Source organism: Vibrio coralliilyticus ATCC BAA-450, from assembly GCF_000176135.1.
GTDB lineage: Bacteria > Pseudomonadota > Gammaproteobacteria > Enterobacterales > Vibrionaceae > Vibrio > Vibrio coralliilyticus.
The window spans coordinates 1-230,686 of record NZ_ACZN01000016.1; the positions used below are offsets into that span (position 1 = coordinate 1).

The 230,686-nt window shown below is 46.0% G+C and carries 223 protein-coding genes, 2 pseudogenes and 1 riboswitch (1 of these 226 cut by a window edge); of the genes and pseudogenes, 131 read left to right on the forward strand and 94 right to left on the reverse strand.

Annotated elements, in window-relative coordinates; genetic code table 11:
- A pseudogene (locus tag VIC_RS11205) lies at positions 1-1,899 on the reverse strand (alkyl/aryl-sulfatase); the annotation flags it as partial.
- Positions 1,900-2,860: 961 nt separating this feature from the next.
- On the opposite strand from VIC_RS11205, the gene VIC_RS11210 reads away from it, so the two are divergent.
- Positions 2,861-3,898, forward strand: coding sequence for a hypothetical protein (locus tag VIC_RS11210; protein ID WP_006959836.1), 1,038 nt, complete (start codon positions 2,861-2,863; stop codon positions 3,896-3,898).
- Between the two features lie 140 nt (positions 3,899-4,038).
- Here VIC_RS11210 and VIC_RS11215 read toward each other — a convergent pair whose 3' ends face one another.
- The 4 genes from VIC_RS11215 to gcl all read right to left on the reverse strand — a co-directional run bounded on the left by VIC_RS11215 (position 4,039) and on the right by gcl (position 8,489).
- On the reverse strand, positions 4,039-4,653 hold the full coding sequence (locus VIC_RS11215; protein WP_006959837.1) for a TetR/AcrR family transcriptional regulator: 615 nt from the start codon (positions 4,651-4,653) through the stop codon (positions 4,039-4,041).
- A gap of 302 nt (positions 4,654-4,955) precedes the next feature.
- Positions 4,956-5,855: a 2-hydroxy-3-oxopropionate reductase gene (locus VIC_RS11225; protein ID WP_031342638.1), complete on the reverse strand. Its 900-nt coding sequence runs from the start codon at positions 5,853-5,855 to the stop codon at positions 4,956-4,958.
- 25 nt (positions 5,856-5,880) lie between these two features.
- The gene (hyi, locus tag VIC_RS11230) at positions 5,881-6,657 is read right to left on the reverse strand and encodes a hydroxypyruvate isomerase (RefSeq protein ID WP_006959839.1); all 777 of its coding nucleotides are present in this window, start codon (positions 6,655-6,657) and stop codon (positions 5,881-5,883) included.
- Positions 6,658-6,716: 59 nt separating this feature from the next.
- Positions 6,717-8,489, reverse strand: a complete 1,773-nt coding sequence (gene gcl / locus VIC_RS11235; protein ID WP_006959841.1) for a glyoxylate carboligase — start codon at positions 8,487-8,489, stop codon at positions 6,717-6,719.
- Positions 8,490-8,800: 311 nt separating this feature from the next.
- Here gcl and aceB point away from each other — a divergent pair, with 311 nt between their 5' ends.
- Both aceB and VIC_RS11245 read left to right on the forward strand, forming a co-directional pair.
- The gene (gene aceB / locus VIC_RS11240; RefSeq protein WP_006959843.1) at positions 8,801-10,429 is read left to right on the forward strand and encodes a malate synthase A; all 1,629 of its coding nucleotides are present in this window, start codon (positions 8,801-8,803) and stop codon (positions 10,427-10,429) included.
- Positions 10,430-10,449: 20 nt separating this feature from the next.
- The gene (locus tag VIC_RS11245; protein WP_006959844.1) at positions 10,450-10,887 is read left to right on the forward strand and encodes a GlcG/HbpS family heme-binding protein; all 438 of its coding nucleotides are present in this window, start codon (positions 10,450-10,452) and stop codon (positions 10,885-10,887) included.
- A 40-nt stretch (positions 10,888-10,927) separates the two neighbouring features.
- Here VIC_RS11245 and VIC_RS11250 read toward each other — a convergent pair whose 3' ends face one another.
- Positions 10,928-11,848 carry a LysR family transcriptional regulator gene (locus VIC_RS11250; RefSeq protein WP_006959846.1) on the reverse strand — a complete coding sequence of 307 codons (921 nt, stop codon included), beginning with the start codon at positions 11,846-11,848 and terminating at the stop codon, positions 10,928-10,930.
- A 130-nt stretch (positions 11,849-11,978) separates the two neighbouring features.
- On the opposite strand from VIC_RS11250, the gene VIC_RS11255 reads away from it, so the two are divergent.
- The 6 genes from VIC_RS11255 (at position 11,979) to VIC_RS11280 (ending at position 17,911) form a co-directional block, all read left to right on the forward strand.
- Complete coding sequence (locus VIC_RS11255; RefSeq protein WP_006959847.1) at positions 11,979-13,397, forward strand: YfcC family protein; 1,419 nt, start codon at positions 11,979-11,981, stop codon at positions 13,395-13,397.
- A 9-nt stretch (positions 13,398-13,406) separates the two neighbouring features.
- The gene (locus VIC_RS11260; RefSeq protein ID WP_006959848.1) at positions 13,407-15,221 is read left to right on the forward strand and encodes a CocE/NonD family hydrolase; all 1,815 of its coding nucleotides are present in this window, start codon (positions 13,407-13,409) and stop codon (positions 15,219-15,221) included.
- Between the two features lie 312 nt (positions 15,222-15,533).
- Positions 15,534-15,830: a c-type cytochrome gene (locus tag VIC_RS11265; RefSeq protein WP_006959850.1), complete on the forward strand. Its 297-nt coding sequence runs from the start codon at positions 15,534-15,536 to the stop codon at positions 15,828-15,830.
- 4 nt (positions 15,831-15,834) lie between these two features.
- Positions 15,835-17,061: a molybdopterin-dependent oxidoreductase gene (locus tag VIC_RS11270; protein WP_039951828.1), complete on the forward strand. Its 1,227-nt coding sequence runs from the start codon at positions 15,835-15,837 to the stop codon at positions 17,059-17,061.
- Positions 17,061-17,474 (forward strand): hypothetical protein, encoded by a 414-nt coding sequence (locus tag VIC_RS11275; RefSeq protein ID WP_006959852.1) that lies wholly within the window; start codon positions 17,061-17,063, stop codon positions 17,472-17,474. The genes VIC_RS11270 and VIC_RS11275 overlap by 1 nt, the downstream gene beginning before the upstream one ends.
- Complete coding sequence (locus tag VIC_RS11280) at positions 17,471-17,911, forward strand: c-type cytochrome (RefSeq protein WP_006959853.1); 441 nt, start codon at positions 17,471-17,473, stop codon at positions 17,909-17,911. The genes VIC_RS11275 and VIC_RS11280 overlap by 4 nt, the downstream gene beginning before the upstream one ends.
- Before the next feature lie 100 nt (positions 17,912-18,011).
- On the opposite strand, the gene VIC_RS11285 is transcribed toward VIC_RS11280, so the two are convergent.
- Positions 18,012-18,494 carry a MarR family winged helix-turn-helix transcriptional regulator gene (locus tag VIC_RS11285; protein ID WP_006959854.1) on the reverse strand — a complete coding sequence of 161 codons (483 nt, stop codon included), beginning with the start codon at positions 18,492-18,494 and terminating at the stop codon, positions 18,012-18,014.
- Between the two features lie 120 nt (positions 18,495-18,614).
- Between VIC_RS11285 and VIC_RS11290 the strand changes: the two genes are divergently transcribed.
- Positions 18,615-19,514, forward strand: coding sequence for a DMT family transporter (locus VIC_RS11290; protein WP_039951830.1), 900 nt, complete (start codon positions 18,615-18,617; stop codon positions 19,512-19,514).
- Between the two features lie 48 nt (positions 19,515-19,562).
- On the opposite strand, the gene VIC_RS11295 is transcribed toward VIC_RS11290, so the two are convergent.
- Entirely contained in the window at positions 19,563-22,046 is a 2,484-nt protein-coding gene (locus tag VIC_RS11295; RefSeq protein WP_006959856.1) for a putative bifunctional diguanylate cyclase/phosphodiesterase, read from the reverse strand.
- Positions 22,043-23,161, reverse strand: a complete 1,119-nt coding sequence (locus VIC_RS11300) for a substrate-binding domain-containing protein (protein WP_006959857.1) — start codon at positions 23,159-23,161, stop codon at positions 22,043-22,045. Before VIC_RS11300 ends, VIC_RS11295 begins: the two co-directional genes overlap by 4 nt.
- A gap of 82 nt (positions 23,162-23,243) precedes the next feature.
- Between VIC_RS11300 and VIC_RS11305 the strand changes: the two genes are divergently transcribed.
- Positions 23,244-24,341, forward strand: coding sequence for a substrate-binding domain-containing protein (locus VIC_RS11305; RefSeq protein ID WP_039951831.1), 1,098 nt, complete (start codon positions 23,244-23,246; stop codon positions 24,339-24,341).
- An 81-nt stretch (positions 24,342-24,422) separates the two neighbouring features.
- On the opposite strand, the gene VIC_RS11310 is transcribed toward VIC_RS11305, so the two are convergent.
- Positions 24,423-25,040: an NUDIX hydrolase gene (locus tag VIC_RS11310; RefSeq protein ID WP_006959859.1), complete on the reverse strand. Its 618-nt coding sequence runs from the start codon at positions 25,038-25,040 to the stop codon at positions 24,423-24,425.
- A 77-nt stretch (positions 25,041-25,117) separates the two neighbouring features.
- Complete coding sequence (locus VIC_RS11315) at positions 25,118-26,029, reverse strand: LysR family transcriptional regulator (protein WP_006959861.1); 912 nt, start codon at positions 26,027-26,029, stop codon at positions 25,118-25,120.
- A 118-nt stretch (positions 26,030-26,147) separates the two neighbouring features.
- Here VIC_RS11315 and VIC_RS11320 point away from each other — a divergent pair, with 118 nt between their 5' ends.
- The 3 genes from VIC_RS11320 (at position 26,148) to VIC_RS11330 (ending at position 28,196) form a co-directional block, all read left to right on the forward strand.
- Complete coding sequence (locus VIC_RS11320) at positions 26,148-26,465, forward strand: monooxygenase (RefSeq protein ID WP_006959862.1); 318 nt, start codon at positions 26,148-26,150, stop codon at positions 26,463-26,465.
- Positions 26,462-26,833, forward strand: a complete 372-nt coding sequence (locus VIC_RS11325; RefSeq protein WP_006959863.1) for a hypothetical protein — start codon at positions 26,462-26,464, stop codon at positions 26,831-26,833. The genes VIC_RS11320 and VIC_RS11325 overlap by 4 nt, the downstream gene beginning before the upstream one ends.
- 115 nt (positions 26,834-26,948) lie before the next feature.
- Entirely contained in the window at positions 26,949-28,196 is a 1,248-nt protein-coding gene (locus VIC_RS11330; RefSeq protein WP_006959864.1) for a leucine-rich repeat-containing protein kinase family protein, read from the forward strand.
- Positions 28,197-28,222: 26 nt separating this feature from the next.
- Here VIC_RS11330 and VIC_RS11335 read toward each other — a convergent pair whose 3' ends face one another.
- On the reverse strand, positions 28,223-28,564 hold the full coding sequence (locus VIC_RS11335; RefSeq protein WP_019277418.1) for a winged helix-turn-helix transcriptional regulator: 342 nt from the start codon (positions 28,562-28,564) through the stop codon (positions 28,223-28,225).
- 104 nt (positions 28,565-28,668) lie between these two features.
- Between VIC_RS11335 and VIC_RS11340 the strand changes: the two genes are divergently transcribed.
- Positions 28,669-29,436: an SDR family NAD(P)-dependent oxidoreductase gene (locus tag VIC_RS11340; RefSeq protein ID WP_006959866.1), complete on the forward strand. Its 768-nt coding sequence runs from the start codon at positions 28,669-28,671 to the stop codon at positions 29,434-29,436.
- Positions 29,437-29,461: 25 nt separating this feature from the next.
- On the forward strand, positions 29,462-30,118 hold the full coding sequence (locus VIC_RS11345) for a cupin domain-containing protein (protein ID WP_006959869.1): 657 nt from the start codon (positions 29,462-29,464) through the stop codon (positions 30,116-30,118).
- A 52-nt stretch (positions 30,119-30,170) separates the two neighbouring features.
- On the opposite strand, the gene VIC_RS11350 is transcribed toward VIC_RS11345, so the two are convergent.
- Entirely contained in the window at positions 30,171-30,902 is a 732-nt protein-coding gene (locus VIC_RS11350; protein ID WP_006959871.1) for an SDR family oxidoreductase, read from the reverse strand.
- Positions 30,903-30,940: 38 nt separating this feature from the next.
- Positions 30,941-31,846 (reverse strand): LysR family transcriptional regulator, encoded by a 906-nt coding sequence (locus VIC_RS11355; protein WP_006959873.1) that lies wholly within the window; start codon positions 31,844-31,846, stop codon positions 30,941-30,943.
- An 82-nt stretch (positions 31,847-31,928) separates the two neighbouring features.
- On the opposite strand from VIC_RS11355, the gene VIC_RS11360 reads away from it, so the two are divergent.
- Positions 31,929-32,165 carry a DUF2798 domain-containing protein gene (locus VIC_RS11360; protein WP_006959879.1) on the forward strand — a complete coding sequence of 79 codons (237 nt, stop codon included), beginning with the start codon at positions 31,929-31,931 and terminating at the stop codon, positions 32,163-32,165.
- A 64-nt stretch (positions 32,166-32,229) separates the two neighbouring features.
- On the opposite strand, the gene VIC_RS11365 is transcribed toward VIC_RS11360, so the two are convergent.
- The 4 genes from VIC_RS11365 to VIC_RS11380 all read right to left on the reverse strand — a co-directional run bounded on the left by VIC_RS11365 (position 32,230) and on the right by VIC_RS11380 (position 35,003).
- The gene (locus VIC_RS11365; RefSeq protein ID WP_039951833.1) at positions 32,230-33,459 is read right to left on the reverse strand and encodes a lysozyme inhibitor LprI family protein; all 1,230 of its coding nucleotides are present in this window, start codon (positions 33,457-33,459) and stop codon (positions 32,230-32,232) included.
- A gap of 169 nt (positions 33,460-33,628) precedes the next feature.
- Complete coding sequence (locus VIC_RS11370; RefSeq protein WP_019277412.1) at positions 33,629-34,345, reverse strand: YebC/PmpR family DNA-binding transcriptional regulator; 717 nt, start codon at positions 34,343-34,345, stop codon at positions 33,629-33,631.
- Positions 34,346-34,434: 89 nt separating this feature from the next.
- Positions 34,435-34,644: a DUF3283 family protein gene (locus VIC_RS11375; protein WP_006959884.1), complete on the reverse strand. Its 210-nt coding sequence runs from the start codon at positions 34,642-34,644 to the stop codon at positions 34,435-34,437.
- Positions 34,645-34,805: 161 nt separating this feature from the next.
- Complete coding sequence (locus tag VIC_RS11380) at positions 34,806-35,003, reverse strand: PA3496 family putative envelope integrity protein (RefSeq protein WP_006959890.1); 198 nt, start codon at positions 35,001-35,003, stop codon at positions 34,806-34,808.
- A 371-nt stretch (positions 35,004-35,374) separates the two neighbouring features.
- Between VIC_RS11380 and VIC_RS11385 the strand changes: the two genes are divergently transcribed.
- The 3 genes from VIC_RS11385 to VIC_RS11395 are packed head-to-tail and all read left to right on the forward strand — an operon-like array spanning position 35,375 to position 37,619.
- Entirely contained in the window at positions 35,375-36,223 is an 849-nt protein-coding gene (locus VIC_RS11385; protein ID WP_006959891.1) for an ABC transporter ATP-binding protein, read from the forward strand.
- The gene (locus VIC_RS11390; RefSeq protein WP_006959892.1) at positions 36,220-37,152 is read left to right on the forward strand and encodes an ATP-binding cassette domain-containing protein; all 933 of its coding nucleotides are present in this window, start codon (positions 36,220-36,222) and stop codon (positions 37,150-37,152) included. Before VIC_RS11385 ends, VIC_RS11390 begins: the two co-directional genes overlap by 4 nt.
- Positions 37,149-37,619, forward strand: coding sequence for a hypothetical protein (locus VIC_RS11395; RefSeq protein WP_031342636.1), 471 nt, complete (start codon positions 37,149-37,151; stop codon positions 37,617-37,619). The genes VIC_RS11390 and VIC_RS11395 overlap by 4 nt, the downstream gene beginning before the upstream one ends.
- A gap of 85 nt (positions 37,620-37,704) precedes the next feature.
- Here VIC_RS11395 and VIC_RS11400 read toward each other — a convergent pair whose 3' ends face one another.
- Positions 37,705-38,622, reverse strand: a complete 918-nt coding sequence (locus tag VIC_RS11400) for a phosphatidylinositol-specific phospholipase C/glycerophosphodiester phosphodiesterase family protein (protein ID WP_039951835.1) — start codon at positions 38,620-38,622, stop codon at positions 37,705-37,707.
- 604 nt (positions 38,623-39,226) lie between these two features.
- Complete coding sequence (locus VIC_RS11405; RefSeq protein WP_006959895.1) at positions 39,227-41,197, reverse strand: replication initiator protein RctB domain-containing protein; 1,971 nt, start codon at positions 41,195-41,197, stop codon at positions 39,227-39,229.
- 1,251 nt (positions 41,198-42,448) lie between these two features.
- Between VIC_RS11405 and VIC_RS11410 the strand changes: the two genes are divergently transcribed.
- The 3 genes from VIC_RS11410 (at position 42,449) to VIC_RS11420 (ending at position 46,742) form a co-directional block, all read left to right on the forward strand.
- Positions 42,449-43,666, forward strand: a complete 1,218-nt coding sequence (locus VIC_RS11410; RefSeq protein WP_006959900.1) for a ParA family protein — start codon at positions 42,449-42,451, stop codon at positions 43,664-43,666.
- A 7-nt stretch (positions 43,667-43,673) separates the two neighbouring features.
- On the forward strand, positions 43,674-44,645 hold the full coding sequence (locus VIC_RS11415; RefSeq protein WP_006959902.1) for a ParB/RepB/Spo0J family partition protein: 972 nt from the start codon (positions 43,674-43,676) through the stop codon (positions 44,643-44,645).
- Positions 44,646-44,753: 108 nt separating this feature from the next.
- Positions 44,754-46,742: a tRNA(Met) cytidine acetyltransferase TmcA gene (locus VIC_RS11420; protein WP_006959904.1), complete on the forward strand. Its 1,989-nt coding sequence runs from the start codon at positions 44,754-44,756 to the stop codon at positions 46,740-46,742.
- A gap of 112 nt (positions 46,743-46,854) precedes the next feature.
- Here the strand turns inward: VIC_RS11420 and VIC_RS11425 are convergent, their stop codons facing one another.
- Positions 46,855-50,064: a methyl-accepting chemotaxis protein gene (locus VIC_RS11425; RefSeq protein ID WP_006959906.1), complete on the reverse strand. Its 3,210-nt coding sequence runs from the start codon at positions 50,062-50,064 to the stop codon at positions 46,855-46,857.
- Positions 50,065-50,548: 484 nt separating this feature from the next.
- Between VIC_RS11425 and VIC_RS11430 the strand changes: the two genes are divergently transcribed.
- The 13 genes from VIC_RS11430 to VIC_RS11490 all read left to right on the forward strand — a co-directional run bounded on the left by VIC_RS11430 (position 50,549) and on the right by VIC_RS11490 (position 64,793).
- The gene (locus VIC_RS11430; protein WP_006959908.1) at positions 50,549-50,842 is read left to right on the forward strand and encodes an STAS domain-containing protein; all 294 of its coding nucleotides are present in this window, start codon (positions 50,549-50,551) and stop codon (positions 50,840-50,842) included.
- The gene (locus VIC_RS11435) at positions 50,835-51,194 is read left to right on the forward strand and encodes a response regulator (RefSeq protein WP_006959910.1); all 360 of its coding nucleotides are present in this window, start codon (positions 50,835-50,837) and stop codon (positions 51,192-51,194) included. Before VIC_RS11430 ends, VIC_RS11435 begins: the two co-directional genes overlap by 8 nt.
- A gap of 45 nt (positions 51,195-51,239) precedes the next feature.
- Positions 51,240-53,345, forward strand: a complete 2,106-nt coding sequence (locus VIC_RS11440; protein WP_006959911.1) for a chemotaxis protein CheA — start codon at positions 51,240-51,242, stop codon at positions 53,343-53,345.
- Positions 53,346-53,354: 9 nt separating this feature from the next.
- Complete coding sequence (locus VIC_RS11445; RefSeq protein ID WP_019277402.1) at positions 53,355-53,894, forward strand: chemotaxis protein CheW; 540 nt, start codon at positions 53,355-53,357, stop codon at positions 53,892-53,894.
- Positions 53,891-54,361 carry a chemotaxis protein CheW gene (locus VIC_RS11450; protein ID WP_019277401.1) on the forward strand — a complete coding sequence of 157 codons (471 nt, stop codon included), beginning with the start codon at positions 53,891-53,893 and terminating at the stop codon, positions 54,359-54,361. The genes VIC_RS11445 and VIC_RS11450 overlap by 4 nt, the downstream gene beginning before the upstream one ends.
- Positions 54,362-54,469: 108 nt before the next feature.
- Positions 54,470-57,187 (forward strand): aerotaxis transducer Aer2, encoded by a 2,718-nt coding sequence (gene aer2 / locus VIC_RS11455; protein WP_006959913.1) that lies wholly within the window; start codon positions 54,470-54,472, stop codon positions 57,185-57,187.
- Positions 57,172-58,026 (forward strand): CheR family methyltransferase, encoded by an 855-nt coding sequence (locus VIC_RS11460; RefSeq protein ID WP_006959915.1) that lies wholly within the window; start codon positions 57,172-57,174, stop codon positions 58,024-58,026. The genes aer2 and VIC_RS11460 overlap by 16 nt, the downstream gene beginning before the upstream one ends.
- Before the next feature lie 8 nt (positions 58,027-58,034).
- Entirely contained in the window at positions 58,035-58,679 is a 645-nt protein-coding gene (locus VIC_RS11465; RefSeq protein ID WP_006959917.1) for a chemotaxis protein CheD, read from the forward strand.
- A complete protein-coding gene (locus tag VIC_RS11470) occupies positions 58,679-59,716 on the forward strand; it encodes a protein-glutamate methylesterase/protein-glutamine glutaminase (protein WP_006959919.1) in 1,038 nt (345 codons plus the stop codon). The genes VIC_RS11465 and VIC_RS11470 overlap by 1 nt, the downstream gene beginning before the upstream one ends.
- A gap of 33 nt (positions 59,717-59,749) precedes the next feature.
- Entirely contained in the window at positions 59,750-60,919 is a 1,170-nt protein-coding gene (locus VIC_RS11475; protein ID WP_006959921.1) for a methyl-accepting chemotaxis protein, read from the forward strand.
- A 64-nt stretch (positions 60,920-60,983) separates the two neighbouring features.
- Positions 60,984-61,283: an STAS domain-containing protein gene (locus VIC_RS11480; RefSeq protein ID WP_006959923.1), complete on the forward strand. Its 300-nt coding sequence runs from the start codon at positions 60,984-60,986 to the stop codon at positions 61,281-61,283.
- Positions 61,284-61,300: 17 nt separating this feature from the next.
- Positions 61,301-62,995, forward strand: coding sequence for an ATP-binding SpoIIE family protein phosphatase (locus VIC_RS11485; protein ID WP_021457794.1), 1,695 nt, complete (start codon positions 61,301-61,303; stop codon positions 62,993-62,995).
- Positions 62,996-63,119: 124 nt separating this feature from the next.
- The gene (locus VIC_RS11490; protein ID WP_006959928.1) at positions 63,120-64,793 is read left to right on the forward strand and encodes a DUF342 domain-containing protein; all 1,674 of its coding nucleotides are present in this window, start codon (positions 63,120-63,122) and stop codon (positions 64,791-64,793) included.
- A 47-nt stretch (positions 64,794-64,840) separates the two neighbouring features.
- Here the strand turns inward: VIC_RS11490 and VIC_RS11495 are convergent, their stop codons facing one another.
- Complete coding sequence (locus VIC_RS11495) at positions 64,841-65,992, reverse strand: multidrug effflux MFS transporter (protein ID WP_006959930.1); 1,152 nt, start codon at positions 65,990-65,992, stop codon at positions 64,841-64,843.
- 102 nt (positions 65,993-66,094) lie between these two features.
- Here VIC_RS11495 and VIC_RS11500 point away from each other — a divergent pair, with 102 nt between their 5' ends.
- Entirely contained in the window at positions 66,095-66,871 is a 777-nt protein-coding gene (locus tag VIC_RS11500) for an AraC family transcriptional regulator (RefSeq protein ID WP_006959932.1), read from the forward strand.
- 103 nt (positions 66,872-66,974) lie between these two features.
- On the forward strand, positions 66,975-68,150 hold the full coding sequence (locus VIC_RS11505; RefSeq protein WP_006959934.1) for a MalY/PatB family protein: 1,176 nt from the start codon (positions 66,975-66,977) through the stop codon (positions 68,148-68,150).
- Between the two features lie 30 nt (positions 68,151-68,180).
- Here VIC_RS11505 and VIC_RS11510 read toward each other — a convergent pair whose 3' ends face one another.
- Entirely contained in the window at positions 68,181-68,765 is a 585-nt protein-coding gene (locus tag VIC_RS11510) for a TetR/AcrR family transcriptional regulator (RefSeq protein ID WP_006959936.1), read from the reverse strand.
- A gap of 257 nt (positions 68,766-69,022) precedes the next feature.
- On the opposite strand from VIC_RS11510, the gene VIC_RS11515 reads away from it, so the two are divergent.
- Positions 69,023-69,571: a carboxymuconolactone decarboxylase family protein gene (locus VIC_RS11515; RefSeq protein ID WP_006959937.1), complete on the forward strand. Its 549-nt coding sequence runs from the start codon at positions 69,023-69,025 to the stop codon at positions 69,569-69,571.
- A 97-nt stretch (positions 69,572-69,668) separates the two neighbouring features.
- Complete coding sequence (locus tag VIC_RS11520) at positions 69,669-70,325, forward strand: haloacid dehalogenase type II (RefSeq protein ID WP_006959938.1); 657 nt, start codon at positions 69,669-69,671, stop codon at positions 70,323-70,325.
- A 173-nt stretch (positions 70,326-70,498) separates the two neighbouring features.
- Here VIC_RS11520 and VIC_RS11525 read toward each other — a convergent pair whose 3' ends face one another.
- Complete coding sequence (locus VIC_RS11525; RefSeq protein WP_006959939.1) at positions 70,499-70,981, reverse strand: GlcG/HbpS family heme-binding protein; 483 nt, start codon at positions 70,979-70,981, stop codon at positions 70,499-70,501.
- An 81-nt stretch (positions 70,982-71,062) separates the two neighbouring features.
- Between VIC_RS11525 and VIC_RS11530 the strand changes: the two genes are divergently transcribed.
- A complete protein-coding gene (locus VIC_RS11530; protein WP_006959940.1) occupies positions 71,063-71,731 on the forward strand; it encodes a Crp/Fnr family transcriptional regulator in 669 nt (222 codons plus the stop codon).
- Positions 71,732-71,742: 11 nt separating this feature from the next.
- Here the strand turns inward: VIC_RS11530 and VIC_RS11535 are convergent, their stop codons facing one another.
- From VIC_RS11535 to VIC_RS11545, 3 genes are all read right to left on the reverse strand, one after another.
- Positions 71,743-72,945: a multidrug effflux MFS transporter gene (locus VIC_RS11535; RefSeq protein ID WP_006959941.1), complete on the reverse strand. Its 1,203-nt coding sequence runs from the start codon at positions 72,943-72,945 to the stop codon at positions 71,743-71,745.
- Positions 72,938-73,585 (reverse strand): recombinase family protein, encoded by a 648-nt coding sequence (locus VIC_RS11540; protein WP_172974085.1) that lies wholly within the window; start codon positions 73,583-73,585, stop codon positions 72,938-72,940. The genes VIC_RS11535 and VIC_RS11540 overlap by 8 nt, the downstream gene beginning before the upstream one ends.
- Positions 73,586-73,753: 168 nt before the next feature.
- Positions 73,754-74,353 (reverse strand): TetR/AcrR family transcriptional regulator, encoded by a 600-nt coding sequence (locus tag VIC_RS11545; RefSeq protein ID WP_039951838.1) that lies wholly within the window; start codon positions 74,351-74,353, stop codon positions 73,754-73,756.
- Positions 74,354-74,490: 137 nt separating this feature from the next.
- Between VIC_RS11545 and VIC_RS11550 the strand changes: the two genes are divergently transcribed.
- The 10 genes from VIC_RS11550 (at position 74,491) to VIC_RS11595 (ending at position 86,690) form a co-directional block, all read left to right on the forward strand.
- Positions 74,491-75,576, forward strand: coding sequence for an efflux RND transporter periplasmic adaptor subunit (locus VIC_RS11550; protein ID WP_006959947.1), 1,086 nt, complete (start codon positions 74,491-74,493; stop codon positions 75,574-75,576).
- Between the two features lie 8 nt (positions 75,577-75,584).
- The gene (locus tag VIC_RS11555; protein WP_006959949.1) at positions 75,585-78,653 is read left to right on the forward strand and encodes an efflux RND transporter permease subunit; all 3,069 of its coding nucleotides are present in this window, start codon (positions 75,585-75,587) and stop codon (positions 78,651-78,653) included.
- A 150-nt stretch (positions 78,654-78,803) separates the two neighbouring features.
- The gene (locus VIC_RS11560; RefSeq protein ID WP_006959951.1) at positions 78,804-79,148 is read left to right on the forward strand and encodes a DMT family transporter; all 345 of its coding nucleotides are present in this window, start codon (positions 78,804-78,806) and stop codon (positions 79,146-79,148) included.
- 74 nt (positions 79,149-79,222) lie between these two features.
- The gene (locus tag VIC_RS11565) at positions 79,223-80,107 is read left to right on the forward strand and encodes a LysR substrate-binding domain-containing protein (RefSeq protein WP_006959953.1); all 885 of its coding nucleotides are present in this window, start codon (positions 79,223-79,225) and stop codon (positions 80,105-80,107) included.
- Between the two features lie 106 nt (positions 80,108-80,213).
- Positions 80,214-81,098: a carbohydrate ABC transporter permease gene (locus VIC_RS11570; protein WP_006959955.1), complete on the forward strand. Its 885-nt coding sequence runs from the start codon at positions 80,214-80,216 to the stop codon at positions 81,096-81,098.
- Between the two features lie 10 nt (positions 81,099-81,108).
- Complete coding sequence (locus tag VIC_RS11575; RefSeq protein ID WP_039951839.1) at positions 81,109-82,056, forward strand: carbohydrate ABC transporter permease; 948 nt, start codon at positions 81,109-81,111, stop codon at positions 82,054-82,056.
- 6 nt (positions 82,057-82,062) lie between these two features.
- Complete coding sequence (locus VIC_RS11580; RefSeq protein ID WP_039952024.1) at positions 82,063-83,343, forward strand: extracellular solute-binding protein; 1,281 nt, start codon at positions 82,063-82,065, stop codon at positions 83,341-83,343.
- Positions 83,344-83,407: 64 nt separating this feature from the next.
- On the forward strand, positions 83,408-84,829 hold the full coding sequence (locus VIC_RS11585) for a CehA/McbA family metallohydrolase (protein WP_006959962.1): 1,422 nt from the start codon (positions 83,408-83,410) through the stop codon (positions 84,827-84,829).
- On the forward strand, positions 84,819-85,553 hold the full coding sequence (locus VIC_RS11590) for an HAD family hydrolase (protein WP_006959963.1): 735 nt from the start codon (positions 84,819-84,821) through the stop codon (positions 85,551-85,553). Before VIC_RS11585 ends, VIC_RS11590 begins: the two co-directional genes overlap by 11 nt.
- Positions 85,554-85,562: 9 nt before the next feature.
- Positions 85,563-86,690 (forward strand): ABC transporter ATP-binding protein, encoded by a 1,128-nt coding sequence (locus VIC_RS11595; protein WP_006959965.1) that lies wholly within the window; start codon positions 85,563-85,565, stop codon positions 86,688-86,690.
- Between the two features lie 62 nt (positions 86,691-86,752).
- On the opposite strand, the gene VIC_RS11600 is transcribed toward VIC_RS11595, so the two are convergent.
- The gene (locus VIC_RS11600; RefSeq protein ID WP_006959966.1) at positions 86,753-87,178 is read right to left on the reverse strand and encodes a universal stress protein; all 426 of its coding nucleotides are present in this window, start codon (positions 87,176-87,178) and stop codon (positions 86,753-86,755) included.
- 269 nt (positions 87,179-87,447) lie between these two features.
- Between VIC_RS11600 and VIC_RS11605 the strand changes: the two genes are divergently transcribed.
- The 5 genes from VIC_RS11605 to VIC_RS26740 all read left to right on the forward strand — a co-directional run bounded on the left by VIC_RS11605 (position 87,448) and on the right by VIC_RS26740 (position 95,751).
- The gene (locus VIC_RS11605) at positions 87,448-88,839 is read left to right on the forward strand and encodes a glycoside hydrolase family 1 protein (protein WP_039952025.1); all 1,392 of its coding nucleotides are present in this window, start codon (positions 87,448-87,450) and stop codon (positions 88,837-88,839) included.
- A gap of 250 nt (positions 88,840-89,089) precedes the next feature.
- The gene (mrdA, locus tag VIC_RS11610) at positions 89,090-90,991 is read left to right on the forward strand and encodes a penicillin-binding protein 2 (protein ID WP_039951841.1); all 1,902 of its coding nucleotides are present in this window, start codon (positions 89,090-89,092) and stop codon (positions 90,989-90,991) included.
- A gap of 119 nt (positions 90,992-91,110) precedes the next feature.
- On the forward strand, positions 91,111-92,757 hold the full coding sequence (locus VIC_RS11615) for a methyl-accepting chemotaxis protein (protein WP_006959970.1): 1,647 nt from the start codon (positions 91,111-91,113) through the stop codon (positions 92,755-92,757).
- 562 nt (positions 92,758-93,319) lie between these two features.
- Positions 93,320-95,197 (forward strand): PhoX family protein, encoded by a 1,878-nt coding sequence (locus VIC_RS11620; RefSeq protein WP_006959972.1) that lies wholly within the window; start codon positions 93,320-93,322, stop codon positions 95,195-95,197.
- Positions 95,198-95,592: 395 nt separating this feature from the next.
- Positions 95,593-95,751: a hypothetical protein gene (locus VIC_RS26740; RefSeq protein ID WP_154351826.1), complete on the forward strand. Its 159-nt coding sequence runs from the start codon at positions 95,593-95,595 to the stop codon at positions 95,749-95,751.
- 73 nt (positions 95,752-95,824) lie between these two features.
- Here VIC_RS26740 and VIC_RS11625 read toward each other — a convergent pair whose 3' ends face one another.
- On the reverse strand, positions 95,825-96,928 hold the full coding sequence (locus VIC_RS11625; protein WP_039951844.1) for a DSD1 family PLP-dependent enzyme: 1,104 nt from the start codon (positions 96,926-96,928) through the stop codon (positions 95,825-95,827).
- A 324-nt stretch (positions 96,929-97,252) separates the two neighbouring features.
- Between VIC_RS11625 and VIC_RS11630 the strand changes: the two genes are divergently transcribed.
- A complete protein-coding gene (locus VIC_RS11630) occupies positions 97,253-97,807 on the forward strand; it encodes a VCBS domain-containing protein (RefSeq protein WP_152472530.1) in 555 nt (184 codons plus the stop codon).
- Here the strand turns inward: VIC_RS11630 and VIC_RS11635 are convergent.
- Positions 97,804-98,697 (reverse strand): LysR family transcriptional regulator, encoded by an 894-nt coding sequence (locus VIC_RS11635; RefSeq protein WP_006959980.1) that lies wholly within the window; start codon positions 98,695-98,697, stop codon positions 97,804-97,806. The two genes, VIC_RS11630 and VIC_RS11635, sit on opposite strands and share 4 nt — an antisense overlap.
- A 105-nt stretch (positions 98,698-98,802) precedes the next feature.
- Positions 98,803-99,633 (reverse strand): HDOD domain-containing protein, encoded by an 831-nt coding sequence (locus tag VIC_RS11640; protein ID WP_006959982.1) that lies wholly within the window; start codon positions 99,631-99,633, stop codon positions 98,803-98,805.
- A 215-nt stretch (positions 99,634-99,848) separates the two neighbouring features.
- Here VIC_RS11640 and VIC_RS11645 point away from each other — a divergent pair, with 215 nt between their 5' ends.
- From VIC_RS11645 to VIC_RS11715, 15 genes are all read left to right on the forward strand, one after another.
- The gene (locus tag VIC_RS11645) at positions 99,849-100,352 is read left to right on the forward strand and encodes a lactoylglutathione lyase family protein (protein WP_006959988.1); all 504 of its coding nucleotides are present in this window, start codon (positions 99,849-99,851) and stop codon (positions 100,350-100,352) included.
- A gap of 58 nt (positions 100,353-100,410) precedes the next feature.
- Entirely contained in the window at positions 100,411-101,397 is a 987-nt protein-coding gene (locus VIC_RS11650) for a zinc-binding dehydrogenase (protein ID WP_039951847.1), read from the forward strand.
- 108 nt (positions 101,398-101,505) lie between these two features.
- On the forward strand, positions 101,506-102,309 hold the full coding sequence (dkgB, locus tag VIC_RS11655) for a 2,5-didehydrogluconate reductase DkgB (protein ID WP_006959994.1): 804 nt from the start codon (positions 101,506-101,508) through the stop codon (positions 102,307-102,309).
- Between the two features lie 65 nt (positions 102,310-102,374).
- Positions 102,375-102,472: riboswitch (TPP riboswitch) on the forward strand.
- A 109-nt stretch (positions 102,473-102,581) separates the two neighbouring features.
- Positions 102,582-103,412, forward strand: coding sequence for a bifunctional hydroxymethylpyrimidine kinase/phosphomethylpyrimidine kinase (thiD, locus tag VIC_RS11660; RefSeq protein ID WP_006959996.1), 831 nt, complete (start codon positions 102,582-102,584; stop codon positions 103,410-103,412).
- Positions 103,402-104,148: an ABC transporter ATP-binding protein gene (locus VIC_RS11665; RefSeq protein WP_039951849.1), complete on the forward strand. Its 747-nt coding sequence runs from the start codon at positions 103,402-103,404 to the stop codon at positions 104,146-104,148. Before thiD ends, VIC_RS11665 begins: the two co-directional genes overlap by 11 nt.
- The gene (locus VIC_RS11670) at positions 104,141-104,941 is read left to right on the forward strand and encodes an ABC transporter permease (RefSeq protein ID WP_006960000.1); all 801 of its coding nucleotides are present in this window, start codon (positions 104,141-104,143) and stop codon (positions 104,939-104,941) included. The genes VIC_RS11665 and VIC_RS11670 overlap by 8 nt, the downstream gene beginning before the upstream one ends.
- Before the next feature lie 16 nt (positions 104,942-104,957).
- Entirely contained in the window at positions 104,958-105,908 is a 951-nt protein-coding gene (locus tag VIC_RS11675) for an ABC transporter substrate-binding protein (protein WP_006960002.1), read from the forward strand.
- Positions 105,908-106,570: a thiaminase II gene (gene tenA / locus VIC_RS11680; protein WP_006960004.1), complete on the forward strand. Its 663-nt coding sequence runs from the start codon at positions 105,908-105,910 to the stop codon at positions 106,568-106,570. The genes VIC_RS11675 and tenA overlap by 1 nt, the downstream gene beginning before the upstream one ends.
- Before the next feature lie 206 nt (positions 106,571-106,776).
- Complete coding sequence (locus VIC_RS11685; protein WP_006960006.1) at positions 106,777-107,391, forward strand: YopT-type cysteine protease domain-containing protein; 615 nt, start codon at positions 106,777-106,779, stop codon at positions 107,389-107,391.
- Positions 107,392-107,592: 201 nt separating this feature from the next.
- Entirely contained in the window at positions 107,593-108,099 is a 507-nt protein-coding gene (locus tag VIC_RS11690; RefSeq protein ID WP_006960014.1) for an SRPBCC family protein, read from the forward strand.
- A gap of 24 nt (positions 108,100-108,123) precedes the next feature.
- On the forward strand, positions 108,124-108,786 hold the full coding sequence (locus VIC_RS11695; RefSeq protein WP_006960017.1) for an SRPBCC family protein: 663 nt from the start codon (positions 108,124-108,126) through the stop codon (positions 108,784-108,786).
- A 36-nt stretch (positions 108,787-108,822) separates the two neighbouring features.
- A complete protein-coding gene (locus VIC_RS11700) occupies positions 108,823-109,677 on the forward strand; it encodes an AraC family transcriptional regulator (protein WP_006960018.1) in 855 nt (284 codons plus the stop codon).
- Positions 109,678-109,683: 6 nt separating this feature from the next.
- Positions 109,684-110,139 (forward strand): hypothetical protein, encoded by a 456-nt coding sequence (locus tag VIC_RS11705; RefSeq protein WP_006960019.1) that lies wholly within the window; start codon positions 109,684-109,686, stop codon positions 110,137-110,139.
- 165 nt (positions 110,140-110,304) lie between these two features.
- Positions 110,305-111,048: a phosphatase PAP2 family protein gene (locus tag VIC_RS11710; RefSeq protein ID WP_006960020.1), complete on the forward strand. Its 744-nt coding sequence runs from the start codon at positions 110,305-110,307 to the stop codon at positions 111,046-111,048.
- Between the two features lie 239 nt (positions 111,049-111,287).
- The gene (locus tag VIC_RS11715) at positions 111,288-112,538 is read left to right on the forward strand and encodes a hypothetical protein (RefSeq protein ID WP_006960021.1); all 1,251 of its coding nucleotides are present in this window, start codon (positions 111,288-111,290) and stop codon (positions 112,536-112,538) included.
- 52 nt (positions 112,539-112,590) lie between these two features.
- Here VIC_RS11715 and VIC_RS11720 read toward each other — a convergent pair whose 3' ends face one another.
- From VIC_RS11720 to VIC_RS11755, 8 genes are all read right to left on the reverse strand, one after another.
- Positions 112,591-113,925: a glycosyltransferase family 4 protein gene (locus tag VIC_RS11720; RefSeq protein WP_006960022.1), complete on the reverse strand. Its 1,335-nt coding sequence runs from the start codon at positions 113,923-113,925 to the stop codon at positions 112,591-112,593.
- 3 nt (positions 113,926-113,928) lie between these two features.
- Positions 113,929-115,530, reverse strand: a complete 1,602-nt coding sequence (locus VIC_RS11725) for a hypothetical protein (protein WP_039951854.1) — start codon at positions 115,528-115,530, stop codon at positions 113,929-113,931.
- A 66-nt stretch (positions 115,531-115,596) separates the two neighbouring features.
- Positions 115,597-116,706: an ROK family transcriptional regulator gene (locus tag VIC_RS11730; protein WP_006960024.1), complete on the reverse strand. Its 1,110-nt coding sequence runs from the start codon at positions 116,704-116,706 to the stop codon at positions 115,597-115,599.
- Between the two features lie 159 nt (positions 116,707-116,865).
- Positions 116,866-117,981: an extracellular solute-binding protein gene (locus VIC_RS11735; RefSeq protein ID WP_006960025.1), complete on the reverse strand. Its 1,116-nt coding sequence runs from the start codon at positions 117,979-117,981 to the stop codon at positions 116,866-116,868.
- Between the two features lie 49 nt (positions 117,982-118,030).
- Positions 118,031-118,912, reverse strand: a complete 882-nt coding sequence (locus VIC_RS11740) for an ABC transporter permease (RefSeq protein WP_006960026.1) — start codon at positions 118,910-118,912, stop codon at positions 118,031-118,033.
- Positions 118,912-119,778: an ABC transporter permease gene (locus VIC_RS11745; protein ID WP_006960027.1), complete on the reverse strand. Its 867-nt coding sequence runs from the start codon at positions 119,776-119,778 to the stop codon at positions 118,912-118,914. Before VIC_RS11745 ends, VIC_RS11740 begins: the two co-directional genes overlap by 1 nt.
- Complete coding sequence (locus tag VIC_RS11750) at positions 119,775-120,842, reverse strand: ABC transporter ATP-binding protein (RefSeq protein ID WP_006960028.1); 1,068 nt, start codon at positions 120,840-120,842, stop codon at positions 119,775-119,777. Before VIC_RS11750 ends, VIC_RS11745 begins: the two co-directional genes overlap by 4 nt.
- A 255-nt stretch (positions 120,843-121,097) precedes the next feature.
- Positions 121,098-122,465 (reverse strand): phosphohexomutase domain-containing protein, encoded by a 1,368-nt coding sequence (locus tag VIC_RS11755; protein ID WP_006960029.1) that lies wholly within the window; start codon positions 122,463-122,465, stop codon positions 121,098-121,100.
- A gap of 205 nt (positions 122,466-122,670) precedes the next feature.
- On the opposite strand from VIC_RS11755, the gene VIC_RS11760 reads away from it, so the two are divergent.
- The gene (locus VIC_RS11760; RefSeq protein WP_006960030.1) at positions 122,671-123,345 is read left to right on the forward strand and encodes a DUF1868 domain-containing protein; all 675 of its coding nucleotides are present in this window, start codon (positions 122,671-122,673) and stop codon (positions 123,343-123,345) included.
- A 156-nt stretch (positions 123,346-123,501) separates the two neighbouring features.
- Positions 123,502-124,461 (forward strand): sensor domain-containing diguanylate cyclase, encoded by a 960-nt coding sequence (locus tag VIC_RS11765; protein WP_006960031.1) that lies wholly within the window; start codon positions 123,502-123,504, stop codon positions 124,459-124,461.
- Positions 124,462-124,483: 22 nt separating this feature from the next.
- Here VIC_RS11765 and VIC_RS11770 read toward each other — a convergent pair whose 3' ends face one another.
- Together VIC_RS11770 and VIC_RS11775 are read right to left on the reverse strand one after the other, a co-directional pair.
- Positions 124,484-124,774 carry a hypothetical protein gene (locus tag VIC_RS11770; RefSeq protein WP_006960032.1) on the reverse strand — a complete coding sequence of 97 codons (291 nt, stop codon included), beginning with the start codon at positions 124,772-124,774 and terminating at the stop codon, positions 124,484-124,486.
- A gap of 105 nt (positions 124,775-124,879) precedes the next feature.
- Positions 124,880-125,746, reverse strand: a complete 867-nt coding sequence (locus VIC_RS11775; RefSeq protein ID WP_006960033.1) for a LysR family transcriptional regulator — start codon at positions 125,744-125,746, stop codon at positions 124,880-124,882.
- 100 nt (positions 125,747-125,846) lie between these two features.
- Between VIC_RS11775 and VIC_RS11780 the strand changes: the two genes are divergently transcribed.
- Positions 125,847-126,218 (forward strand): YybH family protein, encoded by a 372-nt coding sequence (locus VIC_RS11780; protein ID WP_006960034.1) that lies wholly within the window; start codon positions 125,847-125,849, stop codon positions 126,216-126,218.
- 51 nt (positions 126,219-126,269) lie between these two features.
- Here the strand turns inward: VIC_RS11780 and VIC_RS11785 are convergent, their stop codons facing one another.
- Positions 126,270-127,349: a permease gene (locus VIC_RS11785; RefSeq protein WP_006960035.1), complete on the reverse strand. Its 1,080-nt coding sequence runs from the start codon at positions 127,347-127,349 to the stop codon at positions 126,270-126,272.
- Positions 127,350-127,516: 167 nt separating this feature from the next.
- A complete protein-coding gene (locus VIC_RS11790) occupies positions 127,517-128,440 on the reverse strand; it encodes a LysR family transcriptional regulator (protein WP_006960036.1) in 924 nt (307 codons plus the stop codon).
- Positions 128,441-128,547: 107 nt separating this feature from the next.
- On the opposite strand from VIC_RS11790, the gene VIC_RS11795 reads away from it, so the two are divergent.
- The 3 genes from VIC_RS11795 to VIC_RS11805 all read left to right on the forward strand — a co-directional run bounded on the left by VIC_RS11795 (position 128,548) and on the right by VIC_RS11805 (position 131,166).
- Positions 128,548-129,492 carry an NADP-dependent oxidoreductase gene (locus tag VIC_RS11795; RefSeq protein ID WP_006960037.1) on the forward strand — a complete coding sequence of 315 codons (945 nt, stop codon included), beginning with the start codon at positions 128,548-128,550 and terminating at the stop codon, positions 129,490-129,492.
- A gap of 346 nt (positions 129,493-129,838) precedes the next feature.
- Positions 129,839-130,702 carry an AEC family transporter gene (locus tag VIC_RS11800; RefSeq protein WP_006960039.1) on the forward strand — a complete coding sequence of 288 codons (864 nt, stop codon included), beginning with the start codon at positions 129,839-129,841 and terminating at the stop codon, positions 130,700-130,702.
- Between the two features lie 110 nt (positions 130,703-130,812).
- Positions 130,813-131,166 carry a tRNA-binding protein gene (locus VIC_RS11805; RefSeq protein ID WP_006960042.1) on the forward strand — a complete coding sequence of 118 codons (354 nt, stop codon included), beginning with the start codon at positions 130,813-130,815 and terminating at the stop codon, positions 131,164-131,166.
- 96 nt (positions 131,167-131,262) lie between these two features.
- Here VIC_RS11805 and VIC_RS11810 read toward each other — a convergent pair whose 3' ends face one another.
- Positions 131,263-131,763 carry an SRPBCC family protein gene (locus tag VIC_RS11810; protein ID WP_006960045.1) on the reverse strand — a complete coding sequence of 167 codons (501 nt, stop codon included), beginning with the start codon at positions 131,761-131,763 and terminating at the stop codon, positions 131,263-131,265.
- A 197-nt stretch (positions 131,764-131,960) separates the two neighbouring features.
- A complete protein-coding gene (locus tag VIC_RS11815; protein ID WP_006960047.1) occupies positions 131,961-133,226 on the reverse strand; it encodes a RidA family protein in 1,266 nt (421 codons plus the stop codon).
- A 732-nt stretch (positions 133,227-133,958) separates the two neighbouring features.
- On the opposite strand from VIC_RS11815, the gene VIC_RS11820 reads away from it, so the two are divergent.
- Positions 133,959-134,855: an EamA family transporter gene (locus tag VIC_RS11820; protein WP_006960050.1), complete on the forward strand. Its 897-nt coding sequence runs from the start codon at positions 133,959-133,961 to the stop codon at positions 134,853-134,855.
- Between the two features lie 85 nt (positions 134,856-134,940).
- Here VIC_RS11820 and VIC_RS11825 read toward each other — a convergent pair whose 3' ends face one another.
- Positions 134,941-135,081, reverse strand: a complete 141-nt coding sequence (locus VIC_RS11825) for a hypothetical protein (protein ID WP_006960052.1) — start codon at positions 135,079-135,081, stop codon at positions 134,941-134,943.
- Between the two features lie 235 nt (positions 135,082-135,316).
- Between VIC_RS11825 and VIC_RS11830 the strand changes: the two genes are divergently transcribed.
- From VIC_RS11830 to VIC_RS11840, 3 genes are all read left to right on the forward strand, one after another.
- Complete coding sequence (locus VIC_RS11830; RefSeq protein ID WP_006960053.1) at positions 135,317-135,610, forward strand: ArsR/SmtB family transcription factor; 294 nt, start codon at positions 135,317-135,319, stop codon at positions 135,608-135,610.
- Positions 135,597-136,169: an RNA polymerase sigma factor SigZ gene (gene sigZ, locus VIC_RS11835; protein WP_006960055.1), complete on the forward strand. Its 573-nt coding sequence runs from the start codon at positions 135,597-135,599 to the stop codon at positions 136,167-136,169. Before VIC_RS11830 ends, sigZ begins: the two co-directional genes overlap by 14 nt.
- Before the next feature lie 123 nt (positions 136,170-136,292).
- Positions 136,293-136,982, forward strand: coding sequence for a glutathione S-transferase family protein (locus VIC_RS11840; protein WP_006960057.1), 690 nt, complete (start codon positions 136,293-136,295; stop codon positions 136,980-136,982).
- A 65-nt stretch (positions 136,983-137,047) separates the two neighbouring features.
- Here VIC_RS11840 and VIC_RS11845 read toward each other — a convergent pair whose 3' ends face one another.
- Positions 137,048-138,355: a YjiH family protein gene (locus tag VIC_RS11845; protein ID WP_006960060.1), complete on the reverse strand. Its 1,308-nt coding sequence runs from the start codon at positions 138,353-138,355 to the stop codon at positions 137,048-137,050.
- A gap of 266 nt (positions 138,356-138,621) precedes the next feature.
- Between VIC_RS11845 and VIC_RS11850 the strand changes: the two genes are divergently transcribed.
- Complete coding sequence (locus tag VIC_RS11850; RefSeq protein WP_006960062.1) at positions 138,622-139,008, forward strand: MAPEG family protein; 387 nt, start codon at positions 138,622-138,624, stop codon at positions 139,006-139,008.
- Positions 139,008-139,532, forward strand: coding sequence for a hypothetical protein (locus VIC_RS11855; RefSeq protein WP_006960064.1), 525 nt, complete (start codon positions 139,008-139,010; stop codon positions 139,530-139,532). The genes VIC_RS11850 and VIC_RS11855 overlap by 1 nt, the downstream gene beginning before the upstream one ends.
- 36 nt (positions 139,533-139,568) lie before the next feature.
- Here the strand turns inward: VIC_RS11855 and VIC_RS11860 are convergent, their stop codons facing one another.
- Positions 139,569-140,591, reverse strand: a complete 1,023-nt coding sequence (locus VIC_RS11860) for an acyltransferase (RefSeq protein ID WP_006960066.1) — start codon at positions 140,589-140,591, stop codon at positions 139,569-139,571.
- 235 nt (positions 140,592-140,826) lie between these two features.
- On the opposite strand from VIC_RS11860, the gene VIC_RS11865 reads away from it, so the two are divergent.
- The 3 genes from VIC_RS11865 (at position 140,827) to VIC_RS11875 (ending at position 143,931) form a co-directional block, all read left to right on the forward strand.
- Positions 140,827-141,417, forward strand: a complete 591-nt coding sequence (locus VIC_RS11865) for a TetR/AcrR family transcriptional regulator (protein WP_021458559.1) — start codon at positions 140,827-140,829, stop codon at positions 141,415-141,417.
- A gap of 115 nt (positions 141,418-141,532) precedes the next feature.
- Positions 141,533-142,381 (forward strand): alpha/beta hydrolase, encoded by an 849-nt coding sequence (locus tag VIC_RS11870; protein ID WP_006960070.1) that lies wholly within the window; start codon positions 141,533-141,535, stop codon positions 142,379-142,381.
- Between the two features lie 161 nt (positions 142,382-142,542).
- Positions 142,543-143,931, forward strand: coding sequence for an SLC13 family permease (locus VIC_RS11875; protein ID WP_006960071.1), 1,389 nt, complete (start codon positions 142,543-142,545; stop codon positions 143,929-143,931).
- Between the two features lie 40 nt (positions 143,932-143,971).
- Here VIC_RS11875 and VIC_RS11880 read toward each other — a convergent pair whose 3' ends face one another.
- The 3 genes from VIC_RS11880 to VIC_RS11890 all read right to left on the reverse strand — a co-directional run bounded on the left by VIC_RS11880 (position 143,972) and on the right by VIC_RS11890 (position 146,777).
- Positions 143,972-145,471, reverse strand: a complete 1,500-nt coding sequence (locus VIC_RS11880) for a sensor histidine kinase (protein WP_006960074.1) — start codon at positions 145,469-145,471, stop codon at positions 143,972-143,974.
- Positions 145,458-146,156: a response regulator gene (locus tag VIC_RS11885; protein ID WP_006960076.1), complete on the reverse strand. Its 699-nt coding sequence runs from the start codon at positions 146,154-146,156 to the stop codon at positions 145,458-145,460. Before VIC_RS11885 ends, VIC_RS11880 begins: the two co-directional genes overlap by 14 nt.
- Before the next feature lie 90 nt (positions 146,157-146,246).
- A complete protein-coding gene (locus VIC_RS11890) occupies positions 146,247-146,777 on the reverse strand; it encodes a hypothetical protein (RefSeq protein WP_006960078.1) in 531 nt (176 codons plus the stop codon).
- Between the two features lie 242 nt (positions 146,778-147,019).
- On the opposite strand from VIC_RS11890, the gene VIC_RS11895 reads away from it, so the two are divergent.
- A complete protein-coding gene (locus tag VIC_RS11895) occupies positions 147,020-147,271 on the forward strand; it encodes a DUF3081 domain-containing protein (protein ID WP_021458631.1) in 252 nt (83 codons plus the stop codon).
- A gap of 49 nt (positions 147,272-147,320) precedes the next feature.
- Here the strand turns inward: VIC_RS11895 and VIC_RS11900 are convergent, their stop codons facing one another.
- A complete protein-coding gene (locus VIC_RS11900) occupies positions 147,321-147,677 on the reverse strand; it encodes a MaoP family protein (protein WP_006960082.1) in 357 nt (118 codons plus the stop codon).
- Positions 147,678-147,869: 192 nt separating this feature from the next.
- Here VIC_RS11900 and VIC_RS11905 point away from each other — a divergent pair, with 192 nt between their 5' ends.
- Positions 147,870-148,763, forward strand: a complete 894-nt coding sequence (locus VIC_RS11905; protein WP_006960083.1) for a LysR family transcriptional regulator — start codon at positions 147,870-147,872, stop codon at positions 148,761-148,763.
- A gap of 42 nt (positions 148,764-148,805) precedes the next feature.
- Here the strand turns inward: VIC_RS11905 and VIC_RS11910 are convergent.
- The 3 genes and pseudogenes from VIC_RS11910 to VIC_RS11920 all read right to left on the reverse strand — a co-directional run bounded on the left by VIC_RS11910 (position 148,806) and on the right by VIC_RS11920 (position 153,467).
- Positions 148,806-149,388, reverse strand: a pseudogene (locus tag VIC_RS11910) (FMN-dependent NADH-azoreductase).
- A gap of 249 nt (positions 149,389-149,637) precedes the next feature.
- The gene (locus tag VIC_RS11915) at positions 149,638-152,658 is read right to left on the reverse strand and encodes an efflux RND transporter permease subunit (protein ID WP_006960085.1); all 3,021 of its coding nucleotides are present in this window, start codon (positions 152,656-152,658) and stop codon (positions 149,638-149,640) included.
- A 14-nt stretch (positions 152,659-152,672) separates the two neighbouring features.
- Entirely contained in the window at positions 152,673-153,467 is a 795-nt protein-coding gene (locus tag VIC_RS11920; protein ID WP_006960086.1) for an efflux RND transporter periplasmic adaptor subunit, read from the reverse strand.
- Positions 153,468-153,599: 132 nt separating this feature from the next.
- Here VIC_RS11920 and VIC_RS11925 point away from each other — a divergent pair, with 132 nt between their 5' ends.
- Both VIC_RS11925 and VIC_RS11930 read left to right on the forward strand, forming a co-directional pair.
- Positions 153,600-154,313, forward strand: coding sequence for a response regulator transcription factor (locus tag VIC_RS11925; RefSeq protein WP_006960087.1), 714 nt, complete (start codon positions 153,600-153,602; stop codon positions 154,311-154,313).
- Complete coding sequence (locus VIC_RS11930; RefSeq protein ID WP_006960088.1) at positions 154,310-155,647, forward strand: sensor histidine kinase; 1,338 nt, start codon at positions 154,310-154,312, stop codon at positions 155,645-155,647. The genes VIC_RS11925 and VIC_RS11930 overlap by 4 nt, the downstream gene beginning before the upstream one ends.
- Here the strand turns inward: VIC_RS11930 and VIC_RS11935 are convergent.
- From VIC_RS11935 to VIC_RS11955, 5 genes are all read right to left on the reverse strand, one after another.
- Positions 155,637-157,007 carry a DUF1501 domain-containing protein gene (locus VIC_RS11935; RefSeq protein ID WP_006960089.1) on the reverse strand — a complete coding sequence of 457 codons (1,371 nt, stop codon included), beginning with the start codon at positions 157,005-157,007 and terminating at the stop codon, positions 155,637-155,639. The two genes, VIC_RS11930 and VIC_RS11935, sit on opposite strands and share 11 nt — an antisense overlap.
- Before the next feature lie 13 nt (positions 157,008-157,020).
- Positions 157,021-158,814 (reverse strand): DUF1800 domain-containing protein, encoded by a 1,794-nt coding sequence (locus VIC_RS11940; RefSeq protein ID WP_006960090.1) that lies wholly within the window; start codon positions 158,812-158,814, stop codon positions 157,021-157,023.
- 83 nt (positions 158,815-158,897) lie between these two features.
- Positions 158,898-160,322, reverse strand: a complete 1,425-nt coding sequence (locus tag VIC_RS26050) for a sensor histidine kinase (protein ID WP_006960091.1) — start codon at positions 160,320-160,322, stop codon at positions 158,898-158,900.
- Positions 160,306-160,977: a response regulator transcription factor gene (locus tag VIC_RS11950; RefSeq protein WP_006960092.1), complete on the reverse strand. Its 672-nt coding sequence runs from the start codon at positions 160,975-160,977 to the stop codon at positions 160,306-160,308. The genes VIC_RS26050 and VIC_RS11950 overlap by 17 nt, the downstream gene beginning before the upstream one ends.
- 109 nt (positions 160,978-161,086) lie before the next feature.
- Positions 161,087-161,290, reverse strand: a complete 204-nt coding sequence (locus tag VIC_RS11955; RefSeq protein ID WP_006960093.1) for a hypothetical protein — start codon at positions 161,288-161,290, stop codon at positions 161,087-161,089.
- A 153-nt stretch (positions 161,291-161,443) separates the two neighbouring features.
- Here VIC_RS11955 and VIC_RS11960 point away from each other — a divergent pair, with 153 nt between their 5' ends.
- Genes VIC_RS11960 through VIC_RS11970 form a run of 3 tightly spaced genes read left to right on the forward strand, consistent with a single transcriptional unit; the run spans position 161,444 to position 163,652 of the window.
- On the forward strand, positions 161,444-162,808 hold the full coding sequence (locus VIC_RS11960; RefSeq protein ID WP_039952035.1) for a DNA-3-methyladenine glycosylase 2 family protein: 1,365 nt from the start codon (positions 161,444-161,446) through the stop codon (positions 162,806-162,808).
- Positions 162,805-163,287 carry a methylated-DNA--[protein]-cysteine S-methyltransferase gene (locus VIC_RS11965; protein WP_006960095.1) on the forward strand — a complete coding sequence of 161 codons (483 nt, stop codon included), beginning with the start codon at positions 162,805-162,807 and terminating at the stop codon, positions 163,285-163,287. The genes VIC_RS11960 and VIC_RS11965 overlap by 4 nt, the downstream gene beginning before the upstream one ends.
- The gene (locus tag VIC_RS11970; protein ID WP_031342621.1) at positions 163,287-163,652 is read left to right on the forward strand and encodes a hypothetical protein; all 366 of its coding nucleotides are present in this window, start codon (positions 163,287-163,289) and stop codon (positions 163,650-163,652) included. The genes VIC_RS11965 and VIC_RS11970 overlap by 1 nt, the downstream gene beginning before the upstream one ends.
- A gap of 76 nt (positions 163,653-163,728) precedes the next feature.
- Here the strand turns inward: VIC_RS11970 and nhaD are convergent, their stop codons facing one another.
- Positions 163,729-165,162: a sodium:proton antiporter NhaD gene (gene nhaD, locus VIC_RS11975; RefSeq protein WP_006960097.1), complete on the reverse strand. Its 1,434-nt coding sequence runs from the start codon at positions 165,160-165,162 to the stop codon at positions 163,729-163,731.
- A 322-nt stretch (positions 165,163-165,484) separates the two neighbouring features.
- Between nhaD and VIC_RS11980 the strand changes: the two genes are divergently transcribed.
- Together VIC_RS11980 and VIC_RS11985 are read left to right on the forward strand one after the other, a co-directional pair.
- Complete coding sequence (locus VIC_RS11980) at positions 165,485-166,213, forward strand: nucleoside recognition domain-containing protein (RefSeq protein ID WP_006960098.1); 729 nt, start codon at positions 165,485-165,487, stop codon at positions 166,211-166,213.
- Positions 166,210-166,677 (forward strand): YjiG family protein, encoded by a 468-nt coding sequence (locus tag VIC_RS11985; RefSeq protein ID WP_006960099.1) that lies wholly within the window; start codon positions 166,210-166,212, stop codon positions 166,675-166,677. The genes VIC_RS11980 and VIC_RS11985 overlap by 4 nt, the downstream gene beginning before the upstream one ends.
- Positions 166,678-167,217: 540 nt before the next feature.
- On the opposite strand, the gene VIC_RS11990 is transcribed toward VIC_RS11985, so the two are convergent.
- On the reverse strand, positions 167,218-168,372 hold the full coding sequence (locus VIC_RS11990; protein WP_006960100.1) for a hypothetical protein: 1,155 nt from the start codon (positions 168,370-168,372) through the stop codon (positions 167,218-167,220).
- A 385-nt stretch (positions 168,373-168,757) separates the two neighbouring features.
- On the opposite strand from VIC_RS11990, the gene VIC_RS11995 reads away from it, so the two are divergent.
- Positions 168,758-169,690: an AraC family transcriptional regulator gene (locus VIC_RS11995; RefSeq protein ID WP_006960101.1), complete on the forward strand. Its 933-nt coding sequence runs from the start codon at positions 168,758-168,760 to the stop codon at positions 169,688-169,690.
- A 140-nt stretch (positions 169,691-169,830) separates the two neighbouring features.
- The gene (locus VIC_RS12000; RefSeq protein WP_006960102.1) at positions 169,831-171,954 is read left to right on the forward strand and encodes a TonB-dependent siderophore receptor; all 2,124 of its coding nucleotides are present in this window, start codon (positions 169,831-169,833) and stop codon (positions 171,952-171,954) included.
- A gap of 61 nt (positions 171,955-172,015) precedes the next feature.
- On the opposite strand, the gene VIC_RS27045 is transcribed toward VIC_RS12000, so the two are convergent.
- Genes VIC_RS27045 through VIC_RS27055 form a run of 3 tightly spaced genes read right to left on the reverse strand, consistent with a single transcriptional unit; the run spans position 172,016 to position 173,691 of the window.
- A complete protein-coding gene (locus VIC_RS27045; RefSeq protein WP_236612176.1) occupies positions 172,016-172,354 on the reverse strand; it encodes a hypothetical protein in 339 nt (112 codons plus the stop codon).
- Complete coding sequence (locus VIC_RS27050; RefSeq protein ID WP_006960103.1) at positions 172,303-173,373, reverse strand: S8 family peptidase; 1,071 nt, start codon at positions 173,371-173,373, stop codon at positions 172,303-172,305. The genes VIC_RS27045 and VIC_RS27050 overlap by 52 nt, the downstream gene beginning before the upstream one ends.
- Before the next feature lie 15 nt (positions 173,374-173,388).
- A complete protein-coding gene (locus VIC_RS27055; RefSeq protein WP_236612177.1) occupies positions 173,389-173,691 on the reverse strand; it encodes a protease inhibitor I9 family protein in 303 nt (100 codons plus the stop codon).
- 631 nt (positions 173,692-174,322) lie between these two features.
- Here VIC_RS27055 and VIC_RS12015 point away from each other — a divergent pair.
- Positions 174,323-175,960 carry an EAL domain-containing protein gene (locus tag VIC_RS12015; RefSeq protein ID WP_236612178.1) on the forward strand — a complete coding sequence of 546 codons (1,638 nt, stop codon included), beginning with the start codon at positions 174,323-174,325 and terminating at the stop codon, positions 175,958-175,960.
- 148 nt (positions 175,961-176,108) lie between these two features.
- On the opposite strand, the gene VIC_RS12020 is transcribed toward VIC_RS12015, so the two are convergent.
- A complete protein-coding gene (locus tag VIC_RS12020) occupies positions 176,109-177,413 on the reverse strand; it encodes a dicarboxylate/amino acid:cation symporter (RefSeq protein ID WP_006960105.1) in 1,305 nt (434 codons plus the stop codon).
- Between the two features lie 580 nt (positions 177,414-177,993).
- Between VIC_RS12020 and VIC_RS12025 the strand changes: the two genes are divergently transcribed.
- The 14 genes from VIC_RS12025 to VIC_RS12090 all read left to right on the forward strand — a co-directional run bounded on the left by VIC_RS12025 (position 177,994) and on the right by VIC_RS12090 (position 187,907).
- Positions 177,994-179,205, forward strand: coding sequence for an AraC family transcriptional regulator (locus VIC_RS12025; protein ID WP_006960106.1), 1,212 nt, complete (start codon positions 177,994-177,996; stop codon positions 179,203-179,205).
- 101 nt (positions 179,206-179,306) lie between these two features.
- Entirely contained in the window at positions 179,307-179,507 is a 201-nt protein-coding gene (locus VIC_RS12030) for a RebB family R body protein (protein ID WP_006960107.1), read from the forward strand.
- 52 nt (positions 179,508-179,559) lie between these two features.
- Positions 179,560-179,826: a RebB family R body protein gene (locus VIC_RS12035; protein ID WP_006960108.1), complete on the forward strand. Its 267-nt coding sequence runs from the start codon at positions 179,560-179,562 to the stop codon at positions 179,824-179,826.
- 23 nt (positions 179,827-179,849) lie between these two features.
- Entirely contained in the window at positions 179,850-180,110 is a 261-nt protein-coding gene (locus VIC_RS12040; RefSeq protein WP_006960109.1) for a RebB family R body protein, read from the forward strand.
- A 53-nt stretch (positions 180,111-180,163) separates the two neighbouring features.
- Entirely contained in the window at positions 180,164-180,427 is a 264-nt protein-coding gene (locus VIC_RS12045; RefSeq protein ID WP_006960110.1) for a RebB family R body protein, read from the forward strand.
- Between the two features lie 59 nt (positions 180,428-180,486).
- Positions 180,487-180,780 carry a RebB family R body protein gene (locus VIC_RS12050; RefSeq protein WP_006960111.1) on the forward strand — a complete coding sequence of 98 codons (294 nt, stop codon included), beginning with the start codon at positions 180,487-180,489 and terminating at the stop codon, positions 180,778-180,780.
- Positions 180,781-180,866: 86 nt separating this feature from the next.
- Positions 180,867-181,295 carry a RebB family R body protein gene (locus tag VIC_RS12055; RefSeq protein ID WP_006960112.1) on the forward strand — a complete coding sequence of 143 codons (429 nt, stop codon included), beginning with the start codon at positions 180,867-180,869 and terminating at the stop codon, positions 181,293-181,295.
- On the forward strand, positions 181,282-181,545 hold the full coding sequence (locus VIC_RS12060) for a hypothetical protein (RefSeq protein ID WP_006960113.1): 264 nt from the start codon (positions 181,282-181,284) through the stop codon (positions 181,543-181,545). The genes VIC_RS12055 and VIC_RS12060 overlap by 14 nt, the downstream gene beginning before the upstream one ends.
- An 11-nt stretch (positions 181,546-181,556) precedes the next feature.
- Entirely contained in the window at positions 181,557-181,829 is a 273-nt protein-coding gene (locus VIC_RS12065) for a RebB family R body protein (RefSeq protein WP_006960114.1), read from the forward strand.
- 94 nt (positions 181,830-181,923) lie between these two features.
- Positions 181,924-182,115: a RebB family R body protein gene (locus tag VIC_RS12070; RefSeq protein ID WP_006960115.1), complete on the forward strand. Its 192-nt coding sequence runs from the start codon at positions 181,924-181,926 to the stop codon at positions 182,113-182,115.
- Positions 182,116-182,128: 13 nt separating this feature from the next.
- The gene (locus VIC_RS12075) at positions 182,129-182,395 is read left to right on the forward strand and encodes a hypothetical protein (RefSeq protein WP_006960116.1); all 267 of its coding nucleotides are present in this window, start codon (positions 182,129-182,131) and stop codon (positions 182,393-182,395) included.
- Positions 182,396-182,556: 161 nt separating this feature from the next.
- Complete coding sequence (locus VIC_RS12080) at positions 182,557-186,081, forward strand: T6SS effector BTH_I2691 family protein (RefSeq protein ID WP_201765497.1); 3,525 nt, start codon at positions 182,557-182,559, stop codon at positions 186,079-186,081.
- 9 nt (positions 186,082-186,090) lie between these two features.
- Positions 186,091-186,984 (forward strand): hypothetical protein, encoded by an 894-nt coding sequence (locus VIC_RS12085; RefSeq protein WP_006960118.1) that lies wholly within the window; start codon positions 186,091-186,093, stop codon positions 186,982-186,984.
- 29 nt (positions 186,985-187,013) lie between these two features.
- The gene (locus VIC_RS12090) at positions 187,014-187,907 is read left to right on the forward strand and encodes a hypothetical protein (protein WP_006960119.1); all 894 of its coding nucleotides are present in this window, start codon (positions 187,014-187,016) and stop codon (positions 187,905-187,907) included.
- Between the two features lie 264 nt (positions 187,908-188,171).
- On the opposite strand, the gene VIC_RS12095 is transcribed toward VIC_RS12090, so the two are convergent.
- From VIC_RS12095 to VIC_RS12110, 4 genes are all read right to left on the reverse strand, one after another.
- Positions 188,172-188,726 carry a hypothetical protein gene (locus tag VIC_RS12095; RefSeq protein WP_006960120.1) on the reverse strand — a complete coding sequence of 185 codons (555 nt, stop codon included), beginning with the start codon at positions 188,724-188,726 and terminating at the stop codon, positions 188,172-188,174.
- Between the two features lie 195 nt (positions 188,727-188,921).
- A complete protein-coding gene (locus tag VIC_RS12100) occupies positions 188,922-190,454 on the reverse strand; it encodes a hypothetical protein (protein WP_231115567.1) in 1,533 nt (510 codons plus the stop codon).
- Positions 190,455-190,464: 10 nt separating this feature from the next.
- Positions 190,465-190,713 carry a hypothetical protein gene (locus VIC_RS12105; RefSeq protein WP_021456133.1) on the reverse strand — a complete coding sequence of 83 codons (249 nt, stop codon included), beginning with the start codon at positions 190,711-190,713 and terminating at the stop codon, positions 190,465-190,467.
- Positions 190,714-190,906: 193 nt separating this feature from the next.
- Entirely contained in the window at positions 190,907-192,769 is a 1,863-nt protein-coding gene (locus VIC_RS12110; RefSeq protein ID WP_006960124.1) for a hypothetical protein, read from the reverse strand.
- A gap of 207 nt (positions 192,770-192,976) precedes the next feature.
- Between VIC_RS12110 and VIC_RS12115 the strand changes: the two genes are divergently transcribed.
- The gene (locus tag VIC_RS12115) at positions 192,977-193,891 is read left to right on the forward strand and encodes an SDR family NAD(P)-dependent oxidoreductase (protein ID WP_006960125.1); all 915 of its coding nucleotides are present in this window, start codon (positions 192,977-192,979) and stop codon (positions 193,889-193,891) included.
- Between the two features lie 36 nt (positions 193,892-193,927).
- Here VIC_RS12115 and VIC_RS12120 read toward each other — a convergent pair whose 3' ends face one another.
- The 6 genes from VIC_RS12120 to VIC_RS12145 all read right to left on the reverse strand — a co-directional run bounded on the left by VIC_RS12120 (position 193,928) and on the right by VIC_RS12145 (position 197,865).
- Positions 193,928-194,521 (reverse strand): hypothetical protein, encoded by a 594-nt coding sequence (locus tag VIC_RS12120; protein ID WP_006960126.1) that lies wholly within the window; start codon positions 194,519-194,521, stop codon positions 193,928-193,930.
- Between the two features lie 102 nt (positions 194,522-194,623).
- Entirely contained in the window at positions 194,624-195,475 is an 852-nt protein-coding gene (locus VIC_RS12125; protein ID WP_006960127.1) for a hypothetical protein, read from the reverse strand.
- Between the two features lie 21 nt (positions 195,476-195,496).
- Positions 195,497-196,204 (reverse strand): hypothetical protein, encoded by a 708-nt coding sequence (locus tag VIC_RS12130; RefSeq protein ID WP_006960128.1) that lies wholly within the window; start codon positions 196,202-196,204, stop codon positions 195,497-195,499.
- A gap of 84 nt (positions 196,205-196,288) precedes the next feature.
- A complete protein-coding gene (locus VIC_RS12135) occupies positions 196,289-197,074 on the reverse strand; it encodes a hypothetical protein (protein WP_039951866.1) in 786 nt (261 codons plus the stop codon).
- A gap of 48 nt (positions 197,075-197,122) precedes the next feature.
- Positions 197,123-197,422 (reverse strand): hypothetical protein, encoded by a 300-nt coding sequence (locus tag VIC_RS12140; RefSeq protein WP_006960134.1) that lies wholly within the window; start codon positions 197,420-197,422, stop codon positions 197,123-197,125.
- Positions 197,423-197,442: 20 nt separating this feature from the next.
- On the reverse strand, positions 197,443-197,865 hold the full coding sequence (locus tag VIC_RS12145) for a hypothetical protein (protein ID WP_006960136.1): 423 nt from the start codon (positions 197,863-197,865) through the stop codon (positions 197,443-197,445).
- A 152-nt stretch (positions 197,866-198,017) separates the two neighbouring features.
- On the opposite strand from VIC_RS12145, the gene VIC_RS12150 reads away from it, so the two are divergent.
- Entirely contained in the window at positions 198,018-198,329 is a 312-nt protein-coding gene (locus tag VIC_RS12150; RefSeq protein WP_039951868.1) for a hypothetical protein, read from the forward strand.
- On the opposite strand, the gene VIC_RS12155 is transcribed toward VIC_RS12150, so the two are convergent.
- The 7 genes from VIC_RS12155 to VIC_RS12185 form a co-directional block, all read right to left on the reverse strand.
- On the reverse strand, positions 198,241-199,203 hold the full coding sequence (locus VIC_RS12155) for a hypothetical protein (RefSeq protein ID WP_006960138.1): 963 nt from the start codon (positions 199,201-199,203) through the stop codon (positions 198,241-198,243). The two genes, VIC_RS12150 and VIC_RS12155, sit on opposite strands and share 89 nt — an antisense overlap.
- Before the next feature lie 16 nt (positions 199,204-199,219).
- On the reverse strand, positions 199,220-199,996 hold the full coding sequence (locus VIC_RS12160) for a lamin tail domain-containing protein (protein ID WP_006960140.1): 777 nt from the start codon (positions 199,994-199,996) through the stop codon (positions 199,220-199,222).
- A gap of 104 nt (positions 199,997-200,100) precedes the next feature.
- A complete protein-coding gene (locus VIC_RS12165; protein WP_006960142.1) occupies positions 200,101-202,179 on the reverse strand; it encodes a PDC sensor domain-containing protein in 2,079 nt (692 codons plus the stop codon).
- Positions 202,176-202,799, reverse strand: coding sequence for a hypothetical protein (locus tag VIC_RS12170; RefSeq protein ID WP_006960143.1), 624 nt, complete (start codon positions 202,797-202,799; stop codon positions 202,176-202,178). Before VIC_RS12170 ends, VIC_RS12165 begins: the two co-directional genes overlap by 4 nt.
- Entirely contained in the window at positions 202,796-204,352 is a 1,557-nt protein-coding gene (locus tag VIC_RS12175) for a transporter substrate-binding domain-containing protein (protein ID WP_006960145.1), read from the reverse strand. Before VIC_RS12175 ends, VIC_RS12170 begins: the two co-directional genes overlap by 4 nt.
- The gene (locus VIC_RS12180) at positions 204,349-205,134 is read right to left on the reverse strand and encodes a class I SAM-dependent methyltransferase (RefSeq protein ID WP_006960148.1); all 786 of its coding nucleotides are present in this window, start codon (positions 205,132-205,134) and stop codon (positions 204,349-204,351) included. The genes VIC_RS12175 and VIC_RS12180 overlap by 4 nt, the downstream gene beginning before the upstream one ends.
- 58 nt (positions 205,135-205,192) lie before the next feature.
- Complete coding sequence (locus tag VIC_RS12185; protein WP_006960150.1) at positions 205,193-206,083, reverse strand: N-acetylmuramidase family protein; 891 nt, start codon at positions 206,081-206,083, stop codon at positions 205,193-205,195.
- Between the two features lie 256 nt (positions 206,084-206,339).
- Between VIC_RS12185 and VIC_RS12190 the strand changes: the two genes are divergently transcribed.
- From VIC_RS12190 to VIC_RS12200, 3 genes are all read left to right on the forward strand, one after another.
- The gene (locus VIC_RS12190) at positions 206,340-206,585 is read left to right on the forward strand and encodes a YdcH family protein (protein ID WP_006960152.1); all 246 of its coding nucleotides are present in this window, start codon (positions 206,340-206,342) and stop codon (positions 206,583-206,585) included.
- A 188-nt stretch (positions 206,586-206,773) separates the two neighbouring features.
- Positions 206,774-207,169: a helix-turn-helix transcriptional regulator gene (locus tag VIC_RS12195; protein ID WP_039951870.1), complete on the forward strand. Its 396-nt coding sequence runs from the start codon at positions 206,774-206,776 to the stop codon at positions 207,167-207,169.
- Positions 207,170-207,229: 60 nt separating this feature from the next.
- Positions 207,230-207,619: a VOC family protein gene (locus tag VIC_RS12200; RefSeq protein ID WP_006960155.1), complete on the forward strand. Its 390-nt coding sequence runs from the start codon at positions 207,230-207,232 to the stop codon at positions 207,617-207,619.
- A gap of 101 nt (positions 207,620-207,720) precedes the next feature.
- Here the strand turns inward: VIC_RS12200 and VIC_RS12205 are convergent, their stop codons facing one another.
- From VIC_RS12205 to VIC_RS12220, 4 genes are all read right to left on the reverse strand, one after another.
- Positions 207,721-208,506 (reverse strand): HAD-IIB family hydrolase, encoded by a 786-nt coding sequence (locus VIC_RS12205; RefSeq protein WP_006960157.1) that lies wholly within the window; start codon positions 208,504-208,506, stop codon positions 207,721-207,723.
- Positions 208,507-208,539: 33 nt separating this feature from the next.
- Positions 208,540-209,823 carry a TRAP transporter large permease gene (locus VIC_RS12210; protein WP_006960159.1) on the reverse strand — a complete coding sequence of 428 codons (1,284 nt, stop codon included), beginning with the start codon at positions 209,821-209,823 and terminating at the stop codon, positions 208,540-208,542.
- Positions 209,824-209,832: 9 nt separating this feature from the next.
- Positions 209,833-210,297, reverse strand: coding sequence for a TRAP transporter small permease (locus VIC_RS12215; protein WP_006960160.1), 465 nt, complete (start codon positions 210,295-210,297; stop codon positions 209,833-209,835).
- 101 nt (positions 210,298-210,398) lie between these two features.
- Positions 210,399-211,415 (reverse strand): C4-dicarboxylate TRAP transporter substrate-binding protein, encoded by a 1,017-nt coding sequence (locus VIC_RS12220; RefSeq protein ID WP_006960162.1) that lies wholly within the window; start codon positions 211,413-211,415, stop codon positions 210,399-210,401.
- 275 nt (positions 211,416-211,690) lie between these two features.
- Between VIC_RS12220 and VIC_RS12225 the strand changes: the two genes are divergently transcribed.
- The 6 genes from VIC_RS12225 to VIC_RS12250 all read left to right on the forward strand — a co-directional run bounded on the left by VIC_RS12225 (position 211,691) and on the right by VIC_RS12250 (position 217,213).
- The gene (locus tag VIC_RS12225) at positions 211,691-212,395 is read left to right on the forward strand and encodes a glycerophosphodiester phosphodiesterase family protein (RefSeq protein ID WP_006960164.1); all 705 of its coding nucleotides are present in this window, start codon (positions 211,691-211,693) and stop codon (positions 212,393-212,395) included.
- 8 nt (positions 212,396-212,403) lie between these two features.
- On the forward strand, positions 212,404-213,165 hold the full coding sequence (locus VIC_RS12230; RefSeq protein WP_006960166.1) for a DeoR/GlpR family DNA-binding transcription regulator: 762 nt from the start codon (positions 212,404-212,406) through the stop codon (positions 213,163-213,165).
- A gap of 222 nt (positions 213,166-213,387) precedes the next feature.
- Entirely contained in the window at positions 213,388-215,655 is a 2,268-nt protein-coding gene (locus tag VIC_RS26950; RefSeq protein WP_006960168.1) for an NHL repeat-containing protein, read from the forward strand.
- The gene (locus tag VIC_RS12240; RefSeq protein WP_039951871.1) at positions 215,652-216,203 is read left to right on the forward strand and encodes a hypothetical protein; all 552 of its coding nucleotides are present in this window, start codon (positions 215,652-215,654) and stop codon (positions 216,201-216,203) included. The genes VIC_RS26950 and VIC_RS12240 overlap by 4 nt, the downstream gene beginning before the upstream one ends.
- A gap of 26 nt (positions 216,204-216,229) precedes the next feature.
- Positions 216,230-217,018, forward strand: a complete 789-nt coding sequence (locus VIC_RS12245) for a choice-of-anchor U domain-containing protein (protein WP_006960172.1) — start codon at positions 216,230-216,232, stop codon at positions 217,016-217,018.
- Between the two features lie 3 nt (positions 217,019-217,021).
- Positions 217,022-217,213 (forward strand): hypothetical protein, encoded by a 192-nt coding sequence (locus tag VIC_RS12250; RefSeq protein WP_006960174.1) that lies wholly within the window; start codon positions 217,022-217,024, stop codon positions 217,211-217,213.
- A gap of 13 nt (positions 217,214-217,226) precedes the next feature.
- On the opposite strand, the gene VIC_RS12255 is transcribed toward VIC_RS12250, so the two are convergent.
- Positions 217,227-218,414, reverse strand: coding sequence for an MFS transporter (locus VIC_RS12255; RefSeq protein ID WP_006960176.1), 1,188 nt, complete (start codon positions 218,412-218,414; stop codon positions 217,227-217,229).
- 122 nt (positions 218,415-218,536) lie between these two features.
- Here VIC_RS12255 and VIC_RS12260 point away from each other — a divergent pair, with 122 nt between their 5' ends.
- The 4 genes from VIC_RS12260 (at position 218,537) to VIC_RS12275 (ending at position 221,302) form a co-directional block, all read left to right on the forward strand.
- Positions 218,537-219,418 (forward strand): LysR family transcriptional regulator, encoded by an 882-nt coding sequence (locus tag VIC_RS12260; RefSeq protein WP_039952037.1) that lies wholly within the window; start codon positions 218,537-218,539, stop codon positions 219,416-219,418.
- Positions 219,419-219,496: 78 nt separating this feature from the next.
- Positions 219,497-219,817 (forward strand): heavy metal-binding domain-containing protein, encoded by a 321-nt coding sequence (locus VIC_RS12265; protein WP_006960179.1) that lies wholly within the window; start codon positions 219,497-219,499, stop codon positions 219,815-219,817.
- 63 nt (positions 219,818-219,880) lie between these two features.
- A complete protein-coding gene (locus tag VIC_RS12270) occupies positions 219,881-220,339 on the forward strand; it encodes a YaiI/YqxD family protein (protein WP_006960182.1) in 459 nt (152 codons plus the stop codon).
- 9 nt (positions 220,340-220,348) lie between these two features.
- Positions 220,349-221,302 (forward strand): LysR family transcriptional regulator, encoded by a 954-nt coding sequence (locus VIC_RS12275; protein WP_006960184.1) that lies wholly within the window; start codon positions 220,349-220,351, stop codon positions 221,300-221,302.
- Between the two features lie 48 nt (positions 221,303-221,350).
- Here the strand turns inward: VIC_RS12275 and VIC_RS12280 are convergent, their stop codons facing one another.
- From VIC_RS12280 to VIC_RS12295, 4 genes are all read right to left on the reverse strand, one after another.
- Positions 221,351-221,803, reverse strand: coding sequence for a copper chaperone PCu(A)C (locus VIC_RS12280; RefSeq protein WP_006960186.1), 453 nt, complete (start codon positions 221,801-221,803; stop codon positions 221,351-221,353).
- Entirely contained in the window at positions 221,803-222,402 is a 600-nt protein-coding gene (locus tag VIC_RS12285; protein WP_006960189.1) for an SCO family protein, read from the reverse strand. The genes VIC_RS12280 and VIC_RS12285 overlap by 1 nt, the downstream gene beginning before the upstream one ends.
- Positions 222,399-222,818: a hypothetical protein gene (locus tag VIC_RS12290; protein ID WP_019276986.1), complete on the reverse strand. Its 420-nt coding sequence runs from the start codon at positions 222,816-222,818 to the stop codon at positions 222,399-222,401. The genes VIC_RS12285 and VIC_RS12290 overlap by 4 nt, the downstream gene beginning before the upstream one ends.
- A gap of 104 nt (positions 222,819-222,922) precedes the next feature.
- The gene (locus VIC_RS12295; RefSeq protein WP_006960192.1) at positions 222,923-223,465 is read right to left on the reverse strand and encodes a GNAT family N-acetyltransferase; all 543 of its coding nucleotides are present in this window, start codon (positions 223,463-223,465) and stop codon (positions 222,923-222,925) included.
- A gap of 230 nt (positions 223,466-223,695) precedes the next feature.
- Between VIC_RS12295 and VIC_RS12300 the strand changes: the two genes are divergently transcribed.
- The gene (locus VIC_RS12300; protein WP_006960194.1) at positions 223,696-224,973 is read left to right on the forward strand and encodes an HD-GYP domain-containing protein; all 1,278 of its coding nucleotides are present in this window, start codon (positions 223,696-223,698) and stop codon (positions 224,971-224,973) included.
- A gap of 29 nt (positions 224,974-225,002) precedes the next feature.
- Here the strand turns inward: VIC_RS12300 and VIC_RS12305 are convergent, their stop codons facing one another.
- Complete coding sequence (locus VIC_RS12305) at positions 225,003-225,656, reverse strand: DUF2057 family protein (RefSeq protein ID WP_006960195.1); 654 nt, start codon at positions 225,654-225,656, stop codon at positions 225,003-225,005.
- Between the two features lie 502 nt (positions 225,657-226,158).
- Here VIC_RS12305 and VIC_RS12310 point away from each other — a divergent pair.
- Together VIC_RS12310 and VIC_RS12315 are read left to right on the forward strand one after the other, a co-directional pair.
- The gene (locus VIC_RS12310; RefSeq protein ID WP_006960196.1) at positions 226,159-227,556 is read left to right on the forward strand and encodes a tryptophanase; all 1,398 of its coding nucleotides are present in this window, start codon (positions 226,159-226,161) and stop codon (positions 227,554-227,556) included.
- Between the two features lie 412 nt (positions 227,557-227,968).
- On the forward strand, positions 227,969-230,497 hold the full coding sequence (locus tag VIC_RS12315) for a glycosyl hydrolase family 18 protein (RefSeq protein WP_039951874.1): 2,529 nt from the start codon (positions 227,969-227,971) through the stop codon (positions 230,495-230,497).
- A gap of 72 nt (positions 230,498-230,569) precedes the next feature.
- Here the strand turns inward: VIC_RS12315 and VIC_RS12320 are convergent, their stop codons facing one another.
- Positions 230,570-230,686 carry the final stretch of a type I secretion system permease/ATPase gene (locus VIC_RS12320; RefSeq protein WP_006960198.1) on the reverse strand. The gene runs 1,998 nt beyond the window's last position, so 117 of the gene's 2,115 nt are visible here — the last part of the coding sequence; its start codon lies beyond the right edge, outside the window — the gene reads right to left on this strand; it ends in the stop codon at positions 230,570-230,572.

The following is a 230,686-nucleotide window of genomic DNA, read 5'->3' on the forward strand; positions in this document are numbered from 1 at the left end:
CTTTGAACACTTTCTTATCACCGTTGAGCTTAATATCCCCATTGGAAATAGCCTTCTCAAGAGTGGTTACACCAAGTTGTACGTCATCAAGCGTTGCTTTGGTTAAAGTGAGCGAAACATCTGGATCATCATTGAATTTCGTTGTGTGGTTAAGCACTGAGTTTTCGATATACAAGGTATATTTTTCACCAAGATCGGTGAAATTGATGTTAATGGTGTAGTCCTTGCCTGCCGCTTTTTCTGGAAGCAATCGAACCGCAAGATAGTCGAATAACATCTCCGGTGGCATATTTTTGATGATGTCAGGAGAGGCTGTATTGGTTCCACCTGCAGATGGAGTACCGTTTCTTAATTCATATGCACCTTGTAAGTAGACGGAACGCCAAGGGCCAGACTCAGCTTGATAGCCAAGTTGCTCATAAGTATCAGCCAGTAATGCTTTACCGTTTTTACTTTGAGGGTTTGCAAATACAACGTGTTTTAACACTTCCGCTACCCATCGATATTTTCCGTTATCGAAATCTTGTCTCGCTTTGTCGATGACGGTTCTTTCCCCACCCATATATTCAACATATTTTACCGCAGCATTCGTCGGTGGAAGGTTATTGAGGTCTGATGGATTACCGCTGTACCAACCCATGTAGCGTTGATAGACGGCGCGACTGTTGTGGCGCAGAGTTCCGTAGTAACCACGAGTACTCCAATTATTCTCAATTTCATTTGGGAATTGAATTATTTCAGAGATTTCAGAACCAATGTAACCTTGATTCATTAAGCGAACGGTTTGGTCGTGAGTTATTTGTACATATCGCGTTGAAGCTTGAAGTACTCGACAATTTCTTCTTGTCCCCACATAGGCCAGTGGTGACTTTGGAATTTAACTTCGACTTCGTCGCCCCACATTTCGATGGTTTCATTTAAGTAATGTGACCATTTCAAAGCATCGCGAACTTGTGCACCACGGAGGGTCAATATATTGTGCATGGTATTGGTACTATTTTCAGCCATCCACAGTGCTTTTTTCTCAGGGATCCAAGTATTTATCTCTGTTGGTGCTTCAGACCCTGGTGTGTATTGGAACACCATTTTAATACCATCAACAACGTGCTCTTCACCTGTTTTTTCGATAATCAGAGTTGGGCGAATTAGCGTCGCAAGGCCGGTTGAGGTTGTTTGACCTAAGCCCCCGTTGACACCACCTTCAGGATTACGTGGCAACAGCGCGCCATACATATAAATTGCGCGTCGACCCATTGCATTGCCAGCGATGACGTTTTCAGAAACTGCATGCTCCGTAAATCCGTGTGACGCGATAATCTGTACTTTGCCAGCTTCTACATCGGCTTCATCAACAATACCTCGAACACCGCCAAAGTGATCTATGTGGCTGTGGCTATAGATCACCGCAGTAACAGGGCGCTCACCAAGTTCTGCGTTGATAAATGCTAACGCCGCTTTAGCGGTTTCTTGAGAAATCAACGGATCAAAAACAATCCAACCATTTTCACCTTCAACAAAGGTAATATTGGTCAAGTCATAGCCGCGAACTTGGTAGATACCGTCAGTAACTTTAAATAGGCCGTTTATAACGTTTAGCTGAGCATTACGCCATAAACTAGGGTTAACACTATCCGGGGCTTTGGCATCTAGTGTAATGAACTTTTTATACTCTTCTAAATCCCAGACAACGTCCCCATTTTCATTAGTAATGGTGACAACATCTTGCTTGGCGATGAAGCCCTTTTGAGCACGTTCAAAATCTTTGGTGTCTTTAAATGGCAGGGTTTTATAGAGTGCTTGATTAGTATCAATAGTGGCTTGAGTTGCAGGTTTCGACTCTGCTGCGACAACTCCTGTAGACATGACCAACACTAGCAACGAGTTCGTTATATTTCTCATAGAGTGTTCCTTCACTATATGCATGGTTATATTAAATCAGCCTATTAGTAGGTAAATATTTATTGCTAATAGGATTAGTTTTTAATATGCATCAAAATGCATTTAACATAGTGACCATACATTAGAAGACATGGTTATGCCACATGATATTCAATTTGGTATATATCTGGAATTCACGCTTTCTAAGAAATAGGCCCCAAACCTCATGTCTTGCTTAAAAACGTATAGAGGATGAATAAGCTATATGCACTAGAGTAAATACTTAGCAATACCTCAGCTAATCCGCTATGCACCAATTTAGTCAAATAGGTAACACAGAAATGTCCAGAAATGAGTCGATATAATGAGGGTTAATCCTTTGGAATCCGCCTTTATTCGTCATCGAGTTACGACCGACTCAAAGAAGTTTAAAATATTTATGTGGATCAACGTATTAGGCATGTGGAGCTACATAGTTCTTATTGCAAGTCTAATATTTTTAAAGTAAACGGGGTACATGCCTTAAATCATATGGGAAGCGATTGCTTAAATACTCATGTGTACTATCAAAATATAAATTTTATACCTTTCAGCATTCGGTTAATTTGCTGTCACTTTATGAGAGCCCTTACATAGCCTTACAAAGCCATACAATACTCACTGCGGTTTTAAATTAAGCTGTTCTTCTTCGATGAACAGATTTTGTACGTTCCTAGAATTCAAATTTCTTCAAGAAAATACTTATCTTGCTAGCACTATTGCGCTACGTTCATCTAGAAGTTATAAAAATGTTAATTAGGTGGGTCAGATTACCGCATTCGATACCTTCTTGTTATAGCGTATTGAGAGTTCATACGCCCACTTAAGTAGCACTTCGCATCATAGGATGCATATCTAAGATGTTCATGAACGAACGAGGAAACACAGCACTTTTAGGATGGTATAGGCACAGAAAAAGTACACCGAGTGGGGAGATAAACCAATGTATAAAAATGATGCTATTGCAAGTCTAAAACAATACAACAAGCTGGATGAAGTTGAAGTAGAACCTGGAGATATACTGATATTCAAGGTATTTCCTGGCTGGGCATTTGGTCAAATCGAACTCGGAATTACATGGGGGCAAAAGCTCCTACATAAGAAGTCAGCTGATGAAAAGTTTGGGATAAAGCTTAGAGGCTCATCTACTTCTGAACATGCCGCCATTGGTTTGTCAAAAGACTTGTTAGCAGAAGCTGCTGGAGAAATTCACGACACTGATGACATACCAAACAATGCCGCGATTGTATTTAAATGTAAAAACAAAGACTTAGCCGCGGGTGCTGTGACGGTCACTAAGGCATTGTGCAGAATGGATGTGGGTACAAGACCCAGCAATCTAACTATGCTTGACGGTAATTATGATATGGAAGGCGCTAAAAAATCTTTGTTTAAAGAAAGAGCCTTTAAGTCGACTACCAATCAATTTATCGAAGACATTATCAGCTTCGTATATGGAAGCAGCAATGTTATCCCTAACATGTTTTGTTCACAGCTCGCTGTAGCGGCATATGAGAGTGCATCCGTGGCCTTGTATGGTAAAACTTGTTTCGGCTCAGATCCTAGAGGCGTCACTCCTAAATATTTGGAGCACATTCTTAACACCAGCGGGAATTTTTATCTCGCCGGACGGCTAAAAATCCCTCCTCTCATTCTTCACACTCACAAAGTGATAAAAAAATATGAACATGCTAGAAAGTGGAAGCAAAGCCCTGCATCTATAGAACTAGTAGAGGTTTTAGAAGAAGCATGGAGTATGCAAGCAGAAGATAGAGAAGGTTATGGCATACTATTGCATGTTTATGAGACGTACTTTGGGCTTAATGTAAAACCAGAGTATAGGCATGAAATGCGTGAACTAACTCCTGATGAACTCAATGCGCTGCCAGCCATAAAAGCATTGCGTATGAAACCCAAAAGAAATGGTCGCTTGTACAATATGGTTTTCCAAGAGATCGCGCCGTTAGAATATTTCTTGTGATAATTGTGATTTTTCAGTGCTAAATTGGTGTTAATCTCCAAGGTAACAATAAGGGCGTAACCATTAATTGGTTACGCCCTTTTTTTGATCAGATAAAACCAACTAACTTCAGTCGCTAATTCGCATAAGTGAGTGATTACTTACGCTTTACCCTTCACTCCACAGCCTTTAATCACTAGCTGGGTGATAAATTCAGCGGCTTGTTGGTAATCGCCATTATCCAGCGTGTCTTTCTGCATAACGTTACAGATCTGCCAGCTGAAATCTGCGTAAGTCTGCGTCGCTGCCCAGATGGTGAACATCAGGTGGTGTGCAGGGACTTTATCCATCAGCCCTTCTTCACTCCAGGTCGCGAACTTATCCAAAATCATCTGTGACTGCTTAAACAGCTCCTGCCCGATATCTTCTGGCAGCACCTTAGCACCAGACATCACTTCATTAGCGAACACTTTAGACGCGTGTGGGTGGTCGCGTGAAATACGCAGCTTAGCTTCAATGTATTGAGTTAAGGCTTCGACTGGGTCGTCGAGTTCTTCAATCGGGCTAGAGGCTTCCAGTAACGGCTGAGTCACAGTCTGGAGCACAGCATAGTAGAGCTTGTCTTTACTGCTGAAGTAGTAGAACACATTAGGTTTAGGGATATCTGCGGCTTTTGCAATATCCGCCATCTTTGTCGCTGCGTAGCCATGGGTGGCAAACTGTTCACTCGCGACATCGATAATCAATCCCTGATTTTTCTGCCTGATACGAGACATTGTTATTCCCTATACATCTGGTGTAACGACATACTAAACAATATGTTAAGAGAGACAAAGTGGTGGGGATAAAAAATCCCGAAGTAAGCACACCAGGAGCCTGCAATATGGAGCCCGAGGAAGGTGTAACTCCAACCTGCTGTCTTACGACGGGAACGCGTATAAAAGGAGACGAAAAACTACGCGATTTAGTAATGAATCATTTAGGAGCAGCGACTACGGATTCAAGCCATGAGAGAATCAGCAGGACCGCTACCCCATGGAACGATGCGGGAGAGGAATCCACATCGTCCCGACAGGAATTAGTCCCTGATTGAGTGGCCTGAGCGTTTCTCAATCGCTTTAATCAGCGCAGAGTGGTCCCAGTTCTGGCCGCCCATTGCTGCACAATCTTCAAACAGCTCCTGAGCATTTGCCGTATTTGGCAGTGCTACATCCAGCTCTTTTGCACCAGACAGCGCAAGGTCTAGATCTTTCTGGTGCAATGTAATCTTAAAGCCTGGGTCGAATGTGCCTTCCACCATGCGCTCGCCGTGCACTTCAAGAATCTTCGAGTTGGCAAATCCGCCAAGCAATGCCTGACGTACACGCGCTGGATCGGCGCCCGCTTTTGACGCAAACACTAAAGCTTCAGATACAGCTTCGATGTTCAGAGCAACAATGATTTGGTTAGCGACTTTACACGTCTGACCTGCACCATTTTCACCGACTAGCGTGATGTTTTTACCCATTACCTCAAACAGTGGACGCGCTTTATCAAACGCTGATTGCTCACCACCAACCATGATGCTCAGTGAGGCATTAATAGCACCCACTTCACCACCTGATACTGGTGCATCAAGATATTGCGCGCCACTTTCGTTGACACGTGCCGCAATCGCCTTGGTTGCGATTGGTGAAATCGAGCTCATGTCGATAACCAGTTTGCCTGCTGCGCCACTTTCGTTTAGGCCAGCTTCAACACCGTTCTCACCGAACAGTACGTCTTCCACCTGCGGCGTGTTTGGCACCATCAGGATGATCGCGTCCGCCAGACGAGTCGCTTCTGCTGGTGAATGACAAACCAGCGCACCAGCTTCAACAAGTTCAACCGGTGGCGGGTTGAAGTGATCAGTCAACACAATGTCGTGACCCGCTTTTTGCAGGTTGATCGCCATTGGCTTACCCATGATACCTGTACCGATAAATGCAATTTTCATAATATGTTCTCCGTAACGTTAACCGCACTTAGCGGTATAGGTTTAGCCAATCTAAGCCTTCAGTTGTGGTGGTTTTTGGCTTGTATTCACAGCCCACCCAACCTTGGTAACCCAATTCATCCAGATGTTTGAGGACAAATGGGTAGTTAATCTCACCAGTTCCCGGTTCATGACGGCCTGGGTTGTCTGCCAGCTGCACGTGGGCGATCTGGCCGATGTTGGCACTCATGGTTGGCGCTAAATCCCCTTCCATGATCTGCATGTGGTAGATGTCGTACTGAATGAACAGATTGTCACTGCCCACTTCTTTAATCACTGCTTTGGCCTGCTCAGTAGTATTGAGGAAAAAGCCCGGAATATCACGAGTGTTAATCGCTTCAATAACCAGTCGAAGCCCTGCTTCCTGCAATGCTTGAGCGGCGTATCTGAGGTTAATGACAAAGGCTGCATGCGCATCCTGTTGGCTGACACCAGCAGGCGTAATCCCCGCCAGACAGTTGACCTGCGTATTGCCCAGCACCTTGGCGTACTGAATGGCTAACGCAACGCCTGACTGAAACTCTTCGATGCGTGACGGATCACACGCAATGCCGCGGTCGCCAGCATCCCAATCACCCGCCGGAAGGTTGAACAGCACCTGTGTCAGGTTGTTTTGCTCCAGCTTCTGTTTGATTTGCTCAGCATCAAATGCGTAAGGGAAGAGGTATTCCACACCGCTGAATCCAGCCTGAGCAGCAGCGTCAAAGCGCTCAAGGAAATCAACCTCGGTAAATAACATGGATAAATTTGCAGCAAACTTTGCCATAGTGATGTCCTTTTTCTTGCAGCCCTTTCGGGCTGCTTCAGTATTTTGCGATAAACAGATTATTGATTGGCTAGCGCGGTTGGTGCGTCGTCGATGCTGTCTGCCAGAGATTCAAACTCGTTGATGGCATCAATCTCTACACCCATAGAAATGTTGGTCACGCGCTCAAGAATCACTTCCACCACAACAGGTACTTTGTGTTTGTTCATCAGCTCTTTCGCTTGTGCAAACGCGGCCTGCATCTGTTCTGGGTCAGTTACACGAATCGCTTTACAACCTAAGCCTTCAACCACAGTCACGTGGTCAACACCGTAGCCATCAAGCTCTGGCGCATTTTGGTTTTCAAACGCCAACTGAACACAGTAGTCGATATCGAACTGGCGCTGTGCCTGACGAATCAAACCTAGATAGGAGTTGTTCACCAATACGTGGATGTATGGCAGGTTGAACTGAGCGCCTACCGCTAATTCTTCAATCATGAACTGGAAGTCGTAGTCTCCCGAAATTGCCACGATGTCGCGGTTTGGATCCGCTGCACGCACGCCTAGAGCAGCTGGTGTTGTCCAGCCAAGCGGACCTGCTTGACCACAGTTGATCCAGTGGCGTGGTTTGTAAACGTGAAGGAACTGCGCCGCCGCAATCTGGGACAAACCGATAGTGCTGACATAGCACGTATCGCGGCCAAAGGCTTTGTTCATCTCTTCATAAACACGCATTGGTTTGATTGGCGCGTCAGTGTAGTGTGTCTTACGCAGCATGCTCGATTTACGCTGCTGACATTCCGCCACCCAAGCGCCACGATTAGGCAGTTTGCCAGCATCACGCCACTCACGAGCCACTTCAACCAGCAATTCCAGCGCTGCTTTGGCGTCAGAAACGATTCCAAGATCCGGACAAAACACGCGGCCAATTTGAGTTGGTTCAATATCGACGTGAACAAACTTGCGGCCCTTGGTGTAGACATCCAGTGAACCAGTGTGTCGGTTCGCCCAGCGGTTACCAATACCGAACACGAAATCCGATTCCAGCATAGTCGCGTTGCCATAGCGGTGCGCAGTCTGCAAGCCCACCATACCGGCCATCAGTTCGTGGTCATCCGCAATGGAGCCCCAGCCCATCAAGGTTGGGATAACAGGCACGCCAGTGATTTCAGCGAACTGTTGCAGTAGCTCTTCCGCACCAGCGTTGATTACGCCGCCACCTGATACGATGACTGGGTTTTGTGACTCACACATCATCGCCATCGCTTTCTCAACCTGCGCACGTGTCGCTTTTGGTTGATACGCTTCTAGCGGCTCATAGGTGTCGATGTCGAATTCAATTTCCGTTAACTGAACATCAAGTGGAAGGTCGATTAGAACCGGGCCCGGACGACCAGAACGCATTAGGTGGAATGCCTGCTGGAAAGCACGCGGCACCTGAGCGGGCTCTAGAACCGTCGTCGCCCATTTGGTGACTGGTTTCGCAATGGATTCAATATCCACCGCCTGAAAATCTTCTTTGTGCAAACGGGCTCTTGGCGCCTGACCCGTAATACATAAGATTGGAATGGAATCCGCCGACGCTGAATACAGGCCAGTGATCATGTCTGTCCCTGCTGGGCCAGATGTACCGATACAGACACCAATGTTGTCTTGATTAGTACGGGTGTAACCCTCCGCCATGTGTGATGCACCTTCCACATGTCGTGCTAACACATGATCAATACCACCAAGCTTTTTCATTGCCGCGTACATAGGGTTGATGGCAGCGCCTGGAACGCCGAAGGCAATGTCTACGCCTTCCTTTTTCAATACTTCTACCGCTGCTTCGATTGCCTTCATCTTTGCCATGCGAACCTCCATTTCAATTGTATACAATCCAAAGATACTTTGTGTACTATGAATCAATTTCTAAATATAGCAACCCCATTTGCAACATTTTTTCAACATAGAACATTTACCCTAAGTGGTTGCTAACCCCATAACACAAAGAAACCATTACTTTACATAAAATATCTTTACGTAAAAATAATTTCCCAGACGAGTAAATGAAAAATAAATGTTAAATACCCTTTGATTGTTTACAAATTTTCCCATATAAGTATTCGTGTAAATAATTTTTGTACACAAAATCGATCAATATTGTTTAAAGGAGACGAACAATGAATTTGAACGATCTAGCCGAAAGAGAAGAAACTGCCTGTCTGGAGGTTGTCGGTCATACAGACAACCCAGGCTATAAGGAGATTCTGTCAGATGAAGCCCTTTCTTTTCTGACAGTATTGGTAAACCGATTTGGCGCCCGTCGTGACGCTTTGCTGCAAGCACGCGAGGAACAGCAAAAGCAATACGATGCGGGTGCATTGCCAGATTTCAGAACTGACACTCAGGCGATCCGTGATGACAAATCATGGAAAGTGGCAACACCACCGCCAGAGCTATTAGATCGCCGAGTAGAAATTACCGGCCCAGTAGACAGAAAAATGGTTATCAATGCGCTGAACTCCGGCGCGAAAGTCTTTATGTGCTGCTTTGAAGATGCTTCTTCACCGACATGGGAAAACATGGTCGAAGGGCAAATCAATCTCAGAGACGCCAATGCAGGCACCATCAGCTACTTTGACGACAAAAAAAATAAGCAATATGAGCTGAATGCCAACCCTGCCCTACTGATCGCTCGTCCACGCGGCCTGCACCTGCCAGAGCAATCAATCCAATTCAATCAACAAGCGATTCCGGGCTGTTTAATGGACTTCGCTTTGTACTTCTATCACAACTACCAGACCCGAGCGCAACAAGGTCTGGGCGTTTACTACTATATTCCTAAGCTAGAAAGCATGGAAGAAGCAAAATGGTGGGATGACGTATTTGCTTTCACTGAAGATCACTTCGGCGTGGCACGTGGCACGATCCGCGCAACCGTACTGATCGAAACACTGCCAGCAGTATTCCAAATGGAAGAGATGCTCTACGCCATGCGCGATCATATCGTGGCGATGAACTGCGGCCGCTGGGATTACATTTTCAGCTACATAAAAACGTTGAAAAACCATCCAGATCGCATCCTGCCAGATCGTCATGTGGTTGGTATGGATAAAGAGTTCCTCAATGCTTACAGTCAGTTACTCGTCAGAACCTGCCACCAGCGTGGTGCGCTGGCAATGGGCGGTATGTCGGCCTTTATTCCTGCCAAAGACCCACAGGAGATGGAACGCGTCACCGCTAAAGTGATTGAAGATAAAGAACGTGAATCACGCAATGGTCACGATGGCACTTGGGTCGCTCACCCTGCTTTAGTCGACTTGGCGATGTCTGTGTTTGATAAAAACCTTGAAGGCAAAGTCAATCAGCTCGATTTCGTCAGCCCTGCGCACGAGATTGGCGCAGAGCTGCTACTTAAACCATGTGAAGGTTCGCGTGACGAAGCTGGCGTGCGCAAGAACATTCGCATCGCTCTTTACTACATTGAAGCATGGATTCAGGGCTCAGGTTGTGTACCTATCTATGGTCTGATGGAAGATGCGGCGACGGCAGAAATCTCACGCGCGAACATCTGGCAATGGATTCATCACGGCGTGAAGCTGGATGATGGCCAAACCTTCAACAAAGAATTATTCCACACGTGGTTGTATCAGGAACTCGACACTATCAAACAGGAAGTGGGTGAGGCTCGCTATGCGGCAGGCCGCTTTGAACAAACTGCTGACCTTTTCTATAAGTTGTCTACTGCAGAAGAGTTCGCCACCTTCCTGACCTTACCTAGTTACGAGCTTCTGCAAGGAGCCGCGTAAACAAAAAATCAGGAGATAACATGGGAAGTTTAACTCTAGAACAAGCACTAGCCGTCATTGACGGTACTTTTCAGGCTGGACAAAAGAGCCAAAGCGCCCCTCTGACGGTCGCTGTACTCGACAGCGGAGGAAAGCTGATTACGTTGCAACGACAAGATGGCAGTAGCATGATGCGGCCAGACATCGCAATCGCAAAAGCATGGGGTGCTCTCGCGCTCGGCTGCTCCTCAAGAAAGCTCGCTCAAGACGCAGACAACCGCCCCGCGTTTATCTCCGCCGTAAACGTTCTGGCACACGGTAATATGGTCCCCGTTCCTGGTGGCTTACTTATCCGTGATGCTGAGCAGAACATCCTCGGTGCAGTCGGGGTCAGTGGAGATATCTCCGACCTCGACGAAAGCTGCGCCCTGCGTGGTATTACTCACGCCGACTTGTTCTGTGATGAGAACGCGGCATAACCCTTCATCAAAAGCGGCTCCGGCCGCTTTTTTATTACCGTTAACGGCCCAACACGGGCAGTTCTGTCAACATTTCCTGAAGTAAATCCGAAAACGCATCAATGACTGGCTGTTTGCGCTCATTGGCAATGTCATCAGGCCGCTGGATCACGCCGTACTGATAGCGAGGCAAGTCCAAGATCGGCAGCGCTCGAATCTTGTGATTATCCATCCCTTTGAGCATGGTGCTGTTGGCAATCGACACGCCAATCCCTTCCGCCACCAGTGAACAAGCGACATCGACAGAGTGCGCTTCAACAACGATTTCCGGAAACAGATTACTGCGAGTAAACCAGTTCATCACATCATGACGAGTACTGCTCTTACGCCCGATCATGACCAGTTTCTGATCGCGCAAGTTGTCAGCGTTGACCGAATGGAATGCCTCGAACTCATGGCCCTCGGGAAACACACACATCGCAATCCCTGAATCCAGTGCCGTGGAACGAAACTTGGAATGATTGCTGATGCGGGTAAACCCAACATCGGCCTGACCGGAATAGACACTTTCTTCAATCGACTGATAATGGCTGGAAAACAATTCAACCGACACGTCAGGAAATAGCGCCACCAGCTGCTTGATAAGTTTGGGGGCCAGTGACTTGGCAAAGGTATAAGGCATCGCAATCTTGAATACTTGCTTCGCTTTGCGTCCCCTTTTGATTTCCGACGCCTGACTCTGGAGCTGTTCCATACCCTCTAAAACGTGCAGTGCGTTTGATAACAAATTGAGCGATTCGGGCTTAATTTTCAATCGTCCTCGGTCTCGTTCAAAGAGATCCAGATCAAGCTCCTTTTCCAGCTGAGCCAACATTCGACTCACACCAGATTGAGATAAGTTCAATTGCTCTGCCGCCAGACTGGTTGTCCCAGCTTGGCTGATGGCTTTAAGCACCCGAAGTTGTTTCGCCGTTATATTCATCTGGTTCCATTTAAATAAGTCACTTTAGTCATACATCTATGACTATTCGTCATTGAATTGAAAACCCTAACACAAAAAAATATGTTGCAGAAATGTTGTAGGATAGAATGTGACGAAATGGAGATTTAAAGTGAGTGAAGCGATATCACCAGCTCAACAAAATGTTACTGAACAACCCAAGAAGAAAGGTAACTTAAACCCTGTAATCATCCTGCTGTCTGTCGTTGTGGTAGCAGTACTGATGACCTATTTTTTCGATTCCGGACAGTTTGAACGTAACGGCAAACTGATCATTCCCGGCACCTACCAAGTGCTGGAAAAAGACGTCTCCCCACTCAACCTGATTGGTATTTACCCTCAAGAAGGCGAAGCTCAAGCCGTCAGTTTGCTTGATGCGTTAGTCAGTATTCCTCAAGCCATCACCAAACAAGCTGGCATGATTTTCATGGTGCTGTTTATCGGCGGCATGTTTGGCGTACTCGACAAAGTGGGCGCCATTGAAACAGGCCTTGAGCGCACACTTTCTGCCACCCGCGGTAACGTCTACTTATTGGTACCGATCCTGATGGTGGTGTTTTCCATGGGCAGTACCTTCATGGGGATGGCGAAGGAGTTCCTGCTCGTGATACCTATGGTCGTCGCCATGGCAACAAGACTGGGACTGTCAAAAATTATCGGTCTGGCGATTGTCACCATTCCGGTTAAAGTCGGTTACTTAGCATCGATCACTAACCCTTATGCCCTATCCGTCGCTCAGCCACTGGTTGATGTGCCGATATTCAGCGGTATGGGGATGCGTATTTTCGTTTACGTGGTACTGATGATCATCGGTGTGGCGTACGTGCTGCATAGTATTCGCAAAGAAGCGCGCACAACGGAAATCGTCGCGCAATGGGACAACAAACCTCTGCCAGTTCGCCATACGCTTGTACTAACGGTTCTTGGACTGGGCATCGCCTTTCTGGTCTATGCTTCACAAACGTGGAAGTGGAAATACAATGAGTTATCTGCGTATTACATCTCGCTTGGTGTGATTTTCGCTGTCATCGGCGGCTTGTCAGCCAATGACACCATCAACGCTTTCATCAGCGGTATGAAAAAGGTTCTCATCGCAGGCGTATTGATCGGGCTCGCCACCTCTGTCGCTATTGTCCTTGCGCAAGGTAAAGTGCTTGATACCATCATCTACCACTTAGCCGGAGTCATCGGTGAAGGCCAACCAACGCTGGCTGCCTATGGCATGTTCTTCTCTCAGTTGGTCATCGACGTGGCGATTCCATCCACCTCTGGGCAAGCCGCCGTCACTATGCCAATCCTTGGTCCACTCGGGCAGCTTTCCGGTGTCGACCCACACACCACGGTACTGGCCTTCCTGATGGGTAACGGGGCGACAAACATCATTACACCGACTTCCAGCGGACTACTGATCTTCCTTGCGACGGCACAAGTTGGATGGGGACAATGGGCGAGATACATCTTCCCATTCTTCCTCATCACCATTGCGTGTGCCCTGGTCTTCCTATCTATCAGCCTACACGTATACGCCTAAGGACATCTCATGAAAGCAGTAACTGATGTCAAAATCCGTACGCGAGACGGAGAAACACTCGCGACCGATATTTACTTTCCAACCAACGGTGAAGGCCCATGGCCCGTGGTAATGGAGCGAACGCCTTACGACAAAACGGCGCCTTCTCGTTCTGAAGTCACGTTGCAAGGGCATAAGGTCTCCCGTGAAGAAATGGCGCAGGCATTCGTTGATAAAGGTTTTGTGTGTGTCTTTCAGGACTGTCGCGGCCGTTATCAGTCCAGCGGCACCTTTACCAAGTACATCAACGAAGCCGAAGATGGCTACGATACGTGTGCATGGCTAGTTGAGCAGTCTTGGTGCAATGGAAAAATAGGTACCATGGGGCTGTCATACGCCGCCCACACTCAGCTGGCACTTGCGTGTCTCAATCCTCCGGGGCTGGCGAGTATGGTGATGGATTCAGGGGGATTCTCCAATGCCTATAAGTGCGGTATTCGTCAGGGCGGAGCGTTTGAGCTCAAGCAGGCGACATGGGCCTATCGCCAGGCACTGGTGAGCCCCAAAGCCGAGCAAGATCCTGTGGTAAAAAAAGCGCTGGAGCAGGAAGACATTCGCGAATGGTTTAAGTACTTGCCGTGGAAAGCGGGCCAGTCGCCACTGCGCCATGTGCCTGAATATGAAGCGTATCTACTTGAGCAGTGGAAACAGGGCAGTTTCAGTGATTTCTGGAAAAAGTCCGGCATCTACGCGCTTGATAGCTATCAGAACATTGCTGATATTCCGGTGTTGCTCATGTCGAGCTGGTACGACGTATACGTTAAAAGTACGCTGGAAAACTACACGGTGTTGAGTGAAAAGAATCGCTCTCAAACAGCATTGATCATGGGGCCTTGGCTTCATGGAGACCGAAATACCACGCATAGCGGTGACGTAGAGTTCGGTCAGGACGCCTCATTTGACGACAACATTGACAGCAACTGGCTGGATTTTCGCGTGAAGTGGTTTCAGCGCTGGCTGCTTAATGATGACCGTCATACGTTTGCCAACGTGCAGGTGTTCCAAATGGGCGGCGGTTCAGGTGAAAAAAACCAACTGGGCCGGCTTCAACACGGAGGCCAGTGGCTAAGCAGTGATCGCTGGCCAATGAAAAACACCGAAGCTCAGAACTGGTATCTGCATCGACAGGGCCAGCTGACCCAGCAGGCTCCGGCCACAGACAATCACATCAGCTATCTGGCCGATCCGAGCAACCCAGTCCCCACTATTGGCGGCGCGTTAACCTCGGGTAAGCCAGTGTTTGAAGGTGGTGCGTACGATCAACGTGAAGATGTTCGCTTTTATGGTACCAAAGGCAACCATCTCCCCCTTGCCGCACGTTCGGATGTGCTGGTGTTTGAGACCGAACCACTCGCTGAAGATTTGATTGTGTCAGGAAAAGTATCGGCGAAACTGTTTATTGAATCCGACGCGCCGGATACGGATTTCACCATCAAACTGGTGGATGTTTATCCGCCAAGCGAAGACTACCCGCAAGGCTTCGCGATGAACATCTCCGATGGCATCTTTCGTTGTCGCTACCACAAGAGCTGGCAGCAGCCAGAGCAGCTTTGCCGCGGCGTGATTTACGAAATTGAGGTTGAAGCGTTTGCCACTCAGAATTGCTTCGCGCAGGGACACAAACTGCGATTAGACATTGCCAGCAGTAATTTCCCTAAGTTTGACGTCAACCCAAATAGCGGTGAACCCGAAGGTGAGGCGTATGCCAAACAAGTGGCCAAAAACACCATTCACTGTAGCCACAGTCATTCATCAATGTTGACCTTGGAGATACTCCCGAGCTAGAAAATTAAGCCCCTATTTATGGTAGGGGCTCTATTCGCGCTTTCGGCAGCTCTTACCCATGGTCAAAACACGCTGATTTCAATTTCTAAGTGCATTTCAGATACTTACCACCATCAGCAAAATTCATCTTTGGTTGATTAAAATACTCATTATCTATCAGTAAGTTACCAGGTATTGATTTCGTTACTGGGTTAAATATTAGTTAACCTAGGTTAAATTTATTTGAATTTTATTGATCGCAAAAACTCGTTCTAATGCGCGTGATTTTTAATCACCCAGCCTGCTTTATTAACCTAAGGCTTAGGAGACGTTTTGCGAAAGTCCATTCTTGCCCTGATCTTTTGTTCGCTGCCTGTCTTTGGGGCCGCCGACGATTACCAAAAACTCGCAAACATGTGTATCGCTTGCCACGGCAGTGACAACAATACTGCGTTTCCTTCTATCCCTAATCTGAAATGGCAGAACAAGCTCTACCTGACCAAACAGCTCTCCAACTTCAAAAACGGCCAGCGTCAGGATGCCACCATGACCAAAGTCGCCCAGTTGCTGTCTGAAGAGGATATCGAAAAGCTGGCCGATTACTTTTACACCCTGAACCATCAAGAGTAACCCCATGAGTTTAGATAGAAGACAATTTCTCAAGGCGGCCCTTTCCGCCACCGCCGTATCTGCGTTACCTGTATCTTGGGTGTTTGCTGCTAATCGACCGGAAAACGTTGCGGCTTTGGATATCAGCGCACTAACTTGGGCCAAAGCGGAAGATCTGCCGGATTACTACACGGTACTCAACACGAATCCGCTCAATGCTTATCCGCCAGAAAGCATGCTCGCGCCTCCTGTCACACCAGCAGGAGTGCCTTTTGTGCGTTGGAATGGTCAAATGCCGGACTTTTCTCAAATCGACCCAGAAACCTGGACATTTGAAGTGAAGGGAGAGTCGGTCAAGCAAAGCAAGACATACACCATTGCTGAGCTCAAATCTAAGTTCAAACATCACACCCAAAGTCTGGTATTGGAGTGCGGCGGTAACAGCCGCAATAACTTCTACCCAAGCACTAAGGGGAACCAGTGGAACAACGCTGGCGTGTATTGTGCCGAATGGACAGGCGTACTGCTTAGTGATGTGCTCAAAGACTGTGGTATCAAAGATGATGCGGTCTACACAGGCAACCATGGCTTTGACAAGCACTTGAGCGGTAAAGGCGAAGCCATCTCGCGTGGCGTGCCTATCAAAGCCGCGATGAACGACAACGCACTGATCGCGTGGGCCATGAACGGCGAGCCGATTCCTTACCTGCATGGTTACCCGCTACGTGTCGTCTTTGCGGGCCGACCAGCTTCCGTCTCACAAAAGTGCGCCACTGGGATCAGCGTTCGCAATCAAATCCACGATGGCCACAAAATGGCCGCCCCGGCTTATCAGGTGCCAAAATACCCGATTGCTCCCGGAGAGAAGGTCGATAATAAAGACTTTCGTATCATCGAAGAGATGATCGTCAAATCACTGATCACCTCACCTAAAAGCGGCACTGAGTTTGCTCTGGGTAAAACCGTCACGGTCAGCGGCCATGCATGGGCAGGTATGAGAAGCGTGGAGAAGCTTCAGGTGAGCTATGACTATGGCACGACATGGCATGACGCTAAACTGGAGAAGCCCGTCAACAAAGGCGCATGGCAACAATGGCAAGCCGATTTGGAACTGCCAATGGCGGGGTACTATGAGATCTGGGCTAAAGCAACCGACAGCGAGGGCGACAGCCAGCCCGTCGTCCAACCGCAATGGAACCCTAAAGGTTACCTGTTCAACGGCTGTCATCGTATTGCCATCAGGGTGTCGTGATGAAAAGGGCTACAGGCAAATCTCGTGCGATGTTTATCGCCTCACTGCTGGCGTTATCTGCACTCAGTGTGCAAGCGGAAGACGAAGCCAAGCTGACACCGGAACAGAAATACGGTGTCGATAAAGCTTCTGGGCTGATCATGGCGCCGGGGTGGGAATTGGTGAATGGCCAATGTAACGCCTGCCACACGAGTCTTATTGTGGCTCAGAACAGCGGTGATAAGGAACAGTGGCGAGAAACGATTCAGTGGATGGTGGACACACAAGGACTGTGGGATCTGTCAGACACTTGGGATCCGGTACTCAACTACCTCAGCACCTACTATCAGGATCAGGGCATCGATATGAACAAGTATCGACGTAAGCCGATTGAAAGTGCTTTGATGCCGCCAATGCGGGGAAAAACACAATGACACGCTCAATGTTTCACGCGCTTTGCCTAACGGGTGTATCTGCACTCTGCATCGCAGTATTGTCTGCTTGTTCAGAGGAGCCAGCAGCTCCGACACAACCATCAGACGCACTGTCAGTTGAGAAACCATCCGATACTGAGCAGTCACCTGAGGCTATCATCGATATCGCGGCGGGAGAGAGCTTGGTGACCAACCTCTGTAGCCAGTGCCATGGCGACAAAATCATCCCTTTCGTCCAGTCATACCCGAACATAAAAGGGCAAAAGGCGAATTATATCCTTAAACAGCTACGCGAGTTCAAAACAGATAAGCGTCAGGATCTGTATATGCAGTCGGTGGTGAAATCTTTGTCCGATCAGGACATGAAGAATGTCGCCGCCTTCTATAGCACGTTAGAACCGCTCGATCTTTACGATAAAAGCAAAGATTACCGTTAGGAGGATAAAGAAAGCTCTAACAGCCAACAAGATAAGTAAAGTTAGGTAAGATTGACCCGATGGGCACCAACTGTAGCGCCCATCGGGTCATGATTTGAGGTTATTCGAACTGAGTCTGCCAACCTTTGAGGATCTGATTAATCTGGTGCTTCTGGTTCGAGTTCATGCCTTTTACCAGTTTTTGCTGCACTTCAGCATGCTCTTCAATGATTTTATCAATCAAGGTGAATCCTTCATCCGTCAGTTGCACAGTAACACTGCGTCGGTCTTCTTTACTGTGCTCACGCACAATCAGGCTTTTAGACTCTAATTTATCCAGACGATTGGTCATCGCACCAGAAGTCAGCATCATTGAATCAATTAATTCAGAAGGGGTCAGGCGGAATGGTGAGCCACTGCGACGTAAGGTCGCCAGTACATCAAACTCACCTAGCTTTAAGTCATAGCGCTTATGTAATTGCGTGACTTCCGTTTCCATATATTTGGCAATTCTGAGCAGCCTGCCCATGATGGCCATGGGTTCAGTATCTAATTCGGGCTTTTCCTTTGCCCATTGATCGACCACTCTATCTATAGCGTCCATGAACAGATTTCTCCACTAAGAAAATGACGTTTCGAAGTATCTTAACATAAAGATACTTTACAAACAGAACTTTTAGGCGTACATTCACGCAAAAATATCTTAACGTAAAGATAAAAGATTATGAATATATTACTGGCTATGATCCCCGCCTTCTTCTGGGGAACAACATACGCAGTGACACAGTATAGTTTGACCGACTGGCCTCCACTACTACTTGGCGCCATTCGAGCATTGCCTGCCGGACTATTGTTACTGATGATTAAGCCGTCTCTGCCAAAAAAAGGAGACTGGCAAATTCTCTTCAGTCTTGGACTGATTAACATTGCGACCTTCTTCGGTCTGATTTTTGTTATGGCATTAACCCTGCCCTCGGCAATCTCAGGTGTCGGTATGGTGTCTGTACCGGTATTTGCCATGGTGTACAACTGGGTGGTCAACAAAAACCGTCCAAACTCTATTCAAGCTGTCTGTGGTGCTGCGTTGGTTGGTCTGGCGTGGATGCTATTCTCTCCAGGCTCCATCAGCCTCGACCCGATTGGTTTGGGTGCCATGCTGGCTGCCATCATGTGTATTGTTGCGGGTAGCTCTCTGACCAAGTCATTGGGCAATCGCATGCACTGGTGGACAGTACTGACATGGCAACTGATTCTCGGTGGTGCAATTTTGTCTGTTGCGGCAGGATTTCAGGCTGTCGTGGACCCAGCGCAATACAGCAACGCACTGGGGAATTTCTCACTACATAATGGCTTAGGTTTATTGTGGGTGGTAGGTCTTAATACGGCACTGGGATACGGCATGTACGTGTGGCTGCTGCAACGCATGACAGTGGTAGACTTTACCTTTGGTGGTATTGCCAACCCAATTGCTGGCATCTTAACGGGACTGGTGCTGCTGGGTGAATCCTTTAGCCCATTCCAGTACAGCTTGATGATTGGCATGATTGTGATGTCGCTTCTGCCACAGGCTATACTGGCACTGAGACAAAACAAGCCGTCGCCAGCACAATGTAAATCTAGCTGAGCAGATTACATCTATTGAAAAGGGCCACGTTAATGTGGCCCTTTTTGATTAACTAAAGGTGTCAGAAACAATGGCTGACTGTTCAATTGAATGAAGATAGTTAATCCACTCTTCGACTGGCAGAGGTTTAGCAAAATAATACCCCTGTGCACATCGGCAGCCAATCTGACGTAGGGTCTCTACATGAGACTCGGTTTCTACCCCTTCGGCAATCACTGAAAACTCAAGAATTTGTGCCAACTTAAGCACCGCTCGGGTAATTTCGTAGTCAACTTTTGAGGAATTCACATCTTCGATAAAACTCCGATCAAGCTTGATGCAATCTGCTGACAGATTTTTGAGTACCGACAGTGAAGAGTAGCCTGTTCCAAAGTCATCAATCGCAATCTTGTAGCCTTTCTCACGCAAGGTCGCAATAGTTCTAACGCAGGTTTCAAAATCACGCATCATGTCGCGTTCTGTGATTTCCAGTAGCAACTGATGCGGCTGGCAGTCGGTGTCATCCAATATCTGTTGCAACTGTTCAGCTAAATCAGTTCGATAGAACATACGCGCTGAAAAGTTGATAGAGAACAGCACACCTTGCAAATCGATACCCGCTCGCTGCCACTGAGTGATCAGATTCGCGACTTTTCTGAATACCCATTTATCGATCTCAGTAATTAAATCCGTTTTCTCGGCCACTTCAAGGAATTCAGCCGGTGGCAGCATCCCCAATTTAGGATGATTCCAGCGCACCAATGCCTCGGCCCCAACAATGGTGTTTGAGTCTAAATCGACCTTGGGTTGGAAATACACCACTAGCTCTTCATTAGCAATCGCTTGACGAAGGCCGATATTGGTCTCAACCAAGTCCGTCACTTCATGGGTCATCTTATCCGCGTAGACTTTGTACTGATCTCGGCCACATCGCTTCGCGTGGTACATAGCCGTATCCGCATTACGCACTAAGGTTTCACCATCCTTACCATGGAGTGGGAACTCACATACACCGATACTGGTAGAGACAAAAATCAGGTTGTCTTCAATGTAATACGGCTTGCGCAGCGCTTTGTTGATTCGCTCCGCCAGGGCTTCACCATCTTTGAGATTGGCATCAGAGATAACAATCATAAACTCATCACCGCCCATACGTGCGACAAACCCTGAGTCTCCAATAATCTTCGTCAGAATTTCAGAAATGTTTACTAGTAAGTTGTCCCCAGAAGCATGACCCAAAGAATCATTGATGGTTTTGAACTCGTCAGTATCGAGGTAGAGTAGAACGAAAGGAGCGCCACTTTGTTTGCTCTGTGCGATTTCACGTTCAAGCTGTTTCGTTGCCAATAAGCGGTTAGCCAAACCAGTCAGCGGATCATGGTGCGCGAGAAAGTCGAAATTCTTTTTCTCATCATGCAGCTCTAAATAAGCATCTGACAGACGAGAAGCCATGTTGTTGTAGGCACTTTCTATGTGTCCCCACTCGTCTTGGCGCCCTAAGTCGATCGGTTTTTTAATTGAGTCAGACTCAAGGCGATCAAAACCGTCCTTCAAATCATCAAGTGGTTTTCGAATATGACGACGCACCACATGACTCACCAACAATACTGACAGCAGAACTGCAGCAACACTCATGGTGACGGCATTGAGTCGCGATGCTTCTATCTCTTTTTCCAGCTTTTTGGTTAACTCAAGCGCCTGATTTAGTACTCGCGCTTCCGTGTTCTCGACCATGTTCAGTAGCTGAGTTTGTGCATCCACCAGCGAGGCCATCACAATCCAACGCTGTTCCAGATTAGCGCGAATACGTCTCAAGGCTGCGTTATAGCGTTTAACCGTACGATTGATACGTTTCTTCTGTGACACGACCGCTTCAGTTTTGATATCGACGTTTTCCAGATGAAGCAGGAAGATATCGAGCTCTTTTTCAACTTCAATCAACAGCACTTTTTCTGTTTCAGGGGTGATTCGGCTGTGTATATCACCGACCATTTTACCGGCAGAAAGAAACGCTTCGCGCAACATATTCACTAGGTCTAACTCATTGTTATAGCGCATAAAGTCAGGCTCATTAATGTGGCGAAGCTTGCTGTCAGCAATCGCAAGTTCCAGTTGATCCAACTGCTCTGCTAAGGTGTCGTCAATCTCATGAGTTTGCTTAAGAATACGATTTAACGCTAAAGAACTACCCAGAAAGCGATGGAAGCTTTCGATAAATGCATCAATCTTGAGTGAGAACTCCTGATTAGTAGAGAGGTCGCGCAGTCGCTGAAGTTGGAAGTCGACATTAAAAGCTTCTTCCGACAAGGTGGTTTCACTGAACAAGAACGTCTGCTCAAGCAGCTTAACCCTTGAAGTCAGAGCAAATACCCGCCGACTGATCTCGGAGTTCACGATCAGATCTGACACATGCGATGTGGTCTCCGTTTTAAGAGTCGACTCAACAGAGTGGAGCGAGCGAATGACCATAAACACCGCGAAGCTGACGATCAGCAAAGAAAGCAGGTTGGAAACAATCAAGCGCTGAGTTAGGTTGATAGGGCTGAATTTCATTGCGGCTTCCATATACTCAGATACGCTTCGCGATAGCCGTTTTGCGGATCATAAATCCCCGTATCTTTTTGACTGATTAACTCTGCAACATTGTCAGGCGTGACTAGGTGTACAGGGGCGGAGTAACCGCTAGGCGGCATGTTATGAAAGGCTCGATTAAGCTCATCAATGATTTGCCAACCTTGTAGATAAAGGGGCTCAGGTACAGTGGCAAGCTGAAAGAAATCACTGTCGATACGCTTGTACGCTGCTTTACTGCCATCTCCAGCAGAGATGTTCTGTGGAATAGGCTTGTTCTCTTCTAAAATCGACTCCAAAGAAGGAATCGCGTAATCAATGTACAGATCGTTGATGGCGAGTATGTGGGTAATTTCATCGCCATGTTTTTCCCACAATTGATCGAGTACAGCTGGCATTTGTTCAGCAATTTTATCCAACGGTAGCGCTTTAAGCTCTAACACTTTACACGTTTCACAGCGCTCAATTGCCGCAACCATAGCATCAGACTTAATCGTCGCGATCTTGTAGTTCGGATCGGTAAACACCAACGCATTCACCAAGCCATTGGAGTTAACGATGGCCAGTAATGCAGCTACCTCCGCAACAGCCAATGGATCAGTGGTGATGTTCATGTACAAGCCAATATCTGGATTGCCCCCTGCTAGCTCCGTGGCATGCCAACCAATAACCGTAATGCCTAAGCTTTCAGCAAGTTTGAGAATATCTTTATGTCGGTGCGCATCAATGCCACCTAACACAATCGCATCGGGTTCAAAGCCAATCGCCTTTCTTATGGCGGCCCCCTGGCGCACCTCTGAACCGAGACCGTCAATAAACCTTAAGTGCCAATCCAAGTGAGAAATAGCCTCAGACATGCCTTTCGCAACGCCATACACACCGCCATTGCGAAGGTCTGAAGCAACGAAAATGATGTTTCTGTCGTGAACAATTTTAGGGCCAGAACTAGGTCCATCCCACGCCTGATCGCTAGCTATTGCAAGCGTTACTTTATCTTTGGCATAGGTAAAAAAATCGGTGTCAGTTGTGTCTGCAAATAACGGCAAGCTACAAACAGAGGCGAGCAACACGCTCGCCAAAATTAAAACTTTATGCATATTAATTATAAAAATCTTTAACTCATAATTTTTATATATTTATAATAATGTTAATACACAATCAAAACATTTGGTAACAAGTATGCGATTTCACGTTAATAGAGTGCTAACAGCCGTGCTGACGGGTACTCTATGTGTTTCATCTTTTGCTTTTAGTTCAGAGACTTCCCACACTCAACAAGATAAAATCAAGCTTGAAACATTTCAAAAGACAGTCAGTGGGGAACCGGTCCCTTTAAACAGGCCTTCAGCCGATAAACCAATCAAAATCGCCTTAATTTACCCAAGTGCGGATATTTCTGATTTCTGGGTACGCAACTACACGGCTCTAGTCAAACGCCTCGAAGATCTCGACGTACCTTTTGAAATCGTTCAATACACCTCTAAACAAATCGAACACTCATTGCAAACGCAATACACCAAACAGGTGTTAAACGCTGCTAAGCCCTACGATTTCGTGATTTTTGGCCCGTCAGAACTCGGCTTGCAGTCAGGAAACATCCAGAAGTTGTCTGCCTCCGATAAGTTCAAAACCTTTATCTGGGCTTTCCATACTCCAGATTCTCAGTGGCAGCACCAGCCAGATGCGTGGTTTGATTTCTCCAGTGCAATGGGCGCAGAGGTATTGTGTGAACACGTTGTCAAACACCTAGGTAACGAGGTCGACTTTGCAGCCAATCGAGGTATTCCTGGCATTACAGATACCCAACGTTCTCAAGGGTTTATTGACTGTGTAGAAGAAAAAGGAGACTGGCTGACAGCCTATGAGCATTTCGGTCAGTACCAAAAACTCGGCGGCGCTGATGGTGTCAAACTGGTGCTGGATAATTTCCCTGAAGTCACCATGATTCACAACGCGAATACTGCGATGACAATGGGCGCGGTAGATGCCTTAGGGGAAGCAGGGAAGCTCTCTGACATTTATGTGACTGGCTGGGGTGGAACAGCGAAAGAAATTGAAAAAATACGCTCTGATGAATTAGATGCGACGCCGATGCGCATGAGCGATGATCTCGGCGTCGCAACAGCTGAAGCCATCAAATTTCATCTGGAAAGTCGAGCAGAAGAATTACCACAGATCTATCTTGGCCGCATTACCGTCGTGCATAGTGACATGGACCATACTGAGCTCGATAAACTGACACGTGAAGCCTTTCGATACTCGGGGTCAAATAATTAAGAGCATTCACCACCAATAAGCACAAACGCCATGACAATGTCATGGCGTTTCACTTTACACTGTAAACACAAGTTCTCACTGTTAATCAACGTAAATAGGCTTATCAGGGTTGGCGAGATAGTCAAACATCATCTCGATGTCTTCGACTAATACGCGTCCTTGGGAGAGTTGAGGAAGCTCATCCGGTGCAAAAAATTCAATCTCAGAAATCTCAATATTAGTCGTCGCGTCACCAGATACAAAATCGCACAGAAAGAATAACTTATAGATATGAAACGGAAACTCAGGTTGATAGTTATGTATCGCACGATCTTTCACCGCCACCAGCCGAGGGTTATTCACCACATAACCCGACTCTTCCAATACTTCACGCACAACACCTGCTTTCGGTGTTTCACATACATCACCCCAACCACCGGGTAGCGTCCAGCAATTATCCTCTCTTTCTCTGACTAAGAGTATTTTTCCATCCTTGATCACCGCAGCACGTAGATCTATTTTTGGTGTTGGATAACCTGATTCCGGAATAAACAGTTTCTGTACCTGCTCAACTGGGCTGCCACTCAAATGAGCAAACATTTGATGGGCAATCTCATCTAACTGGTGGTAGCGCTCCAGATCGTACTTATCTCTACCATACGTTTCGCCAGCCTGTGCGATAGCTTTAATTTGTTTAGCCCAATCTAACCAAGGTTGCATTTACGTTGACCTTCAAAAATCCAAAGTTAGCGTCCATAATAACGCTTTCGCTGGGCAGGTATTCGCTGATCATCTCACTACTGGCATTTTTCACCAGATTCTGACCAAGCTCCATTCAGCAATAACTCATAGAAGCACCGCGCTGCTGGGCCGGTTTTGGCCCCTTTGGGTAGAGTAAGATGAAGCGGGACCTGATAACAGTCACTCTCCTCCACATTAAGTACTTGCAGTTGTCCCTGATTTCGCTTGGCAACAATGTGAGTCGGCAAACGGCAAAAACCCACACCCTGCTCTACCGCGCGAAAGGCGTGGTCAAAGTTATCGACAGTAATTCTCTGGTTGGATTTCAGCCAGCCGACATTTTGCGCCTGCTCATTGGTTTGAGGCGCGCCAAGATCGCGAATAACGATCTGACAATGCGTTGCGAAATCAGCCATAGTTAGACTCGCTTGCTGAGCAAGCGGGTGTTCAGTCGACACAACAGGAACCATGCTGGTCAGCGCAAATGCCTGTGCCGGATAGTTGGTGACTGGTAGGGTAATGATGGCAATATCAGCCTGTGCACTAGTGACCATGTCAGATGTTTTCGATAGTGACGTTTCCACAACCTGAATCGAAGTCGCGCTGTTTTGCCTGAGGTAATGTGCCATTGGACGATAAAGCAAAAACGGATCGCACAAGTGATCCATTGCAACAGTTATTTCAGACTCAACGCCAGCTGCGATCTGCTGGCTAAGATCCTCAAGTTCTCTTGCCTGATCCAGCATGCTATTTGCTCTACGCAGCAGAGACTGGCCATGGTCAGTCAATGTTGCTCGCTTACCTTTTACTTCAACAAGCTGAACACTGAGTTGCTCTTCCAGCTTTTTGACCGAGTAAATCAAGGTCGTATGGCTCTTATTGAGTGCGACCGCGGCGGCCTGAATGCTACCAGCTCTGTCTATCTCACGAAGCGTGACCCATTGCTCTAACGTGCTTTTTAGTCTCACCGCTTTAACCTGTCAGTTTTTTAGACAATTATACGCAATATTATGAACTTTTCTGTTTATTTTTTATAGGCAACAATCATCCCAACAGCAACCAAACACCACTTACGGAGAAACCATCATGAAACTATTGCAAGTCGATTTTGAATACCACGGTCCGATGGGAGAAGAAATGTCTCAGGCGCTGATAAAGCTGGCTGAGTCAATCAATCGCGAACCGGGCATGATCTGGAAAATCTGGACTGAGAGTAAAGCTGAAAAGCTCGGCGGTGGAATCTACCTGTTTGAAGATGAAACCTGCGCTCAACGCTATCTTGAGATGCACGCTGCACGCTTAAAACAAATGGGGGTCGCAGAAGTACGCGGCATTATCTTCGACATCAACCAACCACTGACAGCCATAAACCAAGGCCCTGTCAATCAGCAGGTAGTACAATGAACAACAAAACCTTCCTAACCCTACATGGCGGTATTTATACTGCCTTTGCTATCGCCCTATTCTTTCTGCCCCATGTGATGTGGCCGATGTATGGCGTAGAAATTAATGATCAATACGCCTACTTCTTATCTCAACATACCAGCATCTTTTTGGGCGGGGTGGCAGCTGTCAGTTTGTTGCTGCGCCACATTGAACACAGAGAAACAATGCGTCAGCTGTTTAAAGCTCTGGTGGTGACCAACCTACTTGGCCTCGTAATCACCGGCTACGCAGGGTTTATCGGCATTTTTGTCGGTTTTGGCTGGAGTGACCCGGCGTTTTTCACTCTGCTGACCATACTGAGCTATCGGCAACTCGCCCAGCAATAACGTAGTGACGAGCGCCTCTTATGATTAGGCGCATCGTCCTTGTCTCGCCTTTCATCCATTTACTGCGTAGAATACGCGCTCTTTTCCATCCCCAAACATTTATAGGCAGACAAGTTTGCATACAGTAGAACAACTAAGAAATGGCCAGCTGGCAGGCATTCAGCGCCTTCAGCTTTCTGAGCAATTAACTGAGTTACCACGTGAGATCTTAACGTTATCTGACAGCTTAGAGATCCTCGATGTGTCCAACAACCTACTGTGTGAACTGCCGGAATGGCTGACTGAACTTACCCAACTCAAGATTGTTTTTGCTTCCAATAACCGTTTTACCCGTCTTCCTTTGGTGCTCGGTCAATGTGAACGGTTAGAAATGGTTGGCTTTAAGAGCAATCAAATTGTCCGTGTCGCGGAAGAATCTCTACCAGAGCAACTCCGCTGGCTGATTCTGACAGATAACCAAATAGAGCAACTACCAGAATCTTTAGGCCATAGACCACGACTGCAAAAACTGGCGTTAGCGGGTAACAAGATCACGGCTCTGCCAAAGAGCTTTAAAAATTTGCTTAACTTAGAGCTAGTCAGGCTGTCAGCCAACCAAATCGATGTGTTTCCTCAAGTCTTGCTTGAGCTGCCAAAACTGGCTTGGATGGCATTTGCAGGCAACCCATTCTGTGAGCGTCTGTCACACAACGAAAGTGTCCCTCAGATCTCATCGGCCAGTTATTCAATGAATCACGTGCTTGGCCAAGGCGCTTCTGGGGTAATCTCACACGCAAACTGGCTCGATAAGGATTTTGATTTCCCAGCAGAAGTAGCGGTAAAAGTGTTTAAAGGCGAAGTAACCAGTGACGGTTACCCGCAAGATGAGTTACAAGCTTGTCTGCAGGCTGGACATCACACTAACCTAGTCAAATCGATTGCACAGTTGAGCGAAGATAACCACCTTGCGCTCGTCATGGAGTTAATCCCATCAGATTATTTTAATTTGGGATTGCCGCCGACTCTAAACACCTGTACGCGTGATGTATTCAAACCGGAATTTATCCTTAGTGCCAAAAAGATCGAATACATCGTTGACCAAATGCTCAACGTTTTCAGCCACCTGCATGACAACAAAGTCTGTCATGGTGATTTGTATGCCCACAATGTGTTGATCAATGCACAAGGTGAGATGATATTCGGCGATTTCGGGGCAGCTTCAGTCTATGACTATCTGACTGACGCTCAGCAGCAAGGTGTGCGCCGTGTTGAGGCCAGAGCTTTGAGTCACTTTATTGAGGACCTACTGTCAGTTTGCGATCGTAATGACATAGGTAGCACCAGTCATCAACGCTTAAGTAACATGATGCGTTTGGCGGGCTAACCAATGTATGGGTGAGTCACTGTGGCTCACCCGATTTGATCGATTTCGTCTTGTAAGGCTTCCAGCTGTTCAAGAATGGCTAAAAATTTCTCTCCGAACTCTGTAACCTGATACTCCACCCTTGGTGGCAACTCGTTATAAATCACTTTATCGAGTATTCCAAACTCCACATTGCGCTTAAGACACTGGTTCAACACCTTCGTCGATAGCCCCTCAACATTGCGCACCATTTCTCCCGGTCGATTTACACCTGCAGCGAGTAATTGATAGACCGTTAGCGACCATTTGCAGCCATAGATTGCTTCCACCATTCGGGCACTGCTTTGGGGTGCAGTTTTTCTCGTAAAAAGTTTTTCTTTGTTATTCATAAAGATGTACCAAAAAGTACCTACCCTACTGATTTGTACTTACTATTCAGTGATTTACATTGCTCCTAATATTAGCACGTCCGAATCAGTCAGGAGAAAGAAAAATGACATACAGTAATCGAGGTACAGCACTCATCATTGGTGGTTCGAGCGGCATGGGTTTTGAAACCGCCAAGCAACTGCTAGAAAATCAAGTCCCAGTCACGCTAGTAGGAAGAAATGCCGACAAGCTAGCACAGGCGGCTAGCGAGCTTGGTGAGTTGGGCATGGTAAAAACGCATCAGGCGGATTTATATGATGCAGACTCTGTCTCGCAACTTGTGCAAAACATCCAAGACTCTCAACAAACCATCGGTTATTTAGTCAATGCTGCGGGCTACTTTAATCCCAAAGCCTTCATTGACCATACTGAACAAGATTATGATCGCTACCACCAGCTTAATAAGGCGATATTTCAAATCACGCAGGCCGTTGCGCAAAAGATGATTCAGGCCAACCGTGGTAGTATTGTCAATATTGGTTCCATGTGGGCGAAACAAGCGATTAAAGCCACACCTTCTTCCGCCTACTCAATGGCTAAAGCGGGTCTACATGCGCTGACTCAGCACTTAGCGATGGAATTGGCGGATTATAATATTCGAGTCAACGCTGTCTCGCCTGCCGTGGTAAAAACGCCCATCTATGAAGCGTTTATTGACCCTAAAGAAGTCGATCAGGCTTTGGAAAGCTTTAACGATTTTCACCCGATAGGCCGAGTCGGAACCGCGGCAGATGTGGCGAACAGCATCAGCTTTTTGCTCTCGGATCAGGCAAGCTGGGTAACAGGAGCAGTCTGGGACGTGGATGGCGGCGTGATCGCAGGCCGTAACTAATGCATATCAACCTAAGGAGTAACTGATGCTCAATATGAACTTTGCCCAGCGCGTCGTAATTGATACTGAGTCGATGCCTTGGGTTGCTAGCCCAGCCAAAGGCGTTTGGCGCAAACCGCTAGAGCGAGAAGACGCAGAATCCGGTCATACAACCAGTGTTGTACGCTACGATGCGGGCTCTCGTTTCAACACGCATCCACATCCAATGGGAGAAGAAATATTCGTCTTGGAAGGTATCTTCTCCGATGAACAGGGGGACTACCCCGCAGGCACCTATCTGCGTAATCCACCAGGCAGTCAACACGCTCCTTTCAGCGATCAAGGTTGTACCATCTTGGTGAAACTGAATCAGTTTGATGAGAGAGATAGCGCGAGCATCAGGGTGAACACCCGCACGCAAGCTTGGTTACCTGGAATTGGCGGCCTTGAAGTGATGCCATTGCATGAGTTCGAACATGAACACGTCGCTTTGGTAAAATGGCCAGAGGGAGAAAGATTTCAGCCGCATCGACATTTTGGCGGTGAAGAGATCTTTGTCCTCTCAGGAGAGTTCGCCGACGAACATGGCCGCTACCCAAAAGGGAGCTGGTTACGTAGCCCACATATGAGCGAGCATTTTCCTTTTGTTGAGCAGGAAACAATCATTCTGGTCAAAACAGGGCATTTGCCCTTATTACGCTAAATGATTCGATAAAATGGCCATCTGGTTAACCTAGATGGCCAGTTCAATCACCCTACTTTCCACCGGCTATATCAATGAACGAACCAGTCACAAACGACGCTTCGTCAGACAACAACCATGCTATCGACTGAGCAACCTCTAGTGCCGTACCACCACGTCCAAGCGGAATTTGAGAAGCGAGTCGGTCTACACGCCCTGGTTCACCGCCATCGGCGTGCATCTCAGTGTAAATGCAGCCCGGCCTGACGCCATTGACTCGAATATCACGTTCAGCCAGCTCTAGAGATAAACCTTTAGTTAAGGAATCCATCGCGCCTTTCGATGCCGCATAATCGACATACTCAAACGGCGCACCCGTTCTTGATGCTGCCGAAGAGACGTTGACAATCGCCCCTGAAGCATCCAGTTGATTGATAAACGCTTTACAGCACAGGAAACAACTCACCACATTGGATTCCATCACCTGTCTAAATCGGCCTACATCGACCTTATTCAATGTCGTTTGCTGGAACAATACACCCGCGTTGTTCACCAGATGAGTCACCATACCAAAACGAGCGTTGACGGCACTGAACATAGTTTCAACTTGACCTTCATCAGACACATCCGCCTGATGCGCGAACGCACGACCACCTGACTGAGTTATCGCCTCCACAACCTCATCAGCACGCTGGTGGTTTTTAAGATAATTGACACACACTGCGTAGCCCTGCTGCGCAAGAAGCTTGGCAGTTTCTGCTCCAATCCCTCTTCCCGCGCCTGTAACGATGACCACTTTATCCATCTGCTCGTCCTTTCCTTATCTTTTCTATTAGGTTGGTTTTACACTGTAAAATGCGTCGGTTCCTGCATTTTCGCCACACCACTCATTAAACGCTCAACCAGTAAGGTCAACGCCTTAGGTTGGTAGCGCCTTTGCTTGTACACCAGATACGCCTGTCTCACACTACGCTGATACTGAGGCAAAACCCGAACAATATTCATCCCTTTATGGACGTGCCTAAACGGTAAAGAAGCCACACCCAGCCCTTTTTCAACCGCTCCGCATACCGCCAGAATATCGTTAACAATCAACTTAGGTTTGACAGTCATGACATCAACTAAACGTTCTTGTTCGTAAACCGAGATGTCTAATGCATGATCGACACTAACCCAATCCAGTTTGCTGAGTTGCTGTAAATCTTCCACAACGCCCACCTTCTCTAAGTATTCAGGGCTGGCAAAAAATGCATGACGAGCTTTAAACAAAGGCCTGGCTATCATGTCATTCATCTCTGCCAAATCGAAGGTGATCAATAAGTCTCGGTCAGTTTGGGGAACGGCTTGCTCCTGGCTGAGCACTAAGTCGAGTGAGACTTTGGGGTAATCAACCAGAAACTGCTCAACGACATCCCCCACAAAAGCGCGGTAGAAGTTGTGTGGGATCGCTAACTTTATCTTGCCGGAAACTTGCTGCGTATCTGAGACCATTTGGCCAAATCCAGACTCGATCGACTCCATACCGCTCTGCAACAACTCAAACGCCTGAACACCACTTTGTGTTGCGACCAGCTCCCTTCCCTTCTTCTCAAGCAATCTAATATTCAGACGCTGTTCTAAGGTCGAGAGGCGGCGCGACATAGTTGATACAGGCAATTGCAGCTTCTTAGACGCTGCCAGTAAAGAACCTTCTTCTACAACGCAACAGAACAAATAAAGGTCGTCGATGTTTCCAAATATGGAATTCATGCTTCTAAACCTGCTTATTTTTTTCACTTATGGCTAGTTATATCCTTAATGACAACATAAGAACAAGCAGAGGAGGCGAAATATGAGTCGCAAACATTTTTGGATTTCAGCCCTACTTTCTTCATTGACTATGGCCGTCATCATGTCTGGATTAATTTCTGGCTATAAACTTGGTTTTAGTAGCGAATGGCCAGCGATCTGGCTCGACAGTTTTATTCTTGCGTGGCCAGCAGCACTCGTACTCAACCTGACCGTATTACCGCTAATACGTAAGCTCTCAAACTGGTTAGCTGGAGTAGGTACTGTATCACAAGCCTAATGCTGGATTTTTGAGATTGGAGGGAGCGCCTGGTTGTACTCCCTCTTCTACGATTTTGAAGTACTTATGGAATAATGATGTCGCGCAGTTGCTGTTCTCTTTGAGCAGTGAGCCAATTTAAGCATTGCTCTTTTAGCGACGGATGGGGTGCAGCCACCAGACGACAGGTCGCATCTCGGTGCTTTATCCATTGCCTTTGAACCTCTCGCAACTCCAAAGATTGAGGTTTTGGCAACGCATACTCTGGTGATGGCAGCTTGAGATAGTCCATCACTTCTTGATAAGTCGCATTTAGACGCCTATCCGTTTCTGCCAGAGGTGTAGGTACGCTCTCGATGTTGCCCCGAACCGCTTTTTCCAAAGCTTCTAGGTAATCGTTTTTCTGTTCTTGGATGGAATCCGTTATCCACGCAGCTCTCCCAGAACCGCCATGCATTTCTTCTTGCTGTGCTTTAAGAGTGACAAAGGTCGTCATTTCGTTATAAGCAGCCTCCATCAATCCTGAATAGTTACCTGAGAGTTCCGCCTTTAAAGAACTCAGAGCACTCTGGCGCTGTTTTTCTTGCTTGTCCGCGATTCGCTGAGCGCAATACCCCATCCCTGCTCCACTTGTCACGTATTGACATAGATCGAACGGCACCACTTGGTTATCTTTCCAGTGCTGATAGTAATCTTTGACTGCATATGACAGCTCAGCGGGAACCCAACCACCACGGGTGATGAGCCAGAAAACGAGCTCTGGGTCTGGTTTACCAAACACGCTACCTTCACGCGAGGCCTGTTCTGCCAGCTCCCAAACATCATAAAATGGCCAGTCGCCATCTTCATCCTTTACGCCATACCTCTCGATAAACGCTTCTACGTCCCGCTCAGGTAACTCTGCAGCATAGCGAATCGTTTGGATTTTCTGTTCTTCATCATAAATTGATAAAGCGGGGTTGTGTTGTTTGGCCTTCTGATAAGTCTCAAGCGCACTTTTAGGGTCTGACATTGATATACTGCCCGCTCTAAAGAACACCTTCTCAAGGTAGTTGTCTAGTGCCTCTTGATGGCCTTGCAAAGCGGCTTGCTGATAGTGATAGACACTCTGCTGGTCAGACAGGATGTATTGGTAAGCGAGCCTGAAATGCGCCTCAGCGCTGCCCTGTTCTGCGGCCATCGTGTACAACGATTTGGCTTGCTCCTTTTCACCCTGTTCATAGAGTGTATTGGCTCGTTCGAGCACATCCGTCTGTGCAGAGATGGCGGGAAATGCTACGTAGCAGCTAAGAAATATCGCAAGTCGTTTACTCATCTGTCGTCCGGTACCTTATCTAACCAGCATCTATTGAAAGGTTTTATTACCTAAAAGACAACGGCTTGTCTAATCAGATGATGAGTTTTCTCAGTGTTCAGAAACAAAAAAAGGAATCACGAGGATCCCTTTTTTAGCAATTTTTTAGCACATGTTAGTGTGTCAGAGATTACAGCTCAGCGTTGTGGTAAACCTGCTGAACGTCATCACAATCATCTAGCATGTCGAGGAATTTCTGGAATTTCTCTGCATCTTCACCCGCAACAGGCGTGTGAGTTTGAGGAACGAATGTAATTTCTTCGACATCAAGCGTTAGATCTGGGAAAGCGCCGTTTAGAGCAGTCTTAGTTTTGAAGAACTCCGTGTGAGGAGCGAATACCGTAATCACGCCATCTTCAAGTTCAACGTCAGTAACATCCACATCATCCATCATTAGCGTTTCTAGAATGATCTCGTCATCATCGCCTTTGAACTGGAATACCGCTTGGTGATCAAACATATGCGAAACTGAACCTTCAACGCCAATTTTCGCACCAGTTTTAACAAAACACTGGCGTACATCTTGGAAAGTACGGTTACCGTTATCTGTTAGACAATCAACGATAACACTAGTACCGCCAGGGCCGAAGCCTTCGTAACGTGCAGGAACGTAGTCTTCACCGCCGCCACCGTTGGCTTTATCAATTGCTTTGTCGATAACGTGTGCAGGAACTTGGTCTTTTTTCGCTTTTGCGATCAGGTGCTTAAGAGACAAGTTCATGTCTGGGTCTGCACCACCATTTTTCGCGCACATGTAAATTTCTTTACCGTATTTGGAATAAACTTTAATTTTTGCGCCAGCTGTTTTCGCCATCGAGGCTTTGCGCACTTCAAAACTTCTTCCCATCGGGATGTTCTCTCTAATTCAATTTAACGCGAAGGATTTTAGCAAAAATCGAGACCATTTCAATTTCTCGATGTCTTGCACACAGGACGTCAGGCGACACCCATCACTCGCTTGTACTTGGCTACAGATTCGAGAAAAGACGCTCGTTCATCTTCATCTCTGATTTTATCCGCTTGCTGATCAATTTCATCTGGCCCTGCTTTCGCTTCACGCAGCTTCCAGACTAAAAATGAGGCCTGTTTATCAAGCTCAATTTTGTTTTTTTCGTTGGCCGGGAGGGTAGATAAATTAATCGACATACAAAGGGGCTGAATCTGCAAAAATATGGAGAGGGAATATAGCACATTCGTGACTTAAATGGACATCAAAGCGCGGTGAGTGAGTTAACTAAGATCAAAAAAAGAAAAATTAAGGGTGGCTATTTGAGCCACCCTTACGTCGATTATCACTGTCATCACATCTAGTGCAGTATGCCTAGGTCTTTCGCTTCCTCTATGGTTAAGCCGCTTTCGCGAATCTCTCTTAATGCTTCAATACGACGACGAGCCTCCGCCGACTTAACACTTTTGGTTGGCTTCTGTGATTGTACTTCTTCCGTGAAGTCCCACTTGTCTGTGATTTTAGTCATTTCATCATGGTCAATAGAATTAATGGACATTGTAACCTCCGAACAAACCATGCAAGGGACAGCTAATCTGTAGCAAAAGCTCGCCGCCCTTGTTAAGAATTTTAGCTTCATAATGTGATTGCGCTAATAGTTCGTGCACAGTTACTGTTTTTTGTATAAATAAGCTTTGCGCGTGGCCAAATGGCGAAGTACATTTAAGGGATTCCCCCTAGTATTTGTAAGGCGATCCAGCTCTCACTTTTCACGCCAACTCCAGTAGTACTTCTCCCTCACAAATGACAAACCTGTTCACATACTGAGCGTTTTTCGAGTCACTTCACTGTTTTAATCACCACTTCTTTTCAGTCAAAAGTTAACAGTTAATGATAATCATTCTCCTTTATTTTTAGGTAAGTGTGATTATGAGTGATAAAGAGCTAACGCATGCGGTACATCACGACCCGATCATTCAGGTTCGTGATTTATGCGTCGATTACATAACGGACAACGGCGACTTTCGCGCGGTGAAATCCGTCAGTTTTGATATAGGCAAAGGTGAAATATTCGGTCTCGCGGGAGAATCAGGTTGTGGCAAAAGCACTATCGCTTTTGCAATCAATCGTCTCCACAAGCCGCCCGCGTTCATTTCTGAGGGGCAAATCCATTTTGACGGTCAAGACCTGCTTAAACTATCAGATCGCCAGATAAACGCGATTCGTTGGAGCGAAATTGCAATGGTTTTCCAAAGTGCAATGAATTCGCTAAACCCAGTTCTGCCCATTCAGGAGCAGTTTGCCGACGTGTTGCGCCACCATAAAGGCATGAGTGACCTTGAGGCGAAAGACAGAGCGGAAAAGCTGCTGGATCTGGTTAATATTCCACGAGAACGGTTAAGCGAATACCCTCACCAGTTCAGTGGTGGCATGCGCCAGCGACTCGTGATTGCGATTGCGTTATCGCTTAACCCAAAGCTGATCATTATGGACGAGCCCACAACCGCACTGGATGTGGTGGTACAACGTGAGATCCTGCAACAAATCTATCAATTGCGTGAAGAGTTTGGCTTCTCAGTTCTGTTCATTACCCATGATCTGGCACTAATGAGCCAGTTGTGTGATCGGATTGCCATCATGCGCCATGGAGAGATTGTGGAAATCAATCAATCGACTCAGATCCGTAACCATCCTCAACACCCTTACACACAGAAACTATGGGCGTCATTCCCCAACATTCATCAAGGTAAGCATCACGTACAAGGAGCGACGGTATGAGCCAGCCGATTATCCAACTCAACAATGTTGTCAAAGAGTTCACGATTGGCGGTGGTTTCGCCGCGCAAGATAGATTTAAAGCACTGCAAGGCGTCAGTTTTAGTCTGCACAAAGGCAAAACTCTGGCGCTGGTCGGTGAGTCTGGTTGTGGAAAAAGCACCTGTGCACGCTTGATCACCAAAGTCCACTCTGCCACATCAGGAGAGATCCTGTTTAACGGCAACAACATTGAACAGATCCAGAGCCGAAAAGCCCTCCTTGATTATCGCAGTAAAGTGCAAATGGTGTTTCAGGACCCGTTTGGCTCACTTAATCCAACTCATACCATTGCTCACCACCTCACCCGCCCACTTAAGATCCATAAGCAGGTTAAGAGCAGCCACGCCATCCCGAAACGATTGACTGAGTTATTGGACTTAGTCGAACTCGCGCCAGACACATTAGAAAAGTACCCTCACCAGTTAAGCGGAGGCCAGCGACAACGGGTGAATTTAGCGCGAGCACTAGCAGTTGGCGCGGAAGTGATATTGGCTGATGAGCCGACGTCGATGCTTGATGTATCGATCAGGCTTGGCGTGCTTAACCTGATGCAACGAATGAAAAAAGAACTGGGTATCGGCTTTTTGTACATCACACATGATTTAGCGACCGCTCATTACATCGCGGAAGAAACCGCCGTGATGTACAAAGGCCAGATTGTTGAGTGGGGTGACACACAGGCGATCTTAACCGATCCGCAACATCCTTATACCAAGCTGCTGATCTCTGCGGTACCGGATCCTGATCTGACGTTTGGTAATCTGGTCAAGAGTGAACCAAACTACTCTGTAGACGCTGATCAAATTCGCGCGACCAGCGCGGTAGTGCAACAAGGCTATGATCAAATTGGTCCAAATCATTTTGTAAAACATTGGGTTAAAGCTGCATGATGACGCTTGATAACTGGGTTTCACACATCGACAACTGGTACCAAACACAGAAGCATGATCAAGGTATTGAAGCTTTAGTACTGAGTGTGCCTGACGAAGTATGGGGCCCAGAGATTAGCGAGCTACAAAGTAAAGCCATTGCCTGCTGGCTGGATGCTTGTTTGCGAGTTTTCCATTTTGAGCGCTACTCACAACCTGATAAAGCTTACCAGTATCTTCAGCTTGCCTACAGCAAACTTCAATTGTGCGCCTGTAACCCAGAAACAGAGTTAGCACTTAAAGACTGGTGCATGAAACGACTGCAAAACCTGACGGTGGTCAGTTTAGAATTTTGCAATCAACGCCCCGAAGCACATTGGCAAAGTCAATCACATCAACTGATTGAGTCACACGTCCAGTTTATGGCCGCACAAAGCTGGAATGAATCTCGGAACGATGATCAAGAACTTTACGAACAGCGGCATTGATAGGCAGATCATTCAGTAGCAAATTCATTCAGTAGAAAATGGCAGCGACAAGGCTGCCATTTACCTTGAAAACAACAGCACTACATTAGTACATGGATTGCCAGTCTGGGTGATCGAGCCAGTTAAGCCCTGGCATATCTGGGTGAGGATCATGGCGCAATAGCCAGTCGTGTAGGGTCTGTTGTAAATCTGTATTGATGTAGTCCACGTTTGCTTTCGTCAGCTCGCCCCAAATTTTGTTATGGGTTTCAGGATCCCCTTCTGGGGTTGCCCAGAAACGAATCTTCTGCATATTACTATGCGCAGTCGTCACAATCCGTTCGAGTTCCACCAGTGCAGCATCAGGCCACTCCCCTTCCCCATTGAAATCACCAAACTGTTCTTGATCAAAGTAATCAAAATTGTTGCTAATCAATGGCATTAGAGTAGGTGAATAGCCCTTATCAAGATCGCTCAGTCGCCCATCAACAAACGAATAACGGGTTTGCTGTTGATCCATCAACTCGATCGGACGATTGCCGGAGATGATCGCAGTAACTGGGCCTTGATACACTTTACCATCTTGATAGCGGCTGAATACATCCGGATACTTTGCAAGTACCTCTTCCACTGCCTGCCAAGTCAGAACATCTTGAGTCTTGATATCAATCAGCAGGACTGCGGTGTAGTTCCAACCATCATACATTTGGTTCTGGTTATTTCTGACGTGTTCAACTATCGGCTGAACATAAAGCTCGTCAAATTTCCACTCGTGAACAAGGTCGTCTTCATCATGGGCAATCAGAACCTCCTCATAACCTTCTTCATAGTAAACATCGGCTTCAAAACTCCCAAAACCCAGCTCTGCCGCGCCATAAAAAGGCTCATCTCGATAGTAATCATTATGAGAGTGAGAACGAACCGTCTCCATGGTATCGGTTTCAGTCTCTGTTTCATTACAGGCACTCAACACTAAGCAGCTGAGTACGATAAGTACCACTTGTATAGGCTTCCCAAATTTCATCATTTTTCCCGATTATTCAATAAACAAACTGAATCACTGCATTGGCAGTGCGAGGGACATCATTTGAGCAATAAGTGACACTTCCATTAACGAAAAATGACCATGTGCTAATTAATATGAATGAGTTAAAAGGTGGAATAAGAATCTGATTTAGATAATAAAATTACATTCATGCCACTGATTTTATGACTAACGAAAGTGTGATAGTGAAATTCAGTAGGTACCAAACAGATACAGGTAGATCGCTCAAAGGCGGAACAATGATCAAGGCTTTCTCTTGATCATGCTTTCAGTAATTGAGGAATTTCAAGCAAAAAAAAGCGAGTTCATAAGAACTCGCAAAATATTCAGAATGAATGTAACAATATGAGCCAATCTATCAGGGATAATCCAAATCCCTCATTCATCAGAAAGGACAAAAGGTTGTCTATTCGGGATAAATATTATCCAACTCCACTGCAACCAATGTCAGTTCATTGTCAGGGGAATGTAGTAGATATGTCTATTCACCACAGGTATGTAACAGCCTGTATCAAGCAGTAAACAGATATAAAAAAGCCAGCAAGAATTTGCTGGCTGATAGAAAACGCGGGCTATTCTTCACTTATACCGCCACTTCGTCAAGCACTCTGAACACGGTCTCGTCCAAATGCCCTTCATGCACCTGTTTGCAAACTTTACGTCTTACCGCAAGGCCAGCAATCAGGCGTTCAATGGATAAGTGTTTGTTTTCACTCTGACCATTGTAGAGCTCAATCAACTTACTGAGCGTTTCGTATGGGATGATCTCCTCCCCTACTCTGAGGAAATCGAGCTTCTCTATGAGCTCCTGACACTCTTCTTGGATGGAATTGTGAGAATGCCCGGTCATCGCAGCTAAAGCCGTTATAGAGCGTTCTAGAGCCTCTGGAGAGGTATATTTAGAGAGAGTAATCGTAATTTCATCGGCATTGATCTCAACCAGATGCTTACGCACTTTGACTCGTCGTCCTAATTTGCCCTTAGGAGAGCGCTCTTTACGTTGGATAGGTTCAAACTCACCGTCAATGATCTGTGACATCTCATCCAACTGCTGCTTGGTGACCATCTCGTTACGCAGCGGGTTTGGCAAGGTCGGCGCCATGTTGCGTTTACCTGCATTGGTAGTGCGCGCACGGGAGTAACGTAAGACTTCTTCAGCATCGCACTTAATGTCGAACTGATAGTCTTTGATCTTGCCGTCTTCTTCCAGCGTGGAGATCGTCAGATGATAACCCCAAAGATTGACCTCAAACGGATCTTCAACGCCACTGCCTTCGGATAACTTCTTGAGTTCGCGGATCAAATCCATTGAGAATCGACGCCACTCGATGTTGCGTGCCAACTTCTGATTCAATGTGCTAAGTAGCATCACATCAGTATGACGGCGTGACATCCGACTACGGAAGTAACTGTACAGTTGGAAAACCAATGTATGTTGCTTCAAGATCTCTGGTGGGAACAGGAAGAAATAATCACGGGTTAGCAGCTCTTCATAGAAAGAAGGCTCCCAGACGAGGATATACAGGTTCGGTTTAATACGAATTTCGCCGTCAGCGCCTTCTGTTGGTGCCTCTTCTGATGCCGTAATGGTCCGAGCCAGAAAACGGAAACGATCACTCTTGAAGCCTTCTGGCATGTTCTCACTCAACCAACGGCCCGTCAGCTCATGCAGTTGAAAATCGGTAAACTCAATACGATCAATACTGTCGCGGATCGAATCTCGCGCAGGTCCACTATCCTTCTTACCACGTAATGAAAGAATGTCTGTAATATATAATGGCGTCTTATTCGGAGTTTGCTTGGCATCCAATTGATATTGGTGCTGGTGGTGCTCATGGTACTGAACGGTAAGCGTGAACAACGCAAACAACGTCATCAGATCGTCCACCGTCATAATGTTTTTCGATGATCGTGTTTCGATCACTGCTTTAGTGCCAGAGATCGAAACCATGCTTTTCTGGTATTGCTTACGGGTGCGTGGCGGAGCCAATGCCTGATCAATGATACCCGCCCAATTGGTTGGCGAAACAACAAACTGATCCGCCTCATCTTTCATTGCAGGTGGCGTATTAAGGCCATGTTCATTCAACAGACGCTTATTCACATGAGTTTGTGCTAATGCCTTGGAGCGTTTCTGTTTTTCGCTCTGTTTGACGGATTCCGTCATCAGGCTGGTGGCGCCTAATGCAGTGATCAATTGGTTAGGATTTACGAAACGGTGCAGCATAGTTTTGCCAGCAAGACCTTCTTCAAAACGAACCGGGATCTGTTGGAACAAACCGATATTTACTGCAGCTCGCAGACGTTGCTGAATGGCAGCCCGAGTCAATTGACCGTCAGTGGCATCAATCAACTCTGTGGTAGAGACCAGTCCATCTTTGCTACTGAAGCCTTGTAAAGAAATAAGATTCAGAAGTTCAACTATGCTTTTAGTGACGCCTTTGAAGTGCTGATATTGCTCAATCCAATTCACTGCGGCTTCGGACACCTCAAACATATGTCCGTCTTTATGGCTTCTTGGAGCCTTAATCAGTACTTTTTCTTCTGAACTCATTTATTATGATCCGTATCACACTAGCCGTAATATCGCTATGGTTCCGAAAGAATAAAGAAAAACAGATCATAAATAAAGAAAAAACTTGTTGTTTTAAATAACTGATCTTTCTGATTAAAGTGATCTTAAATGATTATATGATCTAATGATCTGGTAAAGAGTTTGCTTGTAACTTCATGTTATTCATAATCTTTTTTTATCCACTGCTGAAAGCATGATCATGAACACCTCGAAACTATGATCATCAAATGACTGAAAGCATGATCAAACCTTTTCAGAACGATGATCATTAGTGTTACGAATGCATGATCAATATCGAACCCGAAGCATGATCATCGTAGACTCACAATTTATCCACAGAGCGAAACGAACACACCCGAAATGGATGCTTCATTTGATGGGGAATTTGAGTGTAGAACACGAAAGAATGATCAAGGATAGCCTGTGTGTGCATGTGAATTGATGTTTTCTTCACCAATCTGAAATCCATCTGACATACATTGCTCATTTTGCAGGGAGTAAATCTGACTAACATCGGTGTCGAAAGCATGATCAAGAAAATCGAGCCATGTAAGGTTCTTCTCTCTTCGTTACTCGATTTAACGTGAGATACCAGTACATACAGCGACATCTCTTGGTTCATCTGCATTCCGCCGTAATTCGGACTGAAATTATCATGCTTCCGAGCGTCATCGTTACTTGATCATTGATCCGAATAAGGATCATTAAAACTGAAGGTATTTAACTGTCTCAAACACATCGAATTTTCCTTGATCATGCTTCCTATAAGCGATTTTATGCCTGAAAGCATGATCACCGTAATTGCCTTGATCATTGTTTCGGAAAGTCGCGAGCATGAGGAGTTGTTGAGTTTACTCTCTATCAGATTAAGTTCATTGAATTAGGAAGGACTAGCAAGTCAATATGGTGTTCGTCTAGAGTCGAAATTACACAGGCCGTAAAATGTGAGCATATAACAATCGTTCCGGGAAATTTTTCTCTTTTTCATCGATTTTTTATTTACAATGTAAATAAGTGATACTGTAACACTTCAAATGTAGTCGAATATTAAAGGGCTTTTACACATCTAAAATGGTCAATTTTTGACAGGTTTTGTTGTGTATTCATTAAATCGATTGAAAACTCTCTTATTAATGTGATTTGCATCTATAAATGTCTGTTCACCTTTTTGTTGTTATTGGTTGATTATGCTGTACAATTATCAACAGACACTAATAACGGAATTTGGCAATGAAAAGAGAACAGACAATTGATAGTCTCATTCAACTCGCTGAACAAACTGCACAGGTTCAGGCTGACCGAATAGAGATCGTTTTGGAAGAGCGCAGCGATGAGCATTTCCCGCCTATGTCGAAAGCATTGATGGAAACTCGTTCAGGTCTGACTCGTCGTAAATTGGATGATGCGATCAGTAAACTCGAGGAGTCCGGTCATCAGTTTACGAAGAATAATGCGAATCACTATTCTATTTCACTGCAAGAAGCTCACATGTTGATGGACGCGGCTGGCGTTGCGAAATTCCATGAGCGTAAGAAAAACAATGACAATAAACCGTGGATTATCAATGTACAGAACCAGAAGGGTGGTACAGGTAAATCCATGACGGCTGTGCACCTTGCGGCGTGTTTAGCATTGAACTTAGACAAGCGTTACCGTATTTGTCTGATTGACTTGGATCCACAAGGTTCATTGCGTTTATTCCTTAATCCACAAATTAGCCTGACTGACCACGATAACATTTACTCAGCCGTGGATGTGATGCTCGACAACGTGCCTGAAGGCGTCGAAGTCGACAAAGAATTCCTGCATAAAAATGTGTTGCTTCCTACTCAGTACCCGAACCTGAAAACCGTATCGGCGTTCCCGGAAGACGCGATGTTTAACGCAGAAGCGTGGCAAAATCTATCACAGAATCAATCTCTCGATATCGTAAAACTATTGAAGGAAAAGCTGATTGATCAAATCGCCGATGATTTCGATATCATCATGATTGATACCGGTCCACACGTTGATCCACTCGTGTGGAATGCGATGTATGCATCTAACGCACTGCTTATCCCTTGTGCCGCTAAGCGTCTAGACTGGGCATCTACGGTAAACTTCTTCCAGCATCTCCCGACAGTATACGAGATGTTCCCAGAAGACTGGCAGGGGCTTGAGTTTGTTCGTTTGATGCCAACGATGTTTGAAGATGACAACAAGAAGCAAGTGGCCGTTCTGACGGAGATGAACTACCTGTTAGGCGATCAAGTGACGATGGCCACTATTCCACGTAGCCGTGCTTTTGAAACCTGTGCCGATACCTACAGTACTGTATTTGACCTGACAACTGGCGATTTTGAAGGTGGTAAAAAGACGTTGGCGACAGCGCAAGATGCTGTTCAAAAGAGTGCGTTAGAGCTTGAACGAGTTCTGCATAGCAACTGGTCATCACTAAATCAGGGGTAATTAGACAATGGCAATTAAAACTTCAGATTTAAACGCAAGATTGTTTGGTAAAGCCAATAAACGCCATGTAGCAACGCCTCAGGAAGCGCAAAAAGCGGCTAAAGAGCAAGCGCAGGTGATTGAACTGGCGGTTGCAGGCGAGGAGATGGTTACGTTTGAGCTGGTACGCATTTCGGCCAGCGATATAGCGGAGCAGACGGTTGTATTTGCAGAAAATGCCCGTGAGCAATCTTTCCTAAATGAACATGCGTTGTCCGATGTTCTGGCAACATTAAAAGAACGTGGACAGCAATACCCAGCCGTTGGCCGTAAGCGCGAAGACGGTAAGATTGAAGTCCTTGACGGTAGCCGCCGTCGTATGTCTTGTATCTTGGCCGAAAAAGATTTCCTCATCTACGTTGCTGAAAACATCAATGGTGAGCATGCAAAATTCTTGTCCGATGTGGCGAATGCCCACAAGCCTTTGTCTTTATATGAAAAAGGCAAAGAGATGCAGGCGAAGCTGGAAAGCGGTGAGGCAGAAGATCAAAAAGCACTAGCTAAGATGTTCCAATGCAGTGAAGCCTTGGTGAGTGGCGCATTGAAAGCCGCGGATCTGCCGTTAACGCTGCTTCAGGCCTACCCAAATGTAGCTGATTTAGGGCGTCCGACGATTGTGAAGCTTCACAAGCAATTCAATGAACTTAGTGAAGCAAACCGTGGCAAGCTTTTAGATAAGTGTCAGTCAACGGACGGTTTTGTTTGGCAACGCAGTCAAGCTCAGGGCGTTGCACGTATTACGAAAGAAGTTTCTGAAACCCTTGAACAGTGGATTGAAGAGCTTGCGCCAAGTAAACGTTCAGCCAGCCGAAAAATAGAGTTAGTTAAAGGGCGCGCCAGTTACAGTCGCAAAGGCGCAGACTTAGCACTTAATCTGAAAAAAGTGGATGATGCACTGATGCAAGAGATTCTCGACTTTGTATCGACTAAACTCAAATAGCGTTATTGTTACCTGACAGAAAGCCGCACTTTGCGGCTTTTTTTCTACCTCTCATTTACGCGTCTTAGTTGTTATAATTCGCTTATTCTCGGAACTTTGACAACGGCCATGCACAATTATTTTTCTCAACTTATTCAATCCGCCAATAACGCGAATCACAGATTTGGAGTGGTGCTGAAAGGCAGTGTTGACTGGCAGTCTAATACGTTGTCAGCCCTTAAAGAGTTGTTTTCAAATTCTGCTATTTATCAGCTGGGTGGGAAAAGTGACGATGATAATGTACATCTGGTTACGTTTAAGCAAGGGCAGAGGTTACTAGGGCAAGAGTGTGGCCTTCTCATTTGCGATTTTTCCGATGGATTTGACGCAAATTCCTTTAGTGCCGCATTGGGCTGCGTAACCGGTGGTGGCTTGGTTGTAATAATACCAGTTGATTCCGATTCTCTTTCGTTGTCAGAACAATGGTTCGATATTGCTTTAGGTTCGCTGATTCAGGTTGAGCAATCTAAGCCTTTGCCTGAATTACCTCAAATGGAGAGTGCCAGCGCTGAACCTTTAGCACAGCAGAAAGTCGCGGTTGAGAAAATACGAAAAGTCGTTGAAGGGCATCGCAAACGTCCTTTGGTGATGACCGCTGACCGTGGGAGAGGGAAGAGCAGTGCTCTGGGGATTGCTGCCGCTGAATTGATGGAAGCGCGTAACCTCCACATTGTCGTGACTGCGCCGAGCCTTGCGACAGTGTCTCCTGTGTTCGAACATGCTCATCGTCTGCTTCCAGAGGCGGCCGCCAAAAAAGGTTTCATTCAATTGGGTCAATCGACACTGACGTTTATTGCGCCTGATGCACTACTTCGAATGCCTCCTGAATGCGATTTGCTATTGGTTGATGAAGCCTCCGCAATTCCAATTCCAATGTTGCAGAAAATGGTCGAGCGCCACCACCGTTGTGTGTTTTCGACAACGATTCATGGCTATGAGGGGTGCGGACGCGGTTTCACACTCAAGTTTCAGGCTTGGCTCAGACAGCAAAGACCAGGTGCGGTGTTTTATCACTTGGATCAGCCGATTCGCTGGAATGAGAATGACCCTGTCGAACGTTGGCTGTTTGAGACTTTTTTGCTTAATGCCGAATTGGAGACGCCGCCTCCCACTGTTTTACCGCCAATTAAATTGGAGCTAATCGACAAGCAACAACTTGTGGTTCAGCCTGATTTACTGCGATCTTGTTTTGCGTTACTGGTAAACGCTCACTATCAAACATCACCAAATGATTTAATGCTGTTGCTTGAAGATGATGCGATCCAGCTTTATGCGGCATTCTCAGAACAATATTGCCTAGGTTGTATGTTAACGATTAAAGAGGGTCAGTTAGAAGAGCCTTTAATTAAATCGATACAACAAGGACAAAGAAGGCCAAGAGGGCATTTGGTACCAGTGATGCTAGCCAATCACCTTGGTTTAACCCAAGCTGCCAGCCAGGCAAGCCTCAGAGTGATGAGAATTGCTACACACCCTGACTATCAGCAGCAGGGGGTTGGCTCTGCCATGTTAGAACAGTTGACGCAACGGTCAGGGAGTCAGTTTATGTCCACCAGCTTTGGAGCGACTAGTGAGTTAATTCGCTTCTGGCGTAAGAATGGTTTTGTTCCTGTTAAGTTAGGTGTGCAAAGAGATCAAGCGAGTGGCTGCCATTCAGTGGTCATGGTCAAAGGGAATTTCGATTGGATTTCGGTGGCCGAGCAGCATTTTCATCAGTCTATGCGTTATCTTTTCGGTGATGTATTCGCTGATATTGAAACTGACATTGTACGTAATCTATTGCGTAAGGAAGATGCTTCCGTAGCAGAATGTGAATTTGAGAGGCTTGTTAGAAACTATAGTCTGGGCGGGGCAGGGTTCGAAAGTGTGGCTCCGTTTATCGCTAACTGGGTGCTGTCCTCGAACAAAGCAATAATAGGTTGCTCATCTCTTGTGATCCGTAAGGTGTTGCAGCAACGCAGTTGGCAAGCGTGTAGTGAAGAATTTGGTTTTACTGGGAAAAAGCAAACCGAGCAGCAATTGAGAACAGATATACAGGTCTTGTTAGATATCGGATGAAAACGCCCGAATTTACACTGTAAAAGGGACCGATTTCAGGCTTTACCCTACTAGAACAGCGTATAAAAAAGAGGAGAATATATCTCCTCTTTTATTGTTTAAATGTTTCTTCTTAGTACGAATAGTTACTCACCTTGAGCACAGTTTGAGCCTCTGTTCGGCTCGATGATGATGGAGAAATATCTTCAATTTTGAAGCTGGACAGCAGTTGTATAACACTGTTGACTTGTTCTTCCATTGACGTACTGTTTGCGGAAGCTTCTTCTACCAATGCTGCATTTTGCTGAGTCATATCATCCATGTCTTTAATGGTCTCATTGACCTTAGAAATTCGATTGCTTTGAGTTGAAGAGCCTGCTGAAATCTCAGCAATCATAGACGTTACTTTTTCTACCGAGGAAACGAGATCTTTGAGTGTCGAACCAGATTCATTAACCAGCTCCGTACCTTCTTCCACTTTGGATACGCTATCTCGAATCAATTCCTTGATCTCTTTGGCTGCTTGAGCTGAGCGTTGAGCTAGATTGCGTACTTCTCCTGCGACGACGGCAAACCCTCGTCCTTGTTCACCAGCCCGTGCTGCCTCTACGGCAGCGTTCAGTGCCAATAAGTTAGTTTGGAAGGCGATTTCATCAATGACACCGATAATGTCTGAAATCCGCTTACTGGAACTATTGATTTCTGCCATGCTTACTACCGCTCGCTCAACAACTTCTCCACCACGTTGTGCTTTGACTTGAGCATCTCGCGCTAAGTCAGTTGCCAAACTGGCGTTGTCGGCATTTTGTTTTACCGACTCAGTCATATCAGACATCGACGCAGAGGTCCGTTCTAATGACGCGGCTTGGTCTTCGGTTCGGTGGCTCAAGTTAACAACACCGCTTGATAGTTCGCTCACTGAGTTGTTGACGATACCGGCTGATTGGCTAATGTTTTTAATCAGTTCTAGCAAGTTTTCAATACTGGTATTCACGGCTTCCTTCAATACAGCAAAATCACCTTGGTAATTACCTTTCACTGTGCTCGTTAGGTCGCCATCTGCTAAGCGAGCGAGAACTTCTTTGCATTCATTCGTTGGTTCAACCATGGCATCCAATGTTTGGTTCATTCCTTCAACAATTTGCTTGAAGTCACCTTGATGGCGTGAGGTGTCTGCCCGGTTATCTAGCTTTCCTTCAACCGCCGCAATCGCTAATGCGTTGGCGTCATCGATAAGCTGTTTAATGGCGGCAATACATGTATTGAGGTTGTTTTTGAGTAGGTTAAAGTCACCATTGTAGTGTTCTTCAATAGGTGAGGGTACTTGACCTTTCGCTATTTGATCGACGCAATTTGCTGCCACCGTGAGCGGTGTGACAACCGCGTCTAGCGTGCTGTTGACCCCTTTGATGATGGTTCTGAAATCACCTTGATGCTGAGTTTCATCGGCTCTTGCTGATAGCTGACCTGCGATTGCTGCATCTGCTAGGTTGTTGGCATCTTTGACCAGAAGGTTGATAGCTGAAATACAGGTGTTTAAGTTATCTTTCAGTTTGTTGAAGTCGCCGCGGTACTCATCGGTGATTGTATCGGGGATCTGGCCTAGGGATATTTTCGCCACGCAATCTGCAGCGATAGCTAATGGTCCGACGATGGCGTCGAGAAGCTCGTTAATACCATCGCCAAGATCGTGCATAAAGCCACTCAGGCGGGTGGTATCTAAACGAGTGCTGAGTTGGCCTGATGCAGCTGCACGTATGACATTCTCAACTTGCAGCTCTGCATCACGTTGCTCCGTTAAATCATCCCACTCAATGACGGTTCCTAGGCGAATTCCATTTTCGCCCATTACCGGATTCGCAATGACTTTGTAGATTCGCTTGTCGATGTTGATCTCTACAGCCACAGTTTTATCTATTGATTGAAGAATGCGTTGGTATTCAGTTGTGTGACTGAATAGACCAATGTTTCTACCTAGTAACCTTTCAGGGTCAAAACCTTTAATGGCATTGCTGAAACTTGATACATTTCGAGCAAATTCTTGATGCATCGCGTGATTCAGGTAAATGAGATCGTTGTTGTTATCCGCTACCATCACACTTGCGGATACTTGATCAAGGGCCTGACGAATACGGCTATTTTCTTCTGCTTGTACTCGCTCCTGTTCCATTCTCTTTTCAAGGTCACGTTGCGCTTGGAGAAGATTTTCCTGCATGGTTGAGAGGGCTTTGAGCAGCATACCTGATTCATCATTCGAGCTGGCATTAATTTGATTGTTCAGTTTCCCTGAAGCGATAGAGTTGGCTATTTGTACAGCAGCTGTAATCGGTACGGTAATACCTTTTTGCACTACATAAACGACAAGTGCTGTCAGTAACAGTGCAGCTACCATTAAAATGATATCTCTTGTGAGTTCGGAACTCGCTTTATCCGCATAAGCTTGTGTTAGGGTGATGAGATCATTTGCCAGTTTATCTTCTACTTGCTTGAGCAGATTGATTTTTGCTGTTTGCGCTTTGAACCACTCTGCCGGGTCAACACCAAAGCCCCCAATCATAGCGTATTCAATAGCTATCTCACGAAAAGAGGCCGTTTCTTCCATGATCGGTCCAGTCATGGTTCCGCGGTATATTTCTAGTTGTGAGGGCGCTGCGAGGGTTTTGAATACACTAGTATAATTGGTCTGAGCGGATACAAGATTTTGGAAGCGTTCATACTGACGCCCTTGGAACTCATCATTAGCAAATACCCCCATTAACAATGCACGTTCAATACCTGCTCGTTCTTTACTTTGCAAAAAGTTTGCATAAGCTGCGGCCATAGAGCTGAGCTCTCCACTTGAACTGGCTTTAGAAAGATGAACAATGTCACCCAAGAACTGGGCATTCATGTCTGTATAGAATCCAATTGCCTGGCTTTTAGGTATCTCAAGGGCGTCTATCTCTGTCCGCTTCGAATCCAATTCATTCAGTACAGAGAGGGAATGATCCAACTGCTTCTCAAAGGCTGAGCCATAGATAGAAGGATCAAAACTTTGCATGAACAACCTGAGCTGATCTCTCTTTGCATCTACGGTTCTGCGTTGATCTTGAACTTCATTTGAGAAGCGTAAGCCGCGGCTGTCCATAAAGCCGGCGGTAATGCCTCGCTCTTTTTGTAACTCATGCACGAGAGCACTAGCTTTAACTGAAAACTCTGACAGCATCAGTATGTTGTTATCTTCTTCAACGAGAGCAACGTTTCTCATCACCTGTGTTTGGGCAAAATAGACTAAACACACAACCGGAATGACGATAATTGCCATTAACTTCCAACGTAGTTTGAGATCAGCAAAAAGGTTCATAGACTCTTTCCTATCATCCGTCCACTTAAGCGCTGATAAGCGGTATTGAGTTAATTAAACTTAATAATGAAATATGAGCGTAGTTTAATATTGATGTTATTGCGTAGCGATGGTGGGGAATACTCTGATGTGGCTCAATAATTGTGATATTCGATAGGGCAAGCAATAGGTTTACAATTTACATTGTAAACTCTGAAGTGCTAGATTTCTTGGTTGATAGATTTAACAAAAGGTAGATGTTTTTGATTTGTTTGCAAATATTCCTTTATCTATAAAAAATATATGGAAATTATTTTGTCCGTCATTAATGAACTAACCCTTTAAAAAACAAGGTAATTAACCTTGCTTTGAACGTAAATATATGACTTTTAGTTCATAATTTGATTTTGTTAATTTGCTAAATATCTATTCCTTCCTACACTCAAAATTAAGCGAAAAGCTTCCATAACGGCTAGGAAATTATAAGAAAAGTGTAGGTAGAAACATGGAATGTTTACTTCCTGAGTCTCTAGACATTTCTACAGTGCTAGACACAACGACTCATTATCAAGAATGGTTTGCCAATCACGACTCTATTCAGTTAAACGCTAGTTCAGTGGCGAGAGTGGATGCGGCTGGCGTACAACTACTCTCTTCTCTTTTTATTTCCGCAAAGAAGAATCAACGAGAAATTCAGTTGCTTAAACCTAGTGATGTTCTACTTGAAGGCATCGATACGCTAGGTTTGCAAGACGTGTTTGAGCTAAAACTAAAGTCGGAGAGTAATCAAAATGACTAAGATTCTTGCAGTAGACGATTCTGTATCCATTCGCCAGATGGTGAGCCACACGTTACGTGATGCTGGCTATGAAGTCGAAACCGCAAATGATGGTCGAGATGCACTCAACAAAGTCGCGAGTAGCAAATTTGATGTGGTCATTTCGGATGTCAATATGCCCAATATGGGAGGGTTCGAGCTTGTTAAGGCGCTGAGAGATAAGCCTCAGTACAAGTTCGTTCCTATTCTAATGCTGACGACTGAAACCAGTACCGAAAAAAAACAACAAGGTAAATCAGCCGGAGCAACGGGATGGCTAGTTAAGCCATTTAACCCAGAAACGCTTCTAAAAACTCTAAAACGCGTTATCTAAATCAAATAATTCATTAACAACGTCATCTGGCAGGGAAAAAAGCTTATGGCTTTAGATATGGAACAATTGCGCAAGATGTTTTACGAAGAGTGTCGTGAAAATCTTGAGGTGTTGGAAGATGTGTTACTTAATCTGGATGTGACTTCTCTCGATGAAGAATCCATTAATACCATCTTTCGTGCTGCTCACTCGATTAAGGGAGGAGCAGCAACATTTAACTTGTTTGATATCAGTGAATTTACCCACTCTGTAGAAGCCTACCTAGATCTGGTCCGTAATAATGAAAAAGAGCTCACTGCAGAGACTGTCGATCTGCTACTTAAAAGTGGTGATTGTATCCAGAGCATGCTGGAAGGGCATGAACAAGGCAGTGAAGTAGACACAGCACTGCAAAAAGAGGTCAGTGCGCAGCTTCATGAGTTACTCGGTGAAGCGTCTGTGGATTCCGAGCCTCATAACGAAGAACTCTCTGAACAAACAACGAATAGTGATGATTCACAACCAGACACTTCTGGCGGTGAAGGTCACTGGCTGGTGACTTTTGAACCCCACCCTGAAATGTTTTTTAGTGGCAATGACCCGCTAAGAATACTCCGCGAGTTAAAAGAGCTTCATGCTTCCTGTCAGATTACGGTGAATACAGAGTCTTTGCCTGAAATTGAAGCGATCGAAGCTGAACTTTGCTACCTCAAATGGCAAGCAAGTCTTGATGTTGAAGTAAAAGAAGAGGAAATCCGAGAGATTTTCGAATGGGTCGAAGATGAATGTGAGCTAACGGTCGAGTTTATCTCCGCTATCCCTGCCACAAATACAGCAGCTCCTGAGGAAGTTGAGGAGCCTCAAACTTCCGCTACAAAAGACCCCTCTGCAACCAAAGAAGTGGCGGCACAAGATTCAATTAAAACCGAGCAGAAACCAACAAAAGTTGCGAAAACAGAGTCAAGTGTCAGCTCCATTAGAGTGGATATAGACAAAGTTGATAGCCTGATCAACTTGGTCGGGGAACTTGTTATTACTCAATCGATGCTTACTGAGATCGGCAATGATTTCACGATTGATAAGCTAGAGAAGCTCAAGGTTGGATTAGCGCAACTGTTGCAAAACAGTAAGGACCTGCAGGAAAACGTACTGAACATTCGCATGTTACCGATGAGCTTTGCTTTCAGCCGCTTCCCACGTCTGGTCCGTGATCTATCGACTCGTTTAGAGAAACAGGTTGACTTGCAAATTCAGGGCGAGCAGACAGAGCTTGATAAGACGGTACTAGAGCGCATTGTGGATCCTTTGGTTCACTTAGTCAGAAACGGTATCGACCACGGCATAGAGTTGCCTCAAACACGATTGGAAAGGGGTAAGAAAGAGCAAGGCGTGATCAAGCTGAACGCCTATCACCAAGGTGGTTCTATTGTCATTGAAATTAAAGATGATGGTGCTGGCTTAGATTGCGACAAGCTTTGGAATAAAGCCACTGAAAAAGGTGTTCTCGCGCCAGATGCGCGTCGCGAAGACATGAGCGAAAAGCAGATTATGAATTTGATTTTTGCACCAGGTTTCTCTACTGCAGAAGAAGTTTCTGATATTTCGGGCCGAGGTGTCGGCATGGATGTGGTGAGAAGAAACATCGAAGAGTTGGGTGGTCACATTGAAGTGGAATCGGAGTTGGGAGTCGGAAGCTGTTTTACGATCAGCTTGCCACTGACGCTCGCTATTCTTGATGGCCAGCTGGTAAAAGTCGCCGGCGAGGTGTACGTAATCCCACTGTTGACGATAGTAGAATCGATTCAGATTGACCCCGAATGTATCAAGCTTGCCTCTGGGGGAATTGAATTGTATCGCCTGCGTGAAGAGAACATTCCGATCCTTCGTCTGCAAGAAGAACTGGAGATGGGACAGAGTGGTTCTCTGGATGCTCGTATTCTCTGCTTCGTTGAAGCAGCTGGTAACCGTGTAGGCCTTCTATTAGATGAATTGCTCGATCAGCAACAGGTCGTGATTAAGAGCCTAGAATCTAACTACAGCAAAGTTGCTGGCATTTCAGGGGCCACTATTCTCGGAGATGGCTCTGTATCGTTAATTCTCGACATACAGGGCTTGATCACCAACTTCCTCAAACGAGCATCTGACTCAACGCACAACGGCTTAGCAGCATAAGGGGGCGTGATGGAAACAGCAACAGAGGTTAACTCTCGTCAGGCGATTGAAGCTCAGGCGCAAGCCGTTCTAGAACAAGTGAGCGAAGAAGGGGTTTCTGAAAGTGCAGACTTCTTAAGCTTTAAGTTGGCGAGCGAATTGTATGGCGTAGAGATAAAAGATGTTGAAGAAATTCGTGTCTGGGAGCGCCCAACACCAATACCGCGAGCACCACGATATGTGAAAGGGGTTATCAATCTGCGAGGAATGATTGTGCCTGTGGTGGATTTACGTAGCCGGTTTGAAATCGGTGAATGCGAATACCTGCCAAGCACAGTTGTGATTGTCTTGCGCTTTCAGGCAGAAGAAAGTGAACGCCTAATGGGCTTGGTGGTTGATGCTGTGAGCGATGTCGTTAGCCAAGGGCAAAATGAGCTTTATCCAGGAGTGGGCGAGTCTGCTGTTTCTCCTTATCTTCAAGGGCTGATAAATGTAGGCGAGCAAGTCATGTCATTGCTCGATACTGAAGAGCTTCTCAACATAGAGCGAATTTTGAGGAAAGAGCCATGATCATACCGCAAGAGTTTTTGAGCTTTGTGTTAGGGGATGACGAGTATGGCGTGCCCATTCTTGATGTCCGTGAAGTTCGTGGCTGGAGCTCGGTACGTGAAGTGCCCAACTCTCCAGATTATATGCTGGGTGTACTAGAGATTCGTGGAGAGTATGTCCCGATAGTTGACCTACGTTCTCGATTCGGATTACCCCCAGCGCAGATCAGTGCAACCACGGTGGTGATTGTTCTCAATGATGCAGAGATGCATCCGTTAGGTATCATCGTTGACGGTGTCTCCGAGGTCTATCCGCTAACAGATGAACAAATAAAACCTGCACCGCACGTATCCCACTCAGTTGACCACAGCTATATAAGAGGTATTGCGTCAGTCGAAAATGGTCATCTGATATTAATAAAACTTGAGGCTCTGTTTGATGTATCAGAGCTTGTTGTACCTGACCAGAACGAAGAGAGTTGGGCTTAAAACACGTCAAACGAAGCAACCAGTGAGAGGTGACTCATGGCATTTTGGAATCGGAAACCACAGCCTGCTACTGCGGAGCAATTTGCTTCGTCTGCGCAGGATAGTTTAATGGATGAATACGAGCCGGAAAGTAATAAAGGGTTGTCTAAAGAGCAACTCTTCTCAGCGTTGAACGCAGCGCAGACAGCGCTGATGATGATCGATCGGGACTTTAAAATCACCTATGTGAACCAGAAGTCGATGGATCTGCTGAAAACACATGAGGCGCTGTTTCAGTCTTTCTGGCCTAACTTCCGTGCCGATGAAGATTTTCTGATGGGCTATTGTATTGATGGTTTTCACTCAAACCCAGCACATCAGCGCCAAATGCTGTCCAACCCTTCAAATCTGCCTTACACCACTACTATTGAAGTCAAAGATGTAAAAATTGAGCTGAATGTCGGCGCGATCATTGACGGTCAAGGTAACTATGTTGGTAACACACTGGAATGGTCTGATGTTACTGCTGCGGTAGCCCAGCAAAACGATATTGCCAGACTGCAAGCTGCGGTTGATCAAGCCCAGACGGCAATGGTGATGATAGACCGTGATTTTAATATTACGTATGCCAACCAAGAAACTCTCAAGTTGTTTGGTAAACATGAGGCAACATTACGAACTGTCTGGTCAGGCTTTACGGCTTCAGAAGACTGGTTGATGGGGCGCTGCATCGACGAATTCCATAAGAATCCAGCACACCAAAGACAATTGTTGTCTGACCCATCGAATTTGCCATACAAGACCGACATTCAGATTGCAGACTTAACCATCGAACTTAACGTCGCTTCAATAACTGACTCACAGGGAAATTACATCGGTAATACTCTGGAGTGGTCAGACGTAACAGCGATGCGTGCTCAACAAGATGACGTGGCCAGGCTGCAAGCAGCCGTTGATCAAGCCCAAACTGCGATGGTGATGATAGACCGAGACTTCCTTATTACTTATGCCAACAAAGAAACCATCGAATTGTTTGGTAAGCATGAAGCGAAGCTACGAACAGTTTGGTCAGGCTTTACAGCATCTGAAGAGTGGTTGATGGGACGTTGTATTGATGAGTTCCATAAGAACCCTGCCCATCAGAGACAGCTTCTCTCGACGCCGAATAATCTCCCTTACAAAACCGATATTGATATTGCGGATATCAAAATAGAGCTTAATGTTGCTGCGATTACTGATGCGCAAGGTAACTATATTGGTAATACACTTGAATGGCGTGATGTTACTGAAGAACGTGCAAAAGAGCAGGAAGTTGGTCGTTTAGCATCGGCGGTGAAAGGGATGACCACTAATATGATGATGGCTGATAAAGACGGTATTATTCAGTACCTCAACCCGGCATTATCGACATTACTTAAATCCAGAGAAAGTGATTTACAAAAAGCACTGCCTGGATTTGATGCCAGCAACTTGGTTGGTAAAAATATCGATGTCTTCCATAAAAACCCCAGCCACCAGAGGAACATTATTAGTAACCCGGACAGGCTTCCATTCAGTTCTAACATCGCCGTCGGAGGACTGGAATTTAATTTGACCTGTATTGCTATGCACGATGCTCAAGGCAACTATATCGGCCCTGCATTACAGTGGGAAGATATCACTGAGCAGCAAGATGGTCAGCGTCAGGTTGAAGCGTTGATTCAGCGTGCAATTTCTGGAGAGCTTAACGAGCGGATTGATACCTCTGTATACAGCGGCTTCATGAAAGAGCTCGGGGATGGCATTAATAACTTGCTCGACACCATGGTCGAACCTATTGGTCAGTGTATTGATGTCATGAGTCGTGTTGCTGACGGCGATTTAAATACCAATATGTCTGAGGATAACAAGGGCGAGTTTGGTCGACTGTCTGATGCGGTTAACACCTCGATACTTAACCTGCGCAACATGGTCGATAAGATCACCCAAGCTTCGGCACGAGTCGCTACCGCTTCTACGGAAATAGCGGAAGGCAACAATGATTTGAGCCAACGTGTTGAAGCACAAGCTTCTAATCTAGAAGAAACTGCCGCAAGCATGGAGCAGATGACAGCTACTGTTCGCCAAAATGCTGATAACGCGAAAGGAGCGAATTCTCTTGCGGAAGACGCGACTAAGAAAGCGAGTAAAGGTGGCGAAGTGGTCGGTCAAGCAGTCTCAGCAATGTCCGAAATCAACACTGCGAGCAAGAAAATTGCTGACATCATTGGTGTTATCGATGAAATCGCCTTCCAGACTAACTTATTGGCACTGAATGCTGCGGTGGAAGCTGCCCGAGCTGGCGAGCAAGGACGTGGTTTCGCAGTGGTTGCAGGTGAAGTTCGAAACTTAGCGCAGCGCAGTGCGGCGGCGGCAAAAGAAATTAAAGGGTTAATCAAAGATAGCGTAGAGAAAGTGGATGAAGGCTCCAGATTGGTGGATGAGTCCGGTGATACCTTGAATGAAATCGTTGAGGCAGTCGAGAAGGTGACAGAGTTAATCGCACAGATTGCTTCGTCGAGCTTAGAGCAATCGACAGGTATTGATGAGATCAACCGCGCTATCACAACGATGGATGAAATGACTCAGCAGAATGCGTCCTTAGTTGAAGAAACCTCGGCAGCTAGTCAGTCGCTGAAAGATGAAGGTAAGCAACTTATTCATCTGATGAACTTCTTTGCTTCTGACGACAATGTTGCCACCTTTGATTCACCAAAGACGAAAGACTCTGGGCATCAAAGCAGCAATGTAAGGGAAATCAGGACACCACGCGTTGCTAATGCAGGATTCAAAGCGGGTGAGGAAGGGGACGAATGGGAAGAGTTCTAACTCGTGAAGGAGGAGGGGCATCTGCAACTGAGTTTGAGCTAACGGATAAAGATTTTAAGTTTATCCAGTGGTTCATGCACAAGCATGCGGGCATTTACTTCTCTGATCGAAAGCGAACCATGGTCTATGGACGCATTAGCCGCCAGCTTAGGCGGCTAGGACTCACTCGTTTCTCTGAGTACAAATCTGTTATTGAACAAGACAATAGTGAACGAGTGAGGTTTATCAATAGCCTTACGACGAACAAAACCCAGTTTTTCCGTGAATACCATCATTTTGAGTTTTTAGAAAATGTGATGTTGGATGAGTGGCAGAAACAAGGGGTTGAAAATATCAAAATCTGGTCTGCAGGATGCTCGACAGGTGAAGAACCATACAGTTTCGTTTCTTCCCTTTACTGCTCCAATGCCTTTAACCAGTTCAAACAGGTATCCATCACGGCAACAGATCTTGATACAAAAGTGCTCTCTCATGCGAAGCAGGGGATCTACAGTGATGAGGCGATTTCATCTATCCCTAAACAATATCTAAAGCCCTGTTTCTTTAAAGGAAGAGATGGTCAGCAGGGAAACATAAAAATAGCCAAGGGGCTGCAAAAACACATCCAGTTTCATCAGCTAAACTTGCTAGATAAGTGGGACTTTAGACAGCCTTTTGATTTGATTTCGTGTCGTAACGTGATGATCTACTTTGATAGGCCGACCCAAGAAAAACTTATCAGAAGGTTTCATCAGCAACTTAAACCTAATGGGATTTTATTTATCGGGCATTCCGAAAGCGTCGGAGCCTGTAGCGATATTTTTCGTCACTTAGGCAAAACCATCTATGTGAAACAATAGGGGCAGTTATGATTGGGTTAAAGACCGGAAAGCCAAAGTACGAAAATAGCCACTTTAATCGTTTTTATCACCCTCAAAAAGAGAAGCACATGATCAAAGTGTTTCCTGGAGGGCTTTACTGTACCCATGAGGATGAGTTGATTGCAACGGGGTTAGGGTCATGTATCGCGGCTTGTGTTTGGGATGATTATGCAGCGATAGGTGGTATGAATCACTTTTTGTTGCCATTCCATAACCATTCGGAAATTAACTCGTGGCGTCCAGATGAAGTCGTATCTACGGCATCGCGTTACGGTAGCCATGCAATGGAAATGCTGATTAATACCCTAATTTCTCAGGGTGCAAGACGTTCGTCACTCAAAGTTAAACTGTTCGGTGGGGCACAGATGTTGGGTCGACACTCTATGATTGGGGAAAAAAACATCGCGTTTATCCTTAACTATGTTGAGCAGGAAAACTTGCCAGTCGTCGCTCAAGATTTAGGGGGCGTTGACCCACGCAAAATTATATTTAACCCGCTAACAGGGCAAGCTTGGTTGAAACGCATTCCTTACACTGAAATTCATCACTTGCAACAAGAAGAAGATAAGTACGCCAGTCAGTTGGATAAAGAAAGTCATCGTCCTCATGATGACGATGTGGAGCTGTTCTGATGAAGAAAATTAAAGTACTCGTGGTTGATGATTCTCCGGTTTTCAGAGCCTTACTTGCTCAATTGATCAATTCCGATCCCGAGCTTGAAGTTGTAGCGATGGCAGAGGATCCGTATCAGGCTAGAGATCTGATCAAGATTCACAATCCTGATGTACTGACGTTAGACATTGAAATGCCAAAAATGAATGGGGTGCAATTTCTGAAAAACCTCATGCGTTTGCGTCCAATGCCTGTCGTGATGATATCGACCCTTACTCAGCATGGGGCTGAGCCAACCCTGACGGCATTGGAACTTGGGGCTGTGGACTATTTCCCTAAGCCAGCGGTGGATAACACGGGAGATATGGTCAATTACAAAGATCATATTAATGACAAGATAAAAATGGCTGCGGGCGCTAACGTTTTTCAGGATAGAACTAAACATGCGCCTTCACAGACAATTGCTCCTAATAACTTAAGAACCAAAGTTGAAGTGATTGCGATAGGTGCCTCGACAGGTGGAACAGAAGCAGTCAGGCAAGTGTTGTCTGCTCTGCCTTCAGGGTTGCCACCGATTGTCATAACGCAGCACATTAGCGCTATGTTCAGTGCGTCTTTTGCCCAGCGTCTCAATGACAACAGCGATATTCAGGTTAAGGAGTTGTCGGCGAGCAAAGCCCCATTAGTCAATGGATGCGCGTATGTTGCTCCGGGAGATAAACATTTAGTCGTCATTAAGCGTGGCCAACATTTGTATTGCCAACTGGATGATCGTCCAACAGTGAACCGACACAAACCATCGGTCGATGTGATGTTTGATACTGTTGCAGAAACGGTCGGAAAGAATGCCATCGGCGTCATCTTGACTGGTATGGGGCAAGATGGAGCGCGAGGAATGCTTAAGATGAGAGAAGAAGGGGCAATGACGATCGCTCAGGACAAAGCTTCTTCCGTTGTTTGGGGAATGCCGCGAGTTGCGGTTGAAATGAACGCTGCGCAACAAGTGCTGAGTCTTAAACAGATACCTCAGCAGATATGTGATTGTCTAAAGAAATAAGCGCCTGTGCGGGCACAACGTCAGGGATGTACTATGAATAAAATAACAATGACCCCAAAAATCCGCTACGCCCTTGCTATAGGGACGCAGATTGTATTGCTTGCTATCGGGATGACGTTGTCATCGTCGATTGCGCATGTCGCTGTTATGGTGCTTGCGGCGGCTATACCATGGTTTGTTTTCCCTAGAGAGGCTTCTACGCCAAATAAGTCTGAGTTAACTCAGTTCCGTGAAAAGTCATCTCAGGACGAAAAACAGATCAGCCTACATGTCAGTGAAATATTGAAAAAAATATCCCTACAATTAAATGAACCTTTAGATCATCAACATGGTGTTGTTGATGAATCTGCAGAGACGCTAAATGAAAGCTTCTTTGAGTTGCAGAAGTTAGCAGAGGGACAAAATGCAATTGCTGAAGAGCTAGTGAGTAACATTATGGGTAATAAAGATAATGCCTACGATATTACCCAGGTCTTGCCCAAAACAGAGACCATCATTCGCCAGTTCGTTGACACACTCATTAATATCTCTGAGAAGAGCATTTCCGCAGTACATAGTATTCATGACATGTCCGATAAGTTGGATGCGGTGTTTAAATTGTTAGCGCAAGTTCGTGGCCTATCCGAACAAACCAACCTGCTCGCTTTGAATGCTGCGATTGAAGCAGCACGTGCTGGGGAGGCTGGGAGAGGTTTTGCTGTTGTGGCGCAAGAAGTAAGAAACCTTTCTGTAAAAGCAGAAGAGCTTAACTGCGAAATAGAGAAGGAAATTAATGTCGCTCAGGATACGGTCAAAGAAGCGAATAAAACAGTTGGGGAGATGGCATCAATCGATATGACGGAAGCGATAGAGTCTAAGGAAAAAGTGGATGATATGCTTCAGGGTGTCAAAGCGGCTAATGCTGTCGTTGAACAGGAAGTTCAGAAAATCAAATCCATTGGGGTCACGCTGCACACACGTGTTGGTGACGGTATTCGGGCGTTACAGTTTACAGACATCATTGTCCAACAGGGTGATTACGCCAAGATCAGTGTTGATTTCCTCGATCAGGTAACTGAAATACTGGTAGCTCATGCCAATGGCAGCTTAGACCCTGACGAGATGAAACAGGCTGTGGCAGATCTGAAATCAAATATAGAACATCGCGGGGCTCCTGCTGCTTCTCAGGAAAGTATTGAAGAAGGAGAGGTAGAGCTATTTTAATGGGTCATGCGTATACATATTGTCGTGAAGGCGGTGCAGTCTTCGTTGTTGAAAAGGAAATATTATGTCGGTAGAAGCTGAAGTTGATTCAAATTCCAAGCAAGTAACGATCTTAATTGAAGGGGCTTTTGGATTTAATCTAGTCCAAGAGTTCCGTCGTTGTTATTCAGATAAGAAGGATTTTCGTTTTACCATCGATTTACGGAAAGTCGATTATATAGATAGTGCAGGGCTAGGTATGCTGCTTAATATGCACAACTATCTTGAGCAGGATGACGGGATGATCCGGATTACCAATACCTTGCCACAGGTGCGAAAGATACTGACCATTTCTCGTTTTGATAAGAAGTTTTCTATCGAATAGCGGTTAAGGAGGGTCGTATGCATGTCATGATAATTGACGACCACGCTACGAATCGAGAATTGTGTCGATTCATGCTCAGCGAAATGGCGCAAGAAGTCACGACGTTCGAGAATGGTGAAGGGGTCGTGGAGGCAATGCTCAAGATGCCGTCTCTGCCAGATGTCATCTTGTTGGATGTAATGATGCCAGTGAAGGATGGCTTTACGACAGCACAGGAAATTCGTGATGCGTTCCCTAATCTTCATATGCCGATCATCTTTCTCACTGTACTGGATGATCACGATTCGTTCGAGCGATGCCTGACGTTAGGTGAAGACTTTATTCCTAAGCCCGTTGAGAGAAGTGTGCTAGTGGCGAAAGTTCAAGCTCACTATCGAGTTGTAAAGATGCACAATGAGGTGAAGGAACATCGTGATGAGCTAAGTAAGTTTCACGAGCAAGTTCGCTACGACTATGCGATCGCGGAGTCGATTTTCTCCAATTTAATGGATGAAATGAGTTCTCAAGTGAAAAGCATTTATGGCATCAACTACATTTCTACCCCATCAACTGTTTTCAACGGAGACTTGATCGTTGTGGCAAACCGGCCGCATGGGGGAGTATACGTGATGATCGCGGATGCTACGGGCCACGGCCTTCCGGCTGCTATTTCGGCTATTCCTGCAACCCGAGCGTTCTTCTCTATGGCTTCTAAAGGTCTTTCTTTGGGAGAGATTGTTCGCGAGCTCAATGACGTATTGGTACGTTTCTTACCCATGGGGATGATGTTGGCGGCAAGCGTGTTTGAAATTCGTGCTAACGGGTTTGAAGTTTCTTGGTGGGGCGGTGGACTACCTGATGGTTATCTATTGGATAAAGATGGCTCGATCAGCCGAAAACTGGTTTCCACGCACATGCCGCTTGGTGTTTTGAAATCTCATGAGTTTGAATCGGATCTAGTGCACTTCAAAATGGAGCCAGACCAAAAAATCCTCTGCTACACCGATGGTGTGATAGAAGCTGAAAATGGGCTTGGAGAGCAATTCGGTCAAGAGCGTTTGGAAGAGGCATTAACGTCTGGGAGAGCGATGATCCCAACGCTGTTTGAGTCGGTGAGAAAGTTTGCCAATCGTAATGTGGGTGATGACTTGTCTATTTTGGCTATGGAGTTTCCGATTTCAAACAGCAACGATAAAGTGGTGCAGCAAAGCAGCTTTTATCTTAGCAAAACTCCGGCACAGTCAAAGATGCGTTTCCCAGCATCTGTGCTTAAGTCAGTGACGGTGATGAGTGAAGTCAGACAGTTTCTGACAGGTGTGATGACAGGGCCACATTTAGATTTGGTCTGTTCAGTGTTGTCTGAGCTGTTTGCTAACGCGATTGAGCATGGGTTATTGCATTTAGACTCGAAGATCAAGGAAGAGCCCGATGGCTTCTTCACCTTCTATCAGCTGCGCGAAGAGAAGCTTAAAGAACTGTCTGAAGAGCTTTGGGTTACGTTATTTATCGATTATAAGCCAGAACAAAAACAGCTGGTCTTAGAGCTGGAACATAATGGTGTTGGATTCGATTACAACAAGTTAAAGCAAAGTATTGATAAATCTTTGACGCATGGACGAGGGATCGTATTAGCTTCAGAACTATGTGATTCACTGGACTATTCGAAACAAGGAAAATGTGTGACGGCGGTATACAGCCTAGATGCTAAACACCATTTCCCGAGCTCAGCTTAATCATATTTACAGTGTAAAAGCCCTTGAGAAGTGACCTAAGCCTTACTTTGTCACAAATTTAATACTGTATTTCACGAGGATTATATAAACTAAAGTTATAGGGACTGGATGAAGTAGGCTGTAAATGTGGGACAAGTTAGTCAGCTTATCTGATGATAATCAACAGGTTATTGCTAAATTGCGACCAGATATGAATATCGATGGTCGCTTTGACAGCAAAGGTGTTGAAGAAGCGATTGCGGGCATCGGTGCGACCGATTTTTGCGTATTGAATGATGAAATTACTCGATTCATTAACTGTGCAAAAGAAGGCAAAAGCGAAGCTTTGGTTGGCATTGCTATCGCGGAAATCAGAGATGCTGTGGTTGAAGTCGTTTTATCGGATCACGATATGTTAGCCAGTATGGTAGTCACTGGTGCTTATCGCGGTTCGCCGCTTAAAGGGCCTCAGATTGTACACGCATTAGCCCAAGCTCACGTCACTAAAGGAATCAACAAATTAGCACTGAAAAAAGTGTTAATGATGAGCCATCAACTCAAACCGGGTGAGACCTTTACCCAACCTGTCGCCAAAGGCAAAAACCCTGTTCAGGGACAAGATGCAAAGTTTATCCCACTGGTCAAAGACATCACTAAGCAAGTTCTGGCTCCTTCACAAGACGCAGATGGCAAAGTCGATATGTTGGATCTCGGTGAAACGGTCACCGTAGAAGCGAAAGCTCGGTTGATGAAGCGCATCCCCGCGACTAAAGGGACACCTGGTATCACAGTGCAGGGGAAGCCTATTCCACCCAAGCCTGGCAATGATGCGATGCTGAAAGAATCGAAGGGTTCAGAAATCTCATCTGAGGATCCCAATCTCCTTGTCGCTGCAGTTTCCGGTATGCCTATGATCAAAGAGCGTACAGTCGAAGTGGAAGACGCGCTTTGCTTGCCTGCAATTGGTGTCGCTACCGGGCATGTAAAATTCAAAGGCAATGTAATCGTCACTGGAAACATTGAGTCCGATATGATGGTTCGTGCAACTGGAAACTTAACCGTTGGTGGTTTTATCGAATCGGCAGATGTACAGGCACAAGGCGACATAGATGTGGCTAAAGGTATCATCGGTCATAACGTTTCTGAAGACCAAGCGAAAAGTTGTCATGTAAAAGCGGGTGGCTCTATTACAGCAAATTACGCGCAATTCTCAGAACTTCAGGCTGCTGAAAATATCAATCTTTCAGTCCACTGTATGAACAACGAAATTCGCTGTGGTAAAGATTTAACCGTCTCTGATGCCGCCGAGAAGCAGGGAACTTTAAGTGGTGGCCACGCAAAAGTAGGTGGGAAGGTGACGTGCGTTAACCTAGGTGTTGAAGGTGATACTGCAACTTACATCAATGCGTTTGCGCGTTATCAGAACTTCAAAGAGCGCCAGCAAAAATACAAAGAGCAATATAAGCTTGCCCAAGAAGCGACTATGGATGTGGTTCGTCGGGAGCTGGAATTTAAGAAAACACCGAAAGCAGAACGCAGCGAAGAAGAAGCAGAAAACATTGAGAAACTTAAACTTGAATCCAATGCACGTCTAGAAAAAGTGAAAATGGCGCGAGACAAACATGAGTTAGAGTTTGAACAAGCGCTTGAAGACAACATCGTAGATGTGAAAAACAAAGTTTATACCCATGTTACGGTTCAATACGGTGAAGAAAAAGTTATCACCAAGCGAGTGCATGGTACGAGTACGTTTTCCTTTAACCAGTACGAAATTAAATGTGCTGCCGCTATGGATGAAGAGGCGCTTGAACAGGAGTAACTCAGGCGGATTTGATAGAAAAACAGCCAGCATTATGCTGGCTGTTTTTATTTTCTGAGTGCAGCGAATAAGTTCTGGTTACGATGCTTGGTAGCGTAGGTTACTAGAGCGATGACTGCACAAGACATTAAGACCTTTCCAAGATCTTGTATTTGCCCAGCGATAGCCAGACCAATACCTATCTGTAGGTAGTAGATAAGCCCGAGAATCGCGCCGCCGCTGCCTGCATGTTGCTTGTAATCTTTTAGTGCTGCGCTGATTACATTGGGAATCGCGATACCAAATGCCATTACGACCAACATCATTGCGAGAACAAAGTAGATACTGTTCAGAGTCAGATAGATACTTATGCTCCCTAAGCATAGCAATGAAAGGGCTAGGCCAATCAGAGTTGATGGCTGCGTATGCTTGTTTAGCAGGTATTTATTACAGTAGCTGCCAATCATTGTACCAATCCCTAAAGCGATGCCGCTGTAGCCAAATTGGGCAGAGCTATAGCCAAGCTTAGCAAAGGCGAATGCGCCCAGTTGGTAATAGGAAAACAGCGCGATATTGAAGACTGCAATCAAGATGGTGGAGTACCATATATGGCCATCTTTGAGCATCCTCCAGCCTAGCTGGTGGAGATTAAGTGGCGTCTTCGATTGCTGTGTTTCTGGTAACCTGAAGAGGTTGTAGAACAGTAGTAGGATCGCCATGCTAAACAGAGCAGAAAATACGTAGGTGTGTCCACCAGCTTGAGCAAGCTGTCCACCTATGGCCATTCCTATTACGGGACTGATCGCGATTCCCATACCCATCAGCCCAAACACTTTAGCCAGAGCTTCTCCGTCAAATACATCTCTCAATATCGTTTGAGTGACCACCGAGCCAACGGCAATGCCAAATGCGCTGGCAATTCGCGCAGCAATCAGATACTCAAACTGGTCGGTAAGCATTGCGACTAAAGCGGATAAGCCGTAAACCGCAATACCTGCTAGCATTGCTGGCCGTCGGCCCCATTTATCCGCAGCTACCCCCCAAAACACAACGCCTAGTGCAAATGCGATGAAATAGACAGATAACGTTTGCGAAGCTTGCGAATCCGTGACTGAAAAGGCCTCGGCGATCGAGTGGAGTGCTGGGCTGTAAATCGTTTCCACGATCTGCGGAAACATGAGCATTACGAACATCAGCCTGAGTGAAGGCTTGTGCTTCATGATACGTCCTCAATAAATTTAACTTGAGACGCAGTATAAGGAGCACTACTATTTTTCTATTAACGATAATAATACAAAAAACATCAAAATAAGGACAATGGTGTGCTGATCGATGAACATTCTGTGATAGATCCCGACAGTGTTAATTCTAAAGTGGTGGGCATTGCGGCTGATCTTGGCAGACACGACTCCGGCTTACACAAACACCAAAAAGGACAGTTGCTATATGCGCCAAAAGGCTGCATGAATTTCGCGTTGTCGGACTCTATTTGTATCCTTCCTCCCACGAAGGCAGTTTGGATTCCACCAAACACAATACATCGTGCTTTTATGACCAATGTTGTGGCATACCGCTCGTTGTATTTTGATTGTGACGCTTTCTCTTGCCCTGAAGCGATTACCATTATTGAAGTCAGTGAGTTACTGAAAGCACTGATTAACAAGATGGCTTTCTGGCCTATAGACAAACCTGAATCGGGAATGACCAACTACACCGCTCTGTTTTGGGAAGAGTTTAGTCAAAGCAAAACATACTCTTACGAGTTGCCACTGCCCACAGACCGGAGATTGAATGGGTTCCGTCGTCAAGTCTCGGATGAAGCCTTTCTCGCACCAGATTTGGTGACGTTAGCTAACTCTGCGGGAGCCAGTCCTAAAACCATTACTCGGATCTTCAAGGCCGAAACGGGTATGTCTTATCAGGAGTGGAAGCAGCAATGGCGAACCCTAAAAGCCATCGAGCTTCTGTGCCGTGAACGTCAGGTTAGTGATGTCGCGCACTTGCTAGAATTTTCTTCCGACAGCGCCTTTATCGCGTTTTTTAAGAAACAAATTGGGCAAACACCGCTGAACTTCATGAAATGTAACGCGTTTCCATAATGTTCAAAATATGTCTGAAATGTCCCAATTATTTTCGTCTTTCGCCGTTTTATGTCGTCTAAGGTTAGGAACAGTACATTAAATGACCCTCAGGCGAGTAGCTATGTTTACGACAAAACCGCAAAGAAACGATATTTCAGACAAATTTATCAAGCACGACAGCAAGATACTTCAGCAGATATACGGGACTGATGATGTGTTGCCTTATTGGGTAGCGGATATGGACTTCCCTGTTGCTCACCCGATCACTCAAGCTTTGGCTCGGATCGTTGAACGTGAGAGATACGCTTATGAATTTGACTCAGAAAGTGTGTTTAAAGCCATTTCTGACTGGAATAAGCAGCGCCATGGTTTGGATCTTAACCCAAGTTACTTTGTGCAAGTGCCAGGAATACTGAGCGCGATTGCATTGATGATCCGTGAGTGGTCTAACAAAGGCGATGGTGTGCTTATTCAGGTACCTGTCTATCACCAATTTAGAAGGCTGATTGAGTCTGCTGGACGCAAAGTGGTTGCTAACCCGCTTGCATTAGAAGATGGCCAATATCAGCCGGATTTCGACGACTTTGAAGCTAAATTGAGAGAGGACAACGTCAAAATTGTTCTGCTCTGTAACCCTCATAATCCAGTCGGACGCGTTTGGACTCAGGATGAGTTAGCGAAGCTGGTGGCGATTGCGGCCAAGTACAATGTTATGGTGATCAGTGATGAGATTCATGCCGACATCGTTTTTGAAGGCCATCAATTCAACAGTATTCTCACCCAAAACTACGATAACGTTGTGTCGATCATTGGCTCGCCAGCAAAGAACTTCGGTCTGAACAGTATTGCTAATGGTTATCTTTATACAGAAGACCAAGCACTGCTCGAAGAGATTAAGTCCACGGTGGCCTCAATGGCATTGGATCACGGTAATACGTTGACCAATTACGCCACCATTGCTGCATACATTCATGGTCAGGCTTGGTTTGAGGGGTTTCTCGCTTATACACAAAATACCATCGACTGGGTTGAGGCTTACATTGGGCAAAACCTACCACAAATAAAAATGTTTAAACCGCAAGGAACGAACCAGATCTGGCTCGACTTTTCTGGGCTCGATCTAGAGCCCGAAGCACTGAAAAGTCTGTTGTTCACACAAGCGAAAATGGGGCTGACACCTGGTGGATGGTTTGGGGAGAAGAATCCCAGCTTCTATCGAATGAACATTGCGTCGCCATTGGAACAGATCGAGAAATCGTTCCACGCATTATCAGCGGCGATAAAAGAAGTGAGTTAGCAAAGTAAGAGGAGGCATTGCCTCCTCTCATTAGAAGGGGTAATGACCGAACATATCGTCGATCAGTGATTCCAAAAGTTCAGGGTTGTTGTTGGCTTTCCCATAGGTTCTCAGACCTGCGATCTGGATCTGAACGTGACTGGCGAGTCGCTGAGTGTCTTTATCTGCACTTAATTCCCCCTGTTGCTGAGCTTGTTGCAGTACTAATTCAAACTGACGCTCCATTAATCTTAAAGAGTGTCTGGCCTCATCCAGTAAATCTTGGTTAGCTTCGGTAAGCTCAGCAACGGATTTTGCCAGCATACACATGCCATCTGGTGCGCCTTTTTGCGATTGTAAAACAAGATGTTTAACGAAAGCCTTGAGTGCTGCTAGGGGAGAGTCGTTTTGGGACTTGAACTGCTCTAGTTTCGATATACCCATTTGGGTGTAATGACTTAACGCTTGTTTAAATAGTTCTTCTTTACTGCCGAATGCCGCGTAAATACTGCCCGGACGCATATCAATCACTTCCTGAAGGTGGCGCATTGATGTGGCATGGAAGCCTTTTTCCCAATATAAATGGGTGGCTTTATCGATGACTTGCTGACGGTCGAATTTGGCAGCATTCCCCATAATTGTTCTCTGGTTATTTTGAACGATAGTTCAAATTATAGTTTTTTCCCTCGCAAGGGTAAAGTAATCAGGACAACTGTCGTCTTCCTATCCTGCTGCCTTCCAGTTAATCCACAGTTTAAATATGACTCTGTAATTATTTGAACGAGTGTTCAAAATTAAACTTGAACAGTCGTTCAAGTGATTCTATAGTAAACATCGAAATACGAGGAAGGGGTTCCTTCTCTGAATTAACGTGAATATGGCAGGACATCATTATGAGTGAATTCAAATTACACAGTGTGGAAAGTGCGCCAGAGGCTAGTAAAGCGATTCTAGAAGGTGCTCAGCAACGCATGGGACGCATTCCTGGGCTTTATTCTGTTATGGCGGAATCGCCAGAACTGTTGCAGAGCTACACGCAGCTCCATCAATCTTTCACTAGTACCTCATTTGATGAGGAAGAGCTGACCGTTGTGTGGCAGACCATTAACGTTGAGCATGAATGCCACTACTGTGTGCCGGCCCATACTGCCATTGCCCATTCAATGAAAGTTGATCCTGCATTAACTGAAGCGTTGCGAAATGGTCAAGCGATGCCTACAGAGAAGCTTCAGGCGCTCCATGACTTTACCTTGAGTGTGGTTCGAGGCCGAGGAAATGTATCTGAACAAGAACTATCGGCATTTTTTGCAGCTGGTTATGGTCAAAAGCATGTACTTGAAGTGATTCTTGGCTTGTCTCAAAAGGTCATTAGCAATTACGTTAATCGCATCGCTCAGACGCCAGTCGATGCCATGTTTGAAGCTTACGCCTGGAAAAAATAGTCGAGTTGCAGGGTGGCACAAATCAGATTATTTGCCGCCAGTGACCTATAGTTATCAATGCTCACTAAGACGTGAGCATTGTTATAAGGAGCGTGCAGTGAGTAAGACATTTGCCTTCGATGTGTATGGCACTTTGATTAATACCCATGGTTTGATCGCTTTGCTAGAAGACTGGATTGGAGATAAGGCATCAGCATTTAGCCAGACTTGGCGTGACAAACAGCTGGAATACTCTTTTCGTCGCGGCTTGATGAAAACGTATCAACCGTTTTCAGTGTGTACTCAACACGCTTTAGATTACAGCTGTGATTACCACAACGTTGAGTTGTCTGATGAACAAAAAACACGACTGTTAGAAGGGTATCTGAGCCTGCCCGCTTTTGGAGATGTGGCCGAGGCACTTAAGCGCCTCAAGGCAGCGGGTCATCGACTTTTTGCTTTCTCCAATGGCGAAACTCAAGCCGTCAATACACTGCTTGACCGAGCGGAATTGCATGCGTTTTTTGATGGTGTCATTAGCTGCGAAGATATCGAAACTTTTAAACCTAATCCAGATGTGTATCAGTATCTGATTGATTGTACGGGTGCTTTTAATGTCTGGCTGGTATCGAGTAATCCATTTGATATTCTCGGTGCAATGTCATCGGGCATCCAGTCTGTGTGGGTTAAGCGTAGCGAGGAAGCGTTGTTTGACCCTTGGGGCATTGAACCTACCCGTACCATTTCTACACTTGAACAACTCACTACGGATTAACATCGCAGGGTGCATGAGTCTCGCATGCACCTCCCGCTTCTCTTGTCGCTGTAAATACAATCTCGTTTGTAGTCTGCTGGTCAACCAATCTCTACACTGGCCATTACGACCGACAATGAAAAGTGCTGTAAAGCCGTTCAACAAAACCACTCACAGGAAGTGAGTGGCCAATGTTAAAGCGCTATTTTGCTGATCGCTTTTTTACCACACTCTTCTTCAATAAGAGGGTTAGGTGCGCCAGATAAGCCAATGGCACCAATGACGGTACCTTTGTATGTAATGGGTAGCCCACCCGTTAGGATAAGAATATCGTCTTCCATTTTACCCAACTGGCTAAACCCTTTTGCTTCAACTGCGCCAGTTAACGCTGAAGTTGGCGCCTTAAGGGTGGCGGAAGTATAGGCTTTACGAAAGCTGGTGTGAACGGTGTTACTACCAGTGCCTTCGCCACGATAGAAATAGAGTAATCGACCTTGATCATTGACAACGGAAACCGAAATCGGGACGTTAACAGCATTGCACTCAGCGATGGCTTCTTTGGCAATTTGTTCTGCGACATTGGTGGGCAGGTAGAATTTGCTTGGTATCTCCGCAGCGTGAACGGATGAGATTCCAAGAAGTAGGCTGGCAAGTGTCGTGGTGAACTTGTTTAACATGGGCTCTCCTAGGTGTTAATTCGTTGGAGAGGTATATATACCCATCGGTGTAAAGACGACTCTACAATTTGGATTGTGTTTATGGAAAAGAATCAGACAGAAGGACAAAGTGAACTGTTGAGCTCAAGTTTTGAGCAGTTAGATCCTTCACTGCGTGCCAAACTTGAGGGCACTCAAAGCAAAGTTCTCTACGCCGAAAAACAATATATTCATTATGCAGGTGATGAGGCCAAACATCTGTTTTTCGTTAACCGTGGGGCGGTGAGAATCACCAAGTGCAGTGAATCTGGTAAAGAATTCATTATTAAGGATCTCACTCAGGGTGAGTGGTTTGGTGTGATTGGTTGTTTTGGCGGTGGTACGAGACCAAATGATGCGATTGCTTTAGCCGAAACCGAGTTAATTCAGTTCTCATTGACGGATTTTATGGCTGTGGCTGACCAAAACCCTCAGCTGTGGCATTGTATTAGTCACCAGTTGGCTCAGTATGTGGTTCATTACAACCGAAGGCTGGAAGATATCGTGTTCCAACCTTTGATGGAAAGGACGAAAGCCATGTTGGCTCAGCTAAGCCGTTGGCAAAATACCGACACCTTAGCGATGAGCCAAATGGATCTGGCCTGTTTACTGGGCGTGACTAAAGAAGCGGTCGGATTACAGTTGAACAAGCTGCAAGCAGAAGGTGTTATCTCATTGGGTTACAAAAAGATTCACATACACGCTTCTTTTGACCGAAATCCAACCGTGTAAATATTGGAAAATCATACGGCCTGACGCTCTTTCTGCACCAAGGCCTCATGAGTACTGAATCCACGTACAATGTTGCCCAGTGTAATGGCGGCGAAAGCGATAATTACAAAACTCAGGTGCCATGCTTGATTCAAACCCAGTGTGACCAGTGCCATGCTGACGATAGATGAGATGATCATTTGTCCGCCACCAGACATGGCCGCCGCTGCTCCCGCTTGTTTCTTGTAGGGTTGCATTACCATTGCTTGCGCACATGGTAGCGCTATCGCATTGCCTAAAATCATCAATAGTTGGCCGAACATCAGATAGAGCGGCTCAAGCGGGCAGAAGAAAAACCATAGGGCTGAAGCAAGGTGCAACACAGGTGTGCACAGCAGCATTTTCTTACTGCCAATTATCGGCCTTACTCGATTACAGATACTGGTACCTGTCAGCATGCCCAATGCTGGAATGAGTGCCCACATGGCGTATTCATCTGATGTCATCCCAATCTGATCTTGCATGATAAACGGCATCACTGAGACGGTAGTGATCATCAGGCTGAAGTTTAGCCAGCCGATACTGGCGAAGCTGATGAAGTATCGGGAGGTGACTAATTCGCGATATTGTCTCAGCATATTAGCTGGTGAAGGCATAGGCTTGGTTTGGCTTAACGTTTCGTCAAAGCGAATCACAATGATCGCCCATGCGATTGCTACATAACCCAACAATGAGACAAATACCATGCTCCAGCCAAAGTGAAAATTGATAAAGCCGCCCAATACTGGTGCTATCAAAGGTGTGATTGACGCCGCCATAGCGATGTAAGAAAGGGCGACAGGCAGTTGAGCACCACTGTAGCGATCTCTGGTTGAGGCTCGGGCCAATACCGCGCAACAACCCGTTCCTAAGCCTTGCAGCAATCGTCCAAGTACCATGCCGGTAAATGAGTCGCTGAAGGAGATAATCAGCACTAAGCCTGTCATTGCAATCAATAAACCTGCTAGCAATACCTTTTTGCGTCCTAGCGAATCGGATATAGGACCGTATAGGAACTGTGAAGGCCCAAAGCCAAGTAAGTACACACTGACTAACAACTGAGCCTGGTCGAGTGAGATGCTAAAGTCGCGAGCTATCCACGGTAGTGAAGGAAACACCAGCCCCATGCTTAACTGGCCAATACTGATGATTAAGCAGGCGAGCAGAATGGCTCTTGGCTGGATAGAATTACTCATCATTTTCCCCACAAGCAGACGGACCTTGTGCTCGGCGTTTTAGGCAGCCCTCATCATCATCTTGCTGGAGCCTGGCTTTGACTCTTTTCACCGTCGATAGACTCACATCGCATTGTTCTGCCACGCTATGTAGTGTTTTACCTTGCATCAAAAGCTCGGCAATCCGGCGATGTTTCTGCTTATCAGCTGGGCGGCCACGGAATTTCTGTTTCCACAGTTCTGGGTTATCTTTGAGCTGCTTACGCCCCATTTCGGCAGCAAATAAGCGATGCTGAGTCTGCACTTGCCCATAACCCGACAGTAGGGCGAGTAGAGTTTGGCTTTGTATTGTGTTGGGTTCGATTCGCAATGGCTCACACACGGTTTGTAAATTGACGCCTTTGTTTTGAAGTCTCTCCACCACGCTGAGCGCCTGACTAAAATCATGGCCAAATGCACTTAGCCACCAAATGACCACGGTATCGCCGGTTTTTAGCGTGTCTAAAAGCTTTACGAATTCAGGACGCTCCATCGCTGGAACGTATCCACGCACTTTGTCCTGAAAGTGTTTTGCTTCAGGAGTGCAACTCTGCAATTGCTCAAGTTGCTGAGAGTAGGCTTGGTTTTTTGGAGAATATCGAGAGTAAAGGTACGTCGCCATAAAAATGTTTTGGTTCATTTGGTGTGATAGGTCATAAATATAGATAGGCTCATAAATAAGATCAACACCAAATGAACCATTACCATGGAGAGATGGCTTAACCTATTGAGAAAAGGAGAGATAAATTTTGGGCGTCAGAAGCGTTCTGAGCACAAGTTCGGAAAGAGGTTACTTTAGCGTGTGGCTCAAGAACAGGTCGACACAACTCTTGATGTATTGATGCTTTTGTTCGTGAGATTCTTCGATGTTCTCACCGAGATAGCGCCAGTAGACCGCCTTGCCATGAAACATCAGCAGTAACTGAATGGCGCTTTGATGACTGGAGACATCAAGTTGAATGGTGCCGTCTTCAACTTTCTTATCCAGATATTGCTCAAGCATTTTGGTTGTTTGAATCGGGCCGTACTCTAAATAGGTAGCGGTAAACTCTGGGTGAGTATCGATGTTGCTGACCGCATTTCGATACGTTTGTTGTGCGCCTGGGTTCAGCAGAGTTTGGTGAAAACCCATCCCAAATTTCACCAAAGCCTCTTCAATTGGCAGGTTGAGGTCGAGCACCGCTTCATTCGCTTGATATTCCAAGCATTTGTTTCTCATGCACGTTTCAAACAACAAGTCCTTGGTTTTGAAATGCGAGTAGATGGTTTGTTTCGAAACATCAGCGAGCTTCGAAATACTATCCATACTGGCACCATAGCCGTGGACACCGAATAATTCAGTGGCCGCTTGGAGAATTCTTTGGCGTTTTAATTCACTGGCACTTGTCATCGATCTTTCGCAATTTGCAGGACACGAGCCAAACATATCAATATCAAACTGGACAGTCTAGTTTTGTTGCTGTTTAATATGTGATCAAACTAGACCGTCTAGTTTGATTGTTGATTTTTGGTTAACGAGGCTGACTTATGCTGTATCAGAATAAAATGGCGACAGCGCTGGTAATGACAACTCTATTGCTGGTTTCTGGGTGCTCTGAATCCGTGGGTGAAGAACCTAAACCAATAAACCTCATCACCGTAGACTCAAAAAACATTGAGAAAAGTGATGGATACGTTGTCCCGAGAGAATATGTCGGCGTTGTTCAGGCAGCGCAGCGAGCAAACCTTGGTTTTGAGCTGGCAGGGAAAGTGCTCAGTATCAATGTGGATGTGGGTGATCAAGTTAAGCAAGGTGACATCTTAGTGACTCTGGACACTCAATTACTTGATGCTGAGAGAAATGAGCTGTTGGCACAACTGGAAGAGATCCGTTCTCAGGCCAAATTGACCGACAGTAACCTTAAACGTCAGTATTCGCTGCAAAAGAAAGGTTTCAGTTCTGAGTCTGAAATTGATGCGCTCACCAGTGAGAAAGAGAGCCTTGCCGCTAACGCACTGCGAGTAAAATCTGCGCTTGAAGCCAATTCACTCAAACTAGAAAAGTCGATACTAAAAGCACCTTATGCGGGAGTGGTGAGCAAACGTTTTGTATCGATAGGTGATGTGGTATCCACGGGCACTGCGACCTTATCTTTACTGTCATCCGACAACAAAGAAGCGCTGATTGGTATTAATCGTAAAGACATCAAGAAATTCTCTCAGCTCAAAAATGTCAGCATAACCGTCAATGATAAGCCCTATGCGGCCACCTTACTTTCTCATCCTTCGAACGTTGACAGTAATTCTCGCAGTGTCGGGCTGCGTTTTCTTCTTCAGGACAGTGGCGCTGTTTTGGATGGTGAATTGGCTTATCTGACCTTTGAAAAATCGTACACCGATAGTGGATTCTGGATTCCTGCCACCGCACTGACGGATGGGGTTCGCGGTACATGGAATGTATATACCTTGGGTTCAGAGCAAGGGCAGAAAATTATCGAGCGAAGAGTAGTGAATGTTCTATTTGCCAGCAACGATTCAGTGTATGTACAAGGCAGCCTGAGTGGTGGAGACGAAATTGTGACGTCCGGGCTGCATAAGGTGGTCCCCGGCCAACCAGTGCAAACTGCTGAGTGAGTGTCGCCATGAAGTATCAAAGTATCCTTTCCAATACCCGTTTGATGATTCTTGCTGTGGCGTTTCTTATTGTCAGTGGCTTATCTGCGTTTCAGACTTTGCCCAGAGCCGAAGACCCGATTATTGCTAATCGCAACGCGACCATCACAGCGGTTTATCCCGGCGCGAGTGCGACTCGGGTGGAATCACTGGTGACAGAAGTCATTGAGAATAAGCTCAGGCAGATCGATGAAATTAATCTCATTACGTCGACGTCACGCATGGGAATTGCAGTGATAGGCGTTGAGCTGAATGAATCGATTACAGACTCCGATCCGATCTGGTCCAAAGTGCGCGATAAGCTGTCTGATGTAGAACCGGAACTGCCCGCGGAAGCTTTGCCGCCTGAATTAGACAGTGATCGCACCTACGCATTTACCACTATCATAGGTCTAAAATGGCAAGGCGTTGGTGAGCCTGAATTGCTCACGATGGGGCGCTATGCCAAAGAGCTGGGAACGCGTCTTAGAACCATGTCAGGTACCGAATTTGTGGATGAATACGGTCTCCCTGATGAAGAGATAGTGGTTAACCTCAATGTCAGTGATGCGGTTTCGCTTGGTGTCTCTGCCCAGCAACTTGCCAGTGTGCTTGAAGGCGCCGATGCAAAAAATTCCGCAGGGGAGCTGAATACTCAGGATACTCGCTATGGTCTTGAGCTGACGTCCAATTTGGACTCACTTGAAAGAATCCGTAACGTGCCTGTTGCGGTAGATGAAAACGGGCATACGGTTCAAATTGGCGATATTGCACAAGTCAGGCGCTCGGCCAAAGCCCCGTTTGATGAAATGGCGTTGCTGGATGGTCAGCCTGGGGTGATCGTTGCGGCGCGCATGCAATCTAATCTGCGTGTCGATAAATGGACACCAGCCGCCATGAAGGTGCTAGCGCAGTTCGAGCAAGAGCTACCAAAAGAAATTCGCGCCGATGTGCTGTTCAGCCAACAGGGCTACACCGAAAACCGCCTATTTGAGCTCAGCGAAAGCTTAATGATTGGTTTAGCGTTGGTATTGGCCGTTCTGCTGTTTACATTGGGTATTCGAGCGGCGGTTATCATCGCTTTGGCACTGCCTCTGACTATGCTGATGACGACCACTTTCATGAAGTTCCTCGGAATTCCTATCAACCAGATGTCGGTGACGGGGTTTATCGTTGCATTGGGCATCATGGTCGATAATGCAGTCGTGATGGTCGACACTATCCAAAGCTATCGATTGAAAGGCATGGCGAAGTTGGAATCGGCCATGAAGGCGATTCAACACTTATGGGTGCCGCTGCTTGGGTCAACGCTGACCACGGTGTTAGCCTTTGCGCCAATCTTTTTGATGCCGGGAGCTACGGGAGAGTTTGTGGGGGCTATCGCCCTGACGGTGTCGTTTTCTCTGATTGGATCTTACATCATTTCCCATTCGATCATCGCAGCGTTGTCGAGTGTCTTTTTGCCTCGTCAGCAGGAAGGCCACCACTGGTATCAGACAGGTGTGACTATTCCGGCCCTCAGCCGAGGGTTCTCTGCCTCCGTCGCTTGGTCGATTCGCCACCCTTTCCTTGCTGTAGGGCTCTCACTGGTGCTGCCGCTATTTGGGTTCTGGAGCACGTCTCAGCTTACCGAGCAGTTTTTCCCGACCTCTGACCGTGACATGTTTGAAGTGCAGGTATTTCTTCCTCCACAATCGAGTATTTACGCAACCGAAGCGACCACGGAGATCATTCAGGATTTAATCACAGCTGAACAAGGCGTTGAGCAGGTCCATTGGGTTGTCGGGGCTTCTTTCCCTTCTTTTTATTACAACCTGGTCGGCAACCAACAAAAAGCGCCATACTTTGCTCAGGCAATGGTGAAAACCGTCGATTTTCAGACCGCAAACGCCTTAATACCTAAGCTTCAAGCGCTGCTGGACAAGAAAGTGCCACAAGCTCAAGTGTTGGTCAGAAAGCTAGAACAGGGCCCACCGTTTAATGCCCCTGTTGAACTGCGAGTGTATGGCAACAATCTGGAACAACTCAAATCGATTGGTGAAGATATTCGCCTGCTCCTTTCTCAAGTACCCCATGTGACACACACTCGTGAGAGCCTGACATCCGGTGTGCCTCAGTATCGTGTGACGGTGGATGAGCAGGCGATCCAGATGAATGGGGTGAGCCTAAATCAATTTGCCGGCTTACTTCAGTCAACACTCGTCGGCCGAGAAAGTGGCAGCGTGATTGAAGGGACAGAGTCGGTTCCCGTCCGTGTTCGGGTTAAAGATGAGCAACGCGAAAGCTACAGTGATTTAAACAATCTTCGTTTTCCACTAATGCAAAGTGATGCAGAACTGGGCACTACCGTACTTAACTTATCCTCTTTGGAGCTGACACCAAGTCGAGGCAATATTACTCGTCGTAATGGTGTTCGCGTTAACACCATCGAAGGGTATATCGAAGCGGGAGTGTTACCCCAAACTGTGCTAAACGAATTTAAAAAAGCACTGGAAGGCTACTCGTTTCCTGCTGGCTACCGAGTTGAGTTTGGAGGCGAAGCCGCTGAACGTGATGAGTCGGTTAACAGCCTGATTGGTAATGTCTCTCTGGTGATGATTCTCATGGTGCTGGTTGTGGTGTTGTCATTCAATTCATTCAGGCTGAGTGCGGTGATATTTTTCGTCGCGGGACTGGCTGCAGGGTTGGGCATTCTTTCCGTATGGTTGTTCAGTTATCCGTTTGGCTTTACCGTCATCATTGCGCTGCTGGGGGTGATAGGTCTTGCGATTAACGCGGCTATCGTGATTCTTGCAGAACTCAGAGCGGATACCGATGCGCTCAATGGTGATTCAGAGGCGATTTTGGCCGCTGTCATGAGTTGTACTCGCCACATTACGTCGACCACGATTACGACTATTGGGGGCTTCTTGCCTTTAATTCTCGCTGGTGGTGGGTTCTGGCCGCCGTTTGCGGTGGCGATCGCTGGGGGGACGGCACTGACGACTCTGCTATCGTTCTATTTTGTGCCTTCCATTTTCACCTTGTTAACCAAGCTACCGCACAAAATAGCGGCTTAAAACATCGCCGCTCTGAACCACTAAGTTCATAGCGATGATTCACTTCAGAAAACCTAAGCACTTTGCTTAGGTTTTCTATTAGGTATCGACACAATAGTGACATGCAAGCTCATTAGCCTGCCCGATTTACACTATAAATGCGGGTTAAATATGTTGTTGTCCTTACCACCTGCGGTGACCCTGATTATCGCTATTGTTCTTGAAGTCTTCGCCACCTCTTGGTTGCCAAAAACGCAGCAGTTTACGGCGTTGTATCCTACATTGGGCGTGTTAGTGGGTTATGGAGTAGCGTTTTATCTACTTTCGTTGACAGTACAGAGCATGGCGTTAGGCGTGGCTTATGCGATCTGGTGTGGCGCGGGCATTGTTCTTGTCGCTGCTCTTTCCTGGCTGGTCTACGGACAAAAGTTGGATGTGTATGCTTTGGTTGGTATCAGCTTTATCCTGTGTGGGACGGTGATCATAAATCTGTTCTCCACCTCCGTTAGTCATTAATCTGTCATCTTCGCGTCGAAAATCTGCAACCTGATTGAAGTAGTTTTCAGTTTTATTTCAATCAGGTGAACGCCATGTTACCTCCTTTACGTGCTCTGGTCGCTTTTGAAGCGGTTGCCCGGCTTGGCTCGATTGGTGCCGCTGCTCGGGAATTGTGTGTTACGCAGGCCGCTGTAAGTCAACAGTTGAAAAGTCTGGAAGCGTTTCTTGATGCGACGCTGTTTGAGCGAACGCAAAAGGGCGTCAGGTTGACGTCGTCTGCTCAGCAGTACCAACCGATTGTTTCTGGCTCTCTAGCTCACCTTAAACTTCAGACTCAACTGTTGTTCGGTGAAAAGGAAACTGATGTACTGAGCCTCAGGGTGAACCACACCCTTTGCCATAACTGGCTTCTGCCGCGCTTACCGCATTTTTACAACAAATACCCTTTCATTCGCCTTGATATTCAGTTGGTCGACTGGCCTTCAACTACACCTTGTCAGAACGTTGATATCGAATTGACCAATGGCAAAGTAGAAAGTGAAGACACCAGTGCTGAGCGACTCTTTCAGGAACACTGGCAACTGGTGTGCAGTCCTGAGTTCAAACGTGTTTATCAAACTCAGCTTGATGAGCGTGATTTTTCACAGCTTCCTGCCGTGCAGGTCAAGGGATATCAGGAGAACTGGCTTCAGTGGCTAAGCCACAATCAGTTCGATGCGATGCTGCCCAAAGTTCAGCTCGAAATCAGTAACTCTCTGCATGCTTTGGAAGCGGTCAAACATGGTGTCGGCGCGTTGTTGGTAAGGTCGCTGGCGGTGTCAGAACTGTTAAAGAGTGGAGAGCTGGTATTGGCGGTGGATGCCTCTATGCCAGCGGAATCGGGCCATTATCTGATCACCAATAACAGTCGTAATGCCAAGGTCAATTTCTTTTGTGACTGGCTGCACCATCAGATCAAAGATGATGGCTTGGCTTAAAGATTTTCTTATGAGTGCCCATAAAAAAAATGAGGGGCACTCCAACAGGCTTGTCATATAGCGCACTTAGTTTATTGACATATCACGGAAGTACTAAGGTCAAACCATGAGTACCATCTCACAACAAATATCGAACCACCTCAAAGTGCTGTTGTTTACTGCACCACTGCTGATTCCACTGGTGGCTTTTTGGTTAGTGCCGTTCGGCTACTCCATTTATATCAGCTTTACAGATTGGGATTATATCTCGCCTGAATACGATTTCATCGGCTTGGAAAACTATCAGTATATGGTCGAGGATTTTGAGTTTACTCAGGCGTTACTCAACACATTTTGGTTTTCTCTTGGTGTGGTTATTCCGACTGTGGTGCTGGGGCTGATCTTTGCTTTACTGCTGCATAAAAACTTTGCGGGCAGCCAGTTTTATCGTGCAGTAATCTTCTCACCCTGGATTACACCAACGGTTGCGGTTTCGATTGTCTGGTCTTGGGTGTTTGAGTCCAAATCCGGTCTGGCGAATCAAATTCTGATGTCGATGGGTTTCGACAAGATTGCCTGGTTGGAGCAGGGCGATACTGCCATGGTCGCGGTGATTATTGTCACTATCTGGCAGGCCATCGGCTGGACAATGCTGTTTTACATCAGCGCGCTCAACAAAATCCCGAGTTCTCTCTATGAAGCGTCACTGATTGACGGTTGCAGCAGTCTGACTCGCTTTTTCAAAATCACCTTACCTCTAGTATCGCCGACAACTTTCTTCTTGTTGGTGGTCAACATCATCAATGCGGTTCAGGCGTTTGACCAGTTCCAGATCCTGACGCAAGGCGGGCCTGGTGGTGAGACTCGCACACTGCTTTATCTCTTCTATCAGCAAGCGTTTGAGCGTTATGAAATGGGGCCGGCGGCGGCGACATCATTGGTGATTTTCCTGATCACTGGACTACTGGCACTGGCAAATACCTACATTGGTAAACGCTGGGTTTACTACTGAGGATAGGATTATGACGACACAAGTTATGGATAGCGCGCCACGATTACGCCAGATAAATGGGTCACTTCAAGCGGCGACCACTGACCAGTCATTACCAGCTAGTCAGGAAACCGCCAGTAAGCGGCTGGAAATACAAACACTGACTTCGATAGGTAAGCACCTGTTCCTCGCCATATGCGGAACACTGATGGTGTTCCCTTTCCTCTGGATGTTGTCTGGTTCTCTGAAATCGAACGATGAGATTTTTGCCAGCCCACTGAATTTGATTCCGGAGCGATTTCGCTGGGAGACCTTTATTGAGACGTTCCATAGCGCACCATTTGGGCTGTACATTTTCAACAGCTTCAGTGTGGCGCTTTTTACGACTTTGCTAGTGATCATCAATTCTGCGATGTTCGCTTATGCCTTGACTCAGTTGAAATTCCGCTCAAAGACAGTGCTCTATTTTGTTGTGATGGGCTGTTACATGTTGCCGGGGGCGGTGACTTACATTCCATCTTACATCACGCTGGCGAAGCTGGGGCTGCTTGACTCACATATGGGGCTGGTGGTGTCTAATGCCGCGTCTATTTTTGGCGTTTTCTACCTGCGTCAGGTCTTCATCAAAATCCATCCGTCACTGATCGAAGCAGCACGCATTGATGGTGCTGGTGAGCTGAAAATCTTATGGGCGATTTTGCTGCCTCAATGCAGAGCAGCGGTCGCAACCTTGTTCTTGATTACCTTTATCACGAACTACAACAGTTACATGTGGCCGAGTCTGGTGATCACTTCACAAGAGTTGAACCTGATTGCAACCGGGATTCGCCACTACTTCATCGCCGAAGGCAATTACGGTCTTAACTGGTCGCAAATTATGGCAGCCAGCACGATTGCCGTATTGCCTTTGTTGATTCTATTCGTCTTGTGTCAAAAGACGATTCTTTCAGGTATCGCCGATAACGGCGTAAAAGAGTAAATGGAAATGAAACTAAAAACTCTCGCACTAGTGTGTGCTGGCGCAGCGAGCGCTTCAATGGTCTCGGGTAGCGTTCTGGCAAAAACGGAAGTGAATTTCTGGTATTCCGGCGGTACAAAACCTCAGAAGCTGATGACTCAGCTTATTGAAGAGTTTAATGCCAGCCAAGATGAATATGTCATCAAGCCAGCATTGCAAGGAAACTACACCGAAACTTATCAGAAACTGCAGGCAGGTTTGGCTTCAAAAACCGCTCCGGAAGTGGTTCTGCTTGACTCGGTCCGAGCTGAGGCGATGTATGAGCGCGGCTTGAGTCGTGATCTTAAACCGTATATGGACGCAGAGTTCAACTTCTCGGATTTTGTCGGGGCGTTTAAAGATCAGGTGATGGCTGAAGATGGAACAGTGATTGGCTTACCAGCTTACGGTACGACCCAGGTGTTTTACTACAACAAGAAAGTGTTGGCAGACAATGGCTTTACGGAGAAAGACCTGAGTACCTGGCAGGATGTGGCTAAAGTTGCTGAGAAAGTGACTCAGCGAGATGCGAAAGGCAACACGACTTTTTATGGCTGGGAACCGATGTGGGGTCAGGACAATATGATCGACGCCGCTTTCTCTAATGGCGCTAAGGTGATCAGCGATGATGGCAAAACAGTACTGATTGACTCAAAGCAATGGGTTGAAGTGTGGGACAGCTTCCGCAAATGGATTCACGAAGACCAAATCATGCGTATTCACCACGGTGGTCAGGGCTGGGAGTACTGGTACAAGACCATTGATGATGTCATGAAAGACAACGCCCTTGGTTACACAGGCTCATCGGGTGATCAGGGCGATCTCGATTTCACTAAACTTGCTGCAACCACACAGCCTGGTTGGGGTTCTCACCCATCCGCACCTCAAGCTGGTGCTCTTGTCTACGTAATGCCTAAAGGGACCGACGACAAGGCAGCACAAGGTGCGTTTGAGTTTATGGAGTTTTATACCAACGCTAAGAACACCGCGAACTGGTCTATGTTCACAGGTTACATCCCTGTACGTATGAGTGTAGAAAGCGTGCCTGAGTATCAGGCGTTCACCAAGGACAACCCACAAGCTCTGATTCCGTTAAAGCAGGCAAGCTTCGCCAGCCAGGATTTCCTAGACCCAACGAATGGCAAGATCATGGATGCCCTGAAAGTGGCTGCCGATCAGATTCAAATTCAGAACGTACCTGCTGAGAAAGCGCTGAAACAAGCGGCGAAGAAAGCGCAGCGTGCACTGGATAGAGCCAACCGTTCTTAATCTTGATAAGGAGCCTGCTTAGGTAGGCTCCTCCATCCTACAGTGGATTTAATTGGTGAAACCGATGACAGAATTTCAAGGTGAACTGACCTTCGGCAGAGTGTCGTTGTCGTTTATGGTTCCGCACGGTGCTGAGGCCGTTCAAATTACGGGCACGACTGTGACCAAAGGGTTCTTATACGCAGTAGCGTACGATAGCCATGGTCATTTTCGCGGAAAGGTATTGTTTGAAAAAGCGCATAAGTCGCTGAATATCTGTGCAGAGCAGTCAGGGTTTGGCGCGATTGACGGTGAGCTGATTGCTGGAGAGTGGTCTCTGGAGCTGTACAACCTTGAAGGTGAGTTTCGTTCCGAGCGGGCGATGCAGTATCAGGTGAATATCGCGTTTGATCAACCGGTTGATACTCTAGCTATAGACAGTGTCGCAACTGTAGGGTTGGATCATCAGATTTCTTTTGATTACAGCCGGTTATTGAGCTCAGAGTCTCGTTGGTATCGAGGTGATCTGCATGCACATACTCAGTTATCGGATGGACACAACACCCTTTCTGCTGCCAAGCAGATAGTCGAAGCGCAGGGCTTAGATTTCTTCTTCCTTACTGAACACAACATCTGCCAGCCAAGATTACCCTTGTCTGAGCAATGCCTGTTTATGCCTGCCCTTGAAGTGACTACAGACCTTGGGCACTTCAATGTTCATGGTCCACAATCTGCGCTGGATTTGCGTCATGTTGAGCATAGCAGCCAAAGTGTGATGGAAGCAGGACTGGCATTGGCCAACGCTTCTCATAGCTCTATTAGTGTTAACCACCCGATGATGAAGCCATGGCATTGGCATTATGCACCGCTCGAACTCGACAAAGTATCGACGTTTGAGGTGTGTTGCGATCCGACTTGGCCAACATCACCTAAAGCGACAAACTCAGCGCTTAAGGTATTGAACGAAATGTGGAATTGCGGCCATAGAATCAGCGCCATTGGCGGCAGTGATTCCCACCTAGAGCCTCATGAGCGCAATCCGAAAGCGACGGAACCTTCACTCTACGGTGACCCGTCAACCTTTGTGTTTAGTCATGGACTGTGTGGTGAAGGCATTCTCGCTGGGCTACGGAACGGACATGTCTATTTAGAGCGTCGCTGCGGTTTATCTTTTGCCATCAACAGCAACGAGTTATTACCCGGCTGCGATTCTAAAGGGCAGGCTTTGTGCTACCAGTTGGCTGTGGACGATGATGAGCATATTTATTACGCCGAATGTGTTGTCGATGGCGTTGTCGTTGCCAAAGTCACGTTGCACAACACCGAACAAATGCTGTTTGTAGAAGCAGGCTACTCTTGGTGCCGCATCGATATCCGCCGCGCCGAGAATGATGAATTTGAAGGCTGTATTAACGCCGTTTATGACGGCGACCAACCCATTTTTACTACGCCTCTGGTCAAAACCTGGGGTGAACTTATGGAGCGATTAAATAGTGATGAAGTTTAAAGCACTATTGTTTGATAAAGATGGCACTCTGCTGGAATTCCACAATATGTGGCTCAACGCTTCACGCAGTGCGTGCCAGACCGTAAAGGATTTCAGTGACACAAACCAGGGTCATCAAAACGTCACAGTTGCGGAGTTACTCTTAGCCATCGGCGTAGAGGGCGACTCTGTCGATAACCATGGTCTGTTGGCGTCCAATCCGGTGGAAGACACGGCCAAAGCTTGGTTCGAGATCCTACGCCCAGCTGTTTCTCTGGAAATGTTTACCCGTGTGACCAAAGAGGCGTTTAACCATCATGTCGCTAATCATCCCGAATGGGTTGAAGCGCTGCCAGGGGTAACAGAAAAACTAGATTCACTTAAGCAGCAGGGCATGATTCTTGGCATTGCTACCGCGGATACCAAGGACTCAACACTCTACACTTTGCAGCAATCTGGTTTGAGCGAGATGTTTGATTATGTCGGTTACTCGGATGGTGACATCGAACCAAAGCCAGCCCCGGCATTGTTGAATGCTTTTTGTCAGCAATGCGGTGTTGAGCCGCACGAAGTGATCATGTTTGGCGACACGGTGTCAGACATGGAATTTGGCACCAATGCGGGCGCGAAGAAAATCGGTGTTCTAACTGGAACCGCATTGGAAAGCGAACTGACGCCTGTTGCAGATCTGGTGATTCCATCGGTAGCCCATTTTGACCCACACGCATTTAACGAGTTGATTTAAGGATAAGCTATGGCGGAAGTCACGCTTAAAGGGGTGGAAAAAACCTACCCGAATGGATTCAAAGCGGTTCATGGTGTTGACCTGAACATTCGCGAAGGCGAGTTTATGGTGTTTGTTGGGCCGTCTGGCTGTGCTAAGTCGACGACCTTAAGAATGATCGCTGGCCTAGAAGAGATTTCTCACGGTGATGTCTATATCGGTGACAAACGCGTCAACGATTTACCGCCGAAAGATCGCGGTATCTCAATGGTGTTTCAGAACTATGCGCTATACCCACATATGTCGGTGTATGAAAACATGGCATTCGGGCTTAAACAGCAAAAACTGGCAAAGTCAGAAATTGAACTGCGTATTTCTGAGGCGGCAAAAACGTTAGAGATTGAGCATTTACTGCAAAATAAACCCGGTGAAATGTCAGGTGGTCAAAGACAGCGTGTTGCACTTGGTCGCGCCATGGTGCGCAAGCCAGATGTGTTTTTGTTTGATGAGCCGTTGTCGAACCTTGATGCTAAATTGCGAGTGTCTACCCGAGTGAGCATTGCTCAGCTGCACTCTGATCTCAAAGCGGAAGGGCAGAATGCAACCATGATTTATGTGACCCACGATCAGGTGGAAGCCATGACGCTTGGGGATCGCATTTGTGTGCTCAATCAGGGGGAAATCATGCAAGTGGATACCCCAATGAACTTATACCGCTATCCAGCCAACAAATTTGTGGCAGGTTTTATTGGCTCTCCGGCGATGAACATCATTAAAGCCCGTATTGATGAAATTGATGGTGTAATGAATGCCATAGCAGAGAGCGGTAACCGATGGACGTTGCCAGAAAGTAAGCAAGACTTAGCAAGGCAGAAAATCGGCCAGTGGGTGTGGTTTGGTATTCGCCCAGAGCATATTCAACTGGCGAACCATGATGCACCACTCTCAGAAGTCAACACTCAACGTCATCCTATTAATGTCGTGGAATCGATGGGGAATGAGCTGTACCTCTATTTCCAACTCGGTAATGACAAATTGATTGCTCGCGTGCCGCTTGATGCAGATCGCATGGTGTTTAATGGTGAAGAGGCGTTATTGAATTTTAATGTCTCTGAGTGCCACCTTTTTGATATCGAGACCGAGCAGGCGCTAGTGTAGCCGCACATAATATGACGAAGCCATCCGTTAAGGATGGCTTTTTTGATTTTTAACTCGCTGGATTAGTTCGGAATTGGCACAACCAGAATGTCGACCGGAGATTTGTTGATCAGGTGTCTTGAATAAGAAATGATCTTACTCCAGAAGTCCTGATGGTGGCCACATATCAGCAAGTCGACACGGTTTTCTGTAATGGTGTCATTGAGCTTATCGCCCAGATCGCCAGTCCCGACTAAAAAATGCTTCACAGGAAAATCTAGCTTGGTTTGGAATGCGCGCAACCATTCCATCGAGTGTTCGTTGAGTGGTCTGACGCTGGCGTCAGCGTGAATGTCGACCAGCTCTGGATAGATTTCTCCATGGGTGCCATCAATGTGAATCAGCGAAATCTCCGCGTCATGCTGCTTAGCCATAAATACCGCTCTTTCAATCAACACATTGCTCTCTTCAGAAAGTTCCAGCGCGACCAGAATATGTCGATATTTCATTACCATGTCCTCTTATTGAACTGACTCATTTCATCATAGAGCGAATCGCTGAAAAATTTTGTCTAAGAGATCGCGGAAATGCTACAAATTGCATTGGTTTGTATGTACAAATGCTCGCATGTTTCGTTAATCGGTCATCTTAAATCATGCGCTGTTTTTTTGTGTTGATAACCTTAAAAACTAGGAAATAACTATCTCACACCTCAGCCTCATTTTGTTCCTAAAATGTGAGTTACACTCAGTTCAGACTCGAAGTGAGAGAGAATATGATGACAACATTTCCTAAGCATTTTCTGTGGGGCGGCGCGATTGCTGCGAATCAGGTGGAAGGCAGTTTTGATCTTGATGGTAAAGGGCTGTCGACGTCCGACATGTTGCCCAATGGGATTCTCAGTCCACACCAGACGCGCCAACAACGCACCGAAGGTATTAAAGATCTGGCGATAGATTTTTACCAGCGTTATCCAGAAGATATTGCTCTGTTTAATGAAATGGGGTTCAACTGTCTGAGGTTGTCCATTGCTTGGACGCGTATATTCCCGAATGGCGATGAATCCGAGCCCAATGAAGAAGGCTTGGCGTATTATGATCGTATCTTCGACGAATTAGCGAAACATGACATTACGCCTTTTGTCACCTTGTCTCATTATGAGATGCCTTACGCGTTGGTAGAAAACTATGGCGGTTGGGCAAGCCGTGAACTGATTAGCTTCTTTGAGCGCTATGCTCGTACCGTGTTTGAACGCTATCAGAACAAGGTCAAACTGTGGTTGACGTTCAATGAAATCAACATGTCTCTACACGCGCCATTTACCGGTGTGGGCTTGGCTGAAGAGGCTAGTGAGCAGGCCATTTATCAGGCAATACATCATCAGCTTGTCGCTAATGCAAAAGCGGTGAAACTATGCCATGAGATTATTCCAGATGCCAAGATAGGTAACATGTTGCTTGGTGCACTCAATTATCCGTATACCTGCAATCCCGACGATGTCATCGCGGCGATGCAGGAAAATAACAAATGGCTGTTTTTTGGTGATGTCCAGACTCGTGGTCGTTACCCAGGTTACATGCTTCGCTATTTCCGTGAAAAAGGGATTGAGATCGATATGCAGCCAGGTGATGTAGAGGAACTGGCGAGCGCCAGCGTTGACTTCATTTCATTCAGCTATTATGCGAGTGGCTGTGCTAGTGCAGATCCCAAGCAGAAAGAGGTCGGTAACATTGTCGACAGCGTGCCAAACCCGTATTTAGAGAAAAGTCAGTGGGGTTGGCTGATTGATCCTAAAGGGCTACGCATCTTGCTTAACTTTCTTTATGACCGCTATCAGAAGCCGTTGTTCATTGTTGAAAATGGGCTTGGGGCGCGCGATGAAATCAACGCCAATGGGGAGATAGAAGATGATTATCGCATTGCCTATCTCAATGATCATTTGGTTCAGGCCAGAGAAGCTATATTGGATGGAGTGGAGCTGATGGGCTTCACCAGTTGGGGCCCTATTGATCTGGTTGCCAATTCCACTGCGGAAATGAGTAAGCGTTACGGCTACATTTATGTTGATCGTCATGACGATGGAAGTGGCACATTAGAGCGTAAGCGCAAGAAAAGCTTTTTCTGGTATCAGGACGTTATCCGAACTCACGGAGCATCGCTAAAGTCTTGAAATAAAGGAGCCATATGGCTCCTTTACTTTACCCTCCGATATGAGAGGAAGAAATCAATGGCAGACTTTAAGTCTTGCTGCTCTTTCAGATTATTTTCTGGCTCGCTTGAGAGACTAGTTGATTTGGGGATGTTGACACTCTTCGTACATAACGCTTACCCGTTGTTGTTAAAGTAATCGCCAATGTAACCAAATGTAAATATATTGACAGGTGTAGGACGAAAAATCACCGTCAATTTGTTCCCCTATTATGAAGTTCAATCGACAACGTACCCACATGCGCAATCATGAGTGGGAAGTTAAGCTATTCCAGCGCCGCGCGGTCGTGGCTTTTATTGCGATGATCGCCCTATTGGGTGTGCTGGTGGCAAACCTCTACCACTTGGAAGTCAAAGATTTTGACTACTACCAGACCCGAGCAAATGACAACCGTATTCAGGTTCTGCCTATTTCTCCTCCTCGAGGGCTGATTTATGACCGCAACGGCCATCTCATAGCCAAAAACATTCCTGTTTATGTGTTGGATGTGTTTCCGGATAAAGCGCTCAACCTCGAACAATCCATTGTTAACTTGCAAAAATATGTCGATTTATCACCAGAGCAGGTGAACCAGCTTGAACATCTACATCGCAGGCGTTTCAAGGCGGTGACCATAAAGGGGGAGCTATCTGAGTTGGAAGTGGCCCGTTTTTCTGCGCATCAACATGAATTTCCGGGCTTTGTAATCAACGCTGAAATGAAACGTTTTTATCCTTATGGTGCGTCACTGACGCATGTTGTAGGTTACGTTTCTCACATCAATGATCGCGATATTGAGCGTCTCAAGCGTCAGGATGAGTTGTCTAACTACCGGGCAACGAAGAACATCGGCAAGCTCGGGATCGAGCGCTACTACGAAAAAATGCTCCACGGCGAGCAAGGCTATGAAGAAGTTGAAGTGAACAGCCGTGGTCGAGTGATTCGCACCCTTGAATATGTGCCCCCTGTGGCGGGTAAAGATATCGTTCTGAACATTGACGTCGATTTACAGAATTATGTCTACAAACTGTTGGGAGACAGGCAGGGCAGTGCGGTGGTACTTGACCCGAAAGACAACAGTGTACTGGCGATGGCATCCAGCCCCAGTTATGACCCAAACCCTTTTGTTGATGGGATATCAGGGCCTGCGTATCGTAAATTACTTGAAGATGCTCACCACCCATTGGTCAATCGTGCCACCCTTGGTGTGTATCCGCCCGCCTCTACAGTGAAGCCCTTCATGGCGATTGCTGGGCTGACTGAACATGTCATCAGCCCTACTACGATTCGTAACGATCACGGTCGTTGGCAGATTCCTGGCTCCAGTCGTCATTCCAAAGCTTGGCGTGACTGGCGCCGCTGGGGGCATGGTGATGTTGATGTCACGCTAGCGATTGAAGAGTCGGTAGATTCGTTTTTCTATCAGATGGCTTACGATTTGGGGATTGATCGTATCTCGGATTGGATGGGGCTGTTTGGGTTTGGTCAGCTGACAGGCATAGACATTCTTGAGGAAACGGAAGCCAATATGCCGACCCGAGAGTGGAAACAGCGCCGCCATCATCAACCTTGGTATAAAGGGGATACGGTGCCTATTGGTATTGGACAGGGTTACTGGACGGCCACACCGTTGCAAATTGCTAAAGCGACATCGGTATTGGTAAATCACGGCAATGTCACGCCACCTCATCTGCTGAAAGCGGTCATTGAGCATGGTCAAAGCTTTGAGTCTGCGACGTTAGTTGATGAGCCAGTGACTAACAACATGAAACAAGTGGATGACAGTTCATGGGATATTGCTCTGAATGCAATGCGACTGGTGAATGAAGGCCCAAGAGGTTCAGGCCGAAGAGCGTTCAGAGGGACCGAGTATTGCAGTGGTGGTAAGTCGGGAACCGCACAGGTTTTCGGCCTGAAGAAAGACGAAGTCTATAACTCCAAAGAATTGAGTCACAACCTTCTCGATCACGGCTTGTTTACAGGGTTTGCTCCGTGTCGCAATCCTGAGTATGTCACGACAGTCGTCATAGAACACGGTAATGGTGGTTCCAAAGTGGGTGCGCCGTTTGTTCGAAATGTGTTTGATCACTTGCTGACTGAAAAGGGTAAACATGCCCCCAGAAAGCAGACTTAAGTGAGAGTTTCTACGTATTAACCCATCTATAGGATGAATTTTTGATGATCGGTAGCGAGTTTCAATATTGTCATCTAGATTCATATGGTTAGTTGGAAAATATGAGTAGGGATAAGAACATGAAGCGACTTTTGTCTCAGTGGTCTGTTACCAATCGTTTGGTTGCTATTTTCGTTGTATTTGTCGTCACTATTGTTTTGATTGCGACCGATATTATTGTGACTTTGGAAAAGAATAAGCAGGATGGCACGGTGATTAATGTTGCTGGCCGACAGAGAATGTTGACCAAGAAGTTTGCCAGTGAGGTCATGCTTTCTGTATATGAGGGGCATAAGTCAGCTCATTCTCAGCTCAATTACGACAATACCATCAAACTTTACGAGACCTCGCTCAAGGCGTTAAAAAGTGGTGGCCAGACCTTCTCAGATTTACCGATGAAAAATCCGATTAACCTTGCTGAAAGTACAGCAGAAGACTTTAAAAACAGGCTCAACACGGTAGAGCAGCTCTGGAATACGCAAAAAGCCATGGCTTTTTCTTTGCTGCAACAAACGGACAAGCCGACGGAGGAGCAGGTTGATAAGTTTATGTTGGCCAATCACAAAACACTCGGAGCGATGCACCAAGCGGTACTTAGCTATAACCGCTATGCAGACGCTAATGTGAAAGGCTTGAAGCAAGACATTTTAGTCATCTCTGGTGTCGGCATACTGCTCGTCATTGTGCTTTCTTACTTGATTGGGAAAAGCTTAACACAGCCAATTCATCAATTGGTCGCGGTGAGCAGAGACACAAGAAAAGGTGATCTGGAGGACAAAGATCATATCAATGAGCTGGTCAATAATAGTGAGCTTGGCCTGTTGGCGAAGAACATCCAGTCGATGAGACACGCATTGTCTTCGGTGGTCAAAGGTCTCAAAACCAGTGCGGACAACATCTCTAGTTTATCGAGTCGAGTTGAGTCTCTGTCGCAAGAGGTGAATGAGAGCTACGATGATGAGAAACGCAAATACGAAGAGATTGCTCAAATTTCAGATGGTTTGGTGGATTCCTTTGATCGCGTTTCAGGGGTGGTTGATCAAACCTTGGAGTCTGCCGCTCAAAGTCAAACCAGTGCAAAGCGTGGCTTAGATTCAGTTCACGCCAATATGAAAGCGGTAGAGCTAGCGTCTGCTGAGTCGCATAAAGTGTCTGAAAACATTCAGGAACTGAGTTCTGTTGCCGAGCAAGTGTATAGCATAATTGATGTTATCCAGACCATTGCCGAGCAGACCAATTTATTGGCACTTAATGCTGCTATCGAGGCTGCACGGGCAGGTGAACAAGGGCGAGGCTTTGCCGTTGTTGCTGATGAAGTCCGAATGTTAGCCAGTAAAACCAATGACTCAACCGGGGAAATCAGTAGCTTGCTCAATGATTTGACAGAGCGAGTGAAAGTCTCTGTTGAGTCTGTGGCGCAACTGCAAAAAGAAGTAGAAAACAGTAAGCAATGCAGTAGTGATACTGCGGATAACATCGATAAGATTTCCAACTCGATTACGTTGACGGTCGAACAACAGAATGAAATTGCGGCACTTATTGATGAGCAGTCTCGAAGTATTCACGATCTCAAACAAGCACAGGACTACCTGTCTAACCTTCTTCAGAACACCAATAAGAAGATCATGGACAGTTCCCACATTGCGGTTGATATGAGTGATATGGCGAAGGGTATCTCATCAACCTTAGATGATTTCTCGTTGTCTGCTCGGAACGTTAAATCATGATTTGAGTTTGGGCTAGTAGTGTTAAGTCTCTGATAAAAGAAGCCCCTATATGGGGCTTCTTTTATTGTGCAGGAGTAAGGTTTCTGTGCTTTAGAAACACAAAAGCTGGCAACGGATTGCCAGCTTAGACGTTGATAGCCTGCTAGAGCAGGCTGAAAGGATGCACGTTACTTCTTATTTGTGTCTTTATTGGCGTCTTTCCAATATTGAATTCGGACACGATGAAGTTGTGCTTTTCTCATTTTCTTCATGATATTCCCTCACTTTTTAATGGCTTGCTCGTCACTGAGCATATGTGAATCAAGTTCCTCATGAACAAGATTTAATGTAGCGACCAAATTCGAAGATCGCTAGGGTTTAGATCACATTTTTTTGTATGTACGTCATACCTTATTTATATAAAGTGAATATGAGCTCACTTTAATAGGATTGCAATGTAACTAAAATAAAACTGCAATACCGCCTTTATGTAATAGAAACAATACTTTAACGCGATTGTCATTTTTACTATCTATCATCTGCTCGCTATTAATAAAAAACATACTCGAGCAAGGAGTCAGCAATGTGGAATCGCGATGAGCAAGATTCTCAATTCAGCCAAATGATCGAGGCGAGACTGTCACGTCGTCGTTTCTTGGCTGGTACCGCAGCAGTGGGTGCAGGCGCGTTTCTGTCGCTTAACCCAATCACTAAGGCATTTGCCGCAGACAAGAAAAGCGCACTACTGAATTTTGACGCTGTTCCGGCTTCTACAGAAGATGCGATTATTGTGCCAAAAGGCTATAAAGCAACACCTTTGTTATCTTGGGGTGACCCTATATTTGCTGATGCGCCAGAATTCGATCAGAGCGGTAAGCAAGACTCAAAAGCTCAACTACGCCAGTTCGGTGACAATACTGACGGCATGAGCTTATTCCCAATCGCGAAAGACCGCGCCGTAATTGCGGTTAACAATGAATACACCAACTACGAATACCTGTTTGACCATGGCGGTAAAGCGATGACCGCAGATGATGTCATGAAATCACAGGCCGCTCACGGTGTGACTGTGTTTGAAATCGTCAAATCTGGTGGTGAGTGGAAGCTGGACAAAAACGGTAAGCGTAACCGTCGAATTACCGCTGCTACAGAAATGAAGCTCACAGGTCCAGCAGCTGGTCACGATTTGATGAAGACCAAGCTCGATCCGACAGGTATGAAACCATTGGGTACATTCAACAACTGTGCAAATGGCCAAACGCCATGGGGCACGTACCTGACATGTGAAGAGAACTTCAATGGTTACTTTGGTACCAGCGCTAGCGCTGAAGTCTCGGACGACCATGTACGCTATGGTGTTGAACCTAAGCCTAGCAAATACCAATGGCATGACACCGATGAGCGTTTTGATGTAGCTAAGCATCCAAATGAACCACATCGCTTTGGTTGGGTTGTTGAGATAGATCCGAACGACCCGACTTCAACACCGCTTAAGCGCACTGCACTAGGCCGATTCAAGCACGAAAATGCAGCATTGCTGATCAATGACGACGGCCATGTGGTTGTCTACTTGGGTGATGACGAACGTGGTGAGCACCTTTACAAGTTCGTTTCTAAGAACAAATATCAGCCAGGCAACAACACAGCAAATCGCGATCTGTTGGAAGAAGGGACATTGTATGTCGCCAAGTTCGAGATGGAAGACGCTGAACTGAAGGGTAAAGGGCAGTGGCTGGAGCTTACATATGGTAAGAATGGCCTGACGAAAGAAAATGGCTTCCATGACCAAGCGGAAGTGGTGACCTTTGCACGTAGAGCGGCGACTCAAGTTGGTGCAACCACAATGGACCGCCCAGAATGGGTTGCAGTGCACCCTGACAACCAACACGTTTTCTGTACGTTGACCAACAACAAAAACCGTGGTGTAAAAGAAGGCCAACCGGTTGGTGGACCAAACCCTCGCAAAGAAAACCATTATGGTCAGATTGTTCGCTGGGTACCGCAAGGTGGTGACCACACCAGCGAAGGATTTGAATGGGATCTGTACCTAATTGCGGGTAACCCAAAGGTGCATAAAGGCAACCTTTATGCAGGTAGCGAGAACATCAATGAAGACAACATGTTCAACAGCCCAGATGGTATTGGTTTTGATAAAGCAGGGCGTCTGTGGATTCAAACCGATGGTAACTACTCCAACAAAGGCGATTTTGCAGGCCAAGGTAACAACCAGATGTTGTGTGGTGACCCTATGACTGGCGAGGTTCGTCGCTTCCTGACTGGTCCTGTAGCGTGTGAAATTACCGGCCTGACCTTCTCTGAAGATTACAAGACGATGTTTGTTGGTGTTCAGCATCCAGGTGAGAAAGGTGCTCCGTCTCACTTCCCTGCTGGTGGTAACAGCAAACCTCGCTCAACAATTATGGCTATCACACGCGAAGATGGCGGTGTAATAGGCGCATAAATACAAATTCCTTTAGGGAATACTTGCACTACTTCAAGGGGCATTTCGCCCCTTTTTTGATCTTTGAGAAAGGCTAGCAAGGATAAATATGCGCAAATGAGCATAAAAATTGTGATCTTATGGCTGCTAACCACTAAATGTAGTTGCTCAGTTTGTACGGTATAACTATATTGAAAAGGTGCCCACATAATTTAAAGGTGTAGAGACCCGAGTAAACTCACAGAGTTGATACGAAAAATTGAACGAAAACGAAACACATGGCTCAGTGATGTTCCCACTGAGGGTGAATCGAAAGCGTCTAAGAATAAAGTATTTACAAAGGCCTTTTAGCTCATCGCTCCGGCGACGCCACATCTTAAGTTATCGGTACGTATGTTGATAACCAAGGAGGAGGTTTGGCTATGGTTGTTCTGGGTTTAGTAACTCTGGGTATCGTTGTTTTCTTTGCTTGTTGGGTATGCCAACACGGTCTGCCAGTTTTTGGCATGCAGCTGGATGAAACTGATCAGCTACTCCTTGCGGAAGCCGCTGGAAAAGACGTATTGGAAGCATAAATTTCATTTACTTATGGATATCGCAAAAAGGAGCCATTGGCTCCTTTTTTAATGTCAGAAATTAGCCGTGGAGTTAGTCTGAGCGGCCACGCCCCGCAATCTTCCATTTATCGACAACCTCACCTTGCCTAACCACGTACAAATGGTCGAAGTTGTTCAGCGTGGTATCGCAGTGGCTCGGAGTTAAAGCGAGCGTCTCGCCGATACTAAGTGGATTGTCTTCACTAAGATGAAGAATGCCATGCTCATCCCCACCACATTGATAGGTAAGATCAGGGCGAGATTCAACAATCGGCATACCTAGATCAATTGAAAGTGACTTCATACCCGCATCAATAACGGCGCGTTGCGGGGTTGGGTGGCTAATCACGGTACTTAACACTTTGAGTGCAGGATTGAACTGTTGGTTAAGATTTGCATCTTGCTCATCGCCAATATTGCAATAAGAGTTATCCATAAACAGATAAGAGCCGGCTTGTATCTCAGTGTACGCTAGCCCCTGATAAGCTTGGTACGTCCCAGTGCCGCCTCCACTGATGATTTCTGGGGCAAGATGGCGTGGCTTTAATTGAGTATCGATAAAATCAAACAGTTCAGTCACTGCGGAGCGTGCTTGTTGTTGTCTCTGTTCAAAGCCTTTGATCAGTTGTAAGTGACCGCTGTACGCCTGAATCCCAGCGTAATGAACCCCTTCGGTATGAACGACTTTCTCTATGAGCTTCAGTAGTCCTTGACCCACAGCGACACCGCATCGCTGCTGACCACTTTCGACTTCAATCAAAAGGTTGACCGTGACACCTGCCTGCTTAGCTAGCTCAGCGATTGATTCCACATGCTGAGGGTGATCAATAACTTGATAGAGCGTGGCTTGCGGGTATTGGCTATGAAGATCTATCAGACGTTGATACTTAGCCTGACCTGCAATTGGGGTTGTGATTAGGATGTCAGTGATACCACCTTGAAGCATCACTTCCGCCTCTCCTAGCTTTGATGTACAGATGCCTTGTGCACCATGTTCAATTTGCTTGTGGGCCAGTTGTGGGATTTTATGCGCCTTCGTATGAGGGCGCAGGGTTAAGCCTAGTTGATTAATTCTGCGTTGCATCTCAGCTAAGTTATGTTCGACAGTCTCGATGTCGATAAACAAAGCCGGTGTATCGATGTGTTCTAGTTTCATTTTTTCATACTTATTGTTTTTTGAGCCGCGCTAGATTAGCACTCAGACAGTCATGTTGATTAAGAATATTGTTAAATATTGGTGCTTTAAGATCGTTAGCAAATTGAAAATGAGTGATCGACTTTTGTTGTGTTTTGCATTTCATATTGAGAATCAGATTGTGCTCTGATTTTGTCAATTTCTATCATTATGAATTATATGCACTTTTGTGCTTATATTTATTTCCTGTTTTTTGGCACGTGGCTTGCCTTAATCAATTTACCTAGCTTGATTCAATATGCGTTCGATTTTGACAAGTGTAATCAGAGAAAATAGGAGAAGGTTATGGCTCATTCAACTAACACACATCGTTTCAGAAGCGCTGTAAACCGTGCAGATACCTATGCTCTGACTGATACTAAATTGTCTAGTACTCAAGGCTCAAGAGCTTATCGTTTGGCATCACTGTCGCTTTTACCTAGCCCTCCAGAGGGAGTTAGAGATAGAGTAAGCCGAATGCTCGGCAAGAGTTTTCATCAAGCAGATTCTGAGTACGCGGAGGAAAAAAATGAGCTTTCAGAATGGACACCTTCTCCGCTATTGATTGATTCAGGAAGACTTCTTATTTCGAGCGGCCATCGTCGCCAGACCCAGTTCGACCCCAATAGCGTTGTTGCAGGCAAGGATACGCTCGGTTCGCTCAATATTAACAAAGATGGGTACTGGGATTATTCGGTTTACAATATCAAGATGCAGTTTCTCAAGCAGGGTGAGCGTAAGCTTGAAAGTTTCTCTTTATACTCTGATGCAGGCGACCCTATTACTGTGACACTCACTTTGATTGGTGTGGAAGGCGGTGCTGTGATTGAGGAGCTAGCAACAGAAGTAACCATAGGTTAGTCGTGATGAAAGTAAGGGGAAATTTCTTTCATTATGGTCGTAAAGCGTTGTGGTAACTGGCGATGTCTTTTGGTCAGAAAATATAGGGTTTCTACAACTTCATGTTCTGCCTGATAAATGGCAATTTTGTCTCTATCTGAAAATGAATCGAGAGCACTTTTAGGCAACACAGTAAACCCAAGCCCTTTTGCAACAGGTAACAATATTTGGCTCAGCTGATTGATATACCCCGTGACCGGAATATCGTCGATGTTGATCTTCTCTAGCAAAGGCTCACCACACTGGGCAAAGTATAGAGAGAGATAGTGAATAGCATCGGGATGCTGAATCAAACCAATCGCTTTCAAAACCTCAGGTGTTAAGCTGTTTACTGCCATTTTGGCAGGTAGCATCAGGCAAAGAGGCTCGATGCCCAATATCTCTGATTCGAAACGAGAGTCGGAAGGAATGTGAGTAACGATCCCAATATCACTCTCTCCAGATAACACATCAGCTAAAATCTTATGATGAGGAGCGGCTTCGAGTTTTGGAACTAGCTTCGGATATTTACATTGTAAATTAAGAAGATGCGGATAGAGCAGTAACGCCAGAGAGCCAGAGCAGGACAGCGAGACGTTGCCTGAATAAGGGTCTTCAATATTGAGAGAGTTAAGTAGTTCAGCCTGTTGGCGCTCAACTTCTAGGGCATAGAGATAGACAGATTGCCCGGCTTCTGTGATTTCAAATGTTTTGTTGTGTCTGGCGATGAGAGCATGACCGCATGCTTGCTCAAGCTTTTTGATGTGCTGGCTAACCCCTGGTTGGGTCATAAAAAGCCTTTCAGCGGTTTTAGTGAAGTGGCCAGTATCGATCAGTGTTTGAAAGGTCTTCAGCCATAGTGGGTTGAGCATCGTCATCGTTTAATAACAAAAAATTATGCTTAATAGTTTATGTGATAACGTTAAGTTTTGGTAGTAAGAGAAGAATGGCGAGATGTGTTACCTCGCCATCTAGAACTAAGCTGCGTTGAGCTGAGTGGCGAGATCCCTGCCGTTACCGCGGAATTTATCGACGGTTGGTGCAAAGGCGGCGGAAACATGAAGTAAGCGAGAATCTGGATGCTCAGCTAGGTATCGCGCTTTCGCATCATCGCTGTCTAGTTTATCCCAGTCACGATGGATCGAGCGAGCAAAGTGCAGTGTCGTTGCCATTTTAGGAGACAGCTCTGCGTCTCTAGGATCATGATAATTAGCGATGGCGTCCACCATAGGGTCAGGGAACTTCCAAGTCTTCGCCAACTTAGCACCCAGTGTCGGAGCGGTAATATCCAGCACTTCTTCTTGTACTGAAATCGCGTCTTCTCCTGCCTCTGCACGTTCATGTATTTTGACTGCGGCATCAGGCACCAAAGTATGAATCATCAGCTCGCCGATATTGTGAAGAATACCGGTAGTGAACACTTCGTTGGAATCCATCCCTGTCTCGTCGGCAATCTTGCTGGCGATAACGGAAATCTCGAAGGTGTCTTCCCAATACTGGTCCATATCCAGTGTTTTGATTTTAGGGAATGCACCAGAAAGCACTGAGGCGACTACCAGAGTTCTTACTGGACCAGTACCGACACGAAGCAAAGCCTCGTTAACGGAAGAAACTGTTTTACTGCCGCCGAAATGGGCAGAGTTCGCCATACGTAGCAATCGAGCACTCAATACCTGATCGGTAGCGATTTTTCTCGAGAGCTCGCCAAAATCGACCTCGTCCTGATTCACCATATCAAGTAGCTCTTGTAGTACTTTCTGGATCCTAGGTAACTCGTTAAGACGCGAAATTAAAGCCTCCTGACTCATTAGCACTCTCCTTTTTTATTTATGAGCTTTCTTACTATAGAACAGTAAATTAGTTTCATACAAAGTTGTAAACGAAGAAGTTCTTAAAATATTTTAATAACAAAAAATTATTAAAATAAGAATAATTGATAATTTTTAATCGATATATTCTTTGCCTAATATGTACTCAACGAAGCGGGAGAGTCCCCGACACAAAGAGCAAAGAAGAGGTCTACATGTCTACTCCATATCCACGTAATTTTTCTCATATCGGTATTTCGGTACCTGACTTAGAAGCAGCAGTTAAATTTTATACAGAAGTACTTGGTTGGTACCTGATCATGGAACCTACCGAAATCGTTGAAGACGATTCTGCTATCGGTGAAATGTGTACTGACGTATTTGGTGCGGGTTGGGAGCGTTTCCGTATTGCTCACCTTTCAACGGGTGACCGTATCGGTGTTGAGCTGTTTGAGTTCAAGAATCAGGAAAATCCAGAAGACAACTTCGAATACTGGAAAACAGGTATTTTCCACTTCTGCGTTCAGGATCCTAATGTGGAAGAGCTGGCAGAGAAGATTGTTGCAGCAGGTGGTAAGAAGCGCATGAAAGCGCCACGCTATTACTACCCAGGTGAGAAACCTTACCGCATGATCTACATGGAAGACCCATTCGGTAACATCCTTGAAATCTACTCTCATAGCTACGAGCTGCATTACTCAGCAGGTGCTTACAAGTAAGCTATTCAGCCACTCATGTTTATGAGTGGCTTTATTCTTTGAAACTAAGGACAAATCAATGAAAGCGATCACGTACCAGCGCGAACAAGACACGTTCACAGTCTCCGAATTGCCGCAACCTAATCTTCAGTCACCATTTGACGTTTTGGTAAGAGTCCATGCGGTGGCGCTAAACCCAGTCGATGCCAAAGTAAATTTTTGGCATGGAATGGTCCCTGATATGAACGACAATTTCGTTGGAGGGTTGGATGTATCAGGGGAAATTGTTGCGATAGGTCAACAGGTAACTGGCTGGGCTGTGGGTGATCGAGTTCTGTATCACGGAAATATGCGCCGTGTGCATGGCGGGTTTGCAGAATATGCGCTCCAAGATGCACGCACCCTCACGGCGCACCCTAATGTTCCTGCTGAATTTGCTGCAGCAACTCCATGTGCAGCGTGGACAGCCTATCGCGCTTTGGTTGACAAGCTGAATATTGAATCTCGTAGTAGCATTTTCATTGCCGGTGGCGCTGGTGGTGTAGGTAGTTTCGCCATTCAACTAGCCAAACATTTTGGTGTAAGCAAAATTGTTACTACGGCCTCAACAGCAAAACACAGCTATGTGAAAAAGCTCGGGGCAACCCATGTGATTGATTACCGAAGTGATGATGTCGCTGAGCAAATCATGAATCTTACCGATGGGCTTGGTGTGGACGTCGCACTAGATTGTGTTGGTGGTGACAATGATCTGCTAGCGGCATCAGTATTGGGTTTTGAAGGACAAATGGTTGAGCTGGTAAAAACCGTGCAGCCTGAGCTTTATCCTGATGCTTTTCTGAAAGGTCTTTCATTCCATCAACTTAGCTTAGGCTCTGGCCATGTAAATGGTGAAAAAGGCCGCAATGATATGGTTGCGGCCGGTAATGCGGTTTCTAAACTGTTCGAACTGGGGATACTCGAAACGCCAGCACTGCAAGTGATTCCGTTAGATCAGGTCGGGGATAAGTTGGTAGAAATTCGAAATCAACGCACCACGGGTAAAATTGTCGCGAAATTGGTGTAACCATTGATGGCAAAAAAGACAAAAGTGATTTGAGTTTTTTGCCATTTTTCATCAGTTAATTACTCGCAATAATTGCACCGTTCAACTCATTCAGAAACAGGAAATACCATGAAACACATTCCTATGCTAGGTGCCGGTACATTTAGACTGGAAGGTCAGACGGCATTTGATTCCGTTATGATGGCGCTTAAAGCCGGATATCGTCATATCGATACAGCTCAGATTTACGGTAATGAGCAGTCGGTGGGTGATGCAATGTTGGCGTCTGGCATTGCCCGAGATGAGATTTTTCTTACCACTAAAGTGTGGATGAACAAACTGTCGAAAGCAGAGTTCCGATCCAGTGTCGAAGAGAGTTTGAATAAGTTGCAAACCTCATACATTGATTTGCTATTGATTCATTGGCCGCTGAAAGATGAAAAAGTATCCATGCTAGAGTATCTGACAGAGTTGAAGGCGGTGAAAGAGGCGGGCCTGGTGAAGCATATCGGCGTTTCTAACTTCAACAACCAGCAGCTAGAACAAGCGATAGGTATTTTGGGAGCAGGGGAAATTTTTACCAATCAGGTAGAAGTTCATCCATATCTGCAAAACAAGAAGGTGGTTGAGTTCTGCAAACGCAACGATGTATTGGTTACGGGGTATATGCCGTTTGCGTATGGTGCTGTTTTGAAAGATGAAATCATTCTTCAACTGGCGAACAAGCATGGCGTAACGGCAGCACAAATTGTGTTGGCGTGGATGCGTCAAAATGAATTCGTGACGATTCCATCATCGACTCGACAGGCCAATGTTGAAAGCAATCTCGAGGCGAAGAACGTGCACTTAAGCCACGATGATATGGCATTGATTGCAACATTAGATCGCAATCAACGTCTTGCCAATCCAGACTTTGCTCCAGAGTGGGATTGAATGACTGCGAGCACTTTTTGCGAATTTAAAAGTGCATTCGCTTTTTAATTACTGTTATTATCAGCGGGAAATAGTCGGGGAGCCTTAGGGCTGAGATCGCATTGCGAGACCCGTAGAACCTGATTCAGTTAGCACTGACGTAGGGAACTATTAGCACCGATGTTTGAGTATTCTCGCTTTGGTGCACTCGCTTTTTATGATTCGATCTTCCCTTTTATTGATCACTTCATGTTTGGCTGAGAGTTCCTGTACGTCTTGTAATAGGAGCATCCATGCCACATTCACAAGACACACCACCCATTGTATTAACCATCGCAGGATCTGATAGCGGTGGTGGCGCTGGTATTCAAGCGGATATTAAAGCCATATCTGCGACTGGCAGTTACGCGTGTTCTGTCATTACGGCCATTACCTCACAAAATACGCTTGGCGTAAGCGCAATTCACCCGATTCCTCTGGAGCATATTGAAAGTCAGCTCGACGCCGTGTTTACGGATCTCAATGTGGTTGCTGTTAAAGTCGGGATGTTGGCTGACGCGCGGATCATTAAGGTCGTTGCGGACAAAATCAGACAGTACAAGCCTACTCATCTGGTGGTTGATCCTGTGATGGTTGCAACCAGCGGTGATCTTCTTCTGGAGCAGTCGGCGATTAGCACATTAAAAGAGCAGTTGATCCCGATGGCGGATCTGATCACCCCTAATCTGCCTGAAGGGGCGGCTTTGATTGATGGCGCTGTGCCAGAAAACGAAGATCAAATGGGCAATATGATCGAAGAATTGCGCGCACTCGGTGCCAAAGCGGTATTGCTGAAAGGGGGGCATCTAGAAAAAGATGACAACAGCAATGATTTGCTGATCTTAGCGCAAACGAGTGAGCTTCTGAGTGCCAAACGATTCCCGACGAAAAACACTCATGGAACAGGCTGTACCTTATCTTCGGCGATTGCGTCTTATCTTGCGCAGGGTAATAGACTGCACAAAGCCGTGTACTTAGGTAAGCAATACATCTCGCAGGCCATCGCTCATGCTGATGAACTCAATGTTGGTACGGGGCATGGGCCGGTCCATCATTTCTTCTGTGGACACATCAATGTTCGCTGAGCCGATTGGGATCGAAATTCAGCGAGCCAGCTTACAGTACACGGACAATCCAGCCCCGACATTGGCGTACTTCTCTATGTCGATACCCGCTGGGCAGTGGACGTGTATTTTGGGGCGCAGTGGCTGCGGGAAAACTACCTTGCTACGTTATCTGGCAGGTCTGTTGAACGACAAAGCGCACTGGACCGGAGAACTGACGCTCAGTCATAGCCATGCGCTGCAAGGCCAGATTGCTTACATGGCCCAACAAGACCTGCTGCTACCATGGCTCAATGTTCTGGATAATGTTTGCCTGAGCAGTAAGTTTGGCAGCGCTCAACCTGACAGAAATCGAGCGCTGCGATTGCTGGAGCAAGTCGGATTATCGGATCAGGCGGCGGCTATGCCTGTACAGTTGTCAGGTGGTATGCGTCAACGTGTGGCGTTGGCTCGCACGTTAATGCAAGACAAGCCTGTGGTACTCATGGATGAGCCTTTCTCTGCGCTAGATGCGGTGACGCGACATAAATTGCAGACATTGGCCGCTGAGCTGTTGTGTGGCAAAACGGTGGTGCTGATCACCCATGATCCACAAGAAGCGATTCGACTGGCCGACGCTCTGTACATCCTCCGCGGTCAGCCCGCTTATGCCGAATCACATGATGTTCCAACCACTCAGCCGCCTCGTGTCATAGATGCAGAATGTGCGCAATTGCAGCAGAACATCCTCAATTCGTTGGAGGGTGATTATGAGTGATATGACTCAGTTTGACGCCATTCGACGCGACGTAGTGAAAAAAGAACGTCTGACACACCCTGCGCTACGGTTGACGATCAGTACAGTCATAATTTTGGGGCTTTGGCAGTTAGTGGTGGTGATGTTTGATATGCCAAGCTTTATTCTCCCTACGCCGCTTGACGTGTTTGAACGCCTCGTTAGCCGCTTTGACGTATTGATGAAACATACGCTAGTGACTGGTCAAGAAATTGTGTTGGGTCTGTTACTTGGCTTGTCAATGGGGCTGTTCTTCGCTTTACAGATGTTGTTATTTAAACCGCTCAAGCGCTGGTTATTGCCGATCCTAATTGCCAGTCAGGCGATTCCTGTGTTCGCGATTGCACCTGTCTTGATGTTGTGGCTTGGCTACGGTATCGCATCAAAGGTCGTGATGGCGGCGATGATTATTTTCTTCCCCGTGACCACATGTTGCTACGACGGCTTGAGAAACACGCCGACAGGCTATCTCGATCTGGCAAAAACCATGGGGGCGAGCAAATGGCAAATGTTGAAGCACATTCAACTCCCAGCGGCTCTACCAACTCTGGCTTCCGGTATACGTGTCGCTGTGGTCATTGCACCTATTGGCGCTGTGGTCGGAGAGTGGGTAGGTTCCAGTGAAGGTTTGGGTTACCTGATGCTGCAAGCCAACGCGCGCATGATCATTGATGAGATGTTTGCGGCGCTGTTTATTCTGGCTTTGTTGTCTGTCTCGCTCTACTTCATTACCGATAAATTACTTAAGAAACTGATTCCTTGGGAAAATCAATAAAAGAAAGGACACTCCCGTGAAAACAAAAAAAATACTCAGTGCAGTGGCACTACTTTGCTCAACATTTTCTGCTCAATCGCTGGCGGAAGAGAAAAAACTCACTCTGATGCTGGATTGGTTTGTTAACCCGAACCATGGCCCAATCGTGATTGCGAAAGAGCGTGGCTACTTCAAGCAGCAAGGCATTGATGTTGATATTCAAGAGCCCGCTGACCCAAGCACGCCACCTAAGCTGGTGGCTGCTGGCAAAGTCGATCTGGCGATCTCTTACCAGCCAAGTCTGACTATCGACGTTGCTTCGGGTTTGCCGCTTATTCGTTCTGCAACTCTAATCGCGACACCGCTCAACACTCTGATGGTGCTAGACAATGGTAAGAACGACAATCTGGCCGACCTGAAAGGCAAGAAAATCGGTATTGCCATCGCAGGCAATGAAGAAGCAACTATTGGTACTATGCTGGCGCAAGACGGTGTGAAGTTCGCCGATGTGGACATCATCAATGTGGGCTGGGCACTCTCTTCTTCATTGGCATCAGGAAAAGTCGATGCGATCTGGGGTGGTCTACGCAACTTTGAAACTAACCAGCTCGCGCTTGAAGGCTACAAAGCGAAAGCCTTTTTCCCTGAAGAGCACGGTGTGCCAGCCTATGACGAGCTGGTGTTTGTGGCGAACGCCAAAACTCATGATGCAGAGGCTATCAAAGCTTTCAACAAAGCGCTTGAGCAAGCCACCACTTACATTGTTAATCACCCACAAACGTCGTGGAAGGAGTTTGTTGCTTATGCGCCAGACACTCTCAACAATGAACTTAACCAACGAGCTTGGAACGATACGTTAACCCGTTTTGCACTGCGTCCTTCTGCGGTTGATCTTAAGCGCTACGACGATTACGCCCAGTTTATGTATTCACAAAAGATCATCGAGACTTTGCCTAAAGCCGCAGACTATGTGCCGGAGTTTAACTAATGAAATATCAGGATCTTATCGAAGCTTGTCAGTCGGACTGGCAGGAATACACACAGCATGACTTTGTGCAGCAGCTAGCAAAAGGCACTTTAGATCAGCACAGTTTTCTTCACTATCTGAAGCAGGATTTTTTATTTCTCAAACAGTATGCGCGTGCTTACGCGTTAGCCATCTATAAAGCGCGCACGCTGGAAGACATGCGTCGTGCCTTGCCGAGTGTGCATGCTCTGTTAGATTCCGAAATTGGTCATCATGTAACGTATTGTGGTCAATGGGGGCTAACGGAATCTGATCTGGAAAACGAACATGAAGATTTTGGAACCGTTGCTTACACACGCTATGTGCTTGATGCAGGCATGACAGGTGATTTAGTTGACCTGTACGCCGCGCTGGCGCCGTGTTCGATTGGCTATGCGGTGATTGGAAAAGCGTTGATTGAAAGCAATGACACCGTACGAGAAGGAAACCCTTACGCAAGTTGGATTGAGCTTTATGGCGGTGAAGAATTCCAAAGTGGTGTCGCACAAGGTGCAGAGCATTTTAACCAACTCTTAGAAGAGATTGATCTTCATAGTCAGCGGGGACAAAACCTGATTGAAGTGTTCAGAACTGCGACTCGGATGGAAGTAGCGTTCTGGCAGCAAGGTCTGGATGCGAAGTAGTTTAAAATCCTGATGAAGCCTCGCCTTTTGGCGGGGCTTTTTTATGCCTGTTACTTGCTTGCCTCGTCGAATTGATTCCGATGTTAGAGATGTGGGAGAGACTATTTACTCTAAAAAATAATTAGGTCACTACTCTCTTAGTTGCTATTTTTACTAGATAGATTCTAATAATATCATTAATTACATCAATAGGTTGGAGAGGAAATATGAAGGACAAAATTGTTGCTAACTTTTCGCAGGTGGATGTGATGAAGGCGAAGAAAGGGACATCCGCTGCAGCAACGAATGGTGCTTGTCATAACTTCAGTATCGAGTGGCTTAGCTTTATGTTCGAGAAAAAAGGCGACGCTAAGCAACGCATGAAGCGTTTATCTGCTCGTGATGGTGCAGGTAACCCGGTTTTACAGAAGACGTTTGCGTCCCGTTGGTCGGAAGGTGGGGCATCTTATCAGGTTGCAGACAGGATGATGATTTCACTGCGTGGCTTAAAAGAAACCGCACTCTTGTATGATTACACCCACTTTAATATCAAAAATATTGTAAAGGCAGTGACTAAGCCGCAGCACGCTGGCTTTATCTATTCTTTCTGGTTCCCAGGAGCCGTTGTGGGTGCTGCCGGTGCACACACTATTGCTTTTTATCGTTCTTTATCACCGAAGCAAGGCAGCTTGAAAACGGATAACGACACCGTCTATATTTTTGAACCTAACTATGGTGAGTTTGAAGTGCCGAGTAAGGATTTTGAAAGCTGGTTGAAGAAGCTGGCGACCTTCTATGCACCTTTCAATGCGCATATGGTAAAGACGGTGGCTAAAGCCTAACCCTAGATTTAACCTCTAATAAGCCTCGCTCATCAGCGAGGTTTTTTTGATTCCATTTATTGTTCTCAACTCAGTGTGAGCAAAGTTATGGTTATCACCCCACTCAACATAGCAAGAAATATCAAAAAAGCGTGGAGTGGATTTTCTAAATTACATCTCAGGCAACGAAGAGAGCAAACCCGCTCAAATTAAGGAGATGTTATGAAAATCACTAAAACAGTCACGATCAACAAACCTGCAGAACTAGTCTGGGACCTGATTGCTCATCAATTTGATAAAGCCCACCTGTGGATGGACCCGATCCCACATTCGTACGAAATTGGAACCGGTCATAGCTCAACCGGGGCTCCGATGGAAGGCCGCATCTGCAACCTGAGTAAGAATCCAAATGGCGCTAAAGCAAAGGAAGTCATCACACAGTACAACGAAGCAAACAAATCTCTGACGTTTGAAATTACGCCCATCAATGTGCCAGCCATTGTGCCAGTGAAAAAGAATCAGGTGCAAATGACGGTTCGCTCTCTTGGAACCAACAAATCCGAAGTAATTTGGTATGCCCAACCGCAACTTAAATTTTTCGCTTATCCATTCTACCCACTGCTCCGCTTAGCGATTCCCGGTGCATTTGGCAAATTACTCAATGGTTTGAAAACCTATTCCGAGCAGTCACTGCCTAACCAACAAAGCTCAGCGGCTTACACGCAATAATGATAGGGATGAAAGGGCATTAAGATGAAGAAAATGAACTCGATCAAACCTTTGGGAAACATAGCGCTAGTGGCAGGTACGGTGTTGCTTGGAGCATGTTCAACCATTGCGCCGGAAGGCAGCGCGCCACAGTACACCTCTCAGTATGATCACACCTCCACCACTGTGAACGAGTTTGATATTCGTTCTGTGACCAGTGCGCCGGAGCAAATTGTCCTGATGTTCAGGGTCAACTCATCGCCGGATCGAACCTTTGAACTGGTGTCTGAAATTGATCAACTGGCAACTTGGTTTACGGGCATCAAGAACCCTGAGATGGATAACTCCAAGTCACTCAATGGACCGTTAGCGATGGGCACGCATTCGGTGCGCAGTTGCAGCTTGGACGATGAGATATTGTATGAAGACATTGTTTACTATGACAAAAATAAGCGCTCCTATGCTTATACGATTGACATGGAGCGTTCGACAGTTTCGTTTCCTATCACAGAGCCTTTATCGCTGTTTACGGTTGAATCTGATGGTTTAGGTGGCTCATTGGTCACGTGGCGCCATTACTTCCACAAGAATGTCAGCTTAGTAGCACCAGTGCTTAATCTGATAATGGAAGGGATGATTCTGGAACCTGCGGTGGAAAACTTATTTGAACAAGTGGGTGGTGAATGGGTAGAACCTACTACCGTTTAACTCTAACATTACAAACAGATAAGTTAGGAGGATGAAATGCAGCGTTTTTTTAAAAGTATTGAATATATAGAACAGCACTTGTACGACAAAATTTCTGTTCATCAGATCGCCGCTGCGTCTCATTACTCCACTTATCACTACAGTCGGGTATTTAAAGCTTTGGTCGGAGACACACCTAAAGAGTATTTGCGTAAGCGCCGTCTCACAATGGCTGCCAAGCGCCTGCTCACAGAAGAAGTCGGCATTCTGGATCTTGCTATGGATTGTCAATTTGATTCACAGGAAGCGTTCACACGTGCATTCAAAGCGCTGTTTAACATGACGCCTGCGCAATACCGAAAAATGAACGAACCTTTCCGTTTGTTGTATAAAAATCAAATTAACGAAGATGATCTCAGTTTTCTGCAGAATCGTATTAGCATGGAGCCGGAAATCATTACACAGCCGGCCATAAAGCTGGTGGGAATCGCCAATCAATATACAGATGAAGACCTCAGTCTGCCTCGTCTGTGGTCGGGGTTTGCACCATACCGAGACACTATTGCAAACCGCGTGGGCGATGAGTTTTTCGGTATTTATGAGTCATATGAAGAGGCTGAGGAAGGCACGACGTTTGTCTATATCTGTTCCGCTCGGGTAGAGAATTTCGAACAAGTGCCAGAAGGTATGATCACGCGTGAGATGCCAGAGCAGACTTACGCTCGTTTTACCCATAAAGGGCCAATTGCCCAGTTGGAAGAAACACTGCGTTATATATGGGGCAGCTGGTTACCGAAAAGCGCTTATGAATATGAGGAAAAGCCGGACTTCGAACTCTACCCAGCTGGCTTTAACGATGCTGACCCTGAGAATAAGCTGTATCTGAATATTCCAGTACGTAAGAAAAGTTAGGTTGCAATGAAATCGACGATTCTCATCACAGCGGTCTTTGGGGCTGCTTCACTTAGTGGCTGTCAGGCTGTCACTTCTTCTTCAGTGGATTCATTGCCGCCTGTTTGTCGAGATTATGCGGCTGACCAGATCGTTGCTGTGCTCGGGGAAAGCCCGGAACTGGCAGGAGAGTGGTATGGTGATTGGGCGTATTTCCTCAATCAGTTTGCTGAGCAGAATCCGCAGATAAGAATCGTCTCTGGGGCTGATGCGGCAGCGTTTAATCTTGCGCCGTATACTTTGATACTGACACGTCAGAGTAAAGGTGAATACCGACTTAAAGAAGTGTTAGACCCGCCATATTATGACTATGCAGTGGCTAGGCTTAGGGGGGATGATATTAAAGGGATTTTACGTCATTTCGAGTTGGAGCCATACCCCTCTCAGGTTGATATTGTGTGTAAAAATCGGATCAAACAATAGATTTTATAAATGTCCGTTAAGTGAATATTTTTACATGAAATAGCTGTTTGTGATTACATAGGCAAGCCGGTTCGATCTTTCACCGAATTGACATTGAGTTGATAAATTTTCCACGTTACGTCGACTAATATTCAGCATCTTACTGATTCGGTGTGGGACGTCACGGTGAAGAATTTTCTGATCGAAAAACAATATGGTATTGGGCTTCTGGGTGTATTTCTTTTGGTTATTGCACCGATGAGTCTGTTGGTTAGCCATATCGATTTATTGAGCTCAGTGTCCTACCCACTTGGTCTGACATTTACGTTGCTGACAGATTCCGCGGGATCTAAAGGGTTTCTCTTCACCTTATTAGTTTTGGTAGCGATCTCGTGGAAGCTGATCCCTAACCGTGTTGAGTGGCTAAGTAAAATGGCTCAGCTTGGTTTGATCCTTCTGATCGGTTTTGCCAGCAAAACGGCGCTAAAGCAAGCTACAGAAAGCCCTCGCCCATACACTGAGCTGTTAACGCACCAATTGCTGATCCCACAGCCATCCCACTTTTACAATCTGAGCACCGTCCAACAGCAGCATGTGATCGATGATATTTCTCATAGCGTGAGCTCGTGGCGAACTCGCCATTGGTTAGGCGAGAAAGACTACTCATTCCCTTCTGGCCACACGATTTTCGCTGCAATTTGTCTGGCGTTTTTTGGCAATCTGTTTATTCAAAAAAGACGCTATGGTTTGGCCGCTGCACTGAGTGTGTGGGCGGTAGGTATGGCATACAGTCGCCTTTGGCTGGGAATGCACCGACCGATAGATCTCGTCGGCTCGGTTTTGTTTGTACTGATGCTGTATATATTGGCCCCCAAATTTGATCGGATCACTGAAAAGCTTTCTCTTCGTTGGTCTCAATTAACAACCTGATTCCAGCTTTACCTAACTGCCCTTGGCCCTGCGAGTAATGTCCTTACTTGCGGGGCTTTTTTTATTAGCTCTTGACTATACTTTCTATATTAATCCGTAGTTTTTATAAGTCTTTTGTAACTAAAGTAGCAAAACAGACCACATAATTGATAAAACTCGCTATTATTTATCTTGTTTATGTAATTATCACTTTTGGCATAAGTAATTTATGTGTCGTTATCGTTTGGGCAGAGGTTTGCATGCAGATAAAACTATTAAAGCGTCTGATTAAAGACAAAATGTTTGGTAAAACCAAGAACACAGCACTGGGCGTTCAGGTCGCACAGATGGCCGATGCTCGCATGGGTGCGATGTACATGCTAGCCAGTACCGAAATTACCAAAGTGGCGAAGATTTCCAACGCGCACTTTTTTGAAGCCTTTGTGGTCGGAACTGAGCCCTTCGTTGACTTTAAAGATGCGGCAATGGGACTGCTGAATAAAACCGATACCATGACTAAGCTGAAAAACAGCAAGGTCGCGAAAAAGATGTCAAAAGCGGCGGATAAAGTAGGTGAGATCACTTCAGCGATTAAGGAGAAGCTGAAACGACTATTCTCCGAGTTCTTCCGTTCTTTGCTGGATAAAGTGAAGAACATCTATGGTGACTTGTTGCATGGCATCGAGTGGCTCGCTGAAGTCGGAACTTGGCTGGCGAGTGAATTCGCAGGTACCTTCTCCAATATCATTCCGGGGTGGGGCTATGTACAAAGTGCATCTGGGCTTTACTCTGCGGCGAAAAAGTCAGTGCTGAAATCCAAAGACCTGATTTCACAAATCTACCGCGGCCGTGGCGTTGAGCTGCTGGGTGGTCACCCGAGCATCATTTCAAATGCTTTGGCGCGCCACTCTGCAAAAGGTGCTTTGGGGGGAATCAAAGACTTTACTATGGGTGTTGCTGGTATTGGCCTTCAGGCAGCAGGTGATGCTGCCGCAGGGGTAGGATCATTGATCAGCTTAATCACCAGTATTCTTGAGCGTATTATCAAACTGGTGGACTTCTTTGTTCAACGTAGCCTTCTGGCCAAAGTTGTTAAACGTGCTAAGAAAGAGTGGAATAACCGTACTGCGCCAAGCAGCTTAGTGAATGATCATAAAATGTTCTCGGAATGGTTCCAGAGTGCGGTGATTACCACGCCTGTTGTCGCGGCTCTGGTGATGGGCAGTGGCTTTGTCGGCCACCCCTATAAGTTTGCTCAGTTGCTGACACCTAAGCTTGAAGTCGTGTCGCAAGGTGACTTTGATAAAGCGGTCGTTTATATCGATAAGCTTAAATCTCTATCGAGTAAATATGTCCAGGAGTATGTCGATAGCTATAAGATTGATTTCACTAGTAAAGATGGTGTGGTCAATGCGCGCTTGAATGAATTGAAGAAAGGCAAAGGGTTATTGGATGGCCATGAATTTGCGGTGAAATCCGCGACGCCAGCACCCGTTCCCGTTTCAGTTTAATGTGGGAAGAGTAACAAACGGGCCAAAAGGCCCGTTTTTTGTGTCTATAGGTTTAGAATACCGTCGCCAGAATGTCGCTCAATGCCTTGTACGATAGGTGTTTCTGACCAATGGCGTAGTTCTCCTGCATGTGCTGCTGACGTAGGGCTGTGTCGAATAGGTATGCTTCGGTTTGTTCTGCGGCTGCACCGATGCGCTGCAAAGAGACTTGTGCGAGGTTGTTGTCATCCCAGCTTAGCTCATCACCGAGGTCGATAATATGGAAGCCAAAATGTTCGATATCTGTTTTGTACACCGGGTAGCGATAGACCACCTGAGGAACGTTGGCTACCAAACCTTCTAGGAATTGGTTCCCCCAGCCTTCGAGCCAGCTTGGGTAGGTGACGATATCGGCGTGAACGTAGGCGTCCCAAAGAGAGTACTGTTTGATGCCGATTTTATCACCACGTGAATGCTCGATACGGTGGTTGATGTCCAGTAGCTCAACGTTCATCTGCTGAGCTTTCGCTTTGAGTTTGTCGTAGTATTCGTCTTCTTCGTTCATTCCCGCTAACACGAGAATTATGCGACTATCAGATTCAATTTTTTGTCCACGATACAGCGACTTACCTACCCATTGTGGTAGCTTTTTCTGAAGATTAGCTATCAGGTCGACGGCCAGCTCGATCCCCTTACGAGCCACGATGCGTGTTGCTTGTAAGACAACGATGTCTTGTTCGCGAATACCGAATTCGCTTCTCAGATCTTGGTTGTAGTCGTCGATTTTCCAATCACAACCATCGAAGTCGAAGACATTCGGTACCACTGTTGAGTCATAACTCGTCGCATTTTTCAGAGATTCATTTGCCAACTGGTTGATGACACAGTGCTTGTCCTGTGGACGTTGCGGAGGAAAGTGCTTGTCGAGAATACGTTGGATACTCGGGTAACAAGGCTGGCTGAACTTCTCGCGTTCCCAGTGGAAGTCATGGTGATGATTGACTACTTTGACGCCTGTGTTTTCTACTGCTTTTTCTAGTCCAATCGCAGCGGCCAAACTGTGGCCAACAGCGAAGATGTTATTGGGAACAATCACGTCGATGTCGAGCTTTTCGATAATCGCTATTGCTTGTGTCGCGATCTCTTCCGCTTGGCCGTAAATCGCGGCCAGCAACGCTTCTTCGCTTTCAAAGTAGGTTGGCGCTATGAACGCATCCTGAGTGATTTTTGCGTTCAGCTCGTCTTCGTAACGTAGCGCATCAATGCACTCTGCTTCCACACTGCCAGAGCTACCCGCCATGTAAAAGACGTCGTGACCCTGCTGCTCCAGTGCCCATTTCCATTTATCCATTTCTAGTGACACACCATCGGTTTCACCGACACGATAGTGGGTTAACAAAATTCGCATGACTTATAGCTCCATTACAACTGTTGAATAAAGGTTTAACCCTTGTGTGTCGTTGCCGGGAGCATTTCGACTGCCCGCAGCAACGCGGTTTAAAATATCCATTGAGACAGTGCCGTTACCGACGTTGACTGCGTAGGCTTTCATTGCTGAACCACCGTCAATCGATATGGCATTGCGTATCGTCTCACCGTCAAACAGGTCAATATCAGACTGAGACAAACGGCTGACTAAATTCGCTACATCGACAATGTTCACTCCAACACTCATTTCATGGCGGCCATCAAACAGAAGATAGCCCACATGGTTTTCTGTTTCGATAAACAAGCCGCCCGGTTCACGGATGATGGCATCAAAGTTATTGGTTTCTTTGCCTGTACGTGACAGAGGCGCGTCAGTGTTTGCCACCTCATCAAGGGCTTGCTCTGCTTGCTGAGCCGTAAATGCTGCGCCAGTCGGGACAATACTTTGGCCGTCGATTACGGATGGCACCAGTCCGGCAAGAATTTGTGCATATTCGGCGAAATCACATTGGTGAGAGTATGGCGTGACCGAGACAGGTGTATTTGTCTCCAACCCATGTGGGTAAAGCGCGTCAAACAGGCAAGACTTGATTGAGAGCACCACGCCAAAGGATGGCAATGGACATTCTCCGCGCCACACCTTAACGACATGCTCGTGCGGACGCTGGCCATCTCCTTGGTTACTAATGAAAACATTGACGCGCTCTTCAAGCGGGAGCATAGGAGAAAATTCGACTAATGGCCCTTTGTGGCTGAGCGGAAAGTTGACATTGAAGAGTGCAATATCGTGTTGATCGACCTTGTCTAATGCTGGGTTGATGTTCTCAACTTTCAGGGTTTGCCCTGCGATAGTGAGATCATACGCATGGCATTGGATGGCCGGTAGAATCTTGACTTCGCCGCTATGTTTCACGCCAATACCAGCACTATGCGCGCTCTGAAAACCCGCACTCTCGACTTGTCCCTTAGCATCGCCAAAGTAGTAAAAACCGAGGTAAGCCAGCCTTTCCGGTAACTGATGTTCCGAGGCAGGGTAGCGTCTGCTGTGTGACCAGATATGGTTGCCGACGTTGAGCTCTTTCGTCATGAAGTAACCAAGGTTGCCCACTAAGCCGCGAAAGGCTTTGCCCTCAGCCAACCGGTCTCTCAGGTTAGCGAGCTGGTTGCCCTCAAAGTGATAACCGATGCTAGTCTGCTTGAGCTTCTCTTGTTTCACCCATGCGAGAGTTACTGAGGTAGTGGAAAGTGGTTGTGGCTCTTCTACTTGCGTGTAATCTTGCGGCCCAGGCAGTGATTCTGGATTGATCGCTGGCATCTGAAAATGCACGCGTTTGAGTTCAATTTCTGGTTGTGACTGTTGAGTTGACTCGAACAGCTCACTCAGGTCTGCTTCAAATGTTGGCTCTGTATTAGGGTGGAGCGGATTACCAAGCGGGCCCTGTGCCATTTTGAATCCTGTCAGTGCGTTGGGATTGAAGTAGGCACCGGGTGCGATCGTCTGCGTTTTCCAGTGCTCTGCCGAGAGCTTTTGGCACACATCGGTTGAAATTTGGTTGGTTTTCGGGCTATGTGTCTGATTTTTCATGGGTGTTTTACACGCTTAGGAACAGAATTTAGGCAGGGCGTGATCAATCACGCCCTATAGGGTCGGTTAGGCCGCGGAGTAAGCCAGTTGGTAGAGCGGAATCATGGCTGCCCCCGTCGCCGCCATCTTGTCACCTGACAAGGTAGCGGGAGTGATATTGGGCATGGTTTCTTCGTCTTCCAGATAGTGTTGCAGTGATTCCATGCTGGCGGTGTGTAGCTCCTGAACCAGTTTTGGTGGCAACAGACCGCCGACGATGATCTCTTCTGGGTCACAGATGGCACGAATGGCTTGCAGCGCAGACACCAATTGTTGCTGCGCGTTTTTCTTCCATTCGGTGACTTTTTCTGGATTCTTCGATAACAAGGTCGACAGAATCTCTTCGCGATGTGGGCTCGGCTCTGACATGCCTAAGTAGTCATACAAGCAAGAGAGAGAAGGACGGTTGTTGCGATCTGGGAATAATTTACCGATACGGCCCGCGTTTCCGCCTGCACCGCGATAAGTCTGGCCATTGAAGAAGTGGCCGCCACCAATCCCGTAGCCAAGATAAAGGTAGAAAAAGTTCGCATGGCGAGCACGTTTAGAGCGCACAGATTCCCCCAGTGCGGCGGCGTTACCATCGTTATCTATCCAACACGGGCAGTTGAAATGTTGGCCGATACGTTTAGGAATATCGATGTCTTCCCACTTTTTCAGATGCGGTGGCATGGTGATGCTGTTGCTGCCTTGAACAAAGTTACAGCTGGTGGTCATGCCGATGCCGATCAGTTTATCGAATTCTTCGGCAAATGCTCTAGACGTCACCTGAAGTAGGTCAGAGAGTTCATCAATGGCCGATTCAGGATCAGAGAAAATGCCGCGAATTGCACGGGAAAAAACGCTTTCCCCGGTAAAGTCGACCAATTCAATACTGATTTTTTCAAGTTCAATATTGATGCCGAGACTGTACGCGGCACTTGGATTAATACCCAGCTCAATGCCCGGCTGACCGCGTGAACCTTTTTGTTTACCCGTTACCTGAATTAGCTCATCATCGAGCATCTTCTTGGTGATTTTCGTGATCGCAGCTGGCGTCAGGCCACTCTTCTCTGCGATTGCGGCGCGTGTTGTTGGCGCATTGCGATGGATTATCGATAGTATTTGACGCTGTGTATCGGAGCCAAAATCAATCACATTCAATCCTTAACCCGTTAGGTTTAATTTTATTGTTCGTCTGGTGGAGAGCGTGACAAAGTGCAAGCACACCACCTAATCGTTCTATTTGATTAATCACTAATCAATGTCATTCAAGTGACTAATCGAATAGGCCCGGCCGAAACCGGGCGTGAATTATTACATTAATACGTTCTCTACAAACGCTTTTTTCGCTTCAGTTGCGTAGTCTGAAGTAAAGAATTCAGAGCTGTAGCCTCGTTGGGTTTTATCGACTAATGCGTTTGAGTCATCAGCGTCTGGGTGTTGAGGGGCTGCGCCGAAGGCCGTATTCAACCCTGTTTGTGCTTGCGCTGAGGTGATCCAATGGATGAAGACGGCAGCGGCAGCTTTATTTTTGGCGTTCTGTGGCATCATGATGATGTTGCCACCACCCGGCATACCAAATTCAGGAATGTAGAACTTGATGCGCTTAGTGATCGCTCCTTTCTTCTGTAGGCCCGCAAGATGATCTTCCCACGCTGGTGCCATCGCGATTTCACCATCGTTGATTCGAGTCAGGCTGTCTGCGTTCGATGCGGTGATGACAATGTTGTCTTTGTGGTCATCAAACCACTGCCAAGTCTTAGACCACTGTGTCATCGAAGACTTATCCATTTTGCTCTGGAAGTAAGCGTCGTTGTTGCCCGATACGTGGTAGATGGCACGCTGGATGAACGCGTTACCAGCACCACCTTTGTTCGGATCGTTAACACCAAACTGCTCTGGGTGGGTTTCGATCCAGTTTGTCAGGTCATCAAATGACTGAGGTAGTGTTTTCTCATCGACACGCATTGGGTCGTAAGCAAATCCCGTCTGGTTGCCCCAGAAGGCATAAGCGTAGCCTTGGGTGTCAACACCCACCAAGTTAGTACGTAGCTTGTCACTGCCTGGAATAATATCCGTCAATGGGCCGTAGACCAGGTTGCTTTGCATCATCATTGGCAGCTTGACGGTATCGAGCGCCATCACATCAATAGAACCTTGCTCTCTTTTCCCTTCTGCAAGCAGCTTGTTACTGTTACCAGCTTCGTTGCCTTCTGGTACACGCACTTTGATACCGTACTCTTTCTCGAATGAGCGGAAGAACTGGCGGAATTCTGGTTGGAGGTACCAGATGTACGCGCTGACCATCTTCTCTTTTTTGGCTTGTTCTACGATCTGATCCCAAGTCATCTCGTTCAGGTCATACGCGAGTGCATTGGTCGATAAACCGGCAGTGGCTGCAATGGCAGCAGTAAGAAGCAATTTTTTCATTGTTGTGTCTCTTATAGATTTCTATGTTTAGGGGTACATTCGTTATGGATCAGGCTTTGCCTGTCGACTCTGCCAGATAGTTACCTTTCAGCAGGCGTTCAATAATTAGCATCAGAATCACGTTAGGAATCACCAATATCAGAGAGACCACCGCCGCGTTCGGACGAATAAAGGAGTAACCTAAGTAGGAGTACAAAATGGTTGGAACGGTAACGTAATCCGGTGAACCCAGTACAAAGGCAATGTTGAATTCTTCAATACTGATCACCAGACAGAAGATCAGTGACGCTAGCAGACCAGGCTTCAGCATTGGCAGGTAAGCGTTTTTGAATGTCGTCCAAGAGTTACCACCCAAGTCGCGGCTCGCATCGATCAAGTCTTGCGGTACGCTTTTAAAACTCGCCGAAAGAATACGGATCGCATAAGGCAACGCCAGAACAGTGTGGCCAATAACGATACCGACGTAGGCGTTTGAAAAATCAAGGGCAATTAACATCGAACTGAAGAAGACACCGATGATCATGCCAGGCATAACCAGTGGCAGTAGCGTGATGACTTCCGCCACGCGTTTGCCTCTGAAATCGATACGGCCTAACGCGTAAGCGGTCGGTAGGGCCAGTAGTACGGTCAGAATCGCAACCGCTGGAGCAATGGTGTAGCTGTTTTGCAGCGCTTCAACTAGGCCTGAGTTCTCCCACATGTCTGTCCAGCGGCCAAATGAAAGAACCTGTGGAAGCACATCTGGGTAGCTCCAAGGGTGCTCAGGGTCAACCAGAGACCACAATAGTGCCATGATGAAAGGAACACCCAACCAGAAGAAGTTGACCGCAATAAACAGACCGATGGCGATCTTATTGATCAGCTTGCCATTGGCGGTTTTTACTTTCGGTTTGCTGCTGTTTGGCAAAGCTTTCGATACCAGAGAAGTCATTATTTTAATCTCCCTTTCTTATGAGCGAGTGGAGCAGTTAATAGAGAGATAGCCAGAGCAGCGACAACTGCGGTGACCATTATGATCACAGCGATAACCGCGCCTTTGTTCCATTCCATAAATTCTGTCGATGTGATGTGCATCAGCATCGATAGTGAATAGGTGTTCTTCGGGCCCGCGATGGAGTAGAACGAGTAATCACCCAGTGCGCCGATAAAGATCAGAATCAGTGACACCTGAAGCGATGGAATAGAGATCGGGAATATAATGCCTTTAAAGCGGCTCCAAGCTGAAGCACCTAGATCAGAGGCAGCATCAAGCACGTCATTTCGAATGGAGTTCACTGCACCCGCCAACAAGATCATGGCAAATGGCAACTGTTTCCAGATTTGCAGCATGATTACGCCCCAGCCGAAATCGTCATTCTGCATACGAATCGGTTTATCTGTAATGCCGACAGCCATGAGCATCTGGTTAACAATACCGTGGTAAGAGATCACGTTAACCAGAAGGAAAGCTGCTACCAAGCCTGGGATGAACATAGGTGCTCTTAACACACCCGTGATGGTGGTTGAGCCTGGGAACGGTTTACGTAGCCACAGTACCAGAGGATAGGCCATCGCTACGGCGCCAAGTGCGCCAATCACTGAGACTTTGACTGAGTAAATCAGAGATTTGTGTAGTTTGGCGTCGGCCAATGCTTCTTGCCAGAAAGTGAGGGAGAAACCACTTTCGCCCATCATATTGTGGAAGCCCAGACTTTGTGCGACCACCATGTAGAAGGTGGAACCCATCAAAAGCATGATGGTGCCAACGCCGGGAAGCAGCATCAGCCACACTTTCCAGCTTGCGATGTTTTTGTTCATGCGCTGACCTCTTCTAGGAAACGAATGCCTTTTCTTGGAATGGAGAAGTTCAGTGATTGATCATCAAATACCGGCTTCTTCGGTAATTGAACTCGCACTTCCATAGTTGAACCTTCCGCTGGCTGTAGCACCAAGTCAGTGACATTGCCCATAAAGGCCATTTTCTGTACGTTAGCGGCAAAGCTATTCTCACATTCGCTGGTGGCGATCTCGGCATCTTCCGGACGCCAGCTCACATAGATGTATTCGCTTTTTGGTCTCTCATCCGATTCAACAACGAATTGCCCCAGTTCTGTGTCAATTTGGTAGGTATTGTCCTGATCTAGGGACTTCACCTGTGCAGGCATAATGTTAGCGGCGCCAATGAAATCGGCGACAAATCGGTTAGCCGGACGGTAGTAGATGTCTTCTGGCGAACCAATCTGTTCAATACGGCCTTTGTTCAGAACCACAATCTTATCCGACATCGCCAGTGCTTCGGCCTGATCGTGGGTTACGTAGATGGCAGTCAGGTTGTATCGCTTTTGCAGTTCACGAATTTCGAAACGAACCGATTCACGTAGTTTGGCATCTAGGTTAGACAGAGGCTCATCGAAAAGGATAACGGCTGGTCGAGTTACCATCGCACGCGCCAGTGCAACACGCTGTTGCTGACCACCAGAAAGCTCACTTGGCATCTTGTGTGCGTGTTCATCTAGGTCCACCTGAGTGACAGCTTCTTCTACGCGGGTGATTTGATCTTGCTTACTGACTTTCTTCTGCTTGAGACCGAAAGCGATATTGTGATCAACACTCAAGTGAGGGAATAAGGCATAAGACTGGAAACACATTGAGGTGTTACGTTTTTCTGGAGAAACCGTATTGACCACCTCGTCGCCAATGATGATTTCGCCAGAATCAGGCGTGTGGAATCCACCAATCATCTTGAGCAGTGTTGTCTTGCCACAACCGGATGGACCCAGAAGGGTAACCATTTCCCCTTCTTCTGCAATAAAGCTGATGTCTTTTGACGCTACAAAATCGCCAAAGTTCTTACAGATGTTTTTAAGTTCTAGTCGTGACATTCGATTGCCTTTTTCCTGTCGAAGTTGTTCTAGCATCAACGCGTAGAGTAGAGAGCTAATATGACAATTATATTAACTAAGTTAATTTAATGTTTTTGTGAAAGTGTTCACGACTTAAGCTTTGCTAGGGTTTTACTGAATAAAAGAGCGCAGAAATGTGATCTTGTTAGGGGAAAATGGCGATATTGATTAAAGGTGTTAATTTAATTGCATGAAAGAATAGAGCTGTCTATTCGACAGCTCTATGGTGAGAGATTACTTTGACTGTAATAGGATTAAAATTTGTTCGGTCTTTACTTTCATCAGTTCCACGTCTGCTCTGGATTCAACGTTGAGGCGCACGACTGGCTCCGTGTTGGAACTACGTAGATTAAAGCGCCAGTTGGTAAACTCCATGCTGACACCATCGGTGTAATCAACGGTGAGTGCGTCTTGCTCAAATATGGCCTTGATACGTTGAATAGCTTGATTTGGGTTATCCAATGTTGAATTGATTTCACCAGAAGATGGGAAGGCTGCGATGCGCTCAGCTACCAAGTTCGACAGAGGTTGGCCCTTGCGACAGATAAGTTCGCTGACCAGTAGCCATGGAATCATGCCGCTATCACAGTATCCGAAATCACGAAAGTAATGATGCGCGCTCATTTCTCCGCCATAGACCGCGTCTTCACTGCGCATTCTTTCTTTGATAAAGGCGTGGCCTGTTTTGGACATGACCGCTTCACCACCGCTTCGCTCGATTATATCGATGCTATTCCATGTTAAGCGAGGGTCATGGATCACCTTTGCACCGGGGTGCTTGGCAAGAAATGCATCTGCCAGTAGGCCAACAATATAGTAGCCTTCGATAAACTGGCCTTGCTCATCAAACAAGAAGCAGCGGTCAAAATCACCATCCCAAGCGATGCCCATATCGGCTCTGTGCTCTAGCACTGCGGATGATGTAGCGTGGCGGTTTTCAGGGAGCAGAGGGTTCGGAATGCCATTGGGGAAATTGCTGTCCGGCTCGTGGTGAATTTTAATGAGCTCAATTGGTATCTGCAGTTGCTGAAAGCGCTCTTCCAAAGCATCGATCACGTGTCCAGCGGCGCCATTACCTGAATTCACGACCAGCTTCAGTGGCTTGATATGGTCTTTGTCGATATAGCTGAGCAGGTGTTCGGTGTACTCGTTGAGGTGAGAGGCTTGCTGGTAGCGGCCTTTTTGAACTGGTTCAATAAATTCAGCCAGTTCTGCCAATACCTGAATGTCTTTTAAGCCAGTATCGCCACTGATGGGTTTGGCATTTTCCCGAACTAACTTTAAGCCGTTGTAATCTATAGGGTTATGACTGGCGGTAATTTCAATGCCACCGTCTACATCCATGACTTGTGCGGCGTAGTAGATCTCTTCGGTGCCCGTCAGGCCAAGATCGATGACATCGACACCGGCATCAATCAAGCCATCGGACAGTGCCAGTTTAAGTGGTTCAGAGGTGGCTCTCGCGTCACCGCCAACCACGACTTTCTTGGCACTCAGATATTGACCAAATGCCCGACCGATACGATACACCACATCGTAGTTGAGCTCTTGTTCGAGTTTGCCTCGAATATCATAGGCTTTAAAGCATGTTAGCTTTTCCATTCATTACCCTTATATATCAGTGCATTATTGATTAGCTTTCCTGCCTGTCTGACAGGTTGGTGGGCTTATCTGGGTAATGGTTTGTCGCCAATAAAGGGAACCAATTCCCTGTAAAGCTCACAATTTTACTTTTTTGAATAAATTAACTTAACTAACTTAACTTATTGGGGGTAGTATATATCGAAAATTATGCGGAGAGCTACTCATGAACTATGCACCAGCGGTTGGGGTCAAATTTAATCAAGACGGTACAGTCCGACACTTCCCCGGCAACACTTTCATCTGTCATATTGATCAATCTATTGATTTAATTGCTGAACTTGAGTGGGCACAAAGCCAGCTTAAAGCGATGCAATGTGCTGCTAAGTTTTCGTTTTTGCCGATTTCTTCAATGCATATGACGGTGTTTGAAGGTGTATGTGATCAGGTCAGGCAGCCAGAGAAGTGGACCAGCAAATTGCCCCTTGACGCGCCTTTAGCTCAAACTACGGATTTTTTTGCTAGCGCAGTGAGCCAGATCGGGGCCCACTCAGGTTTTGAAATGATGTTTGATTATGTCTATAACTGCCCGGTTGGTGGCACGTCAATTCGAATTAAACCGGCGACGGACGAATCAGATCTGGCCCTGAAAAATTGCCGTGAACAACTAAGAGCATCAACGGGCATCAACATGCCTGAGTTTGACGATTATCATTTCCACATCACGCTCAGCTATCGCATTATGGAGCTTGAAGAGAGTGAAAAGGTCGAGTTGCAGCAAGTTGCTGAACGTATCTCAGAGCGCTTTTCTCAGTCCTTTGGTCGACTGAAACATGGCGCTGTAGAATTTTGTCGCTTTGATGATATGTTTAAGTTTGAACCACTATTAACCTTATCCTAAACATGGATTTGGCGGCGTGACTCATTGCGCCGCTACCTTGATATTCAGCTAAATATCACAGTTTTTTACTCAAGTATTCATCAATAGCGTTCAAACTCAGCAAGCTGAGCGTTGAGTGCTAAGCTCATAGTTAATCATTTCTAAAGAGCAGTACTGATGAAAGAGCCTGACTTTCCTGATAACGAAGCACAACGAATCAAAGACCTTCATTCTCTTGATATTCTCGATACCGAACCTGAAGAACGTTTTGATCGTGTCACCCGTATTGCGAAGCATTTGTTTGATGTGCCGATTGCGGTAGTGAGTTTAGTAGATAACCATCGTCAGTGGTTTAAGTCATGTATTGGCCTCCCTGTTCGTGAAACCGCAAGGAATGTCTCGTTTTGCGGACATGTCATTAATGATGACGGCCCTTTCATTATTAATGATGCCACCAAAGATCCGCGTTTTCTTGATAACCCGCTTGTTATGGGCGAGCCTTTTATTCGGTTTTATGCAGGCGTCCCTCTGGTCTATCACAACCAGAGTAAGCTCGGCACGTTATGTATCATTGATACGAAACCGCGTGAGTTGACCATGCAGCAAATGGCAGACTTAGTTGATTTGGCAAAGGTGGCCGAACAAGAGCTGGAAGCAACCATTCAAGCAACGCTCGATCCTCTGACGCAAATTTCCAACCGTCGTGGCTTCTTCGAACTCAGTGAGAAGTCAATGGACTATTGCCGAATGGGCGGTTTTTGTGTCGCGCTGGCATATTTTGACTTGAATGACTTTAAAGCAATTAATGATAAGTTAGGCCATAAAGCAGGCGATGAAGCACTGCAGAAGTTCGCTGATTTAATGGCGAGTTCATTCAGCGACTCGGATGTTTTTGCCCGTATTGGTGGCGACGAGTTTGTGGTCTTCATGTCTGGCCTAACCGAAAAAGTGGCTGAAATTGCGGTGAAACGGTTTAGAAAATCGGTTGAGCGATTTAATGATGAGGAAAACAGAGGTTACGAGATTAAATTTAGTGTCGGTATTGTCGTCGCTAAGCCGTCTTCGGATATGTCGATTGATTCTTTACTTGAAGAAGCTGACAAACGGATGTATCAGGAAAAGTGCGCCAGCAAATAGCACTTTTCCTGACTAACAAGCTTTACAAATCACGCATTAAAATCTCATATTCTTCATTAGCTTCAGATATTAGATGGTGCAACTCAGTCGCATCTCTATCATCCAGATCCATCTGCCACTGGTGTTGTGCTTCTTTTCCTTTAATGCGTGTTTTACCATCCAACTTTTCGAAACTGATGTCACACAGCTCCGTTTGATGATGCTCATTTTTTTCAATAATATCAACATCTAACAACCCCGTCGGGTTGACCTCTATATGAGCATGGAAATGGTTTTTGTCTTGTAATTCGTAATCCCTAAATGTTGAAATCATGCTGTCCTCCTTATCTAGTTTGCTGACGCGTTTTACAATTGTAGGACACAGTTTTTGAACAATTGGTGAAATAATCGTGAAGCTTGATCCAGGTTAAACAGCTGTTCAAAATTCCGTCACGGATTTCAGTCTTTTCTCGATCGCATCTATGGCTCTGATCACCGAAGTTGGAGGAGACTTGGAGTAAGGATGAAGCGCATAGACATTATTGTGTATCAGCTGTTTTTGTTTAAAACAGGGTCGCAAGTCTGGATATTGGCTGAGCATAAAGTCTGGAAGTAAACCAATCCCCATATCTTGCCGAATAAGGCTAGCCACCTGACTGACCGTGTTGACTTTATGATGGGTGAGGTAGGTAAGCTCAGTTGCATTGTCGCTGTTGGTATCGTGAAAAAGGTGTGTGATGGTTTTTGGCTGCCAGTTGTTGGCGATGTACTTAGCGGTTTCAGGCGATTGATGACTTTCAACTGACTGGCATAACACATCGCAAAATTGACCAATACGCTTTTGTTTTACATTACTGTCCGGCGACTCGCCAACTCGGATGGCTAAATCAATGTCGTGTTGCATTAAGTCCAATTGCTTATCTTCAGCGACTAAGTTCAGTGATACATCGGGAAAAGGAGCAAAAGCATCACTCAGGGCAGGAACAACAATACTCTCCATTAACGCAATCGGCGCGGTGATAGACAGTTTGCCGCTGGGCTCTTTTTGTAATTGGCGAATGTCATCCCAGGCTGTCGACATAACGTCGTTCATTGTGATGCAGTGTTGATAAAACCTTTCGCCCGCAGGAGTGAGTGACTGTTTACGAGTGGTGCGCTTTAACAAATCGGTCGCGAGCTCATTCTCTAGTTGTTTAAGGTGAGTACTCAGTACTGATTTTGACAACTCCAATTTTTCAGCAGCCTTCGAAATCGAGCCTGCCTCGACAATCGCTTTGAAGATCATCATTTGTTTGTGCTTGTTCATTATTGTTCTCTTTATCCAAACAGTGATTTCTAATTTATCTGTTTTTCTACGCTAATCCTAGGCCTAAACTTCTCCCCATCAGACAAGAAGGAGAAACACAATGAGTCAATCAGTATTAGAAGCGTGTCAGGCAGGTATCGAAGCGTGGAAAGCAGCATTTAATCGTCAGGATGCAAAAGGGTGTGCAGAGCAATACGCCGAAGGCACAACCATGATCGCCAAGCCATTTGGTACGTTTGAAGGTCGCGAGCAAATTCAGGCGTTTTGGCAAAACATCATTGACCAAGGCTTTAGCGATGTATCTTACACAGATACGACATGGGAAAAAGTCGATGACAATAACTATATCTTGTCGTCAAAGTGGACGATGAACAAAGCATTCGGTGTCGTACATAAAGAAGTGTGGACACTGCAAGAAGATGGTAAAGCTCGCTTAACTTACGATGAATTCGAAGTGCTGGGCGAACGATAACAAAAAGGGGATACGCATGGCGTGTCCCCTTTTTGATTTCTTTTTGTCACATTAAGCAAACAGGTAGCTGTATAGGAAGCCAGCGCCGATCGCCATGCTTAGGATGACAGTCAAGAATGCAGCAATCATCTGATTTTTAAAGATAGATTTAAGCAAAATCACTTCTGTTAAGCTTGCCCCCGCGCTGCCGATGATCAGTGCCATCACAGAACCCAGCGCCATCCCTTTTTGTACTAGTGCCGCACTTAGAGGAATCACCGCTTCAGCACGAATGTACAGTGGGATGCCGATGATGGCGGCGACTGGAATCGCATACCACTTACCCGCGCCTGCGTATTCTGCAATCAAGTCTGTTGGAATAAATCCGTAGATAAATGAGCCGATCGCAATGCCCAGCATTAGGTACGGGAATACTTGCTTAAAGTCTTTCCAAGTCGAGTGCCAGATTTTTACCCAGCGATTTGGCTTACGCTCTTCAACTAAAGTCGCGGTTGCACTGCCGTCTGCTGAGCAACTTGCAACACCGACTGATGGTTCTGCACTTGCGCCGCAGCTGGACTCTTTTGCCATTGCTGGCGCTGGTTCACCACAGCTCGATGTCCCACACGTGCCCTCTTTCTTCGGTGCAGGTTTGCTTTCACCACAGCTTGTTCCACAACTGCTGGCTTCTGCCGCCTGATACGCCTCCGGTTTTACGTAACGTTCAAAACCGAGTTTCTCTAATGCGTAGCCCGCAACAACAGACACAACCATAGCGATCATGAAATAGAACAGGGCGACTTTCCAACCAAAGGTTACGACAAACAAGCCAATGATCACTGGATTAAGCAATGGGCTACCAAACAGGAAGACCATCATAGGGCCGAATCCTGCACGCGCTCGAAGCAGACCTTTAAGGAAAGGAATGGTTGAGCAAGAACAGAAAGGCGTGATGGCGCCCAGTAGTGCTGCTACGACATAGCCTTTGCCATTACGCGAGCTCAGGATCGACTGGATCTTTTCTGGTGTAAGGAACTCTTGTAACACGCCAACGATATAGCTGATGGCAAGAAACAGGATGATTAGTTCAGTCGCGAGAAAGGCAAACATATCGAGTGCTTCACTGGCCATGGACATAAATTCATTGTTCATAAGGTGACTCCAAATTCGAGTTTTATGAATCTGAACGTTTCAAATTCATTTCTATTTTTCTCGAATTATAGAAATAAAAAACAAATGATCAAGAAAAATATTTCGATAAAAATCGAAATAAAGGGCGTATCTAATAATATCAATCAGTTAAAAGGGGGATTTTTTCGCTAACCAGTTACTTTACTGGCAAACACATGTGCCTCTGTTGAAATGATCGCTTCGACTTCGTTAATCAGCCATTTCAGAGCTCGGTTATGCTGATTTCTTCGGTGCCAAGCGACGGAAATGGTAGGAGATGGGACAGAAATGGGCATTGGCTTTTGAATCAGTCTCCCTTTCTCTATTGCTTTGCTGGCCACGGTAAACGGCAGAACACTGATCAGATTGGACTCTTCCAATAAATCCATGGCACCAGAAAAACTATTGACAGTCATCGCGACACGTCGCTGGCGTCCTTTGAGAGCCAGTGTTGAGTCTACAGCACCACTTGGATCACCAGAAAGTGAGACCAGCAAATGGTCTGCCCCACAAAAATCTTCCAACGAAAGCGCACGCTCTGCGAGTGGATGATCTGGCCGCATGACACAGGTAAAGTGGTTATCGTAAAGGTGTTGAACTGAAATCTGCTCGTGATTCGTAGGGTAGTAATCCAAGACAAGATCCACCTCAGCTTCCAGCAGTAATTTTTGTCCATTCCCTTGAAAAGGGACGGCATATAAATCTATAGCTCGCGCTCTGTCCTCGATGATCGCTCGCAATCGTGGCCAGAAAAGACTGCTGATGCCATCGGTTAACGCCACCCTAAGCTGAGTTGAAGAAGTCATCGGATCGAACTTAGGTGGAGAAACGGTATGGCTGATCTTATTGAGAGGTTCCGCTACCTCTTGCCAGAGCTGCCTTGCGTAAGGAGTGGGCGTGACTCCTCTCCCATGTTTGATAAACAGAGGGTCTTTCCACGCGTAGCGCATTCGAGAGACGGCTTTCGACACAGAAGGCTGGGTCATTGCTAATTGCTCTGCTGCAATGGTGATGGACTGCTCACGCATGATTGCGTCAAAGATAACTATCAGATTTAAATCAATTTTAGCCATACAACTCATTCCTATGTGGAATAATGTTTATATCAACTATTAATTAGAAGAAATAGGTTATTAGTTGAATACTGAAGCTGTTCTCATCACAGATAAGGAAGAAAGTTATGAAAGCAGCATTCATCAAACAATATGGAGATGTCATTCAACTCAATGTTGGTCAGTTGGACAAGCCAGAACCATCAGCCAATCAGGTATTGATAAAAATCGTGGCATCAGGTGTGAATCCAGTCGATTTTCATATTCGAAATGGCATGATGGCTGATACCGATACACATGTGTTACCACAGGTATTAGGCTGGGATTGCTCCGGTGTTATTGAGCAAATTGGTGATGACGTGAGTGGGTTTAAGCCAGGCGACAAAGTTCTTTCTTTCACTCCTATTTCAGAGCAGGGCACCAACGCTGAATATATCGCGGTGAACGCAGAGCTCGTAGTAGCAAAACCAGAGCGAATGAGTTTTGTTGATGCGGCTGCTTTGCCATTGGCCTCTGTTACTGCTTGGCAAGGATTACATACGCATGGTCACATCAAGCAGGGGCAAACCGTTCTTATTCATAATGCTTCTGGTGGTGTTGGGGCATTTGCGGTGCAAATAGCCAAAGCCGCTGGGGCTTACGTCGTCGCTACAGCCTCTCAAGCGAAACTGGACTACATAAAAACATTGGGGGCGGACGAAGTGCACGATGAAAGCCTGATAGATTGGCACTCGACGATGAGGTTCGATTTGGCTTTTGTCGCAAAAGCAGGTGCTTATCTGCTTCATCGCACGGTTTCTTGTGTTAAATCAGGTGGCCGAATTGTTTCTACGTTTGATGAGCTTTCAGAAGGCGAAGTCGGCATTTATGGTATTTCGTTCACAAGAATGTGGGTCGAAAACAGCGCTGATGATCTTAACAAAGTACTCGGCCTGTTCAATGTGAACCAGTTAATCATCCCGATAGATAGTGTCTACCCCCTTGAGGACATCCAGCTTGCCCATAAACGTTCTGAGCAATACAAAGCTGTTGGAAAAATTGTGCTGACCGTTGATCCGAAATTGAAATATTAGATATAGCTTGCGGCTCCTTTGAGCTGCTTTTTTACTCAATGCCTGCATTTTAAAGGGTGTCACGTATTTTCATTATAGTGAACTTCTTAAAGCTATTTTCTCTTTAAGTTAAATTGGTTGCATATTTGTATTTATTTTATAAAATCCGCGTTTTCATCAAATTGCGGACATCAGCCGTGGGAATATATGGAAGTATTAAAACTCAAGGAATTGATTTGCTAAACAAGGGCGTTTTGTTCTCCACTAATGCCTTTTGGTTTAACGCTCAATGTTCAGAAAAATGGGCTCATCAGTGGGCGAAGCGAGCTGAAGCATGGGCAACTGAACATAAGGTGGTGGTTTAGTAATGGCAACTTTACTCCCTTTTATCTATTTGCTTGTTGGAATTCTGATTGGCAAAAGGCAGTTAAACGTCAAAACGTTTTCATCTCTCGTACTCACTAAGATAGTGATACCTTTAATTATCATCTGGAACATCTCCCTTCATTTAGAGGAAATGGCATGGGTTATCGCATTGACGATGGTGTCTATGCTAGCGATATTCGCTTGGCGACACTGGATGGGAAAAGATGCAATTCGAAGTTTATGTTTTTGCTATCTGAATATAGGTTGGTTGGGTTTGCCAATTGCCCACACATTGCTGGGAGATGAAGCTGCTAGATTCGTGTTAGCTGCGTATATTGGAAGCTCTATTGTGGGTAACTCAATTGGCGCGAACTATCTAAAAAAAGAAGCATTCTCGATTTTAAAGATTCTGAGTTCACCACCGGTGATTGCTTTACTTATTGGTTGTTTGTTGATTCCAGTTGGGAGCGATATCGAAGTGTACGGATACAATGTATATGTCGTGTCCAAGTTCCTGATGAGCTTTTTAGGCATGATGATACTTGGTATCTGGCTTTCTGAAACAAGTTTAAAGAAAAGCGATGTGTTGGCTTACACCAAGTCTTATGCATTTAGAATTGTGATATTGAGTACAGTGGTTCTTGTCGTTTTTGGCATCGGCCAAATATCAAACTCAGAGATTGTGCATCAACAACTGCCGTTGCTGTTTTTAATCTGTCTGCTTCCACCTGCTGCTAACATTATTGTGCTGGAAACCTCCTATCTGGGCACAGGAACCAGTGCAGCAAGAATTTCGGTAGAAACCATGGTAAGTATCGTGGTGATTGCGGCTTACGGCATAGTGGTGCATTCGTTGAGCTTATAAAGAGGCATCAGGGACATAACGATTTGCGGTGTTTGTTACGAATATCAATTTGTTGAAGGACAAATTCGAGTATTAGTAGTGATGTTGAGGCGAATGCAAAGGAACCAATAATGAAACCTGCTCCAATCAAAGATTTGATTACATATGATGACTTTTCCAAGCTGGATATTCGAGTCGGTACAATTACACAGGTCAGTGAAGTTGAAAAATCAGACAAGCTGATGAAACTGACAGTCGACTTTGGTGATCATACTCGCTCAATTTTGGCGGGGATCAAGCAGGAGCGAGCAAATCCACGTGAGATTGAAGGCAAACAAGCTTTGTTTGTTGTTAACCTTCCTGAAAGAAAAATGGCCGGTGAACTTTCGCAAGGTATGCTATTTGATATTGGCTACGAGGATAAGATAACTCCGTGCCTAGCCATGCCAGAGTCTGAAGTGCCAAATGGCTGTCGAGCGGGATAGATTCCGTGGCGTAGGTCCAAAAGCAGCGTGTATAGCGCTGCTTTTTTGTTGGCTGAATTAGCTGAACAGTTGAGTCTTAGATAAACGAACTAAGCGTTATATCGCATGTACGGATTTATAGCTTGGGTTCTGGTTTTCCATGTGGTATCGAAGGTCATCTAACACTTGCCCAAAGTTCTTTGATAGCCCTAATTTTAGAAATGGGTAAGCTAGGTAGCCAAATGTGGACAGTTCAATATTAGACTCCCAGGTAACCAAACATTTTTCTGCGGACACTTCTTTAACAGAGAGCGTGACAATGTTTTTCTTTACCGGAAATATTTTCGGAGCATTGAATGGCACGACATCAAACTGAAAGCGCATATCCTGCTCTGAAAAGTACAAGATGTTTTCTTTTGCTTTGAGGCCATTTGGCTTGTCTGTGAACTCGCAGACACGACCCGCAACAGGTGCGCCATCTAAGACATTGCCTTCTTTCAGCGCATAGGAGTCGACAACAAACCCCATCCACGTGTGCGCATGTTCGAACTGATCTGCAACAATTTTCCACACATCAGATGATTTACGATTGATTTCAACTACTTTTAAGATATTCATAATCACATTCCTCTAGGTCTGACATATCAGATTGTTCAATCAGTATATGTGGACTAAAAATGTGACGATATAGATAAAAATGCGCCTTTATGGTGCGTTTTTGAACCAATTTCAGTATGGACGCTAAGTACCGTCTTCGCATTAAAATAAGAAGCCGACTGGTTTAGTCGGCTTTTCAAACGCGTCGTTATTATTGGCTACCCTCTAGGAGGTGTCCCTTCTCCGTTTGAAGCAACGACGTCGATTTGCATCAGTGCATTCATGGCAATATCAGAGACTCCAACGACGGTTCTTGCTGGTAGATCTCCTTCAAAATACGCTGCGTAGATTTCGTCTACGATGTACAGGTCTTCAATATTACGCAGTTGAATATTCACTTTTACAATGTCATCCATCACATGATCAATGCTTTCAATAATGGCTTTAATGTTGTTCAAGCATTGCTGTGCCTGTTCTTTCGCACCACCAGTCACCAACTGATTAGTTATGGGGTTCAGGGGTAACTGAGCCGCGATGTGGTTATAGTGAGAAAACGCAACGGTGTGAGTGTGTAATGCATTGAAAGGAGCGCCGTCAGTATTGTGGGCCCGAATGACAATGCCGTGTCTGTCTTCGACTTCTTGTGGTGGTGTGCCGTCACCATGCGAAACGACAACATCCATCTGAACCAAGGCATTCATTGGTAATGCTTTTGCAGAAACGATGGTTCGAGCTGGTACATAAGCGACGCTGCGGGCGATGGCTGAATCAGGGAAGAAGGTTGTATAAACCTCATTGACGATGTCCAGATTTGCCAAATCAGTCAGGTAGAGTCGTACGTTAACGATATCATCGTATGGGACATCAATGCTTTCCATCACGGCTTTGATGTTTGTTAAGCATTGCTTAGCCTGCTCTTTCACTCCGCCTTGAATAAGGCTGCCAGTGGCTGGGTCTATCGGCAGTTGTGCCGACAAATTGTTGTAGTGAGAAAAGGCCACTGTTTGTGTCGATATCGCACTTGTTGGGGCTTTGTCAGTATTTCTGGACAATTTAATCAAGTTGCAAGGTGCTTGTGGTGCCGTACCTTCACCATTTGAGATCAGGGCATCCATTTGAACTAACGCATCACTTAGCGGCAAGGCTTCAACCGCGAGCGCGGTACGTGTAGGTAGATGTTGCTGGAAGTAGTTAGCATAAACCTCATCAACCGCGTCTAAGTCATTTATATTTTTAAGGAAAACGTTAATCTTTACGACGTCCTCAAGCGTGTGATCGATGCTTTCAACAATCGCTTTGATGTTCTCTAGGCATTGTTTCGCCTGTTGCTTGATATCTCCAACAATTATCTCTCCTGTTTCTGGGCTGACAGGCAATTGGGCCGAAATATTGTTGTAGTGAGAAAACGCCACAGTTTGCGAAGATAGCTCGCAGATCGGTGCGCGTTCGGTGTTTCTTGAGACTTTAATGATACCGCCACTCATGTCGATGTTTATCCTTCTCTGTTGTCCGTAGATATCTTTGTATCTTTGGTAGGGTTTATGTGTTGGATGAGAGTGACGAGATAGTAGGTGAATAGACAGCTGGCAATTGTGATAAAAGTCAAAATACAATTTGGCAGGTAGAGCCTAGAAAAGCAGGATTTTTATTCAATCAAAGATAAACTATCCAGAAATAATTATTCCTGTTGGCGATCGTGGTTATTTCTTTTGGAATATTCCACTTGGGGTGCATAGCTAACCAGCGTGACATTTTATGGATAGCCGATGTTTCTTCTTGTTCTGGTGATGAGTTCACAAGAATGCGGCTGATACGATCATTTCTACACTTTATTGGTGTTGTTTATTCCTAAATAGGTACATAAATACTATTCATGGGTATTGAATAAACTCCGTCACGTTGCTACTTGAACGCTGAGCTTTATTATGAAGTGGCATACCGACAGTGATTTTCCTGGAAATGATCTGTCAATCTTTAGTAACGCTCGATATGTAAACAATTGGTGTGGCGTCATGTTTTAGGTAAGATTGGTAGCAGCTTAAAATAGCGTTAAATTAATGAATCGGTAGTGAGTGCTCGCATATATACCATCAAAAGGAGAGGTTTGGGTTTAATGTTGATTGATAGTAAATGCAAATGCAGGGTGAGGTATAAGATAAGTTAGGCGTATATTATAGGCTGTCAAAAAGATAATAAGAAAACTTAAAGAGGTTGAAATGGATTTCAAAAGCTTAGCAGGTGTTGTTCTAGTCGTTTTGATATGGGGGTTAAACTTTTCCGTTATTAAGTTTGGTCTTGAAGAAATCCCACCAATCCTATTCTCTGGAATGAGATTTCTTGTTGTTGCTATACCTGCAGTGTTTTTTGTTCCTTTCCCTAAAACATCAGTATGGAATGTCATAGGCGTAGGGTTATTTTTAGGTGTCCTAAAATTTAGCTTCCTGTTTGTGGCTATGGAGTCAGATGTCTCAGCGGGGCTTTCGTCACTATTACTGCAAGCGCAAGTCGTGTTTACTATTTTGCTCAGCGTATTGCTGTGGAAGGAATCATTGAACCGATATCAACCATTTGGGATGGCGGTAGCTTGTATTGGATTCAGTCTCTTCTTCTACACCGCGGGAGGTAACGCAACGACTTTAGGTATAACACTTATTTTATGTGCTGCTGCATTTTGGTCAGTCTCAAATCTGATCATGAAACGAATGGGTGATGTGAACTTACTGCATTTCATGGTCTGGGTTAGCCTGATTCCCCCAATCCCTTTATTCTTGATTTCTTGGCTATTCGAAACAAATGAGCCTTTGATGATATTATTAGCCACAACAGAGAAATCGTGGCTGTCTTTGCTGTATGTAAGTTACATCTCAACTTTGGCTGCTTTCGCTTTGTGGGGATGGTTACTCAAAAATTATCCTGCTGCTGTTGTTACCCCTTTTGCATTACTAATACCTGTGGTGGGCATTGTTGGCTCAAGTCTGCTTTTGAATGAGCAGTTAACCGACTTAGAGACGCTAGGCGGTGCACTGATTTTACTTGGATTGTCAGTCTCAGTGTTAGGCTTAAGGCTTTGTACCTTCATATCTCAGCGCCTAAGATTGCACAGAGCGATATAGCGGTTTTAATCCCCCAGACAGGTTGATTTCCATGGTTCTATCAGCCAGTGTTTCTGAGGCACTGGCTTTGAGAAAGGACGTGGTTTTACTCTTCGGCTGTGGCTTCGTGAATGGCTTGTTTTGTGTCGCCCCACACTTTTGATGAATCATCTTTAACGCCTTGCCATGTGTTGGAGCAGCCGCCAATTAGCAGAGCAATAGCCGTCACAATCAATGATACTCTCATTTTTTATCCCTTAATTAGCACGTTATCTTGTGACTATATCAAAAACGGGTTGGCTAAATGTGAAATTCATTTCAGGATTTGTTTTCGAAAAAACAGGAATCGAGGATTAGGTGGCTACTATTAATGAGTTACTGCTGAAAAATAGCATGCCCATATTAGGATGTTCTGTTGAGTACATTGCAAAACACATATATTTCGATTATCTTGGAAATAATGTTTTATGTAGGAGTGACTGATGGAACTTGAAGTTGTCGCAAAAGCGTTGAAAGAGCTAGGCCACCCAACGCGTCTTTCCATCTATAAAAGTGTTGTTAAAGCTGGGTTTCAGGGTATTGCCGTTGGCGCGATTCAGGAACAGCTGAATATTCCCGGCTCGACGTTGTCTCACCATATCTCCAGTTTGGCATCGGCAAATTTAATCAGCCAGCGTCGTGAAGGCCGCACACTTTATTGTGTTGCAGAGTACGAGAGCCTAGAAGGAGTGATTGGTTTCTTACAAGATGAGTGTTGTGCTGATGAACGTTGCTAACCCCACCTTAAAACTTGAAGATGTCTGGACTCAGTATCAGCAAGCGGTTAAGTCCTTTCTTCATTCCAAAGTCAGTAACCCCGATGATGTCGATGATCTTCAGCAAGAGATACTGATCAAAACCTATCAGAACCTGAACACAGTCAAAGACACTGAGAGTGTCAAATCCTGGCTGTTTCAGCTCGCCAACCGAACCATCATTGATTTTTACCGCAAGCGAGCCCGCCAGCAGCGTGACGGTGAATTGGAAGCCAATGATTTGTGGTTTGAAGAGCAAGAAAAGTCCATCGATCAGGACATGATGAAATGCATCAAGCCTTTCATTCAGGCGTTACCTGCCGATCAATCGGAACTATTGGATGCAGTGGAACTGCAAGGTGCAAGTCAGAAACAGCTTGCTGAGAAGGCCGGTGTGAGCTACTCCACGCTGAAATCTCGCGTACAGAAAGGCCGTACAGAGCTGCGTAAATTGTTCGAAGGCTGCTGTTCTCTTTCTTTAGATAAGCACGGCAATGTGATCGATTGTGAAGAGAAATCAGAGAGTTGTGGTCGTTGCTAAACCTATTGGTTGGACTTTTCTAAAATAATTTCGCCGTTTTATCGTCTTCCTTTTCTTGGCCTCGTCTTAAGGGTGTAAGTGATGCAAAAGCATCGATTCTTAAGATACAAGAGAGTGTACAAGATGATTAAAGTAGTTAGCTTCAAAATTTGTCCGTTTGTTCAACGTGTGACTGCTGCGCTGGAAGCGAAAAAGATCCCGTACGAGATTGAGTACATTGATCTGAAAAACAAGCCGCAATGGTTCCTTGATATCTCACCTAATGGCCAGGTTCCGGTCATGGTAGCGGAAAACGGTACAGCGCTGTTTGAATCGGATGCGATTATTGAGTATATCGAAGATGAATTCGGCCCGCTTGAACAAGGGGTAACAAACGAGCAGCGTGCATTGGATCGTGCATGGAGCTATCTAGCGTCAAAACACTATTTGGTTCAGTGCAGTACAATGCGCAGCGCGGATGAAGCGACCTTGACAGAACGTGTCGAGAAGCTGGCAAAAGCGTTTGCCAAGGCGGAGAAACAGTTAGCTGGGCCATTCTTTAAAGGCGAGCAGATGAGTAATGTGGATATGGCTTGGCTGCCGCTGTTGCATCGAGCGCACATTATCAAGTCACGTACCTGCTTTGACATGTTAGAAGGTTTACCAAAAGTTCAGGCGTGGCAGAACAAGATTCTGGAGTCTGGCTTGGTAGAAAAAACCGTCGCAGAAGACTTTGAAGAAGCATTTACCGGCTTTTACCTGTCCGATCAGACTTTCCTAGGTAAAGGTGAAGATTGCACTGCCAACTCAGGTTGCGGCACGGATTGCTGTTAATTGGTTTGCCGCTATGCCCCGGGTAATTAACCGGGGCATTTTTCATGCTAAGTCTGCCCAACGCATTATCCAAACAAGATCAATGCTGTTGGGATAGCCAGTGTGAGGCTTAAAGCTGTTCTTAAGAACCAAATTACAATCAGGTGACTAATTTTTAGAGGGAGTTTTGTCGATAGAATACACGGGATTGATGCGGACATAAAAAGGATAGAAGAAACGCTTACGACTCCCGTAACAAACCGAGAAACTAGGTCTGTGTCTTGCATTATCAACGCAGGCAAAAACATTTCTGCCAGCCCCGCTGCAATTGCGCTGGCGAGCTCCGCACTATTGTTGATACCCCATACCCAAATAAACGGATAAAGGGTGAATCCTATCCAGTCAAAGATCGATGTATATTTTGCTCCAAGTAATCCAATAAAACCTACTGACATAATTGAAGGTAGAATGTTAAGCGTCATCATTAGGCCATCTTTAAGGTTGGTCATGATGCTTACGCGAATGCTGGGTGCTTCATCGGCTGCTTTCAAACCAACCTCTAAAGCAGATCTAAGTGTTACTTGGGTTCGATTAGTTGGAATCTCGGTGCTTTTTTCGTTGTTTAGCGTTGATAGGGGAGGGAGCCTGGCTGTTATGGCTGTGACTAAGAATGTGATGATTAGAGTTACTGCAAAGTAAGTAGCCCACATATCCATCAAACTTAAGGCTTTTGCGACAATAAGCATGAAAGTGGCTGAAACAGTAGAAAAACCTGTAGCAATAATGGCTGCTTCGCGAAGTGAATAATGTCCAGAAACGTACATTCTATTGGTTATAAGCAGCCCAATTGAGTAGCTACCAACAAATGAGGCCAGTGCATCAATTGCAGAGCGACCAGGGGTTCTCCAAATTGGTTGCATGACTTTTTGCATTAGTGCGCCTATCGATTCCATCATTCCGTAATTGACCAGAAAAGCGAGAAATATAGACCCAATTGGGACGATGAGACTGACAGGAATAACTAACTTCTCAAATAAAAAGGGAAGCATGTCTGGAGATTGAAATTGTGTAGGCCCAATTTTTGTGACTGCTAAAAATCCAGCGATCACTCCAATCCACTTTAATATTAGAAAAATTTGCTCGGTGCGATTGTTTCTCCAACCCGAGTTAAATAGTGGGTACAAGGCACCTAGAGTTATCATCAACAACGCATACCATGAGGTATTGGCTCCTAGTTGGTTTTGCGCAATCTTCACGATGTGGTCGATCGGAATGCTCTGTAAGCCACCTATGGTGATGGGTGCAAAAAAGACAAATATACCTATACCACTAAGGCCGAAAAGTCGGCACCAAGAGGATAGATGTGGTTTTTGATGTTCTAATAGCTGGTTCATAGATTTCCCAAGTACACTGACGTAATGATTTTTATCGTTTTCTATACGATATATATGCATTTGGGAGAGTTAAAGAGCGTCAACTCACTGAAGAGAAACATAGTTAGAGTTTTTGCATGCTTTGGAAGCGGACTCACTGACGGAAGCAATGAAAGAGTATCTTATTTCTTGGAGTTTCTTTTGAGGAGTCGTTGTACGTCAAAGATTTTCTCCATAACTTCTGAAATTATTCTCTACAATAATCAGAGTAACAAGGAGAAATACTTATGATTACAGCGCTTTACGCGTCGATATTAGCCGCATTGATGATATGGCTGTCGATACAGGTAATCAAACAGCGTCGCAGTGCCAAAGTTGCCTATGCAGATGGTGGAGTGAATGCCCTTCAGGTCGCTCGCAGTGCTCAGGGCAATGCGATGGACTATATTCCGATCACTTTGTTCTTAATGGCAATGGTTGAATTTAACGGTGCCAGCCCTTGGATGATTCATCTGGCTGGAATTGTATTTGTCATTGGCCGACTCATGCATGCTAAGGCGGTATTGGCTGAAAAGCTCAAAGGTCGAATTACCGGTATGAAGTTGACCTTTCTGGTTATGGCGGTGCTTATTGTCCTTAACCTTGTTTATCTGCCTTTTGGAAAATTATGGTAATGCCTTTCAAAGTTCCGCCCGCTTGGTCTCTGGTACTGGTTGGCCTAGTCCTCAATATTCTCGCGATTGTCATGTCGAGTGTTGTGTTGGATAGGTTGAGTGCTCAGATTGCGACTCTGGCAGAGCAGAAAGACGAAAATATCTATTCGATTCAGCTCGCTTGGAGCAGTGTCGAAACATTGGAGCGCAAACGCGAGGCTATTTTGCTGCACTTGAATCAGGTCGGTGACGATAAGATCGATGATGCGTTACAAACCGCGCTTCAAGGCCAACTGAGTGCTTGGTTAGGTGGAAGTGTTCCGCTGATCAGTCGTGAAAATCTGAGTCCATTAATGATGCAGATTAATCAGGCTCAGCAGGGTTATCGCAATCAGATTGATGATTATTATCTGAAGAATCTTACCATTACCGAAGTGATGGCGGCTTTGAATGAGAAAATCGCTTGGTACAAAAATATTGGTTTGTTTTTGCAAGTTTTTGGCCTGACTTTGATTCTGGCTCGAGACTTGGCCAGAAAGCCTTGATTAAACAAAAACGCCTCCATTATGGAGGCGTTTTTGTTAGCGGAATAGCCAGCGCCTGAGAGGTGTTTTGCTCATTGTGGTGACGAAAGTTAAGGTTAAGAAAACAGTCCCGATCAACACTGCCGCATCTTTGCTTGCCCCAGTCATGCCTGCCATCCCGGTGATATTCATCATCAAAATAATCATTGGAAGATGCGATACGTAAATTGCCAGCACATATTTTGACAGCGATGTTATCGCCCAACCTTTTCCTAGTTCTGGTTTGGCGAGTAGCCAAAGAAAGCAGCCGAGGCTCCAGAGTAGAGTGCCGAACAGGTAGTCGTTCTCGTTAAACGTATGGCCTAAACTTGATAGCCAGTAAGCTTCACCGAAATGAATCGCCATACCCGAAAGTGCTATGAATAAGGCTTGTCTGGCAGTGACAGAAACGTTTTGCTGGCGAATGAGTAAACCTGCGGTAAACAGCAATGTACTGAAAAACGGGCCGTTACGAGTAAAAAAGGGCGCCCACATCTCAGTGACCAGTTGGTAGCTGCCTGCTAGCGTGCCGTATAGGTAGAGCAAAGCGGCGACAGGAAGCATCCAGCCGAGCATGTCTTTATGAATGAAGAACGCACACAGGGTTGCCGCCAGCATTAAGGCAGGCAAGAACCACAAGTGTACCAAGCCTCCTTCCATCAGCGAGTTTATCGGGTTTTGTGCCAGAAAGTGCCAATAGCCTTGTCTTTCAGCTAGGTAGCCATGTTCGAATAAAACACCGAAGTTGAATGGCATCAGCAGGCATATCAGACTCCAGACTACAAAAATTCTAAATAATGGTGTTATGTAGCGCTTGAGCGTTTCTATTGGTGCGGCACTGAGCTTAGGTTGAATCAGGTAACCGGCTATGAGGAAAAACAGTGGCACAGCGAAGCGCGTCGTCTGGTTAAAAATGTAGCCAAACCAAGGCGTGCCTTGATATTGCCAATAGGTGAGGAACATCTGACAGTGCATCGCGAGAATCGCAAAAATGGCAATAACACGACCCAGCTCAATACTGTGAATTTTATCTTTTTTCATCGCAATATGGATAAGGAATAATTTGCGCTTACGCTAACAGTTTTGGGATGCCGATAAGCGGTGTCAGGTCAAACTACTCGGGCGTTTCCTTGGATATTGAGCCAATTCTGCGAGTCGGGTCGAGGCCTTACAATTGTTACACTTATCGGCTGGATTCCTGACTATCGAGACATTTATAGATTGCAAAAAAGTACGAACGTGCTAAAAATAAAAAGAGTGAATAAGTGAGAGTATGATGAGCAAAGGTAAAGTAACCCGAGACAATATCCTGAGTAAGGCATTTGAATTGGCGAGCGAGAACGGGCTGGAAAGCCTTACGATCGGTGAGTTGGCCAAGCAATGCGGTATGTCGAAAAGTGGTTTGTTTGCTCATTTTAACTCCAAAGATAACTTACAGATCGCGGTTTTGGAGTATGCAAACCTGATTTTTACCCAACGGGTGATTGCACCAGCGAGAGAGCAAAGCAGCGCCCTTCGTCAGGAGCAGAAGATTCGTACTCTGCTGGATAATTGGCTTGGTTGGAATCATTCATTTCAGGGCAGTTGCATGTTTTTGGATGCATGGAAAGAGACCAATCCAGAAGCGAACCCAACGCAACAAGCTTTGAAAAAAACCATCGCGACTTGGGTCGAGTACTTGAGAATTCAGGTCGCAAAAGGGGTAGAAAATGGTGAGTTTCGCCAAGATCTTGACCCGAAACAGGCCACCTTTGAGTTGTATGGCTTGTATTTAAGTGCTCACTTGTTCTATTCGATTCACGGAGAGCACGAGAGTTACCAACATTTCTGGCAAGGCGTTGAACGCATGATGACAAGCTGGAAGTAAGCATTAGCTGGCTGAGCCATTAGTCTGAACATAAACTGGGCTCGGCCAATAAATTAACTAAAAATAGCACGGTCGTTCGCTTTTTAGTGAGGCGAACCCGAAAAGGATAACGACCATGAGTGAGAAGATTTATTTTAATACCTCGAACAAGTTCAGTGTTAAGAAGAGCTTAGTTAACCTGACGACACGCTTGCATCACACGCTGGCACCGAGTCACGCAAAGCAGACGGCTCGCAAATTGCTGCTGACGCCAGCGAGAACGAAACCAAAGAATGCTCAACCGGAAGGCTTAGTCATAGGCGAAGTTCAATCTCAAGAAGGGCCACTTAAGACTTATCAACTCGGTCAAGGCCCGGTTTGGGTGCTCACTCATGGTTGGTCTGGTACAGCGAGCCAGTTCTTCCCTTTGATGGAGCATATCGCTTCACAGGGCTATACTGCACTGGCGTACGATCATCCCGGCCATGGTGAAAGTGGCGGTTTATACGGACATATTCCGGCGTTTGTGCATGGTTTGGAGGCAATTCTTGATAGCGTTGATGAAGTGGCAGGTTTAGTGGGCCACAGTATGGGAACTGCTTCAGCGATTGAGTGCCACCATCAGAAACTGGTCGACAAGCCATTACTGCTTATCGCTCCGGTATTGGATTACCTTGATAACCTGTTTGGCAGCGTCGCTCGCTCAGGCTACTCAATGCGTTTGTTTAGTGCGGTAGTCTCTGAAGTGGAGGAGCAATACCGCTACCCGATTCAGTCGATTGACCCATACAACAAACTGAAATTACGCCAGTCGAAAACCATCATAGTGCATGACGAAGGGGATAAATTTACTAAGTTCTCTGTATCGCAGAAAGCGGCACAGGACATGGAAAATGTCACCTTGGTCGCGACTCAGGGACAAGGCCATGGGCGGGTAATGAAATGCCCTCAAGTCATGCAAAGTTTTGATGAGTTGATTGCGTAATAGACAAATTGGTTATAAATAAAACTCCAGCTATTTCATTGTTTTAACAGGGTTAACCTCGTTTTTGATATGGTTAACAATTTCGAAATGAAAAATATTTCCTCATGAGCTTATGTGGGACCATTTGCATTGCCATCTGGCCCTCATGAGGAAATATAATAATGAATAGAAATGATAGTGTTCCATTGCCCACAAACACTCGGGAGTGGCTGTTAAACCGCAACAGCCTGATTGTTCTTGCCAATGTCGCCTTATTCGCGACCCTCTACTTTACACTGCCCTTCGAACCTCAGGTCGTTCTTGGTCTGAGCATGTTAACGTTTATCGCCATTCTCTGGCTCACTGAAGCACTGCACGTAACCGTTACCGCTATTTTGGTGCCTGTTATGGCCGTTTTGTTTGGTGTGTTTGATACTCAAACGGCCCTAAATAATTTTGCCAATTCCATCATCTTTCTGTTTCTTGGTGGCTTTGCATTGGCTGCAGCGATGCACCGTCAGGGGCTAGATAAAGTCATAGCCGATAAAGTGTTGCTCATCGCTAAAGGAAAGATGAGTGTCGCGGTGTTTATGCTGTTCGGCGTGACTGCTGCGCTGTCAATGTGGATCAGTAATACCGCGACCACTGCGATGATGTTGCCGTTAGTGCTGGGTGTCTTGAGCAAAGTGAATTCCGAAAGTGGCCACAAAACTTATGTGTTTGTCCTGCTCGGGATCGCTTACAGCGCCAGTATCGGCGGAATTGCGACCATCGTTGGCAGCCCACCAAATGCTATAGCGGCGGCAGAAGTGGGGCTGAGCTTTACAGACTGGATGAGTTTTGGCCTGCCGACTGCCATCATCTTGCTGCCTATCGCTGTGGCTGTGTTGTTTATGGTGCTTAAGCCAGACCTGAAAGGTCAGTTTGAACTTAACAATGAACCAGTAAACTGGGACAAAGGCAAAATTGTCACCTTGGGTATTTTTGCTGTAACGGTTTGCCTGTGGATTTTCAGTAAGCCAATCAATGCGTTGATTGGCGGGTATGCTAAGTTCGATACGGTTGTCGCTTTGGGTGCGATTGTTGCGGTTAACTTTGCTCGCGTGGTGCATTGGAAAGACATCGAGAAGACGGCTGACTGGGGCGTATTACTGTTGTTTGGTGGTGGTATTTGTCTTAGCAACGTGCTTAAGGCAACCGGTACCAGCGTTTTCTTAGCCAACGGTTTGAGTGAGTTGATTTCACACCTAGGCATCTTCTTCATCGTTGCGGTGATCGCTGTATTTGTGGTCTTCTTGACAGAGTTTGCCAGTAACACCGCCAGTGCAGCGCTGCTTATTCCCGTATTTGCCAGCGTGGCAGAAGCATTTGGATTATCGCCAGTGGTGCTGTCTGTATTGATCGCCGTGGCGGCCTCTTGTGCCTTTATGTTGCCTGTCGCCACCCCGCCCAATGCCATTGTGTTTGGCTCCGGGCATGTTCAGCAAAGCGAAATGATGCGCGTCGGCCTGATCCTCAATATTGCGTGTATTGTCGCTCTTACCTTTATCGCCATGACGTTCTGGGCGTAATAGAAAAGGGAGCTGTTTAAAGCTCCCTTTTTATCTCTGACTAAGATTTCTTCAACTTAACCTCCACCCTCAGCCCACGCTGGTGGTTGAGAGTCGCGTTACTGAACTTAACTTCACCGGACATCTTTTCTATGGCACTGGTGACGAAACTTAGCCCTAATCCATTGCCCTCTGTTGAGCGGCTCGCTTCCTGCCTGAAGAACTTCTGACCGAGCTTAGTTAAGCTTTGCGCTTCCACACCGCCACCCTGATCGGCAATGGTCAGTAAGATGTGATCATTGTCGGCATAAGTGTTGATTTCAATCGCTCCTCCTATTGGGGAGAATTTTGCTGCGTTATCGATCAGGTTACACAACACCTGAAACAGCAGCTCATCGTTTGCCATGACTTGTAAATCGGACACCAGATTTAGCGTCAGGTTAAGTTGTTTTTCTTCCATAACTGGTTCATACAGCTCGTGAACACTGTTGATGACGGTACAGAGATGATTGGTCTGAAGGTCTAGTGTTTCACTACCTCGTTCAAGACGGTTTATTCGCAGCAGCGTATTAAAGGTGTGGACCAGTTTTCCTAGTGTGACTTCCAAATCAACCAACTGAGGGTTTTCAGCCGCTAACCTTTGCACTTTATTGTACACCGCTGTAATCGGAGTGCGTAAATCATGGGCAATGTTATTGGCTTGCTCGCGAGTGGTATTGACTTGCTCCTCAATGCTATCCAGCATCAAGTTAATCTGTTGGCTGGTTTCTGCTAATGGCCCACTGAGCTGATTGATTTCAATCCGCTGACTGAGACTGTTGGTCTGCTGAATTTTATGGCTGGTGGTATTGATGTCGGTAAGGCGCGCTTTGATGTTACGCAGCATCAGCATGGTGATCAGATAACCCACAATCAGGACGGCCCCTATGCTCATCAATAGCAAATTGATCGTGTTGGTAAAGGAGTCGAAGTAGTCCAAATTCAGCGAGATATACATGACTTGCCACTGTGACTGGTTAGGCAGCAGTAGCATGATTGTCGTGTCGTTGTTGATTGGGTGAGCGAGTTCTGGCTGCTCAATCTCAGGGTCGCTTTGCAGCAGTTCGATCATTTTCCTTTCGGCTTCAGCATCATCTAAGCCACTGAAGGTGATACTAAAACGTACATCCGATAATGAGAGCGCGTCAGCGTCTTCATCATCTGGCAGCATACCGAGATCATCGAGCAGAGAGGCTTCACCTTTGGCAACATCCCAACCTTCTGGAATCAACTCTTCACCGAGCGTGCTGCTGAGTTGCTCATTACTGACTTTGGGGCCAAGCTGATAATAAAACAGGGGGTTGCTCTCTTGCCGAACCAGCTCTTTGAGCACGATAGACTGCCCGTCGTCATACCATAGGTCTTCGACCATTCTGGCTTCTGATTCCAGTAAGGGGTAGGCACCCACATCCAATACCCAGTTGCTGAGCTCATTTTTGGCAAACAGAATGATCAGAATTCCGGCCATTACCAGAACGCCATAAAATGAGATAAATTTCTTAAACGGATCAGTCAGGAACATCGTTTTTTACCTGAAGAATGTAGCCCGCGCCGCGCACGGTGTGGAGAAGAGGAGTGTGGCCATCAAGGTCGATTTTCTTTCTCAGACGACTGATATGAACATCTATGACATTGGTTTGCGGGTCAAAACTGAAGCTCCAGACTTTTTCCAGCAACATGGCTCGGGTGATGACTCGCCCTGCATTGTTCATCAGGTACTGGAGGATCTGAAACTCGCGATTGTTAAAGCTAATCACAGTGTCGCCGCGTTTTGCCTGACGGGACAACAGATCCAACTCCAAATCGTCAATCACTAAAACCTGGCTATCGGTTTTGTCAGAGTTGCTATTGGCTCTTAAGGCAAGTAGTTCAACCCTAGCCAGTAGCTCTGAAAAGGCGAACGGCTTGACTAGATAATCGTCGCAGCCGTTGCGCAGCCCGTTGACACGTTCTTCGACACTGTCTAAAGCGCTGAGAATTAGAATAGGTGTCTCTTTACCACTGGAGCGAATCGCTTTCACCATTTGTAAGCCATCAACTTCTGGCATCATACGGTCAGTGATGATGACGTCGTAGTCAGACTGCATGACACTGATCAGGCCCAGTTTGCCATTCTCGACAACGTCTATCTGATGACCGCTTTGGCTAAAGCTCTGACGCAAAAAGTCAGCCTGCTCCTGATTGTCTTCAACGAGTAATAGTTTCATCTATGGATATACCCACTGCTTTGCCCTGACGATGGCCAGGGCGTTAGATATCATCGACTTAATATACGCTGATGATGAGATAATCTTAAATTATAGTTCTGCCATGTTGTGCATTTCGACATCCTCGTTATACATTTCCATGTCTTCAAAGGACTCTTGGTAAATGGAGGTGACTTTTAGAGTGTTGCCGTCGATCTGCAGCATCGTTGCTTCCTCAGCGTAAGATTTGTCCATCAGCATCACTTGATAAACGACACCGACCGGCTGATATTCTTTAAACGCTTCGCCAACCTGTCCACGAAAGTTGTTCTCAACAAATGTCAGCACGTCCAAAAGGCTGTATTTGGTTGAGCTGGTGTCGACGACTTGGCTTGCACCACCCTGACCGTCGAGTTTGACCAATTGTGGTGGATTGGCTTCTTCGACTTGAGCAATGTATTGATCTTTACCATTTTCATCGACTGCCAAAGCGATGTACTCATATTTGGCTGGGTATTCACGTTTGATTTGTTGCAGTGCTTCGACCGCGCTGAGGGCTGGACCGCTTTGGCTCTCGCTTGCGATCGCTGGCGTTATCATAGTGAGTGAAAGGCAAATGAAAGCAATGGATGATTTAAACATAGTGTAATCCTCGATCTGTAAGGGATGTTGTGTTGACCCAAACAAGATTACGTGACGGAACTAAATCCCTTCTGACCTGAACATTACAAATAATTCATCTAACTGTTCATGCGGGCGATGAATGTTTTTGGGGTATACAGTGAAAGAAAAGTTGCCTAACTTTTGACCTTGCTCAAAGTATGTTATGGCGAAAAATAGACGTGCTACTCATACTTAAGAGGTATAAACACGGAGTGCAAGTGATGAAAAACGAACTCGACCCGACCAAAGTACTTCACGCGTATGAGACGGTGATGGCAAACGGGACGCCGACTGAATACGGCAAGATGTATGAAGGGGTAGAAGCCTTCTCGGACTATGACGGATACAGTGTGTATCTACGTGGTAACGGCGTTGAGCTTAAGATCGGTTTCCACAATACCTATCATCTGGAGTACGATCAGGAGCATCTGCGTGATACTTTTCTGAAGAAAGTCGCGACCCTAGCGAAGTAATGCATTCGCGATATGAAAAGCCCCGTGATACGGGGCTTTGTCTTTGTTACTAATCTTCTTCGGCCAAGCTAACATCTTCAGAATAGTCTTCAATGGCGTCTGGCTTATTGCGACCATTAAGGGTATGAAAACGCTTACGACCACGCGCTAACTGCACATACTTCAGCCAGACTCGCTCCAGTTTTGATTTCGCTTTACCTGGATTTTCTATCACCTTAATGAAGTGCTTTTCCTCGGCATTTTCCGGTTCAAGTATCCGCATCTCCAAACCCTGCATCGTATCCCCATAAAGCGTTAGGATTTCCTCTTCTGCAAGCGTAAAATCCCCGGACTTGGCAAAGCCGCGTGGGAATTTGGTGTTGTCATAAAAACGTTTTTTGCCGTGACGAAATAGAGTGTCAGACATTTTGATAGCCTCTATAAACCTACTTGGTTGAACTAAAACGAAAAGTAGGCGTAAATTTAACAAAAGAAAAACAAAACCTTTTTATCGTCTCAATTAAACACTTTTATGAAGGTTAGATAACAGTTTGTTTAACGGGAAAATAAGTGAAACCCATTATTGTTATCCTTTAATGCTCTTTACTGAGGTATTTCGATGGACGTCAAAGTCTTCAAAACATTTTTAGAACTGGCCAATGTGCGTCACTTCGGGCGTGCGGCGGAGAACCTATACATCACTCAGGCTGCTGTGAGTGCGCGAATTAAGCAACTGGAAAGCTATTTTGATACCCAGTTGTTTATTCGTGACAGGAACAATATCAAACTGACGTCGTCTGGTGAACGTTTGGTGAGTTACGCCGAAGTCATGGTGGCGACCCTTCAACAAGCAAAGTTGGAGTTGTCTTTGGAAAGTGGTAAAGCGTTACAACTTACGATGGGCGGAACGCCAAATGTCTGGGATGCCTATTTGCAAAACTGCCTGAGCATTGTGACGGATTCGTTTGGTGGTTACGGGTTTATGGCTGAAGTGATGGGGCGAGAAGCGCTGAATCGCAGCTTGCAGGAGAGAACACTGGATATGGCGTTCGCGTTTGATCAGATTAAAGCAGACGAACTGCACTGTAAAAAGGTGGCTGATATCGTTTTGGTTCTGGTTTCAACAGAAGAGCATACGCTAGAGAGTGTATTTGAGGATAAGTATGCTTATGTTGATTGGGGAACCAAGTTTGCATCTGAACATGCTGAGCGACATCCGAAAATTCCAGCACCTTATTTGAGAACCTCGACTGCACGTATTGCCATGGACTTCATTCTTGAAAAGGGAGGAAGTGCTTACTTACCTACATCACTAGTGGAACCGTTTATTGCCAGTGGGCAGCTGTTTAAAGTGGTGGGTGTTGAGGACTGGCACCGACCCATTTACTTAAGTTACCGCAAGGCGAGCTCTTCGGTTGAAGCGATTGAGCAGGTGGAGGAGTTGGTGAAAGACATTGACCCGATTACCGCGTACTCATTACAACAAATGGCGGATTTGTCATTAGATGAATAAACAAAAAAGCCCTCGGTGTGCCGAGGGCTTTACTAAATCGGGTTAAACCAATTCAGCCAACTGCTTCAGTGCATCTTCACGGGCTACGGCTGCGGCATCTTCACCCATGTTCAGGGCCTCTGCGTAGACAAACTCAACGTCAGTAATGCCAATGAAACCTAGCATTGTCGTCAGGTAGCTTTCGATTGAGTTACGTGGCGAGTCTTTGTGCAAGCCACCACGTGTAGTCACGACGATCACTTTCTTGTTTTCGATTAAACCAACCGGGCCTGTCTCAGTGTAAGAGAAGGTCACGCCAGCACGAGCAATTAGGTCAAACCAGTTTTTAAGCTGAGTCGGTACCATGAAGTTGTACATAGGTGCACCGATGACAATGGTATCTGCTGCTTTTAGCTCATCAATCAGTTGGTTAGATAGTTCTAATACCGCTTTAAGATCATCTGATAGGTCATTGCCGTCACTGCGCAGTGCTGTGGCGACATTCATATCAAGCACGGGTAAAGGTGTCGCGGCTAGGTCGCGCTCAATAATGCCCGATTTGCCTTCAAGAGCGTGATCGATCAGCTGGGTTCGATTGAGAGTGAGGGCCCAGAATGCTGGATTTAAGAACAAGTGTATTCGTCATAATCATGTTTCTCTGTCTAGTCAGGCTGGATTCAATCGAGCCTTTGTGTCTGTTGCAACTGAGTTTAGGTTTAACGGAGGCGAGAAAAAATCCACTCTCTTCGAGGGAGATATTCGAAATTTTTGAATGACTTTGTTTGATGTGTAAAGCGGCTCACCTTGAGACTAGCCCAGATGAAAATATTCAGCCTGAGCCCCATGGCAGTGGTCAAAGTGAGCCTTATTCTTAGCTATTTTCTTGGTTACCTTATTATTCTGCGAGGGTTTGCTTTCGAGCGAAACATAACGCGTAAAGCGCTGGGACAACAATCAATACCACGGGCAATGAGAACAATAAGCCATAGCCGAGTGTGAGTGACATTGGCCCCATGTAAACATCAGTTCCGCCCAGCCCATACGCCAATGGTAATAGGCCAGCTACCGTGGTGATGGAGGTGAGCAAAATCGGGCGCAGTCGACTCACTGACGCTTCAACCACTGCATTGAGGGCCGCAAGCCCTTCTGCTCTGAGTTCGTTGATGCGGTTAATCAGAACCAACGAGTTATTAACCACAACGCCTGTCATACCCAGTACTCCGATCAAAGCGAACATAGACAGAGGTTGCAGGTGAACCACCAACGCCATTAATGCAGCAACGACCGCAAAAGGGATCACCGACATCACCAGCAATGGCTGTAGCAGTGAATTGAACATGATCGCTAAGACGAAATAGATCGCGACGATAGCTGCGGGGAAGGCGACAACAAAGCCACTCATGGTTTCGTTAGTGCTTTCCGCTTCACCACCGACATCAATTGTGATGCTCGATGCGTATTTGCCATTTAGATCACTCAGAAGCTGATTCGAGAGTGCGACAGGGCTGACGTCGTCGCTGGTGATTTGCGCAGTGACCGTGACTTCACGTTCACCATTGTAGTGCTTAATCAATCGCGGTGCCTCAATCTGCTCAACCGTCGCCAATCGGCTGAGTGGAACTCGGTCACCATCGGTGGTGTAGATTTTGGTCGTACTCAACTTTTCTATATCTCGATATGGAGCATCAAGTAAAAGTCGGATGTCGACTTCCTGATCGCCGAGCCAGGTTGATGTGACGCTATCACCATCAAATGCTAGGCGTAGTGTGTTGGCTAAGTCAGACACGGTCAGATTGTAGGTCGCGAGCCAGTCGTATTGCGGCACTATATTTAGCTGCGGATCTTTGAGGGCTTCATTATTGGTGATGTCTGCAACGCCGTTTTGCTGTTCTAACCATTGGCTGACCAGTTCGACGGCCTGATCACGTTCACTGGTGGTGCCGCCAAGAACACGGATTTCGACTGGCTCTCCCGGAGGTGGCCCGCCTGCATCAATGGAGAATTTAACGAACAAGCCCTTTTTCTTCATTTCCAACTGATGATTGAGATCTTCAATGATCTGAGCTGCACTGCGCTCGCGCTGATCATAGCTGGTCAGTGTGACAACGCCTTCACTGACTGGTGTTTCGTAGGTCATATCCCAGGAAACCAGTTCGCTGTCAGGCAGAGAAGTGATGGCTTGCTCAACGGCGCTGTGGGCTTCACGCACTTTGTCGAGAGGTGTGCCCGGTTCGATTTCTGTATAAATCTCGATGTATTTCGCTGATTCCGAAGGGAAAATATCTAGCTTCAAGGTGCTGATTAACCCTAGTGAGCCAACACAGCACACAATGGCCACAAGCAAGACCGTTTTCTTGAATTTCAGACAACGTGTGAGAAGTGCGGTGTAAAATACGCTAATAGCGGCGAAGCGGTCAGGTTTGTCGTTGCCTTCTTTACTTTCTAATGAGCCAGATAAATGCGCGGGCAGGGTAAAGGTACATTCCGCCATGGAAAACAGCAGCGCTGCAATCACGGTGATTGGAATCACCAAGACCGCCTTACCCATCACGCCGGGGATAAAGGCCATCGGGATAAAGACCAGAGCGGTTGTGGTTAAGCTGGCAATGATGGGTTTCATTACCTTTTTGGTGCCTGAGATTGCGGCCTCGACGCCTTTTTTCCCTTTTTCTCTTTCCTGATAAATACTTTCTGCCACCACGACGGAGTCATCGACAATAATGCCGACAACCAACAGCAGTGCGGCTAACGTGATACTGTCTAAGTTAAGCCCGATGACAGGCAACACCATCATCACGCCAAACACACAGAATGGAATCGACACCGACACCCAGAACGCGATTTGACGCTTAAGAATCAGGCTTAAGACGAGTAAAACCAGCACCAGTCCGATCCCGCCATTGGTGGCGACAATCGAAAATTTATCGTTCATGTCATCGGCAATGTTCTCACTGATCTCGAACTGGAACTGACCGTTAAGACGCGTTTGCTCTTTCTCTAACAGTGCTTTGACGTTCTCAACCGTGGCAATGATATCGGCATTGCTGCTGTTGGTGACGGAGAAAATAATCGCATCTGAGCCGTTGACTGTGCCCTTCTGTGTAGCTTTGGCAAAGGTATCAATCACAGTGGCGACATCTCCAACTTTGACTATGGTGCCGTTGCTGAGGCTTTTGACCACTATATCGCTGATGTCTTGTGCGGTTTGTACTTGTGTCATGGTGACGATTTTTTGCTCTCGACTCCAAGACTCCACCACACCACCGGATTGGGACAGGTTGTGCAGCTCTACAGCCTGACTGAGATCGTCAAACGTCACCTGATAGCGGCTGGATTTTTCAGGATCAATCTGAACCCAGAACTCACGCTCGTTATAGCCAAACATTGTCACTTTACCGACGCCGGACACATTGTTGAGGCTCTTTTCTAGCTGGTAAGCGTAATTCTGTAGCTGCGCCTCATCGTCTTCTGGGTTCGATAATCCAACGCCAAAGCGCAATATGTCGAGTGAGGATGTTTGCATCTGAGTGACGACCGGAGGATTGGTGATGTCTTCCGGTAACCCTTCAACTCGGTCAACCGCTTGCTGAATGTCGCGCAGAATGCGAGCAGCGTCTTCGCCGGGCAAGAATTCTACTTCTATCGCCGACACACCATCCGTCGACTGGGAGGAAAAATACTTGATACCTTCAACACTACGCAGTTCTTTTTCTATCGGATTGGTAATGTTGAGCTCAACATCCTGAGCGGTGGAGACTGGGTAAAAGGTTTCTATGTCCGCTGAGTCAAAAGCGATATCAGGGTACTCTTGGAGTTTAAGAGTATAGAGAGAAGCGGCTCCGGCCAGCATCACCATGATGGTAATGATGCGGGCTAAAAACTGGCGCGTGGCAAAGTAAGCAATCAGTGATTCCATTGTTCCTCCCGATCTTAATCTTGCGCGTTAGCGCTGATTGAGTTTGATGGAAGTGAAGTCGTTGCGTAGACAGACATGCCTGGCTTGAGGTGGAAACCCGGATTGTCGACTTCAATTTCAATCGGATAGGCGCGGGTTTCGGTATCCATTTCCACCCCGATGCGTTTAATGGTGGACTGGATGCGGTTGCCCGGTAATGTTTCGGTCCAGACTTCAATGGGTTGCCCGACATTGAGCTCTTTCATATCGTGCTCACTGGCAAGCAAGCGTATGGTCAAGGTATCAATATTGACCAGTTGATAGAGTAGGTCGCCCTGACTGACCCAATCACCAGATTCTGCGCTCCGGCTGACGACAAAACCTTCGATGTTTGACGTTATTTTGGTGTCACTCAGATCTTGTTCCGCTTCTTCAAGCTCGATCTTAGCCAGATCGACATTGGCTCTGGCATTGAGGTATTCCGCTTTGGCGATATCCAACTCGTTGGCAGATAGGCTTTTTTTGCTGACCAGCTCCTGATAACGTTCAAACGTGGCTTTGGTCAGTTGCAGATTGGCTTGGGCTAACTCTAGGCTGGCTTTCTTTTTGGCTACTTCAAAGCGAAAATCCTGCACTTTGATTCTGGCTAGAACCTGATTTTTGCTAATTAAGTCACCCAGTTCGAGCAGTGCAGACTCCACCACACCGTCGACTTCAGCAACGATGCTTTGTCTGTGTTTGCTTTGCACCTGACCAATCAACTCAATGGCGAGAGCGGGTCCGGTAATGAGAATGCCTGCGATGGCGAGAATCGATAGTTTTATGTTCATGGTGGTCTCCCCGTGTTCTATGACAGAAAGTCTGAATTTGGGGATGTCGACTTTTTGTCGAAATGTATTCGACAGCACTGAGATTCTCTTTCACACTCAATTTGACATTTTTTCGACAAGAGCGATTTCACCATGAATGAAACACCATCATCGGAGCTGGATATGCTAGTAGATAGTCGAATTCTGGTCGTCGAAGATAACGAGGAGTTGCAGGGGATTCTGGCTGATTTTCTCGAAGTGAAAGGGGCTGAAGTCGATTTTGCCAGTAACGGCTTGTTAGGGCTTAATCTTGCGTTAAAGCATGAATTTGACGCGATTATTCTTGATGTGATGATGCCGAAAAAAGACGGGATGCAAGTTGCCAAAGAGTTGAGAGACAATGGAATCACTACGCCAATTTTGATGCTGACCGCACTCAATGGGCAGCAAGACTTGCTGGCCGGATTTGAATCTGGTGTCGATGACTTCGTCAGTAAACCATTTCAGTTTCCAGAGTTGGAAGTCAGGTTAATATCGCTGATCAAACGTTATAAAGGCAATGTTACCCGTACACGCTTAAACTACGGCGATCTGTCGATTGAAGAAAAGACCCATCGAGTTACCCGCCTTGGTATCGAGCTTGACCTGACACCGGCAACCTATCAAATCTTGCTGATGCTGGTGAAAGCCAAAGGAGAAGTAGTATCTCGTGACTCGTTGATTCAGCAATTGTGGGGGGAAGACGCGCCAGACAAAGATATTCTGCGCAGTCATATCTATCTACTGAGAAATGTACTGGATAAACCGTTTGACTACCCTATGTTGGTCACCGTACCTAAGTTTGGGTTTAAGTTGGTGGCACAATGACTTGGAGAAATAAATGGCGCCAAAAGCGTCACGGAAATTCGATTGAGAGTGTGAAATTCCGCTTGATGATTCACTTTTCAGCGATTGCGCTGACCACATCGTTTTTGGTCTTTTTTGCTTTCTCGATTGGTTTGGTACTGCAAGAAGAAGAACAGCTTGAAGATCACCTCCGCTCTTTTCAGCAAGTCGCGATAAAGCACTATCAGCTGGAACAGGTGCCTATGTCCTACCTCAGCAAACATGTGATTGCCTATTATGGAGAAAGCTATCTGAGTAACGCGGTGAAAAGAATGAAGCCTTTCGCGCCGAATCAGGTTAAACGCGATTACCACATCAATGAAGTCAAGCGGGATATCAAACCGAATATTCCCGACTTTCTATTAGATTCCTATGACCTTCACGGTTACGTCGCTTTTTACTTTGAGTTTGAATATCAAGGGGCGGTAATTCCGACCTATCTTGCTATTGATTCTTTTGCCCTCGACTTTGGCGATGATAACTGGGATACGCTGATGGGTATCTCAATGCTGCTGATGGTTTTTTTACTTTTAGTGCTGAAAGCATCTCTGAAGCGAGTATTTGCTGGGTTGATGTCGCCCATCTCGACGTTGTCTGAGCAATTAGCAGAGAAAAAGGAGCAAGATTTTGATGTACCTGAACAGGCGATTGATGAAATCAAGCAACTGACTCGCCATCTTAACGGTTACAAACAAAAGAAAGAGCGCTTAGCAAAGCAGGAACTGATGTTTGCCAAATATGCCAGTCATGAATTAAAAACACCCATTTCAGTGGTGCTTGGCGCAGCAAACCTGCAAAACATGAAATCCGATACCGATTTTCAGGCGAGGCAGCGAGAGCGTATTCTGAAAGCGGCGACTGGAATGCAGGAAACGGTGGAAGTGCTGCTTAACATCGTTAAGCAGGAAAATGCCAATCGCAACGATCAGTATTTCGATGTGGTTGAGAAAGATATTGTGATGGAGCGTTATCGCCAAAAACTGCAACCGGGCGTCGATCTGACTCTGGAGATCGAAACCGGGTGCCAGATAAATCTTCCGATGAGTGTATTGAATATGGTTTTAAAAAACCTGATTGAAAACGCGCTGAGGTTTACCGAGCAGGGCGAGATTAGTGTTACCATTGATTCACACTCGATAAAAGTGACCGATACTGGGTCTGGCTTGAGTGATAAGCCTGAAACAGAGCATGGTTTAGGGTTGTTGATTGTTAACCGTATCTGCCAGAGTTATGGCTGGAAGTTTGAATTGCAAGACAGCCCAAAACAGCAGGGCTGCCTTGCTCAAATGACCTTTACTGGGCACTTTAACTCTTAAATAAGCCGTTAATCTTAGTAAAGTTTTTCAGGTTAGGGAAAATCTCTGATAGCGCGCTGTCCGATGCTCCCAACCAACTTCCGAGCGCTGCGGCGTACTGGTCAACGGAAGTCGTTGGAATTAGCCTGCCGTTGCCCGCATCTTGGTTATGTCCGAACGTCGGGGGTGGCATAGCCCCGATGATTTGACGACCTTGCACCGCGCCACCAATCACAAAGTGATGGCCGCCCCAGCCGTGGTCCGTGCCATCGTCATTGACGGCCAAGGTTCGACCAAAATCTGAGGCCGTAAATAGGGTGACTTGATTCTCTAGCCCGAGCTCTCGCAGTGCGGAATAAAATGAGGTGATCGCTGCACTCATTTGCTGTTGTAACTGTGGCAGGGTCGTCGCTTGATTGGAGTGAGTATCAAAGCCCCCTAAATCAACCGAAAAGATCTGACGCGCCACACCCAGTTGATGCCGCGCAGCCATCGTATTGGCAACGCTCCACAGTTGGCTGCCCAGCTCTGTTTGAGGAAATTTAGTCGCAATGCGGACACCACCAGTGGCACGGTTGTAGCTTTGGTTGGCATCAAAGGACTGCATCATTTTACGAGCTAGATCCTGTTGAATGGGTTTTGATGAAACATAGTGGGAGGAACGAAAATGTCGCAGAAGGTGCGCTCTCAGTTCGCCATCGGCTTCTTCCAGTATGTAAGGTTGCCTTGCTTGCCCACCCTCTACTCGGTAGGGGTAGCTGCGGGCTCCGGTTAACAACAGCTCACCAGACCCAGTTGAAATGTTATTGAATGGCGTGTCTGGCGAGTGACCACTTCGGGCCAGAGCATCACTAAGACGGCCTCCCCATCCGTAGCGAGCACCTTCTGGAAGCCCCGACATCCATGTAGATTGCTGGTCATTGTGAGAAAACAGTCGAGCGGGTTGAATGTTTGGAACGCTGTCATAGTTGCTGGCATTGGTCGGCCGAATTAAAGGGCCTACATTCGCAATCACCGCGGCGTGTCCTTGCTCGTATAGCGAGTGAATACCGGATAATTCTGGGGGGAGCGCATATTGCTGCTGGCCTTCAGTACCGCTGAGTCGATTAAGGTCTTCTCTGGCACGTTTCGTTTTGCTGTTCAGTAAAGGCCGGCGTACTTTAGCCCATCGCTCATAGTTTGGTGCGTCGTAAGGAATCACAGTATCGTGGTTATCCATTCCCCCGTAGAGGAACATACACACCAAGGCTTTGTACTCGCTGGGCGTGTCAGCTTTTGCCACAGAGCTGTTTAGTGACGACAGTAGCCCAGCAAATGAAGCCATACATGGGGTCATAGTCGCTGCTGCTATACCGCCTTTTAAGAATTTTCTACGGTTCATAATCCGTTACTCCTCAGTACTGAAATAGGTAGTCCGGTGACGTCATGACCATTAGGATGGCAAGCTGGACTCGCAGTAAGCGATCCTCGTTTGAGTCGAGTTCGTTGATGCTAGTGGCAATAGAGCGCTTAGTATCGGTCGACAGGCGGTTACCGGTCAGAAGCAGGTCTAAGTGTTGGACCAGTTTGTCGGGGTGGCGAGCAAGTTGATACTCGTATTGATAGCGAGCGTGAAAACTCTGTTTTACTTGTGAGCGGCTGACCTTTTTGCCTTCTTCAGCCAGCTCAGCCTGCGCGTCGTCGATATCTTCCTCTACCATATTGTTGAAAATAAAATGAGTGAGAAAATTGCTGTAACCGGGAAGGCTGGAGGCATTAATTAGTTGCATTTCCGGAGCGGTTAAGCCCATATCGGCACTGTGACTGCCCGGAGGGACATAGCCGGGGCGGAAGTAGTTAAATACCGAAGGCGAACGATAAGGGTGTTGAGAGAGCGCGTCTGCACTGTCGGTTGACCAGAGGTCGAGCTTAAATTGAGGAGTGACTTTTCTTATCTCAAAAGCTCGGGCCCATTGCGTGAAAGTGAGTATGGGTTCCCTCAGTTTGCCATATTGAGAAGTAGGATCTTGGCGTGTTTCAGGGTCAAATAGGATAGCCGCCAATGTTGCTCCTAAGTCGCCTCGTTGCCGAGTGCCAACGACTTGCCCATTTGGTAAGGTGTACCAACCCGCATCAAAGCTGTCGGCAACCCGCTTAACGTAAGCTGGGGATGGGTTACTGGAGGTCAATCGTTTGATTAGTTGAGTACTGAAAAATGGTGCAACATTTGGGTGAGCGAAGATATGATCGAGTGCTTGCTGAATCGTTTGTCTGGCGGGAGTATTGGCCGCGAGGGTTTTTCCTAGAAAGTGTTTTTCTGCCTGAGAGTGATCCCCAGTGCGAATGATCATTGGTTTGAGCGCTGCGTCCATCCATGCATCGTGGCGTTCATCTTCATCGAGCGCTGCTGGCACGTCGAGGTCAAAGCCCGTAAACACTTTGGCTAGGCCGGTAATGTCCCGATTGTTGTAGGCTTCGATAGGCTTTCCCTGACTGTCAGTCTTCTGCGTCCCATCCTGATTGAGTAAGGTGACGCCAATACTGAACAGTTGCAATAGCTCACGAGCATAGTTTTCGTCTGGTACTCTCCCTGTTGCTGGGTCTGCTTTTTTGCTGCCTATATACGTTAGGTAGTAGCCCATGGTGGCGGAATAGGTAATGTCGTCCAATAGCGTTCGATAGTTGCCGAAAGCGTGTTTAATCAGCAAATCCTGATAGCGGGCAATTGCGGTTGGCGTTTCAGCAAGCACCTCGCCCCCTTTCGTCGAAATGACAAAAATCTCAGACAGCGCAAAGGCCATGCGTTGTCGAAGCTGATCATTGCCAGCAATCGCATTCGTCCAGAAACCAAACGTAGGTGATTCAAACACAAAAGCGCTCAACTCGTCTTCTGAGTCTCGGTCGGCTTGTGCCAGTTCAGTCTGAACATAGGGCATCAGATAACTTGGGCGCTCATCGAGCTGATTTAGGAACCACTGCGACTGCCCAAGCTGGCATAAACGGGCCACTTCGGTGCGGTTTGCGCCAAACGTTGATTGATTCAGAAAACGCACCTGGTGCGAGGTATCGGAATTCTGGCAATGCCAGTTTTGCTGAGTGTTCGTTGATAGCGCGCCCTCGTTTGCTTGTTCATCCTCTGAACTCTGACAAGCAGCCGTCAGTAATACGTTCAGTAACAGTATTACCGATAACTTGTAATTCAATGGCATGGCCAATACTCCTTTCCATAAGGCTTGAAAGGAGTATATGTATCTGGCGTGCTAGCGCGGTTTACATATCAGGGCAGCTAACCTTACAAATTTGTATGGTTAGTGAAAAACTGAATATTAAACACTGTTCCTTGAGTCTCGGGTAACAAAGTAATGGAGGCGCCATGAAGATGAGCGATACTCTGAACCAAGCTCAACCCGAGACCATTGCTGGCGTTACTTCGGCTGGTGTCGGCGGTGTAGAAGCGTTCGAAAATTCTTGCTTGGTGCTGAGAGGCGATACCCGGGCCATCGTCTCCCAGTTGCAGAGTTAAACCTGATTCAGAAGGCTGTAAGTGCACCCATATTTTGCCACTTTCTTGGCTGTACTTGAGGTTGTTTTCAAACAGATTAATGATCATCTGGCTCAGCAGTTCATTATCCCCAGAAAGCATTATTCCGGGCACGATAGCACTGGTGAGCTGTAAGTGATGATCTTCAAAGACAGGCTGATAACTCTCCACCAGATCCTCAACAAGCTCGGACAAATTGATGGGTGTGAAATGCGCTTTCCGCTTGCCTGATTCAATTTCGCTCAGGCGCAGCAAACTGTTAAACGTTTTAAGCATCTCTGCGACTTGAGCTTGGGCTTTCTCGATGTGTTGCTCTGAGTGGTCATTATCCATTGCCATCAGCTGGAGCTGATTGGCTAACCGGGTAAGCGGTGTTTTCAAATCATGGGCGATACCCACCGTCACGTCTTCGATATTGGTGTGGAGGTTTTCGATTCTTTCCAACATATGGTTGATGTTTTCTGAAAGGCGATCAAACTCATCGGCATGAATGGATAAAGGAACTCGTTGGCTAAGATTGGTGGCGCCGATGGACTCTAATTCGTCCGACAATAGATCAAGACGCTGATACACTTTGCGGCTCAGCAGGTAGGCAATCAGGACAGACAAGGGCAGAGCGGTCAGGCAGACCCAGAGTAACCCACTCGACAGTGTGTTGAAGATGGATTGGTAATCGTAACTCTCGCTGGTGGCAACGATCAGTGTGACATCTTGGTCCAGATCTTGGCGCAAAGTTCTGACCTGATACGTTTCTTCGTATGGTTGATCCTCTTCGTCATAGTGAGTGATCTCAAGAGGCTGCCAGTTCCAACCCGGAAGCGCTTGGTGGAGAGGTTCAAAACCGTAACTTTGGTCGCCGAATTTAAGGTACATCACATAGAGATTACGTTCCATCCGGTTGTGCCAAAAGTCAGGCTCGTTAATTTCCTCAATTTCCAGCCCCAACTCTTCGATTAGCCAGTCTATGCCATTGTCACTGATTTCTTCCGCCAGCCAATGGAACGTGTCGCGTTGTTCTTGCTTGTCGATCTGATTGGTGCTGTACAGGAAGGTTCCACCAACTACCCCTAACAAAATCAACGCCGACACAAAAAACAGCGCAGAGGAAATCAGCGTATATTTAAAAATGGACGAACGCCAAAGTGTGGTTGGGTTGGTATTAGAACGAGAGGACATAGCCAGCCCCGCGTACCGTTTTGATCAGTTCCGTATTGAATGCCTTATCGACTTTGTTTCTCAGGCGACTTACGTGGGTCTGAACCAGACTGGTATTGGGGTCAAACTGAAAGCCCCAAACCTGCTCCAGCAGCATGGTTCGGGTTACCAACTCACCTTGATTAACCATCAGCAATTCCAGAATTTGGTATTCACGGGGCAACAGGTCTACTTCTGTGCCTGAATGGGTCACTTTGCGACTGAGCTTATCTAGCGTGAGTGGGCCGGCGGTTAACTGAGTTGAGGCTTGACTGACTGGCTGGCGCCTCGCTAAAGCTTTGACTCGCGCGTTTAATTCTTCGAAGGCAAAAGGTTTGACCATGTAGTCGTCGGCACCGGCTTCGAGGCCAGCGACTCGATCACCAATACTGTCTTTAGCGGTGAGAATGAGAATGGGAGAGTGTACTTGGCTTTGCCTGAGTACGCGTATCGCGTCGATACCATCCATGCTGGGAAGCATGCGGTCAAAAATGATAACGTCGAAAGACTCGCTCGCGGCGCGAACGAGTCCAGTTTTCGCATCAGGTTCGTGACAAAGAGAATGGCCTTGTTCTGTTAAGCCTTTATGTATGAACTCAGCAATCTCTGCGTCATCTTCAACCAGCAGCAATTTCATGCTTTATGTATCCTTCCAGTTCACTGTTTACATAAATTGAATCAATGAATGAAGGATACGTCCACTTCTTTGTCTGATTGAATGAGTGTTCCTGAAGTGAAGTTGTGTATTACAAGTCCATCAGGCTTTCAATTGACTCCTCAATCGATAGATTATGGTAGGAGCGAATGGTCTGACCATCAGTCGCATCAATCAATATATTGTTGATACCTGACTGACCATGTTGTTCAATGACGCTGAGGCTTTGTTCGACGTTGTCATACGTAAGGGTGAGATTATCTTTTAGCACTATCGTGCATGTGTGCAGGTTCATAGCCAACTTCCTTATTATTTGTATCATCTGCATTTTAACTCTAGAAGAGTTTAAACTGATAGCAAATTCGATTAACTTCCGAAAATGGCTAGTATTAAAAAGTGAGCCGATTAGACTCGTTTTAAGAGTTTGAAAGATGTCGGGATTAAGAGTGTGAACGGATTATCATCAATATCGCTGCAAGAGTGTCAAAGCGCCCGTCAGGCAAGAGATGCACGCTTCGATGGTCGCTTCTATGTGGCGGTTAAAACCACGGGCATTTTTTGTCGTCCCATATGCCCAGCCAATTTACCAAAAGAAGAAAACGTAGAGTACTTTGTCGAGAAAGCGCAGGCGCTTCAGGCAGGCTATCGACCTTGCTTGCGTTGTCGTCCTGACAGTGCGCCAAGCTCTTGGGCATGGAAAGGGGTCGAAACTACGTTTCTTCGTGCTCTGAAAATGATTGAACAAGGGGAGTTGCAGACGTCCAGTCTGGCTGAATTGGCTGAACGTCTTGGGATTAGCGACCGCTATTTAAGACAGCTGTTTCAAGACCACCTAGGAATGGCACCAAAACAATACGCCCTTTACCACCAACTGATGTTTGCCAAACAACTGCTCCATTCCAGTTCTATGTCGGTGACGGATATCGCGTTCGCCAGTGGATTCAACAGTGTGCGTCGTTTTAATGATGCCTTTAAGCAGGTTATTAAGCTGACCCCGACTCAGGTCAGAAAAGAGCAGGTTGCCTCTACGATGGAGAGTAGCTACATCGATTTGGCGTTTAAAGGGCCTTTAGATTGGCAGCATATGCTGGATTTTTACCGCCTGCGAGCCATTAATGGATTAGAGCAAATCAGCGACGAAAGCTATCAGAGGAAGTTTGAGATTGAAGGGGCGAAAGGCTGGTTTGCGATTCGCTATCATAAACCCGGAATCATGCGGGTAGAGTTTGAGCTATCTGATACCCGCCGCTTGAAAGCGTTGGTGAATCAACTGCGCAGAATGTTTGACCTAGATACGGACATTCTGACCATTGAACAGAAACTGAATGCGCTGAATCCAAGCCTTATACAGCGTAGCGGGATTCGTATTCCTGGCGTCTGGAGCACCTGGGAAGGTGGCGTCAGAGCTATTTTAGGCCAGCAAGTGTCGATCAAAGCGGCCATTGGCCAACTCAATCTGTTGGTTCAAACTCTACAACCAGATGGTGTTACGCATTTTCCCACACCACAAGAGGTGGCTACTGCGGACCTTTCTTTTTTACGTATGCCGCAAAGTCGTAAAGAAACATTGGCACGCTTTGCGCAGTTTATTGTAGAAAACCCTCAAGCGAGTCTGGAGCAATGGCTTGATGTAAAAGGAGTTGGCCCGTGGACGGTAAGTTACGCCAGATTGAGAGGTGCCTCTGAGCCCAACTGTTTCCTAGAGGGTGATTTAGTGGTCAAGAAGGCCCTGAATCAATTCCCTGAACTGGATGCTGAAAGCGTATCTCCATGGGGGAGTTACGCCACATTCCATTGCTGGAGTCACGCATGAACAAGAGTTATACCACCTTTAAAACGCCGCTTGGACAGATGACGATTCAGGCTAATGAGCAAGGTTTGTTAGGTGCTTGGTTTGAGACTCAGACCACACAACCTGAAGAGTTAGGCAAAAACGATAAAGAACATCCTATACTTATTAAAGCAATCAAACAGTTAGACGAGTATTTTTCCGGTAGCCGAAAGGAATTTGATCTACCATTAGCAGCAGAAGGAACGGTGTTTCAGCAGCAGGTATGGAAGGCATTAACGACCATACCTTTTGGAGAAACGTGGAGCTATCAACAGCTTGCAGATGCCATTGGTAACCCAAAAGCAGTGAGAGCTGTGGGGCTAGCAAATGGTAAGAATCCTATCTCTGTGATTGTGCCTTGCCATCGAGTGATTGGTAAAAGCGGTAAGCTAACTGGTTATGCTGGTGGCTTGGAAAGGAAGGCGGCATTGTTAAAGATAGAGCATTGGGAACCTGAGTGATGCGGTTAGAAAAAGGAATTTTCTCCTTGCTAGTAATGCTTTTGCTGCAAGGGTGTTTTGAAGAAAAGCTTGATCGAATGATCAACAAACAAACCTATGAGTTTGAAGGGGTATATGAAAATTTGTATACCCAAGATTTACTGATGTTTAAAGATGCCATGGTCACGATTAGTCGCGTCGGTGCGCCAGATGTCACCAAACCTTTTGTGGTGGACGATAACTTTCTTACCATAACAATGCGCAACAACTCCAAAGAGAAACGTGAAGACATTGTTATGCGCATTCATGGGGAAAATGAGGCGCTCACTTGCAGCACCTGTGCAAGATACCAACTGGCAAGTGTGTGGCAGAAACGCTTGGAATAACCACGTACTTGTTTAGATGCAATTGAAAAGGACAGCCATTTGGCTGTCCTTTTTTGTTGTAGAGTGCTCAGTTGCTTCAGAACAATGCAGAGTTGAGCATCAGATGGAGCGCAATACTGACGGCATAGCCGATACCTATCACAGGTGCCCATTTGAGATGGCCGAAGAAGGTATACTTACCATGCGCAGCCCCCATCAGCGCAACCCCAGCAGCAGAGCCTATTGATAGCAAACTGCCACCCACACCTGCGGTCAGCGTAACCAGTAGCCAGTTACCCATCGACATGGTTGGCTCCATGGTCAGGACGGCAAACATAACTGGGATGTTATCGACAATGGCAGACAAGATCCCCACCATGACATTCGCCCAGATCGGATCCCACTGGGTGTACATCACTTCAGATACTAAACCTAGGTAGCCGAGTAGACTCAAGCCGCCGACACACATCACTACGCCATAGAAGAAAAGTAACGTATCCCACTCCGCATGAGAGACTCGTCTAAACACATCGAACGGTACAACTGAGCCTAGACGTTTCAATGCGATGTCATCACGATTGGCAATCGCAAGCGCTGCTTTCTTATGCAGCGATGCTTTAAGGGTTTTACGAAGGAAAAAGCCGAAAAATTGTAAATAAGCCAGACCCATCATCATGCCAATCACGGGTGGGAAGTGCAGTACGGCATGGAAGGCGACGGCAGTAGCAATAGTGAGGATAAATAAGCCCACAATTCGGCGTGCACCACGTTTTAGCTCTACGTGCTGGTGGACAACATCCGGTGTGGTGCTCGGCACGAACATCGACATGATTATCGCCGGTACAACGTAGTTGGCGACGGAAGGCAAGAACAAAGGCATAAACTCAGAGAAAGAGACATAGCCTGCCTGCCACACCATCAATGTCGTGATATCACCAAATGGACTGAAGGCGCCGCCGGCGTTGGCAGCGACCACAATATTGATACACGCTAGGTTGATGAATTTGGGGTTATCTCCGGCGACTTTCATCACTACGGCACACATCAATAAAGCGGTAGTGAGGTTGTCGGCAATCGGAGAAATAAAGAAAGCCAGAACACCGGTTAACCAAAATAACGACTTGTAATTAAAGCCTTTCCCAACCATCCACGCTTGTAGTGCATCGAATAATCGCCGCTCTTCCATTGCGCTGATATAGGTCATAGCGACTAGTAAGAACAGCAATAATTCTGCGTATTCCAGCAGGTTGTGCTCCAGTGCTGACTTGGCGACTTCAATTTGACCATGTTGCGAATAGACGTAACCAATCATGGCCCATATGAGGCCCGCCGCGAGCAGGACAGGTTTGGACTTTCTCAGTGACAGGTACTCTTCCAGCATCACCAACGCATACGCACAGGTGAAAATCAGAATGGCCACATAGCCGATGGTAGATTGAGTTAAAGGTAAGGTTTCTTGGGGGCTGTTGGCTGCAAAAGTCGAAAAGGGAAGTAATAAAAGGGCGACAAAAGCGGACCACTGCAATTTCATACTTTCACTCCTTGAAAGAAGATTGTTGTTATGGTGGAGCCATTCTAAAGAGGTTTTGGCGATGGGTATGTGAGATAGGTTTGATCTGATTGAATTGTCGCCAGTTTTTATCAATAAATGAATGATTTATGAATCATGTTGATATGCATTGTTGAATTTTATGTGCAGATAAAAGCGCTGATTATGAACATAATCACAAAATAAGATAATAGAACTCTGGTCAGAGTTGCCCCTTCTAAGTAATTGATACGGATCATCACTATAGCGTACGATTTAAAACAAGATCCTATGTGTCCTGTTCCACATAAAACATAGGTGATATATGTCCGATCCAAACATAAAGCAGCGTAAAGTAACCTGGGGATGCTACGTTGCTCTCGCATTTGCTGTCATATTCTTTTCTGGCTTGATGAAGTCCGGTGAATGGTATGGTGTGCTTGATTTTACAACTCTCAATGGCTCGTTCGGGCAGGTTGCGTATAACGTGACTGAAACGGCGGATGGCGTTGAAGCTGCAACGACGTCACTGCGCGGTAAAGGCGGTAGTGGTGCACGTGATGGCTTTATCTTTGCATTAACTTTGATTCCAACCGTCATGTTCGCACTGGGTGTGATCAATGTCCTTGAGCATTACGGTGCACTAGATGCTGCTCGTAAATTGCTTACTCCTTTATTACGACCTTTGATGGGAATACCGGGTAGCTCCGGCCTTGCATTGATTGCGTCACTGCAAAGCACTGATGCCGGAGCTGCCATGACGCGCCAACTCAAGGATGAAGGTCGTCTGACTAAACGTGAAACCGATGTATTTACCATGTTTCAGTTCACTGCGGGGGCGACTATTGTTAATTTCTTCTCTTCTGGAGCTGTGTTGTTCACGCTGACTTTGGCTGATGGGTCGCTGGCCGTGACATCGTCAATTGGTCTCGCTGTAGCCATTATGTTTGTCTTTAAGTTTGTTGGCGCCAATCTGTTTCGCATCTACCTCAACATCACTGAAGGTAAACAAGATAAAGATACGCAACGTTTACAACAGGAGGCTGCACAATGAGTGAAGTGAAAACGAGAAAACCCATGGTGACGGATATTTTTGTCGAAGGAGCAAAGAAAGGTTGGGTGATTGCAACGACTTCAACGGTGCCAAATGTTCTGATGGCGTTTGTAATCATTAAAGCACTGCAAATCACAGGAGCGTTAGACATGATGGGGACGGTCTTTGCACCCGTTATGGCGATATTTGGTTTGCCCGGTGAAGCTGCTGCCGTATTGATTGGAGCGTGGATGTCGATGGGAGGTGCTGTTGGTGTAGTCATAACCTTGTTTGATCAGGGCATTCTTAACGGCGCACACATTGCGATTTTGGCCCCAGCGATCTACCTGATGGGTTCACAAGTCCAGTATATGGGACGTATTATGGGGCCAATTGGTACAGAAGGCCGCTATATTCCAGTTATGATCATCATTTCAGTGCTTAATGCATTTGGTGCGATGCTGGTTATGAATCTGTTTGTTTGAGTTTTGCTGAACGAATTAAAGTATTTAAGCCAAAGTGACATACCGCTTTGGCTTTTTCATTCCAGTAATATCACCACAGCTAGTCAGATGGCGTAATCATTGAATTAAGAAAATCTTGATGTTCAGCCCACTTTAGCCTGAATACACATAGTTTGAGCTGTTTAAAGTTGTAATTCGGATTTGGTGATGTCCCAAGTTGTATCTGAGCGAGAGGATTAGCAGAATGAATGCAGTGACTAATGTATCTCAAAGAGCATTTTTGCAAACACCTGTTGAGGGGGGCTGGCTTATCACAAAATGAAGACCATGATGCTGTTTTCTGCCAATTATTCGGCTCTCAAGAGGGAGGAGGCAACTCAGACTGGAGGGAACATCATTCGTGATTAGGGCTGATAGGAGGGGGACTGAGCTCCTTCGCTGACGCATATGGAGTACCGGTTCCTTACACTAGTGGATTAATACCAGGCGTGTTCAGAACATAAACGGCTTTTTTGTAATGCCTACTCCCCTCAACCAAATTTAGGTTGAGGGGAGTTTGTTTTATTTTTGTACGACCACTAACTGGTAAACAGCTGCCCCTTCATAATATCCTCCGCTTTTTGGGCGTAACGATGTTGCCATTAACAAACTTGTATTAATTCCAAACCAGCCTGCTAAGTAGTTTTCTGGATCATTGAACTCATCGTTAAGATCATAGATGTTGCCTTTGCTATCCCAAAGTACAGGTCTTAGGAATAGGTCTCCACTATCGAAAGATGATGAGGTTGCTCCTGCAATGTAGTCATTCTCTAAAACATGAGTGGTTCTTGTTCCACCGTAAGGAGATTCTTCCATAGGCAGTCTTTGCTTCGAGTTGATGTTATACCTCCAAGGGCTTGCATAACTCATGCGGTCGACACCGGTCATTAGACCTGAATTGTTCGCGGCCGTGGCGAGTGTTCCCCAAGGGTAGTCGGTTTGATCGAGGATTACTTGTGTCCTTTTACCCTTCTTATCCCAGTAAGTTGCTGTTTCATTATTGATCTCATTGCCATGGCTACTCCCGACCACAAGGCTCTTGTTGTTAAGATCGGTCGCTTCCGACATAGAATTATCAGAAGTGCTTTCTAGGATCTCTAAGCCTGACTTTTCATCCCAACGCCAAGCAAGTGTAGAGCGAGCCCCTACCATATTTGGAAAGACTGAGGTCCCAGCAATTTTTCCACTTTCGTTGATACTAATGGATTCCTGAATCATCTGATCTGCCATTCCAAGCTCATTTTCTTCAATGAACTTCTGAATAGGGGTGTCTACTTCGTCTTGTAAACTCTGGACTTCTCCTTTCTTAGTCCATATCGCGGAATAGCAAGTGTTTGAGTCGCAGACTTTAGCGGTAGCATCACCACTATTGTTAATATCTAATGGTTCAGACCTGATAATATCGTCGGTGATAAGCCACTCTACACCATTGCTTTCACTCCATCGAAACATCGCACGTACGTAAAAGTCAGGAGTATCTGGCCATGTGCTATTGCTATCCACAAATCCAATAACATGGTTACTATCGCTTACGACTCTTGGGTAGTCTGGTATATCAGCGACCTTTTTAAATTCAAAAGTAATGTTGTTGGGTTCTACAGTTTGTTCTTGATAGTTAGCTATTGCCATTGGAGAGATAAAGGGTGCGAGAGCGATAGCTACACCGATCATTTTCATGTTGTTCTTCCTTGTGTATTAAGTGTATTTCATTGGTTAGTTAGCCCCCATATCGTTGATTACAGCCAATTGTTTCTCAAATGTTAAATTGTGATTAATTTTTAATTGCTTGATTGTGGTGCTATGAATTCTTTGGTTTTTCTACGCTATCGTTGATATTGATGTTGTTTTATATGAAGCATATAAAAGCAGCAAATGTATTTGATTTTATCTTTTTCAACCTTTTTTTATTTTTGTGCACCAAAATGAATACTTAGTCGGTATTTGTGAGTGGAATTTCACCGTGCATCTTTATGTAAGATGGGTGTTTTATCAATTGGTATTAATTCTCATTTGTGAATTTGCTAGGATAGACAGATCCCCTCTTATTTGACTGAGATGCAGCATGGTGACAGGCAAGTCCACAGAACGACCTTCTAACGTGTTTAGCCGGATAAGCAAGGTACTGTCGTTTATTCATCAGCACATCAGTGAACCGCTATCGTTGGATGATATTGCACGCCAAAGCTGTTGGTCACGTTGGCAACTGCAGCGCGTATTCCAGACCGAAACAGGCATGGCGGTGGCCACTTATGTTCGAGAGCTCAAGCTCAGCCAGGCTGCAGAACGGTTGATCGACACTTCCGATAGGGTGATTGATATCGCTCTGGAGCTTGGTTTTAGCTCAGAAATCAGCTTCAGTCGCTCGTTCAAGCAAGTGTTTGGCCTCAGTCCCAGAGCTTATCGTAAACAAGGTCTCAGAACGGGGTTACGTAAACCTATTCAGGTCTCTCAACGCACGGCTGAAGAGGCCTGCCCTCTTTTCGTTGAAGTGAGAGTGGAATCCAAAAATGAGTTTTTCCTAAAAGGACTTCATGGTGAAATTAATGGCCTATTCGCACTCAATCCTGACTTTCAGCAAAAAGTCCCTGCATTGTGGCACCGATTAGAGCAAACCCTCCCAGACGAACCTGAGCGGCCGGTTGCTTTAACAGGCGTCATTGATATCACTCAAAGCCATTTTGACGGCAGTAATATGGAATATTGGGCAGGGGTGGAATTAACCGATGATCTGTTGTTGCCTCAACTACCTTCTGCCATCTCTTCTGAACTGAGTACTTTGGTGGTGCCTGCGCAAACGTACGCGGTTGTTAAACATTGTGGCCCGGTGGTGCATTTGCCAAAAACGCTGGAGTGGTTTCTGCTTAATTGGTTACCTAATTCTGGCTATCGAGGTATTGATGGCTATGAACTCGAATGCTATCCCGCCAATTACAATCAACATGATACCGATGCAGTTATGGAATATTGGATTCCTGTTGAACGCTTGTCTCAATGATCAAATGAACGACCTACTGATAGTTAACTAAATTATTTCGCGTAAGATGCACCAAATTGTTAACTTTCCTGTTTCTCAGGTTTGTAGAATGCAAATGAGATTTATTCTTAATAAGAAAAGCATTGGTACTTGAGGGACACATGACAACTCCAACTAATTTTAAGCGCTCAACACTTACTTTAGCGCTGCTTACCGCCTTTTCAGCCCCTGTAATGGCTGCGGATGAAGTCAGTCAAGATACAACTGAACTAGAAACCATCACTGTGATGGGCAAAGCCTATCGGAATACGGCAACCAAAACATCGCTAGAACCTGAAGAAACACCACAAAGTATCTCAATTATTGAAGGAGAGCAGCTTGAACAGCGCGGCGTCACTTCGATCAATCAAGCATTGCGATACGTACCGGGTGTTGCGACTGAGAACCGAGGCAGCTCGGTAACCATGTTTGATGATTTCACCATACGTGGCTTCCAGACAAAAAACCTCAATTACTATGACGGCTTGTCGATGCTCTACCTGACAGGCTGGAACTTACAGCCTCAGGTGGACCCTATCGCGCTCCAGCAAGTGGAGATCTTTAAAGGGCCAACTTCAGTACTGTATGGTGCGATGCCTCCTGGTGGTATGGTCAATATGATAGCCAAAACACCTCAGCAAGAAGAATCTACAACCGTTGATGTTGCGACAGGTTCACGAAATCTGATGCGAGCCTCGATTGATACGACAGGTCAAATTGGTGACAGTGACTTTTCATATCGCTTAATTGCGCTGGCACGTAAGCAAGACAGCCAAGTTGATAATGCCGAAGAAGAGCGTTACGTGTTGGCACCGAGCTTGGATTGGCAGGCAACAGATAAAACGTTGATTAACTTTAATGTTTACTATCAGAATGACCCGTCAATGGGCATTAACTCTTCTATGCCATTAGAGGTGTTAGAAAAGAGCTCTCCTTCCGTGTCGATGGGGGATGTGAACTGGAGTAAGTTTGAACGTGAAGTCGTAATGGTCGGTTACAAAATCAACCACGAATTCAATTCAAACTGGACGTTTCTGCAAAATGCTCGATTCACTGATGCGAGTTTGTATCAAGAGAACACCTACCACACAGCGGGCCTGAATTCTGATGGAACGCTAACTCGTACTCCTTACTCAACTGACGAAGAGCTAAAAGGGTTTGTTATTGATAACCAAGTGTCTGGCATCGTCGATATAGCAGGTATTGAAAACAATCTGTTATTCGGCATTGATTACCAATCTATGGATGGAAACACGATTTATTCCGCTTATAGTGTTGATGCTTCAAGTGGGTTCGGGAAGTTTGATCCGCTTAATCCAAACAATAATCTGTTGGACCGCGATGATCTGACTAAAACAGGTGAATATTTAGATGACAGCGAATCGAAACAGCTAGGTATTTACTTCCAGGATCAGGTTCGACTTGATCAACTGGTACTGATTGGTGGTGGTCGCTTCGATCAGTATGAATCAGAAAGCGTGTACTACTCGACAAAATCTGATCACAATCATTTCACGTATCGTGTCGGCGCGCTGTATGAGTTAGAGAATGGCCTGTCACCATTTGCAAGTTACGCGACCAGCTTTGAACCCGCGCCTGGTGTAGACAAAAACAACAAGGCGTTTGACCCTGAAACGGGCGAGCAAGCGGAAGTGGGCGTGAAATACATGTCGGCCGATATGTCCAAAACAGCAACGGCCTCATTTTTCCATATCACCAAGAAGAACATGTTGATGACGGATCCAAGCAACGTATACGGTCCTCGCATTCAAGTCGGTGAAGCGGTGTCTCAAGGGATAGAGTTAGAAGGTCGTTGGTATGCATCTGAGAGTCTAGATATTGCGGCATCCTACACCTATCTTGATATGGAAATTACCAAGGATTCAGGTAATGACCTCGAAGGTACCACACCAATCTATGTACCAGAGCACAGTGCGAATATCTGGGCAAACTACAACGTGTTTAGTGGTCTGCTTGCGGGTACTCGTATCAGTGGTGGTGCACGTTATGTGGGAGAAATGGAAATGAATGCGGCCAACACTCAGGGCAAAGTTCCATCTTACACTGCAGTAGATATGTCCGTTGGGTATGATTTAGGTAATGCAAGTGAATCCCTTACCGGAGCAACGGCTAACTTAATCGTGAACAACGTATTCGATAAAGAATACTATTCTTGCTACGACAAATATAACTGCTGGTTTGGTGCAGAACAGTCTGTTGAAGTGAACGTCAAATACGAGTTCTAATTATCCTGATAAGAAGAGTAGAAAAGCAGCCAAGCTGGCTGCTTTTTGTTTGTTTCTAATACTATTTACAGGCTGAGGCTTGTACCTCTCGCCATACGCCCCATTCACCTCCGGTGCCAGGTGTATCTCCTTGGGTCCACCAGTGGTTTTCCCAGAACTTACCGTTCCAAGTAACGACATTCCCTGGTAGGTCATAGATTTTTGATTTGTCCCAGACTTCGCAGGAAACGTCTTCTGCCACATAGTGAACTGATACTTGAGAGCTATCACTGAGTTGATTATCAGATACCGTTAACTGAAAAACGTAGTGCGTGTCTTGCTGAGTCTCAGGTATATAGGCTTGTGTTGCTACTGCGTTTTCACTGACGATATTGACCTGATGTGATTGAGGTGAAACCACCTTCCATTGATAGGAGAGGGTATCGTATCGTTGTCAGGATCATAAGATGCTGACGCATCCAGCTCAACGTAACCAGATTGGTTGACTTCAGTATGGCTTATTGTCGCTTTCGCGATAGGTGCAGTATTGATGTTATTGCTTTCTATCTGTGTATATAGCAAGCGGTTTGGTGAACCTGAGCCCACATCAAACAAGGCGTTTTGGGTTGTCTGGTTGATAAGCGTTTGTTTGAGCTCCTCTGTTGTGGCTTGCGGGTTCATTTGTAGTAAACGAGCTACGTGACCCGTAACATGTGGGGCTGCCATTGAGGTGCCATTCATTATTTTGGATCCACCCCCATCTGCCGCTGAAGTGATGTGATCACCGGGTGCGAAAAGTGAAACACAGTTTCCCCAGTTAGAGCTGTGGGCGCGGTGATCGTCATTAGTGGAGGAGCCGACAGTGATAGAGTAGTCTGAATGAGGGCTTTTGGTACATGCGTCGGTATCATTGTTGCCCGCAGAATGTACAAACGAAATGTTATGTGTCTGCACAATGGTGTCTACGGCTTCATCCATTGCATGCCAGCGTTCGTCTCTCGAAATACTGTAATTGATAACAGCAGGCTTACCTTGTTGTTTGGCATGATCGACAACCCAGTCAAATGCGTTAAGAATCTTTTCGCCGTTGCCTTTGCCCTCGCAATTGAGCACCCGCACTGAATAAATGTCAGCTTCTGGGGCAATTCCAAAGCGATTCCCAGCTGCTGTTCCAGCAACGTGAGTACCATGTCCACGACAGTCAGACGCATCACCGTCGTTATCTACAAAGTCCCAACCAGACACTGCCCGACCGCCAAAGTCTGAATGGGAGAGATCGATTCCTGAGTCGACAATATATATTGAAACACCTTTCCCCGTATATTGTCCTACATCATAAGTTCCATCGAGTGGAAGGTTCCTTTGATCTGAACGATCCAACCCCCACGATGGGGCTGAGCTGCCCTGAATTTGAGTAGCGTTATCCGACGTAAATGTCACGTTTTTATACACCCCTTATACTTTGGGGTGCTTCTTGAGTTGCTCTGCCTGCTTTTCGGATAACGTGGCTGAAAAACTCCTTAAGTTTTCGAAAGAACGGGAAATTTGCCCCTTGGACTTAGCTGAGTTCCGTGCTTCTCTAGTAGGGCTTTCGTCGATAATCTGTTGCGCGATATCCTTCACCTTGGTGTGAGGTGAATTGTTTTGGGCTGCAATATCTTTTAAAACCACAATATACGTATCATTCACATCAGCATGGGCTGGGAAGTATAAGGCTGTTGATAAAATAGAAAGCGCTATCCTGGATTTAATCCTCATTTTTCATTTCCTTATGTACGGTGTATTAGAGCGAAATTGTTCTAGAGTCTTGAAATTGAAACTTCCGCTGTTGAAGCTTTTTAATTTGTAGCTAAGTTATTAATGATTGTTTAGTCAGAAAATTGGTTTTTTTATTATTAATAATAATGATGACTTATATTTTAACAATTTACTTTCAGTAGTGGATATGGTGCTAAGGAGGTGTAATAAGAACTGAATGATTTTACTTACTTGTTCATTAATAATAGAAAGATAACTAGTGGCGATTGAGATATCACAGTGATAATCGATCTTATTTTTGCTTTTATCCTACTTTTTTCTTGTTTTTATGACTTTGTCTAAGGTTAGATAGTTAATCGTCATACTTTAGAAAATATAAATAACCAGTTACAAAATATGCATCATTAATCTTATGAATTCACATGGATACTTTTGTGACATCAATGGTTAAATAGCTTTAATTAACTCTGTTGGTTATATCCGTAAGCTCATTTTAATTCGAATAAAAAGTCTAATAAAAACATTAACGGGGTAAGGGATGTTCTATTCATTTAACTTAAGTAATGATAGATCGCTAAGTTTAATTCTTAATGGGAGCTTGTTATACAGCGTTGAGGATAAAGCAAAGAAATTGGAATTTGATTTAAACGATAAGGAACGTTTTGTTTTAGAGTTTTTAGTCGAGAATTCATCAAGGGAATTTCCGTCAAGCCCGAGGGATATCGAAGCCGCATATAAAGATTATTATCAGGGTGAATTTGGTCTATATGCACTTAAAAACACAATTGCATCATTGAGAAAAAAGTATAAACACCTTGTTGCTGAATACAGTGGTTCTATGGAAGACAAAGAACTGATTGTTAATGTGTTTAAAAAGGGCTACTACGTTGACCTAGATCTTATTGTAAACAATCAAATTAAAGAAAGCATCGTTGCTAACTTCAATAGTTTTAAGCCTTCCAATCTGGAAATGCTTTGGCTCTTTCTGAAAATCTATCATTTGACAGTGTTAAACAGAGCGACGAAGGCTCTTTCACTCGCAGGCTTTGTTATTGCACTTCTCTATGTTTTCCAAATTTGGCACTTGAGCTCCATTGTTGGGAAGTACAGTTATAATACGGATCAAGTGGCGCAAGCACTTATGACTCTTGGTTGTCATGATCGGGAAACCGTGACGGCGTTTAACCGATCATTGAATCTGGATTCAGCGCTGTTACTTGCAGAATCTCAGTCCTGCCTTGTCGATCGAGATGTCGTCAAAACGCTTAGCAGAGAGCAGGTAGAAGAGTTTCTGGGGTTACCTCAATTTGTTTACACGATTAGAGAGAACTTACCAAGCGGCTCGGTGATGATTGGCCGAATTTCTGCCAGTGCAATTGAGAACCGCTATCGGAATAATCTATGGCCTGTGCTCATCGATGCCGTGACTATAAACAATAAAGTCTCTAACGTGTTTACGACGGGAAGTCAGTCGGGCATTAGGGTATTTAGTGCGACCTTTGACAACGGTACTAGTGTCGCCTTCTATAGTCACAATTTGTTGAGCGAATGGCTAAGTCTATTTGTTGTGTTTTTGGTTGGCTTTTATGGCAATCGATTGCTGCGATTTGGAAAGTTTTGTCACGACTGGACAACACTGCGCTACAAGCTCGAAAAGATTATTGATACCACCTGCAAAAGCGTCCTTTATCATGAAGTGTTAACTAGAGTGAAGCACCGCACGGCACTGCAATATATCGCAAACCTAACGCAAAACCAGCTCGTCACTTTTCATACTGTTCTGATAGCCAAAACGATAGCCAACGCCCGAGCTCACGGAGTCGTTGGGGTATATGGTATGAACTTATGTCCAAGCTCACTGTTAAACAAGAACTTCTACGTTTTGGAAAAGTACCTCCAGATTTTGGAACCCAATGAGGTGGTTTTAGAACTGACCGAGAACTCGAACCAGCCATATAGCAAAGAAATCTACGCCAATATCACTCACCTTAAATCGCTGGGCTTTCATATAGCATTAGATGACTTTGGTACCGGAAACAATAACGTTCAGATTGTTCAGCGAGTGTCTCCAGATTATCTCAAAGTAGACAAAGAATTTATTCGAGGTATTGAGTCGAATGAAGTCAAAAAAAAGCTGCTCATGACATTATCGGATATCGGCACCATGTCGGATTGTAAGATCATACAAGAAGGTGTTGAAACCATCGAGCAGCAGGAAATCTTGTGCAAACTTGGCTATCGATTTCAGCAAGGCTACCTCTATAGCTAGGACATGAGCTATGAATTCTTTTACTTATTCTCTAGAGTTATCAGAAAACCAGTCATTGCAGTTGCAGTTCTTCCGAACAGCTTCTTAATCAGAAATAAAAATGCCCCGTGTGAAAGCACGGGGCATGTATTATGTGTAGATAAGAAAGTTAAGCTTCTGCTTTTTTCAGATGAACTTCTTCTTCTTTCGCTCCGGCCATTGGGTCGTTGAAGCGTGACTCATCCAGAGCACCTTCTGACTTAGCAACGATAACCGTTACCGCGCTGTCACCTGTGATGTTTACAGCAGTACGGATCATGTCTAGTAGACGGTCTACACCCATAATTAGTGCGATACCTTCTAGTGGTAGGCCTACTTGGTTAAGTACCATTGCTAGCATGACCAGACCTACACCCGGAACACCAGCCGTACCGATAGACGCAAGTGTTGCTGTCATGATCACCATCAGGTAATCACCCATAGTTAGGTCAATGTTGAATGCCTGAGCAATAAAGGCTGTCGCAACACCTTGCATGATGGCCGTACCATCCATGTTTACGGTTGCGCCTAGTGGAACCGTGAACGAAGAAATACGGTTATCAACGCCCATGCGGTTCTTAGCGGTTTCCATCGTGACAGGGATTGTCGCGTTGGAAGATGCAGTCGAGAACGCAAACATGATGGCGTCTTCCATCTTCTTCAGGAAGGTGATTGGGCTAAGACCAGTGAAGCCTTTTAGCATCACGCTGTAGGTAACTAGGCCATGAATCACAAGTGTACCCGCCAGAACGAGGAAGTATTCTGCTAAGTTCAGAATTGCACTCAGACCTAGACCTGTGAATAGCTTCGCCATTAGGAAGAACACACCGTAAGGAGCTAGGTTCATCAGTAGCGCAACCAGCTTCATGATGACCTCATTAAGGTCAGCAAATACAGCGGCAATACGCTCACCTGGTTTACCCGCGGCACTGATCGCGATACCAAACAGTACAGCAAATACGATGACCTGAAGGGTTTTACCTTCAGCCATGGCGCTGATCGGGTTGGTTGGGAACATGTCGATAATGACTTGGCCCAGAGACGGTGCTTCTGCGGATTTGAATGAGCTCGCTGCGGTCAGATCAGCACCTGCACCTGGCTGGAATAGGTTACCCATAGTCAGTGCAAGCGTAATCGCAACAGCGGTTGTAGTAATATAGAAAGCGAGTGTTTTACCACCCATTCGGCCTAAAGTAGATAGGTCTTTCAGTGAGCTTGTACCACAAACCAGTGAAACAAAAACTAGTGGGACAACAAGCATTTTTAAGCTGGCAACGAAAATCTGGCCACCAACTTCAAACAGTCCATTGACGATGTATGTGTCGACAAATCCGTTGTCGGCAAAAAGGCTGCGAATCGCAAAACCTGTCAAGATACCCGCAACCATGCCCAGAATTACTCGGCTGGTTAGCGACATTGGTTTCTTGGTATTCATAGTGAACACTCCTTATAGTTATGCACCTTGAGTTCACTTCAAGGCGTGCAGGAGGTTATCAGTCGAACCGGAAAATACGAAAGTAAAATGCATTATCAGATTTATAGATGTGATCTTTATCACTGGAGATTATTGGGTTTTAACTCTGTGATAACAATGTTAGTTAAATGTTTTATCTAAGTATTTTCAAATTTCACATCTTGTTTGGGAGGTGTTAAAAAACAAGTCATTCTCATTACCTGTGGGATTAGGTGCATATGGAGGTCGGATGACTTGATGCTTGCATAGATAATCAATAGTTATGCACTTTTTAGTGTGCCTGATAGGGAGATGTTAAGCCCTTTTCATCGAAATGACGCACGGTTTTCCTTTGCCATCACTTGTTTCTCGTGCGTTGGGCGTGGATAACAACAGTTATCGTGTTAATTATTCCTTTGTAAATGCTAGTCACTTCATATTCAACGGGTTTCTCACTGCTTTAACCGTGAATTTAGCCAATAACACCAATTTACCTAGGGATGTTCCCCTTAGCATAGAAGCTCGACGTCAGAGACTACATTAAAATAAAGGAATAATTACAATGTCAGAGCTAAGCTACGCCAATACAGGAGCGGCCGGAAATGGCCTTCCTATGGTACTTAATAATTACAATTCGTTCCCACATAACCCTGTCAATAGAAGTGGAGCAGAGTACCCTCTGCTAGGCTTATCCCCTTCAATACAGAGAATCCAAAGTCAGATTGAATTTGCTGCCAGAACCAACTATCCGGTATTTATCAGCGGAGAGACAGGGACGGAAAAACGCTCCATAGCCTCTCTTATTCATCTCAACAGACTGGAAGGTAAAGGCCGTTTTATTCTTATCCCGCCAACCATCCATAATCAGTCACAATTTAAAGCGTATCTAGAGAGTAGCCTCAATCGAGCGAAGCAAGGCACTTTGTATCTATCTGAAGTCGATGTGTTGCCACAGGAAAAGAAGGACTATCTGACCACCTTATTCAGTCAGGAGGAGTTTCAAAGTTGCTTGACTGAAAAAAAGGTCCAGCTGATCGTCTCCTGTACCGAGTCAATCAACAGTGCGGAAGGAAATCGGCAATTTTTGGCTAAGTTACTGGGGACAGAGGTTCCGCACCTAGAGCTTCATATCCCGCCAGTCAGGGAGCGTAAACAAGACCTCTCCAACCACATCGACCATATACTCAATAAACTCCAGTCCTTTACCACTACACGATTTACCCCCGAAGCGATTCAGCTTCTTCATAAATACCACTGGCCGGGTAATGTTGAGCAGTTGCAGCGCGTCATTGTGACTCTAGCGTCCTGTTGCAATAACAACATTGATGTTGAAGACATTCAGAATCTCGATCTTTTCCCCGAAAGTGAAACCTTCGACATTGTTGAAGCTGTATTAAGTCAAGAGTTCAGTGGATTCCGTCATCTTCACCCAGGATTGCTAAAAGCGCTCAACTATATGAGCGAGAACTTCACCGAAGAACTGACGCTAGCCGATCTCTCTAACGCGGCGTTTACTAGCCAGTCCCACCTCTCTTATCTATTCCGCCAGCACATTGGCTACTCATTTAAGTCACTACTGGTACAGGTGCGTATCTGTTATGCCAAGCAGCTGATTGATGAATCACCGATGATGAAAGTGACGGAAGTATGCCTGCAATCCGGGTTCGGTGACCTGAGTCATTTCGAAAAAATGTTCAAGAGAAATGTCGGCTGCACACCACGTCAGTACCGACAGAAAGAACGAGAAAAAGCGCGTCTCTTTGCGACGAATTAAGTTGGTGAAAAGGCCGCAATTCTTGATGGATTCGACCAAGTTATCAAGCGGGCTTCTTCTTAATATGGAAAGCATAGAGACGAACATCAAGAGCCTCTGAAATGGAAATCAACATCGAGAAAATGCTGAGTCAATTTACCCCGACAACATCGCGCAATATGTACCTCAACATGGTGGCCGATTCGTTAGGGAAAGCATCACAAAATGCGACTCATGCTCAGCAGCAGATTCAGACCATAGTGGTCACCAATACGGCGTTAGGTTCCGGGTTGATTTATTCCATTGCAGCAAAAGGGTCTTAGTCAGTTTTGAGGTGCAATGCGGCACTTCTTAACCAGCAAAGGAGCATTTGATATGCCAGTAAATGATGCGGTCACCGATTCTGTGACGCAAGTAAACACCGAGGTTGTGGGTGATACCCCCGCTGTTGCGAGTGGAAACCTGTTGCTTTCCACCAGTCAGGCAATGGGCATCTCCGCACTCAACAGTACAGGGGCGAACCAACAAGCGACTTTGGTCCATCAGTCTTCGACAGTGCAGGGAGTGAACTCTTTGCTCGCTACAGGTACCGCGGTTATAGGCCGTAGTGTCGAACTCATCCTAGAACCTAGCGCAAGCTAATTAACTGAAATTAGGAGCAAATTATGCCAGTTAATGAACAAGTAACAGACTCAGTAACACAGGTGAACACGAAAGTTGTTGGTGAAACTCCAGCAATGGCAATGGGTAACTTGCTAATGTCTACCAGCCACGCTTTGAGTAATGCTGCTCACAACGCGACGGCTGCACAGCAGCAAGCACAAATCACTATGCAGGCTGCAACAGTACAGGGTGTGAACTCTTTGATGGCAATCGGTTCTTCGGTCATTGGCCGTGGTGCTGAAGGCATCATCGAAAAAGGCTAATTATAGCCAGGTTGGAAAAAACTAATTGTTAACAACAAATAAGGAACGAAACAATGCCAGTTAATGAACAAGTAACAGACTCAGTAACACAGGTGAACACAAAAGTGGTTGGTGAAACTCCGGCAATGGCAATGGGTAACTTGCTAATGTCTACCAGCCAAGCGTTAGGCACTGCAGCTCACAACGCGACAAGCGGCCAGCAGCAAGCACAAATTACTATGCAGGCAGCAACGGTCCAAGGCGTTAACTCGCTTATGTCTATCGGTTCTTCGGTTGTTGGCCGAAGCGCAGAAGGCATCATCGAAAAAGACTCGTAATGCCATACGCACCTTTGTCAGTCTGATGGCTGGCAAAGGTGTATTTGAAGGAGATGTGAATGAAAACGGTAAACACACCCCCTGATCAGGCAGAGTCAGCATTCCACGCGGCGAATCAATCTGTGGCTCAGTCCACCGCCATGGCACTTGCGGATGCAACAGACAATCTGCGCAACCTGAACACATTGAGTACCACTGCGATTGGCACAGCGTTAAGCCAACTTCTGGAAACGGGTGATCCAAAGTACATGGACATTATCGACCAGGCGCAAAAAGTGGTGACGAACGGCGCCGAAAACTTCGGTGTGGTCGGCGATAAAGTAGCGACAGTGCTACACGATCGCTCTCAGTAACTATTGCTGTTCTTCTCATTTCCATTTCAGGTTTGTGAGTTCAGCATTCGTTTCAGCGCCTGTTGAAGGCATCGCAAGGAGTGAACATGAAAGAGCAGGATACAAGATTCGAAAACGAGTTCGAACAGGAACTCTCGCAAAACGCTATCGACCAGTTTAATACGTTGCAGGCGTTCTCGTCGCAACCAACCAGCTTGCTGGAAACCACATTGGCTGACACGTTAGGTTTGTCCATGCATAACGCGGTCAGCACTCAGCAACAGTCTCAAATGACCACCGCGGCTTCGGTGACGAACGCCTGCGCCCGACTACTTCAGACTCAAACTCGACCGACGGTTGAGGCGAAAGTTGAGCCTAAAACTGAGCCCGCCATTTTTGTCGATGCCAGTCATCGGTTAGGAAGAGAAGACGGTGGCAGTGAAGACATTCAGGAAGAGGCTGAAGAGAAAAAACGCTCATTCAGCTTGTTACGTTTTCTGAAGAGAAACAAAGGGGCGAACGATGACCAGCAATGACACGATGAAGTTTGATGTCAATGAACAGCTCAAGCAGATTGAGTCGTTCACCGAGCGGCAACAACAGGATGTGCAAAAGTTGATTGCAGAGTCACAGAAGCGTTTTGGTTCAGGCCAGGTGACTGAGTCCATTGATGAAGTGGAAAGCGCGGTCACGGGTATGTTGGATAACATCGAAGGCCAGCTTGAGCAGGAAATCAGCAAAATCAATCAGCAGCTGCAGGAGCTGCTGCCAAATGAAATTCAATAAGTGAGGTTATCATGCCGAAAAAAGTCAACGAGCAGATCACGGACTCTGTAACTCAAACCAATACTCAAGTGCTGGCGGGATCACCAGCTAATGCGATGGGTAACCTGTTTACCTCTATTGGCTTGGCGATGTCGAACCTGAACAATAACGCGACTTCAGCGCAGCAACAGGCAAACATTGGTATGCAGGCGGCGACGGTTCAAGGTGTCAACGCACTAACGGCTATTGGTACTGCAGTTTTGGGTCGAGCAACAGAAGCGATCGTCGAAAAAGACGAAGAATAAACGTCAGCACACTTTGATTTTCTTGCCAAAAGTACCATTTGACCCAACGGCCAATTCAGTTAATGACATTGGCCTTTTGTTTTAGGAGTGAACCATGAGTGATAAAAAAAGTGCGGAAGACCTCAAACAAGTGTCAGAGATGATCGATCAGCTGACAGAGTCAGCCATGTCAGACACCATGGGTCTGCACATGCAAAACGCCGTGACCATACAGCAAGGTATGCAGGCAATTAGCAATGCTTCAACCTCGACAGCTTGCGCCTTGATCCTCAAAAAAGGCGGCTAACGGGTAGCCGCTCATGTCGAATGAGAGCACGACTGACAAGGCCAAACAATCGGTCGCTCAATCTACTGCCATCGCAGTGCAAGACGCTGCCGACAACTTGCGCAATCTCAATACCATCAGTACCACCGCTATCGGTGTTGCTCTGTCTGAACTTCTGGCTACAGGTGACCCAAAATACGTTCAGGTTATCGAGCAAGCTCAGAAAATCATGGAAAAAGGCACCGCCAACTTTGCCGAATTGGGTGAAAAAGCGGCTGATGTGGCAAAGAAATTTGGATAGTCAGGTGCTCAAGAATTTGTTTAAAAACACAACTTCTTGTTCAAATTAGCAAAATGTTGTGTAACCAAGAAAAGAAACATTTTAATTGTTTGAATTATTTAACTTTTTATTAGGTACGCTATTTGCTTAATCCAGATAGTTTTTGTCCGTCTGGTGTAACTATGAGCAACCACAACCCCCTTCCTCCTAAGAAATCCATGTTTTGGAACGATCAGAGCTTCAGCCATGATGATGCGGTCACAGCGTATGAGCAAGATGGCACTCTTACATCCTTTAATCAGATGTCTGACTTGGAATCTGATGATCTTGCAGGATCGCCACCTGAACACAGCATGTTTTGGGAAGGGGGGACGGAAAAAATTGAGCCGCCAGAACAAGGCGTACCCGAAGAAAAACTCAACTTAAAGAAAAAAGAGGTAGAAGGGGAAACAATCAATATTGTTCCTGTGCGTTACGCGATAGATGAAATCGAAGACCCGGAAGCTGAGCCTGCTACAAAGCCATTTGGATTGCCTGAAGATTGGAAGGGGAAAGGCTCAACAAAATACAGTGCAGATTCAGGCTTAAGTTATACGCTAAGACAACTGCGTGATGGTTGGCTATACGTTTATGACCACATGACAAAAGAGCTCGATGAATACGAAGTAAAGGGCGTGAACTTCACTCAGTATCTGATGGGCGAAAGTGAAGATCCTGAACTAGGTAAAGACAGCCGCGGTCAGGCACAAGAAGCAAAGCCTTATATCACTTATTCTACAAAAACCGCCATTTCATGTGTGTTCTCAAAACATCGTTGGAGCTGGGAAAGCTACGAAAGAGTCCGTGCTGGCGAAGCGAAGAACGGCCAGTTTATGTCTACTCGGGCATTAAAGCTGCCAGATGCTTCTGATGTCGGCGATATTGAGCTGTTATCACAAGTGGCGGATATAGAGGAGAGTGCGGTTGAGGACCAGCGTTTTGCTAACAGCAGTGTTCTAACCTCGGTGGATAGTGAGTACCCAGATCTAGAAGTGAAACCTGTGGCATCCGCAGCCGAGATTAAAAGTGCTTTACCCCCTGAAGAAGCTGCTTGCATCATGGCAATTGATGATTACTTGGCAGAAGGGCGGGATGTCTCTGCGTATTTTGTAGGTGTTGCATCTCCTTATCGGTTATTCGAAGAACAATACACCAACCAATGGGCTCTGATGCAAACCGCCATGCAGCTTTGCATGTTTGGCTCAAAAGATGATCTCAAGATGCCATCTATCGTCAAGCGAAGAGGCCAAGAGCTTGAGTTCTATAAAGACCTTTCTAGCTATTATTCGAGCCGAAATATTATTGATATTGCGAAGAAAAATGAGGCATACCCAGGGCAGTTCAATGAAATAAACAGTGAACTTAATAAACTCTATGGCTCGAATATGTCTTCGGCTATGGAGTCAAAAGAGGCGTATTTTGAAGAGAAATACAATGTCTCGCCTGCCAAACTAAAAAGCTACGATACATGGGCAGCAACAGATAAATGGAGAAAAATGCTGGACTGGCAGCGAATGTTCTCTGAAATGGAGGAGCTGACCAAGAAGCGCGAGGAACTCTTCGAACCGGTGGCAAAGGTGAGAGAAGATTTCCACAAGAACTTAGAGAAACTTTCCCCGCACCGTATTGAGTGGCTGATGGACTTATGGGATAGGGAAACTCAGGATGAGTTACTCCACTATCACATGCAAATAGTCGAGGCAGTCACTTTTATCCAAAGTGAACAAGATCAAGAGTTTGTTGCCGCACAATTTGACAACCCGACGACGATTATCCCACTAAACACCAGTGGTTTTAGCCGTGAGCTATTCAGTATTCTGGGTTCCGCTATTCCATTAAGTATCGATGATGCATCAGCGATTTCGGCGGATCAGCAAACAGAGTCTTCAATGCAGGACAAGTTTGCTTCGGCAGCTTCAAATTGGGGAAGCGCTACAGGTATTTACAGCAAGCTGGTGGATTTTCTAACCAACGAAGATGTTTATGGCAGCGAACTGCTTAAACCTCTGAGTGACGGAGCAAAGAATATTCACTTGCTTATCCACGAATTTGTTGAAGCGCTGTCACTTGCCGCGCCAAAAACGAGTGCTAGCTTCATCGCTCAGTCATCCGTACTGGTTCTATCTGCAGTTGCCCCGACTGCCACAGCGAATACAACGTACATGCGAATGGCTATGGCTGAACGCCTTGCTCTCAAGATGGGGCTGGAAGTGCCAGATGACTATTCAACGAAATTTGTCGAGTGGCGAGATAAGATCAAACGTAATGAGGCGACCTTAAAAGAATCCAAAGCGATGGTGGATGCGTTTAATCGTAATGATAAATCAGTATCCAAGAGTGCTTTCAAGGCAGCTCGGGAAAAATACACCAACGCTAAAAAAGTACTCAGAGCCAGCATGTTGGAGTACCCACAAAAGATTGTCTTACCGAGAGATTTCGCATCTGCGATGGCCAACGCACATATGGACATCCTTAAGGGTAAAATTGACAGGCTCGGAGATTACTATAAATCGGTAGGCGGGCTCGGCTTCATCGGTTTGTTATTCAACCTGATTTCATTTCATGACGCCTTGGAAGACGCATTTGAGGATGACTTTATTCAGACAGATGAGTATCTGGCAATTATTCAAACAGGGATGTACTCGCTTTCTGCAGTTGTCGGTATTCGTGCTGGGAAAGCTTGGTCTGAAGCGTTGACTGGTAAGGTGCATTTACGAAGAGCTTCGCTTAGAGCTTTGATTATCAAACGTAATGAACTCGGTGTTAAATCTGGAGAGCTAAGAAAATTAATGAGGTTTAACAAATGGTTAGCAGTTGGAGCTGTAATTGGGCTATTTGCTACTGCAATTGAAGGATATCGAGTGTATCAAAAGTATAAAGTTAGCTCAGGCATCGAAAGGCACCTATTGTTTGCTCAAGGCTTTTCGCTGGTAGCATCAGCAGGTGTATTGACAATTCAGACGGTAGGATACACGGGCTTTTTGTCTTTGTCTGTAACCGTAGGCGCTTTCGCTACAGGTGTTCTTGCAGTGGCCGTAATGATATATGTGGCAACAAACTTTTTACTTGAAGCTACAAAAAAAGACGACTATCAAAAGTGGCTTTCTGAGCTTCCTTGGGGACGTGATGCTAGTCGAAAACAGTGGAGCACAAGTCAAGATTTTGAGCTGCAAGTATCTGAAAATTCGGTGATAGTAGAAAAGGCGTTAAAAAAACTTCAAGATATTGTTCATCAGCCTGTTGTAAAGCAAACTCCTATAAATGCTATCGAACCTAATTATCATGGTCCTGCCGCTGTGAGAGTTACTCAGACAGCAATTAAAGTGGATGTTTTAATTCCCAATGGCGCGCGTATAGATGCTTTTCGGATTCACAGCAATTTTGATTTATCCACAGCTGAAAACACAAATTGGTTGTTAAATAAGCAAGACAACCAGCCTAGTAAATATACATTCACTCTACCAATTAGACAGAATGAAGAATATTTTACGATGAAGGTGGAGTACGTCGTTTTTGATAATGAGCCAAATAGTGAATCGGTAAGAAGTGCATATTTCTATCAAAATGCTGTAAAAAATGAAGTAGCATACACATCGAATTCTGATGAAAAGAAAGTTGCACGTTATTCATCGAATCTAACAGCTAATAGTATGACAGTTTTTTATTGAGGTGCGCTGGTGGCATATTTACCTTTTTATATCACTCCAGAAGAATTTACAGAGTTAGAAGATAAAAAAGAAAGAGAGTTTAGAGAAGCGAAAGACTCTCTTTCTTGGACCAGCTATAACCTCGATGAAAAAGATAGATGGATTCGAAAGAAGCTGTGGTTCTTTATCACGGCTTCCGTTTCTGTGTTGCTAATTGGGGTCGGGATGCTAGCAGACTTTGAAATGTGGATGCGTATGGAAGGGCTCGCTCTTGCTACAATGCTTGCATTGATTGTGGTGTGGTTTTCTACATACGTTAGCTATGCCTGCGATGATCGGTTTGACTATGTTTTCTCTAAAAGAGGAACCGCCGTCTTTCAACGCTTTGGAGAGCCTGATTGGGTACCTGCTGCCGTGAAAGGTATGGGAATTATTGGTAGTGTCGGGTGTATTATTTTAGTGGCTGTTGTTGGGCCTGTTGCTTTAGTGGGGCTTGGAGGTTTTATGCTAGTGTCGTTTGCTCTAGTGTCTAGAAAGCCTCATGAGCCGACTAGAATGGTTGTACCTACAGAGCAATACCTGATGGTTAAATATAACCGGAAGCGTAATGTGGTATGTATTTATTCTAAGATAGACGTATGTATGCCTTCTCCACATGAAGAAGACTCTGTGTTTCGTGCTCAGTCAAAGGGAGAATTATACCTTTTCCCTGAAAATTCAGCTCAATTCGACAAAATATTGAAAACGTTGAATGATAGTTCATCTATTAGTGTGGAAGAGGAGGACGATTATGAGGCGCTTTTTGACACGAAGAAACGGCCTCAGATAGTCAAAGCTGTTCGTCGAGCTAAAGCTACTTACTCGATGGAAGATGCGGTTAACAAACGTCACCTACCGACGCCACCCCCAAAAAAGCCTAGATAAATGCTTTAGCAAGATTTGAGTATTGGTTAATGTCGCATTTACCTTTTTATATAACGTTAGAAGAATTCTCAGAGTTACAAAAAAAACAGATAGAAGATATAGAGAATAGTACTCAGGTTTTTTCTTGGACCAGTTTTAACTTAGATGAAAAAGATAGATGGCTTAGAAAAAAGTGGTGGTTTTTTCCTATTCTATTAATTTCTGCACTTCTGATCGGTATTGGTTTAGTTGCAGATATAGAAATGTGGAAGAACATGGAAGGGCTTGCTATTTCTACTTTAGTCGGACTCTCTATAGGCTGGTTTGCAACATATATAAGCTTTGCATCGGATGATCGGTTTGATTACATTTTATCCAAAAAAGGTATTGTTGTGCACCAGAGCTTAGGTGAGCCACTTTGGGTTCCTAACGTAGTTAAAATTATTGGGACTTTGGGAAGCGCAGTTTGTTTAATCCTTGTTGCTTTTGTTGGCCTTGCAGTGTTAGTGGGTGCCGGAAGCTTTATGCTGGTATCGTTTTTTTTGATAAATAGAAAGCAAGATGAAGCTTATCGTCGAGTAGTTCCATATGACCAATTCATGGCTATAAGAGCTAATAGAGAAAGAAATATTATATGTATATTTACAAGTATTGATTCATGCATTCCATCAATGAAGAATGAAGGGTATATATATCGAGCCTTAGCGAAAGCATGTATACCTATTTTCCCTGAAAACGAAGCGCAATATTCAAACATTGTTTCACTGTTAGAAAATGATATTGGGCTAGTTGTTGAAAATGTTGAAGATCTCGACTTGATTTATGACTGTGAACAAGGTCCAGAATCATTCAAAACCTTCCATCAAAAAGGCGAGCATTATTCTATGGAAGATGCTGTGACAAAAAGAGATCATCCAGCTCCACCACCCAAAAAAGCAAGATAAAGCATGACTTAATGCCTAAGCCAACAAGATGCCTCGGTTAAACTGAGAATGACTTGTGAATACCTTGTAGAGTTTGGATTGAAACTCGAAAGGTAGGAAAGTGAATGCGGATTTTAGACTTAGTTTTCATTGTTTGGTTGAGCTTTTTAACGCTTTATCAGTTCAATACATTATTCCAGCTGCTTGTTGATGGTTGGTTATAGAGAAAGCCCATAGAGATCAGTCCCTATGGGCTTTTACTTTATAAGTGGCTTATCAAGTCTTCTACAACACTCTCAAACATTGCTCTGGCGGAAGACTGAGCAGCGTATTCGCAAAGTGAATCTTTTCATTGCGCCACTGCAGCCCAGCTTCTGGGCTTTCCTTAGACCTTCTGTCTGCCTCAAAATAGCTGTGCCTCGGTAAGCCGTCTGCAGGCGTCATGACCATGGACTGCTCATTGACTCGCATTGTAAACAAGAATTGGCCTCGTTGACCCGATTGAGCGCCTGGATGATGCAAGGTGGTGTCGCAGCAATAGCGTTTATCGCGCAGTGCTCGGCAAGTGTATTCAAAAGCATCCTGTGTGCCGCGACCGGGGAAGGCAGTGTAGATACTGATACCATCTCGCTGTAATACTTCACTCCCTGCGCCGAGCTTAACCGCGTATTGAACCAGCCTGAAACCTAATACCAATCCACCGATACTGTTGATACCGCTGTATTGAATGGCCCCCGCTAAATCTAGGCATAGACGGTCATCGTTTTCATAAAGGTAAAGTTCCGGTGAAGCCCACTCGCTTTGAGGAATTAGCAGTTCAGTGATGTCTGGTTGATTCATGTTGGCCTCCGCCGTTAGCTTGATATCATCAGGGTGATAATTTATACGAATGAAAATCATTATCAATAAATGATGACAAAAAGTTTGGCTTTGATTGAATGTAAATTCAACTCGGAAAGGTAAGAGAAGTCGTCTTGTAGGAAGAAGGAAAGCCCATAATGGTTTATGGGCTTGGAGCGAACCATAAAGAAAGAACTAAACTCTCAGTTTACCTGCGAGAGTACTGATAGCAGCGTCTTTTCTACACGTCATGATTTCGACAAACTTGTGCGGTTTTTGCTCCACCAAGTGGAAGATGGTAATCAGTGCTAGGCGCACTTGAGCATCATTGTGGTGATCTTTATTGTGAATCAAATCGGCTACTTCTAATAGTTTCTGTGCCTGAGATTTGTCACCATCGCTCACACCTGTTTTTCTCGCTACCCATTTAAATCCACTGTAAGCAGAAATAAGCAGACCGAATGGCGTGACTTTGAATGAGTAGCGCACGGCCGCCCAATCAATATTGTCGATTGCCAAGATGATGGATGCCATAACAGGATCGTCGTCTTTGAGCTTGAGCGTCTCTTTGCCATGTTGCTTGAGATCGTATAGAAGCAGCTGTTTGGCCATGTACACATTGAAATCGACCGTTGCGGTTAACGGAGTCAGCAAGTTTCCGCCGAAATGGAGGCCCAACGCCGTTCCGCCTTTACTGGCAATCTGGCCCAGTGCAAACCACAAAATACTGCGGGCATTATCTTTTAGTGTTGATGGAATGCTGGTGATTTTATTAGTGAACCATTCCAGCCAGGTTTCTTCGCTGGTTTGACGTTGAGTTGCCTTAATTAAATCAAGCATTGGGTTTACTTGAGTAATGAGTGTATCTATCGAATGGAAGCCTGCGAGTGGCATTTTCTCAAATGGAATTGAGACGAAATGGATTGATTCAGGTGCCTTGATTTCAGGTGTCGGAAAATCAAGCTTTTTCGTGATGATTTCCAGTTGTTTCTCAAAGAATTTGACGAAATCATCCTTGCTCGCGGGGGTGTCGCTACCAAATAATCCGCTACATACAACATAAGGTGCTTCCGCAGTGCTGGTGACATCATGTGTGTCATATTTGATTTTCTGCCACAAAAAGTTCATCGCTGTGATGGTTTGCGGAGAGTATTCGTTGCAGAACAGGTTAAAGGAATCTGAGCTGATTAGCTGCATTAACCAATCGGCATAGTTTGTGGAAGCAGGGTTAGTATCAAGGATATCTTTCGGGAGCTTTTTAGGATATTCCGATATCTCGGTTTTAATGCCATTGAAGCTGGTCTTGAGATCGGCATACAAAGCTTGAGCCATCGCGGTAGCATTGGATTTCTCTAAAACAAGAGGGGAAACAAGGCTGGGGCATAGTTTACTTGCTTTGGCTAGGTGGACTTGAGCGCCACTCAAGCTCTTAACGGATTCTTTCGAGCTTGAGTTGATAAGCGAATCCAAGAAGGAGGAGTGTGTACTCACATTTTTGTCGGCGAGTAAATCTGACAGCACAGTCTGCATATGAGCTAAAACAGTCGGAAAATCCTGATATAGGAAGTACACGAAGTCGCCGCTATTGAGCAGTGAATGTGTCCAATCTCGGTACTGAACTTTCTCAGGTATCGTGTCTACGTCCATTTTTCTCATTCCATTCTCCCAATCCCCTCGGCTTTTGAGGATTGAAGCCAAATGCTTACATGCTCTATTTCTAATGGTCATCACGGGCTCCTTACTGTTCTTCAGAGTTAATGTTTTCTAACTCTGTGAGTTGCTGCCACAGATACTCATCCATAGCTTGTTGTTGGCTGGTTGTGAGAGGGGCACTCTCGTTTTCAGTTGAGCTGCCTGAAGCCCCCTGTCTTAACGGGTTAGTGTTGGTTGGCATTGTTGTCACTCCAATTAGGTTGAATGGCTGGACGAAGCGTCCAAGGCGTGGAATTTCAAAAAACGTCAGACGTTGTGCCGACGAATCACACATGAAGTGGTTCAACTATATGAATCTACCGGTGGATTCACTCAGGCTTAGCTGTGATCTTCTCGGGGGATGGAAGGAATCTTGTTTTTTACTGGTGCCCTAGCACAGAGGATTTAGCACGAAAGTTGGATAAATTAGAGGAAGCTAGCCCATCAAGATCTAGTCTTAGTGGGCTAGAGATAGAAATAGATTGTTATCAGCTAATCTCTACAGAGCTGTATATATGTACTGAGCCACCTATAGGCCCATCAAAACTTACAGAAGTTGCGACGCCAGGCCTTACTGCCGGCATTTTAAAAGCATTATATAAAGTATTACTACCTGAGGTATATAATGCGTTGACCTTTATCCGAGAGTTCATTGGGTTTCCATTGGCGACTTCAGACACACCCAAGTTGATATTTTTTACGGTAACTCCTTTGGTATTGTATGCCGTGAGTGTGCTACTTTCTGTTGGATCTAGCTTGGCAGTGTCGACATACATTAAGCCTGTGTGAGAGTTTCCTACGGATTTATCCGTGTTTTTAGCTGACGTTTGATAGCCTAATAGCTCCTTCAACGCTCCAGAGGGTTCATAGTCTACAAACACAGCACTGTTGGCTTCACCAACAAAGGGCTGATATAAATATCTTTTGGACTGAAGCCCGTCGCAGTTGAAAACCCAGCCTCCCGTTTTTGCAACTATGGAGTTTGACTTAATATCCATTCCACATGATGGGACAATTTGAATGTCTACCCCTTTGCCTTTAATTTCTTTTAATAAACTTTCACTATTACTAGGCACTATTTTTGATAGTACTGGCTGAACATTATTATCGGTGAGTGCGTGAAGCGTTTTTTTGCTTATCTTCGATAAATGATCTAAGCATACATCTACAGCTATATTTAAGTTGTTAACTTTGATAAAGCCTAGTGGGTCATCATTTTCTGGCTTCGCAGTAAACCAATAAAAGTCCTTGTCAGAGACAGGTACCGCGTAGTCCTTTTCTTTCTTCAACTTTTCAATGGTTGTTGAGTCTATTTTTCCATTCGCCTCTATTAGTTTCCATGTTTTGGCATGTATAACTCTCGGGTCGTTGTCCCCGCCTTGCACATCTACTAGCAAATCATCATTCAGATCTACAAGGAGGGAGCCTCTGCCGTATAAGTTGTACTCATCGCTATCGACCTTGTTTAGCTTTACAAAGTCGATTGATGATTTTTGTCTTTTCATCGTCATATAAGTGTTATCTGCAGCTTTTGCAGTACCGAAACCACCAACGATTATTGGACAAAGGTTATATGCTTCTTTCACTTTTGACTGGTCTGTTGCGGCAGACCAAGAAAAGTTAACCAGCTCTTTTAGCTCTATGCATTTGGCATCATTAGTGACACTAGCGAAGCGGTCGTTTTTCAGTTTGTTTCCAGAGGCGTTAATGATTGAATTAACGGCGACATCTGAAATCGGTGTTTTATCAACGATGTCTTTTGCGTATTTTAGAGCAAGGTTATCTCTATCTGGATTAGTATTGAATCGATTATCGCTATTAAAAGCCTGCTTAAATTCATATTCAAATACAGATATGCGAAGTGCTTCTTCCACCGTGTACCCGCTTTTGTCTACGGGTTTATTTACAGTGTCGTTTCCATTTTTACCTTTGGGCTTAAACGTTGGAATTACAATATCTGAAACTAAAACGGACTTTTCTTTCGCAGTTGCAGACCAGCCAATTATTGATCCAATTACAAACAACCAGTTACGCCATTTCTTATCTTTTACAAGGTTTTGTAACGCGGATATCAAGCCCGTATCGCCACCTGGTACTCCCATAATCGTAGCCAGGTCATAGGCTCCTAGGTGCCCGCGAAAATAAAACTCTGGGACTGTAAAAATTTTGACTGCTTGTTTATCAATACTGTTATCAGATGCTGCTTTTTCAATTGCTTGCTTAAGTAACTCAACGCGAGCTTTATAGTCTGCTATCGGATCATCTAAGCCAAGGTAAATGGCTTTGTTGTTCTGAAGAGTGTGTGGTCCTGTATTGATTGAATAGCCTATAAATTGAACCTTTTTTGTCATAGTAATAGCGCCTTAAGTGATAAGTGTGCTTAAAACTTTATAAGAACAAACCACAGCTTACTCGGCAGGATTGACAGTGTTTGCGGGGCAAATAACCGCACTGCGATTGAGCAAGAAATATCAAAAATGACTTAATCTGAGTTGATAAAGTTTCACCATCAAGACGGCGCAATAGCCGCAACAATAGTCGAAATTTAGAGGTGAAACATGGTGAAGAGTGTATTGATTACTGGTGCGAATGCTGGCTTAGGTAAGGAAACAGCGAGACAGCTAGCGGCCAATCAAAACATCGAGAAGATCTATCTAGGATGCCGCAATTACACTAAAGCTCTGGTTGCCAAGCGAGAGCTGGAGGAACAAACCGGAAGAGCGATATTTGATATTTTGGATATCGACGTTTCTGACCTTGCATCGGTTAATGCCGCGGTTGAAGCCCTACCTGAAGCGGTAGATGCACTGGTGATGAATGCAGGTGGCACAGGTGGCGCACGTTTCTATGAGCGAAACAGCGCTGGCGTAACCCAAATCGTTGCGGTGAATTTACTTGGGCATGTGGCGCTGACGAACGGTCTGCTAAAAGCCAATAAACTCAACAAGGTCGCATTGTATGCCGGTTCTGAAGCGGCGCGTGGTGTGAAGTCGATGGGAATGAAGCGCCCTGAGCTGAAAAACTCATCAGTTCAGGAATTCGCGGACATTTGTGAAGGGCGATTATACAACCATCAAAAAGACGCGACGGTCCCTTACGGGCCTGTGAAGTACATGGCAGCGCTTTGGATGTCGTCCATCGCTCGTGAGTATCCTCAAGTCCGCTTTGTGACCATGAGCCCCGGTGCGACAACAGGTACGGAAGGCTTTGATACCCTTAGCCCAATGCGTCAGTACATGATGAAGGGAATGATGCAGGTTATGTTGATGCTAGGTAAAGTGCATAAACTGGAAGTGGGTGCACAGCGCTTTGTGGATGGGCTGCTGGATGACAAATTCAAGAGTGGCGCTTTCTATGCCAGTGAGTCTGGGTTAACGGGTCCACTGGGCGAGCAGAGTAAGTTGTTCAAGGATCTTGCAAACGTTCATATTCAAAATAATGCGCGTGCCGCGATTGAAAGCTACATAGCGTGATAACCATGATGTTGGGAGCGGGACTAATGTCCCGCCTCAAAATGCAGCCAGCAGAAAACGTGGCTCCCCTTCTTTTTTCATATGACTGAGCCGCGCAATCTGAGTGCTGCCCGTTAAGCTGGTATCAAGCACATACGCACATTGAGTGTTGTTGTCTAGTGGCTCGAAATGCTTGATGTCTTCGCCACTGAAGCTTCCCCATAATCCGACCAGCAGCATCACTTCATCTTCAGGTAGTGACTTACGCAAGGTAGCCACTCGTTTGGTGTCATCATAGAGTTTGTTGCGATCTTTCTTTGACGCTAGTTCGTCCTGGTGAAGAACGTGAAATTCAAACCAAAGGTTTTTCCCCGGCGTTGAAATACGCAGATCCGCTTTTGATGCGTAGCGTTTGTCGCAAGGTTCGACGGAAGCCGATTTGCTAACAAATTTGAGGTACTCGTCATTATGTCTGTAGGGAGAGGCGAAATGGATATCCTCGATATCTGAAGATTGAGCCAGTGACAGGCTGAGATCGAGCGTGAGCCAGGAATGTACAAAGGGCTTTGCCTGAGGCATGGCGATGACCTGATTCGCTTTGCTGAAATCGTGCTGACCGGCGAGATGGCTGAGTAGTGATTGCTGAATCATAAGGTTTCTCCGAAAGAGCGATGCGTTCAGAGTATCAATCGAAGTGGGCAGAAACTCGGGATAAGCCAGCATAGAATAGGGGATGCTGGCGTTAGGTTAGGGTTATGCGTTCTCTAGCCATAGCTGTGCATCATCCAGTTCATGTAGATACACTCTGCTCTGGCTGGCATGGTTAGCAAGGTTGTAATCGTTCAATAGCTCTGGACGAAAGGCTATGCCCAAAGATAGGCATTGAACTTGCTGAGTGGGAGAAAAATAACTGAGCTGCTCAGACAAAATATCGGAAAGCTCAGGCTCTTCAATTCCCCCTTCAAAGCATGACCACAATGCTTTGATCACCGGATACATAGGTTTGCTTTGTTGCCTTGAATCAGTACTTTTGGCATAACCCGATTGCCATTGAAAAGTCGTACCAAACAAAAAGCAGCGGATGGTGTGCATGAGCAGCCAGTAATCGTGCTGAACATCCGATCCATCCGGTTTGGTGGCTCTCATGTACTGGTACAGTGCAGCAACAAACTTGCTGGTGGCGAGGCTATCTGCATTGGTCATTGCCAATAAGATGGCACGATTGATCTTGCCAGCGTATTTCTCCTCAGGTGTGGGCTGCTTGGGTGGTCGATTGACCTCTCTTGGTTCATGAGAGTAATGGAAGTGACCGGAAATACCGTGTTGTCCGAGCCTAGAACCTCGTTCATTCAGTGCACCACCATTGAGCCAGTCTACATGACTGAGAGGGTTAATCGGGCGTATCGACATAGGTTTACCAGCTTGTGAGTGTTGTGACCATTCAGGTAAATCTGATGAGCTTTCACAAGCGGGCGGTTCCTCTTGCACTGGGGAGGAAAGAGCCAGATAAGCCAGTTGGTACGCCAGCCGTTGGGCGAGGCCGGGTTCTGCTCCGGCCATTAATGCGGCGCTGAAGGCCGCATAATACATTTGGTCTGATCGCATTAAGAGTCCTCCCGGTCGGGATTATTCAGTGGGCGCGCTAAGGGCTTTCACGTTGCTGTTAAACTGCGGCAGCGTTTCGACAAAGCGGTTGATGACCTGTTCTGCGACGGACTCTTTGACGGAAGGTTCACTGATGTAGGTATCCACTTCTGAGCGAATATGCCCACCGTTTAACGCATCACGATCTCTTTGGTTGACGATGGCATTCACGGCCTGAGCAAAAGCGAACCCATCCGTTTTACTATAAATACGATGCTGGCTGCCTGTGTTGCCCGACTCTGGGTAGCGAGGGGCTGCATAAGACACCATGTAAGGCTGGGTGTTCGGATCGTTACCGATCAGCTCTTCACACGAGAAGAGGACGAAGTCTGTAGAGCGGTAATTATCCATGACCTGATTGCAAATAGGCAGGTCAGCTTCGATGGCTAAGTTGTAGTCGCAGAAGAAGACATCGACACCTGGGATCAGGCTGGAGATCATAGTATCAAACGCGTTTTGGACGCCTTCAGGCAGTTCATCTTGCTCTGGAACCTGACTGTAGTTCTGTGATTTCACCGAATAGGAGCTTCGCCAGCGGGCTAGGAGTTGTTTCCCTTTGTGCCCGTCTCGATACTTGTAAGCGACCTTGTAGCCGCTATCAAAATAATCTTCAACATCAGGCTGGTCAGTCAGGAATGCGAAGGTACGTCCGTCAGAAGCTTCGCAAAGGCGAAATAGTAGTTGTCTCATTGGTTTCTCCTGTTGAGTAGTTACCTCCGCAGAATAGGTTTTTCAGGCTATGTATACTTGGTGCAATAGTTCACTCTTTTGGGGTTATTGACGATCCGTTGCACGCATGCAAGAACGCACGCCTGTGAGCCAGCGAAGATTCGGTTGTCGAGATGCACTTTGAGGCTTTGAGTGAACGGAATTCTTCACTGTTTGTCTTTTATTTTCAGCGTGTTGAAAGTCTGGTTTAGCTTCTGCTGATATTGCAGATTCCTGCTTATGTTCCGATGCGCCATTAGCCACAAACTTAAATTGATACGGGTAACTTGAATGGCCCTGATAGCTTGAAGGCTGAGACCAGTTGATTTTGGTTGTTTGAGTCTTGGCTTTTGGTTTGGAATCGTCTTGTGGTAAAGCGTTTGGCTCGAGCCTGCGGCGTTCACTACCAGATTTTGGGCGCACGGGCTCGGATGGCTTTTTTAGATGGTCGACAGGTTCTTCTGTATGGTTGGCATCGTTAGAAACCTCAGCTCCCTCTTCCGAGCTGGCCGTAAACACACTTTTAGGCATGCTGGTTAGGCAGCGCGCCAGATCCTGCACATAGCTTTGATAAGGGTTAAAGCTAGCGTCAAATTCCGCCAGTTTGCTTTCGGTGTTGGTCGTGCTTGTTACTTCTGCCGTCTCTTGCATGAGTGGTTCTTTTGGTGAAGGTGAATCTTGGTTAGCCTGGGAAACGGGTGGTGTATTTTCCGATGCTTCTGGCGATGAAATAACGGACTCTTCCTGCACAGTCGCTTCTACCGGTTGAGTTTTGTTAGCTTTGCGATAGCGGGATTTGAGTCGGTAGCCACGAGGAACCCATACGACTCTGCGGCGTCGATATTTGCCCATGCTTCCCCCTTATGAGCAAGATTGGCGGGAAGCTCCCGCCAGAAACAGTTACACCAGCGTATCGACTAGTGTGCTAAAGGTTTTATTGACGATTTTCTGCACTTCGGATTTTGCGCTGATTTGCCACGTCAGCATTTCGGCCTCAGCGATTTGCTTTTCACGTAATATCTCTAGCTCAAAATCTTCATTGGTTAAGTCGCCGTTGTTTCTAGCCTCTATCAGCTCTTGCAAGGTGGCCTTTTGCTTATCCAGTGTGACTGTCAGCGCACTGGTCAGCAGGTTCTTAATTGGTGAGTCTTCAATTTGGCTAGTAATTTGTTCAATGATGTTATCTATGCTTTCCGTCATCTTTCTGCTCCTTGAATGATTTATTGTTTGGCGAGTTCACCACGAATTAACGTATCAATAAGCCGTTTGTACTGATCTAAGCGACGCTTGATGAGAAAGTCTGACAAGGTTTGCTTTTGCTGGTGGGTTTTCATGTCCTGCTGCCAGAATTGCACCAGTGTTTGAGCCTGCTTTAAGGTCTCTTGGTTTTGCTCTCGCCTTGCCTGCCTGCGCTCTAATCCACGCACGCTCACATCGATTTTGAGGTACTGTTCAGTGAATCTCGCGTAGAGGCGTTCGCTTTCCGGCAGCGCTTGCATGCTCAGGTAGAGGTATTCGATATCACGTTCGATACTTTGTGCCTGCTGAACGGTTTGAGGATCGTAGGGAGCCACCAAGCGCAACGTACAGCCACTCAGTAATATCAAACAGGCGGCGATCCAGCCGAGGTAACGAGTTTTCATTGTGTGTCCTTATTTTTCGGGTTTCACTCCATGATGACTTGGAAAGAGGGTGAGTAGCTCAGGCTAATTGGCTGAATAATTGGGTTATTTGGCCGTGATTATTCCTTGTTGAGTGATAAGTTAAAAGCAGGAGGAGTCAGCAAGGAAATGCTATGTCGGATTTAATCGATGCGCTTAAACTGGTCAAAAAAGCCTATAAGCCGAAATTGCAAAAACTGAAGATGACGCCAGAGCAAGTGAAGCAGAAGGTCAAAGTACACCAGAAAGTCACCGGTGTACTTCAAGGAATGGATAAGCTGGAATCACTCCAGAAAGAGTCTCTCGAACTGGTCGCTAAGTTGGTCAAAACGTTTGTTGAGCAAGCTCCGACGATGGCTAATCAGGCGCTCGCCCCGTTGAAGAAGCCTCAGGAGAAGAGTCAGGCTGACGACGAATCCCATCAATCAGACGATCAAGCAAAGTAAATAACACCTCAATGCTATAGCCTGCGATAAAAGCCAGCGCCATCGGAGACAGTGCCATGTCGCCCATTTCCGGCTTGAGTAACCAGCCGGTTATCATTCCCGCTAAACAGCCTAGTGTGAGGCGCAGTCGATAGCCGACTTCTCTGCTGGCGGTATACGTAAGAGTACGCACCTGTTGCAGCAGGCTTCGCAGGACAAAGATAAACGCACCAAGCAGGCCATACATCAGCGGAAGAATGTAGTTTTGTAGCATTTGCAATACCGACTGAGCGGCGATCAGGTTAGCGGCATATTCAACGGGTGAGTCTTCATTGGCAGTCCTTTCGGCATCCAATGGTATGTTACGTCCACCTAGCCAGATGTGATTCCAGTTTCGCAGCAACTGGTAATTGGCCTCCATATCTGGGGGCATAGGAGAATTGAGGGCGTCCGTTGACCCCACAGAGGTGAGAAGGTTTTGCGTCAGTGCGTAGCCAAACAAGTAGTACATCTGCACAATGAGCAGGAAAATCAGGGTTAAAACGGTGTAGCGCCGATACCAGGTGATCACCCTTGAAGCGCCCGGTAATTCAAGCTTGCCATCTTTAGTGTCGGGCACAACGGCTTTGATGCTCTCGACTGTCACTGGGTACACCTGTTTGGCTAAACGGTCGTAACATTGCAGCAGCAAAGTTTCATCTTCTACGCTCCAGTGCCGAGTATCAATGCGATATTTGGCGCGATATATTCCCTGGGCAATCTCTGGGTCAATAGTGAGATCACCGTGGCGAGCAACGTATTGCAGCAACTGAATACCTTCACGGATCAGTTGTTGTAAATCAGACTCAGGGATCGATTCGTGAGTCCGCGATTTTACTAATGAGTCACTCGCCAACGGCTATCTCCTTTGATTAATAGTTGTAACTGGAGACTTCTCTGTCCTGATAATCAATCAGCTTACAGCCTCCACCGTCGTTGTTCCAAAGCGCTGTGGGGCTGTTAAAGCTGTATTCGTTATCTTCAAGCGACGCTTTGTTGGTAAAAACGCGTAAGGAAGTGAGCGGCGCTAACTGAGTGTCTTCAGGAAACACAAAGCAATTGTCATTGAGCAGAGCTTCTAAACGCCACTGGCTAAGGTCGACTGTATACTCTGATGTGTTGTGAATCTCGACGTACTCATCGCCTTCGCTGCGAAACTCTTTACCGTCATAATTGACGTGGCTGATGATGGCATGAGGGTGAGCTTTATCGCCATAAATGAAGCTTGAAACCGTCTGGCCGTGGTGGTTGACCAAAGTGCCAAGGTCGCCTCGGTTATTCCACACTGGCTGATTGGAACCAAAACTGTGCTCCGACTTACCTGATGTATCAATTTTGATGTACTCAAACGGCGACAGGAAGGTATGTTCTGGGAAGATATATTGCTGATCTGGCGAACCTGCCTGTATATGCCAACCACTAATGTCTGCAGTCATATCGCCGCGATTTCGAATCGTGATCGACTCATCCAGAGGTGAGGTGGTCCCTTTAAAGTCTAGAGATGAAATCTCTACCTGACTCAGCACTTGAAGCTGGTTAAGTTGTTGCCAACACTCGTCCATCTCCTCTTTAGATAGCTTTTCTGGTAACGCTATTTGGTTGAGGATCTTAAGCACTTCCTGCTGAATGTATTGGGTATTCACTGACACGTGTCACTCCTTGTTGATTGAGGCATTTAACGTGTCCAATGTAGCGAAATCCCCGAAAGATACTCGGGGATTTCTGACCAGAATTGCCGCTAATCGACGCTCGGTTATTTTTCGATAAACAGCAGGGTAATAATCAGCGAAAGCATGAGGAGTAGTGGCCAGTACCACTGTTTAACCCTCAGCCCTTGCTGATATTCCAACGCGTGAATTTTCATCTCCGTGGTGTACGCCAGAGCGCCAATGGAGGTGAAAATAATCTGCAGGTAAGCGAGGAAATAGAAGTACTCGATAAAGATAACACCCTGAGCATTCAGCTCCTCACGAAGTGCGACATGCGCAATGACCAAGATGAAAAATAACGAGGCACAATATTGGAGAACGGTGGCAGTATTAAAGCCCCACAGCGCTTGCTGCTTTTCGTCTTTGGTCCAAAGAAGCAACATACAATAAGTAAGAAAGCTCACGACCAGCAGCGGCATGATATGGCTTATTAAAGGTCCTGTAATACTCCTTTGTATGACCATGTTGTACTTCAAATTGACGGTTTGATGGCCATTGTAGAGCTTGTCAGTTTGATAACTAAAGTAACTTTGTAATAGTTTCCAACTGCCAAAATCATGTTCAGCCATTCTGATACCGGGTAAGTCCTCGGGCCGCATGGAAGGGTAGCTGTCAAACTCGGGTACCAGCATTAGGTAGCCTGAGTCTGGCCTAGGAATCATTGTCAGCTCAATGACTTCACGATCGAACGGAAAAGACTCGTAATCAAAAGGCTGTTTGATGAGAGCGACAAACTGCCACAGCTGGAATCCTTCGCTCTCCCGAATCAGAGACCAAGAGGTATTCAGGGAATTATTTATGTGCAGTGGTGGCTCATCGGTTGCCTGATCTGAGGTGATGATTTTACCGACAATACTGACCTGATCCGCCTCGACCAAATCAAGTGACTCAACGGTTAAGTTTATTTGATGAATGTGCTCCGAAGAGGCTTTTTTACCCGGTGGATATTGGGCTTGCCAAGCGAGGTACGCGCTTTCTTCATTGACCAGCAGAGCTTCGCCTTTGCTCAGAGGCTTGGGTGCTAAAGCCTGATACCAAAGCAGGAGCAGGTATGACAATAGGCACAGTGATAATACAGTAAACAGGCGTCTTAATTTGGCGCGCGACGCATCGGGAAAACGCAGCGAAGCGACAAAAATGATTAAACCAGCAATACTGAGAAACCAAATCAGGTCGTGATACCCAGCATGAGACGTGGTTGATGTCCTGAGCTCATCTGCATCAATAATGAGTCCAAGCTGAGCGTCGAGTCCTTCGATATTACTCAGTACCATCCACTCCTCACGACCAGTGACCGGATGAGAAAAAGTGGATAGATCCCCCTTAGTCAGCTGCTCCGAGATAGAAGCAAGCAGCGGGTACTCGGCAGGGTCTAAGCTGTATATGTCTTTGCCAAGAACCGACTTGTTCGGGTAGGCCAATATCTGACCTGTGCGTGAAATCAGCATGCCAAAGCCTTGGCTACCAAGATCTAGATTCAAGACTTGCTTGGTCAGGCTATTGAGCGAGAAGTTGAGGAAGACGATACCGTCAAAGCCATTGTTCATTTGCCCGTCATAATTGGACTCAAAGGGTACGATGAATTCAGCCAGCCAGGTATTGGCCGTGGTGCCGAAATACGGTTCCATCCACATACTGCCTTTTGACATTGGCTGATGAAACCAAAAAGTCCGTGGACCGTTGTTCATCCTGTCTGGCAAGGTGTAGTCGTAACGTTCCGAAATCTGCTGGCTTTGGCGATTGTCTCCGTTCTTCTGAAAGTAGGGTGAGTACAAAGGATTAGCAGGATCCGAATAACGATTTTTACGAAAGGCCACACCGCCTCGGTGCGCCCCTTGGGTTGTCATCACTGACTGAGTGATCAAGTGGCGCAATTCTTTATCATCACGTTGCTTTTGGTTGATTGCGGCCGCTAACAGTTCCGTTTTCTGCGATAACTCCGCCAAGCGCTTGTTGATGGCCCGAGTAGCCGCTTGGCTTTGTTCGACCAAGTGATGGCGGATATCAGTATCAATATCTGCGTGTAACTGGTAAAGCGTAATGGTGATAAAGGCCGCAACAGACCAGATAAGCGCTGCAATCCAGCGCAAATGGTAATACTGAAGTTCGGAAGGTTTGATCATGATTCGTCCCTCGCTTCAATATGCCGATTTTGGCGCTTTTCGGTGAGCGTGATAAAGGTCTTCAAAAAGCTCTGACACAAAGCGCCGCTGACGATGAAAAAGCAAGCCACCATGGTGTAAATCGGCAATATCGCATCGGCTTGGCCAGAAGACGCAATGTATGAGTTTGCCGTTGCCAGTATTTCATCCACACCGATGGCTGATGCTGTGGTGGAGGCCATTAAGATAACTAGAAAGAACTGATTCACTGCTGATAGCGAGAAGGACTTACCGCTGGTACGTTTTTGTGTGGCCAAATCACAGCTGTAACCCATGACAGGGATCGCCAGAGCGATAATGGCTTTACCTAGTGCGGGTACGTACATTTCAAAGCCCATCATTTCCCAGCGTGAGGGGACGATCAGCGCAAGATAAAACAGCATCACGAAACTGGGGACATTACAAAGTAAAGACTGAGCCCCTTTCGCCAGCCACTTGATTGGTGTTTGAGTGTGATTGGTTCCGCGACTCAGCAGAGCTCCGACAGGAAAACCTATCGTCATCGCTGATATAGCAATAAGAATATTGAGGCTGAAGGAGTAGGTAAGCGACAGCCATAAAGTCATGTCCGATAAAATCATTGCAACGCTCCTTTGTTGTTGATGTCGGGCGATGTTTGTCTTTTCAGATAATCGGAATAGCGGGTGAACAGCTTGCCGACGAGATAGGCAAACAGCAGTACTTCAAGGTAGTAAAACAGAGCCAGAAGTGTCATGAGCAGAACGGGGTAGCCTGAACTGGAGACTAAGGTGTTGACCACCAGAACCGCATTGGGCGAAGCAATAACACTCGCCATACCGGCAGCTTTAGCGAGATTGACCAAGTTAGCTTTGACCCCAGCACTGTGATGAAGATAGCGCTGAGTTAAGGAAAGCGGTGACGTAACATCTGCGGTGACTAGGTTGTTGATACCAGAGGCGGTGTACAGCGCCAGTACCAGCCAGGCAACACTGGCTCCGCTTAATAGCCAGTGCTGACCGTGCTCGTTCCAGAAAGACAGCGCACCGAAGTAAATCAGGTAGAGCATCAAAATGGGAGGAATCGAACTTTGTAGATGAGTGAGAAACGCGATGGGTTTTGCGACCCAGTGTTTGGAACTCGTCGTCATGTGAGTAAAGCCTAACGCCAGCGCGATGGCGGTTAGGATTGAAATCACAGTAAACAGAGCAGTGTGAAGCATCGATTGAATAAGTCGCTCTGTATCGAACTGGTCAAAAGGCCAAAACTGTTGGTCCCCTTGTTGCCCTAGTGATATGACGGTATCAAAGCAGAGCTTTTTCTTGCTGACCTTGTCGCTATCTGCCTGACACACGGCATCGCCATTCTCATCCATTGAGTTCCAGTTTTTGTGCTGCTGAGCAAGGTAATCCTGTTCTGGCAGCTGCCATTGTTGGGCGAGACTCTTCAGACGACCATCTCTGATGCGGCTCGCGATAAAACGAGATAACCAGTTTGCTAAAGACTGCGATGCCGTATCTTTGCGAGTCACCATCGACCAGTGGATTGGCATAATGGTCTCTACATCAACGCTGTAATCACTCCACTCTTTCTGATTCGACAAGTGGAACAGAATGCCGCTGTCGTAGGCCCATGCCTGACATTTGTTGGTCAATAGCGCCAGTTTTGAATCTCTATTACTCATCAGAATGATTGGTTTGATGCGATAGTTCTGTACCAGCGATTTATTGAAATATGCCCCAGCGGTCAGGCAGACCGGCTTGCCGATTAAGTCAGTCCATTTTTCGACGCTGTTCGATTTGTGAGTCAGGGCGGTGACACCACTGCGAAAATAGTGAGGCGTGATCATACGGACACGCTGTCGACGTTGCATGGAGTCACCGACCGTTGCAATCAACATGTCTACTTGCCCTTCGTTAAGCTTTTGAAAACGGTTGGCACTGGTGACGGTTTTGAATTCCACTTCTGCATTGAGCGCATGGCCGATCATTTGCGCCAAATCGGGTTCAAAACCAGCAGGTTGATTGTTGCTGTCCAGCATTCCCCAAGGTGGGTAATCGGCTTTAACGCCGATAACAATCCGTCCAGATTGTTTAATTTTGCTCAGCAGATCTTGCGCTTGAACGCTGGGTAACAATAGGCAACAACTTATAAGGAGGGTAAAGAAACGAATCATGCACGCCTCCTTGCGACCACCAGTAGGCCGTAACCCAGCGAAGCGGGTAAAAGATTACACAGTAGGTTATCTAAAAAGGCCATGGCGGAGTTCTGAATGACAAAACGCTCTGGAAAAATGCTTTCTGCAGTGACTTTTTCGATGTCAAACCCCGCTTCAATCAGCTCTGCTCTGATCTCGTTTACAGTGTAAAGATGATAAAAAAGAGGGATTTTTCGGCCTGATTGAAAGCGTTGGTACTGAATATCTCCGGGCAAGTTCTGTTGATTTCTTTGTCGCCATTGCAGTGTGAGAAAACGCCGTCGTCGATTGGGCACGGATAAGATCAGCGACCCATCGGGTTTCATGTGTTTGTGAAACCATTTCAGTAGCTTAGCGCGTTCTTTCTGTTCTCGGATATGGCTCATGACACCGAAAAGAAGCATGCCTAGCTGGAACTTCTCATCTCGGTCTTCAACGTGTTGATGAAGCTGATTTTGGTCACTGAACCAGTCGACGCGCTCAGAGAATTGTTGTGTTGTTTGCTTCGCTTGTTGGACGGCGATTTCACTGATATCGAAGCCATAGAGGTGCAAGTTAGTCTGTTTGAGTATCGGATAGCTATAGCGGCCGTTTCCGCACCCATAGTCCAGTGCTAATGAGTCCTGAGCGAGAAATTGCGCGTGCTGAAAGAGCGTGTTGAGAACTCGGATATTGGCTTTTGGATAGCGAGAGGTATACAGGCCGATGCGATAATAATCGTCGTAGGATTGGGCGATAGTTGTAGATTGGACGTTGTTCATGAATAGACTCCTTTCTTCGCCTGAATGAATGCTGCGCAGGTCGCCCTGCGCAAGCCGTTTAAGCTGAGTGAGTCTGGTAGGCGGACTCCAGTCTTTCGTCATAGCGGTTTTCAGCGTAGCCAGGGCCGTTGTAGTAACGGGCGAAGGTCGGCCAGTCGAGTGCTTGAATTGCCTCGTGCAGTTTTGAGTTTGATTTGATGAAATTCACAAAAGCCATCAGGTGGTGACGCTCAGCAAAGAACATGTCGCGAACGAAGGTTTCGACATCGTCATAACCCGCAGCCTGATGGTTAAAGCCCATGATTTGGTAACGGCCGAAGGAAGCAGATTTCAGAGCGGCGGTTCTATCCAAGTCGATAGCTTGTTTCAGGCGGTCATACTCTTTTTCACCACCTACATAGAGTGAGCGATCCCATTTTGGGGAAGAAATATTAGGGTGTGAGTCATCAAATTGATGGCCACTGTATTTGGAGAACTGGTGCGCTTCGAACAAGATGCAAGGCGCGCCAGACTCAAAGAAACCACTGCCTGATGATTCAACATCTGAGACGGCTTTAATCGCGGCAACTTCACAGCCAAGGGAGTCAGCTGCATCATTGTAGTCATCGTCAGTCAGTCCTTTGATAGGTTCAATCGCTGGCAAGAATAACGAGCTCAGCGCACTTTGACCTGCGCTCAGTTCTTTGTTGAGTGTGCGGTGGCTTTTACCATTAGCATCGATTCGGCTATCAGGATTATGAAAACCCAGAATAGTTTTCTGCATAGTGGCGATTGCCTGACATGTTGGCGATTGGCCAAGCTCTGAGCTGATGATGCCATCTTCTTTCAGTGGTGTGCTCAAGCCAATTTTGTCGCTCAATTGATTAAGGGCTTTTTGCACGTTGAGCACATCATCAGGTGTGTTGTCCGCGCCAATTCCAACCGACGAGGATAGGGTGAGTTCTTTCATGTTTGACTCCATGTATTCTGGTTTGATTGATCCCTACAAACGCTACTGGAATCGAGGTGTGACTAATTGGGCAGAGTCAGGGAATTTTCGGCGCGACCGATGAACAAAGGGTTTAAGAAGGAAAAGTTAAGAATTCGTCAGAATTAGATCTCAGAGTGAAGTTGTCGATTTGGATCTCAAATATGGACACATAATGGTGCTATGTTTGTATGAAATTTAACCAGTAAAATCCACCAAGATGAACAAAGGGGTTGTTATGCTAGGTGAAGATCACTCTCTATTAAGCGAATTCCCGCAATACAAAGATACCATTCGTGCATTGGCCAAAATGGATGACAGTTTTCTGTCTGAGATGAAGTCCTATGACTCGTTGGATAAAGAAATCCGCAAGCTTGAACTGATGGATTCTCCACTCAGCGATGAAGAAATGCATAAGATGAAACATGATCGCGCAGTGATGAAGGATGTCCTTCATAAACGTTTGGTAAGCGCGCATCAATAAGTACGATTGTTAGAGAGGGAGAAGTCTCTCTCTTTTTGTATCAACGACTGAAAGACCCGTATTCAGTTCTTGTTGAACCGCTCAGACACAACAAGCGTTTCTCTCCATCGATGTGAGTATTGGCTACCTGGCCGCTGAACTTAGCGTGTTAAAATCAACGTATGTTTCTCTTCTGATGCGCAGGAATTATGCCGAAGACATTCTATGAACAAGAGCTTGAGCGCCTGTATAGCGAGTTACCGCTGAGACCCAAACAGTACGCGTTGGTTAGGCAGTCCAAAGTGTTCATGGAGCAACACTATTTCGAAAAAATAGACTTAAATGATTTGGCTAAAGCGGCGCTTATGTCGCGCTTTCACTACGTGCGGATCTTCAAGCAAATCTATGGTGTTACCCCTCGAAGCTATCTAAGAGATATGCGGATTTCGAGAGCTAAAACTTTGCTTAGAGAAGGCCACTCAATGACGGATACGTGTTTTTCGGTTGGCTATGAAAGCTTAACGACTTTCTCTAGCGTGTTTAAAAAATGCACGGGCTATTCCCCTAGAGATTTTCAAAAACGTCATAAAAGCAATCTGGAATAAGTTTTTGTTCGGTGTTTTGGCTATCTTGTACTTATCCCATCACTGAAAAGGACTATATAAGTGATCAAAATTTGTCTAACGAGTGTTCCTGTTGATGATCAGGAAAAAGCATTGGATTTCTATACCAATATCTTAGGGTTTATCAAAAAAACAGAAGTACCTTTAGGTGAGCATAAATGGTTGACTGTTGTGTCTCCACATGAGCAGTCAGGTGTTGAGCTGTTGTTAGAGCCTATGGCTTTTGCGCCCGCGAAGCAGTATCAAAACGCATTAAAGGAAGCGGGAATACCTTGGACTTCATTTGCTGTGGAAGACATTAATAAAGAACACCAAAGGCTAGTGGATTTAGGTGTCCAGTTTTCAATAGCCCCCCGAGAGGCAGGGCCCGTTATGATTGCGGTGCTGGACGATACTTGTGGTAACTACATCCAACTGATGCAGGAGCTGTAAAGAGCACCTGAGAACCGCGCGGATTTAACTGGTCTGGATAGAATTAAAAAAGCGCTGACACAAGGTCAGCGCTTTTTGTTCATTTAGCTGCCTATGTTTGACTATTTTATGGCGAGCAGCTTTTGTGTGAATTCGGCAAAACCGTAGCCACCTGGCTCCGTCATTAGGACCGAAGGATGAAACGCCAATCGATCCCAATAGTGTTTAATATTCGCGACCCCAACACTGTTTGGCATAATTTCAAACATGTGCTGGTCGTTCATTGAGTCACCGACATAACAGGCGCGCGTTGTGATCTCTTGGCTAGACAGGCCTTTCTCGGTAAGGAATGCTGTGGCTGTCGCTTTTTTCGAGTGCTCGCCATACCATGCATTAATGTGAATCGAGCTGGCGGTGGCGTGGGCACCTAAAGCATGAATTTTAGCGACAATTTCTTCGATCATGGCTTCGTCTACACGGGGGCGGTTCTGGCCGATATCAATCGCCACTTCACACAAGCGATAGGACTGATCCAGTGTCAGTGACAAATCTGGGTAGTCACGTAGGATGTCTTCAACCTGCGCTTTTAGCTTTGTCTGGTCGTCGCGGATAGCTTCCAACGGAACACCAGAGCGTAGGGTAAGATAGCCATCCTTCTTTTCCATAATAAACGCACCGTTTTCACCTAATACGGCATCCACAGGCCAAAGCTGGGCAATATGGTCACACCAACCCGCACAAGCGCCAGTTACAGCGACTACCTTCTTACCTGAGTCTCTTAATTTTTGTAGCGCGATTAAGGTCTCTGGTGGCAAACGGCCTTCCCAAGTCAGGGTGTCATCGACATCAGTCAGTACCCAGTCGACCTGTTTCCAGTTTTGGTTTAAATCATTCGTTACCGAATTCATTTCTACACCTCAAAATTCTTTCAATACATCGTGTTAAAGTAAATTCGGCAAAAACATCACTAAGCTTTCTGAGAAAGTCAGCAGCATCAACACCGTCAGTAGCGCCAACAGTAGTGGCGCCACTTCTCGTACAAAATCAACCATACGTACCTTTAGAATGGAACATACGGTGAACATCATTGAACCAAATGGCGGTGTCACACCCCCAATCATGATATTTACAATGACAATGATGCCGAAGTGAACTGGGTTGACGCCCAAGTTCAGTACGGCTGGCAGTAGCAATGGCGTGAGGATGATCATCGCCGCGCCACCTTCAATAAACATCCCAACAACTAACAACAGAGCGTTAATGAGTAGCAGCAATACCAGTTTGTTGTCTGTCAGTTCAATCAGCGCTGAGGCCACATTGTGTGGGATTTGTTCCAGCGTCATGTAGTAGCCAAACACCATGGCACCAATAATGATGAACATGACGCTACTGGTACCTTGAACCGTTTCACGCATGATCATTGGAATATGCTTAAAGCCAAGCTCGCGATACACAAATGCACCAATGATGATGCAGAGTAGAACCGCAATCGCACCTGCCTCTGTCGGTGTAAACAAACCAAAGCGCATCCCCAAAATGATGCCGAAAGGAATCAATAATGCAGGCACAGCTTTCAGGAAGTAATGGAAACGCTCTTTCGCTGTTGCAGGCTCCGAACGAGACGGCTTGTACTTACGCTTGCGGGCGATAAATGCGATGGTCAGCATCAGGGAAGCCGCCATCAGAAGCGCTGGCACATAGCCCGCAATAAACATCTGGTGAACAGAAACATTGGCGAGCAACGCAAAAATGATCAGGTTGATACCCGGCGGAATCACTGGGCTGATGCTTGAAGAAGCTGCGGTTACCGCTGCGGTAAAGGGTAGGTCATAACCGCGTTTGGTCATTTCTGGCGCCAGTATTTTCGACTGCATCGCAGCATCAGCGTTGGCAGAACCTGAGATGCCGCCCATTAGAGTGCTTAATGCCACGTTAACCTGTGCCAGACCACCTGTTTTGTGGCCAATCATAGAATCGGCAAAGGCCAGTAGGCTTCGGCTGATCCCAGCGTAGTTCATGACCGAGCCAACCATAATGAAAAACGGTATCGCTAGCAGCGGGAAAGATTCAGCAGAGCTGATGAAACGCTGCATAACTAAGCTCACGGGAATCGAATCATTGATGAATAAGAAGTAGACCATCGATGAGGCGATCAGTGAAAAAGCAATGGGAATATTGAGCAGAAAAAGGACAAATAGAATGATGATTGGCAGATAGCTTTCCATCGACAGAACCTATTTATGTGAACGCTTAAGTAACGCGACGTCATCCACAATGAACTTCACTGTGTGAATAGCCATAAGAACAAAACAAAGTAACAGTACGCCATTAATGGCGAAGTACGACAGGCCCATTACAGGCGTGACTTTGTTAGAAAGCATCAGGTATTGATAGCTCAGAATCGCCATCAAGATATTGAGGGCCAGTAAGAACACGGACACACCGAGCTTAAATGCAGGTTTCGCTTTGCTTGGTAGCATAGCGACCATGACGTCGACGCCCATATGCAGCTTGTGCTTGTAACAAGAGCTGATACCTAAGTACACCGCCCAGATAAAGCAGATCACAGACAGCTCTTCGCTCCAAGGGACGACAAAGCCAAACCCGTAACGTAAAACCACGTTCACAATCACAACCAGTACTGTGATTGAAATAGCAATCGAAGCGAGGATCTCTTCAATATTTCTTAGTAAAAACAAAAAATCTTCTCCGGCAAATTACCTACTAACCATAGATAATTTACGAACAATGCGGCTTGAAAAACGTCAAGCCGCATCTAGGTTAGTTAGTGTTTTGTGAGTTATTGAGCCGCACGAATCGTTTCTAGCTCTTGCATGATCTTAGCGTGGATGCCTTCGCTCCATTCAGGGAACTGGTTGTAGACATCAGCCGTTAACTGGTTGAACTCTTCAGAGTTGACTTCGTTAAACGTTACGCCAAGTTCTTCCAGTTTCTGGGTGTATTCCGTATCTAGCTTGACCAGCTCAGAGGTGTTTGAAATCGCGCCCGCTTCCAGCTCTTCGTTAATGATTTGCTGCTGCTCTGGAGTGAACTTGTCCCATAACTTGGGAGAAATATAGATGCCGACTGTGCCAAGGAAGTGCTTGGTGAGTGACATGTTCTTCGCGACTTCATAGATCTTAGTCGAGTACATCGTCAGAATAGAACCTTCCAGACCGTCAACCACACCTTGCTGAACACCCGCGTAAGTTTCTGGGAATGGCAGAGAAGCTGGTGCTGCGCCCATCGCAGATAGCGTGCTAATGAACAGTTGGCTCTGTGGTACGCGAATACGCATGCCTTTCATATCTGCAGAGTTCACGATCTCTTTGTTGGTGATCATGTGGCGGAAGCCGAACATGTAATCTGCATTCAGTACTTTAATGCCTTTTTCTTCTGCTTTCGCTTTTAGCCCGGCGACAAACTCTGTGTCCATCATTGCTAGGTATTCATCGTACGTGTTGTAAAGCATTGGTCCGGCAAGCGCCGCGAAGTCTGGCACGTAGTCACCTAGGTAGGTTAAATCTTCGACCGCGATCCAGTTTGCACCGTTCACAACCTGCTCTAGGTTATCTTTGTATACAGGTAACTGCCCGCCCGGGAATACTTTGATGTTCACTGAACCGTCAGTACGTTCACGGATTTTGTCTGTCGCCTTGATGAGCTCCTTAGTCAGCAACTCATTTTGCGTAAATACCAGGCTCATGTTGATGTTGATTGGATCAGCAGTCGCCTCAGCTTCAGGCTTTTTCGATTCACCACAACCTACTAAAAGTAGCGCTGCCGCTGTAATTACCGCACCTAATAGCTTTTTCATTTGTCAGTACCTTATTGATGGCTGTTTTATAAAAATTAGAGAGTGATATGTAATATTTGTAGAGTATGCGAGTGAATTGTTACACTCATATGAACATTTTCATTATTAATATGAACATATTTTTGAATGAGATCTCACAATTGTTTAGCAACATCAGCCATTGCCTTCAATGTCGATTTTCAGCTAAATTACAGTATAGGACGTTATGAATAATAAAACTGTAATAAAACCAATCTATTGTCGCTTGGTTTTCAAATGAACATTGAGAGTACACTATGATTACAGGCCATCGCGGTGCGGCATCGTTAGCACCAGAGAATACTTTGGTGAGTATTGAACACGCTGCTACGTCAGGTGCCCTATGGGTAGAAATCGATACCCAACTCAGCGCAGACAACGTTCCAGTTATCATTCACGATAAGACGGTTGATCGTTGTACCAACGGCAAAGGTAAAGTATCAGACCTTGATACTAAGGCGCTTAAAGCACTCGATGCAGGGAGTTGGTTCGGGGCATCGTTCGAAGGAATATCCATTCCCACTCTCGAAGAGGCCTTGGATAAATGTGTCGAACTCGGGCTCACGCTTAATCTTGAGTTGAAAACCTACGATGACAAAACTATCGACACTCTGGTTGAGCAAGTGGTTAAGGTAGTGAAGCAGAAAAACTACCCGTTGGATAAGTTGCTTTTATCGAGTTTTAGCAAAGAGGCACTGGTCATTTGCCAAGCGCAGATACCAGAAGTAAGACGTGGGTTCATCTGTGAAGTGTGGAATGATTTTAGCCTAGAGTCTCTGCAAGACTTAGACTTGTTCAGCATCCACATTGATCACAAAGTTCTTGATGCTAAGATTGCGGACTCGATTAAAAACGCGGGTTTGGTGTTAAAGATCTGGACGTTGAATTCGCCAGACAAAGCACAAGCGTTTTACGATTTGGGTGTGGATTACATCATCACGGATAAGCCAAACGAATTTTAGTAGGAACTATGGAACTGAACCAACGCCAAAAGCAGATTCTCGCGACCCTTAAAGTGGATCAGGATGTTCAGATCGACCAGTTGGCCGAGTTGTTTTCGGTGACCACTCAGACCATTCGTCGCGATGTAAACAACTTGTGCGAACAAGGGCTGGCGCGTCGAGTTCATGGTGGGGTCAGTTTGCCTGCTACCTTAACAAACACCAGTTATCGCTTTCGCTCAGAGGTGGAATCGACCACCAAAGATGACATCGCAATGGCGGTCGCGGAAGCGATTCCTGATGGCGCGACAGTGATGATTGGTATTGGTACTACGGTTACACGCATTGCTCAGTTTCTATTGGGGAAAACTACTTTGCGCGTGGTCACCAATAACCTGCAAGTCGCGAAAATCTTAGAAGCCAATCAGAACATCGAAGTCTACCTTGCAGGCGGCCTGTTTCGCCGTGAGCATCAAGATCTGGTGGGGAGCAGTGTAGTTCACTTCTTCGAGGGCTTTGAAGCCGATATCGGCCTATGCGGTTGTGCATCGGTGACAAGCAGCCACTTCGCAATGGAGCACGAGCAGTTAGAATCGGACTTGTCTCAATCCATCATACGTAACAGTCGCCAAACTTGGCTAGTAGCTGATGCCACTAAATGGGACCGCACTACTGCGATCAAGGTTGCGCCTCTTGCTCACTTTGAGCGTATTTACACCAATAAAGATCACCTACCCAATGAGTTGAATGTTAAAGTCATTCCAAGTGCTCTATCGCCAAGCAAAGAATAAGAACTCTTCCGGTATTTCAAGAACGTACGCCTAAATGCTAGCCCTGTTTATCGATTATTATTAATAGATATATCCATACATGGAAGGGAAGCGACTTAGCTAATAGTCAGATATTAGCTATGTATTCCGTATCCAGATAATACAGGGATTTAGTGAATGACGGGCAGGTGCAGAAAAAGGCGATACTTTGGCTTTAGCCTTTATTTCTTACCACTATTTGCTATGGCAGGGCTCAGTCAAACAATAGATTTTACGCTGACGGGTAGCTATGACACGGGGGATACGCGTTTTGCGATCAGCGCAACGGCAACCTCTGGTTTGACGGTCAGCTTTGCCTCTTCCACTCCTTCCGTCTGTACCATTTCAGGCCCTTATGTTGCGATTGGCGCGACCGGAACTTGTACCATTGTTGCTTCACAGGCAGGTGATGGCACTTACGATCCCGCGCCAGACGTCTCGCAGTCCACCACGATAGCTAAAGATACGCAAAGTATTCTCTTTCCTAACCCTGGTCCGCAAAATTTAGCTGATAGTTCATTAACATTATCGGCGGTGACTACTGCAAATTTAAGCGTGACATTTGGCTCCAATACGACCAGTGTCTGTGCGGTTTCTGGCACGACATTGAGCTTTGTGACCAGCGGCCTGTGTACGGTCTATGCTGACCAAGCTGGTGATAGTAACAATAATCCTGCCAATCGAGTCGCACTGTCATTTTACATCGATAATGATACCGATGGGGATGGTGTGATCGACCAGTTGGATGCTTTCGCCAATGACGCCAGTGAATCTTTTGACGTCGATGGTGATGGGACAGGGAACAATGCGGATACTAATGATGCGGGGGACTGGGATCTTAGCTTTAACAGTCAGGGGTGGTTGGTCACTACTACAGAAGCTAATGAAGATTATACCTACCAACATGCTGTGGATGTCACGTCGACGGATGGCATTATTGCGGCGGGTCAAAACGAGAATAATGCAGGGGGATTCAGCGGCCAATTTGGCACGGTTATCTCGGTCAACTCAGATGGAACGCTCAACACAGCCTTTGATGGTGACGGCAAGCTTCAATTCAGTTCCACTTCCTGTACAACTGGCTGTAATGAAATTCTCGGCGATGTGTTCGTTGCCAATGATGGTAGCTATGTGGCGATAGGCCGAGAGGGGAACTCTTCCGAGGCTAAGTTGGTGAATCTCGACTCAACTGGCAGCCTGACCAGTGTCTTTTCTTCTGGTATCTATACTCTACCTGCTCAGTTTCCAATCGGGATAATACCGCTTAGTGATGGTGGTTTTGTGGTTGGCAGCACTAATGGCAGCGTGCCCATCTCAACAATCTATTTCACTCGCTTTAAAAGTGATCTGACGGTGAATACCAGCTTTGGTACTGCTGGATCTGCGGATGTTAGACCAACGGGCTTTTTCGCCGTAACATCAGTGGCGGTTGCCGAAAAGGCTAACTACCTGTTCACCATTCTTCAGCAAAACAATGGTTCTCGCTATCTGGTTCGAATAAACAAAACGGACGGTAGCGTCGATACCAGCTTTGTTCATTTAGGAGCAACAGGCCTTAACCCCAACGTGTTTGGTACCATTTACGCCATGTTAGGCACTGCAGACAACAAAATCCTTTTTGCCAACTCTGCGTCGCAAGTCATCGCCATGGATGAGGATGGCGATATTGCTGAAAGCTTTGGTGATGGGGGAATACAGACACTCAATCAGACGCTGCAGACCGCTGATCTTGTGAAAAGCAGCGATGGGCGCGTTGTTGTTTCTGGCTATGATTCAAATGGCGATCTTCATGTTGCTCGTTTGAAGAGTGACGGGAGCTTAGATACATACTTTGGTGACAATGGTCAGATCAAACTCGACCCGGGTAACGATAGGTTCATTACCAGAGATATGGTGTTGGACAGTGACAATGATATCGTGATTGCGGGCTATGCAGAGATGACAGATACCACTGAGCAGGCGCTGTTCGTAAAGTTGATTAATGACCTTGATACCGATGGTGATGGTATTAGTGATCTTGTTGATACAGATGACGATGGTGACGGCGTCAATGATAGCAGTGATGCTTTCCCACTGGATGCCTCCGAAACTCTTGATACCGATGGGGATGGCACTGGTAATAACGCTGACACAGACGATGATGGCGATGGTGTGAATGACAGCAGTGATGCATTCCCACTTGACGCATCAGAAACGCTCGATACTGACGGGGATGGTATCGGGAATAACACTGACACGGATGATGATGGTGACGGTGTTGATGACGTTAATGATGCCTTTCCATTGGATGCTTCAGAGACCAAAGATACTGATGGAGATGGCATCGGAGACAATGCCGATAAGACCAACCAGACTATCAACTTTGCTGCAATCAGCCCTCAAGCTTTATCGGCCAGCACTCTGGCTATCAGCGCGACAGCAACCTCTGGGCTATCCGTCATTCCTCCTCAACATCAGCCATATGTACTGTGACAAACGCTGTGGTGACGCTAGTCGCATCAGGCACATGTACTATAGTCGCGAGCCAGTCAGGAGATACCAACTATGAAGCAGCGAATGATGTGAACGTCAGTTTTGATATCTTGGATGATGCGGCTTTGAGTTCTCGTATTGTCTTGAGCCAGGGAAGTGGTTCAGTTTCCATATTTTTTGCAGATCAAGGAACAGCGGTGCTGAGGGCCCAAGTGGACAGCGCTAGCAGTACAGCGGGTTACAGTTTTGTCTGGAGCCAAACAGACGTTGACCTTGAGCCCAGTGAAGGTCTCAATAGCGAAACCTTCAGCTTTGATCCTCAAGGACATGTCGGTAGCCATGAGTTGAGTGTTGTGGTGACCGATCCTGTCGGGACAACGGTCACTATTAGCAGGGAAATTAGTATTCGCTCGACACTACCGGAAATGGTATTCCCGATTACCTTGACTCTATCTCAAGCTCATCACAAATTTATTCAGATTCTGTCCACCATTTGGCTTACACCGAGACTGGCTTGTTGTTTGTTCTGGGCGATGTTCCTTACGTGAATGGTCAAGATTTTATAGGTGTTTCCATGGATAACATTGTTGATCATTACAATCTCAGTGAGCAGCAGCAGGATGGGGATTATCAGTATCCAAGCGGCTTGTTTGACTTTGAAGTGCAACAACTTCGACTGGCCGCTTCCGCGCAGATTGTACTGCGACTGAGTTCTGCTATTCCCGCCAACGCGATTTATCGTAAGTACATTGAGTCAAAAGGGTGGTTTACGTTTGTTGAGGATGCAAACAATGCGCTTGCCAGTACGGCGAGCGTGAGTGACGATTGCCCCGCGCCGGGCAATGTCAGCTTTAAAAGCGTTTTGAATCAAGGGGATGACTGTATTCAGCTCACGATTGAAGATGGTGGCCCTAATGATGCCGATGGTAAGGTCAATGGTATTGTCAGTGACCCTGGTGGTATCGCTGTTGCTTCGACGACGCCAGAAGTCAGCATTGCGGTGGTTAGTAATAACGCCAATACCTTCAGTCGTAACGACCAAGAACAAGTGGTATTACGCTTGAAAGTGACTGCCAGTTTGGCAGGAGCCCAATTGGATAGCTTACAAATATCTTCATCGGGTGATCTGAATGAGCAAACTGATTTAAGTCTAGTTGCGCTTTATCAAGATACCGATGCCAATGGCGAGGGTGATACCCTGCTTGCCAGTGGTATCTACCTTCAAGATGACGGTCAGCTTGAATTCACTCTATCCACTCCTTTGCAATTGAGCTCGGGTGATACACATCTGGTCATCACCTATCAATTCAAACAGTGTCCTACGGGGCTGGCGAGTTGCGATACCACAACGGAACGGAGGTAACTCATGATAAGGAAAGTCGTACACGGTGTTGTCGTAGCGCTTGCCGTTTTTGCATTGTCTGGCTGTAGTGATGCTCCAGAGTCGAATGAGTTTGAGCTATCTGTCTCGGATATCAAGATCAGCGAAACCAGCAGCAGCGCACAGCTAGACGTCGATGTGAGTGCTGCCAAGAGCAGCACTCTAAAATTGAAGTAATTGATCAGCGACTTTAGTTTACTTCTGCGCCCTGACATGTTGCTTCACGCTTATCGAGCAAACCGCTGAATTGGGTGAGAAGTAGGGCAATGATGACAATCAAAGCGCCGACCCAAGGTGTATTCATTAGGCCATGCTTTGCAACGATTAATCCTCCTCCCCATGAGCCTAAAGCGATGCCGACGTTAAACGCCGCTATGTTAAGTCCAGAGGCGACATCAACCGCATCAGGCGTATGCTTTTCTGCCAGATTCACCACGTAAACTTGCAACCCAGGGACGTTACCAAAGGCGAATGCCCCCCAGATTAGAATCGTAATAACAGCACTAACAGGATGATAAGCCGCAAGGTTGAAGACAAACAGTATAATCGTAAGACCAATAAAAATGGCGGTAAGTGCTTTAATAGGGCCAAGTTTATCGGCCATTTTGCCTCCCCAGATATTGCCAATGGCAACGGAAACACCATACACCAACATGATTAACCCTATGGTCCCAGAGCTAAATCCAGAAACGTTTTCCAGTATAGGGGCGAGATAAGTGAAAGCAGTAAAAGTTCCTCCATATCCAAGTGCCGTAATCGCATAAACCAGTAGCAACCTAGGTTCGGTAAGAACCTTTAGCTGGGCTGAAATTTTGGTTGCTGGTGGCTGTTTGAGGTTGGCAGGGATTAACAGGGCACTGCCAAGCAAGGCAATGACGCCAAGAATAGCCACGGTGAGAAATGTCGCCTGCCATCCAAATGCTTGCCCGATATAGGTGCCAAGAGGAACACCGGTGACCAAAGCAACGGTAAGGCCTGTAAACATGATCGCGATAGCGCTGGCGGCTTTTTCTTTGCTGACCAGTCCTGTAGCAACAGTAGAACCGATGGAAAAGAAAACACCATGAGCCAGTCCGGTCAGGATGCGAGCGATGATCAGAGTTTCATAACTCGGAGCTTGCCACGCGAGTACATTCCCTAAAACAAACAAGCTCATGACGGACAATAGGACCTTTTTTCTTGGCCAGTTGCCAGTAAGCGCAGTTATGACGGGAGCTCCAATTGCCACGCCAAGCGCATATAGGCTAACCAATAAGCCAGCGGAAGGTAGGGATACTGCAAGGTCGCTTGCCATAGTCGGAATCAATCCGACGATAACAAACTCAGTAGTGCCGATAGCAAAGGCACTAAGGGTTAAAGCAAAAAGTGCAATTGGCATAATAAATTCCAATAATGATGTCGTGGCCGCCATTATTGAAAATCTTTTATTTGTTAAAAATGGTGATTTTATCAAATTACTTTTGCTATAAATAAAGGTAATTGAATTTAATGGACGAAGACATGCGCACACGTTCAGATGAGTTAGAAATGCTACTCGCGGTTGTCGATAGCGGCGGGTTTTCAGCGGCAGCTGAAATGTTAAACATACAAGTTGCCAGAATTTCACGTGCGGTAAGCAAGGTGGAGAAACAGCTGGGTGTTTCAATATTGAACCGAACAACAAGGCGGGTAGAGTTAACCCAAGAAGGTCGGACTTTTGTTGACTCTGTGCGTAAGGGCCTTCACATTATTCATCAGGCTGAAGAAGATCTGATTTCTGGAAGCGAACGTCCAAGAGGCAAGTTACGAGTGGATGCCGCCAGTCCATTTGTTTTCCATCAGCTTGTACCGCTGATACAGTCATTCAAAGATACTTATCCAGAGATTGAGTTGGAAATAACCTCTAACGAAGGTTTTGTTGATTTGCTCGAGCAGCGCACCGATGTCGCTATCCGTATCGGACAACTAAAAGATTCAACATTGCATGCACGTCCACTAGGTAAAAGTGAGCTCTTCATCGTAGCTTCTCCCCAGTATCTGGAATCTTCTGGTGCGCCCCGCACAACGTCAGAATTACAGTCGCATCAATTGATAGGTTTTACATCACCTAAAGTGCTTAACCAATGGCCGCTAAAAGGAGTTGATGCCATAGAGCCAGATATCACGTCGAGTAATGGTGAAACGGTTCGGCAGTTGGCATTGGCATCTAATGGTATTGCCTGTTTGTCTGGCTTTATGGTTCGCGAAGATATTAAACAAGGTAGGCTGGTATCTTTGCTTGATGATGCCAAGCGTCTTGATACCGGTCGAGAGCAGGTGAGTGCTGTGTACTACAAATCTTCAGCAGTGGCACGGCGAATCTCCGCGTTTATCGACTTTATTCAGCCGAAGTTAACCTTGTAGCAAGATTAGTTTGTGAGCGCAGTGTTTGACTAAACCCACTGCTAATATGGATAACAGTGATTCAAAAGGAGAAAGATTATGATTAAAACAACGACTTCAGTAGTTGAAGGCCGACCTGTACAAGATTATTTGGGCGTTGTGGTCGGTGAAGCTATCTTAGGGGCAAACATTTTTAAAGATATGTTCGGCGCAATTCGAGATGTCGTCGGTGGCCGATCTGGTGCTTATGAAAGAGAGATGGGCCGAGCTCGTGAGATAGCCTATGCTGAAATGGAAGAGCGGGCACGTGAGCTGGGTGCCGATGGCATCGTCGGCATCGACATTGATTACGAAGTGATTGGCAGTGGCGGCAGCATGATGATGGTGAGCGTCAGTGGTACCGCGGTGAAGTTCAAATAAGGCTATTCAGCAAGGCGCTTTTGCGGTGTAATGGCGCCAATTGCAGATATAGGAAAGTAACAGATGAAAATTTGGGTTGATGCAGACGCGTGTCCGGTCGTTATCAGAGATATTCTCTTTCGAGCTTCTGAGCGCACTGGCGTGGAAGTCACTTTGGTGGCTAACCAGTTTATTCGTACTCCTGCTTCTCCAAAAGTCACCATGCTACAAGTTCAGGCTGGCTTTGACGTCGCAGATAATGAGATTGTTCAGCGCTGTGAAGCTGGCGATCTGGTGATCACCAGCGATATCCCATTGGCCGATGAGATCATCACCAAAGGCGGCCACGTGTTGAGTTCTCGTGGGGAGCAGTTCACCAAAGAGAATATAAAATCACGCCTTAATATTCGTGATTTTATGGAAACCATGCGCAGTAGTGGTGTCCAAACAGGCGGCCCAGCACCGCTAAACCAAGCGGATCGACAGCAATTTGCTAACCATTTAGACAAATGGTTAGTGCAGTGGCAAAGGGCGCAAAAATAGGAGGAGTGGATGTCCTTGGTTAACCAGTTAGCGCTGTTTATTGATGTGGTGCAGCAAGGCTCTTTTACTAAAGCTGCGACCTTGCACAATATGGACAACTCATCGTTGTCAAAACAGATCAAAAAACTGGAAGTAGAACTAGGCGTGCAGCTTCTTAATCGCTCAACGCGCTCCTTTTCCCTAACGCCAGCGGGTGAAGAAATTCTCGAGCAGGCACATAATCTGGTTGGGACTTTAGGGCATGTTCACTCCATCGCAGACTCTTATCAGGCAAGGCCGAAAGGACGCATACGCATTACCGCACCTTTGCATATTGGCCAGCACTACCTTCAGCCCGTGATTACGCAATTTATGCGCAGTTATCCTGAGGTGGAAATTAACCTGCAAATGGATGATAAGCGTTCAGATATTATTTCTGATCACTTTGATGTCGCATTTCGCCTTGGTCGGCTAGAAGATTCGAGTTTGATTGCAAAGAAAATCGCTGACATCAGGCCGGTGATTTTGGCGTCTGAAAGCTTTATCGATCAGCACGGAGAACCTCAGACTCCTGAGGAGCTAATGAGCTTGCCTTCTGTCGTCTATAGTAATGGGCCATTAACCGTAGATACGGCACGTATTAGTGAAGCACCGGGTGGCAGTACGTTCATAAATCACAAAATGACGGGTAAATACAAGGTCAATGATGTGCTGACTTTGTTAGCGGCCGTCCAAGATGGGCTTGGCTATGCCATGATTTCCTCTTCCAACCTATACCGCCCAGTTGCCGAGATGAATCTAAAGCCGATCCTGACGCATTACACTCTATGTAATCGCGGCCTCGCCCTATATGCTCTGTACCCACATCGTAAGCAAACGGCGCTGGTTAGAGAGTTTATTTCTGCGGTGCAGGCACATATTGGTACACCACCAATCTGGGAAAAGCAGGTGGACAACTTTGCTCACCTCTACCCAACTCGCTAAAGAGTGAACAATAAAAAGCCCGGCGAAGGCCGGGCTAATCAACAAAACTTAATGATGATGTTTGTGGCTCATCCCACTCATGACTTTCTTGATAGGTGCTGAGACAGTCTGCTCCTGACCGTTTGCGAAGGTCAGTTTCACATCAATGCTCTCACCTTCGACCAGCGGCTTTTTCAGGTCAAATAACATAATGTGTAGGCTACCGGGTTTTAGCTCGACCATACCATTGGCTGGCACAGTAATTTGCTCTACCTGACGCATTTTCATTACATCGCCATCTTTAATCACATCATGCAGCTCAACTTTGCCTGCAGCGTCTGTACTGGCTGATACGATAACGCGGTCTTTTGCGCTGTGGTTCATGATTTCAGTGAACACAGCACTAGTGGCGGCACTCGGTGGTGTCGCACGTGCATAGGTATGGGATAGCATGATGTCTGAAGCAGCGTGAGCAAGTGGGCTAAGTGCGATAGACGCTAAAATGAGGGCTTTTAACTTCATTAGGATTTTCCTTGTGACGTAAGTGTTTTCATCGCTTCAACCAAAGGAGCCGGTGTCAGCGTGTGTGGCACTTTAGTAATTAATGTGCCATCTGGTTTTAGGAAATAAAAATAGGAGCTGTGGTCAAGGGTGTACTTCAGCTCCGAGTTTTCTAATTTGGTCTTACGGAAAATAACGCCGTATTTATGTGCCAAAGGTGTGGTGACATCGAGTGGCGCGGACAAGCCTTCAATCATTGGATGGAAGTACTGGGCGTATTTGTATGAGTCTGCCGCGGCATCACGTTCAGGATCGAGCGAAACAAACATAGGCCTGAAGTGAGATTTTACTTCATCATCCACCTGATTCAGCGCGCCTGCTAACATGGCTAGCGAGGTTGGGCAGACATCTGGACAACGTGTGAATCCAAAGTAAACGATGCGTACGCGAGAGTCTTGTTGATCGAAGATTTTGACCGGTTTGTCATTTTCACCGAACAGGACGACTTCTTTACTGGTTGCAGCAGGAGCCTCGGTCGTTGGCTGTGAATCCAGATACGCTTTCACGCCAAAGCCTAGTGCAAACGCGGCAACTAAAATTAAAGACCAGTTCTTACTCATTGTTCCATCCTAATCGAGGTGCTCACACTGTGTTGGCCATCAGTGAGTTCGCCAACCCAAGTCATGGCATCAGTCGTACATACCGGCAGAATAACCTGGCCTGTAAACTGACCTGTTGAGCTTTTATTGAGTTTAAATACGGCGGTACCCATTTCCATCTCGTGGCCTTCCAAAGTCAGCAACAGACTTTCCTGTTGAGCTTCGGGCCAGTCGACGACGATTTCAGTGGGTACCAATGGCTGACTGATGTCGCGATCAACTTTTATACGAACATCGTTGCTTTCACAAGCTTCAGTAGTGAGTAAGCAATATTCTGACAAAGGTTTGACTTGGGAACGGGTTTTAAACCACTGGTAAATGTCACCGGCGAAGAAGCCTGCACCAAGCGTTACGACGACCAAGAGCAGCTTTAACATTGAAGACACGGTGTTCTCTCTTTGATTCTAAAGCCGCAATCCTAGCACCAAGTGAGTCTAAATACCTCAGCCAACAAATAAATCTGTGCTTGGAATCAATCTACTCAATGATGGGTGTTCTGGCGATGAATTCCATAGACAGCATGATCCAGAATTCGATCTCCAACTTTCTCCTTATTGGTAATGATACCCTCTAGGGTCATACCTACGCGCTCGGCGACTCGTCGGCTCGGTAGGTTATCTTTGGCGGCAGATAGCTGGACCTTCTCCATCTGGTATTCATTAAACGCAATATCAATCAATTTGTTCACCACGCGCGTAATGATGCCTTTGCCTTGCTGGTGTTGCGATAGCCAGTAACCAATCTCGACAGTTTTTGTGTCGTAACTAATTGTGTTGAAGCTGCAGTTTCCTACGATGTTGCTGTTATAGATGATCGCACAGGTCATTGATTTCCCGTCTGCATATTCATGTAAAACACGCTGAACGAACATACGGAAATCTTGCTCGGACTGGCAGTAGGGAGGCCAAGTCAACCATTGTGATAAATATTCTGTTTGAGTGGATACTAATTCACTGTATTGAGTGGCAAATGATTCCTGAACAAGAGCGAGTTCGAGTTCAGAGTCGATAGAGATTGTGAACATAAGGAACCTAAACAAGTTGAATATGAAGAGCTAACTTAACAGAGTAAGACTGGTATGACCATAAACACTTGTTGCAAAAAACATTTTCCATGTAGCACGGAATTCACCCAAGACGTTATGCAAATCACAATTATATAAATAGTCTTAAATAATTTGTGGTTTTTATGAAAGGAAATCGTTTAGCCTTGCAGCCCTAAAATAAGAAAAATTAGTCAGTTAGGTTATTACTAATGGATGAGCCGCTTGATAACGTAAGCGTAGATTTACGTCAGGTGCTATTTGAAATCGCTTCAGCCCTCGATGCAGTCGGGATCGATGATATAAATCACGGTCACCGGGTTGCATACATTGCTTATCAATGTGCTAAACGAATGGGGTGGGAGGAAGAGCAGGCTCAAATCGCTTTTTCCCTGGGATTGATCCATGATTGCGGTGTTTCGCAGTCTAATGAGCGTTCCTATCTATTCAAGTCGATGGCTCCGGAGAACACCAAAAAGCATTGTATTAAAGGTTATGGGCTGTTGAGCGCTTGCCCGCCTCTGGCTGGATTAGCATTGCCAGTTCTGTATCATCATACCTGGTGGGAGCAGCTGAGCGGCGAAACCAGAGCTTCAGAAAACGATAAACTACTCGCCGGATTGCTATTCATCTCTGACCGGGTTGATTATCTCTACTCACGTTTTTACCCAGACCAATACGGCAATATCACCGAGAACAACAAAAAATCGATCATCGGGGAATTGACCGCCAATGCTGGGATCTTGTTTGAGCCTAATATGGTTCAGCACATGTGTGAGTTGATAGACAACGATGACTTCTGGTTTTCAATGGAATCTCGCTATATCGAGACAATGGCAAGTCGCTTTCCATCGGTGCCTTTCTTTTCATCTCGATTGGGATTGGAAGACACGATTGCTGTAGCGGAATTCTTTGCCCAGATTGTCGATGCAAAAAGCACTTTCACGTTTCAGCACTCTCGTCATGTTGCGGAGTTAACGTCATTTCTGGGTAAACAACTGGGGTACTCGACCAAAGCACAACGAATGTTGTATCTGGCAGGGTTAGTGCACGATATTGGAAAACTGAAAACTCCGGTCGCGGTTTTGCATAAACCTGCAGAGCTGACGGATGAAGAGTATGCGTGCATAAAGCGCCATGCGACCGATACCCGTCACGCATTGACCAATATGTTTCGCTCTAGCCAAGTTATTGATTGGGCTTCGAATCACCATGAAAGGCTGGATGGGTCTGGTTACCCGTTAGGGAAAACAGCCAAAGATCTCGATCAACCAAGCCGAATTGTGGCCATTGCCGATGTGTTTCAGGCTCTGACTCAATCACGCCCTTATCGACAAGGCGTGTCACTTGAGGAAACAATGCAAATACTGCAGGAATTGGTAGATGAATCGAAACTGGATTCTGTCGTGTTTGAGTGTCTGATGGAGAACGATCTTGAGTGCTATCAGATTTCAACAGGTCACCCTGCCATAGAAAAAGCCAGCGCTTAATGCGCTGGCTTTTGGCTTATTGAGCTTGATTACTTTTCCAGTAAGAACTGTTTGAAGCGCGCCTGTGTTTCCGCGTCGGCTTTGTTATACCAGAAATGCAGCATTTCCTCGGCAGTCGAGTCGCCTTTGACGCCTTCTTTGGTGACTTTAGCAGGTAGCGTTACTGGCTGTACCGTGGCGCCAATAGCGGCGGCAGAGACAGCTGCAACACCACCTCGGCGGTTGTAATCTGCCAGTTCAATCTGGAAGTTTCGGCCAATCTGCATACCGTCTTTTACGAGCTTATCCTGCGTAACTGCTAGAGCGCTACCACTTGCAGTTGTGAGCTGCCAGTCGACATTTTTAATCTTCTTCTCCGCTTCGTGTTGATCGCGGTATTTAGGCATATCGAATGTCAGTTCAGTATCGTTGGTATCAAACGTGGCAATAATGGGATCGCTTTCAAGAATAATACGGTCATTACCTTGCGTGAAGTATGGCTGGTAGCGGAACAAAACTTGGTTTTCGCCGTCAGGTAAAGTCAGCGTTTTGTTTGCTGAAAAGAAGCCACCAGAGAGCTCTGGTTTTGCGTCGTTCGCAACCAATACATCCACAGTGTCTGGGACGGTAATGGTTACTTCAGCCGCCGCCATACCGCTGATGCTTAATGCAACGGCGGCCAATAATGTTGTTTTGATTTTCATGACTTGATCCATTTGATTTGGTTAGCCAACACTTTGCCTAGCAAGTCCAGATATTTCAATTAGATGAATGTCAAAGTGATAAGATTTCACGGAAACTTAACTTTCAGTGATGATAAACCACTAACTAAGCGCAAGCTAAGTGTGACAGGTGTTTAGGGGTACGGATGACTTATTTTGCTAAGGTTTATTAAATAATGATTTTGGGGTGTGTGATTTATAAATTTTGAGTGACATTTCACGGTAAATAGGTGAGATCACGACTATATTGATGGTTATGTCTATAACCTACGAGAAGGATAACGCTATGAACTGCATTTGGATGCAAGACAGCCGTTTTGTGTTGTCGTCATGGTACAACTTAGACTTTTGCCTATCGCTTTTGAGCAAAGAATCCCCTTCGCTTTGATTTCCTGGGTGCACTCGCACCATCTATTCGCAATTTAACGCTTTAAATCCGATGCAGATTGTCTGCAGGGATCGATCTATCTATAGGAAATTAAATATGAAACGCATTCCAGAACCCTTTCGCATTAAAATGGTTGAACCGATCAAAATGACCACTTATCAAGACCGAGTTGCTGCGCTTGACGAAGCCGGTCTGAACCCTTTCTTATTAAAAAGTGATGATGTCTATATTGACCTTCTGACTGACTCGGGCACAGGTGCGATGAGTGACAACCAGTGGGCTGGTTTGATGATGGGGGACGAGTCTTACGCAGGGAGTCGCAACTATTACAATCTTTGTCAGGCGGTCGAGCACTTTTTTGGTTATAAACTAACGGTGCCCGCTCACCAAGGTCGCGGGGCGGAGCAAATTCTATTCCCGGCATTGATTGAGCGTATGCGCAGTGTTCGCGGCGGGACGGAGCCAGTTTTCATCTCCAACTATCACTTTGATACCACGGCGGGGCATATTGAGTTAAATGGAGGCAAGGCCATTAATGTCGTCGACAGACATGCTTTTGATACGACGACCCCGTATGACTGGAAAGGTGATTTCGACCTCGACAAACTTGAAGCGACTATTGAGCAGTATGGTGCACATAACATTTGCGCCATCATCACCACGGTGACTTGTAACAGCTCTGGTGGTCAGCCGGTGTCTATGGCCAACATGCGCGCGGTTTATGAGTTGGCAAGCAAGAATGACATCCCTGTTGTGATCGATTCTGCACGCTATTGTGAAAACGCCTATTTCATTAAACAGCGTGAGGAGGGATATCAGGATAAGTCGATCCTCGAAATCATCCGAGAGATGTATCAATACGGTGATATGCTGACTATGTCCGCTAAGAAGGACCCTATGGTCAATATTGGTGGCCTGTGCTGTATTCGTGATCACCAAGAGCTGTTCCAAGCCGTACAAACGCGTTGTGTGCCAATGGAAGGGTTTGTCACTTATGGCGGTATGGCAGGGCGAGACATGGAAGCGTTGGCTCGCGGCCTTTATGAAGGTGCAGACGAAGATTACCTCCACTATAGGATCAGTCAGGTGCAATATCTTGGTGAGCGTCTGCGTGAAGGGGGGATTCCCATTCAGTATCCAACAGGTGGGCATGCAGTGTTTGTCGATGCAGCGAAGATACTCCCTCACATTCCAGCAGAAGAGTTTCCAGCTCACGTCTTGTGTAATGCCCTATACCTTGAAGCTGGAGTTCGAGCGGTAGAAATTGGTTCGTTGCTCCTGGGGCGTGATCCGGAAACAGGCAAACAAAAATCGTCGGAATTGGAACTGATGCGTCTTACCATTCCTCGTCGTGTATATACCAACGATCACATGGATTATATTGCCGATGCGATCATTGCGCTCAAAGAGCGTGCTCATGAACTTAAAGGCTTAATGTTTGAGTATGAACCTCCCGTGCTGCGTCATTTCACGGCGCGATTTAAGTCCAAATAATCCTTAATTAAAACCTGCCTCCTAAAATTTTTAGGGGGCAGTATTTTGTAATGGCGATCCTCCAATATTTGGTATCTCATTCTTTAAATTATTGACAAATAAGTATGTTTCTCGGCTTGCTAGGATTTTATAAATTATGGGTCGAAATCCAATTTGTAATGTAACAGACCTCGTATATACAACTATTTTCTGATCTTGCCTCGAAAACAACCTTTATTTTTTTTATCAAAAAAAAAGTCTCTCAAATACTGAAAGTGATGTTCTTCGCGATGTATCCGTAGAACAGCGAATACCGATCCTCGATAAGTCTTTCGGCTCAATACTTGGCCAGCAGGCAGTTAAACGCGGCTTACGATGATAGGTATCACTTCCCAACTTTCGGGTAAATGTACAAGGAATGAGAGAAATAGGTATGAATCGTATAACTTTGTGCGCCGCTAGTATCGCTTTGGCGCTATCCGGCACCGCGATGGCTGCACCAACAGCCCCTAGTATTGATGTTTACGGCTCAAACAATCTTCAGTTCTCGAAGATTGAGTTAGCAATGGAAACCACTTCTGGCTACAACGACATGGTGAAATATTTCGATGAAGCGGATATTACCATTAAATTTAATCAGTGGAGTGGCACAACGGGGGACACCTACAAGGTTTACTTTGACGGTGCTCAGGTAGCAACCGGAGACATTACCGGTAGCCAGACCACAGCAAGCTTCAAATATGCAAATGGCGGTCGTTATCAAATGACGATTGAAGCGTGTGACGCAAGCGGTTGTAGCACGAGTGCGCCTGCTGAAATTGTGGTTGCTGACACCGATGGTGCTCACCTTGCACCGCTGGCGATGAATGTTGATCCAAACAACAAGAGTTACAACACGGACCCTAACACGGTCGTTGGTACTTACTTTGTTGAGTGGGGTATCTATGGCCGTGACTTTACGGTAGACAATATTCCTGCCGATAACCTGACCCATATTCTATACGGCTTTATTCCAATTTGTGGCCCGAATGAATCAGTGAAATCAGTCGGTGGCAACAGTTACAACGCACTGATGACCGCATGTAAAGGAGTGCCAGACTATGAAGTCGTGATTCATGACCCATGGGCAGCTTACCAAAAGAGCTTCCCTCAAGCAGGCCATGAGTACAGTTCTCCTATCAAAGGCAACTACGCGATGCTAATGGCGCTTAAGCAGCGCAATCCAGATCTGAAAATTATCCCTTCCATTGGTGGCTGGACGTTATCAGACCCATTCTTTGACTTTACTACCAAAGCGAACCGAGACACCTTTGTCGCTTCTGTTAAGCGCTTCCTGACGACGTGGAAGTTTTATGATGGTGTGGATATTGACTGGGAATTCCCAGGCGGCGGCGGTGCTGCTCCTGATTTAGGTGATCCTGTAAATGATGGCCCAGCGTACATTGCGTTGATGCAAGAGCTTCGTGCGATGCTTGACCAATTGGAAGCAGACACCGGCAGAACGTATGAGCTTACGTCAGCAATCGGTGTGGGTTACGACAAAATTGAAGATGTGAACTACGGGGATGCAGTTCAGTACATGGATTACATCTTTGCCATGACGTATGACTTCTACGGCGGTTGGAACAATGTTCCTGGTCATCAGACGGCACTGTACTGTGGTACATTCATGCGCCCAGGTCAGTGTGATGGCTCTGGTGTAGATGAAAATGGCGAACCGTACAAAGGCCCTGCTTACACCACGGACAACGGTATTCAGCTTCTGCTAGCGCAAGGTGTTCCTGCGAATAAACTCGTTGTGGGTACCGCCATGTATGGTCGTGGTTGGGAAGGCGTGACACCTGATACGCTCACCGATCCTAATGACCCAATGACTGGAACAGGTACTGGTAAGCTGAAAGGCAGCACAGCACAAGGTGTCTGGGAAGATGGTGTGATTGATTATAAAGGCGTGAAATCCTTTATGCTTGGCGCGGACAATACTGGCATCAACGGTTTTGAATATGGCTACGACGCGCAAGCTGAAGCACCTTGGGTTTGGAATCGCTCTACAGGTCAGCTGATTACGTTTGATGATGACCGCTCTGTGAAAGCGAAAGGCGCATATGTACGTGATTTAGGCCTTGCCGGTCTATTCTCCTGGGAGATTGACGCTGATAACGGTGACATTCTCAATGCTATGCATGAAGGGCTAGCTGGTGGAACACCAGCGAATCGAGCTCCAGTTGCTGCAGCGGGCGCGGATGTTTCAGTAACCGGTCCTGCATCGGTTGTACTGGATGGCAGCAGCTCAAGTGACTCGGATGGCAGTGTTGCAAGCTATGTGTGGGAACAGCTCTCAGGTACTAGCGTTTCACTAACGGGTGCAAACACTGCACAGGCGAGTTTCGATGTAGCTGAAGTTGCGCAAACTGAAACGCTTACTTTCAAATTGACGGTGACGGATAATGAAGGTGCGACGGGCACCGACACAGTTGTTGTGACAGTAAAGGCGAAAGACACTGGCCCTGTAAACACTGCGCCAGTTGCGGCAGTATCAGCACCTGCTACAGCGAATGCTGGAGATGTGGTAGTGGTTGACGCTTCTGGTTCTAGTGATGCAGATAATGACATACTAACGTACAGTTGGGATGTGCCTGCTGGACTCAATGCCACCATTAGTGGTGCAACGGTGACATTCACTGCTGCTGAGTACACGCAAGATACTTCATTGCTATTTACTGTAACAGTCAGTGACTCTCAAGCGACGTCTTCTGCTTCGGCTACTGTTGTTGTCGCGAAGAAGGATACTGGTGGCGGTACTTGTACCAACGCTTGGGATTCTGGCGCAATCTACAATGGCGGTGACCAAGTGACTTGGGATGGTAAAGTCTGGGAAGCGAAGTGGTGGACACAAGGTGATGATCCTACTCAATCTGGTCAGTGGGGTGTTTGGAAAGAAGTAGGCCCTGCAAACTGCTAATCTAAACAACTCTTCTTATCGTAGATAAAGAAAAGCCGCTCAATACTGAGCGGCTTTGTTGTTCTTGTCAGCTTAGTTAACGGCTCTGACTTTACCTTGCTTAAGACTGTTGAGTACTTCAGCTTTAGGCCCATCAGCGATGACGCAGCCTTTCTCCATAACGATGACTCGATCAACCACATCTAGCAT

Coding starts and splice junctions, on each gene's coding strand:
- VIC_RS11980 (WP_006960098.1), top strand. CDS start 165,485: ATGTCCGATCCAAACATAAAGCAGCGTAAAGTAACCTGGGGATGCTAC.
- VIC_RS11905 (WP_006960083.1), top strand. CDS start 147,870: ATGGACGTCAAAGTCTTCAAAACATTTTTAGAACTGGCCAATGTGCGT.
- VIC_RS11535 (WP_006959941.1), bottom strand. CDS start 72,945: ATGAGTAATTCTATCCAGCCAAGAGCCATTCTGCTCGCCTGCTTAATC.
- dkgB (WP_006959994.1), top strand. CDS start 101,506: ATGAAACACATTCCTATGCTAGGTGCCGGTACATTTAGACTGGAAGGT.
- VIC_RS11780 (WP_006960034.1), top strand. CDS start 125,847: ATGAGTCAATCAGTATTAGAAGCGTGTCAGGCAGGTATCGAAGCGTGG.
- VIC_RS11735 (WP_006960025.1), bottom strand. CDS start 117,981: ATGAAAAAATTGCTTCTTACTGCTGCCATTGCAGCCACTGCCGGTTTA.
- VIC_RS11630 (WP_152472530.1), top strand. CDS start 97,253: ATGGCTCATTCAACTAACACACATCGTTTCAGAAGCGCTGTAAACCGT.
- VIC_RS12140 (WP_006960134.1), bottom strand. CDS start 197,422: ATGACGGAAAGCATAGATAACATCATTGAACAAATTACTAGCCAAATT.
- VIC_RS12025 (WP_006960106.1), top strand. CDS start 177,994: ATGTCAGAGCTAAGCTACGCCAATACAGGAGCGGCCGGAAATGGCCTT.
- VIC_RS11860 (WP_006960066.1), bottom strand. CDS start 140,591: ATGAAAAAAGATAAAATTCACAGTATTGAGCTGGGTCGTGTTATTGCC.
- VIC_RS12135 (WP_039951866.1), bottom strand. CDS start 197,074: ATGGGCAAATATCGACGCCGCAGAGTCGTATGGGTTCCTCGTGGCTAC.
- VIC_RS11955 (WP_006960093.1), bottom strand. CDS start 161,290: ATGAACCTGCACACATGCACGATAGTGCTAAAAGATAATCTCACCCTT.
- VIC_RS11380 (WP_006959890.1), bottom strand. CDS start 35,003: ATGTCCATTAATTCTATTGACCATGATGAAATGACTAAAATCACAGAC.
- VIC_RS11305 (WP_039951831.1), top strand. CDS start 23,244: ATGCGATTTCACGTTAATAGAGTGCTAACAGCCGTGCTGACGGGTACT.
- VIC_RS11405 (WP_006959895.1), bottom strand. CDS start 41,197: ATGAGTTCAGAAGAAAAAGTACTGATTAAGGCTCCAAGAAGCCATAAA.
- VIC_RS12060 (WP_006960113.1), top strand. CDS start 181,282: ATGACCAGCAATGACACGATGAAGTTTGATGTCAATGAACAGCTCAAG.
- VIC_RS12260 (WP_039952037.1), top strand. CDS start 218,537: ATGCGCACACGTTCAGATGAGTTAGAAATGCTACTCGCGGTTGTCGAT.
- aer2 (WP_006959913.1), top strand. CDS start 54,470: ATGGATGAATACGAGCCGGAAAGTAATAAAGGGTTGTCTAAAGAGCAA.
- VIC_RS11465 (WP_006959917.1), top strand. CDS start 58,035: ATGATTGGGTTAAAGACCGGAAAGCCAAAGTACGAAAATAGCCACTTT.
- VIC_RS12050 (WP_006960111.1), top strand. CDS start 180,487: ATGAAAACGGTAAACACACCCCCTGATCAGGCAGAGTCAGCATTCCAC.
- VIC_RS11745 (WP_006960027.1), bottom strand. CDS start 119,778: ATGAACAAAAACATCGCAAGCTGGAAAGTGTGGCTGATGCTGCTTCCC.
- VIC_RS11995 (WP_006960101.1), top strand. CDS start 168,758: ATGGTGACAGGCAAGTCCACAGAACGACCTTCTAACGTGTTTAGCCGG.
- VIC_RS11990 (WP_006960100.1), bottom strand. CDS start 168,372: ATGAAAATGATCGGTGTAGCTATCGCTCTCGCACCCTTTATCTCTCCA.
- VIC_RS11585 (WP_006959962.1), top strand. CDS start 83,408: ATGACAGAATTTCAAGGTGAACTGACCTTCGGCAGAGTGTCGTTGTCG.
- VIC_RS11260 (WP_006959848.1), top strand. CDS start 13,407: ATGAAAGCAGTAACTGATGTCAAAATCCGTACGCGAGACGGAGAAACA.
- VIC_RS12165 (WP_006960142.1), bottom strand. CDS start 202,179: ATGATCAAACCTTCCGAACTTCAGTATTACCATTTGCGCTGGATTGCA.
- VIC_RS11920 (WP_006960086.1), bottom strand. CDS start 153,467: ATGAACATAAAACTATCGATTCTCGCCATCGCAGGCATTCTCATTACC.
- VIC_RS11690 (WP_006960014.1), top strand. CDS start 107,593: ATGAAAATCACTAAAACAGTCACGATCAACAAACCTGCAGAACTAGTC.
- VIC_RS11590 (WP_006959963.1), top strand. CDS start 84,819: ATGAAGTTTAAAGCACTATTGTTTGATAAAGATGGCACTCTGCTGGAA.
- VIC_RS11310 (WP_006959859.1), bottom strand. CDS start 25,040: ATGCAACCTTGGTTAGATTGGGCTAAACAAATTAAAGCTATCGCACAG.
- VIC_RS11925 (WP_006960087.1), top strand. CDS start 153,600: ATGAATGAAACACCATCATCGGAGCTGGATATGCTAGTAGATAGTCGA.
- VIC_RS12150 (WP_039951868.1), top strand. CDS start 198,018: ATGTCGGATTTAATCGATGCGCTTAAACTGGTCAAAAAAGCCTATAAG.
- VIC_RS11335 (WP_019277418.1), bottom strand. CDS start 28,564: ATGAATAACAAAGAAAAACTTTTTACGAGAAAAACTGCACCCCAAAGC.
- VIC_RS11325 (WP_006959863.1), top strand. CDS start 26,462: ATGAACAACAAAACCTTCCTAACCCTACATGGCGGTATTTATACTGCC.
- VIC_RS11875 (WP_006960071.1), top strand. CDS start 142,543: ATGAATAGAAATGATAGTGTTCCATTGCCCACAAACACTCGGGAGTGG.
- VIC_RS11505 (WP_006959934.1), top strand. CDS start 66,975: ATGTTTACGACAAAACCGCAAAGAAACGATATTTCAGACAAATTTATC.
- VIC_RS11815 (WP_006960047.1), bottom strand. CDS start 133,226: ATGAGTGGCGGTATCATTAAAGTCTCAAGAAACACCGAACGCGCACCG.
- VIC_RS11575 (WP_039951839.1), top strand. CDS start 81,109: ATGACGACACAAGTTATGGATAGCGCGCCACGATTACGCCAGATAAAT.
- VIC_RS12205 (WP_006960157.1), bottom strand. CDS start 208,506: ATGAATTCGGTAACGAATGATTTAAACCAAAACTGGAAACAGGTCGAC.
- gcl (WP_006959841.1), bottom strand. CDS start 8,489: ATGGCAAAGATGAAGGCAATCGAAGCAGCGGTAGAAGTATTGAAAAAG.
- VIC_RS11525 (WP_006959939.1), bottom strand. CDS start 70,981: ATGTTAAACAAGTTCACCACGACACTTGCCAGCCTACTTCTTGGAATC.
- VIC_RS12295 (WP_006960192.1), bottom strand. CDS start 223,465: ATGTTCACAATCTCTATCGACTCTGAACTCGAACTCGCTCTTGTTCAG.
- VIC_RS11340 (WP_006959866.1), top strand. CDS start 28,669: ATGACATACAGTAATCGAGGTACAGCACTCATCATTGGTGGTTCGAGC.
- VIC_RS11300 (WP_006959857.1), bottom strand. CDS start 23,161: ATGCATAAAGTTTTAATTTTGGCGAGCGTGTTGCTCGCCTCTGTTTGT.
- VIC_RS11890 (WP_006960078.1), bottom strand. CDS start 146,777: ATGTTTAAATCATCCATTGCTTTCATTTGCCTTTCACTCACTATGATA.
- VIC_RS12190 (WP_006960152.1), top strand. CDS start 206,340: ATGCTAGGTGAAGATCACTCTCTATTAAGCGAATTCCCGCAATACAAA.
- VIC_RS12210 (WP_006960159.1), bottom strand. CDS start 209,823: ATGGAAAGCTATCTGCCAATCATCATTCTATTTGTCCTTTTTCTGCTC.
- VIC_RS11755 (WP_006960029.1), bottom strand. CDS start 122,465: ATGGAAAAGCTAACATGCTTTAAAGCCTATGATATTCGAGGCAAACTC.
- VIC_RS11740 (WP_006960026.1), bottom strand. CDS start 118,912: ATGACTTCTCTGGTATCGAAAGCTTTGCCAAACAGCAGCAAACCGAAA.
- VIC_RS11935 (WP_006960089.1), bottom strand. CDS start 157,007: ATGAACCGTAGAAAATTCTTAAAAGGCGGTATAGCAGCAGCGACTATG.
- VIC_RS12145 (WP_006960136.1), bottom strand. CDS start 197,865: ATGAAAACTCGTTACCTCGGCTGGATCGCCGCCTGTTTGATATTACTG.
- VIC_RS11895 (WP_021458631.1), top strand. CDS start 147,020: ATGAAAAACGAACTCGACCCGACCAAAGTACTTCACGCGTATGAGACG.
- VIC_RS11795 (WP_006960037.1), top strand. CDS start 128,548: ATGAAAGCAGCATTCATCAAACAATATGGAGATGTCATTCAACTCAAT.
- VIC_RS11355 (WP_006959873.1), bottom strand. CDS start 31,846: ATGAATTCCATATTTGGAAACATCGACGACCTTTATTTGTTCTGTTGC.
- VIC_RS26050 (WP_006960091.1), bottom strand. CDS start 160,322: ATGTCCTCTCGTTCTAATACCAACCCAACCACACTTTGGCGTTCGTCC.
- VIC_RS11370 (WP_019277412.1), bottom strand. CDS start 34,345: ATGGGAAGAAGTTTTGAAGTGCGCAAAGCCTCGATGGCGAAAACAGCT.
- VIC_RS11290 (WP_039951830.1), top strand. CDS start 18,615: ATGAATATATTACTGGCTATGATCCCCGCCTTCTTCTGGGGAACAACA.
- VIC_RS11460 (WP_006959915.1), top strand. CDS start 57,172: ATGGGAAGAGTTCTAACTCGTGAAGGAGGAGGGGCATCTGCAACTGAG.
- VIC_RS12065 (WP_006960114.1), top strand. CDS start 181,557: ATGCCGAAAAAAGTCAACGAGCAGATCACGGACTCTGTAACTCAAACC.
- VIC_RS11440 (WP_006959911.1), top strand. CDS start 51,240: ATGGCTTTAGATATGGAACAATTGCGCAAGATGTTTTACGAAGAGTGT.
- VIC_RS11215 (WP_006959837.1), bottom strand. CDS start 4,653: ATGTCTCGTATCAGGCAGAAAAATCAGGGATTGATTATCGATGTCGCG.
- VIC_RS11900 (WP_006960082.1), bottom strand. CDS start 147,677: ATGTCTGACACTCTATTTCGTCACGGCAAAAAACGTTTTTATGACAAC.
- VIC_RS11940 (WP_006960090.1), bottom strand. CDS start 158,814: ATGCCATTGAATTACAAGTTATCGGTAATACTGTTACTGAACGTATTA.
- VIC_RS11640 (WP_006959982.1), bottom strand. CDS start 99,633: ATGAGTCAGGAGGCTTTAATTTCGCGTCTTAACGAGTTACCTAGGATC.
- VIC_RS12250 (WP_006960174.1), top strand. CDS start 217,022: ATGATAAGGAAAGTCGTACACGGTGTTGTCGTAGCGCTTGCCGTTTTT.
- VIC_RS12000 (WP_006960102.1), top strand. CDS start 169,831: ATGACAACTCCAACTAATTTTAAGCGCTCAACACTTACTTTAGCGCTG.
- VIC_RS11295 (WP_006959856.1), bottom strand. CDS start 22,046: ATGAAATTCAGCCCTATCAACCTAACTCAGCGCTTGATTGTTTCCAAC.
- VIC_RS12180 (WP_006960148.1), bottom strand. CDS start 205,134: ATGAACAACGTCCAATCTACAACTATCGCCCAATCCTACGACGATTAT.
- VIC_RS11600 (WP_006959966.1), bottom strand. CDS start 87,178: ATGAAATATCGACATATTCTGGTCGCGCTGGAACTTTCTGAAGAGAGC.
- VIC_RS11390 (WP_006959892.1), top strand. CDS start 36,220: ATGAGCCAGCCGATTATCCAACTCAACAATGTTGTCAAAGAGTTCACG.
- VIC_RS11805 (WP_006960042.1), top strand. CDS start 130,813: ATGAAACCTGCTCCAATCAAAGATTTGATTACATATGATGACTTTTCC.
- VIC_RS12095 (WP_006960120.1), bottom strand. CDS start 188,726: ATGAATCAACCAGACATCACTGAACTGCTAATTCCTCAAAGCGAGTGG.
- VIC_RS11530 (WP_006959940.1), top strand. CDS start 71,063: ATGGAAAAGAATCAGACAGAAGGACAAAGTGAACTGTTGAGCTCAAGT.
- VIC_RS12030 (WP_006960107.1), top strand. CDS start 179,307: ATGGAAATCAACATCGAGAAAATGCTGAGTCAATTTACCCCGACAACA.
- sigZ (WP_006960055.1), top strand. CDS start 135,597: ATGAACGTTGCTAACCCCACCTTAAAACTTGAAGATGTCTGGACTCAG.
- VIC_RS11770 (WP_006960032.1), bottom strand. CDS start 124,774: ATGATTTCAACATTTAGGGATTACGAATTACAAGACAAAAACCATTTC.
- VIC_RS12045 (WP_006960110.1), top strand. CDS start 180,164: ATGCCAGTTAATGAACAAGTAACAGACTCAGTAACACAGGTGAACACA.
- VIC_RS11695 (WP_006960017.1), top strand. CDS start 108,124: ATGAAGAAAATGAACTCGATCAAACCTTTGGGAAACATAGCGCTAGTG.
- VIC_RS11480 (WP_006959923.1), top strand. CDS start 60,984: ATGTCGGTAGAAGCTGAAGTTGATTCAAATTCCAAGCAAGTAACGATC.
- VIC_RS11800 (WP_006960039.1), top strand. CDS start 129,839: ATGGCAACTTTACTCCCTTTTATCTATTTGCTTGTTGGAATTCTGATT.
- VIC_RS11545 (WP_039951838.1), bottom strand. CDS start 74,353: ATGACAAGTGCCAGTGAATTAAAACGCCAAAGAATTCTCCAAGCGGCC.
- VIC_RS11560 (WP_006959951.1), top strand. CDS start 78,804: ATGTTGTTGTCCTTACCACCTGCGGTGACCCTGATTATCGCTATTGTT.
- VIC_RS11495 (WP_006959930.1), bottom strand. CDS start 65,992: ATGAAGCACAAGCCTTCACTCAGGCTGATGTTCGTAATGCTCATGTTT.
- VIC_RS11840 (WP_006960057.1), top strand. CDS start 136,293: ATGATTAAAGTAGTTAGCTTCAAAATTTGTCCGTTTGTTCAACGTGTG.
- VIC_RS27055 (WP_236612177.1), bottom strand. CDS start 173,691: ATGAGGATTAAATCCAGGATAGCGCTTTCTATTTTATCAACAGCCTTA.
- VIC_RS11275 (WP_006959852.1), top strand. CDS start 17,061: ATGAAAAGGGCTACAGGCAAATCTCGTGCGATGTTTATCGCCTCACTG.
- VIC_RS12100 (WP_231115567.1), bottom strand. CDS start 190,454: ATGACCATTAGAAATAGAGCATGTAAGCATTTGGCTTCAATCCTCAAA.
- VIC_RS11580 (WP_039952024.1), top strand. CDS start 82,063: ATGAAACTAAAAACTCTCGCACTAGTGTGTGCTGGCGCAGCGAGCGCT.
- VIC_RS11865 (WP_021458559.1), top strand. CDS start 140,827: ATGAGCAAAGGTAAAGTAACCCGAGACAATATCCTGAGTAAGGCATTT.
- VIC_RS11515 (WP_006959937.1), top strand. CDS start 69,023: ATGAGTGAATTCAAATTACACAGTGTGGAAAGTGCGCCAGAGGCTAGT.
- VIC_RS11685 (WP_006960006.1), top strand. CDS start 106,777: ATGAAGGACAAAATTGTTGCTAACTTTTCGCAGGTGGATGTGATGAAG.
- VIC_RS12125 (WP_006960127.1), bottom strand. CDS start 195,475: ATGCGATCAGACCAAATGTATTATGCGGCCTTCAGCGCCGCATTAATG.
- VIC_RS11715 (WP_006960021.1), top strand. CDS start 111,288: ATGCAGATAAAACTATTAAAGCGTCTGATTAAAGACAAAATGTTTGGT.
- VIC_RS12105 (WP_021456133.1), bottom strand. CDS start 190,713: ATGTGTGATTCGTCGGCACAACGTCTGACGTTTTTTGAAATTCCACGC.
- VIC_RS11365 (WP_039951833.1), bottom strand. CDS start 33,459: ATGAGTAAACGACTTGCGATATTTCTTAGCTGCTACGTAGCATTTCCC.
- VIC_RS12070 (WP_006960115.1), top strand. CDS start 181,924: ATGAGTGATAAAAAAAGTGCGGAAGACCTCAAACAAGTGTCAGAGATG.
- VIC_RS12020 (WP_006960105.1), bottom strand. CDS start 177,413: ATGAATACCAAGAAACCAATGTCGCTAACCAGCCGAGTAATTCTGGGC.
- VIC_RS11435 (WP_006959910.1), top strand. CDS start 50,835: ATGACTAAGATTCTTGCAGTAGACGATTCTGTATCCATTCGCCAGATG.
- VIC_RS11785 (WP_006960035.1), bottom strand. CDS start 127,349: ATGAACAATGAATTTATGTCCATGGCCAGTGAAGCACTCGATATGTTT.
- VIC_RS11725 (WP_039951854.1), bottom strand. CDS start 115,530: ATGAAAAATCAGACACATAGCCCGAAAACCAACCAAATTTCAACCGAT.
- VIC_RS11670 (WP_006960000.1), top strand. CDS start 104,141: ATGAGTGATATGACTCAGTTTGACGCCATTCGACGCGACGTAGTGAAA.
- VIC_RS11400 (WP_039951835.1), bottom strand. CDS start 38,622: ATGAAATTTGGGAAGCCTATACAAGTGGTACTTATCGTACTCAGCTGC.
- VIC_RS11475 (WP_006959921.1), top strand. CDS start 59,750: ATGAATAAAATAACAATGACCCCAAAAATCCGCTACGCCCTTGCTATA.
- VIC_RS12230 (WP_006960166.1), top strand. CDS start 212,404: ATGGAACTGAACCAACGCCAAAAGCAGATTCTCGCGACCCTTAAAGTG.
- VIC_RS12170 (WP_006960143.1), bottom strand. CDS start 202,799: ATGATTTTATCGGACATGACTTTATGGCTGTCGCTTACCTACTCCTTC.
- VIC_RS11425 (WP_006959906.1), bottom strand. CDS start 50,064: ATGAACCTTTTTGCTGATCTCAAACTACGTTGGAAGTTAATGGCAATT.
- VIC_RS11845 (WP_006960060.1), bottom strand. CDS start 138,355: ATGAACCAGCTATTAGAACATCAAAAACCACATCTATCCTCTTGGTGC.
- VIC_RS12305 (WP_006960195.1), bottom strand. CDS start 225,656: ATGAAAATCAAAACAACATTATTGGCCGCCGTTGCATTAAGCATCAGC.
- VIC_RS11250 (WP_006959846.1), bottom strand. CDS start 11,848: ATGAATATAACGGCGAAACAACTTCGGGTGCTTAAAGCCATCAGCCAA.
- VIC_RS11420 (WP_006959904.1), top strand. CDS start 44,754: ATGCACAATTATTTTTCTCAACTTATTCAATCCGCCAATAACGCGAAT.
- VIC_RS12075 (WP_006960116.1), top strand. CDS start 182,129: ATGTCGAATGAGAGCACGACTGACAAGGCCAAACAATCGGTCGCTCAA.
- VIC_RS11810 (WP_006960045.1), bottom strand. CDS start 131,763: ATGAATATCTTAAAAGTAGTTGAAATCAATCGTAAATCATCTGATGTG.
- VIC_RS11270 (WP_039951828.1), top strand. CDS start 15,835: ATGAGTTTAGATAGAAGACAATTTCTCAAGGCGGCCCTTTCCGCCACC.
- VIC_RS11615 (WP_006959970.1), top strand. CDS start 91,111: ATGAAGCGACTTTTGTCTCAGTGGTCTGTTACCAATCGTTTGGTTGCT.
- VIC_RS11820 (WP_006960050.1), top strand. CDS start 133,959: ATGGATTTCAAAAGCTTAGCAGGTGTTGTTCTAGTCGTTTTGATATGG.
- VIC_RS11360 (WP_006959879.1), top strand. CDS start 31,929: ATGAGTCGCAAACATTTTTGGATTTCAGCCCTACTTTCTTCATTGACT.
- VIC_RS11775 (WP_006960033.1), bottom strand. CDS start 125,746: ATGAACAAGCACAAACAAATGATGATCTTCAAAGCGATTGTCGAGGCA.
- VIC_RS12035 (WP_006960108.1), top strand. CDS start 179,560: ATGCCAGTAAATGATGCGGTCACCGATTCTGTGACGCAAGTAAACACC.
- VIC_RS11550 (WP_006959947.1), top strand. CDS start 74,491: ATGCTGTATCAGAATAAAATGGCGACAGCGCTGGTAATGACAACTCTA.
- VIC_RS11245 (WP_006959844.1), top strand. CDS start 10,450: ATGGGAAGTTTAACTCTAGAACAAGCACTAGCCGTCATTGACGGTACT.
- VIC_RS11490 (WP_006959928.1), top strand. CDS start 63,120: ATGTGGGACAAGTTAGTCAGCTTATCTGATGATAATCAACAGGTTATT.
- VIC_RS12175 (WP_006960145.1), bottom strand. CDS start 204,352: ATGATTCGTTTCTTTACCCTCCTTATAAGTTGTTGCCTATTGTTACCC.
- VIC_RS12280 (WP_006960186.1), bottom strand. CDS start 221,803: ATGAAGTTAAAAGCCCTCATTTTAGCGTCTATCGCACTTAGCCCACTT.
- VIC_RS11700 (WP_006960018.1), top strand. CDS start 108,823: ATGCAGCGTTTTTTTAAAAGTATTGAATATATAGAACAGCACTTGTAC.
- VIC_RS11965 (WP_006960095.1), top strand. CDS start 162,805: ATGAACAAGAGTTATACCACCTTTAAAACGCCGCTTGGACAGATGACG.
- VIC_RS11870 (WP_006960070.1), top strand. CDS start 141,533: ATGAGTGAGAAGATTTATTTTAATACCTCGAACAAGTTCAGTGTTAAG.
- VIC_RS11985 (WP_006960099.1), top strand. CDS start 166,210: ATGAGTGAAGTGAAAACGAGAAAACCCATGGTGACGGATATTTTTGTC.
- VIC_RS11605 (WP_039952025.1), top strand. CDS start 87,448: ATGACAACATTTCCTAAGCATTTTCTGTGGGGCGGCGCGATTGCTGCG.
- VIC_RS11510 (WP_006959936.1), bottom strand. CDS start 68,765: ATGGGGAATGCTGCCAAATTCGACCGTCAGCAAGTCATCGATAAAGCC.
- tenA (WP_006960004.1), top strand. CDS start 105,908: ATGAAATATCAGGATCTTATCGAAGCTTGTCAGTCGGACTGGCAGGAA.
- VIC_RS11410 (WP_006959900.1), top strand. CDS start 42,449: ATGAAAAGAGAACAGACAATTGATAGTCTCATTCAACTCGCTGAACAA.
- VIC_RS11620 (WP_006959972.1), top strand. CDS start 93,320: ATGTGGAATCGCGATGAGCAAGATTCTCAATTCAGCCAAATGATCGAG.
- VIC_RS11395 (WP_031342636.1), top strand. CDS start 37,149: ATGATGACGCTTGATAACTGGGTTTCACACATCGACAACTGGTACCAA.
- VIC_RS11705 (WP_006960019.1), top strand. CDS start 109,684: ATGAAATCGACGATTCTCATCACAGCGGTCTTTGGGGCTGCTTCACTT.
- VIC_RS11565 (WP_006959953.1), top strand. CDS start 79,223: ATGTTACCTCCTTTACGTGCTCTGGTCGCTTTTGAAGCGGTTGCCCGG.
- VIC_RS11450 (WP_019277401.1), top strand. CDS start 53,891: ATGATCATACCGCAAGAGTTTTTGAGCTTTGTGTTAGGGGATGACGAG.
- VIC_RS11210 (WP_006959836.1), top strand. CDS start 2,861: ATGTATAAAAATGATGCTATTGCAAGTCTAAAACAATACAACAAGCTG.
- VIC_RS12290 (WP_019276986.1), bottom strand. CDS start 222,818: ATGTTAAAGCTGCTCTTGGTCGTCGTAACGCTTGGTGCAGGCTTCTTC.
- VIC_RS12090 (WP_006960119.1), top strand. CDS start 187,014: ATGTCGCATTTACCTTTTTATATAACGTTAGAAGAATTCTCAGAGTTA.
- VIC_RS11280 (WP_006959853.1), top strand. CDS start 17,471: ATGACACGCTCAATGTTTCACGCGCTTTGCCTAACGGGTGTATCTGCA.
- VIC_RS11720 (WP_006960022.1), bottom strand. CDS start 113,925: ATGCGAATTTTGTTAACCCACTATCGTGTCGGTGAAACCGATGGTGTG.
- VIC_RS11665 (WP_039951849.1), top strand. CDS start 103,402: ATGTTCGCTGAGCCGATTGGGATCGAAATTCAGCGAGCCAGCTTACAG.
- VIC_RS12185 (WP_006960150.1), bottom strand. CDS start 206,083: ATGAAAGAACTCACCCTATCCTCGTCGGTTGGAATTGGCGCGGACAAC.
- VIC_RS11635 (WP_006959980.1), bottom strand. CDS start 98,697: ATGCTCAACCCACTATGGCTGAAGACCTTTCAAACACTGATCGATACT.
- VIC_RS11885 (WP_006960076.1), bottom strand. CDS start 146,156: ATGAAACTATTACTCGTTGAAGACAATCAGGAGCAGGCTGACTTTTTG.
- VIC_RS11485 (WP_021457794.1), top strand. CDS start 61,301: ATGCATGTCATGATAATTGACGACCACGCTACGAATCGAGAATTGTGT.
- VIC_RS12115 (WP_006960125.1), top strand. CDS start 192,977: ATGGTGAAGAGTGTATTGATTACTGGTGCGAATGCTGGCTTAGGTAAG.
- VIC_RS11825 (WP_006960052.1), bottom strand. CDS start 135,081: ATGAGAGTATCATTGATTGTGACGGCTATTGCTCTGCTAATTGGCGGC.
- VIC_RS12255 (WP_006960176.1), bottom strand. CDS start 218,414: ATGCCAATTGCACTTTTTGCTTTAACCCTTAGTGCCTTTGCTATCGGC.
- VIC_RS11625 (WP_039951844.1), bottom strand. CDS start 96,928: ATGAAACTAGAACACATCGATACACCGGCTTTGTTTATCGACATCGAG.
- VIC_RS11595 (WP_006959965.1), top strand. CDS start 85,563: ATGGCGGAAGTCACGCTTAAAGGGGTGGAAAAAACCTACCCGAATGGA.
- VIC_RS12265 (WP_006960179.1), top strand. CDS start 219,497: ATGATTAAAACAACGACTTCAGTAGTTGAAGGCCGACCTGTACAAGAT.
- VIC_RS11540 (WP_172974085.1), bottom strand. CDS start 73,585: ATGGCGACGTACCTTTACTCTCGATATTCTCCAAAAAACCAAGCCTAC.
- VIC_RS11830 (WP_006960053.1), top strand. CDS start 135,317: ATGGAACTTGAAGTTGTCGCAAAAGCGTTGAAAGAGCTAGGCCACCCA.
- VIC_RS12040 (WP_006960109.1), top strand. CDS start 179,850: ATGCCAGTTAATGAACAAGTAACAGACTCAGTAACACAGGTGAACACG.
- VIC_RS12245 (WP_006960172.1), top strand. CDS start 216,230: ATGGATAACATTGTTGATCATTACAATCTCAGTGAGCAGCAGCAGGAT.
- VIC_RS11950 (WP_006960092.1), bottom strand. CDS start 160,977: ATGAAATTGCTGCTGGTTGAAGATGACGCAGAGATTGCTGAGTTCATA.
- VIC_RS11765 (WP_006960031.1), top strand. CDS start 123,502: ATGAAAGAGCCTGACTTTCCTGATAACGAAGCACAACGAATCAAAGAC.
- VIC_RS12270 (WP_006960182.1), top strand. CDS start 219,881: ATGAAAATTTGGGTTGATGCAGACGCGTGTCCGGTCGTTATCAGAGAT.
- VIC_RS11645 (WP_006959988.1), top strand. CDS start 99,849: ATGTCTACTCCATATCCACGTAATTTTTCTCATATCGGTATTTCGGTA.
- VIC_RS11415 (WP_006959902.1), top strand. CDS start 43,674: ATGGCAATTAAAACTTCAGATTTAAACGCAAGATTGTTTGGTAAAGCC.
- VIC_RS12055 (WP_006960112.1), top strand. CDS start 180,867: ATGAAAGAGCAGGATACAAGATTCGAAAACGAGTTCGAACAGGAACTC.
- VIC_RS11350 (WP_006959871.1), bottom strand. CDS start 30,902: ATGGATAAAGTGGTCATCGTTACAGGCGCGGGAAGAGGGATTGGAGCA.
- VIC_RS12300 (WP_006960194.1), top strand. CDS start 223,696: ATGGATGAGCCGCTTGATAACGTAAGCGTAGATTTACGTCAGGTGCTA.
- VIC_RS11470 (WP_006959919.1), top strand. CDS start 58,679: ATGAAGAAAATTAAAGTACTCGTGGTTGATGATTCTCCGGTTTTCAGA.
- VIC_RS12120 (WP_006960126.1), bottom strand. CDS start 194,521: ATGATTCAGCAATCACTACTCAGCCATCTCGCCGGTCAGCACGATTTC.
- VIC_RS11855 (WP_006960064.1), top strand. CDS start 139,008: ATGCCTTTCAAAGTTCCGCCCGCTTGGTCTCTGGTACTGGTTGGCCTA.
- VIC_RS11915 (WP_006960085.1), bottom strand. CDS start 152,658: ATGGAATCACTGATTGCTTACTTTGCCACGCGCCAGTTTTTAGCCCGC.
- VIC_RS12110 (WP_006960124.1), bottom strand. CDS start 192,769: ATGACAAAAAAGGTTCAATTTATAGGCTATTCAATCAATACAGGACCA.
- VIC_RS11285 (WP_006959854.1), bottom strand. CDS start 18,494: ATGGACGCTATAGATAGAGTGGTCGATCAATGGGCAAAGGAAAAGCCC.
- VIC_RS11850 (WP_006960062.1), top strand. CDS start 138,622: ATGATTACAGCGCTTTACGCGTCGATATTAGCCGCATTGATGATATGG.
- VIC_RS11375 (WP_006959884.1), bottom strand. CDS start 34,644: ATGTCGATTAATTTATCTACCCTCCCGGCCAACGAAAAAAACAAAATT.
- VIC_RS11320 (WP_006959862.1), top strand. CDS start 26,148: ATGAAACTATTGCAAGTCGATTTTGAATACCACGGTCCGATGGGAGAA.
- VIC_RS12080 (WP_201765497.1), top strand. CDS start 182,557: ATGAGCAACCACAACCCCCTTCCTCCTAAGAAATCCATGTTTTGGAAC.
- VIC_RS12195 (WP_039951870.1), top strand. CDS start 206,774: ATGCCGAAGACATTCTATGAACAAGAGCTTGAGCGCCTGTATAGCGAG.
- VIC_RS11345 (WP_006959869.1), top strand. CDS start 29,462: ATGCTCAATATGAACTTTGCCCAGCGCGTCGTAATTGATACTGAGTCG.
- mrdA (WP_039951841.1), top strand. CDS start 89,090: ATGAAGTTCAATCGACAACGTACCCACATGCGCAATCATGAGTGGGAA.
- nhaD (WP_006960097.1), bottom strand. CDS start 165,162: ATGAAATTGCAGTGGTCCGCTTTTGTCGCCCTTTTATTACTTCCCTTT.
- VIC_RS12285 (WP_006960189.1), bottom strand. CDS start 222,402: ATGAGTAAGAACTGGTCTTTAATTTTAGTTGCCGCGTTTGCACTAGGC.
- VIC_RS11970 (WP_031342621.1), top strand. CDS start 163,287: ATGCGGTTAGAAAAAGGAATTTTCTCCTTGCTAGTAATGCTTTTGCTG.
- hyi (WP_006959839.1), bottom strand. CDS start 6,657: ATGGCAAAGTTTGCTGCAAATTTATCCATGTTATTTACCGAGGTTGAT.
- VIC_RS11385 (WP_006959891.1), top strand. CDS start 35,375: ATGAGTGATAAAGAGCTAACGCATGCGGTACATCACGACCCGATCATT.
- aceB (WP_006959843.1), top strand. CDS start 8,801: ATGAATTTGAACGATCTAGCCGAAAGAGAAGAAACTGCCTGTCTGGAG.
- VIC_RS11750 (WP_006960028.1), bottom strand. CDS start 120,842: ATGTCACGACTAGAACTTAAAAACATCTGTAAGAACTTTGGCGATTTT.
- VIC_RS12310 (WP_006960196.1), top strand. CDS start 226,159: ATGAAACGCATTCCAGAACCCTTTCGCATTAAAATGGTTGAACCGATC.
- VIC_RS11790 (WP_006960036.1), bottom strand. CDS start 128,440: ATGGCTAAAATTGATTTAAATCTGATAGTTATCTTTGACGCAATCATG.
- VIC_RS12275 (WP_006960184.1), top strand. CDS start 220,349: ATGTCCTTGGTTAACCAGTTAGCGCTGTTTATTGATGTGGTGCAGCAA.
- VIC_RS11430 (WP_006959908.1), top strand. CDS start 50,549: ATGGAATGTTTACTTCCTGAGTCTCTAGACATTTCTACAGTGCTAGAC.
- VIC_RS11760 (WP_006960030.1), top strand. CDS start 122,671: ATGAACTATGCACCAGCGGTTGGGGTCAAATTTAATCAAGACGGTACA.
- VIC_RS11570 (WP_006959955.1), top strand. CDS start 80,214: ATGAGTACCATCTCACAACAAATATCGAACCACCTCAAAGTGCTGTTG.
- VIC_RS12225 (WP_006960164.1), top strand. CDS start 211,691: ATGATTACAGGCCATCGCGGTGCGGCATCGTTAGCACCAGAGAATACT.
- VIC_RS11930 (WP_006960088.1), top strand. CDS start 154,310: ATGACTTGGAGAAATAAATGGCGCCAAAAGCGTCACGGAAATTCGATT.
- VIC_RS11650 (WP_039951847.1), top strand. CDS start 100,411: ATGAAAGCGATCACGTACCAGCGCGAACAAGACACGTTCACAGTCTCC.
- VIC_RS26950 (WP_006960168.1), top strand. CDS start 213,388: ATGGCAGGGCTCAGTCAAACAATAGATTTTACGCTGACGGGTAGCTAT.
- VIC_RS12315 (WP_039951874.1), top strand. CDS start 227,969: ATGAATCGTATAACTTTGTGCGCCGCTAGTATCGCTTTGGCGCTATCC.
- VIC_RS12220 (WP_006960162.1), bottom strand. CDS start 211,415: ATGAAAAAGCTATTAGGTGCGGTAATTACAGCGGCAGCGCTACTTTTA.
- VIC_RS12130 (WP_006960128.1), bottom strand. CDS start 196,204: ATGAGACAACTACTATTTCGCCTTTGCGAAGCTTCTGACGGACGTACC.
- VIC_RS11445 (WP_019277402.1), top strand. CDS start 53,355: ATGGAAACAGCAACAGAGGTTAACTCTCGTCAGGCGATTGAAGCTCAG.
- thiD (WP_006959996.1), top strand. CDS start 102,582: ATGCCACATTCACAAGACACACCACCCATTGTATTAACCATCGCAGGA.
- VIC_RS11555 (WP_006959949.1), top strand. CDS start 75,585: ATGAAGTATCAAAGTATCCTTTCCAATACCCGTTTGATGATTCTTGCT.
- VIC_RS11880 (WP_006960074.1), bottom strand. CDS start 145,471: ATGTTCCTGACTGATCCGTTTAAGAAATTTATCTCATTTTATGGCGTT.